This is a genomic window from Arcanobacterium phocae (assembly GCF_900105865.1).
Lineage (GTDB): Bacteria > Actinomycetota > Actinomycetes > Actinomycetales > Actinomycetaceae > Arcanobacterium > Arcanobacterium phocae.
On record NZ_LT629804.1, the window covers coordinates 1672474 to 1903159 of the forward strand.

Genomic DNA, 230686 nt, shown 5'->3' on the forward strand with positions numbered 1-230686 from the left:
GCCACATCAGTAAGGCTTACAGCATGTGTTGCAATTTCGCTCATCGTTTCCTCCATCTAACACATAGACAAGCTCAAGACTAACGGCTCTAGCTATCTCGTTCCACTGGATACGCTGAGAGCTATGCGTCCCATCCCCATGTTGTTGCCAATCGAACAGTTAATTCAGTAATCCCAGTTAAATCAATGTCAGAAAGTCGATATAAACCATGTATGCCTAAGCCCGGAAGCTCACCCCGCACAATTTGTGTACGTGCAGTTACTACAACGAAAGGTGCCCCTACCCGTTGCGCATATTCAGATACCTGGATTAAACCGCGCGGCACATGAAGCTCTAAACTGTTTGTAATATATACATAAAGATCAGCCGGTTGGGTGGGTATAGTAAGATCTTGTCCCAATAAATCGAGCTTGGCATTCAACGTATGGAACATTTTACCTAAGCCACCACCAACGCCATCAAAAACTTGTTGGTGTCTCATCTGCCGTCTCGACATAGTGAGATTATGTTGACTCAGTGCCCGGTCTAGCCGGTGTGCTATGTCCGTGGCTGTCGAATTAAAATCTTGGGCCGTACACGCATCAAAACCACACTGTTGCCATATCCTTCCAATCCCATCTGGCCCATGCAAAAACTGATCATGGGGATATGTAATATAAAGACTCATGTTCCCTAGACGGGATCGGGCTAAAGTAACAGCCTGCTTTAGAGCACCATCGGTCATATTTTTTTCGAAGCTGATGCCAGATAGTACACTCAGCATTCCCAGACCTAGATCACTATGATTCATTAGCGCAGGGAGATGAATGTGCACATTCGATACATGATGCTCAGCTAGCCACAGCAGATCTTCTGCTAAGAAAGCTGAAGATCCCCGAGGATCCCCATTTCCGTTCCATGTGGCAGCTTCAGCAAGGTCGATCAGTGCACGATCATCAGTCCTAGAGATCCAAATAATTCGGCCGGGACCAGATCCATGACGGCGTTCAACAGCTTCTGCCTGGCCAACACGGTGGCAAAAAACATTGGCTAGCCCAGTACCAACATGCGCAACATTTTCACCATCAGAATTCAAGCATATGTCTATCTCATCTGTTGGCCTAGACTGATTCCAACTCGATGCGAATGCCCGTGCCACGGCGTCCGGTTCATTTCCCGGAAGCGCCGTGGCAACACATAAAACCCGCACTTAATTCCCTAAACGTGACAGCGTCAGAGCTTCCGCCACAATTGCATTACGGAAATCTTGAATATGTAATGACTCATTAGCTGAATGAGCACGAGTATCCGGATCTTCTATTCCGGTTACTAGGATCTGTGCCTGCGGGAATGCCTTTGCTAAGTCAGCGATGAACGGAATAGACCCTCCTTGACCAATACTGACAGGTTCAACACCCCATGCTTCTGCCAGAGCCTTACGCGCGATCTCGGTCGCTTCTGTTTCAGCACCAGCGAGGAAAGCTGATCCTGCTTCGGACAACGTGACGTCAACATGGGCGCCAAATGGAGCGTGCTTGCGCAAGTGATCGGCAAGCATCTGCGCAGCTTCGTGCGAGTCTTGGCCTGGTGTTACTCGCATGGACAACACAAATTTGACTGACGGAAGAATCGTATTTGAAACTGCCGCGACTGAAGGAACATCCATTCCAATCACCGAGATAGCTGGCTTGGTCCACAACCGAGAAGTAAACGATCCGGAACCCGCTAATTTCACGCCTTCCAAAACTCCGGCATCTCGCCGAAAATCTGCTTCTGGATAGTCAACATCAGTGTCATCTTCCTGAACAAGGCCTGATACTGCAACATTGCCGTCCGCGTCATGCAACGTTGAAATCAGCCGCGATGCAACGGTAACCGCATCAAGAACTGGGCCACCAAAGAAACCAGAATGTACGGCGTGGTCAAGCACCTTAACTTCAACCTGCATCTGGACAACGCCACGCAACGACGTCGTTAACGCCGGAGCTCCAGCCTTCCAATTAGAAGAATCCGCGACGACGATCACGTCTGCGGCAAGTTGTTCCCGATAGGTATTGAGAAAATCAACGAAAGTTGGGGAACCAACTTCTTCTTCGCCCTCAATAAAAAGCCGAATGCCGACGCCCGGATCTGCAGCTTCGATAGCAGCTAAATGGACCAAAACTCCAGCTTTATCATCAGCTGTGCCACGACCATACAATCTGCCATCGCGCTCTACTGCGACAAATGGCTCCGACTTCCATTCAGCCACATCGCCAACTGGCTGCACATCGTGATGTGCGTAAAGCAAAACGGTTGGCTTGCCCTCCTGAGCTGGACGTGAAGCCAGAATCGCTGGTCTTCCTACCAGCCCGGATTCGGTATGTAGCTGAATCACCTCGGTATCTAGCCCTAATTTTTTCGCTCGTTGTGCTATCCATTGAGCCGATTCAAGCATCGGAGCTTGGTCAAAAGAAGCAGACGAAATCGACGGAATAGCAACAAATTCTGTCAATTCGTTGAGGATTTCAGGCATGGCGTCATCGACGCGAGAACTAATTAATTGAGTATTCATACCCACTAGCCTAGCGCGTATTTGCCCGTTACCCGGTAAACTAGCAATGGAATTTCATTAATTGTGAAGGAAGTTTTGTGTTCGGTCAGAAAAAAGACTCTGTTCAAGAGCCGACTAACGTCGCATCGGAGACCCTAGCAAAAGGCCATGTACCAAGCAAAGGCACTCCAACTCCACGCCGGAAGGACGTTGAGCGTGCTCATCGTCGGCCACTTGTCGCTGCAAGCGCTGCCTTAACGAAGGAAGAAAAGCGTAAGCTCAAGGCTGAGAATCGCGCAAAGAGCAATGAACTGTACTACAAGCAACAAACAGCTATGCGTACTGGTGATGAAAGAAATATGCCGCCTGCTCACCGTGGAAAAGTCCGTCGTTGGGGCCGGGATTATATCGACGCCGCGAACCCACTGGGTCAATGGTTTATGCCAATGGTTATCCCGTTGCTACTGCTCGCAGCATTCATGTCCTACTGGCCAGTCGCTGCCTTCTGGGCAACCATCGGAGTTTACGCCATTTTCCTCATTATGGTGATTCAGCTCGTATGGATCGTCCGCAACGCAAAGATTCTGGCCGTGTACAAGTTCGGCAAGGATGAGATTCCATCGGGTTTCTCAATGCAGATGTTTTCTCGTGGTATGTACATGCCACGGTGGCGTCTGCCTTCACCGCAGGTTAAGCGCGGCGAGTATCCCTCAGGTTCGACTGCTGCTGATCTGAAAGCTGCCAAAGCTGCTAAGAAGGGACGCTAGTTTCTCACATCTATGTAAAACGGGGCTAAGTCAGAGGTTTTTCTGGCCTAGCCCCGTTAACATATAGACATGACTAATTTTGAAATTTCAGCACATCTTGATATTCACGCTAATTTAGCGCTCGCCGTGGCAAAGAAAGACGATTCGCTCGTAATCGTGTCTCCGGTACCGGACGATTTCGCAGCCAACGTTGTTCAGTCTTTGACCACGATTGGTTTTGACGCAAAAGCGTTGTCGACGACGACGATCGTTAACCCAGCCGACTCTTCGAAGATTGTTTTAGCTGTTGGCCTGTGCGAAGAGCATGCAACTGAATCGTTGCGCCATATGGCAGGTGCAGCAACACGTGCCACTGCAGGCCATGGTTCCCTGACAATCAGTTTCCCGCATGAAACTGCTCAACAAGCTGGCGCAATTGTCGAAGGCGCTGCTCTAGGAGCATACGTTTTCGACGCTTACAAGAAGCCAGCGAAAGAGCCAGTAGAATCCATCGTCGTCGTTTCTGATCATACTGACGAAACGATTCGGGATCATGCTCTAGTACTTGCAGAAGCGGTGAATGCGGTACGAGATCTCGAAAACACCACACCTAATTTCTTGAATCCAGTTACCTTTGCTGACCATGCTGTGAAAGTTGCCCAAGCAGCTGGCTTGAATGTTAAGGTTTACGCGGACGAAGAGCTTGAAACCGAAAAACTTGCTGGCTTGCTCCAAGTGGGTCGTGGTTCGGCATCAGCTCCACGTCTTGTGCGCGTCGAATATAAGCCGGAAAATGCTGAAGGTTTCACCGCTCTTGTCGGAAAAGGTATTACTTTTGATACCGGTGGCTACAGCTTAAAGCCATCGTCAGTTATCACCGATATGAAGACTGACATGACCGGTGCAGCTACCGTTCTCCACGCAGCAATTGCAGCCGCAAACCTTGGCATTAAGCGACATGTTGTTGCCTGGCTATGCTTGGCTGAAAATATGGTCTCTGGTTCTGCTGGCCGGCCAGATGACGTCATCGTTTACCGTAACGGCTTGTCTGTAGAGATTAATAATACGGACGCTGAGGGACGCCTTGTCATGGCGGATGGACTTATCATGGGCTGCGAAGAAAACCCAGATGAAATCATCGACATTGCCACCCTTACTGGCGCACAAATCGTAGCACTTGGCAATCGTACTACTGGCATTATGGGAACAGAAACCGTCCGGGATGCAATCGTTGCTGCCGCCAACGAAGCTGGCGAACCTGCTTGGCCTATGCCATTGCCTGCTGAATTGCGCTCGTCACTTGACTCCGATTGCGCAGATATGAAGAACTCTGGTTCACGCCCTGGTGGAATGCTTGTTGCTGGCCTATTCCTGAAGGAATTCGTTGGTGATACGCCATGGGCACATATCGATATTGCTGGCCCGTCGTTCAACCACGAGGCAGCTTGGGGTTACCAACCAAAGGGTGCCACCGGTGTCATGCTTCGTACCTTGGTTGAGCATCTTGCTCGCTAAGTGCCCAACTTGCTAAGGAAAAAGATGGTGGCTATCAACTTTCTGATAGCCACCATTTTTTAGAAAAACTCAATATTCATCAGCAATATCGACAGCTTAGCGCCTCGAGGCTCCCGGATTGTTTAAGTTCCATTCTCTCATTGACCGGGGATATCCAGTACGAGCAACGTCATATAGCGGGATATCAAGTTCTTGAGCTAACGCTATTGCGTCTTTCCAGCTAGGAACTTTTCGACGGGTCCATTCACCATCACGCGCGACGAGAACAATTGATGATGGGTCCCGCGGGGTTTCAGCCTCATAATACGCTTCAACTTCCTCTCGCGTAACACAAAAATCTTTTAGATAAGCAGTTGTTTCCCGACGTGCGTGACGTGAGTTGTTCTTTTTTGAGCTCTTAAAAAACCATGCCATGGAGCTCATTGTACGCACATCATATCTGCAATACATCTAAAGCAAGGCCGACGCACATCGTTTATAACGTAATGTTGATAACGCAGATTTTCTTCACAAGAATGAGCAATATCTCGTTCAAAGTGGGACAATGTACCTAAGGGGTCTGGGAAACCAGCACCTAAATGCCAACTCGAGGGAGAGGTAAGTGTCAGACACTCAAGAATACGACGTTGTTATTCTCGGCGCCGGATCCGGCGGATACGCTACGGCTATGCGCGCCGCACAACTAGGACTTTCGGTTGCTTTAGTAGAAGGCGATAAAGTCGGCGGAACATGTTTGCACCGTGGCTGTATCCCAACCAAAGCTTTACTCCACGTTGCCGAAGTTGCCAACGAAATGCGCGAAAGCGCAAATATCGGCGTTAGAGGAAACTTTGAGGGCATTGATATGAATGCTCTTAACGCTTATAAAGACGGCGTCATTGAAAAAATGTTTAAAGGTCTCACCGGTCTCATCGATTCACGAGGCATCGAAACTGTCCACGGATGGGGACGGTTGATCTCTCAAGATACTGTTGAAGTTAACGGACGCCATCTCAAGGGCAAGAATATTGTCCTCGCCTCTGGCTCTTATTCCAAGACAATTGGTCAAACTATTACAGATCGAGTTGTCACCTCCGAGCAAGCACTCAAGCTTGAGCACGTTCCAAACTCCGTCGTCGTCCTAGGCGGCGGCGTTATCGGTGTAGAATTTGCTTCTGTTTGGGCTTCTTTCGGCGCAAACGTAACCATCATTGAGGGTCTCGATCGACTTGTCCCGAATGAGGATCCAGCAATTTCCAAGATGCTCGAGCGTCAATTCCGCAAGCGGAAAATCACGTTCAAAACAAAGACTATGTTTGATCATGTTGACGAAGACGAAAACGGTGTGCACGTCTTTACCCAAGACGGTAAACAGTATGACGCGGATATGATGCTGATCGCTATTGGTCGTGGTCCAGCAACTCAGAACCTCGGATACGAAGAACACGGTATCAAGATGGAACGCGACTTCGTCATCACTAACGATCGGTTACACACCGGCGTCGGCAGCATCTATGCCGTCGGTGATATCGTTCCTGGCGTACAGCTTGCACATCGTGGATTCCTTCAAGGTATTTTCGTCGCTGAGGAAATCGCCGGAATGAACCCGAAGGCCATTGACGAAAACCTTATTCCTAAGGTGACCTACTCGGATCCAGAGATCTCCTCTGTTGGACTCACCCAGCCCAAGGCAGAAGAGAAATATGGCAAAGAAAACGTCGAAGTCGTTGAGTTCAACCTTGCTGGCAATGGCAAGTCCCAAATGCTTGGCACAACTGGTTTCGTGAAACTCGTCCGTGAGAAGAACGGTCCGATCGTTGGCTTCCATGCTATCGGTGCTCGTATGGGCGAACAAGCTGGCGAAGGCCAACTCATGGTGTCATGGGAAGCATTCCCTGAAGACTTCGAGGGTCTTATCCACGCCCATCCAACCCAAAATGAAGCAGTAGGCGAAGCAATTCTTGCTCTCGCTGGCAAGCCGCTCCACACCCACAACTGAGACAAGGGAGTTTCTGCATATGTCTGAAGAAATTAAGATGCCCGCATTGGGCGAATCTGTTAATGAAGGAACAGTCACCACCTGGCTTAAGCAGGTAGGCGATTCTGTCGAAGTTGACGAACCGATCGTTGAAGTGTCTACCGATAAGGTTGACACCGAAGTCCCGGCTCCAGCAGCTGGAATCCTGGAACGAATCGTCGTTAATGAGGATGAAACAGTAGACGTTGGCACAGTACTTGGTTACATTGGCGATGGTTCTGGCGCACAGGCTCAGTCTGATCAGCATCCTGCCACCAATGATGGCTCAGGTGAAGGCTCTCAGCCTCTACCACAAGCCGAAGCAGAAGCATCTGCACCAGCACGTGAAACCCCTGCCCCAGCAGGCAATGGAAGCGGCATTAATGTCTTAATGCCTGCCCTTGGCGAATCCGTTAACGAAGGTACCGTTACCACGTGGCTTAAGCACGTGGGCGATACTGTTGAAGAGGACGAACCAATTGTCGAAGTATCGACCGATAAGGTGGACACCGAAGTTCCAGCTCCAGCAGCCGGTGTCTTGACAAAGATTATTGTTAACGAAGACGAAACAGTCGAGGTTGGTACTGCACTTGCAGTTATTGGCGGATCTGCTGAAGAAGCACCTGCTATAGAGGCATCTGTTTCAGCTGAACCAGAATCAACTGAGTCGAAGCCGGCTGAAGTTCCAGCATCAGAGCCGAATCCTATTTCGGCTATTGGCGACAGTGGCAAGTCATCTTACGTGACGCCAATCGTGCGCAAGCTTGCCAAGGAACTCGGCGTTGAACTCACAACCGTCGAAGGCACTGGTGTTGGCGGACGGGTACGCCGTCAAGACATCGAAGCCGCCGCCGAAGCTGCCAAGCAGGCCGCACAAGCTACTCCGGTCGCACCGGCTGCAGCCTCTAGCCCAGTCATCACGCCAGCTACTGAATCAGTTAAGTCTGCTCTTGCTTCGAAGGCGCAGGAAGCTGCGTCGATGCGTGGCACGCGCCAGAAGATGACTGGCTTGCGCAAGACTGTTGCCAAGCGCATGGTTGAGTCGCTCCAGACTTCAGCACAGCTAACAACCGTCATGGAAGTTGATGTTACCCGGATCGTTAAACTCCGTGCTGCCGCAAAGGATGCGTTCTTGACTCGCGAAGGCGTCAAGCTAACATTCTTGCCGTTCTTTATCCAAGCAGCTACCGAGGCACTGAAGGCTCACCCGATTATCAACGCTTCAGTTGAAGGTAACGAGATCGTTTACCACAACGTCGAGCATGTTGGTATTGCGGTTGATACCCCGAAGGGTCTTTTCGTTCCGGTCATTAAGAATGCAGGCGATCTGAACATCGCTGGTATTTCCAAGGCTGTTGGCGATCTGGCTGCTCGCACACGTGACGGCAAGATCGGTGCTGATGAGCTAACTGGATCGACGTTTACAATCACTAACACAGGTTCTATTGGTGCGCTGTTCGATACTCCGATCATCAACCAACCAAATGTAGCTATCATGGGTACCGGAGCGATCTTCAAGGCACCAGCCGTAGTGAAGGATCAGGACGGAAACGAAGTCATCTCGATCCGTTCGAAGTGCTACCTCTCGATTTCCTACGATCACCGAATCGTTGATGGTGCAGATGCATCACGCTACCTACGCGATGTGAAGATGCGCCTAGAGGAAGCGGATTTCGCTGGCGAACTTGGATTGTAATCCATATATAACTGGAATATAACCGCAAGCTGGTGGGGCTACATCGAGATGTAGCCCCACCAGTCTTTTACGCCAGTGTGCAGCACGAGATACGGGGACGTATGATGTAGATGGCTCTGCGACGGCCTTTAATCCGTCACCTTAGCCTTCATATCTCTGATTGGAGTACTGTGAGTAGTTTTTCCGGCTACCGTGAGCTTCCCCGCTTAACCGGAATCGGCTATATTATTATTTCTTTTATCGGACGTTTTCCCATATCTATGACGGTAATAGGCGTGCTAACTCTTGTTACATCTGTTACGCAATCAGTTGCTCATGCCTCGCTAGCGTCCGCTGGTTTAGCAATTGCAACTGGTCTTTCCAGTCCGTTAATTGGTCGGTTAACCGATAATTATGGCCAACGATTACCGTTACTTGTCATAGCACCTGCAAACATTATCGCTCTATGTTCACTTGCGTTCCTCATTAGCTCAAGCACACCACTTTGGATCATCATTACATGTGCAGTTTTTGTTGGGCTAACAACTATTCCGTTAGGCGCGTTGGCTCGTGTGCGATGGTATCCCATTACGCGTGAGCAGCGTGAGCTATCTGCTGCACTATCGTGGGAATCAGTTGCAGATGAAATGGGATTTGTTTTTGGTCCGGCAATCGTAGGAGTTTTAGCTACAGCTCTTAATCCAAGGGCTCCGCTCATTGTTGCTGCTCTGATCGTTGCAACGTGTGTCATACCATTCGCGCTTTCACAGTTCTCGGTAGGCCCTGCGCTACACGGTACTGGCGAAAAGGCTCCGTCAATCACCAAAGTTTTACTCAACGTCCGAACACCACTGATAGCTATGCTCGCCCTAGGGATGTTTTTCGGAGCAGCCCAGACTTCGGTAACAGCATTTGCGCAATATCATGGGACACCAAGTTCGGCCGGATTGATATATGCAACTATGGGCCTCGGTGCTGCAATAACAGCATTGGGATCGGTCGGGTTACCAGATAAATTGACTCACACCAGCCGCATTGTTTTGGGCGGAGTTGGTTTGACTATCGGTGCTATTATTTGTGTGTTCGCGCCGACCCCTGTATTTCTGTCTCTTGCAGTATTTTTGTCCGGACTCGCAATAGGGCCAGTCTCGGTCGCGATCTTCACCTTGGCAGGTGCTCGCGCGCCGCAAGGCGGAGATGCGGTGGCAGTAACAGCTTTGGGTTCGGTTAACGTCTTAGGTGTTGCAACCTCTGCGTCTGTCACTGGCCAAATCGTTGGACACTCTGCCAGCTATGGTTTTTTGATTTGTTCGCTATGTGCAGCTCTCATCGCTATAGCTGCGATTGCTACTGACAAACAAAATATGACGAATTAACTTTGGAGCTTTACGCGCTGGTGACGTAAAATCAGCACTAGTGCCCTACGAATTAGAAAAAGGACGGTCATGGTAAAAAAGCGCAACGACGTCAAAGCCAAGAAGCCAAAGAAGAAGCGCTGGTATTCGTATCTCGCTGAAGCGTACAAGATCTCTCGGGAAACGTACTCGTGGACTCCTTTTGCTATTTTTGGACCACTTTTCGGTGGCATTGCCATCGGCGTTATTCTAGGCTTGGTAACTGGTAGTTGGATTATCTGGCCACTACTATTCACCTTGGTTTCCGTCACGGTCACGATGCTCATTCTGGTTGAGCTGGTCAAGCGAGCTTCATACGCCAAGATCGACGGAATCCCAGGCGCTGCAGCTGCTGTCATGGGGCAGATCAAGAGGGGCTGGATTATCAAAGAAGAGCCGGTCCGCTTTAACGCGCACACGCAAGATATGCTATTCCGCGCGATTGGCCGTCCTGGCGTAGTTCTGGTAACCGATGGCGATCGTAGTCGAACCGCAAAACTTGCTGAAGAAGAGAAGCGTTGGCTTAACCGTGTGGCTCCAGGCGTACCAATACACGTTATTTCAGTAGGACATGACGAAGATCAAACCCCGTTGCTCAAACTACAGCGAGCAATGCGCAAATTGCCGAAGGCGCTGAGCAATCAGGAAGTACAGAAGGTTTTCCAGCGGATTGACATGGTTAAGGTTAACAACATGGGTATTCCTAAGGGAATCGATCCATATAAGGCGCGTCCAGATCGCCGTGGAATGCGTGGTCGGTAAACATCTTTTTTATCTCACTATGTGGGGGTAGTTGTCTATGGCAGCTACCCCCACATTAGACTTAAGACGTAAAGTCATTGGTTTTGGAAGGACTTTTTGATGTTTTCATCAACAGATCAAGCACGCGAATATATTAAGAACGAACATATTGAATTCGTAGATATTCGATTTTGTGATTTACCGGGAATGATGCAACATTTCACGATCCCAGTAGATACTTTCAATCCGGATTCTTTGGACGAAGGTATCATGTTTGATGGCTCGTCAATTCGTGGTTTTACCGAAATACATGAATCTGATATGAAGCTTCTACCTGATCTATCATCAGCTTTTATTGATCCTTTCCGCCAAGCTAAAACTCTCGTTATCAATCACTTTGTTGTTGATCCTTTCACCAACGAACCATACGATCGTGATCCGCGAGTGATTGCTCAGCGTGCCGAGGACTATGTGCGCAGTACTGGCATTGCTGACACTGTCTACATCGGTGCGGAAGCAGAGTTCTTCGTCTTTGACGATATCCGCTTCGAGAACGTCCCACAGCGTTCCTTCTACTCTATTGATTCTAGCGAAGCGTTCTGGAATACCGGACGCGATGAAGACGGTCACAACCTTGGCTATAAGACAGAACAAAAAGCCGGCTACTTCCCAGTTGGACCGCACGATCAAATGGCAGACCTACGAGATACAATGACAAAGCTATGCCAGCAGGTTGGCCTGAAAATCGAACGTGCCCATCACGAAGTAGGGTCTGGCGGACAGCAAGAAATCAATTACCGCTTTGACACTTTGTTGACCGCAGGTGACGATTTAATGAAATTCAAGTACGTCATTAAGAATGCTGCCGTGAACGCTGGAAAAACGGCAACTTTCATGCCGAAACCGCTATTTGGAGACAACGGATCTGGTATGCACTGTCATCAGTCATTGTGGAAGAACGGTGAACCACTTTTTGCCGACGAACGCGGATACGGCGGCCTGTCTGACCTTGCTCGGTGGTACATTGGTGGCTTGTTAGAGCACGCCCCATCCTTGCTAGCGTTTACTAACCCTTCGGTTAATTCATTCCACCGGCTAGTCCCTGGCTTCGAAGCGCCAGTGAACTTGGTCTACTCAGCTCGTAATCGATCAGCCTGCATCCGTATCCCGGTTTCTGGAGGAACCTCGGCTAAAGCAAAGCGAATCGAATACCGTACCCCGGATCCATCTGCCAACCCGTATCTGGCTTTCGCGGCCCAAGTGATGGCTGGTATCGACGGAATCAAACGGCGTATTGAACCTGCAGCGCCAATTGACAAAGATTTGTACGAGCTTCCGCCGGAAGAACACGCACAGATCCCGCAACTTCCGGCTACTCTTGACGACGCCTTGCGCGCTCTCGAAGCAGATCACGACTACCTCACTGAAGGTGGTGTCTTTAGTGAGGATATTATTCGTACCTGGATCGACTACAAGATGAAGATGGAAATTGAGCCACTTCGCCAGCGTCCTCACCCATTTGAATACCAGCTGTATTACGGCCTGTAAATATCCATCCAACGCTCGATTTCAAAACCCTGTGCCAGGCTCCCCTCTACCACGGCAATTCCCGTGTTCTGGAGGCGGGTCTGGCGCATTTGTTGAGTGATGCCATTAGCCCGCATGCCAACCCAATAAGTGATCATCGCAGCGTGCGCCACAATGACTGGCCGCTTTGCACCCGATTCTTCGATCTCTCGCACAACTGCATCGAAACGTTCAAGTGTTTGCCGACCATTATCGCCACCGCCTAGAGGAACATCAAGTTGTCCTTTCCCCCACGCCATCATTGTTCCGATATATTCCTGCATGGCTGCTGGATCAGTTTTCCCTTCTAAGGACCCTGCGGCAACTTCGCGTAAGCCGGCGCGCGCTATGGGAGTAAGATTCAGCTGCGTAGCTAACGGTGTAGCCGTCTGTTCAGTCCGTAACGTATCTGAACGCCAGATCGCGTCAGGCTGATATTTCACTAGCTCTGCAACGACGTCGTTCGCTTGTGCCCAACCAAGTTCAGTTAGTGCCTGTCCCGGCACTACTGTGTCAATAGCGCCCCGTTCGTTAGCATGAGTCTGTCCGTGCCTAACAAGTATAAGCTTCATTATTTCTCCCATTATCGTCTGCTATTTTTCGTCATAAAATATCTTATTCGTCACAGTTCGTGCGCGTCTAGAGGCGCGCAGGTATTGCTCAGAAAAATCGTGGCTTTGTTGCTGAGGTAGCCGAATAATTGCTGCTATAAGCTGCAACACAGCAGGATCGTCTGGGACGACATCGACATTTAGTCCAGTCTTCCCGGTTGCTAATACGTTAAGATCACGAATCAACGACGCACGATCCCAAGCTTCGATCAGCACACGAGCATCATCAGGATGTAGTAACCCGCATCTAGAAGCTTCTCGGATTGTTTTGATAGTTGATGGGCATCGTAGCTCGGGATAGCGTCCGGCATTCATCAGCTGAATAAGTTGCGCCGTCCATTCAACATCAGCTAGTCCTCCACGCCCGAGTTTTACATGTCGGCTCGGGTCAATTCCACGTGGAATTCGTTCCTTCTCCATCCGTATTTTCAACATCTGAATCTCACGTATATCATGTGGGCTCACACCATTTGCCGGGTAACGGAAACTGTTTATAGATGCAAACCAAGCACTGGCTACTTCCTTGTCGCCACAACAGTATCGTGCACGTAGCAGGGCTTGACGTTCCCAAGCGCTACCCCAGCGCTCGTAATAAGCGCGATACGATTCAACAGACCGGGCGATAGCGCCCTGTTTCCCTTCTGGTCTCAACTGGATATCGGTGACAATCACTGGCTCACTGCCAGTGCTCTTTAACAAAGCTAACGTCTCAGCGGCAACCCTTGTAGCTTCCGCGAGCGCATCGTCGTCGGTAGCCCCTGAAGCAGGCTCATAGACAAAAATCACGTCTGCGTCCGAAACGTATCCAATTTCTTGGCCACCTAAGCGCCCCAACGCAATGATCGCATAACGGGCGTCATGGGCAGTGTCGTGTTGCGCCGCAATTAAGGCTGCAGAAATCGCTAAATCGGTAATGTCGCTTAATGCGACGCGAACCTGCTGCGGAGTTGTTATGCCAAGTGTCTGTCCGATAGCCATACGTAGCATTTCCCGACGGCGGAGGTATCGTCCGGCCATCGCTTTACTGAGCGGAGTGTTCCGGCGTTTGAGAAGCGCATGTAGCTCGTCGGTTAAATCGGCGGGACTGCGAGGGCTTAGCAACCCATCGTCGTCAAGCCAAACAATAGCTTCTGGCAATGTGGGCAACATCTGAGCTATATAACGCGAGGTAGCAAGTAGGTACGCTAGGCGGGGAGCAACGAGTGCGCTATCTCTCAACAAGCGCATATACCATGATGTCGAACCGAGTTTCTCAGAAACATCACGGAAAGCGTTCAACCCATGATCTGGTTCAGTTGCTTGTGCCATCCAGCCGATCATAGCTGGCAAGACATGCCGTTGGATACTAGCAGTACGCGATAGTCCTTGAGTCAGAGCACGTAGATTGCGGAGGGCAGAATGCGGATCTTTAAATCCAATTGCAGATAATCGTTCTCGCGCTGCGTGTTCTTCAAGCACAACATTATCTGGGTCAAGCGATGCAAGCGATGGTAGCAACGGATGATAGAACATTGCGGTGTGTAGTTGCCGCACTTCATGACGGATACGTTGCCATTGGTTTTCGAGCCCTTGCGAATCATAGCTCATCGCAGCCGCAACACGGCCTAACCGCGATAACGGTGGAATATCGTGGCTTCGTCGCAGACGCTGGAGCTGGATTCGATGCTCTAGCGTCCGCAAGAAACGATAGTGATGGTCGAGTTTACCACCTGTTTCTCGGCCTATATATCCGCCCTCAACTAAGGCACTGATAGCGTCGAGTGTTTTCGCTACTCGTATCGATGGATCGGTACGGCCATGGACTAGTTGCAGTAGTTGTACCGTAAATTCAATATCGCGTAAGCCTCCCGGTCCTAACTTTAACTGTCGATCCGCAATTTCCCGACGCAAATGTGCTTCGACACGTTGCCGCATATGTCGCACACTATCTACGAAGCCCTCTCTATTAGCCACCTCCCAGACTAACGGGTTTACGATATCCATATATCGTTGCGATGCTTCATCATCAGAATCAAGTGGTCGCGCTTTAAGAAGAGCTTGGAATTCCCAAGGCTGAGCCCATCGTTCATAGTAGGCTTTATGGGACTCCACGGTTCGCACTAGCGGCCCGTTTTTCCCTTCTGGCCGTAAGTTTGTGTCAAGTTCCCAAAGAGCTGGGATTGGTCCAGGACTGCTAATGGCGTGGGTAAGCCAAGACGCGATTGTTGTTCCGATCCGGATTACTTCAGTGTCAGACACCTCTGGGTGTGACGGTTCGGCAATATAAATAACATCAACATCAGAAACATAGTTAAGCTCACGGGCACCTGTTTTACCCATTGTAATGATGGAAAAATCAATAAGATTGGCACTAGGAATGAACCGATGAGCGAGGTTAAGGGCAGCTTGGAGCGTCTGGTCTACTAGTTGTGTTATCAGTTCACTGGCGGTAGAAACAAAAGCCACTGGATCGTCAGCAGTCAGATCGTACGCGGCAATCGTTATGAGCCGGCGGTAATAGGCTAATCTCAGTTCCTCGATCTGATTTTTCTCTGTCGGACTATATGATACCGACAACGGAGCGTCAGGTTGCTCGTGAAGTGTGTCAAGCAGATGCGGATGCACAACGAGCAAATCCGCGAGCGCGCTGGAAAATCCCATAATCGCACCGAGACGGTGGCACGAGACTGGATCAGCTGCGATTTGTGACCACAGTGCTTGGGTGGCTGGCGTCAGTGATTCAACGAGCCGAGCCAAGTTGATCTTGGCCAATTCTGGATCTGCTACGTACTGAAAGAATTCTGGGCTCAAGGCAGGCATCAGTAATAAAGCCTACGTTCGAAATCTGTTATTTGTTGCCGGTATTCATACCATTCGCGTTCTTTATTTCGTAAAAAGAAGTCGAAAGCGTCCTCGCCAAGCGTGGTCGCAACAAGTTCTGATTCTCGTGCAAGCGTTATCGCTGAGTGTAACGACGACGGCAATTCACCTATGCCCATAATATGACGTTCTTGATCGGACAAGGCGTTGATATTTGTATCGACAGACTCAGGCACCTCGTAATCATTCTCGATGCCCGATAGCCCAGCATTGAGGATGACAGCGAACGCCAAATACGGGTTTGCTGCGGAGTCTAACGCCCGATATTCGATACGTGCACTATGGCCTTCTTTGGCGGAAAATGTTGGTACGCGCACGAGTGCACTGCGATTAGTTTTCCCCCAGGCAATGTATGCTGGTGCTTCATCCCCTGCCCATAACCTCTTATAGGAATTGACATGTTGGTTGGTTATTGCTGAGATTTCCCGGGAGTGATGGAGAATTCCAGCGACAAATTTTGCCCCTGTTTCCGATAATTGATATTCGCGCAGTGGATCGTAGAAAGCATTCGTATTACCTTCAAAAAGCGACATATGAATATGTAAGCCATTGCCAGGATGGTGAATGAGTGGTTTCGGCATAAAGGATGCTTCGACGCCTTGTGTTATTGCAACGTGTTCGACGACGGCGCGCAGACTCATTAGATTATCTGCCATTGTTAGGGAGTCAGCTACCCGCAAATCAATTTCGTTTTGCCCCGGACCGGCTTCATGGTGCGAAAACTCTACCGGGATTCCAAGCTGTTCAAGTTCATGAATGGCTTGGGCGCGGAAACTTTGTGCCAGTGGGCGCGAGACATGATCAAAATACGATCCATGGTCAATAGGTACCGGTTCCCCGTTAGGATCTTGTTCGTGTTGGAACAAATAGAACTCTACTTCCGGGTGAACATGAAAGGTGAAACCTAGTTTTGCTGCCCGGTCGATTGCACGCCGTAGAACTCCACGCGGGTCAGAGCGAGCTGGCTGATCATCTGGAGTATGGATATCACAAAACATGCGGGCACATTTCTCACCTGATTCGTCCCACGGCAAAATGTGGAACGTTGAAGCATCTGGTTTTATCACCATATCTGCCTCATGGATACGCGACAGCCCTTCGACTGCTGACCCATCGAATCCAATCCCTTGCGTGAAAGCACCCTCAACTTCGGCAGGCGGAATCGCAACCGATTTCAATGTTCCTGAGACGTCAGTAAACCACAAGCGGATAAACTTAATATGATTATCTTCAATCATGGAAATGACATGCTCTTGTTGCTGATCCATCGGTGCCTCCCGCGTTACATACATCTTTCTATATTGTGCCATTACATAGACCCAACAAGCTATAGAACTTAACCGTAATGGACTAGAATAGTACCTATTAAAAGGAAAGGTTCTACTTATGACGATTAAGCGTGTGCGTGCTCATCATCTCGCTCAGATGAAGGCTGAAGGTACGCCAATAACAATGCTCACATCCTATGATGCGATAACTACTCGGATCTTTGACGAAGCCGGCACTGACATGTTGCTCGTTGGTGATTCCTACGCGAACGTGATGCTCGGCTACAATTCAACAACCCAGGTGACCATCGATGACATGGTCTTAGCTACCGGAGCGGTTGCTCGGAATGCAAAACGTGCGTTCGTAGTTGCTGATCTTCCATTTGGAGCATATGAAACCTCGCCAACAGATGCTATTGCAAATTCAGTGAAGTTAATTCGTGCAGGCGCGTCTGCAGTCAAACTTGAAGGTGGCGTACGGATGGCTTCCACTATCCGTGCAATTGTTAATGCTGGTATCAACGTGGTAGCTCATGTTGGATATACGCCACAATCTGAAAATGCTCTTGGTGGACCGCGGGTACAAGGCCGTGGCGATAAAGCAGAACAGATACGGCGTGATGCGCGAGCTGTTGAAGAAGCCGGCGCGATCGCCGTCGTTCTCGAATTGGTCCCGGCGCCTATTGCCACTGAAATCACTCACGAACTAACGATCCCTACAATTGGAATTGGTGCTGGGGAAAACACTGATGGACAGGTTCTAGTCTGGACTGACATGGCTGGCATGACTGACTGGCAACCATCGTTTGTGAAAGTGTTTGGCGAAGTTGGTACTGCTCTCAAAAATGCGGCTGAAGCCTACAATGCTGCTGTTCGCTCGCGCTCTTTCCCAGATGATGACCACCGGTTCAACCACTAGGCCGAATAACTCATTGTTAAACCTCATCAACAGCAAATAAAGATTAGAATACGAGATATGCACGATCAACATTTCCTCACCCCAGGTACTCTCTCCCCACAACGGCACGTTCCTGAATCAATCGAACGCCCGGAATACATGTTCCATGATGGCCCCGAAGTCGTCACCGCATCTGATGTCAAGGATGCCGAAACTATTGAAAAAATTCGTATTTCTTCGCAAATTGCAGCTGACGCCCTCTACTTGGCTGGCGCAGCAGTTCGCCCTGGAGTGACAACGGATGAGCTTGATCGTATTGCGCATGAATACATGTGCGACATGGGAGCATATCCATCTTGTCTAGGTTATATGGGTTTTTCTAAATCGATTTGTACCTCCGTTAATGAAGTCATTTGCCACGGTATCCCAGATTCAACCGAGCTACGCGAAGGCGATATCATCAATCTAGATGTCACTGCCTACAAGAACGGCGTTCATGGCGATACGAATGCGATGTTTTACGCCGGCGAAGTAGACCAAGAATCACGTGACTTGTGCGAGCGCACCTACAACGCCATGATGCGCGGTATTAAAGCCGTTAAACCTGGCCGCCGCGTTAATGTGATTGGACGTGTCATCGAATCTTATGCGAAACGCTTCGGGTACGGTGACGTTGAAGATTTCACTGGCCACGGCGTCGGCGAAGCTTTCCATTCTGGTTTGATTATTCCGCATTACGATTCTGCACCAAATTTTGACGACGAAATAAAAGTTGGCATGGTTTTTACAGTAGAGCCTATGCTTACTCTCGGAACTCAAAAGTGGGATCAGTGGGATGACGGCTGGACAGTAGTAACTGCGGATCGTAAGCGGACCGCGCAATGGGAGCATACAATCGTTGTCACGGAAACTGGTGCTGAGATTTTGACGCTCCCCACCCAAGGGCAGGCCTCACCAGCGATGCCAACCGTATAGTTCATTAATGTTTTCAAAGGAGAAACCATGGATCAAAAGCTAGCAAACGTTGCTATCGGGGTCGATATCGGCGGCTCTGGAATTAAAGGTTCAGTTGTCAAACTCGAAACCGGGGAACTGATCGGAGACGAGTTCCGGATACCAACTCCAGAAAACGCTGCACCCGAGGTAATCGCAGATATCGTACGCCAGGTAGTGGAGCATTTTGATACCTCGGTAGACACTCCGGTTGGGGTCACATTCCCCGCTCCAGTTATCAATGGCGTCTGCCCGATGATTGCCAATCTTAACCAAGATTTCGTTGGCATGAACGTTTCAGACCTGATGACTACACATGTTGGCCGCCCAGTTGTTGTTCTGAACGACGCCGATGCTGCCGGTCTTGCGGAAGCCGAATTCGGCGCAGCACACAGCCAAGACGGCACAACTATTGTGTTGACGTTAGGAACTGGTATTGGTTCAGCGTTGGTGCGCGATGGTGTACTTGTGCCGAATACTGAGATGGGGCATTTGCTGTTACCTAATGGTCTCGAAGCCGAAAAGTGGGCAGCCTCGTCCATTCGTACAAAGGAAAATCTGTCGCTTGAGCAGTGGGCCACTAGGTTGCAAGATGTCCTTAATATGGTCGAGATGCTCTTCTCCCCCGATACACTCATCTTGGGTGGTGGAATTTCAACGCGTTTTGCAGAGTTCTCCGGATTCCTGTCTACTCGCGCCGATCTTGAACCGGCCCGGTTATTTAATACTGCGGGAATTGCGGGAGCTGCGCTCGTAGCATCGCAAGAAGCGCAAGACTGAAGAAAAACTCGTTAGACGCGTGGGATAGTGAGCATCAGCTCGCTATCCCATGCGTCTTCGTAAAAGGCGAATGAGTTGGCCGATACGCCGGGTTTTGTCCGCTTGAAAAACAAGCGTGGCGACCATCCATCTAGGCTTATCGTTACCAATAAGCTCAAGCAACCTACCCGCGTGCTCAACGGGACACCTTAACGCACGCTACTCGGTCTTGCTCTCGGTGGGGTTTACCATGCCGCAACGATCGCTCGCTGCGCGGTGAGCTCTTACCTCGCCCTTTCACCCTTACCGCGTTGCCGCGGCGGTTTACTTTCTGTGGCACTAGCCTGCGGGTCACCCCGAGTGGATGTTATCCACCACCGTTCCCTGTAGAGCCCGGACGTTCCTCGGGAGCTTGACGCTCACGCGGCCGCCTAGCCAACTCATTCGCATCTGCATCTTACCTCAGCTTTGCATAAACTGGGTACGTGCTTATTCTTTTACCGCCTTCTGAGGGCAAATCATCACCAGCAACCGGACCCTCACTTGAGCTAGATTCACTGAGCTTTCCGGAATTATCTGCTACCCGCGCGTCGCTGATTGATGAACTGATAGCCGTATCACAACGCGACGATGCTCTCGATATTTTGAAAGTTGGTGTACGAGTAGCCAACGACGTAGCTCGCCAAGCTGACTTGTGGAACGCACCTTGTGCACCTGCATATGAGGTTTATTCTGGGGTGCTCTTTAACGCGATGGACATGCCTCATGCCCATACGGCAGACTTGAACCGAGCTAATCAGCATGTCCTCATCTTTTCGGGGCTATTCGGCGTTAATCGTCCTGCTGATATAATTCCAGCCTATCGGCTAGCTATGGGTATTTCGTTGCCGCAGTCAGGAAATACGAAAACGCTATGGAAAAAGGCGTTGGCAGGTGCAGATTTTGGCGAGCAAGATTTAGTTATTGATGCGCGTTCTAGCGCGTACCGAGTGTGGGATCCACCCACGCAGGCTGACCACGTCGTCGTCAATGCAGTTCGAATCAAAAACGGAAAACGTGCCGTAGTCTCACATAATGCTAAACGCTACCGCGGTCTGCTCGCTGGCGAGCTCATTCGTAATGAAGAAATGCCGAACGACGCCGAAGAATTGGCCGATTTCGCTCATATTCTAATCGACCGTGGGCTCATCACCAGTGTTGAGCTAGACCCGCCGGGCAAGACTCGGGCCCTTACTCTAGTGGAAAATCTCGATCTCTGATAATGATGCAATCGTAGTCTTCGGAGATATGGAACTGGTCTGGTTCTGCCTGGCGAATCTGGGCTATTTCGATAGGTGACAGTGCTACTCCCCCGCTCGTTGTTCCGTCTGGGCGCAACGCGATAACAGTTAGACCACCACTGTGCTGTGCACGCTCATAGGCTTGTTTGAGTTCGTTTGCCAGTGGCCGGTAGATCGAGTCACGGCGTAGTTCAAGATCGGTTATGTCGCGTTGAATAAGAACGACTTCTTCTTCGAGCTGAGATCGTTTTTCCACCAGCGATTTATTCAAAAATTCTCGACGGCCGAGTGCATCAGCACGCGTATTTTCTGCATCCTCTAACTGTTGGAGGTAGTCGAATTCAGTTTCTTCCCGCTGGGCAAGTTGTTGCCTGTTCGTATCGATTTCGCTTTGTAACGTCAGAAGCTGGCGCGAATCCATACCAATGCCAGCATTGAGACGGGATTCCTTATCGACGACGACGACACGCAGTTCCTCACTACGCGCACTGGCCTCTTCGAGTGCTTGCTGGATCTGAATCGTATTGTGCTCAACATCGAGAATCTCTCGTCCCACTGCTGCGATCATGTTCATCAATTCGCTGATCTCAGATCGCAACGGGTGCTGACTATCCTCACGGCGAAGCCGCGTGAGCTGAGAATCGAGGGTCACTACGTCAAGGAGTGATAATTGGTCTGCTCGAGGCGCGTAGTACATGATGAGATCCTATCGGTAACTAGTTATAGACAAAGTGACCATGGATCGGTCACGAGAGTAGAAATATATGTCTCAATGCCATCAATACCAGATATTGCCTGAACCATTGCCGGCAGTACCGGCCATTCGGAAGCAAAATGTGTCAATCCAATAAGTGAACATCCGCCAGCCCATAAATGATCAGATGCCGGATGATGGCGAAGATCCGCACAAATATAAACATCAGCTTTGGCTTGGTTTGCCGTCGACAAAAATGAATCTCCCGATCCTGGGGAGACCGCAACCGTACGGACAATTTTTCCCGGGTCTCCGCCAACGAGAATGCCTGGCGCTGTCTCTGGGATTAAGGCTTTAATTCGTTCGGCAAGCTCGCGAACTGACATCGTCATCGGTAATTCGCCTACTCGACCAATACCCAATTCTGGCTGGTTATCGTAGGGCTGGAGCGGGCGCATATTTTCCAAATTTAGCAGTGAGCCAAAAGCTACGGCCGAACCGGTAGCAGCTGCATCTGCATTAGTGTGGGCAGCGAACAACGCACAGTTGTTTTTAATAAGCTTATGTACCCACGATCCCTTCGCCGTCGACGTCGCTACAGTCGATGTGCCACGCAGATAAAGTGGATGGTGAGTGATAAGCATATCTGCGCCACGCTCAATAGCTTCGTCTACTGTTGCTTGGCATGGATCTACTGCAAATCCAATGCGGGACACGGGTTCCTGAGGGTCTCCAACAACTAATCCAACACGATCCCAATCTTCAGCTAGCCGAGCGGGAAAAGCGCACTCCATCGTGGCCATAACATCTGCAACAGTGATCGACATAACTCCACATTATCGTAAAAACTGGTTAAGAAAAAATGGGGGGGGAACTACCAAGTAGGTAGTCCCCCCTATAGGTTCTTTTAATGTTGCGGATTGTGGCCCTTAATTACCATTCCCATAATTCTCGCGTTGAATGCGATGAAGCGCGGGATCTGGCGCAACACGCTCTGTCGAAAACTGAGAACCTTCCGATCTGGCATGGGCGCTTTGGAAACGTCAAGGATTGGTTGAGCTGAGACGCTTTTTTCTGGTGTGTTATTCATAGTGGTTACTCCGGGATAAATGACCAGCCAAACTTGGCCTTTGCTTTATAAATGAACAGATAGTGGAGCATGAGTTTTACCCAATGCCCGTGCAAACCAATTTCGCCCTTGGTATGTTTCAGATCGCGCCCGGTTGGGTAACGATCGAAGTCTGGCACAATTGGACGCTGGGTCATCGCGGCGGCAGAACCCTTGAAGAGACCGGTTCCAGCTGACGCAACACAGGCTGCACCCATATCTGCCATAGAGGCGCGTTGCGCTGGGGCCTTCGGGTCTTTCAACCGGTTGGCGATTGTCACTGCAACTGCCTTACCCATCGCCCCAGATGGCATTCCGGTACGCGGTGGGGCTGGAGCGATTAGTGTGCCGTTCTTCGTCGTACGAGGCTTTGAGAGCTGATGCGGGGGCGCAAACGCAATGCCAACAGCGAAGATGTTGTCATAACCAGGAACTTGATACGTTGATGGCCAATCAGATGCTTTCCACTCTTCGTATGGTTTCTTGGTGTAGTCTGCATCGACTTTCATAAAGCCATTTGGCAAGAACATCTCTGATGTCTTGTCTTCGCCGTGACGCCCATAAGCTTTCAGACCTGCACCGCCGAACGGCGGCAACAGCATCGCAAAATCATAATGAAGTTCATGACGCTCACCATCAAGCGTTTCATAGTAAATGGTATCTTCATCAATCTTGTGCGGATGTGCACCGGTAATCGGTAGCACCCCGCGCTCACGATACAGAGATTCAGTAAGAATTCGGGCGTCAGTCTTATAACCGTTCTCCAAGAAAGTCATGCCACCAATACCGAAATCACCTAGTTCAGCTTCATTAGTGAAGTAAATGATGTCTGCCTTATCTCGAACACCAGCTTGACGGACAGTGTGTTCAACGTTGAACGTGTATTCGAAAGCTGCTCCTTCACAGGTACATGTACCGTGTCCAGTTCCGATGACGAGTGTTTGCCGCTGCCCCGCCTTCATTTTTGCAACGACTTTCTCGAGCTCTTTGGAAGCATGATCTGCGTGGTCTGCAGTACATACTGAAACAGTATTGCCAGCATCTGGCCCTAAACCTTCAGTAGCGCCGAAATTCAGCTTCGGACCCGTTGCGTTAATAACGAAGTCGTAGTAAATGTTTTCAGTTTGCCCACGACGCTGGTCAGATGTGTGCTCTACGGTAACAAATGGACGCGGATCTTCGCCTTTCCCATCAGGGTGCAATTCGGTTGCCCGTGCCTGCGTAAACTCAATCTTCTGCTTCTTGTACACCTTAGCGAGCGGGAAAAGAACTTTACTCTTTGGCATTTCCCCTGTTCCGACCCAAATATTTGATGGGATCCAATTCCACAGCGAATTGGGTGAAACTACGTGGATAGAATGCTTCTTTCCGACTAGTCGTTTTAGATGGAGCGCAGCAGTGTGCCCCGAAACGCCAGCGCCAAGTACAACGATCTTTGCCATCTTTACCTCCAAATCAGTGTTGCCTCGGTCACCTCTAACCATACAACCATAAATCTTTTACGTAAACTTGGCTCTGCTATTATACGGAATCGAGTTCAATACGCCTCAATTACATTAGTTGACTTTTCAATAGTTATGCATTAAATTATATCTTGTTGGTACGAAACAAAACTTTCGAATAGTAAAACTCGATTCTCATTAAGGACAACATATGACCACTCTTAAAGACCTCAACGGCAAGTTCATCATCGATTCCGCTCACTCCCGCCTTGGCTTCGTTGCCCGCCACGCAATGGTAACCAAAGTCCGTGGCAACTTCGACGAGTTCGAAGGATTTGCGGAGGGTGACGCTGCCGCACCAGAAAATGGTGTCATCGAAGTCAACATCAAGTCAGACTCAATCAACACTTCCAACTCGATGCGTGACAATCACCTTCGCTCCGATGACTTCTTCGGCTCTGACACCTACCCAACTATTACTTTCCGCTCAACCGATATCAAGGTTGTTGATGATGAGAAAGTTGAAATTACTGGTGATTTCACCATCCGCGGCACAACAAAGTCAATCACCATTCCATTCGAATTCGGCGGCGCAATTGTTGACCACGAGGGCAAGCTCCGTGTTGGCTTCGAAGGCGCCACAGACATCTCCCGCAAAGACTTCGGCATCACCTGGAACGGCGCACTCGAAGCTGGCGGCGTCATGGTTTCCGACAAGATCAAGCTTGAGCTTGAGCTCGCTTTGGTTAAAGAAGCCTGAGCTACTGTTTTAAAAATACGAAAATGACGACGTTGGGGCGCCATAACGGCGCCCCACTCGTCTAGTACGTCCTTCGAAAGGCCTTATCGTCATGTCCATGCAATTCGGCGTATTTTCCGTCTCTGATATCACAACTGATCCCACAACAGGCAAAACTCCATCCGAACACGAGCGAATTAAAGCAGCAGTAGAAATCGCCCAGCACGTCGAAGACGCTGGCTTGGACGTTTATGCCATCGGCGAACATCATAATCCGCCGTTCTTCTCTTCTTCTCCAACAACTATTCTCGGCTATATTGCTGCTTCAACGAAGAAAATTACGTTATCGACGTCGACAACCTTGATCACCACTAACGATCCGGTCAAAATCGCTGAAGATTACGCAATGTTGCAGCACCTTGCCGATGGCCGTGTTGATCTGATGATGGGCCGTGGTAACACCGGACCGGTCTATCCTTGGTTCGGCCAAGATATCCGGCAAGGCATTCCGCTCGCCGTCGAAAACTACGGTCTTCTGCGCCAGCTATGGGACAACTACGAAGTGAACTGGGAAGGAAAATTCCGCACTCCGCTACGCGGATTCACATCTACCCCGCGCCCCCTAGACAATGTTGCTCCGTTCGTCTGGCATGGCTCCATTCGTTCCCCCGAAATCGCTGAACTCGCAGCATATTATGGCGATGGCTTCTTCCATAACAATATCTTCTGGCCAATGAGCCACACCAAGCGCATGATCGCGTTATATCGTCAGCGTTATGCGCACTACGGGCACGGTACCGCACAGCAAGCAATCGTTGGCTTGGGTGGACAATTCTACATGGCGAAAGATTCCCAAACTGCTAAGCAGGAATTCCGTCCATACTTTGACAATGCTCCAGTCTACGGCCACGGTCCAACCATGGAAGAGTTCACATCGCAGACCCCGCTCACCGTTGGCTCGCCACAAGAAGTCATCGATCGCACGCTGGGCTTCCGTGAGCATGTGGGCGATTATCAACGCCAGCTATTCCTTATCGATCATGCTGGTTTGCCACTGGCAAAGGTCCATGAGCAGATCGACTATCTCGGTGAAATTGTCCCAGTGCTACGCAAGGAGTTCGACGCAATGCGCAAGCCAGGCGTACCAGATGCACCAACACATGCCGCTCGAGTAGCTGCACGCGGTCCTATCAAGCTTGACAGTAACGGCCAAGCAGTAGTTGACGACGTTACCGGTGGCTCATTTTACGAGCAACAAGATAACGACGACGCAGCGGTTCGCCATGCGGACAACCTCATTAACCCCCAAAAGTAAGAAGGAATACTAGTGAAAGTTGTTGTCGTTTCAGCTTCGCTCTCAGAGTCTTCAACTACAAGCACACTTGGGCGAAAACTCGCGCAAGCCACTGTCAACGCCGCGACGAATGCAACATTTTCGATTATCGAGCTACGCCATGCGGCAGTCGCGGTGACGAACGCCGTGCTCACTGGATTCCCATCGCCTGAGCTGGAAGCAGTGTTCGACGACGTCGCCCAGGCAGACGCAATCATCGCAGTAACTCCAGCTTATAACGCTTCGTATTCCGGGCTGTTCAAACTCTTCTTCGATGTGTTACCGGAAGATACGCTAAAAGGTAAGCCTGTGGCGATTGGAGTCACCGGTGGCACACCACGCCATTCATTGGTGACAGAACATGCAGTTCGGCCGCTATTTAGCTATCTACACGCCGTTGTTGCGCCAACAGCAGTATATGCCGCCACTGAAGACTTTGGCGTGGCGGCGTACGATTCAGATGGTCATGATGGCTCTGCGCTCGAACGCCGTATCAATCGGACTGGACAAGAACTGGCCAAGCTGGCGGATATCGCGGATAACAGTGCTAAGCCGCAAGCAACAAAATCGGATGACACTGATGACGCCACTTCGTTGTTCGCTGATTTCGCCCCATTCGATCAAATGTAATCGTATAAATAAATAGGAGGCTCACCCAAACGGGTGAGCCTCCTATTGTTGGTGGACCCTACCGGACTCGAACCGATGACACACGCGGTGTAAACGCGTTGCTCTACCAACTGAGCTAAGAGTCCGAGAGATAGCTTAGCCCGGATACGGACCTATGTCAAAATCAAAATTAACGAGAACGCGAAACTGTGATGCGGTACGCAGTCCAGTGAGAGCCAATCCCCATTGAACTAGTAACGGACATGCCCGCAGTCGTGGCCGCATCATTAACAATATCTGTTGGTACATGTAGCTTTTCCCGGGGAGCTGGAACCACGAGCCACACAACAGAAAGGTCGGAATCTAGCGACGCAGCTACATCAACGAGGTAATCAGTCAGATCATCTACATCACCATCATCGGAACGCCACCATGCCAGGACACCGTCGGCTACACCTCGATAATCTTCATCTTCAAGTTCAATACCTGTGGCGGTTTCGATAGCTTCACGTAGTTCGAATGCGACGTCGTCGTCATAACCGAACTCTTGAACAATCGCTCCTTGACCAAAACCGTATGCCTTGCCGGCAGTAGACCCGGACACCGGACCTTCCTTTCATGTGGTGGCTGTAAAGCCTGGGGAAAACATACAGATGTATGTCCAGTCACCATTCTAGGCAAGTCTTTACCCTCAGCGCATCTCCACACACACAGGAATTAAGGGCGCAAGTTCCGACTAATCGGGCTACCATCTGACCTAAGTGTGGTATTCGAACCACAATTATCGTTCATACATAGGACTGAATGCCTATTTCGCGGTAGATTAAAAGTAGCGCATCGAAGCACTAGGACTCGCAAATGTCTACTGCGAAGATGCAAGTTAACAACTAGCGAGGGAGATGGCATGAGCTCACAGCCCACCAAGCCGCTTTTGAACGGCATTTACAACCGCATTCCTGATATAGACCCAGAAGAAACCCGCGAATGGCTCGATTCACTCGATGGTTTAATTGACGAAAAGGGCGGTCCGCGTACCCGCTACTTGCTCATGGAATTGAAACGCCGCGCTCACGAACGCGGAATTCAGGTTCCACACAATATCGTCACTCCGTACATCAATACCATCGCGTCTGAAGATGAGCCTTTCTACCCAGGCGATGAAAAACTGGAACGCGAATTCCGGCGTTGGACGCGCTGGAACGCAGCAGTCCAAGTAACTCGGCAGCAGCGTGCCGGTATCGGCGTTGGTGGCCATATTTCTTCTTATGCAGCCCAAGCGACCCTGTACGAAGTTGGCCACAACTGGTTCTTCCGCGGAAAGAATGCTGAAGGCGGCGGAGACCAGATTTATTTCCAAGGCCACTCCTCCCCCGGAAACTACGCACGCGCATACCTTGAAGGTCGTCTGTCCGAAGCCGATCTTGATTCATTCCGCCAGCAAGCCTCACGCCAGTCAGGTGGACGCGGGATCCCCTCCTATCCGCACCCCCGTCAAATGGATGATTTCTGGGAATTCCCTACCGTTTCCCTAGGTCTAGGACCCATCTCAGCTATCTACCAAGCATGGTACAACCGCTATCTGGAAGGCCGCGGAATAAAAGATACGTCCAAGCAACACGTCTGGGCATTCATGGGCGACGGCGAAATGGACGAAGTCGAATCCCGTGGCGTTCTTCACCTGGCCGCATCACAGCAACTCGATAACCTAACTTTCGTTGTGAACTGTAACCTGCAACGTCTCGATGGCCCGGTTCGCGGAAATGGCAAGATCATCCAGGAGCTAGAGGCCTCGTTCAAGGGTGCGGGCTGGAATGTGATTAAGGTTATCTGGGGTCGTGAGTGGGACGAACTTCTCGCCGCCGATAAAGATAACGCACTGGTCAACATCATGAATGACACCGTTGACGGCGACTACCAGACATTCAAGGCTAACGATGGCTCATACATCAGAGAGCACTTCTTTGGTCGAGATCCACGGACTAAAGCAATGGTCGCGGATTGGAGCGACGAAAAAATTTGGCGGCTCAAGCGTGGCGGACACGATTACCACAAGGTTTACGCCGCATATAAGGCAGCAACCGAACATAAGGGTGCGCCAACAGTTATCCTCGCCCACACGGTCAAGGGATATGTCCTCGGCTCCAACTTCGCCGGTCGTAACTCTACTCACCAGATGAAAAAGCTTAATTCTGATGACCTTAAGTTACTACGCGACACCTTGCACCTTGAAATCCCAGACTCACAGCTCGATGATCCTTACAATGCGCCATATTACAAGCCAGATCCGCATCATCCAGCACTAGAGTATGTGCTCGATCGTCGTCGTCAACTCGGCGGATTCGTGCCGCAACGTCGCGTCGTCGAACAAGGCATTGCCCTACCGCCAGAAAAGCCGTTCGATGGCATCCGCGCCGGCTCAGGTAAGCAAAAGGTTGCAACCACCATGGCATTCGTCCGAATGCTCAAGGATCTCCTGCGCGACAAGGAATTCGGCAAGCATATTGTTCCGATTATTCCAGACGAAGCACGCACATTCGGTCTTGATGCAATCTTCCCGTCAGCAAAGATCTTCAACATCCAAGGACAGAACTACACTGCTGTTGATTCCGAACTCTTGCTCTCGTATAAGGAATCTGAATCCGGACAGATTCTGCACACCGGCATTACCGAAGCAGGTTCCACTGCAGCATTCACTGCCGTAGGAACATCTTACGCCACTCACGGCATCCCGATGATTCCGGTCTATATCTTCTATTCGATGTTTGGTTTCCAGCGCACTGCTGATCAGTTCTGGGCTGCTGCTGATCAGCTCACCCGCGGTTTCATCATGGGTGCTACGGCTGGCCGAACCACACTTACTGGCGAGGGCCTACAGCACTTGGATGGACACTCGCATGTTATCGCGTCGACCAACCCTGCTATCGTCCAATACGATCCAGCTTATGCATACGAAATAAGCCACATCGTTAAAGACGGTATCAACCGTATGTACGGCGACGGTTCAGACGGTCGTGATCAAAACGTTATGTACTACATCACGGTCTACAACGAGCCAATCCACCAGCCGGCAGAGCCGGAAGGCTTGGACGTTGATGGGTTGCTGAAAGGTCTTTACAAGCTCGACGCTGGCGAAGGCGATGGACCAGAAGTTCAACTCTTTGCTTCAGGCGTTGGAGTTCCGTGGATCCGTGAAGCTCGCGAAATGCTTCGCAATGACTGGGGTGTCAAGGCAACCACATGGTCAGTGACTTCCTTCTACGAACTCCGCAAGGACGGTCTAGCAGTAGACGAACATAACTTCCTCCATCCTGAAGAAACTCCTCGTGAAGCCTACCTGACCTCAGTTCTCAAGAATACGAATGGTCCAATTATCGCAACCTCTGATTTTGAAAAGCAGGTTCAAGACTCCATTCGGCCATGGGTCCCGAACGACTATTACGTCCTTGGCGCTAATGGCTTCGGCTTCTCCGATATGCGAGCAGCGGCACGACGTGACTTCAAGATCGATTCCGCATCAGTCGTTGTTCGCGCCTTGCAAGCTCTTGCTGATCGTGGCGAGATCGACCGCGCTGTTATCAAGCAGGCAATCGATAAGTATGATCTGTTCAACCCGAATGCGGGAACCTCTGGTATTTCAGATCCACACGAAGTTGCTTGATCTCTCCTTCTAAGGGTGGGGCTATCAGCTACCAGCTGATAGCCCCACCCTCATTTCAGGATGCTCTCGCAGATACTGCAGAGTAGCCTTAGGAGAGATAGTTGAAAATAGGAGGATTTGTGACGCTGATTCGGCTCGTTTGGAAATATTTACGTAGCAAAAAGTCCGTGCTGGCACTCATTGTCACATTGCAATTTGCCCAAGTCTTACTGAGCTTATGGCTACCAAACCTCAACGCTCATATTATTGATGATGGAATCATCGCCGGTGACACCACATATATCTGGAATACTGGGCTTCTGATGCTTGGGGTTTCCCTTGCCCAGATTCTTTGTATCTCAGCGGCAATGTACGTCAGTGCACGAACAGCCATAGGCGTTGGAAAAGAACTGCGAGCCAATATATTCCGCCACGTTCAGACCTTTTCTGCGACTGAACAACACCGCTTCGGGGCCTCGACGCTCATCACCCGAGCCACCAACGATATCACCCAAATCCAAAGCATCCTTCTCAACAGTTTTGCAATCCTGATCATGGCGCCGCTACTGGGCATTGGCGGCGTAGTCATGGCAGTCCTAGAAGATCCTCCACTCTCTTTGCTGTTGCTCGTCGTCGTTCCGTTACTATCAGTTTTGATTATTGGAACGATGCGCATGCTCGTTCCACGATCCGTATTGCAACAACAGCGAATAGACAAAATTAATACCCTACTTCGTGAGCAACTCATCGGTGTCCGTGTTATCCGCGCTTTTACGCAAGAAAAAACAGTTGCTCACAAATTCGAGCAGGCCAACCTCAACCTACGCAAAGTTTGGCTGGAGATCGGTTTACTGTGGGCGTTCCTGATGCCAACCGCGCAACTCGTCGTCGGAATTTCCTCGGTTGGTGTGGTCTGGTTTGGTGGACATCGCATCGCTACCGGTTTAATGAATGTTGGTGCGCTGACTGCCTACATCTCATACCTCATGATGATTATGGGAGCAGTAATGATGTCCGGATTCATGGTCATGCTCTTCCCTCGAGGGCAAGTTTCCGCCGGACGCCTCGCCGAGATATTTAGTACCACATCATCTATTGCGAACAGCTCACAGCCAGCAGTAGTTCCGAACCGCCCGCGTACGTTCCAAATGAACGACGTATCGCTGAAGTATCCCGGGGCTGAGCGTGGCGTACTATCGCACATCACTATCGATCTGTCTCCGGGGAAAACAGTTGCGTTGATCGGCTCTACTGGCTCAGGGAAATCTTCAATTCTCAAGCTCATCCCGCGTCTCATGGACCCGACCAGTGGTTCGGTAACACTCAACGGAACAGATATCAGAGATATAGACCTTGCTCAGTTACGTTCCATCATTGCGTTTGTACCCCAAAAATCATTCCTATTTGCCGGGACGATTGCGTCAAACGTTGCTGGACAGGCACGTCCAACCGAGGATATCGACGCCGAACGGGTACGTACCGCGCTACAAGCAGCACAAGCATGGGAGTTCGTCTCTGACCTTGATAAGACCATTGATGCTGCCGTCGAATCTGGCGGAGTCAATTTCTCCGGAGGGCAACGCCAGCGCCTTGCAATCGCGCGGGCGCTCTATCGTTGCCTGCCAGATCAGAATAGGCAGCGTCAAGCCGATCTGTTAGTGTTCGATGATTCTTTCTCTGCACTAGACAACGCCACTGACTCACGTCTGCGGTCTGCGTTGCGCTCATATGTTGGGGATATTGCTATCCTCATTGTCGGACAGCGGGTATCATCTATTCGCCATGCTGACGTCATCCATGTTCTTGATGAAGGTCAGATCGTTGGATCTGGAACTCATGATCACCTGCGCGAATCGAACGAAACGTATCAAGAAATTCTCGCATCCCAAATGAGTGAAGAGGAGGCATACTAATGGCGCGCTTTGGCTCTTTTGAGGAACCGACGAAGGATATGAAAGGTGCTCTCAGGCGTCTAGCTCGTATGTTCCGATCCGAATTATTGCGGATTATAGGTGTGCTAGTTTTGACACTAGTGGGAACTTTAGCGATGCTACTGACTCCTAAACTGCTCGGCGACGCAACAAATGTGGTTGTTGATGGTATCGCCAGCGGCTCGGGAGTTGATTTTAGCAGTCTCGGACGACTCTCCTTAATTATTGTCGGTTTGTATGCCCTACACGCCGTTGCAAATTTTTCGGGCGGCGCACTAGCGCGTATTTCCGTGCAGAATCTCGGATCACGTTTACGCCGTGACGCGCAACAAAAAATCGATCGTCTTCCGCTGGCCTATATCGATAAACAAGCTCGCGGAGATCTGCTCTCCCGGGTAACGAACGATATTGACAACATCGTTCAAACACTCATGCAGACTCTGGGGCAGTCATTCTATGCGTTGTACATGGTAATCGGCGTGCTATCAATGATGTTCTATCTATCGTGGTCGTTAGCTCTGTGGTCACTATTCGTGGTTCCTTTTGGTTTGCTAGCGATAACTCGAATTCTCAAACGCTCTAAGCCAGCATTCCGCGAACAGTGGAAGCGCACAGGCGATGTATCAACCATTATTGAGCAGACTTTTACCGGGCATGATGTTGTAGCCATCTATGGTATGGAAGATGACATTAACGTTGCTTTTGACGATGCCAACGAGAAGTTGTTTGCTGCCGGATTCCGCGGCTATTTCCTCTCGATGCTTGCTCAACCACTTATGGGCTTAGTATCAAATTTATCCTTTGTAGTTATTGCTGTAGTTGGCGGTATCCAGGTTCTGCATGGCACGCTCACTATTGGCGGTATTCAGGCCTTCATTCAATACTCACGGCAACTAAATAACCCGGTGGCAATGATTGCCTCGATGGCGAATATGTTGCAGTCGGCAGCAGCATCGAGCGAGCGACTCTTTGATTTTCTGGATACAGCGGATATTTCCGCTGATGTTTCTGAACAGTTGCCACCTTTTGGCGAGCGCGGCACTATTGAATTCCGAGACGTTGATTTCAGCTATGAACCTGGAAAACCTGTGATTCAAAGTCTGAATCTCAAGGTAGTACGTGGCAGTCAGGTGGCTATTGTTGGCCCGACGGGAGCTGGGAAAACAACACTTGTTAATCTGCTTATGCGCTTCTATAACATCGATTCTGGTGCCATCTGCATAGACGACGTCGACATTCGTTCCTACTCACGCCAATCGCTACGCGCCCGAACTGGAATGGTTTTGCAAGATACATGGCTTTTTGATGGAACGATTGCTGAGAATATCGGTTTCGGAGCCAAAAATGCGACGTTTGACGACGTCGTCGCTGCTGCACAAGCAACCGGAGTCGATCATCTGATCCGTCAGCTACCGGATGGATACAACACTCACATTGATGATAATGACGGAACGTTGTCCACCGGAGAAAAACAGCTAGTCACGATCGCCCGCGCGTATCTTGCTGATCCAGATATCCTAATCTTGGACGAAGCAACGTCATCAGTCGATACCCGCACGGAAATGCTTGTTCAACACGCAATGAGTGAGCTTCGTCAGGGACGGACCTCATTTGTGATCGCCCATCGTTTATCAACAATTCGTGACGCAGATATCATCCTTGTTATGGTTAATGGAAATGTCGTTGAGCAGGGAGACCACCACCAACTTATGGCAAGCCGTGGCGCTTACTACGATCTATATCAAGCGCAATTTACAGGCTCGTCAGAAGCTGGGTAAGCTCTTCGACGGTTGACACATGCCGCCATGCATGCTTCTTCTCGGCGTCGTCGCCCTCTCCCCAATCCACAAGGATCGTTCGGATGCCGTGCACCGCAGCCCCATAAGTGTCGAAGTTCCGATCGCCGACCATCACGACGTCTGTGCGTACCGGACGGTCAAACCATTCGGTTCCTAGTGGCATTTCCGGGAGCCGGTTCTGTCCATCAAGAATTCCGAGTTGTTCCAGCTCAGTTATCGCGGTACCGACGACGTGATGCTTATGGGTACGCCCCAGTTCAGGTTCTGATCCGCAAATGATATCGAACGACGACGCTATCCCGGTCACTTCGCACACATGTTTTGCGGATCTACGCAATTTGGATGTGGCAGTGGCGGATCGCAATCCGCTATCTCTAACCGCCGTAAGCATATCGGCAACGCCAGGGAAAAGCGGCGTATCATCCATATAGACATCGTAATACTCACGGTACTTGTCAATATAAGAAGAAACTTCCGAAGCAGGAACATCGAGTTCGACGAACGTGTCTTCAAGCGGTGGACCCACAAAGCGGGAATACGATGATTCCGGAAGGTCTAAGCCGGATTTTTCTCGCATGACGTATGCCAATGTAGTCCGGATCAGTGGCGCAGAATCAGTAAGTGTGCCGTCAATATCGAATAAAACCGCACGTAGCGAAGAATTCATAGGTTATAACGTCTTTCGTTAATCAAACATCGTGGTATCGCCGGCACCATACCGGGCAATAGTGACTTGACCATCGCTCATATCGAGAACCGTAGTAGGTCCGTCTTCTCCCACCGGGCCTTCAACGACGACATCAAGTGCATTGCCTAGAGTATCAGCAATTTCCCATCCTTGACTCATTGGTTCAGACTCGCCCGGCAGAATCAGCGTTGACGATAATAGGGGCTCGCCAAGCGTATCAACAATAGCTTGAGTGATCTTATGGTCAGGGATGCGTACGCCAACTGTTGCTTTTTTAGCATTGAGAGTCATCCGAGGTACTTCTTTTGTCCCCTTGAGGATGAAAGTATAAGGCCCAGGGGTCAGTGACTTCACAAGCCGGAACGTTGCATTGTCAACAATGACCAGCTGCCCCAGTTGTGCAAAGTTATGGCATAGCAACGTAAAATGATGCTTATCCCCGACCTGACGAATTCGTCGTATTCTATCTAAGCCATCTTTGTTCGCCATTGTACATGCGATCGCATAGCCGGAATCCGTAGGCAGGGCGATCACTTCGCCACGACGGAGCCGATCAACCACTTTGTCAACCAAGCGTTGTTGCGGATCTTCCGGATGAATATCAACGTACCATGCCATGATTATCTTCTTTCTTCACTCTGCTTCAGCAATGAAAGCGTGCAAATCCAGCACGTCTTGGTTCCCTGGATGATGTTGTTCTAAAGCTGTCAAGAAACGCTGTGCATCTGAGATTTTTCCAGTTTCCACTGCAGCTTTAATGAGTTCTATGCCAACATCCGGGATATCATTTTCCGGATTCCAACGTCCCATTCCCACCTGCATCGCAGTGTCGGGCTGGTCAGCTTCCACCAAGAGGTGGATTCCTTCAGCGAGCGCTCTTCCAGATTCCTCGCGGGCAGCAGCTACCTCAATTTGATGAACCGCAGCAGCTGGATCGTCGTCGATCGTGATCTTTGCTAGCTGAATTAACGGGTACCACGCCCGGGAATCCGAAGCAAGATCTTCAGATAAGGCCAACAAGACCAGCTTCACTGGAGTTTTCCGATGCTGAACATCATCAGCAGTTAGCGGATCTGCAGTAGGACTTGACTGTCCTAACTTACGAATAAGAGAGATGAGTTCTTCGAAAGCCTCTTGATTGTTAGGATCTGAGTCAAGATCAACACGCAGCTGTCCCGCCCGATCCACCAGCGGTGATGATTCTTCTGCAAGTTGTTCTATAAGATCTATAAAAGCCATACTTACAGCCTATAGTATTTAGAGTATTGAGATGTGATGAATCGGGGAAAATTATGGAAGACACCAAGCCACAAGATCTAGCATTGGCACGTATTAGGGTGGCACTTGATGAGATTGCCCCAGAAATTCCAGATAGCGAAATTATTCCCAGCGCTCGATTACGACAAGATTTGCGCCTGGACGAAGTTAGCGTATGGGCACTAGTGACTAATGTAGAAATGTTGTCTAAGAAACATATTTCCGACACCGTGGCACAGCATTTTGGCACGGTAGCGGACGTTATTGAAGCGATTGCTGATGAACCTAAGCGTGCCGCGGAGGAAGACACACGCGATGTAGCATCAGCAGTTGCTGATTTGGCGTCATTATTTAGCCAGCGCTAACCAACTCGGTGTAGCCATCGCACCGGCGCTCCAGCACCTGCATAACGAAAAACTTCTAATTCATCATCCCACGCAGTACCCAAAGCAATATCGAGCATCCGGCGCATCTCCTGCGGATCATCCCCGGCTTGTTCCAGCGCTGCACGCACTCGATTTTCCGGAACGACGACGTTCCCTAATAGGTCGGTCTGCGCATAAAAAATTCCGAGACCAGGAGTACACGACCACCGGCCGCCATCGGATATGGGCGATGCTTCTTCGGTAATTTCGAAACGAAGGTGCTCCCAACCGCCCAGTGCAGATGCGATAGCGGCACCAGTACCAACTTCGCCAGTCCATGACACTTCACCACGGTTCATTGATGGTACTGCTGGCTGCGCAGTCCATTCGAAATGAACAGGATATCCGAGCAAACTTCCAACCGCCCATTCAACGTGAGGTTGAACAGCCGGTGTGACTGAGTGGATGAAAATAACTCCACGAGTAGTATATTTTTGTTTCACCATGACCTCCTGAATTAGGTGAGATTCCCCGTAACACCTAACAAAATGAGGTCATTAGATACTTACACTATGCCACAGTTCAGCACAACTTGGAAGAACAAAACGCTTCCTTCACTATCGCTGTGGCAAAGCCTGACAAAAAATATCCGTCACAGTTGGAGCTGTGAATGTAAAACCCGCATCCAATAGTGCAACTGGCACCACTCGTTGCGAAGCCATAATAGTCTCCCCGATCGCATGTGGAAACAGCCACGAAAGCGGTTTTAATGGTATCCGAATAACAGCCGGACGATGGAGATGCCGCGCTAACAGCGCATTCCATTCTTGGTTTCGAACTGGTTGCGGACACACTGCATTGATCGGCCCGTGTAACACCGGATGGACCACGGCATACAGAATTGCGCGCACATGGTCAATCAACGAGATAGTGGACATCCATGCTGATCCATCGGAAAGCGGACCGCCTAAACCGGCGCGATAGAGGTGCTGAAGAATTCCGAGCATACCGCCGTCGGCTCCCATTACCAAACCCGTTCTAATCATCACGGTTCGTACACCGGCTTCATCTTCACAACGTTGTGCACAAGATTCCCATGACGAACACAAGTCAGCGAGAAATCCAGTCCCACTCGGCATACCTTCATTAAGAACCAAATCCCCTGAATCCGATTCATAAAAACCAATAGCACTGCCAGAAATGAAACACTCCGGGCGTTCCTCGTCGGAAAGCCGTCTGATTCCTTCGACAAGAGTTTGAACAGAATCGATTCGCGAATCCCACAATAGTTTCTTATAGGATTTAGTCCACGCTTTACCAATCAGCGGAGCACCGTTAAGACAGATAACGCCAGTAGCACCCGCCATGACAGTCTCATCGACTTTGTGAGCTGACGGTTCCCAGACAACATCAGTACAGTGCAACGGAGTCTCAGGAGGAAGCGAACGCACTAAACGCGTCACGTGATAGCCAGCAGACACTGCAGCTTTCACCAAATATGATCCAATGAAACCAGTTGCACCGGCGATAACGAGAGATGGCCGTGATGTATTCATTTGCGAGACCTTAATGCTGTCAATGCTTCTTTTCTTAAATGCCGTTCTAGGCGATCAACGTATATGTAACCATCTAAATGATCACATTCGTGCTGGATAAGGCGGCCCCAGATTTCTTCACCTTCAACAACAACTTTATTTCCCTGTAAATCGATGCCTTCAGCTCGTGCATACCATGGACGTCGACACGGATACCATAAGTCTGGAACGGATAGACAGCCTTCATCACCGTCTTGCGTTTCGTCAGATGTTTCCACAATCATCGGGTTGAGTATGTAGCCTGTATTCCCCTCGATATTCCACGAAAATGCGCGATAAGATACACCAATTTGATTCGCAGCTAATCCAGCTCTGCCGGGCTCCTGAACATTCTCCATCAAATCGCGAACAAGCTGCTCAATACCTGGTGTGATGCGCGTAATCGGATCGCATACGCTTCGTAAAACTGGATCTCCAATTATTCGAATATCTCGGTAACTCATAGCCTCTATTCTTCCACATTGGCACTTTATAGGGAACATCGCGTTCCATCTTCTCTCCTTGTACGGACAATAAGCGACATTGTGCGCACTAATTGACGCCAAAATATCACACGGTTTTCTAAAATCGTCCGGTAGGATTACCTGCGTGACCCGTAGACAATTAGACGGAGTAATCGTGAAAGATACAGTTCAACGGCCCTACCCGCTATCGCGCTATGTAAAGGCTTGGGCAGTACACGCCTTCACCATGACAGGCGTCATATGGGTAATCTTGGCAACCCGTGCTCTAATGCTTGACGACTATAAGATGATGTGGCTATGGCTAGGCATCGCATTAGTGGTTGATGCCGCAGATGGACCGATGGCACGCAAAGCGAAGGTTCTCGAGGTGGTGCCATGGTTTTCGGGCACAATGATGGATAATATCGTTGACTATATGACGTGGACTATGGTCCCAGTAGTGTTTATGGCAGAAGTACTCCCCTTTGGCGGTGAGCATTTCGCTATTGGTGCAGCTAGCCTCGCAGCCACATCCTCAATGTTCTGTTACGCCAATACTAAGATGAAATCATCCGACTGGTACTTCGTGGGATTCCCCGCAGCATGGAACATCGTTATCGTCATCTTGTGGTTGTTTGGTACACCGGCCATCTTTAATTGGATTGTCGTTATAGCATTTACAATTCTTGCTGTTATCCCATGGAAGTGGGTGCATCCATTCCGCGTCAAGCACCTAAGAATATTTAACGCACTTGCAGCTATCACTTGGGTAGCAATTACCGCAGTCTGGGTAATCATATACCCTGCAACTCCCCTGTGGATCCTAATCCCATGGTGGATTTCTGGCCTATGGCTACTTGTTGCCGGTGCTATTCGCACGTGGCGCGATCGGCCTGATCCTGAGGCATTAATAGAGTCCGCACACTAAGCAGAACCCAAGATGCTTTCCTGCCAAACTAAGACAAAACCGTAAGAAAGATGCCGCGCATTCTAGATGATGTGCGGCATCTTTATCTATTTATTTCACCCTAGAAATGAAATACTCAACGACAGTCACGAAGCCTGAAACTAATAACTTCCTATCCACAATTCGAGCTTTCAAATTAACGTTTTATAGCTTCTCAAAGGCCTATTAAGCCTCCCCTACCCCCGAAGCACAGTCAGCCGCTAAAAGTACGTTAGAAGCATGCACAGCACGTACCGAAGCACAGCAATAAAGGCAATATGAACAATGGAGCAACATTATGACGAGCAGAGGCGTTTAAGGCTTACAAAAGGGCATAAAAAAGGCGCACCCCGTTGTGCGCTTCTTCTATCTTCGCTACTTTTCACCACATGCGAGAATCGATTGCGAAATCAATATCCTTTGCACGAGCTTCAACGATTAATGCGTTAACTGTTTCACGTGAACGGAACACATCCTTGAACTTCTTCATTTTTCACCTCCTAGAATTTTCTTTGTACATAATTAAAGTACTCCTGACCAACTTTTATTCCCAGCCACCAGACCCTAATGTGAGCTATCGATCCTTTCCTAGAACTTAGGACATTCCTACAGAAAGGAGCTAAGTCGAAACGACATCATGAATGTTTAACAAAACCCACAAGAGTTGCCACAGACACAAGAGACAACTCAGCGAAGGTATATACAAAAAATGTCCGGCTTTAATTAGCCGGACATTTATTTGGCTCCCGCAGCTGGACTCGAACCAGCAACCCTTCGATTAACAGTCGAATGCTCTGCCATTGAGCTATGCGGGAAAGCGACTTAAAAAACTATAGAACGACTTCACGCCAGATGCAAACTCGATTTAACATTTTGCCTCCTTTTGTTACCGTCATCACACCACGAAGGTCTTAAAACGTTGATAAATCACGGATTTAAAAATCTAGACCAACCATATCGCGTAGCTCAGATTCAAGTTTCGCGATCTCCTTCATGTCTGCCTGTGTTGGTTGCGCGCTAACTAGTATTTGCACGAATAATGACTCATCTGCCCGCCGTCGTATCTGACCGTAGGCCATACTTCCAGAAGGTAAATCCACATAATTACGGCAAACAATAGAGCGCTCCACTCGCTCATGAACCATCGTTAATAATTGCTCATTTGCATCTGCCGCGAACCGGACTCTCAAAGTTTCGATAGCCGGATCAACAAATGCAATAGTCAACTCCCGAAGAGCAGAATCCCACGAAGCTGCTTCAATCTCAAACCATTCATACACCTGCCAGTCGCCAGTGTTACTCACGATCGCTAGTTCACTAGGCCATACTGCGATCCACGATTCTTGTGGCTCTACGATTTCTGAAGCTGTTGTCGGATATCCGTTGTGCTTGTTCTTCAGAAAAGTAGGGATTCTAGAGGACTTGCGAAACATTATTACCTTCCCACTCTGCAGCAACAACGAAACTGGAAATAGCTCTACTAGTAGCGGCATCATGATGCGCCGCATTCTGCCCTGCGAAAAATCCCAAAAATGCAAGGATAACGCCAGCAACTATAGCTATCAAAAAATATTGCTTCTGCTTTACTTTGAGCTTTGCAACTTCCTCATCAGTTAGTTTCTGGGAGACATCTGCAGTAGCTTCTAAGTCTTTCTCTTCACTGTTCACGCTTGTAGTCTATCGTGACCTGTACGTAAGAGCTGAATGAGCCTCAACAACGGTCAGCTCTTTTCCAATAGCTTTCGTCTCCGCATCCCCAGGAACTTTTATCCACGCACCGCTCGGTAGCTGTGCTTCAACCTTCCATACGACGGTCACATCAGGCTGGACATACCCGCCATATTTATAAGAGTGTTGAACATCACCATCTGGCCACATGCCGCCTGGCGACAACGTATCCATCAATTTACCGTCGCCAAAATTCCACTTGTACATCTGTGGAATTAGATGAACGTCAATCTGATGGCCTCCAACCGTAACGCTCGAGTGGTGTTCGTGTGCGGTACTCAGAAAATAAACATCTTTGTTAACTAAAACTTCACTTCCACTAGGTTGTATCTCCAGATCTCCATGGTCGATTATGGTTGAAGCTTGGTCATGAACAGCTTGCGCAATATCAGCAATATCCAAATCAGAAGACTTTTCAGTATCGCATAGAGCTTTCCGGTGTTTTTCCAGCTCAATAACATTTCCCAAACCTTGCCCAATGTGCATAGTGGACGGAATAGGTTTATTTGCACAAAAATCCGCCATTGTGTAAGTAGGGTCAGGAAAGGTGAGAGTAGAACCATTTCTTGGCATGCCCTCAGTTACACCTTGCACTACAGAAGGCAGAACGAATTCTCTAGTTGCGTGGATAGTAACCGCATTCCCATCTGCTGAGCTACTCCAAATATCACCTCCCGCACGAAATAATCCGATTAAAATCCACTGGTACGCCAAAAGCCCAAACATAGTCAGCCAATCCTTCCAGTAAAACCTGCACCATCGCCTATCTGGAAATTAGTGATCTGCCATGTTGATTTCTTTTCAAGAGAAACTACAACGTGATACTTGTCTGGACTTTGTTCTTCATCAGAGTATCGGCCATGAATTACGACGTCTCGTCTTTCCACCAAAAACTGGATCTCATACCGGTTCTCATTCTCACTAACGATCCCGTTAACTTGGTCTAGTATCAAGATAGTACTGTCAATCCAGGTTTCATCTTTCTTATTGCGCTCCTCCGCCAACACTTCTTGGCAGAATTTACATTCGGCGCCTGAATGCTTTTCCCAATACGAAGTATCACCAGTTTTTAACATGTACGGGTAAAACATAACGAAATGTTTCGCCACCGCGACGGCATCGGTTCGTGCATCGCCAGAAAGCTCTGGCTCAGTAGGAGCCTCAAGTACTGGACGTGGCGGGATAACATGTTCGTGGCGTGTCTGTGTTTCTTGAGTCCCGAGGGCCCTCGGCTCTTGTTGTACCTCATTACATGAAGAAAGTGTTGCGCTTACACAAGCACAGAAAACCAAGACGCTAGCTTTCTGAAAATTACTGTATATGTGATTCATTTACTCGCCCATCCCAATGTGGTATATCGGCTTGATATATCGGCTGGTTCCAATGTAACAGTTACGGTGATTACCAGAAAAAAGTTATCCACAGGTATAAAAATCCCGTGGTATAACGTTAGCTATACCACGGGAGAACGTGCCCCCGGCAGGACTTGAACCCGCGACCAAAGAATTATGAGTTCCCTGCTCTAACCAGCTGAGCTACAGGGGCGACAAAAACAATGGTACCGAAAAGTCACGCTATCCAAAAATCTAGCGTTTGATCACAACACATCTCACAAACCGTCGTCTTCATCATATGCTCGTCGTGTTGCTTCCAGCCGCATCAAAATTTCAAATAACTGTTCTTGCTGAGGCGAATCCGCGGCTATAGTCTGCATCTCACGTCGGACATCAGCAATTTGTTGGGTAATGCCTTGTCGGATAAGGGAGACGATGATGCCACGTACATAGCGCCAGGACTCTTCTCCTCCGTTTTCTGGCAACGGTGCAACAGTCAGCTGTCGAATCGCACCTCGAACGAGGTCATCGGCATTATTTTCAACTTGTTCAATAAACCATGCGCTCGCCCGAATCGAAGCCGTATTCTCGTCTACTCCAGAATGCTTCAACTGAGTAAATTTGTCATCATAGGCACTCACCGTACCAGCAGCGCTAATAGCATCGAATATGCTCTGGTGAATCGGAGTGAGGAAGGTTCGAACCGGAATTTGATCTGCATGAGCTGTATGCGCCATCCCAGGTAGTTGCAGCATGACTTCTAAGGCTTGCCGTTCAACCCGCGTTACTGGATCACGTAAGCTATCGCGGGATGCAAGCACTGGCTGCGGAAGCGGTCCTTCATTTTCGGCACTATGCCGCTGTGGCGCGTTCCCAGAGCGTGCTGCCTGGCGGACGCTATCGCGGACTAATGTCTCATCCATTCCCAGCCAGCCAGCAAGTTGGCGTGAATATTCTGACTGCAACACTCGGTCTCGTATTTGCGCCACGATCGGCGCAGCTGCCCGCAAACCAGCAGTTCTTCCCTCAACAGAATGCAATGGCAACTCACGTAGCATGGATCGAATCGCGAATTCAAAGAGCGGTTTACGTTGTGCTACCAATTGGCGCACAGCTTCATCTCCCCCTGCCATCCGTAACTCACATGGATCCATACCATTTTCTGACACAGCGACGAAGGTTTGAGCCGCAAAACTTTGATCTTCTTGGAACGCCCGCAACGCGGCCTTCTGGCCGGCCGCATCGCCGTCGAATGTGAAGATGACTTCCCCACCGAAAGCGTGCCCGTTACTCATCATTACGCCGGCAGCAGGATTTGCAGAATCGCCCATAAGCCGACGTACTATTTTTACATGCTCCGTACCGAAAGCAGTACCACAAGTCGCAACCGCATTTGTCACGCCTGCTAGATGGGCTGCCATCACATCGGTATATCCTTCGACGACGACGATTGCGCGCTCCGAAGATATTGCCTTTTTCGCAACATCGAGTCCATACAACACACCTGATTTTTTATAAATCATTGTTTCTGGAGTGTTTAAGTATTTAGGTCCTTGATCTGAGTCAAGCAATTTTCGCGCACCAAAACCAATAGGCTCCCCAGTAATCGAATGAATCGGCCACATCACGCGGCCTCGGAAACGATCATACAAGCCCCGAGTTTTTTGTGAAGCCAAACCAGACGCCGAAATTTCTTTATCAGTAAAGCCACGCCGACGAAGCTCCGTTAGTAACCCATCCCAGGAATCAGGAGAATAACCAACTCGGAAATCTGCAATCGCTTGCGAACTGAAGCCACGGGCAGCCAAAAGATCCCGTGCTGGTTTACCAGCTTCCGTCGCCAACTGTTGTACATAAAATTCTTCCGCAACACGATGAGCATCGATGAGTCGGGCACGCGTCACATCACGAGGCCGCGAATCGTCTCGACTATTTCGTCCGTTCTCCTCATACTCGATAGCAACACCCGCTTTGCGAGCCAAAAGCTCGACTGCTTCAACGAAAGACACATGCTCAATTCGTTCAATGAACGAAATCGCGTCGCCGCCCTCGCCACAGCCAAAACAATGCCAGCGATTAACGTGAGGACGCACATGGAATGACGGGGTCTTTTCATCGTGGAAAGGACACAGGCCTTTCATGGATCCGACGCCAGCTGTTTTCAACGTGACATATTCCCCGACAACATCTTCGATGCGTGTCTTGTCCCGCACATCGTCGATTACTGATCGTTTAATCATTCCACCCATACATCTATGTTAGCTGGCTATGTCAAGTGCAGAAATAAATAGCACGTCACTATTACACTAGGCGTATGGGATTTTTTGATTTTATCTATCCGGCTGGGTCTTCCCCACAGCTCACTACTGCACAAGCATTTCAAGAGCAACAAGATGGCGCTCGAATTATCGACATTCGAGACATTATCGAATGGAATAAAGGTCATGTACTTGATAGTTTTCATATCCCGCAAGCAAAATTATTACGTCCAGGTGCCGGCATCGATAAAGATGATCGGCTAATACTGGTATGCAACACTGGCACTATCTCTCTATCGGTGGCTCACAAACTTGTTCAAGAAGGATACGATGCCACTTCTATTCATGGTGGTTTTGACAGTTGGAAACGATCCGGATACCCAATTCGCTATCGGTGAACAAAAAGAAAAATGGCCCAAACAATCTCGTTTGGGCCATTTTTATCGTCGTCGCTACTTCTTCTGAACGTACTTCAACGAATCCAACGTCACTGCCGCAAGAATAATAATTCCTTCGAAGACAAACTGGAGATTGGTGTCAATTCCCAAGATCGTTAACGAATATGTCAGACCGGTAAAGATCATCACACCGGTCACAACACCAGAGATCTTTCCGATACCACCGGTGAACGACACGCCACCAACCACGCACGCGGCGATAGCGTCCATATCCCAACCTTGGCCGTAAGCTGCGGAGCCAGAACCGAACATTCGCGCAGCTTCCAACCAAGAGCCGAAACCGTAGAGGACGCCTGCAAGGATGAAAGCTCCCATAGTCACTTTAAACACGGAGATTCCGGAAACCGCAGCAGCTTCTGGGTTGCCGCCAACAGCGTAAAGATTCTTTCCGAAAGTGGTCTTGTTCCAGATAAACCACACAACAATTGTGGCGGCCACTGCCCAAAGAATAATCGTTGGGAAGCCAGAGACATTTGGCACGATCATTCGCGGAATTTCGGATTCGATAGCTCCGAAGCTCACGCCCTTGGTCGCATACGTGACAAGTCCAAAAATGATGAGCATGTTTGCCATTGTGGAAACGAATGGGTGCATTTTAAATCGTGCGGTAAAGAATCCTGCGATCATCGTGAAGGCGGTCGTGGCGATAATACACGCAATCAGTGCCAAGACCACACGTCCTCCAACGGGGATTCCAGTGAAGTCAAAAGCGTGTCCGAATACGCTTCCAGTATTGGGTCCCTTGTGCATAACGACCGTTGCAATCACCATGCCCATGCCAACCATTCGACCGATCGACAAATCAGTGCCAGTGAGCAAAATAAGTCCAGCAACACCTAGCGCTAAGAACATGCGCGGTGAAGCCTGCTGCAAAATATTCAAAACATTCTGCGTTGTAAAGAGGTCAACGCCCTTAGTAATCGGAGCCAGAACCGCCATAGCAATGAAGATCAAAACGATAACGATATACAAGCCGTTTTTCAGCAAGAACTGACGCCGATTAAACGAGTATCGATAATTTTCGATCTTCTGCGCAAAAGTCTGCTTGAACGTAAAGTCGGAGTTTCGAAGCAGATCGATCATATGATATTTCTCTGCTACTGCCGCATGCCGACGATCTTTAGCCGCTTGCATCCGATGCTGTAACGAGATTTTTGCATCGTACTGCTTATTTTTGTAGACGACGTCTTCGTCTTTCAGTTCTTGCTTGAGGTCATCACCGCCTTGCTTACGTATTTCAGAAATCGCATTTTCATGCTCCTTTTTAACAACACGAAGCTGACGCTCATATTCTTCTTTCGCCTGACGCTTTTCTTCCTCTACGCTAGCTTCAACTTTACTGAGGTACGTTTTATCAAAATTATCATCGATGTATTTCTCAGCACGCGCTACCAGTTTATTGATGCGTGGTCGATTAGCTGTTTGAACACGTCGCGCCTCAGCGAGTTCTTTCTCATCGCGGCGTCGTAGCTCAGCCCGCTCATCTTTCGACAGCGTACGGTCAGCTTTCATGTTGCGAAGCTGATGCTGTAATCGAGTTACCTTTGTTGTTCCGTCTTCACGCAAAACATCTATTTCAGATTGGATATTTCCAACATATTCTTTGATAGGCGCGAGGAGTTGTTCTTCTTTTTCATAAGTTAGGACACTCATGGCATTTCCTTTCTTATAGATACTTTGCGCTAAGTCTGAGTAGTTCTTCTTGGTTGGTTTCTTGGGTATTGACGATGCCAGCTAGACGTCCGGCAGACATAACGCCGATACGGTTAGTAATTCCGAGGATTTCAGGCATCTCGGAGCTGACCAGAAGGACTGTCTTGCCACGTTTTGCCATCTCGATAATAAGTTCATAGATCTCATACTTAGCGCCGACGTCGATACCACGAGTTGGCTCGTCCATCATAAACACTTTGGGTTCACGTTCTAGCCACCGACCGAAAATTACTTTCTGCTGGTTGCCGCCAGAAAGCGCCGAGATCAGTTCCTCCGGTCCAGTGGTTTTCGTATGCATCGTGCGGATTTCGCCGACAGTTGCAGCCTGCATTTTGCGATCAGAGAGAGCGATTCTCTTCTTGTACGACGGTAGGTTTGCGATAGTTGTGTTGAACGTTAGGTCTCCCTTGAGGAATAAACCATCAGCCTTTCGTTCTTCCGTAATCAGCGCAAATCCAGAGTCGATTGCTTCACGCGGTTTATTGAAATTCATCAATTTATCGCGGTAGTAGACACGTCCAGTAGCTCGAGTTCGGATACCAAAAATTGTTTCCAATAGTTCAGTGCGACCAGCTCCTACCAGACCATAAAGTCCAAATATCTCGCCTTCTTTGACTTCAAACGAGATGTCTTTGATATAAGGTGCGAACTTTGTTGATAGATGGCTAATTTGCAAAATTGGCTGGCCAGGATCATTATCGACATCAGGATAACGGTTTTCCAGCGATCGACCTACCATTGCAGTGATGAGTTCATTCATGTTGGTATCTGACGTATCTTTCGTCATCACCAACTTTCCATCGCGCAGAACTGCGACTTGGTCACAGATCTCAAAAATCTCATCCATTTTGTGTGAAATATAAACAAGAGATATCCCGTTATCGCGTAGCTTGCGCATCATCTCGAATAGTTTCCGAACTTCCGGCTCGGTGAGAGATGATGTTGGCTCGTCTAAAACGATAACTTGGGAATGATAGGAAATCGCTTTCGCAATTTCACACATTTGCCGTTGCGAGACGGACATTTTCCGCATCGGTTGCGTCAAATTCACGGTCATTCCAAGTTGTCGGAATAGATCCGAAGCCTCGGTTCGCATACGTTTTTCGTCGATAGTGCCTAGAGCTGTTTTTGGATACCGCCCTAAAAACAGATTATCGACGACGGAGCGTTCCAATGCCTGGTTGAGCTCTTGATGAACCATCGCAATCCCATTTTCCAAGGCTTCTTTAGGTCCAGAGAATGCAACCGGGTGACCATCAAGAGTAATCTCACCTTCGTCTTTTTGATACGTGCCAAACAAGCACTTCATCATTGTCGATTTACCGGCGCCATTTTCACCCATAAGGCCTATGATCGATCCACGTTTAACATCAAAATCAATATGGTCAAGGACTCTGTTACGTCCAAAAGATTTTGACATTCCGCGGATTGTTAGCACCACATCTTGGTTGTTGTCTGTCATGACATAATTTCTTTCTGAAATGGGGCGATTGAGGCTCACCCTCAATCGCCCCATCCCATCGACTTATAGCTACGTCTACGGCGTACTAAAAACTACTGGTTAAGCAGCGACGTGTATGAAACAGCGTTGTCTGTCTTCACCATGTTGATAGCGAATGCGTCGTATGCGCCGGGGTTACCAAGTCGGTTGGTAATATTCGATTCGGTCTGACCGTCACCACCGATGTATTCCACATCGAGGTTAAGGAGTTTGTCGTACTTCTGAAGCAATGGCTGATAGGTTGATCCGAGGAAGTTATCCGCGGAATTGTAGATATCGAGCCAAACCTTCTTCGTTTCGCCATTAACTTGCTTGCTGACAGGTTCGTAGGTAACCGTCGAATCGAGGAAATCCTTGTAGTTATCAGCAGTGACTGCAACATTCAGGGCATAGAACGAACGCTCATCTTCAACGTACTTGTAGTCATCGTCAGAAAGAACGTTTCCGGCTTCATCAGCTTTGGCGATGCCTTCCATAACATCTTTACCGTCAAGAGCGTTGCGTAGGACACGTAACGTAAGGTACGCCTGAACATCAGCGTGCTGCGAAATTGTTCCACCGTATCCGTCAGCAATGGCGGCGACTGCGTCAGAATTTGCGTCGTAACCGAATGTCGGGACTTTCTGAGCCTTGGACCACTTGTTAAACATGGCCATGCCCATGCCGTCGTTGTTAGAAATAACGAGATCAATATCATCGCCGAACTTACCGCTCCATGCAGTAATCGTATCGCCTGCGGTTCCTGCATCCCAGGTAGCGCCCGCACCAGTCTTCATTTCCTTAGAAGCCAGCTCAACAACCTTAAAGCTACCAAGAGATCCTTCTTTCACCGCATTGGCATTGGTCTCAGTAGGATCTGACAGAATGTTTCCGCCTTCTTCAACTGCGGTATCGAGTGCCTTACGGACACCACGGGTACGAGCAATCGAATCATTATGCCCTACGTCTCCAATAGCGAGGACGTAGCCGATCTTTCCATCACCGTTACGGTCAATGGTGTCCTTATGCTTTTCAATATATTCAGCAACCATTTGGCCCTGAAGTTCTGCTCCTTGGGACGCATCGAAGCCAACATAATATGTGTTCTCATTAAAGTTAAGAGCATCTTTATCTAGGTCCCCTGTTGAGGAATTAGATGGCTGCCGGTTAAACCAAACCAGCGGCTTTTGATTATTAGCGCCACTCGATGAGCTACTAGAGTCAGCTGAGCCACCGGCACAGGCGGACAGTGACAAAAGTACACCGGCAGACAAAGCAACAGCTTTTTTCATATTCTTCATTTCGAACCTTCTCTATGTCTCCATTGACAAATCTGGCCATAGTGATACACCCTCGTATCTGCTAATCAGCCAGCTGTTCAAAGAATACATTTTGATTCTTCTCACAGCAAGGTGAAACGCAATTAGTTTCGAAGCATGCCGCAGTATCGTGAATGCCATTGACGCGCAGACTGATCAGTCAGCGAAGCAATTTGGTCAATAATGACGCGCTGTCGCGCATTTTCGTCAGGAGCTTGGCGCCACCATTGCACAAACATCGGCTCCATACGCTCTACGGGATCTTCAACTAGCGCATCCATAAGATCGAATAAAATAGTGCGTTGCTCGAAATATGGTGCCTCATGCTCACGTGGCGCCATTACATAGTGCACTGCAATACCTTTCACAAACATTATTTCTAATTCAGTATCACGTGGCACAATGACGTTTCCACAGTATCGGACAAGCGGATCAGGACACTGCTCTTTCGTTGCATCCGTGACCGATGAAATAAAACGCCCAATCAGATCAGACGTATAGTCTTTTAATCCAGCCATATCACGCTGAGAACCGCGATAATCTCGGGGCCAAGCATTCATCGCTAACACACGTTCTCCAGCGGCACCAAGCTCGTCTTCACTACACTTCGGTTTGTACCATGCGAGCGTTGATTCGACGACGGCGCGAATCTCTGCCTCATTGTTGGGGCCCAAACGAGCAGGATGAATATAGCCAGAAAAAACGCCATCCTCAACATCATGTACGGAGTAACCGATATCATCAGCAAGATCCATCATTTGAGCTTCAGCGGAACGGCTCTCGCCATGGTTTTCATGAGCCCAAGAAAAAGCAGCGACGTCGTCGTCATAAGCGCCAAATTTAGGCGAAGAATTACCACGCGGCCCAGCGAAACGTGTCCAGGGATATTTCACTGTTGCGTCAACCGTGGCCCGGGTAAGGTTCAAACCCGCCGAACGCCCATCACTATGGAAACGTTTTGGCTCAAGCCTAGTTAGAATCCGCAAAGTCTGAGCGTTGCCTTCGAATCCGCCAAACGATTGAGCAATCTCATCAAGTGCGTTCTCTCCATTGTGTCCATACGGCGGATGACCCAAATCGTGACACAAGCAAGCGGTCTCTACCACGTCTTCGTCAGCACCGAGATTCTTAGCCAAGGAACGACCTACTTGTGCTACTTCAAGCGAATGTGTAAGGCGGGTTCGAATAAAATCGTCAGATTCTGGCCCCATCACTTGAGTTTTTGCACCCAGACGCCGTAGTGCGGCGGAATGTAGGACACGTGCCCGGTCGCGTTCAAAATCTGTGCGAGCAGAACTCTTGACACCTTCGCTCACCCAGCGTTCTTTGTCTATTGCAGTGTAGGCTTGAATCACACAACTACCCTACCTTTTAGGACAGCAAAAAGACTATGGGGAACACAGGATTAGACGCAGGTGAGACTCCCACCACGCATCGCAATGATATCGCTGCAGTGGTTTATCGAGACAACGCTACAATTCAACCGTGGGACAGGCATTCCGTCTGGTACCACGCTTCAGAGCATGAGACCTCCACTACCGATGAGACTGTTAACCTAATTTCGCGAATTGCTCGCCTCGGAATAAACACGCTAACGATTCCGGCCGGATGTTCAAATCTAAAACTTGGTTTTATTATGTCGAGAGCCGAGAAACGCTCAATCCGGTTGCTCCCCGATATTAGTGCACTTGATAGCCCGCCAAGCACTCTCAAGCAGTGGTTAGATCAAGGCGGATGGGGCATCGAGCTTGGGTTTCATCATCTAACCGAACTTACCAGCCGCATTGGCGGTATGTCGTTAGGCGAGCTCCAAGCCCAGGTTTCCTTGGCTCACCCCGAATCGGTTCTGTCTTTGGGCTTATGGGGAGACACCCTAGAGCAGTTTGACGACTTTTCAAACCAAGTCTATGACGCCTATGTCCATATTGTGCGTAGTCGACCACTCAATTTACCTATAACCAGCGCAAGCTTTAGTTCTGAAATCATTCAGTTATACCGGCTCTTTGACTCTGCAGGAACGCTACCCGCTTGGGATTTAAGCGCTGGATCGGTTCATGCTACCGCTGGCGAGTTATCTCCTGCTGGAGTCATGGCCCTAGCACTGGCTTTACCAGGATTAGTCCATATCGACGCCGAATCTAGCCATATTCCACCGTCAATTCGACATATTCTTCGCATCCGCCAAACATACCAAATGGCTACAGCAAACTTAGTGCTCGATCGCTCTAGACTAGCTGATGGTATTGTCATCTTATACGCTGGAGAAATTGAGATACGTGCTAATTTTTCGGGACAGCCAGATCCGATTGCGAATGATGGCCGAGTTTTAACTACTTCTCAAATTGAATTACCTCGTGCCGATGATGGGAATCTGCTTTTACCTCCAGGGGACGTTGCTTGGCTCAAAGTAAAATAAGATCAGCCTCCAGAAACGTTGACTTCTGCCTCATGAATTTTCTCTTGCTGCACCGGTGACAAATCGTGGGAGTCCAACCAAAACTCAGGAAGATGCGGGCGTTTTGCCCCACCCGCTCTACCGCGTGGACCTTCTGCAGCTTCTGGGAAAGACTGATCAAGGTCAAGCGTATCGAGAAGCTCACGCAGCTGCTCAACTGATTCGATCAAGCCCAGTTGGTGACGCATTTGGCCGCCCACCGCAAACCCTCGCAGGTACCAGCCAACATGCTTACGGAGTTCCCGCATTGCACGATGTTCATCGGCAAAATGTGCAACTGACAACTCACCGTGACGAACAATGATATCTGCAACTTCTCGCAACGCTGGTCGATAACGATACGGAGAGCCATACGATGCAGCAACGAGATCGAAAAATAACCATGGTCTCCCCTGGCATCCACGGCCCACGCTAATCCCGTCTGCGCCTGTTTGCACGAGCATCGCGCGAGCATCGCCCACCTCGAATACGTCACCATTACCAAAGATTGGCAGGGAGGTCATTTGCTTCAGCTCGCCAATAAATTCCCAGCGGGCACGGCCAGAATAGTGCTGTTCTGTAGTACGTGCATGCAAGGTTAGTCCAGAGATTCCAGCATCCTCACTCATTCGGGCTACGTCCTTGAACGTCATATGATCTTCATCGATACCAATACGGCACTTGGCAGTAACCGGAACGACGAAGTCTCGTCCCGATTCTCGGGATGCTCGGTGGGCAGCTTCAACCGCACCAGTGACTATCTGGGAAAACAGTGAATGCTTCCACGGTAATGCAGACCCACCACCCTTACGAGTTACTTTTGGAACTGGGCAACCGAAGTTCAGATCAATATGATCGGCTCGATTTTCTCGCACTAATATGTCAACAGCGCGGGCTATAGATGTTGGTTCAACACCGTATAGTTGTATGGAACGTACCGGGTCTGCTGGATCTGGCTTAATCATCGTCATTGTTTCCGGATTGCGCTCTATCAGGGCACGAGAAGTGACCATCTCACAAACATACAGTCCCGCGTAGCTATGGTTACCACCATTATGACCGGCTTTTGGGAGCTCAACACCAGCAGCACGAGCGCCGGCTTCTCCGAATTCACGGCATAGCTGACGGAAAGGCGGGTTAGTAACCCCCGCCATTGGTGCAAGGATCACTGGAGATTCTAACAAAACATCGCCAATGCGAACGCTCATGAAATACTACTATTCCTTGAATGTGATGGAGCTACAGGAGCAAAAAGACAGGCAATCGCCGTCGTCATCGGGATAGCCAAAACCAAACCGACTGAGGCAACTAGGGTACGCACAATTTCTTCCGCTACTTGGCCAATCATCAAGAAGTCTACAAACCCACGATCAACTAGCGCAGCACTCATAAGTAGTGGAAGCGCGGAACCAACATAGGCGAAAGCAAGCGTATACACTGTTGAGGCGATATGGTCTCGTCCGATCACCATAGCTTGTCCAAAGATTCTCCGGCGCATAGCTGTCGGGTTTGCAGCGTGTAGCTCCCAAACCGTGGACACCTGAGTAATAGTCACGTCGTTTAACGCGCCTAAGCCCGCCAGAATCATTCCGCACAAGAGGATCTGGTTCATGCGCAACGTTCCTAACTGGCTGAAGATTGCGATCGAATCTTCACTTGAGACACCAGTAAGATTAGCGCTACCAATTGCTAACCATGCAACAAGCCCAGTAATAATCAGCCCGCCAAGAGTACCCAACACGGCAGTGGTAGTTCGGATTGAGATACCGTGTGCCAGATAGATAGAGGTAAACATCATGGCCGCTGCACCAATCAGTACGACTAGTAGCGGCGATTCGCCAGACATTAGAGCTGGCAACATAAAGAACCCGACGACTGCTAAGGAAACACCCAATCCTGCTAACGCAGCAGCACCTTTGAGTCGAGCAACTAAAACAACAACTCCAACATATAGCGCAATCAGAACCCATAACGGAACTGAACGCACGAAATCAACGAAAATATATGGAGCGTCAGTACCTACAAGATCAGGAGAAAAAATTGCCTTAACGCGATCTCCTACATCAAGGCCATTTTTAACGTACTCGTATGGAACATGGATACCAACTTCAGTTCCATCAACAAGCATTTTCACTGGAGTTTGCATGCTCGCATCGGTTTCTCCGATGGCACTAATTTCTCCAATTGCTTGTTGCGAACCAACATTAAATTCTGGACGCGATCCTACTGGTGTTTGTCCAGACGGCCACATGACGATTAGTCCGATAATGGTTAGCAGAGCTAACGGGACGACGACGCATGCCAATGCGACGCTAACTCGGCGCCGATCTGCTGGTGACAGTGCCAATGGCGCCGAGTGGGAATGGGTGTGGGAGTGACTGGCGGGGATATTCTCCCCGCCAGTCGGTGCAACTTTGTTAGCAGCCAATGAGTTTACCTGCCAGGTAGGCTTCAACTTCATCAATTGGAATGCGGATTTGTTCCATCGTGTCACGATCCCGAATCGTAACAGCCTGATCCTCTAGTGAATCAAAATCGACGGTGATACAGAATGGCGTACCGATTTCATCTTGACGACGGTAACGGCGACCAACTGCTCCAGCATCATCAAAATCAACATTCCAGTGCTTACGCAGGCTAGCCGCAAGCTCTCGTGCCATTGGTGATAGATCAGCGGAACGCGACAATGGCAAAACAGCAACCTTGACTGGCGCCAACCGTGGATCGAGTTTCAGAACGATACGCTTGTCTACTCCACCCTTGGTGTTTGGAGCTTCATCTTCAGTATAAGCTTCGGTCAAGAATGCCATCAATGAACGGGTCAATCCCGCTGAAGGTTCAACAACGTATGGCGTGTAGCGCTCACCCGAAGCTTGATCGAAGTATTCAAGCTTCTTACCAGAGGCCTCGCTGTGCGAAGAAAGATCAAAATCAGTACGATTCGCGATACCCTCAAGTTCGCCCCAGTCTGAGCCTTGGAATCCGAATCGGTATTCGATGTCAACGGTACGCTTGGAGTAATGGGAGAGCTTTTCCTTTGGATGCTCGTACAGGCGCAGGTTTTCACGAGAAATACCCAGATCCTCATACCAAGCTAAGCGGGCATCGATCCATGATTGATGCCATTCCTCATCTTCACCTGGTTTGACGAAGAATTCAATTTCCATCTGCTCAAATTCGCGGGTACGGAAGATAAAGTTACCCGGAGTGATTTCGTTACGGAATGACTTACCTACTTGACCAATACCAAATGGCGGCTTCTTACGAGAAGCGGTAACAACATTCAAGAAGTTAACAAAGATACCCTGTGCTGTTTCTGGACGTAGGTAGTGTAGACCTTCTTCGTTATCCACCGGACCCAAGAATGTTTTAAGCAGTCCTGAGAACGGTTTGGATTCAGTCCATTCACCACGAGTGCCGCAGTTCGGGCACGCAATATCTGACATCGATACGTCTGATTCAGCTATGCCTTTCTTTTCTGCGTACTGTTCGATCAGATCATCTTCTCGAAGACGCTTATGGCAATGCTGGCACTCGATAAGCGGATCTGAGAATGTAGCGACGTGACCAGAGGCTACCCACACCTCACGTGGCAGAATGATAGAAGAGTCCAAACCCACCATATCTTCGCGCCCGGTAACGTTAGTTTTCCACCATTGACGCTTGATATTTTCTTTCAGCTCGACACCTAGCGGGCCGTAATCCCACGCCGAACGTGTGCCACCGTAAATATCGCCGGATGGGAACACGAATCCACGACGTTTCGCTAGGGAAATAACATTATCGAGTCGCGATGGGGCCTTCTTGGCCATGCGGCTACTCCTTTCAGACGTCTGCATCTGGATGATGCAGTAATAAGTTTGTTTCTCTATTCTACGTGGGACAGAGTACAAACTCTCGCTATATCCCACATAAAGGATGGTCACTCTAGTTAAAGCAGACACACTAAAAGCATTCAGGCAACCCTTACATGACAATCATTCTCATTTAGGGTTTGATGGAGATATGACTATGAAAAATAAACGACTATCGTACCTTAGTAAAATCACCGCAATTGTGAGCGCCTCTGCATTCGCGCTCGCTGGATGCTCAGACGCAACACCTGATAAGTCAGCTTCGGATGCCAAAGTATCTGTTACTACTAGCTTTTATCCGCTGACTTATCTTGTCAATGAAGTAGGACAAGACCACGTCGCCGTAACGGATCTAACTCCACCTGGCGCCGATGCTCATGGCGTCGAATTATCGCCAAAAGAGATTTCGGATATGCAGAAATCCGATGTAGTTTTCTACCTAGCTAAACTCTCACCAGCAATTGATGATGCAGTAGCCGCAGCTAAAGTGAATGCTATTAATATCGGCGATTCGGTGGAGCTTCTCAAGAACGAAGAAACTGGCGGCGAGCATGAGCACGCTGATCATGACGAGCATGATGAACACGCACATCACGAGCACGACGCCGAACACGCCGAACACGCCGAACACGCCGACCATGACAGCGAACATGCTGACCACGACGACGAACACGCTCATCACGACCATGGTATCTACGACCCACATTTCTGGACTGACCCAGCACGTATGGCTCAAGCAGCTCATACCATCGCCAAACAGCTGAGCGAGAAGGACCCTAAGCACGCCACAGACTATGAGAAGAATGCCGACAAAGTAACACAGCGCTTGTTAGATCTCGATAAGAAGTTTGAACAAGCTTTTGCCGGAACTTGTGAAACAAAGTCTTTTGTTGTCACCCATGCAGCTTTTGGATACCTGGCCCATGAATACGGATTAAAGCAGATCGGCGTTGCTGGAATTGATCCTGAGTTTGAGCCATCACCAGCACGCATTGTCGAAGTAAAGAAGCTTGTTGACGAAGAGCATATCAACACGATTTTCACTCCGACTAATGGTGAAGCAAAAGTTGCGCAAACAGTCGCACAAGAAACCGGCGCACAATTTGCCGTCTTGAACGTGGCTGCAACAGCTGGTGACGAATCTGCCGACTATATCGATATGATGGAACATAATCTGACTGCTCTTTCTGACTCAATGAGGTGCACCAAGTAAAATGACAACTTCCCCGGCCGTTAGCGTCCGTAATTTACACGTGACTTTAGATGGAACGAAAATTCTTCACGGCATTGATATGGACATTGATGCTGGCTCTACGGTTGCGATACTAGGCGCTAACGGCTCGGGAAAGTCCACTCTTATACGCGCGCTTGTTGGAGTAATTCCGCACGAAGGGACTGTTTGCCTGTTCGGCCATGCGCTAGGAAGAAAGGCCCCCTGGCAACGGATTGGATATGCTCCGCAACGCGTAAGCCAATCATCAAAGATCCCTGCTACCGCACTCGAAACGGTTATGTCAGGACTCATATATGGCTGGCATTTCAAACTACCAAAAGACAGCAAAACTCAAGCACTATCAGCTCTAGCTACAGTTGGTCTAGCAGCCCGAGCACATGAATCAGTTCAAACTTTTTCAGGCGGACAGCAACAGCGCGTTCTGATTGCACGAGCGCTTGTTCGCAATCCTGATCTACTCATATTAGACGAACCGTTCGCCGGAATTGATTCCCAATCGCGCGAACATATTATTGAAGCGCTGACCATACTACGGAACCAAGGAAAAACAATTGTGATGGTTCTCCACGATCTATACAGCCTCGACTCCATTATCGACCAAACCTATGTCGTTAACAACGGCCGATTCGATCGCTCTTCTAAAGTTCCGATTCCCTCTGAAACCCCCTCTCCATCTATATGCTACGGAGAAATTCATGCTTGAGTTCTTAGCCTCCCCGCTGATGGTTCGTGCTTTGATAGTGGCGGTTCTTGTTGGGCTATCTGCCCCCGTCGTCGGAACATATCTGGTTCAGCGCCAACTAACTCTGCTGGGAGACGGGATTGGTCATATTGCTCTCACTGGAGTCGCGATGGGATGGCTTGCCGCCAATGCCGCCAACGCTGCCAACCGTGATGCTTGGGCTGTTCCTGGCGCAATAGTTGCATCAGTTCTTGGAGCACTGTTGATCGAGTGGATGCGTAACCGCGGACGTTCCTCAGCAGATGTTGCCCTAGCTCTAGTTTTCTATGGTGGCATTGCCGGTGGCGTTATTCTGATCGGGATTGCCGGTGGCACAACATCGACTCTCACGTCCTATTTGTTTGGCTCAATTTCTACAGTAACCGAGCTGGACGTAGCACTTACGGTACTTTTATGCATTGTCATTTTGGCAATCGGTTTGGGCCTAAAACCAGCTTTATTTGTATTATGCCACGACGAAGAGCACGCCCGTGCTTCCGGTCTTCCAACCGTTTTCTTATCTGCGGTTATTGCGGTAACCGCCGCCTTAACAGTGTCCGTTGCAATGCGAGTGGTAGGAGCCCTTTTAGTATCTGCACTCATGATTATCCCGGTAGCGATCTCGCAGATAGTCATGCGTTCATTTCGGTCAACAATGTATCTGGCCATGGGCATTGGAGTGATAGTCGCTATCACCGGACTCATAACAACGTACTTTTACCCATGGTCCCCCGGTGCAACTATCGTTTTATACGCTGTCAGCCTCTACGTCCTTGTGGTTGCCTTCCGTCCAGCTATACTGGTTGTGTTAAGGTGGAAAACGGTACAGTAATTAGTCTTTTACACATAACTACAAAGCGTGTGCCTGGCAGTTAAAGGGGAAACAATGCAACGCATGACGAAACAACGTCAAGCTATTTGGGAACTTTTACGTAGCGAAAAGAATTTTCTGTCAGCACAAGAAGTCCATGATGCTTTAGAAAGGTCTGGTGAAGCCATCGGCTTAGCCACTGTATATCGTAATTTACAAGCGTTAGCGGCCAATGGTTCTGTCGATGTGTTGCGCTTAGAAAACTCTGAGACCCAACTATTCCGTTACTGTGCTGAATCAGTTCACCATCATCACATGGTATGTCGATCGTGCGGAAAAACAGTTGAGATTTCTGGAGCAGGAATTGAGAGCTGGGCTGAAGGTATTGCTGCCGAACACGGTTTTACCCGTCTATCCCACTCATTCGAAATTTTCGGGTTGTGTGACCGGTGCTCTAGAAAAGAAAATAGCTAAATGACGAATCTTATCGCTGACATTTCTTATTTCCTCTCACACGGGCCACTCCTCATCGTATTTTCATTTCTGTGTGTTGTTATTTTCTTCCGAGCTCAAGGAACATACTGGTTAGGTCGTTACATCGCGCATATAGTCTATGACCGTATCGTGGGTCACGAACACAAAACGATGCTAACTAAACGTTTCGAAGCCTGGTTAACGTCAGAACGCATTGTCCGCGGAATCGATACTGTCCAACGACGCGGATGGCCTGTTGTCACAGTTTCTTTTCTAACCGTAGGCTTTCAAACAATCGCTAATATGTCAGCTGGTATTTTGCGAATGCCGTGGATGTTATACACCGCAGCTATGATACCTGGCGGGGCTGCATGGGCTGCTATTTATGCAACAATTGGCTGGACAGTATGGAAAGCAGCCATGGCATCAGCAGCAGGGTCACCATGGGGAGTCATCGTCGTCGTTGCTATTCTGGGCATCTACGGCATCTTCATTATCCGACGCAAACGTGCAGGTGATGACATGATTGACGCGACAGCCGCTGACAACGATAGCACCCCCAGTTCTCTAGGCAACTTGGCTGATGCTCTTGCCGAAGATCAGCTCGAACCATCCAAACTAACGGAGTAAAAATGACTGAAGAATTCACCGTCCGGCTCCCCATTCAGCTGGGCCAATTTGTTAAGCTTTCAGGTTTAACCGAAACCGGCGGACAAGCCCGCGAAGTTATTCAAGAAGGTTTCGTCCGGGTAAATGGAGCTGTTAATACCCATCGTGCAGCAAAATTAAACGATGGTGACCTTGTCGAAGTATCGTTTCCAGGTGGGCCTCGACTGCGTGCGATAGTTCGCGGAGCCTAAAAATAGTGGCATTTAAGCGGAGTCGATTTTCTCATCGAATCAACTCCGCTTCTGTTTTATTCAGTTACTAATGCGTTCTTACCCAGCAACACTCGCAGGTTAGAAAGCAACGCAGGATTAGCATTTACCTTGAAACTATCATGTAGCTGGACAACAGTGGTTTTACCTAGCTGGCGCACATGAACTCGAATCGGGGCCTTGCCTGGATACTGTTTGAGAAGATCAGCTAATTTACTCATTAACTCCTGAGTAAGCATGCGCTCTGGTATTTGAATGTCTAGTGGAGTATCCTCAGCTATCCCAGCAAGCTGTGGAACTTTCATATCCATTGCATTCAGCTGAATGCCGCTGTCGCGAACAGACATACGTGCTTTAACCGTAACAACAGTGTCCGGCATCAGGAATTGTGATACTGACGAATACGTTGCCGGGAAGAAGTTCACCTCGATAGATCCGGTGAAATCTTCGATGGTTGCGGTAGCCCACGTCTTACCATTCTTTTGTGAGATACGAGTCTGCACTGACGTGATTAGACCAGCAACAGTCACTGTCTGTCCATCGACCGGATTTTCCTCATTCTGGATTCCCAAAATAGTATGATCAGCGACCCGATCAAGGAATGCTTCTAAACCGGAAAGCGGGTGATCAGAAACGTAAAGACCAAGCATGTCCCGCTCGATATTGAGTTTTTCTTTCTTATCCCATTCAGGCAGATCCGGAATCTCTACGCTAAATGATTGTGCGATTGGGTTATCTTCGCCCAGACCGCCAAACAGATCAAACTGTCCGCCAGCTTCGTTCCGTTTCACTGGTAGCACTGCCTCGATAGCTTCTTCATGAATTGCCACCAAAGCTCTGCGGGAGTAGCCCAGCGAGTCGAAAGCTCCTGCTTTAATCAAACATTCAATAGCACGCTTGTTGAGCACAGCAGCCGGAACTTTATCAAGGAAATCCTGGAATGACGTGTACTCTCCCTTCTCTTGGCGTGCAGAAATAATTCCTTCGACGACGAGTTTTCCAACGTTGCGCACTGAACTAAGCCCCACTCGGACTTCGTTGCCGACTGCAGAATACACGTCCATCGATTTATTGACATCTGGCACATTCACCCGAATCCCCATGCGCCGAGTATCTGCCAGATAGGTTGCAACCTTTGTTTTATTGTTCTGGTTAGATGTCAGCAACGACGCCATGTACTCACTGGGATAATGAGCCTTAAGATACGCAGTTTGATAGGTAACTAAAGCGTATGCTTCAGAATGCGATTTATTGAAGGCATACTGCGCGAATGGCACCAAAATATCCCACAAGGTGTTGATCGCGTTGTCGGAGTACCCATTATCACGCATACCCTGAGCAAAACTCTTAAACTGCTTTTGCAGCACATCGGCTTTCTTCTTACCCATTGCCTTACGCAAAAGATCTGCCTGGCCTAGCGTAAAGCCAGCAAGTTTCTGAGCAATACGCATAACCTGTTCTTGGAACACAATCAGACCATGTGTCTTACCCAAAATGTCCTCAAGTGCTTCAGCAAGCTCCGGATGAATCGGCGTCTTTTCTTGTAGTCCGTTCTTACGCAACGCATAGTTTGTGTGCGAATTAGCACCCATTGGACCTGGACGATATAGTGCCGAAACAGCCGAAATATCGGCGAAGGTGTCTGGCTTCATCTGTTTGAGCAATTGCCTCATGCCCGGAGAATCCAACTGGAAGATGCCTAATGTTTCGGCGCGCGCAAGGAGATCATAGGTTTCTTTATCATCGAGTGGAATAGCATCAATATCCGGAGCTTCCTTACCGTTGTTGCGGATATTGGTGAGCGCTCCTTCGATCACGGTCAAGTTCGATAGCCCCAAGAAGTCCATCTTGACCAGTCCTAGTTCCTCACATTGTGGGTACTCGAATTGAGTAATGATCGCACCGTCTTGCAATCGCTTCATGATAGGAATAACGTCCGTTAGCGCTATCGACGACATAATCACAGCACAGGCATGCACACCCGTTTGCCGCGTCATGCCTTCTAAGCCCAATGCAAAATCAAAGACTCGCTTGGCTTCCGCATTAGAATCCACGAATTCACGGAACTCTCCGGCTTCGTTATACCTAGCCGCCTGCGGATTATAAATATCCTTGACCGCAATCGACTTTCCTTGGACGTCCGGTGGCAGCGCCTTAGTAAGTTGGTCTCCCATCTGGAAGGGCATGCCTAAAACCCGCGCTGCGTCCTTCAACGCTTGCTTCGTTTTAATAGTGCCGTACGTGACCACCTGGGCGACTTTGTCCGCACCATATTTTTCTTCCACGTACCGGATGACTTCATCACGACGACGATCGTCGAAGTCGACGTCGATATCCGGAAGAGAAACACGTTCCGGGTTCAAGAATCGTTCGAAGAGAAGATCGTGTTTGATCGGATCAAGCTGCGTAATTTCCAACGCGTAAGCGACCATCGAGCCAGCTCCAGAGCCTCGGCCCGGTCCAACTCGAATGCCGTGTTCTTTAGCCCACTTGATGTAGTCGGAAACAACCAGGAAGTATCCCGGAAATCCCATCGAAGTGATGACGCCAACCTCGTAATCAGCTCGCTCCCGCACGTGTGCAGGAACTGATCCGTTGTAACGCTTTAATAGGCCAGCTTCAACTTGGTTAATAAACCACGACGTCTCATCCTCGCCTGCCGGGACGGGGAAAGCAGGCATATAGCTAATGCCATCGGCAGTAGTCTGGAAAGATACATTACAACGCTCAGCAACAAGCAAAGTATTTTCAACAGCTTCGGGCAAGTCCTCGAACTGACGCCACATTTCTTCGGAAGACTTAATGTAATAGCCGTCGCCATCAAATTTGAAGCGATCAGGATCCATCAAGGTTGAGCCAGAATTAATACAGAGCATCGCGTCCTGAATGTCTCGATCTTCGCGCTTAACATAATGCGAATCATTCGTTGCGATAAGTGGAGCGCCAATCATCCGAGCAATCTTTAACAGATCGTTTTGCACCCGACGTTCGATTTCCAAGCCGTGATCCATGACTTCGACAAAGAAATGGTCTTTGCCAAAAATGTCTTGGAGCTCCCCTGCAGCCTTGAGCGCTTCATCCCACTGCCCCAGTCGTAATCGCGTCTGAATCTCTCCAGAAGGGCATCCAGCCGTACCTATCAGGCCATCATGATACGTTTCCAGAAGCTCACGATCCATGCGCGGCCATTTCCCCATCTGGCCTTCCAACGATGCTAAGGAATTCATCCGAAACAAGTTATGCATTCCGGTATTGTTCTCGGAAAGCAGAGTCATATGGGTATAGGCACCACGAGCAGAGACATCATCTGAGCGTTGTGCCGGCGTGCCCCACAGCTGACGGGACTGATCAAAACGTGACGTTCCCGGCGTCATGTATGCTTCCAAACCAATAATCGGCTTAATACCAGCTGCCGTAGCCGCTTTGTACATTTCGTAAGCGCCAAACAAATAGCCGTGATCGGTAATAGCCACAGCCGGCTGTTCTAACCGCGCAACTTCAGCTACCAGTTTATTGATTTTTGCTGCACCATCAAGCAGCGAATAGTCAGTGTGAACGTGTAGGTGCGCAAAATCTTTTCCAGCCATGGCATCTAGTCTAATGACTGCATCCACCACATGTCTGGTTCATTGACGTTGAAATTCGCACACGCTTAAAACACGGCTCATCAGTTTGTGCTCAATTCCAGCATCCAGAACAATGTCATCAGACTCAATAACATAACCTAAACGCTCATAGAAACCAATAGCCGCACGCTGAGCAAACAAATAAATCGTCACCATACCCTGAGAGCTAAACTCAGATAACGCCAGCCCAGCGAGCTCAGACATGACTGCTTCGCCAATTCCGCCACCACGAAATTCACGTTTAACCACCACTCTACCGATGTGTACTCGTCCGTCGTCATCCCGGAAAATCCGTCCCGTTCCAATGACGCGCTGTTCGTCGTCTAGCACTGCCACATGAAACGTTCCGCTTGCTGTGTCTCTCTGATCTTTTTCGAGCTCAACTGGCACATTCTGTTCACAAACGAATACTTCGAGACGCAACGCAAGCACCGAAGACAAATCGTCAGCGCCACTCAAATGCTTAATCACGGTCACAGGGCGCCATTCCTCATCTGGTTGAGCGCAGATTGCAGATCTGCTGGATACCGAGATTCAACCTCTACGTAGTGTCCAGTACGCGGATGATCAAACCCGAGCCGAACAGCGTGGAGCCACTGCCGATCCAAGCCCAGTCGTTCAGATAACCTCGGATCAGCACCGTACATATCATCACCCACACATGGATGCTTCAACGCGCTCATATGTACCCTAATTTGATGGGTACGTCCCGTTTCAAGATGAACTTCTAACAGGCTCGCGCCAGCCATTGCTTCGATAGTGTCATAATGCGTGACCGAGTGCTTACCATCAGCACGCACACTCATCTTCCACTGATGACGATGATCTCGTGCAATTGGAGCCTCCACAGTTCCGCGCATGGGATCCGGATGCCCCTGTACTAAAGCATGGTAGATTTTTGTAACTGTCCGATCCCGAAAAGCTCGCTTGAGCATAGTATAAGCAAGCTCGGATTTAGCAACTACCATTGCTCCCGTTGTGCCTACATCGAGCCGATGTACAATCCCCATCCGCTCTTGCGGACCTGATGTAGACAATCGAACTCCACTAGCTAATAGGGCTCCCAGCACGTTTGGTCCGTCAAAGTTGTGCGATGCATGAGCAGCCACACCAGCTGGTTTATCGACGATGATAATGTCCTCATCTTCGTACAAAATCCCCATACCCTCTACTGGCGTAGGCTCGGGCTCTGTCGATGGCGGAGCCGGAATAGAGACCTCAGCTATCGTGCCAGCTATAGCACGATCTGATTTTCCAGGAGCTTTGCCATCAACTAATACGTCGCCAGAAAGAATAAGGTCCACTATTTTTGACCGCGAAAGTCCGGTCATCTTTGCTAGCGCAGTATCAAGACGCTCGCCCGCGAATCCATCGGGAATAAAGTAGGTATGCGTCATTCCTGCTCCGTATCCTCAGTAAGAGTCGGTGCTGTATCCGCCTTAATTATCTCTATAAGGATGAGAACACCAAAACCTGCCACAAGCGCAATATCTGCAATGTTACCGATGAACCAGTCCGAATACTGAATAAAATCAATGACGTGTCCTCGTGCGATTCCTGGCGGACGCACAAAACGATCAATAAGGTTACCTAGAGCTCCACCCCAGATAACTGCGGCAGTGTAAAGAAGTGACGCAGTGTGCAACCGACGAATAAAAAACAGTGCCCCTGCGACGAAAATAGTGCCGAGTATAGTGAAGACCCAAGTCGCATTATCAAGAAATGAGAAAGCTGCTCCGGGATTAAAGACTAGATGCAAACTAATAAAGTCACCGATAACTGGAATCGTTTGTCCGTCAGATAATGCGGTAAGCGCCCAGATTTTAGACAACTGATCAACAAGGACAACAACTGCTGCGATAAACGCTGCCAACACAAGATTCTTTTTCGTCACCTAGTGATTCTAACAAAGGATTACTGCATATATCAGTGGTGCCGGCACAATCGCACCGGCACCACTGATATCAAAAGGATTACTGCTGGTTGGAATCGACGTTGTGTAGCAACGACTCCAAGTAGCTCTTGAGACGAGTGCGGTAGTCGCGCTCGAAATCACGGAGTTCAGCAATCTTGCGTTCAATAAGGGAACGCTCTTCTTCAAGCTTGGTAAGAGTACGGTTGTGAATGTCCTCAGCTTCAGTGACGATACGAACCTTCTCAGCTTCGCCTTCAGCGATCAACCGTTCATTTTCTGCCTTACCATCAGCAACGAACTTATCATGCAATTGCTTTGCCATAGCCAAAACAGATGTTGCCTGCGAAGCCTCATCGTTTGCACTAATCGGAGCTAATGCGGCGGTGGCAGTAGCGTCAGATGGTGCTGCAGCTGCAGCCTGTGGCTGAGCAAGTCCTTGAGCATTTTCAAGTTCAGTCACTCGAGCCTGAGCGCGAGCTAGCTTCTCTTCCAGTTCTGCTTTCTCAGCAGTGAGCTTTGCGATCGTCTCGGCGACTTCATCAAGGAAAAAGTCGACATCATCCTGATCGTAGCCTTCCGCGACGGAAGCGGGCTCCTTGAACTGCTTGTTCACAACATCTTGTTCAGTAAGCTGAGCCATTATTCACCTCGTTTATAAATTCACGTACTCCGTATTGAGTATCTATCACGATAGATTACTAGAGGAACCCACCTAGAGGGTAATTTAGAATCAATTTCATAACTTTTTCATAAAGAATTAGGTCATTCCACGCACAAAATACCTTGAATATAGGTAGAAATACCCAAGATCCTTATCACAATAAGCTAATCGCGATATTTTGAATAAGTCGCACTGCAACGAACACAAGAATGAAGCCCAGATCCAGAGCTATCCCACCTAGTCGAAGTGGAGGTATTAGTCGATTCACTGCACGCAACGGAGGATCAGTTAAGAAGTAGATTGCGTTGATGATTAGAAGAACAACTCCTTCTGGACGCCAATCTCGTATTAATGTCAAACCCAGATCGACAATAACGCGTCCGAATAGGACGAAAGTATAGATGCTACAAAGATAGATGATACAAAGCAGGAAATACGACATTATCACCCGAAGTTGTGCGGTTCGTCAGTACCCATTGAATCCAATTTGACTGAATGTGGAGTCAAAAGGAAAACATCTTCTGAAATTCGCGAGAAAGCACCCTCAAGCCCAAAAACCAAGCCAAGGGCAAAATCAACAATTCGCTTACGATCATCATTGTTTGCATCCGAAAGATTCAAAATAACCGGCAAACCTTGGCGGTACTCGGTAGCAAAATCTTTAACACCCTTGAAATCTGTTACCCAAACCGTAACAATACGGGCAACTTCCGGAACAGAAGGAATCGAATGCACTGGAGCTAGCTGCGAATCGTCTTCTTCATAGTAACTGTCATCCGAATAATGATCATATGCTTCGTATTCACCATCTTCTTCGTAGGGCGTTGCTTTAGCCGTGATCCGCTCAAAGATTCCCATATTGTTCTCCTTTATTCCGCTTCTTCCTTAAAACTATGCTTAAATACTTCAAAAACCTAGTATTTTGTAGGTGTGTCGTGTGGTTCAAATGAGATCACTCCAGCAAACCGGCCAGTCTGTTCCCCACGCTTAGAAGCAACTCTATGCGAAAAATACAGATCATTCTCATAAGTGCACTCACTATCCACTAGTATGCTGTTAATCCCCAGTTGGTGTGCTTGCGCTACGCCACCAGCAGTCATGTCTATCCCACGAGTACCCCAGCGTGTATCGCACTGAGCTTCAGGTATCGACGATCGATAAACGTCTTGAGACACTTCGTAACAGCGCGCACAGATATGCGGGCCAAATCGAACATCAATATTTTCGACACGTGATCCTCGATCAAGAAACATCTTTAATGCTTTAGCAAGGATCCGCCTCTCCATCCCTCTTCGTCCCATATGGACAGCGGCAATCCGTTCTTCCTGACGATCGGCTATAAGGACCGGAACACAGTCAGCCACCATCACAGCCAACGCAAGACCTGTTGCCGGAACAGCTTCCGGCTCTAAGAAAATTCCATCGGCTTTCCCCACAGTAAGAAAACCATACTCGTCTACCGCCAGCTCCACAGGATCGCAGCCTCCTATAGAGTGAATATGGCTGCCATGCACTTGCTCCATCCACACCAACGGCATCCCAATATAATCCTCGAGCCGACGACGATTACACGCTACTCGTTCTGAGTAATCTCCCACATGAAATCCCAGATTCGCACTCTGGTAAGATCCGCATGACACGCCACCATGCACAGTAGTAAATCCCGCTTTAATATTGGATGTTATCTCATCAAACATGGTTGGGCTCATTCATCGGAATATGAGGAGGAGGCTGCACTACGCCCCACGCAATGCAGCCTCTACAGTTGGAAACTTGAAACAGCTTAGTTGCCGTTTACGAGGAAATCTGGAATATCAAGGTCTGGACGACGGTTTAACTTTTCTTCTTCCAAAGTTGGCGGGACGTCTAATGACGTCGCCACCTGCGGTGCGACTGGAGCAACTGGCTCCTGCGGAGCAGGAGCAGGCGCCGGCGTAGCAACCGGAGCAGCAGGCTTCTCAACATGTGCCACTGGCTCGGTCATAACATGCTTTGCACGTGTTTCCTGTTGCACTTCGCCAGGAGTACGCTTCTGTGTTTGGGCAAGAAGATAATCGTTTTCTTGATCGAAACCAGCAGCAATGACAGTCAACCGGACTTCATCGCCAACGTTGTCATCAATCGTGACACCCACAATGATGTTGGCGTCATCAGCTACGGATTCCTTAATCAGATCGGAAGCCTGTGCTAGCTCATATAGGCCGAAGCTTTCTGAAACGGTGTAAGCCAACAGAACACCACGGGCACCATCAATCCGGGCTTCAAGTAGTGGCGAAGAAATAGCCATCTCCGCAGCGCGCATTGCGCGATCTTCTCCAGTGGCAACGCCAATTCCCATCAGCGCTGTACCGGCGTCCTTCATAATTGCTTTCACATCAGCAAAATCGAGGTTGACTAGACCTGGCTTAGTAATGAGATCCGAAATTCCTTGAACACCGGAACGTAGGACTTGATCGGCTAAACGATAGGCTTCGATAATCGACAACGATTCTTCCGAAATCTGCAAGAGTCGATCATTGGGGATAACAATCAGAGTATCGACTGCCTCACGGAGGGCTGCGATACCCGAATCCGCATTATTTGCCCGCTGACGGCCCTCAAAAGTGAATGGCCGGGTAACAACGCCGATGGTCAGCGCACCTAAATCGCGCGAGATCTGTGCAACAACTGGAGCAGCACCAGTTCCAGTGCCGCCACCTTCACCAGCAGTCACGAAAACCATATCGGCGTCTTTAAGGGTTTCCTGTATGGTATCGGCGTTTTCTTCGGCAGCTCGGCGGCCTACAGTAGGATCAGCACCAGCGCCAAGACCATTAGAAATATCACGACCGATATCGAGTTTTGTTTCAGCTTCAGATTTTGCCAGACTCTGGTTGTCAGTATTTACTGCAACAAAATCAACGCCAACAAGACCGTCTTGCACCATGCGATCAACAGCGTTAACTCCGCCTCCACCAACACCAACAACTTTGATGTTTGCGTTGCTATTAAACATATTTCTCATTTCCCTTATCGGAAACTTCAAGTCAAACTTGAAGTTTTAAGCTTCCAACCTCGCGCAAAAGTTAAAGAATTATTGACCCAGTTGCAACGCCCTAGGCGGTGTGTTGCAAAATTAGTTACTCGTCACTGGCGCATTTGGTGCCGATATATCAATAAATTTCGCTTCTAAACTAAGCAATGAAGCCAAAATCTTGGCTTTGCGATCATTTTCTTCAGATTTACCCCACGCCACTGTTCGGCCATCAGTTAGCGTTAACTGAACCATCTGATGCTGGTCGATACTCAGTTGAGAAATCGTTGCCCGAAAATCATCTGGTAACGCGTCAAGCACACTCATCAACGCCGTCATAGCGTCCTTACGATCAACATCTTCCGGAAAACCTTTGATCTTCGGTAAGGATGCCAATTGATCCGATGGAACTGTGAGCTTTGTTCCGTCTTGAGCAATTCCCTGGCAGTCCTCCCCATCAACTACACATGCAACTGGCACGTGGGCTACCACATCGAATGCCAATCCATTGGGGAAACGATACACCGAAGAAATCCGATCCACTTCTGCAATAGTGTTCTTCACATCTGCTTGAAGCTCCTCGTCATCAAATAACAAAACATGCTCACCATTATGCGACTTCAGCACATCGGCCAGTTTGTTTTTATCAACGATGGAATTGTCAGCTAAACCGCGAATGTCACCAGCATGGTACTCATAGGCAAACAGTGGCGAAAAGAAAATAATCCACAACAGAAACAACAATCCGCTAACTGCGCCTAGTACGTATCCAAATTGTTTGAGACGAATACGCCGACGCTCCGCACGACGCTCTTGGAGACGTTCACTTAGCTCAACAGGTTGCACAGCCGGCTTCACGCTCTCATTTTTATTCTGATGTACAACCATAATCGATTCGATGCTGTCTGCGTCGTCGATATAAACCTCAGTATCAACTAATGCAGTAGGAACAACATCCTGAGCAAAATCTCGCATCTCATTGATTGGCGCTACTCCGCCCTGAGATTGTTCTATTTTCGAGTTTGCCAACTTCCTCGGTTTGCGTGGTTTACCTGGCGTTCTCATTTTTCCAGCTCGCTAATAATCAATGGCGCGATAGTGTAGATATCACCGGCTCCCATCGTCATAATAAGATCTCCGGAACCAGCATTGGCAACAATCATCCGAACCACATCGCTCTTATCTGGCACAAACTGAGCTTTAGCAGAATGGGCGGTGATAACGTCAGCCTGTGAACCATCCTCAGGAACCTCACGAGCAGCATATACCGAAGTCACGATAACGTCGTCGGCAATATCCAATGCCTGCGCAAATTCTGCCGCAAAATTTCGTGTACGCGAATACAAGTGCGGCTGGAAAACTACTTTTACTCGCCCAGAGGTAACCGACTTCGCCGTCTGTAACGTGGCCGCGACTTCGGTCGGGTGATGCGCGTAATCATCAATAACCCGAATCCCACGTACTTCCCCAGCGAGCTCAAAACGACGGCCAGTTCCGTAAAAATGCTTTAACGCCTCCGCTATTTGTTGCCCATCAAATCCAAGATCACAACAAACTAGCCAAGCACCTACAGCGTTGAGCACCATATGTTCGCCAGGCACAGCTAGTTCGATCGTCGTCTGTTGATCTGCTCGGTTCACAACGGCTCGTCCGCCAGCCAAACCTGAATGAAGGTCCCGGATCAAAGTGTGGTCCCCCTCGTGGGGCTTCGTCCCATACGTTGCCACCCTAATACCGAGTTCGAGTGCCCGACGAGCAAGATCAGCAGCACCGGGATCATCAGTACAACACACCAGTAACCCACCAGGAACTATTCGCTGTGCAAAGTCCACAAAAGCCTGCGCGAACGCTGCCGAGGTTCCATAGTGATCCAAATGATCCGGTTCAACATTAGTTACTAACGCGACCCGCGGCTGGTAGTTCAAGAAAGATCCATCGGATTCGTCAGCTTCGGCAACTATCACAGGTCCCGATCCTAAGTATCCCCCAGGCTCTCCGCCAGCAAGGTGCCCGCCAATCGCGCGTGACGGATCTGCGCCTAGCTCAGTCAGCGCAACCGAAATCATAGCTGAGGTAGACGTTTTCCCATGTGCTCCCGCCACTGCAATAAAATCGCGAGAACCGGCAGCAAATGCGAGTGCTTCTGAACGGTGCCAAATTGATTGATGGCGTTCGACCGCAACTTCAAGCTCCGGATTAGATGGCTTGACTGCAGTGGACCGCACAACGATGGCATCGTGTGGCACATGTTTGCGATCATGTCCCACAAAGGTAGTGACCCCCATCGCTTGCAAATCATCAAGTACTGCCGAACTTTGACGATCACTACCGCTCACGTCGTGGCCTTCAGAACGTAACAATCGAGCTACCACGTTCATACCGGCTCCGCCAATACCAATAAGATGGAACTTCATTACGCCTCCACAATTTCAGCAGCAAATTGAGCAAGTTTTGATGCTGCATCTGACGGCGCAACAGATCGAGCAGCCACACTCATTTTCTCTCGCTGAGAACTATCGAGAAGAGCAGGAAGATGCTCAAGTACCCACTGTGGCGTGAAATCTTGGTTGTCAACCAGAACTGCACCGCCAGCAGCCACCACATCATGAGCGTTGCGGGCTTGTTCCCCGTTACCGATCGGAAGTGGAACAAAAACGGTCGGGATCCCTAGTGTTGAGGCTTCCGACACCATACCTGCTCCAGCCCTCGCCACGAGAATGTCGGCGATGGCATATGCGTCTTCCATCGTGGTTAAGTAATCTAGGACAACGTAACCGGAGTGATCGCCGACGACGGATCGCACGTCGTCGTCTTTACCTTTACCCGTGATGTGTAATATCTGTGCGTCTAGCTGGGGCCCAGCTACGCTCATTGTTTCATTCAAGCGAACGGCGCCCAAGGATCCACCTGAAACGACGACGATCGGCTTAGCTGGATCTAGTCCAAAACGTTGTGCAACCTCGGCACGTCGCCGCTGCAAGCTGGCCTCATCTGCAGTTGCCAATTCGGCAATTTTCGGCCGCAACGGCAAGCCTACGGTAACTGTTACGCCCTTCGTCGCAACCAGCGGAGTAGACGGGAATGTCAGCCCGACGAGATTCGCTGAACGTGCTCCCAGCTTGTTTGCCAACCCCGGAATCGCATTAGCTTCGTGGACAATAAACGGCACGCCCTCTTTGAGAGCAGCCCGGTACATAGGTGAGGATGCATAGCCGCCAAAACCAACAACGCAGGTGGCTTGCGTCTCCACCAAGATTTCCCGAGCTTGTTTCACTGCTAAGCGGAACCGAGCGGGAAACCGGATAGCATCACGATTCAGACGCCGTGGAAACGGAACTTTTTCGATAAGTCGTAAATCAAACCCAGCTGATGGGACCAACTCATTCTCTAATCCACCGGCAGTTCCTACCGCAGTAATGCGAGCATCTGGTACCAACCGTTGCATAGCCTGCGCAGTAGCAATTAAAGGATTGACGTGTCCAGCAGTCCCGCCGCCACATAACACAATACTAAGTTTCATCTTTTCCTCCGAATAAGAGCTCGCGCATGCCGGACTAAACCACGACGTGCCGTAAAACTTTCCCGAACACCTGGTACATCCAAAGCTGTCGCTGCCACTACCCCAAGCATCCACACAGTTGCCATCATGGATGATCCACCCATAGAGACGAACGGCAATGGAATTCCGAATACTGGAAGCAAACCAGTAACAACCCACATATTTGCGAATGCTTGCCCACATAGCCATAAAGCCGCACCCACAGCAAGTAGTTGAGCATAACGGTCATGATGGTTCATAGCTATCCGCAACAATGCCCATCCCAGTGCTAAGAACAATAAAATAATGGTGAATGCACCGATCATCCCAAGCTCTTCACCGATAACGGCAAAAATAAAATCAGTATGGGCTTCCGCAAGATCGCGCCATTTTTCTTTCCCTGCGCCTAAACCGGCACCGGTTACCCCGCCAGATCCAAAGGCAAATAGGGCGTAGTCTGACTGCGTCGGAGTGATCTGGTCTGGGAGTGTCAACAAGTTAGTAATGTAATCCCCCACACGGTAAAGGCGTGAAGGTCGTATCACAACAAGAATCGTAGCCAAAAAAACGAATCCATAACCTGGCCGAATGAGCTGTCTGCCGCGCAACCCGGCGAGCCAAATCATACCTCCACCGATAAGAACAAAGATCAATCCTGTTCCGACGTCTCCGCCAAGAACAACCACACCAGTAGCTAGCAAAAAGCCGATGGTCGGAATAACAATTGTCTTTGATGTTTGGATTTCCGGAACGGTCAGGCGTGCAAGCATCATTGCCAGCCAGATGATCATGGCGAGTTTCAAAAACTCCGATGGCTGCAGCGCGAAGCCTCCTAGCCGAAGCCAGTTATTATTTCCAGCAACCCCTTCGCCCCCCTGTAGTAAGACTAGAGTCTGTAGAACGACACCTAGCATAAGGGGAACTATAGCCACTCGTTGCAGAATTTTGTATGGGACAGCGGTAAGCAGAGCCGCCCCAATAATGCCGATGACTGCATAGATAGACTGGCGAAGTGCCACTGCGAAAAGCGGGGTCGAAGGATCACGCGAAACTGCGGAGATCGATGACGGGGCAGTCGCCGAGAACACCATAAATACACCGATAGTCATCAGCATGAGTGCCGATGCAGCCATTAATAGTAAGGATTGAAGAATGACATTGCGACGTGCCAGCTCCGTTGGTGAGAGTGTGTCTACTGGCTCGTAATGATTCATTATTCCTCCTCGCCAGCTACCACCAATTCACGAACTTCTTGAGCAAACCTATTGCCTCGATCAGCGTAACTGGTGAACTGATCTTGGGATGCGCACGCCGGAGCTAACAAAACTGTTTGACCGGGACGGGCTAGGCTATGTGCATGAGCGACGGCTTCATGCATTGGCTCATTACTTGTTGTATCAATAAATATTACTGGAATACTGAGATTATCTAATGCGGCACGCCATGGTTCTTGATCGGTTCCGATCACAATAACGCCAGCCAAACGATCCGACACTCGTTCGACGAGTTCCTCGAACCGGGCACCCTTTGCCAATCCGCCGGCAATCCAAATTGTACTTGCCGGCTTTTGCACGAGTAAAGACGCTTGCGCCGCATGTGTATTCGTAGCTTTCGAATCGTCGATATATGCTACTTTGGCGTGCTGAGTAACAAGTTCGATACGATGTGCGTCCGGATGGAAGCGACGCAAGCCTTCTCGAATAGCCGACGGCGAGGTGCCGACTGAACGTGCTAAGGTAGCCGCCATCATTGCATCTTTTACGATGTGGACCGGAAGATCGTATCCTTGCGGAGCTAAATGCGTGACGTCAGCAATTGTAAATAATTCTATTGCCTGAACTTGACGTCGATTACCAAACGCCCGATCGACGATGATGTCATCAACAATGCCGATTTCTCCGATATTTGGCACTCCCAACGACACTCCGATAGCGCGAGCTCCTTCAATAACATCAGCATTATCGACCATTATGCGCACATCTGCATCGTGAAGGGGGAATACACATGCTTGGTGAGTACGCTCGTAGATCGATGCCTTTGCAGCAACATATTCGTCCCGATTCTCATGCCATTCGAGGTGATCGTCCGCAACGTTTAGCACCACTGAAGCAGTTGGTTCCATCGAGTAGGTGGCGGCTAGCTGGAACGATGACAGCTCAAACGCAAATGCGTTGGGAGCTTCGCTTGAAGTATCACTAACAGCAGTCACTGCAGGCGTCCCAACATTTCCCACTGCCAGCGCCCGTAGACCAGCACTATTGAGTATGGTTTCGAGCATTGTTACCGTTGTGGTTTTGCCGTTCGTGCCAGTGATACAAAGCCACGGAGCATACTGACCGTTTTCATCACAGGCTCGCAGGTGCCAAGCAAGCTCGATTTCTGACCAGACTGGAATTCCAGCTTGGCGCAAGCGACGCCACTCGACTCCTGTTTGGCGAAATCCTGGGGAAATGATAACAATGTCGGGGTTCCATTGCAGAACCGCTTCAATGAGGCGCTCAGGATCTGCACAGCTTTCACACACATCGAGCGCAGAAGGGTCAAGTGCCTCAAGGGCCTGTGCTCGTGCATCCCACGCACCTAGTAAGGCATCAGTGTGTTGATGTAGCGCTTGAATCGATGCCCGTCCCGATACGCCTATACCGACGACAGCGATTCGTTGCCCGTCAAATTTACTCGCGCCTGGAATCGAAAGAGTCACTGTTGTGCCAGCCATTCTGCATAAAACAAAAACATTCCGGTGGAAATAAATAAACCCTGAATGAGCCAGAACCGTACCACGATTGTGACTTCTTTCCAGCCCTTAAGCTCGAAATGGTGATGTAACGGAGCCATTCGGAATACTCGTCGACCAGTCAGTTTAAACATACCGATCTGAATAACGTCAGAAAAAACGATGATAACAAAAAGCCCACCAAGCAAAACGGCCAGGATCTCAGTACGGGTTAAAATCGAAACTCCCGCAAATGCGCCGCCTAAAGCCAATGACCCAGTATCTCCCATAAAGATCGCAGCTGGCGACGTATTATGCCACAAGAAACCGAAACATGCACCGACAATAGCAGCGCATATAATAGCAATCTCACGCGGATCCCGAACATCATAGCATCCCGAAGTTGCAGCTACGAGTGATTCACATGTCTGGTAGTACTGCCAGATTCCTACCACTGTATAGGCCCCAAATGCGAGCATTGAAGCACCCGCAGCAAGACCATCTAATCCATCTGTCAGATTAACGGCATTAGACCAAGCACTGATGAGAAAGTTAGCCCAGACAGTGAAGAGGATGAGACCTGCCACCGGCCCCCAGACACCAAAGTTAATTGGCAGATCACGTACTAGCGAGACAGCAGTTGATCCCGGAGTTCGGTTCATATCGTTATGAAATTGCAAGGACAGAACCGAAAACGCGATTCCAACTGTTCCCAGCCCGATCATCTTTGCACGCGGAGTTAGCCCCAGCGAGCGTTCCTTGCTGACTTTAATAAAGTCATCTAGGAATCCAACCAGACCCATGCCTATCATCAGTCCTAGGAGTAAAAACCCTGAAACTTGCGGTACTCGTTGCATCACAATATTTGCAACTGCCCAGCCAATAACGGTGGCTCCAATAATGACGACTCCACCCATGGTCGGGGTGCCACGCTTGACAAGATGAGTCGTTGGGCCGTCTTCTCGAATGAACTGACCGTAGGATCGGCGTTCTAGCACTCTGATGAAAAGTGGCGTGCCGAGCAACGAAACAACTAGTGCTGTACCAAGTGCAATAAGAATCGCGAGCATTTAGCGTTCTTTCTCCTTTAGCGCATCTGCGAGCTGCCACACCCCAGAACCATTTGAACCTTTTAGTAAAACGACATCGCCGTTACAGACTAGCCTATCAAGCAAAAGCCGAGCTTCGCTTATATCTGCGACTCGGTGTACCTCAACACCATCATTCTGAGCTGCAAGTGCCATCGTTTCCACGCCGTCGCCTAGCGCAATAAGTTTATCTATTCCTAAATCAGCAACCGTATGCCCGATGGATTCATGCTCCGAAGCGGACGCTTCGCCAAGTTCCAGCATCTGCCCTAGAACAGCGATAGTCCGCTGGCCTTGACCGATATGAGCGAGAGCCTGGAGTCCTGCTCGCATCGAATCAGGATTCGCATTGTACGAATCGTCAATAATTCTTACACCTGCCGATTCCCAGACATCCATCCGATGCGGACTATCTGCGCGTGCTTGCGATAGCCGCGTGGCGCAATCAGCGACCGTTGCTCCAAGCTCAATGGCTACGGTTGCGGCAGCAAGTGCATTAGCAACATGATGAGTTCCTACCAGATTCAAGGCTACTTGTGCCGCCTCGCCTGCGTGATGCAGAGTGAACGTTGCTTTGCCGGTAGGATCAGTTGCAATATTGGATGCCCAAACGCCCTCGCGATATTGACCCGACACCGAAAAGAAAACCACTTTTCCGGGGGCCAGTCTAGCCATCGCTCGTACTCGTTCGTCGTCATAATTTAAGACGACAACTCCGTCACTACGCGTTCCAGTTACCAATTCTGATTTGGCCTTGGCAACGTTTTCGATACCACCAAATTCACCAAGATGAGCGCGAGCAACGGCTAAAACTACCGAAATGTCTGGAGCGGCAATGCCCGTGAGGTAGTCCAAGTTACCAATATGGTCAGCGCCCATCTCGAGCACTAAAGTAGCGGTGTCTTCATGAGCACGTAGTACTGTTAGCGGAAGGCCAAGTTCATTATTAAATGAGCCTGGTGGGGCAATTATTGGTCCGCGCCACCTAAGGAGATCAGCAAGAAGGTCTTTAGTGGTGGTTTTACCAACCGATCCAGTTACACCGATAACCTTAAAATTGGGTTGACTAGATTTCCGCACGGCTTGTTCTTGGTCATGCGCGATTTTTCCTAAAGCAAGAATTGGATCTGCTACAGTAATGATCCGATCTGCAGGAGCCCCACTAGCTTCTGCAGCTGCCCGATCTGCAGTTAACACTCCGGTAGCACCAGCTGTTAGTGCAACAGCAGCAAAGCGATTTCCATCAACACGTTCGCCAGCGATTGCAACAAACAACTCACCACCAGTGATTTGGCGATTATCAGTCGCAACTGCACTAACTGGCAATGCCGCAGATTCAGCTGACGATGGAAAATTGCCATCGACGACGTTCGCAATCTGTTCGAGAGTCGTCTTGATCATTCTTGAGCCTTTCGTGTGGCGAGTGCAGCGCGGGCAACGTCACGATCGTCAAGCTCAATTAGCGTCCCATTCATATCTTGGAGACGTTCGTGGCCTCGTCCGGCAATAAGTATAGTATCGTCCGGCTGCGCTTCCTGAATGGTTTGCTTAATTGCCTCAGTTCGATCAGCAATTTCACTCCAGTTGGTTTGTCCCGGAATTCCAGCAATTAATTCAGCTCTAATAGCAGCTGGGTCTTCGGAATGCGGATCGTCATCTGTGATAACTAAAACATCAGCACGGGTAGCAACAGCGTTAGCCATCGCTGGTCTTTTCTCTTTGTCTCGGTCTCCTGCGGATCCAGTTATAACAACCAAACGCCCCTGGGTTTCTGGCTTTAATGCGGTGATTGCTTGAACAAGAGCATCCTCATTATGGGCAAAATCCACGACGACGCGCGGGCGTTGTCCCACTAGTTCCATTCTCCCTGGAACCGTCGGACTGACGCCATTGTGCCCAGTAAGTGCGTTCGCAATATCATCGAGCGCATAGCCAGCTTTAGCAACCATCGCTATTGCGAGAGCCGCGTTGCTAATATTGAAAGCTCCTGGCATTGCAGTGTACGTGGTTATTTCTTCGCCGCGGGGATTTGTTACTGTAAATAAGTGGTCTGCATGGGCGTGTACCGACCACGCCCCAGGCACGCGAGTCTCCGTATAGAATTGATCCATTCGGTCAGCTTCACGTTCCGCGAGTATTTGTCCCCATTGCGTGTCTGCTATGACCACTCCAGACTGTGCATGCTCGTTATCAAATAGCTGGGCTTTCGCTTCGAAATAATCAGCTAACGTCTTGTGATAATCAAGATGATCCTGACTAAGATTGGTGAACCCAGCTACAGAGAATCGAATTGGGTTGATCCGGCCTTGGGAAAGCGCGTGAGATGATGCCTCCATGACGAGACTAGTTCCGCCTTCCTCAACCAACGCTGCCAACATTGCTTGTAAATCGGCTGGCTGTGGAGTTGTCAATTGCGCCGGGATTTCTGTGCCTGCGATACGGATCGCAACGGTTCCAATCAAGCCAGTTGTTTCGCCTAACGCCTGCAAAATATGGTCAATCATAAATGCTGTGGTCGTTTTGCCGTTCGTTCCGGTAATGGCGTAGGTAGTTAGCTGCCGTGCTGGATACCCATATATTGCAGCGGCAATCTCGCCAACTTTTTTGGCGATATCTGGGACGACGACGATTGGGATATCGGCTTCTACCAGATCTGCACCTATTTCATCTGTAGCAACTGCAACAGCTCCAGCACTAACAGCAGCATCAGCAAAACATGCACCGTGGTTGTGAACTCCGGGAACTCCGATAAAAAGATCTCCGGGTTTTACTGCACGGTTGTCCGTTGTAACACCGGTGACAGCAAGGCTAGCCGTGGCTAGGTCCGAGCATTCTGGAATAGCCTCCCCTAGAGGGCAGGGTTTGACGTTTTTTGGCCGAATCATGGTATCTCACTTTGTCTCCACGGATAGGTCACCAGTGGCTCTTGCGATGGCGCAACGCCCATCGACCGCATGGCAAACTTTCCAATGTCTCCAAAAACCGGCGCCGCAGTCGTTGCTCCATATCCAGCTCCAGCAGCGTTGTATATAACTACTGCGACTGCCAGTTGCGGTTTTTCAGCAGGAATTAGTCCGACGAAGGTTCCAACTCGCTTTGTCAAGTTTCCGTTTTCGTCGGGAACCTCTGCAGTACCAGTTTTTCCAGCAACATTGTATCCCGGAACCGACGCAAGTCGTCCAGTAGAATCTGGTCGTGTAACGCCTTGTAAAATAGTATTGGCTGTTTTCGCAGTGTCAGCTGATACTACTTGTTCTGAAGCTCCGATAACAGTTGGCTCGAAATTACCTTTTTTGTCATAGATACCGTCCACAATATGGAGCGGGATTTTCACTCCATCATTTCCGATGATCGATATCATCTGCCCCAACTGTAGCGTTGACGCAGCCCACGCCTGGCCAATCATCGTCGTATAGTGAGTTCGGTTATCCCAGCTCTCATAAGGGTTGAGAATACCAGTCGCTTCACCAGGAAGCTCTACACCAGTTTTTTGGCCAATTCCAAATTTGCGTAGCATGCTGTAGCGGTATGAATCGTCGACTCGGTCTCCCATTTGAACCAAACCAGTGTTATATGATTTACCGATGATTCCGGCTACGGTCATTGTGTCAGTAGCATGGTGATCATTGTCCGAAATAACCTGCCCGTTTGGCATTTGCAGGTGATCAGGAACTAGGAACGTATCTGTTGGAGTGATGACACCTTTATCGAGTGCCGCGGAAAGAGTAATCACTTTTCCCGTTGAACCAGGTTCCACAATTGCCTGTACAGCACGTGAATTCCAGTCTTCCGGGTTAACCTTTTCCAAATTGGATGGATCGGGCGCAGATGAATCTCCTAGCGCCAAGATACGCCCAGTGCCAATTTCAATAACTACTGCCGATCCCCATTCAGCATGGTTTTTCTGCACTGCAGAATCTAGTGCTTCTTGTGTGGCCAGCTGCAGATCTCGATCGATTGTCAGTTTTACGGTTCCGCCATCGACTGCAGGTACTTCTTTTCGAGCCCCCTGCGGGAAAACAGTTCCTGCAGGTCCGACTTCGACCGAGAGTTCCCCATTTTTACCTGCCAACAGTTTGTCATATGTGGACTCAATTCCGGCTCGCCCAGCTAGAGTGTTATCTTCGGCAGTAACTCCGGTATATCCCAGAATATTTCCTGCTACATTCCCGTTTGGATACGAGCGTTGCATATACCGCTCAGGATATATGCCGTGGATATCCAGCTTGCTAATAGCGCGCCATTTATCCGGCGAAACATCCCGTTTAACGAGCTCCCACTGGTTCTTTTCCGCTCCTCCCAAAAACAGACCAGCGAGTTCAGCTTCGTCTATCTCTAGCAGTGGCGCGACCTTTTTTGCTGCTGCAGCAGCTCCCGCGCCGATCAAGTTGTCTTCATCGTCATACTCTCGGTAATTAGCTATCTCAACCTGGTTGACACGAACGTTATAGCGTTCAATCGACGTCGCTAAGATTGCTCCATGCACGTCAACGATGTCGCCACGTTTAGCTTCTAATGAGATAGCTTGGCTACGTAACTCACGTGCTGTTTTTGATAGTTGTGGACCGCTGATCACTTGTAAGTAAAACAACCTTACCGCTAACACAGCAGCTACAATTACAACAATAAAGATAGTCTTTGACAATTTTTTGTTTGTCAGTTTTCGTGCTGCAATGCCACCGCCAACGCCACGCCCCATGCCGTCTTTGAGGACATCAGCTAGCCAGTGCAGTACAGAAAACGATTCGAACTCACGTCGATCCGCCATGTTTCACTCCCCTCGAGGTACTATTTGGCACCTTGGGGTTGTCCAATAATGGCTCCTGTTTCTGCATCAATATAGAACATTGATTTTGCTGGAACCATACCAATCAGTTGAGCTGACTGACGTAATTTCGACGGCGAAGACACTTCAATAACTTCACTTGTCAACGTTGATACCCGGGCCGCAGCTTCATTACGTTCAATCGAAAGATCTTTTAGCTCATACGCGCCAGCTACCATCAGCGTATTGAGGTAAAAAGCTGTAGCAAGTGCACCGAAAAAGAGAACCGCACATACGACGACGGTTCCAACGAACCCACGAGCAGCCGCTGGAGTAGGAACAACCCGTAGTCCCGGTGCCTCAATAATCGGACGGGACGACGGCGCAAAATTAAGCTTACGTGCTTGTGTTGAGGCGCTCATAAGGTACTTCCTTGACGACGATAGGGCTGGGCAATGTGGGCTGGTGTTGCGCGTAATCGTTCAACAGCGCGCAATCGGACTGATGCGGAACGCGGATTGGTTTCCTGCTCGGCTCGATCGGCTTTCTGTGCACCGCGAGTTAGTGCTTTAAGATATGGCGCATGATCTGCTAGTTCCATTGGTAGCCCCGGCGGTGAGGTGGATTTTAATCCCACGCTGAATGCTTCTTTGACAATGCGATCTTCTAGCGATTGATACGCTTCAACAGCTATTCGTCCACCAACTCGTAGCGACTCAATCGCGCGCGGGACTGCAGCTTCAAGCACGTCTAGTTCGTTATTCACCGCAATCCGCAATGCTTGGAACGTTCGTTTAGATGGGTTGCCACCTTTGCGCCGTGCTGGAGCAGGAATTGTTTCTCGTACTAAATCAGCTAGTTCGCTAGTGCGTTCTAACGGAGCTGTTTCACGACGTCGGATTATCGCACGCGCAATGTTTGGAGCAAATTTTTCTTCGCCGTATATCCGCAAAATACGTGCCAATTCACTATGCGACGCAGTTGCCAAAAGCTGTGCTGCGGTTATTCCACAGCTGGTATCCATACGCATATCTAGTGGCGCATCATGCGCGTAGGAAAAACCGCGTTCGGTCTCATCCAGCTGGAGTGACGACACTCCAAGGTCCATCAAAATTGCATCAACTTTTCCGTCGTGTCCATATGTTTGCGCAACTTTATCGACGTCGTCATACGTGGTGTGAACGGGAATAAACCGTGTACCAAATGGTGCAAGCCGGTTACTGGCAAGTTCAATGGCTTGTTCGTCACGGTCAATACCGATAACAGTCAACTGAGGAAACGCTCGAAGGAACGCTTCACTATGACCGCCCATTCCTAACGTGCAGTCAATGAGGCAGGACTCTGCCTGCAACGCAGGACTCAAAATATCCACGATCGGTTTGAGCAGCACTGGGACATGCAGTGCATTGTTATCTGCGGTTGATGGCATAGCACATCCCTTCTTTCTTTCCACTCAATGCGCTCTACTGGTCCCCCGCCAACCACCTGAAATTGGGGAATTATCTCAGGGGGTTGGAAGAAGGCCACTAGAACGCGCTAGAAAATGCCTGGAATCAGTTCATCTTCACGATCTGCGAATTCGTCTTCACTCGTTGTCAAGAAGGTCTCCCATGCAGAAGCATCCCAAATCTCTACGTGATCACCCGAACCGATAACCGCAAGCTCACGATCAAGTCCGGCGTACGTGCGTAACGCAGCTGGAAGCGTGATGCGCCCTTGTTTGTCAGGAACCTGGTCGTTCGCGCCCGATAAGAAAACACGCGTATATGTGCGTGCCTCTTTAGATGTCATCGGAGCTTGACGGAGCCGATCCAAAATGTTTTCGAACTCCGCAAATGGGAACACATAAAGACAGTGTTCTTGACCTCGGGTGACAACTAAACCGTTTGCTAGTTGATCACGAAATTTGGCGGGCAGGATCAGACGTCCCTTGTCATCTAGCCGAGGCTCGTACGTGCCAAGAAACATCATTCACCCCCATCCTCACAACGTTGCCTCCACTTTACCCCAAAACCCACCACTTTTGTTGACCAAACATGCATTAGTTTTCAAAAAATACTGATAAATCAACAATAACTAGAGTGGAGTGAATATTGATACACTTTAACGTAATGTCCGGTATAGAGGCATTGACTTAAGAAGATCGTGTAAACCTAGACTCGTCTTTTTCCTACAGTGGAGGGAAGTGGAGACCAACTGTCGCCGTCACAATAAAATAAGGCTGAAGCTTGAAGCTTCAGCCTTAAGTTATGAAGTTATGTTTTAGCGGATCAGAGTTACATTCTGCCTTCATCGCGCCGCTTATCGAACGCCGCCTTTTGGCGTTCCATAAAACTTTGTGCACGCTTTACCGACGGCGTAGACACACCGTCCGCAGAGATAGTCACCTTCGACATTCCTTGCGCGATGTACATCAGTCCCAACCAGACAACAACTGCACCCACAACGCCAACAACAATGAGTTCAGTAGCTACACCAACGGCAACAATTCCCAAACCACTCACTGCGGCGATCAGTCCTAAAACTAGATGACGCGCAGACATAGCCATTCGTGTTTGTTGTGGGTCTTCAGGCGCTAGCGACTCTGCCAACTTCGGATCTTCACCTTTGAGTTGGGCTTCAAGCTGTTCTAGCATGTTACGCTCATAATCCGACAGAGCCATAGATGGTTCCCTTCTATTTACGTTATATCTTCACAATACCCGAAGAACTGCTCAGGTCAAGATGTGAGCGGATCAGAATGGCCGTTTTCGAGTAACGACGCCTGGTTGAGTACTTGATTTCCGTACTTTTGCCTTACTAAATCCATTGCTTCTTCTGCTCGCGAACGCCTGCCGTCGTCGTCAAGTGCTAACTGCACCCCATCATCCGGACGCGAAAGCTGACCACCACGCACACCCAGCAATCGAATCCCTAAACTCTGCGCTACCAGATTCATAAATAGTCCCCGCGCCGCCTCATAGATCTCAGCACCGGTATGAGTGGGAGCACCCAAAGTAACCGAGCGAGTCAACGTTGAAAAATCTGCATATCGCACTTTAATGGAAACTGTTCGGGCAAAAACATTGTGAGCGCGAAGCCGACGAGCAACATCATGCGATTGATAAAGCAACACCCGCAACGCCTCATTAGTGTCGAAAAGCGATTCGAAAAAAGTTTGCTCACGAGAAATCGACTTCTCTTCGTGCTCTGGGACTACAGCCCGATCGTCACGGCCCATCGCAAGCTGGTACAGATGCTGTCCTTGTGCTTGACCAACAATTGAAATCAACCGCTGCTGGCCTACCGTAGCGATATCAGCTACGTTGATAACCCCTTTACGAGCCAATAGCTCGCGGGTCTTCTCCCCCACACCCCATAAGGCTCCTACGGGTAAGGTATGTAGAAAGTCGAGAGTTCGGTCATGTGGCACTAACAGCAATCCATCCGGCTTTGCGTGGGCTGAAGCAACTTTGGCAACATGCTTAGTGGACGCAATACCAATCGAAGCCACAACTCCTTCGGAGGATCTAACATAACGCCGAATAGCCTGCCCGATTTCTACCGGTGACCCAAAGAGTTTGCGGGCTCCCGAAACATCCAAGAAAGCTTCATCAACTGACAGCTGTTCCACCAATGGTGTTATCGTACGCAAGTACGCCATTATCCGGCTAGAAATAGCGGCATACTGATCATGATGGGCTGGCAAAATAACTAATTGGGGACACCGGCGCTTAGCTTGTGTCACTGACATTGCAGAGTTGACACCATATCGACGAGCTTCATAAGAAGCAGCTGAAATAACACCTCGTTCTTGTCCCCCAACGGCTACCGGCCGACCTATTAATTCTGGCCGATTAAGGAGCTCTGCCGAGACATAAAAAGCGTCCATATCCATATGTAGAATTGGAGTTGCCGAATCGTCGTTACCCCAAAATCGACGTGCCGATTCGGAACGCGGTGCCCGAGACATGAACTCCTCCTTGGAACGATAGTTACCATTAGCGTAGCGTGGGACCGATCGTTATGCTAAAGAAATGGCACGCAGAACCCTAGTTGAAACTATCGACACGTCAATGTCTAAGCTTCGCATCGAAACTAGAGACCAGCTACGGACACTCTTCATCGATGAGGCTGAATCTAGCGCGATCGATTTATCTGACCCTACGTACATAGAGTTCGAATATATGCAACACATTCGAGCGGCAGTCGATACAACGTTTCCTCCAGCCACTGCGCTACGCATTCTTCATTTAGGCGGAGCCGGGTGCGCGTTGGCACGATGTTTCAACGCCGAACGTCCGCATTCACGTCAGCTGGCAATCGAAATTGATCCAGAGTTAGCTACGCTCTCACGATCTTATTTTGATTTACCTGCTTCACCCGCTCTCCGGGTACGTGCTCAAGACGCACGCGTGACCTTGGACACCAATTCGGGATCCTGGCACGTGATTGTGCGTGATACATTCGCCAACGGCAAAGTTCCCGCTCACCTAACTACTCGAGAAGCCTACGCCCGCGCCGCCCAGCTTCTACAACCCGTAGGCATCTACTGCGTTAACATCGCTGGTGAACGAGGCCTAGGGCCCTTATATCGGGAAGTTCAGGCAGCCAATACTGAGTTTCCACACTTGTGCGCCATCGCAGATCCAGCAATATTCAAAAATCGGCGTTCCGGGAACATCATCTTGTTAGCTTCACACAAAGAGCTCAATATTTCCCATATTGATCGCGCGCTACGAATGCTAGCTATGCCAGCTCGGCTCATTTCTGGAGAACTTCTGGTCCGTCAAGCAAGTGGTGAACGAGCCGTCACCGATGCCGATATCGGTTGGCCGGCCCCTTAGTCTTCTTGCTTTCGATTGAACAGCTGTGCAATCGAATTCTTCAAATGGGTACGAAAATCTTGCGACTGGGGATCCTTAGCCTTAGTCTTCGCAGGCGCATCTTGAACGGGAACAATGCCTTCCAACGGATTCGAGTTCTGCATTGCCAAGAATTTTTCAACTGCGGCACCGATTTCCTCCGATGTTGGCAACGGACCTGCTTCATCATGCGGCTTCACAAACGCTTGGTCAGACGAATCATATTCTTCTTCGAACTGGGACACCATCGCCGCGAATTGTTCATCTTGCTGAATGATGCCAGCAAGCTCAGCAACCTGGTGGTCTTCGTGTTGTTCTAGATCGCCTAACGGCACGGTTGGCCCACCCAGAGTGGCTAGTTGCCGCACTACCGCGAGCGCTCCAGAGAAGAACGGCATATCAGATCGAGACATATATAACGGGACACGAACTCTAATATTGATTGCCTTGTATCCACTCTGACCCAGTTGATATTCAAGATAATCTGCTAGTGAGGCAGGATGACTCACATGCCCTTTGACAACTGCCGGATTTTCAACTTCCGTCGTCGTTCTAATAAGCATATCTGCCGGACGAGTGTGCGGAATCGGCGCAGGCATTCCGTGAATCGAAAAAATCCGTTTGACCCCAAATTTCTGGACTATTTCGAGAACATCTTCAGCCAGCCGAGGCCAGTGGAAATCAGGCTCGGTACCATGCAGAAACAGGAATGTCTGACCATTAACATCAGTCACTAGATCAAGTGATATCCCTGGTTCTGCGCTAGACGTTAAATGCCCGTCCTCATAAGTAACAATTGGTCGCTGTGCACGATAGTCATAAAGAGGATCTGCGTCGAAAGAGCAAACCTCGACAGAGTCAAGCAAATCAATGCACGCATGCACTGCCTGACTAATTGCTCCAGGATCGACGAGATGATCGACCAACCCGATCACTAGGGTTGGAACAGTAAGCTCCCCCATACTCTCTGGGTACATCACATAATTCGGCATCAGTACTCCTCTTCATTCTTCTCCTCCTACCTTAAATCATGTTGCCCGCCAGTGTCTGTATCGAATAATGAGAAGTTAACTTCGCGTCGCTGAAACTCGATCGTTTTCATAGTGCATTCTGGCGCAAAATAGGGAATAATTATGTGACTTGATTTTATCGGAGGGGCCCAGTGACAAATCAAACCACACAGAATAAAGCTATTGCAGAAGAACAACATTTTGTCTCCCAAGCTTATGATGCGCTCGACGCTCAGGTGGATTATTACGATGCACAGCTAACGAGAATTCGCGCCCAAGGCGGCGGCGGAACTCCGGGGCAGGTCTCCGAACGTGATTCGTTCGCAAGCCACTACGAAGATAATCTTACTCGGTTACGGAACGTCGAAAATCGTCTGGTTTTAGGTCGCTTGGATACCAACGACGGACAAATATATCACATTGGTCGCGCCACCTTGCGTAATGCCGACGACGACATCATCCTTGTCGACTGGCGTGCCCCGCAGTCCGAACCTTTTTACCAAGCAACAGCTGCCCATCCAGGAAATATTCGCCGACGTCGGCATATTCAAAGCCGGTTGCGTGACGTCATTGGAGTTGAAGACGAACTGCTTACTGATTCCGATGCCGGCTCGGCCGATCTCAACCTCACCGGAGAAGGTGCCTTGTTTGCGGCTATGAGCAAAGCACGCGATGGCCACATGGGCGATATCGTGGCAACTATCCAAACAGAACAAGATCGCATTATTCGTTCTGATGTTAACGGTATTCTCGTTGTCCAAGGCGGACCTGGTACTGGAAAAACAGCCGTCGCTCTGCATCGGGCCGCTTATTTGCTCTACACCTATCGTGAACGCCTTGCTCACTCCGGCGTTCTCGTTATCGGTCCTTCACCTATTTTCTTGCGCTATATCGATCAGGTTTTGCCAGCCTTAGGCGAATCCAACGTCGTATCGACGACGGTTGACGATCTCCTGCCTCAGGTCCGAGCTACAGTTCAGGAGGATCCGGAAATTGCGAAGCTCAAGGGAGACATCCGTTGGGTAGAAATCGCCGAACGAGCGATCCGTTTAATCGTAGAGAAGCCTCGACTAGACACTGCGACGATCACTATCAACGGCAAGAAGCTCAGACTAACTCCGCGTATGGTCGAAACTGCACAACGCCGGGCGCGACGCACTGCTAAACCGCACAACCAAGCTCGTGATACATATGCCAAGTACCTTATTGAGCAATTAGCACAGCAGTTAGCCGATTCACTCGATGTCAACCTCGAGCATAATGACTTTCTTTACGGCGATATTATTGAATCGATCGATGCCCGCCGAGAGATCAATCTACATTGGCTTCCGACGTCAGCTCCTACGCTCCTCGCACGTATTTATCATTTCCCTGAGCTTCTGGAACGTATTGCCCCCGAGCTCAGCGAAGAGCAGCGCACCATGCTTCGCCGCGATCGCTCCCACGGTTTTACTCGCGCAGACATTCCGATTTTGGACGAATTAGCAGAACATTTAGGCGAATTTTCCTCCAGCGCTCAAATTGCTGAAGAACAAGCTGTGGAAAATCAACGACGTCGCCATGACGCTTATGTTTCAGACACGATGAAAGCAATGGGCTTAGGCGGCGGAATTATTCAGGCTCAAGACGTTGCCGATCGTTTGTACGGCGACACCTCGGCAGATACTCTAGCCGAACGTGCAGCTGCCGATAGAACATGGACGTATGGCCACGTCGTCGTCGATGAGGCCCAAGAACTGTCTGACATGCAGTGGCGAATGATTATGCGACGCAACCCGTCACGTTCCATGACTATCGTCGGGGACGTTGATCAGCGTCCTCAAGGTGCACCAAGTGGCGGGTGGAAACAGGCGTTGGGAGCGCTCGGAGAATTTACCCGGATCGATGAGCTCACCATGTCCTACCGCACTCCGTCATCTTTACTGGAGCGTGCCACTGACATGATGGCTTATATTGGTCACCCAGTTCGCCCCGTTCAGGCAGTGCGGGATCTCCCCGATACCTACGCGGCCGACGTCGTAGACACATCGCAGTTACAGTCCGCATTGGCACACCGAGTCACAGCCGAATCAGAATTACTCGATCAACAATACGGGCAGAACCATGGAACATTGGCGATAATCGCACCAACGGCTCTCCTAGCTGAAACTCAGCAGGCTATATTCAGCAACGAGAGCCTAGCCCAGTGGAGTATCGACAAAACAGGTGCCGATGTAGCACAACGCATTCATGTGTTGAGTGCTCGTGAGTCCAAAGGCCTCGAATTCGATACGGTAATCGTCGTCAATCCATTGGATATTGCAGGAGAAGGGCCTGGCGATCTCTACGTTGCCATGACAAGGGCAACTCGACGGCTTGCGGTTGTCTCCCACGATGATCTCCCGAACACGTTGAAATAACACGCCCAAATTTCAGCTTCCCACATAACTTACGGTCTGGTAGGTTTACAATTGTAACTACCACGTTATCCACTCGGACTTCTGAAGGAGATCGGATATGAATAATATGCAACGTGCTCATCAGCACTACCCTGCAGGGGTCAGCCCCACTGTCGAGATCCCAGACATTACCGTGGAGCGTTTGCTCGTCGATGCCGTCGCAGATTTCCCTAAGCGAGTCGCTATTGACTTTTTAGGACGTGAGTGGACCTATGAGGATATAGCTCACGATGTAGAACGCTCTATCACTGTGCTGAAAATGTGCGGAGTCCGCGAAGGCGATGTCGTATCCCTGATGCTACCTAACTGTCCACAGCATTTCGCAGCATTTTATGCGGTCATCGCGTTGGGTGCTACGGTTGCTGAGCTGAACCCACTAGCTCCGATTGCCCAGTTGAATGCACAGCTGGACCTAGTTGGTTCCACCGTTGTTATCGCGTGGGAACAAACAATCGAAAAACTGTTGCGCGATGGAGATTTCCATGATCGCACCTATTTATCAGTCAATCTTGTGAAGGCATTGCCAACAAAATCCCAGCTCCTACTCAAACTACCGATTAAGGCAGCTCGCGAACAGCGAGCGAAGCTTCGCGGCAAAGTGCCATCAGGAGTGCATTCGTGGGATAACCAAGTCAAGTATGCAGACCCATCAAATATTTCCCAGGCTTCCAACGTCTCTCCAGATGCCATCGCAGTTCTGCTACAAACTGGCGGAACAACTGGCACTCCTAAAGCGGTCAAACTGTCCCACCGCAATATTGTTGCAAACGCGAAGCAAAACGAAGAGTGGCTAGTCACTTTTACCCGCGGTCGCGAAACAGTTGGTGCTGTGCTGCCGTTCTTCCATGCTTTCGGGCTTCAGCTTTCGTTGAGTGTGTGTGTTAATTCTGCAGCTACTATCGTCATGACGCCTTCGTTCGACGTCGACATTCTGCTCGCGGGCCATTCACGTCATCCGATTACATTTTTTGCAGGCGTTCCGCCAATGTATAAACGTATTCTTGACGCACTGGACGCAGGGAAGAAAGCCGATCTGTCTACGATTCGGTATTGTGTCTCTGGTGCTATGGCTCTAGATCCTGCTCTAGCAACACGTTGGGAAAAAGCGACGGGCGGGTATCTTATCGAAGGCTACGGCATGAGCGAAGCATCACCTGTTATTGCCGCTTCTCCAATATCTCCCACGCGTCGTCCTTCAACTCTCGGCATTCCATTCCCATCCACAGAGATTAAAATTGTAGATCCCGAAGATCCTACCCGTGAGATCACCGAAGAAAATGAGGTAGGAGAAATTTGCGCACGTGGGCCACAGATTTTCCAAGGTTATTTAGGCAATGACGAAGAAACAGCGCATGCTTTCCTAGACGGCGGCTGGCTACGCACAGGAGATCTGGGACGGTGGGACGATGGGTTCATCGTGATGGCTGACCGCCGTAAAGAGATGATCATCAATGGCGGATTCAATGTGTACCCTTCGCAGGTTGAAGATGCAGTACGGCAGATGCCAGGTGTTGTAGATGTCGCAGTAGTAGGTATGCCAACGGATTCTCTGTCCGAATCAGTTGTTGCTGCTCTGGTACTTGAGCCAGGCTCAAAAGTAGATCTCGAAGCAGTGCGGCAGTGGACAGAGGATAAGCTGTCACATTATGCCATGCCGAAATCGATTGCTATTTTGGACGAACTTCCGCGTTCGCAAATCGGGAAGGTAATGCGTCGTGCGGTTCGTGAGAAGCTTGCATCATTTGAGCTTAATTCGGGACAGTGGCGAGAGAAGCTATCAGACGCATCAGCATCAGCATCATCGTTGGTTGACGAGTACTGGTCCAGTATCCGCGAGAAAGCCCAGGCGTCCAAAGAGGATTGGAAAGATTGGACAGAGCAGAATTCAGATAAGTTCGATATGGTCCGAGCCAAGTTCACGGAGCTGGTACAAAATACCTCTGACAAAACGAAGCTCAAAGCAGAACTCGACTCGACTGCACGTCAAACAGGATTATCACTGGAGAATTTCACCGCGTGGTTGTCACAATATCGCCAAGGTCTGTTTAACGCTAAGGACGGCAATCCCGGGAAAACATCGGCTGAACGTGACGGTCACTCAGGCAACAAGGTAGATCCAGAACAACACAATGATTAACTATCATTAGACCTCCTATGAAAATGTGGGTGTAGCGATAACGTTGCTACACCCACATTTTTTAATCGTGTTCGGACACGGGAACTATAAGCTACTTATATCATTGCGCTTCTTCGGCACGGAGCTGAGAAATAGCAGATTCAAAATCTTCCAAGGTATCGAAGCTCGAATAAACAGAGGCAAACCTCAAGTACGCGATCTGATCAAGGTGCCGGAGTGGATTAAGGATCTCACGGCCGATATCGTGAGCATGGATCTGCGCAAGACCCTGAGCACGAATACTCTCTTCAACTTGCTGTGCTAAAACAGCAAGTTGATCATCAGTTACTGGACGACCTTGGCATGCCTTGCCCACGCCAGCAATAATTTTTTCCCGCGAAAATGCCTCTGACGTGCCCGACCGCTTAATAACCATAAGCGTAGCGGTTTCAGATGTAGAAAAACGCCGTTTGCACTGCGGGCATTCACGACGGCGACGAATAACTGTACCGTCATCTGATGTACGAGTATCAATAACACGCGAATCCGCGTAGCGACAGAAAGGACAATGCATGTTCCAACAATAGCGCGTCATGACACATTTTACATATCAAACAATTCACATAAATTAATATTGTGGCAAAACTAGTTCCTGGCCAGGCTGAATTAAACCCCCGTCTAAGGCATTAAGAGCATAAATATCAGCAATGATCTGCGATGGATCCACCGGCGCGTCGAGGCTAGAAGCGATAGAAGCTACAGTCTCCCCCGGCTGAACAACACGAATTTGTCCGCTATCAGGAGCTAAATCAAAAATCCCAACAACGGCAAGACCCGCCACCACAGACATAGCCATAAGCCCAATGAATTGAAAAACTTTGCGTAGCTGAAGACTTACGATCATCTCTCGCAATTGCTCATAACCTGATTGCATCTGGAAAGACAGCGAATCCATCTCCAAAGAACTTATACGAGCAACATGCCTTCCAGTTTCATCTAGCGCGTGAGCGCGGTTAGCCACTACCCACTGCGTGTCTCCGTCCGAAATATATGCAGGCGTCTGAGCCGAAAGAACGGCATATAAAAGTCCACAGCCATTACTTTGCGGCCGATCTGGTCGAATGGTGCGACGTGGTGTGCGCACGCGATCGGGAATAGGCTGCACTGGTGTACGAACTGCCTTTAATAATGGCTTTGCGCGGTGACGAGCTTCTTTTTCGCGGACATTATATTCACGCATATCTACAACCGACATAACAGCTCCTCATAATCCTGGTTCGAACATCTGTTCTAATGGTAATACAAGTACCGCAGTTTGTCTAGAACATCTGTTCGATAGCGTCCGAACAAATGTTTGATTCTTTGCAGTATCTGCATTAGGCTTTGTTATAAGCAAAACATGAGCCTCCCACATACTTTGATGATCACTAGCAGAATCATCATTCACTGTTAGGACTTAGCTTTGTGTTTGTTCAACCACGTCCCCTGAAAGCCAAGAAAGAGAACTCCAATGACTCGGCTACCAATACTCACTCAACGTCAGCTAGCCATCGTTGATGCTCTCAAAAGCCTTCTAGCTCAACAGGGCTATTCACCGACTGTTCGAGAAATTGGCGAAGCTGTCGGCCTGAAATCTCCTTCATCAGTGAAACATCAACTTGATGCATTACTAAAGGCCGGAATCATTTCCCACGATCCCAACCGATCGCGGACTTTGGATCTCACCGATCTTGGTCGCCAGCTAGATACCAGCACTGGCGAGTTTCGTACAGAAACATTTCCTGACGCTGCGGCTTCATTTAACAAGGGTGAGGAGCCTTCATCCGAACCATCGATCAGCTTCGTCAACGTTCCGTTAGTTGGACGAATTGCAGCCGGAACACCTATTCTTGCGGAGCAACTGATCGAGGATACGTTCCCACTTCCCCGTCAGCTAACCGGGTACGGCGAGCTCTTCATGCTCCAAGTCAGTGGAGACTCCATGATCGATGCTGCGATTTGTGACGGCGACTGGGTGGTTGTACGTCGCCAGCCAAATGCCGAGCAAGGTGAAATCGTGGCAGCAATGATCGATGGCGAAGCTACTGTGAAAGTTCTATCTCGCACCGACGGCCACCAGTGGCTTCTTCCACGTAATCCTGACTACTCACCAATTCCTGCAGATAACGCCCAAATTATTGGGCGGATCGTCACCGTTCTACGTTCACTCTGATTCCACTGAGAGACGCTTTGTTCGTCAACTATCTTGCGCCAGACGTTGTAGAACCTCTCGAACAATCCACGGATCCGTCGTCGGCCACATTTTCGGCATAGACGCCAATAGGAAACTCGAATACCGTGCCGTTCGCAGCCGCGGATCAAGAACCGCCACAACACCGCGGTCAGTGGTTCGACGCAACAAGCGCCCTGCTCCCTGTGCCAATAACAAAGCTGCTTGAGTCGCCATAACGCTCATAAAACCATTGCCACCATTATGGTTGGCAGCCTCTGAACGCGCCTGCATTAACGGATCGTTAGGACGAGGAAACGGAATCCGGTCGATAATCACCAGCCGGCAAGTTCTGCCCGGAACGTCGACTCCCTGCCATAAGGAGATCGTTCCAAATAAACACGCATCTTCATCGTCCGCGAAATTTTTAACCAACGTTGATAACTGATCTTCGCCCTGAACAAATACTGAAACATCTACCCGATCTCGCACATACTCAGCAGCCCGCTCAGCGGCGGCTCGCGAGGTAAACAGAACAAGTGCACCGCCATGCGAAGCTTGGATAAGTTCTACCATTTCTGCAAGCGACTCGTCCCCATACCCGTTCTTGTCAGGAACAGGCAAATGCTTAGCAACATACAGAACGCCCTGCTTTTCTGGCGTAAACGGACTGCCGACGTCTATACCTTCCCAAGGCCCTTGGCTCGGAAAATCTAGCCCTGTTCGCACTGCCATGGCGTCGAACGTTCCATTGATTTTCAGCGTCGCCGACGTCAAAACGGTTGCTCGATTATCAAACAACTCATCGGCAATAGCGCCAGCAACTTCTAGCGGCGCGGCATACAACACCCCAACGCCATCGCTAAACTCAGTCTTCCAGACAACAAGCGTTTCGTTAACAATCGCGTCAGAAAGCAGATCATCACACAGGTCCACCATTTCACTCAACCGCGAGCGCAAAATCTGTTTTGCAATTGCTTGATCCTCATCCTTGCCAGACAGGCCAGTAGCGTACTCCCCAGCTTCTTGAATCCGCCCAGTTAAACGCGCAATCGCATCAAACATATCTTGGGAAAAAGCAGTGATTCGTCCCTCAGGAAGATCTGCTAAAAGACCTAATAATTCGTCGGCAGATTCGTCAAGATCACAATCGCCTAGCCCAGATTTACGTAAGAGTCGAGCGATACTTGTGATGTCGTATTTTGATAACACCCGAGTAAGCTGACCAGTAACTCGATCAACAAGTTCATGAGCCTCATCGATAATGAACGCTTGAGCTTCAGGCAAAACCGGTGTACCGGTTGCTGCAATTCCCAACATGGCGTGATTAGTTACGACGACGGGAGCGTCATCTGCAGCTTCGCGAGCCAAATAAGGGAAGCAACTCTGCCTGACGGGACATTTTTCTCCAATACATTCCCGTTTCGGTACGGAGACCTGGGCCCATGCCTTATCAGACACTCCCGGGACAAGATCGTCACGGTCGCCAGTATCTGTACTCATTGCCCATTCGCGCGCTCTGACTATCTCCTCGCCCGTCGCAGTTGCTCCTACTTCACCCTCTGCACGTGACAGTAGCGTTCCTTCTTCCGGGTAACCGCCGGTAGCCTTGCGTAAACACACGTAGTTGTTCCACCCTTTGAGCAACGCAATATCCACGTGCAGACCCAATTCGTCATGCAAAGCATCTTTGACACGTGGCGCATCATGCAACATAATCTGACGTTGCAAAGCCAAGGTTGCCGTCGAAATAATCGCCCGTTTGCCGCTGGTAGCAGCCCACGACATAACCGGGACAAGATATCCAAAAGATTTTCCAGTTCCAGTTCCTGCCTGAATGAGGAGATGATCGTCGTCTTCAAGAGCTTGTGCCACCCGTTGCGCCATCGTCACTTGCCCTTCGCGTGTAGTGCCGCCTACCGAAGCAACAACCTGCGACAGCAAAGGTTCGACATCACTCACGGTGCATCAATCCCGCATCAACTAACATGCCAGCGATTTCCTCCGTGACATGAGCATTAAGATGGGTTCCGTCTGCGGTAAATGACTCGGCGAAGATCTCGCCGTCGTCGTGAATCCGGGAAACGATATCCCCACGTGAGAACGGAATCGTCACGTCAATCAGAATATTTGGGCGAGGTAACAACTGGTCAATGCGGTCGTAAAGTTCGTCAATACCTTCGCCAGTAACCGCCGAGACCAGAACTGATTCTGGGTATCGGGAACGCAACGTAGCGACGTCGATCGGATCGGCAAGATCGGCTTTCGACAATACAATTAGCTCACGAACGTTTTCCGCTCCGGGGACATCGGCCAGTACCTTACGCACCGCCTGGATCTGCCCAACAGGATCATGATGCGAGGCATCAACGACGTGTAATAGCAGATCTGCCGAACCAACCTCTTCCAGTGTAGACCGAAACGCCTCAACCAATTGGGTTGGAAGATTACGCACGAATCCTACCGTGTCCGTCAGCGTATACGGGCGCCCATCCTTTGTTTCCGTACGCCGTACAGTAGGATCGAGTGTTGCAAAGAGTGCGTTCTCGACAAGCACGCCCGCACCGGTTAACGTGTTAAGTAGGGACGACTTCCCTGCGTTGGTGTACCCGACGACGACGACAGCTGGCACTGCATTTTTTGTTCGAGATGCCCGGCGAGTCACTCGTGCCGGCTTCATCGCCTTAATATCTGCTCGAAGCTTCGCCATTCGGGTACGAATACGACGGCGGTCAAGTTCGAGCTGGGTTTCGCCAGGACCACGTGAACCAATACCAGCGCCACCAGCAACTCGACCACCTGCCTGCCGAGACATCGAATCGCCCCAACCACGCAATCGAGGTAGCAAGTATTCTAGTTGGGCAAGCTCAACTTGCGCCTTGCCCTCTTTAGACTTGGCATGCTGAGCAAAAATATCAAGGATCAACGCGGTCCGGTCAATAACTTTCACGTTGACGACATCTTCTAGCGCACGGCGCTGGGATGGAGCCAGTTCAGAATCAACAATCACCGTGTCTGCTTCATGGACTTGCACAATCTCGGCAAGCTCCTTCGCTTTACCTGAGCCGAGATAGGTTGCTGGATCAGGCAACTGGCGGCGTTGAATAAGTCCATCGAGAACGGTAGAACCAGCTGTCTCGGCCAATGCAGCGAGCTCGCGCAACGAATCTTGTGCTCCCGCGTATGGTCCTTCTTGCCATAAGCCAACAAGCACAACACGTTCTAGCCTCAGCTGACGGTACTCAACATCAACCTTATCGTCCACATGAGTTGCGAGGCTTGATACTCGTTTCAGTGAAGAGCGCTCTTCTCGATCTAGAGACTCGCCAGCCCACTGCCCTTCGTAAGCTGGATTCTCTTGTAACGCAGTCCCCTCGTATGAGGATAGATCAACGTGCTTTTTCATTGGATCATCGTGCTGGTCAGAACCAACTGGACGTGACGGCTTGTTAGCAGAAATAGGGTTCTCCTTATGACTATAGTTAGGTCTCTATTATCTCACTTCTTTTCCCCCTTGCCCAACGTGGACATTCACACATGTGCCACGTATCGTTGTGTAGGTGAATGACCATTATTTTTCTGATTCTCCGCACGTGGCCTCAGCTCCCACTAAACGCACATATTCAGCGCTAGGGCAGCAATGGACAGTCACCACTGATGCCGGAGTTTTTTCGCCTTCAGGGCTAGATAAAGGCACTGCCGTACTACTGCATAAGGTCCCGATTTTTGACCTTCCCGACGACGCACTGGTTGCCGATGTAGGTTGTGGATGGGGCCCCATTACCTTGGCGCTGGCCCACACGTATCCACAGACCAGAATTTTAGCTAGTGATGTCAACGAACGGGCTCTTGATTTGGCTTCACGCAATGTTGTAGACGCAGGTTTTACGAACGTTGAGGTTGGTCTAGCACCCGATATGATTTCCCGGCTCACGAGCGAAATTGCGGCAGGACAGCACAAAGGTATCGACCTTATCTGGTCTAATCCACCAATCCGCATTGGCAAAGACGCCCTGCATGAGTTGCTAGCGACTTGGATGGGCTTGCTGTCTCCTACCGGGGAGGCATTCTGGGTTGTTCAGAAGAACTTGGGCGCAGATTCTCTAGCCAAGTGGCTCAATAATTCCGGTTTCCCGACTGAAAAGATTGGTTCAGCAAAGGGCTTTAGAGTTCTTCACTCGCGTCGGAGATAAGTCGCAGAGCTTGATCGGCTGCAACTTCAACGTTGTTCTCAGCAACGTCAACCCAGCTAATACGCGGATCTCGCCGGAACCAAGTGCGCTGTTTCTTCGCCAGCCGGCGAGTATGGAAAGCCACTGATTCCACTGCTTGCGGAATATCCATCTGTTGATCAATCACGCTGATCGCCTCGGCATACCCAGTTGCTTTATGAGCGGTCGGGCTTCCCCGCAGGCCGTTTTTTAATAGTTGTTCAGTTTCTGCTATTAATCCACAGTCAAACATCATTTGAGCACGTGAGCTAATGGCCTGTTCTAACTCTGTTTTATCTCGTCTGACGCCGATATGAATAGTTTCTTCATAGTGGCTGGTATGCCGAGGAAACACCGGCGTGTACGACTGCCCGGTAAGCCGAACTACCTCTAGCGCACGAATAACTCTGCGCGGATTTAAAAGATTGATTGTCTGTGCAGTGAGCGGATCTTTTTCTTGTAGCTCTGCAATAAGCGACGCACCGTTATCATGTTTCCACTTATCTTCTAGCTCTGCACGAATCTGGGGATCAGTACCTGGAAAATCAAGCTCATCAAGGAGGGCACTAACATATAGCCCAGAACCACCAACAACGATAGGAATACGACCGGCTTGATGGATTGTTGCTATATCTTCTCGGGCATATTGTTGGTAGGCAGCAACCGAAGCAGCTTGCGAGACATCAAGAACATCTAGTTGGTGATGGACAATTCCTTGGCGCTCTTCTAGGGTAGCTTTCGCAGTGCCGATATCCATGCCACGATATAATTGCATGGCATCTGCCGAGATAATTTCTACCCGATCAGGTCCGCCAAGAAACTGGGCTAGACGGATAGATAGAGCTGTTTTTCCGGACGCAGTTGGCCCGACGACAGCTATGACTGGCAACACCATACTGGCTATTTCTTCCGTACCGGAATGCTCGGAATACCAAGTGAGACTGGAGCACGCCCCGCAGCTTCTTCAGCAAGGTGTGCTTTGCGCCGTTCGCTTGCTTCATATGCGTCACCGGCACGAGTGGGGCGCACCTCAAAAAGACCACCACTAAGAGCAGAATCAGCCACCAAATGCGATGGAGCAGCGTGTGTCACGACTGCAGAGACCATGTCCCCCGGGCGAATATTGTGAGTACTGTGATCGGGTAGCCCGATATGCACGAGCCGGTTATCAGCTGCACGTCCGGTAATTCGAGCAGTCTGAGTGTCCTTACGTCCTCCATCGTGGGAGACTAAAACATCAACGCGCTGGCCGACTAATTTTTCGTTTTCTTCTAAAGTGATACGTTGTTGTAGTGCAAGGAGGCGTTGATATCGTTCCGAAGCAACCTCGGCTGGAACCTGATTGTCCATATCCGCTGCCGGAGTTCCTGGACGAGGCGAGTATAAGAATGTGAACGCCGAAGAGAAACGCGATTGTTCCACTATATCAAGGGTCTGCTGGAAGTCTTCCTCGGTTTCGCCAGGGAAACCGACAATAATATCGGTGGTGATTGCCGCGTGCGGGATTTGCTCCCGAACTCGATCTAGGATCCCTAGGAATTTCGCTGAACGATATGAGCGTCGCATCGCACGCAAAACGCGATCAGATCCGGACTGCAACGGCATATGTAGCGATGGCATAACATTAGGAGTTTCTGCCATTGCATCGATAACATCATCAGTGAAGGCAGCCGGATGAGGTGAGGTAAAGCGAACACGCTCCAGACCTTCGATATCGCCACATGAGCGAAGCAGTTTAGCAAATGCGCCACGATCCCCAAAACCAACGCCGTATGAATTGACATTCTGTCCCAACAGCGTAACTTCAATTGCTCCCTGAGCAACGACTGCTTCTATTTCGGCTAAAATTTCTCCTGGCCTGCGATCGCGTTCTTTTCCACGTAAATGCGGAACGATGCAAAAAGTACAGGTATTGTTACAGCCCACGGCGATAGAAACCCACGCAGCATAGGCCGATTCTCGGTGCGCCGGAAGAGTCGAAGGGAAAACCTTGAGGGACTCTTCAATTTCAACTGCAGCTTTTTTATTATGCCGTGCACGTTCTAATAAAGTTGGAAGGACATCAAGATTGTGTGTTCCTAGGACAACATCTACCCACGGAGCTCGCTTGATGATACCGTCTCGCAACTGCTGTGCAAGGCAACCTCCAACAGCAATTTGCATATCAGGACGAGCATCTTTCACAGATTTGAGCTGCCCAAGCTGCCCAAATAATTTATTGGCAGCATTTTCGCGAACTGAGCAGGTGTTAATCACGAGAATATCGGCGCCCTGATCACCGGCTTCAGTCGCACGAGCGGCTTTTTCGGGAACAAGTTCAACAGGAACAATTCCAGCCTGGTCTAACAAGCCAGCCATCCGCTCTGAGTCATGAACGTTCATCTGGCACCCCAGGGTACGCACAGCATAGGTTTTCACATCAGTTGGATCCAGGATTTCGTTCATTTCTGCCCTATCTGTCTGTCTGCCCTACAACCGGTCAGTTTAGTAGAAGGTACACACGCAAGCACCTCAAGCGAATGCGATATTAGACGCATCAATAGTTAGCCGAATCCGAATCGATAGAATCGAGCGCGGACTCCACGGCATACCTAACATGATCCGGCGAAAAGCCTCGCCGGGCAAGCGCACCATACAATCGTCGCCGAATGACTAGCGGTTCTAACGATGCCATTGACCTGATTCGCCGGCACGCAAAATCGAGCGCCGCATCGCGTTCTGCCTCACTGTCAATTTGTTTAACAGCTCTGCTGATTATCTCTTGCGCGATGCCCTTGCGGACCAGTTCTTGCTGTAGACCACGACGCGAAATAGTTTTTTCGGCAAATTTTGATCTAACGTACATTGATGCGAACCGCTCATCATCGACTAAGCCTGCTTCACAAAACGATTGTATGGTCTGGTCAATAATGTTCTGCGGAACAAGATTACGCTCCATTGATTGTCGCAGTTGAAAAACGGATCGTTCCATCATTCCCAATTGGCGATAGCACAGGTCTCTCGCATATTGGATCCACTCTTCCTCGCTACGTCTTGCCGCCCGCTCTTGTTTACGCTGAGCAATTTCCGCGGCAGATCTATATTTTCTCCTACGAATGCTTTCGTCTGCGTCTTCTGCGTAATTAACCATAAAAATACATACCGTGCAGGGTGATCAAGCTATGCCTAACCACCCCGCTCACGCGCTAGAGTTCCTGAGCTTCCTCAAGTTCTTCAATGGGGGTCCCATCTTTGTTAATACCAATAGAGGCGAGAACTTTACGTTCGATCTCCTCTGAGATCTCTGGATTATCCTGCAGGAACTGACGAGCTTTTTCTTTTCCTTGTCCTAGCTGGTCTCCTTCATAGGTGTACCATGAACCGGACCGCCGGACGATTCCCATATCGACAGCTAGATCAATGATGCCACTTTCAGTAGATATGCCCTTACCATAGAGAATATCGAACTCAGCTTGTTTAAATGGCGGAGCCATCTTATTCTTGACAACTTTAACGCGTGTTCTATTTCCAATTGGGTTAGAGCCCTCTTTAAGGGTTTCAATGCGCCGTACATCAAGACGAACTGACGCATAAAACTTGAGCGCCTTGCCTCCAGTAGTAGTTTCTGGATTACCGTAAAAGACGCCGATTTTTTCACGCAGCTGATTGATAAAAATCGCAGTGGTTCCAGCAGCTGAGAGTGCTCCAGTAAGCTTACGAAGGGCTTGAGACATCAATCGTGCTTGAAGGCCAACGTGAGAGTCGCCCATTTCACCTTCAATTTCTGCTTTCGGCACGAGAGCCGCAACGGAATCAATAACGATAATATCAAGTGCGCCAGAGCGAATCAGCATATCGGCAATTTCGAGCGCCTGTTCGCCAGTGTCTGGCTGAGAGACAATCAATGCATCCGTATCAACGCCAAGCTTGCGCGCATACTCTGGATCTAATGCATGCTCCGCATCAACAAACGCGGCAATTCCGCCGAGCTTTTGAGCATTCGCTACAGCATGTAACGCGACCGTGGTTTTTCCCGATGATTCTGGACCATAAATTTCAACCACGCGCCCCCGAGGCAGACCACCAATACCGAGGGCAACATCTAATGCGAGTGAGCCGGTAGGAATGACCGCAACACGCTGCGGTGGAGCATCTCCCAACCGCATGGCAGATCCTTTGCCGAACTGGCGATCAATTTGTCCCAGTGCCGTTTCTAGCGCTTTTGTACGCGCATTTTTATCTTTAGCAGCCATGGCAGCTCCTCATATTCGTGATCGTAATTCTTGAACAGAACAGGTCTCTAGCATGAAGATCTCTCTCCGAGCACCTCATGGGAACAGCTTATGACCGACCTCCGACATAAAACGAAGTCACTTTCAACATTGTGGATAGAAAAATAAGCTTCGTGTCCCGTGGAAAACTCTAACCGAACAGATGTTCGAATTCTAGTCGACACACCGCATCCTAAATCATGCGCGCTTTACACATAAGACGGCGGGAGGCCAGTGCCTCCCGCCGTCCCCCTTTAGGTTATATCCCGAGGGTTAATTTTGTGTAGGTAGTCATAACGCTCCGGAAGATCCATTGCACGACGAAGTGCAGTCCATACAACTTGTGGATCAACCCGATCCTTCAATGCTTGCTCTGCAGTTACTGACCCAAGTTCCGGCAGGACTAAGTCCATTACCAACCCGCGCCCTAATCCCTCCGGAAAAGCACGCTCAACGCATTGCCAAAACTCGGTATGTTTCATTGCTAGCCACGCATAGCAGCAAGCTCTGCACGAACGAGTGATTCTGGGACAGAATCTGGAATTCGCGGTTTACGCATCATTGGCGGAATACGTCCTTCAGCTATATCAATACGATCAGCGACGAGACGTAAGATATGACTCATTGGAACATTAAGTGCGACAGAAATAGAGTGTAGCAACTCAGATGAGGCTTCTTTCTGTCCGCGCTCAACTTCAGAAAGATATCCAAGTGAAACTCGAGCATCAGATGAGACTTCGCGGAGAGTACGCCCCTGCCGTTGACGATACTCACGAAGCACTTCACCTAGTTCACGACGGAATAGGACTGTTTCGCGGGCCATGTCATTCATAGTCATCTTCATTCAACCTCTTCTTGCCAAGTTATTTAGCTCCCGGCTTTAGCTTTCATCAATTAGCTCAACGCGTCTTGATGCAAATATCTTCCCAAGTTAATCTGTGAATTCACTGAAATTACTCTGCGGAACACCTCAGTTACTTTGAAAATTCAACAAAATACAGCGCAAAGCAGCTTCCACTGTTCGATACCTCACATAATCTCGGTCACCATCGAACTGATAAGAAAACGCCAAGGAACCCGCAGATTTACTCCACACTCCAATCCAAACCGTGCCTGCCTCATGCCCGTCAGCTGGACCTGGCCCCGCCACGCCAGTCGTTGCGACCGCAATATCAGAGTCGAATAACTGACCAACACCCGAAGCCATTTGACGCGCGACCAATTCATCAACCGGTCCTGTTAATGCCAAGCGTTCCTTACTTACCCCTAAAACACTAGACTTGCTGTCAGTAGCGTAAGTTACCGCACCTCCCCGAAAAACAGCAGACGCACCCGGGATACTTACGATCGAATTAGCAACTGCTCCACCAGTAAGCGACTCGGCAACAGCGAGAGTTAACCGACGCGAGCTGCAAAGCTCGAGCACCTGGGTACCAAGCTCATTAAGCTCCTTTTTCATAGATGGGTCCGATGGTCGGTAGATATTTCCGGTTCATGGTTAATTTTGCGAGCCTCAATAATGTACTCAACCGCACTACTGACAGCAAAGACCAATGCAATTCCCATTAGCCCATAAGAAGCACCGATAAGAACTTCTGTCAGCCACTCTGGTAAGAATGTATGCCACGGCAGGATAAGACCAGCTATACCGAACGACTGGGCGACCATCTTAATTTTTCCCCCCAGCCCCGCTGCCATCACCTTTTTCTTTACCATGAACATACGCATTAGCGTAATTCCCAATTCACGGACAATGAATACGATGGTCATCCACCACCATAGATAGCCATGCCATGACAGGAGTATCAACCCTGAAATAATTAATGCTTTGTCAGCAATTGAATCTGCAAGTTTACCGAAGTCAGTAACCAACCCATACTTGCGCGCATAATGCCCATCCAACTTATCGGTACTAGCAGCGACGGCAAATACTCCCCATGCTAGCCAGAGACGCCCATCAGACACTTCTAAAAACGACACAATGAACACTGGTACGAGGATTAACCGCATAACGGTCAACACATTAGCTACATTGAAATTTGATACGCGCTGTTCCTTCACCCTTATATCATAAAGGTTTTATGAGCAAAGTGGAGGTAACTCTCCGGTCAATCCTTACCGACCCGTCAGTTGCCATGCATCTTCGCCCGATTCGCCCTCATTGTCATTTTCATCGTCATACCATTGGCGAGCTTCGTCACCCTCGTTCGATTCAAGCGGATCTGTTGCATAACGATTGGCGGGCATGACAACAGTCGCACTCTCATCGTTCGCATACTCAGCTGAATCGACGATCTGGGTTGGAGCAACGTCACTCTCATCATCCTTGGGCGCCGTTAAATCCACGTCCTCCCCTTTAAGCAAAGCGATAACATCGCCAAGTTGCTCCGGAGTAACAAGCACATCACGAGCTTTACCACCGGTACCAGGGCCAACGATCTCTCGAGATTCCAATAGGTCCATCATACGTCCAGCCTTAGCAAAACCAATCCGCAGCTTACGCTGGAGCATCGACGTCGAACCGAACTGTGTGTTAACGACTAACTCCGCAGCCTGCAAAAGCACGTCGAGATCGTCACCGATATCATCGTCGATCTTCTTCATCTCACCAGGCTTAGGAATAACATCCTCGCGATACGTTGGCTGCATCTGAGCCTTAACATGTTTAACAGTCGCAGCGATTTCCTCTTCATCAACCCACGCACCCTGCACACGCATCGGCTTCATCGAACCTGCTGGTGCAAACAGTGCATCACCCATACCAATGAGTTTTTCAGCACCTACAGAATCTAGAATTGTGCGCGAATCCGTTGCCGACGACGTCGAAAACGCCAGTCGCGATGGAACATTCGCTTTAATCAGACCCGTCACCACATCTACCGAAGGTCGCTGGGTCGCCAACACTAGATGGATACCTGCCGCACGAGCTAACTGCGTAATACGCTGGATCGAAGCTTCAACATCGCGCGGAGCCACCATCATTAGGTCAGCTAACTCGTCAACTACGACAAGCAAGTATGGGTACGGTTGCAACGTGCGTTGTGAGCCCTCATGCGCAGTGACCTTGCCCTCACGCACAGCCTCATTGAAATCATCAATGTGCTTGAATCCGTATGCAGCCAGATCGTCATAGCGCTGATCCATCTCGCGCACAACCCATTCCAGAGCCTCAGCAGCCTTTTTGGGGTTGGTAATAATTGGCGTGATCAAATGCGGGATTCCGGCATAGATAGTTAGTTCAACACGCTTCGGGTCAACCAAAATCATGCGTACTTGTTCTGGTGTTGACCGCACCATAATCGAGGTAATCATCGAATTAATAAACGACGATTTACCAGCACCGGTAGCTCCTGCAACTAAAAGATGAGGCATCTTTGACAAATTCGCGACGACGTACTGGCCCCCGACATTTTTGCCCACGCCAACAACCAGTGGATGGGTCTGTTTCCGGGCTACCGCTGACCGTAGAACATCTCCCAAGAGAACTGTTTCTCGATCTGCGTTCGGAATTTCAATACCGACAGCTGATTTCCCAGGGATCGGCGATAAGATTCGAACGTCAGATGAAGCTACCGCGTACGCAATATTCTTCGAAAGTGACTCGATTTTATCGACCTTAACGCCCGGACCGAGCTCCACCTCATACTGGGTAACTGTTGGTCCTCGAGAAAAGCCAGTCACTTCAGCATTAATCGAAAACTCAGAGAATACTCGGGTCAACGCTTCAACGACGCGATCGTTAGCCTCCGAACGCTCCAAATGTGGTGGTCCCTGCTTCAATAGATCCATTGACGGCAATGTATAAGTAATATTTGACGCCAACTCAAGTTGCTCGATGCGCTCCGGGATCGGCTCTGGCTTAGGAGCCTTACGTTCCGGCTCAGTCTGAGTTTTTGCCGGAACTTTGACAGGTTTCGCTGGCATCACGCGCGTTGCATCCGCAGCCGGCTGGCGGGGCTTCGACGTCGTCTTTTTAGCCTCTTCAGCAATGGAATCATCAGCATGTTCTTGTTTCTTGCGAGGTCGACGCAATCGAGAAACAGGTGCGTCGTCGTCAATTTCTTCCGGATGATCAAATGGCACAGAAGCTGAATGGTGAGGCTCAAATTCTGTTCTTTCAGCTCGCTTGGCCGACACCCAATCAGCGATATCTTTTATAGCTGTTCCAGTTGAATAGAGAATCGCGTACAGAATAATAAAAACAAGGACTGGAACGGCACCCCAAACGGACAAAAGCTTTGCCAGCCCAGTGCCAACGAGAAATCCGACAAGACCACCTGCAGCTTCAACATGAGCAAAACCCGATTGAGGCGTGGGCTGTCCCATAAAGATATGTACAAGTCCGCTCACTGACACAACAATTAAAGCCAAGCCAATAACGACTCGTTGGGTAGTTTCTGTATGAGAACGGCGAAACAATTGCACCACAATTCCGAGTAACACAATCGGTACCAGAACCGAAAGCACACCAACGATTCCGGCAGTCGCATGATGGATAACTGGTCCAACAGCGCCAGAAAGCCCGAACCATTCTTGCAGAGCCACAATAATTGCCAAGCTAATTAATATGAATAGCCGACCACCATTTCCGCCGAGGATACGGTCACTCACGCTTGATGTACGATTATCCGTTTCTGCTACAGCAGGCGCAGACTTTTTCTTTGGCTTATGTTGTGAATTCTCGGCTGATCCAGAGCGTGCCACTATGTTTCCTCCTCATAGCTATGCAACGGGCATAGCTGACAGTTAGCCTAGAACGAAAGAACATCTACCTACGGATGGCACGCCGACTAGTATCAGAATGCGACTGAAATCGCTTCGTAGGCTAGTCTAAAAATATGACTCTTACTATTTCTTCCCCAGATGAGAATATCCGGCACATTCTCGAAACGTTTGGTTCTGATATAGAAATTATTGATTGGGACATTTGCGGCCCAGCACCGGTGTCCCACATAGACATGGTTATCACCCCACTGCTGACCAAAAATCCAGACTATCAACATTTAGATGGGCTCGACTTCACGTACGTTCAGTGTTCCACATTGGGCTATGAACCACTCATTCCGCACCTTCGCAGCCACCATATTCTTGCAAATGCAAAAACGGTTCATGAGACCTCGACGGCAGAGCTCACTCTATCTCTCATCTTGGCTATGCAACGCAATATTAAGCGCTCAATCATTTCCCAAGCTGAAGGAAAGTGGGATACATTCTTTTCGCCCGGTTTAGCAGATCAACGAGTGGTCATGGTGGGCGTCGGCGGAGTAGGCTCAGCGATCGCTCAGCGGCTAGCACCATTCGAGGTAGACCTAATACGGGTAGCACGCAGCGAACGCGACGACGCCGAAGGGCACATCTATTCGACGACGCAACTTCCGCAGCTTTTGCCGGAGGCCGACGTCGTTATTTTGATAGTTCCCGCAACTGATGAAACTCGAGGACTCGTTGATGACGATTTCCTCAGCCTAATGAAAGACGGAGCACTGCTAGTCAATATGGCGCGTGGCGTCATCGTTGATACCGCCGCGATGGTCAAGCATGCTGACCGGTTACGCTTCGCGTTCGACGTCGTTGATCCGGAACCGCTACCGACTGGCCACCTGCTCTATTCTCACCCTAACGTGCTTATCTCAGCACACAACGGTGGATATTCCGAGGCTTTAGAACCACGCCTTAAGCGGTTGATTGAGCGCCAAGTTCGCCACCTGCTCGCAGGTGAGAAGCTCGAAAATATCATTCACCGCTGATGTTGACAAACATAGTATTGGTTGCACTGGCCGCCCTGAGCTGTATCAGTGTGATCATGTGGGTTTGGAATCGCCGTCTACTGTGTAAAGCAAAGCGAAGAAATGACGTCCTGCAGCAACGAGTCCTATCAAATCTAGTATCTCCCGCATACCTTTCGCACGAGATTAGGACGCCGTTAACAGTCATTAAAGGCGCATCAGAAATCCTTACTACCGGAGATTTAGGTCCGATCAGTTCTGTCCAACGCCGATTCCTGAATACGATCGCTGAAAATTCAGCAACTGCCTGCGCACTAGCAGAAGATTTCTTGGTATTATTTCGGATGGAAAAATCTCTTGCAACTCTGAATTTAATTAATGTCAACCTTCGGCAACTCATCCGCGAGGCTGTCCACGAATTTCGAATTATGCACCCGTGCGATATTCGCCTCGACAATCACGGAGCCCCAACTTTTGTTGACGCAGATCCACGTATGCTAAAACAAGTTGTATGGAATTTGTTAACGAATTCCATACGCCATGGCGGCGAAGGCACACAAGTCCATATTCGAGTCTCCGCCGACGACGGAATAGCTCTCGTTGTTGTTGAAGACAACGGAAAAGGCATCATGGCTCGTACAGTTTTGCCTCAAATTTCTTCAACGGACACACAAACACATAGCGATTTACCGCAAGCTGGTTCCGGAATAGGAATGAAAGTCGTCGAGCATATTATCGCTGCACATCGCGGTAGGCTTATTGTTGATACTGTGCTTGGTTGCGGAACCCAGGTACTTATCCAGCTCCCGATCCACGGGACACACACAGCTTTTTCTGCTAGAACGGAAGAAACAGTATGAACGTTGTCCTTGTAGTTGACGATGAACCCCAAATTCGAGCCATTATCGGGTATGTTGTGGAATCTACCGGGCGGGAATGGATTGGCGCGCAGAGTGCAGAAGAAGCACAAGAAATACTGAAGACACATAATGTTGAGCTCGTTTTACTTGATGTCATGTTACCAGGAGCGAGCGGAATTGAATTATGCCGTTCCATCCGAACAAGCTCAACACCTGTTATCCTCCTGTCAGCTCTGGGTGAAGAAGAAGATCGTATCCGAGGTTTGGAGGCTGGCGCAGACGACTACATCGTTAAGCCTTTTTCTCCGCGTGAAGTTGGCTTGCGCATTGAGGCGATTCTACGGAGACGTGGTGAAACTTCGTGGAGCGAGGCCGAAGGCATCCGAATTGATTCAGACACCGGTGAATTGAGTTTTGCCGGATCGACGACGGTGTTGCCGGCGATGGAGTCTCGCGTCTTGGAGCAACTCTTGCATAATAACAATCGCACGGTGAGTTTCCATGATCTGTTGCTTCACGTATGGAATACGGATGAGAGTGTGGGTGGGCGTGAAATGGTGCGGATTACGGTGCATCGGTTGCGTGCGCATTTGAAGGCTCTTGGGGTGCGGGAGAATCTGATTGAGACGGTGCGCGGAACGGGCTATCGGGTGCGTCAGCAGTCAACTACATGATTTAATGTTCACTTCACATAACATAAAGATATATATTGTTATGTATTAAGAACATTATAGAAGATGAAAGAAATGGGGAGCTCATGAAAAGTAATGACTTTGTTACTCGTCAGAATCTCCTAGAATTCGGTAAACACCTCCGCAACTGGCAAATTTGTTTCAAGCGAGTTTACCTATGATTCAGAATGGCTTCATCGCAGAGATTCTTACGCAATTAGTCCAGATCTACCGCTCACTAATAAAACTCTGCCATTTTTCGGAAACCCGTCCTTACCTGGTGCAATTGATGATGCAGGACCAGATTCTTGGGGCAAAAACTTATTCGCATCCAGCAAGGTCCTCAAGAGCTATCTATTTTTGATTATATAAGCCTTGTAGACGATAGAAGCCGGATGGGAAACCTACGGTTTTTCAGCAATGGTGAGTTACTTGCAGAGCACACTTCTCTTCTCCCAACAGAAAATGACGTTCTTTCTATTGCAGGTAAGGCTCAAAATCTCACTCATCTTAGCGAAGAAGATATTTCACATATTGCTTTCGCAGGATCGTCTCTCGGTGGCGCGCGTCCCAAAATTAACGTAATTGATTCACTTTCGGGCTGAGCTTGGTCAAATTTTCATATAAATCAGATGATGATGACGTTGAAGCGTGGGAAGCTGTTGCACTCTCATGTGCACGTGATGCAGGACTGCCTGTTCCAGAATTCCGCCTTGTTCGGATTGACACCTATGGTTCAGCATTGATCGCTAAAAGGTTTGATCGAATTGGAGACGAACGGATCGGATATATTTCCGCTGCCTAGCTTCTTCATCTTCACAATCTTTCTCAACCGTATTCCTTCGAAATGCTGGCGAGCTATATGGATTCTTTCTGTGTCTCTCCCTGTGAAGATAAGACGTCCCTTTTTGATCGGATCGCTCTATCAATCATTTTGAATAATGTTGATGACCACATGCGAAACTATGGTTTCATTCGCAATGATAAAAGATGGAGTTTGGCTCCACTTTTCGATGTCTCGCCAGATTTTCGTTCTCAAAGGATTGCAGGAACACCCATTCTTCATAACAGCACAGGTTTTCAACGTAATAAGAAAGAACTAATCCAAGCCGCCCATTGTTTTGGCCTTACAGCTTAACAAGCAGCCGGACATTATTCCCAAATTCAAGAAGCTTGTTCTGCGTTTAAAGATTATGCAAACACCTATAACATCGCAGAAATTGATGGCAATATCCTCGTCAAAAATATCGAACAACAATTAAACGAATAACACGCGGAGCCTTGAACACGTGCTAGCACGACCCTAGGATAGCTGGTCTCCTAATAATTCCTGATATGAGGGTTCGTGCATGAGTTGTTCGTGAGTACCTTGTGCACATATCTGGCCATTTTCGAGTAGGATTATATGGTCTGCCATCAACATGGACGTCAATCGATGTGCGATGACGATCGTTGTTCGGTTGTTTCGTAGAGTCCTGACATTGTGAGCGATACTCGATTCTAGGATCGGATCGATATTTGCTAGGGGTTCGTCGAGTATGAGCATCTCCGGATTGCGCAAGAAGGCGCGGGCAATACCGATACGTTGGCGTTCTCCTCCAGATAGTGTTGTCCCACGGTCGCCAATGTGAGCGTCTAAACCACCAAGTTGGGTGACTAAATGATCGATGTGGGCAGCACGAAGGGATTCCCATATCTCCTCATCGGAGGCGTTCGGAGCGGCTAATGCGAGATTATGCCGTACAGTTCCGGCGAATATATGGCAATCTTGCGGAACGAGCGCGAGTTGTTTCCGGTAGTCATCAGGACCATACGATCGTAGGTTGGTTCCATTAAACCTGAGTTCGCCGTGTTGCGGGTCTAAGAATCGCATGACTAGGTTGGCGAACGTCGTTTTTCCGGCACCGGATCGCCCCACCAGAGCTATTGTCTGGTTTGGCTTTGCAACAAGACTGACGCCGTTGACAACAGGTTCGTTTGCGTAGGAGAAAACGACGTTCTCGCTGACTAACGTTCCTTCTTCATGTTCTCGCGTGAGTGATTGCATCTCTATAGCAGCAGGTATTGGATCTGGAGCAGCGATGATAGTGTTAATACGTTCTGCGCAGGCGCCAATTTCTCCAATTCGTCCCATCATGGCAACGAACGTCATTGTTGGCATCACACACATATTTGCCGTAACGATGGCGATTGGCAATATTTGTCCATCACTATGCCCATCAAGAACGCGGCCAGTGAGGATGATCAGAATGATGGTTGTCCCTACTGCAGTGATGACCGAGGCAAATGTACTTTCCCAGGTTCTGCGCAGCATTTGGCGAGCGTATATATGTTGGACTCTATCGGCGATTTCTCCGATGTGTGCATGCTGATGCTCGGTCATTCCCAAAGAACGTAATTCGCGTTGTCCTTGGATGGAATCAAGCACAGTTGCTCGTAAATCCACGAGCCCGGATCGTAAAATCTTCCCTTGCTGGCGTTGAATCGGCATAAGAAGTAATGGAAAAACTACCATCAAGGCAATCGGAATGATCATGACAAGAGCGAGAGGTCCGATAAGCACGTATAAAATGGATATAAGAATGCTTGGAGTTACCACCGCGCAGACAGCTGTGGAGGCGGTGTGGGCGTAAAACCATTCAAGTTTTTCTGCATCGTCCATGGCTGCCGATGCGATATCTGCCGTGCGGCGTCCGTGAAGGCCTAAAGGCGCAATGCGGCTAATAGCAGCATATATATGGCGCCTGAGTGTGTGAAGAATCCGGTAGGCAACTTCATGGGACCACCACACTTCGCATAGGGTTGCTACGGCCTGCGTAAGAACCAAAGTCCCCAAGAGAGCCACAAAACCAGTGAGTTCTGCGTGCGTATCGAGGAGAAAAGACGTGGAAATCCACACTGATGTTATCCCCGCGCCAACGACTGCTAATTGCGCTAGCATCGTGACGATCGTGGATGCTATAAAAAGTGGGAGACATTCGTGTAACCGCACCATCAGTTGCACGATATTGTTCATGGTGTTCTTCATATCTGCTACTGTCCTTTCTGCATTTCAAGGAGGCGCGACCATGCTGATTCTGGATCTTGAGCTAAGAGATGTGCATTACCAGAACACGCCAGCTCTCCATGAGCCATCACGATAATGTGATCCGCTTTCGCGGCAGTATCAATTCTGTGCGTTACGAGTATCAAGGTCAGATCAGGACGAGCCGTTCTTATTCCGGTAAGGAGTAGTTCTTCCGTATGCGTATCAAGTGCAGATGTGGATTCATCCAAGATCAACACGTCAGTGTTCCGGATGAGTGCTCGCGCAATCGCAAGACGTTGCTTTTGTCCACCTGATAGATTCGTTGCATGTTCGTTTATAAACAGATCCAACACATGATTGTGCGAACAGGTGTCCTCCATTTCCATCTGCAACATATCTGCCTGGGCTAGCCGAAGCGCACTCATCATGTCGTCGTCGTTCGCGTCCGGTTTAGCCATGTGGAGAATTTCTCGCACAGTTCCTGGGAAAATAAGTGGATCTTGAGGAACTAACGTCACTAACTGAGATATATCAATATCTGCAGGGTTGTTCTCTCCCACCAGTACAGAGCCTGATTCTGGCTGATCGAACCCCATAAGTAATCCGAGTGCCGTGGATTTTCCTGAACCTGATGATCCTACTAAGGCAGTCGTTTGCTTTTCTGCAATGGTGAGGTTGAGGCAAGGAAGCGTTGGAGTATCGGACCCCACATACGTGTAAGTTACGTTCTGAAACGTGATAGTCAAAGGCACGTCCTTGTGAGTTTCTGGCTCTTTTTTACAGTTTTCTGTGGCGGACATAGATAAGATGCTGTTCATCGACGGCAATGCAGAAATGCCAAAGAATGCCTCATGCCAGGATGCTGACAGTTGGTTGAACGGCCGGAACATCTCAACCGATACCAAGGTCACTGTAAATACGTCGCCAATTTTAAGGCTCCCCGACCGAACCTGAATAAAAGCAATGATCAATGCTACAGCAGGCCCTAGGCCTTTCATTAACGTACTGAGCCCCGTCTCCCCTAAAGAAAGACGTAACTGCCCGAGCGTCGTCGCCAATAAATCACGTGACTGACGCTCAAGTCGTTCTCCGTACGCACCCGCTGCGCCAAAAGATTTCAAGGTAGTCATACCGAACATCGCGTCAATAAAATCTGCGTTCAATTCTTCGTAAGCTGCCCAGTGAGATTGACCTCGCTCCGCTAAAGCTTTGTCCCATAGTCGAGGAATAGCCACCACAGCAATCCCACACGTCAATAACACAACGGAAATTAACGGCGATATCATCGCAAGCCCAAATACGAGCCCTATTGCTGTTACTACTGTAACAACCAGCTGGGTAAAATACTTAATAAAGTAGGTTTCAACCGCTTCAACGCCATCTGTTATCACAGATTGAACAACGCCCGCCCTATCAAGCCCAATTCGCATCGGCCCTTGTTGCTCAACTTTATTCAACAATGTTTGACGAAGATTGCGCTTCACGATTAACCCGGCACGGTTCTGTGCAAGCTGCCCAACAACATCTATCAGTGGGCGAATCAGAAGTAACACTGACACGATACACACGAACCAGATGATTCGCGTTGTATCTCTTTCGCCTAGTAACTCTACGAATAGGCGCGCATTAACTAGCGCTGTTATGACGTATATACAGGAAACGACGAGGCCGATCACGATACACGGGAGCAAGAGAATCACACGTAAACCTGCTGATCGAATAACCATCATGTGTTGAGTGAACATGCGTTATTACTTTCTTTGTGAGATGAGCCTGCTCATGCATGAGGCATCGGAAATAGATTTATCTCAGCATCCGTCAAGGCACGTTCTCGCCATCCAAGTTCTACCGCTTCACGCGCCACGACACCTTGCCCTAGATACGGGAACGCAGCCGGAGAGTTCCCAACTGAACCCGGGACAAGAGCACGTACCACCCTCAAACCACACGAAGCTACATCAGGGGACGTGATATCAACGATTATGACGCGCTTCCCTCGAGCTTCAATTTTTTCTACATAGGAAGCAAGAGAATTGTCTTTTAGGTGAGGAACACTATTGGCCTGACGCGTTGCTGGGCGATCAATCAAATGTGCAACACGCCGTACAGCACGTGGATCCAGAAATACTTCTTGTTGTACGAGTAAATCGTCAACATCTTTCATATCTTGGCGGAAGTCATCCAGATAGCACCGATCGCCGCGCCATTTTTTATAGGATCTGCCAGGCAAGAAGCCTTCTGCAATAGCTTTCCAATGGACTCCCTCTGGATTTAAGAGATCAAGGGCACCTTCTTGCAACGTTAACGCCTCGCTCCATGCTTTTAACGCAGCATCATCTATCGTTGAACGACACGAGAAACCAACATGTACCAATTGGTGTGAATCATTATGAACGATTCCAGCTGCTACAGGCACATCAAACGTGTTATCAAGATGGACCAAGGAAGGGCGCAGAATATCTTGTGAACTCTCAAATAGCTGGCATTGTCCTGGCGCTAATTCAATACTCGGAAGAGCCTGTGCATTAAGCCACCACACCATCGTGGCATGGCGTTCCAAGATCTCGCTGACTCCTGAACGCGTAGCTTGTTCTATTGTTTCGCCTGCCGCAACTCCTGCAAAAGCTGGAAAGTTCACGCGAGGTTCATGGTGGTACTGATTCGTATACCAGTTGACATACACAAGAGAGGCAGGAACAAAAACGGGAGAATCCGAACCATAATAACGGCCTTCTACCCATGAAACTGGCAAATCATGAGAGAATTTTTCAAAAGGAAAGCCTGGTTCCGCATATTGTTGTTCAGAAAACAATACTAATTCTGAAGGATCAAGAACAGGGTAGCCACGTCGAAGAAGGCTATCGTAACTTCCATGAATAACTGGGAGAAGATCAATAAGATTCGAACAGTATCGCTCTACAGACTCCCCGATTGCGGACTTCATGTTATATTCAATTTTTTTCTTTCGTTCCGAACCAGCACAAGTATCAGAAATAAGCGTGGAACCTTGACAGAATACCGTATTGGCATACCCCGCTACCCGAGCCAAGTCGGTGACTCTAGCTTGTGTTGTGTGAAGAGTTTTAGGCATCGAAGGAGAATAACGGACCTCATTCAACTCTCTAACTATGCCGAATTTTGAGTCTACCAGGTATGTTGGTGGGTGTATCTGAATTTGTTTTGAGGGTCCGTTAATAAAGGAACACTGCAGTACTGCACGCACATCTAGCTGACCATCTAACCCAATTTCCCAGACAGTATCGAGTGGAGATACTCCTTCTTTGTTTTCTACGTCTTTCTTAATTAGTCCCCTTACCAGATGTGCAAGCATTTCCATTGCAGGATGAGCAGAGATTAAACGACTGAGGAAGTTTCCCCATAACGCTGGTTGTAACTCTGCCAAATAAACTTCTTTATTGATAGCGTTTCCCCATGATCGTTTCATACAATCAGAAAAACGTGCACCTTTCCCATCTTGAACAACTGGGCCAAACAAGAATGATCTCGCAGCATAGTCAACCACTGCCCAGGTTATATCTAAAACTTCTAAAGCCCTCACTTCATCAGCAAACAGCTGACGCGACCCAGGGCCTCTACATATAAGTAGAAATCCTCCTCGAATAACTTCATACGAGCACTCTCGGATGGTTTTAGAAGAATACTGGGCCTTGACCCCCTCATTATGTAATATTGCCACCAAGCGTGTCCCAACAGGTTCATAACCACATACAAGAACCTCAACGCCGCTTTCGCCTTGGTGTACATGACAGTCATTTTCAGCAATAACTGCTTCATTGCAAGGACGTTCAATTGGAAGCACAGATCCATGCTTAAGAAGCATCTTTTTGAGAGGGACACCCAAACAATCAAGATCTTGACATTCTTCAGCACGTTTGATTTCCTCAATAACGGAATACGTGTTAGCAGTCACAATTATCTTGGCATCATCTGCACAGTGGATCAAAGTACGTCCTTCAGAAAGGTGACGAGCCTCAAGACATAACGAAAACATCTTCTCTTACCATCCGATTTTCAATACACACTATTGAAAATGTGGAAGGCGATAGATTTCCTACCACTTTCCACATCACCCATTTTTGCTATGCCCACGCAAAGGTTGGCGTGACTTGAGCGTGATGGCAATGCGGAACAGTAATCTGATCCGTAATAGTTTCGTCTACCTCAATGATTTCAATATCGGACATAGTGTTCTCCTCTTTGACGAACATCCTTTTCACTACAGGATAGTCAGGTTAGGCTAACCTAAGTCGATTCTAACCATCCAACACTTTTTTCACAAGAACCAAATTTCCCCAACTAAGGTTATCGACACAGTAAAAATGAATTGTTCCAAAGTCTTGAACTTAGGTAAACCTAATTATATATTTTTGTCCATGCACACTCGATTCCCTTCCTTGATGGAGTATATAGATCTACAACAACATAATGAAAACGCTCAAAGAGCTACGTTGGAGACATTCTCGGACCCCGCATCCCGCTTTAAAGGGAAGATGAGCCAAATTAATGGATGCGCACATATTCAAGGCACACAAAAATGTTATTTAACGTCCGCGATCTCAAATGAGAATTCTATCTATATCGGACACTACGATGCCGCTTGTGCAATAGTTTTCTCTTCAAAAGGTTCAGCTAAGGCACTAGTTACCGGAATCGATCTCCCAGCGGGGAACCGAATAGATGTTCTAAGTTACACAGCAAAAAACATATTATTCCAAACATCTTCCTTTATCGACCCTGGAAAAATATGGAGTGTGGATTACCCCTCAGGGAAAGTCAAGCTTCTAGGATCCCTATCTACCCTTGTTCCCAATCAAGGATTGCACTATCGTCGACTTTCTTCTTTTTCAGTTGATGGCACCAAAATCCCAATCGATTGCTATGGTTCATTCGATCAACCTCGGCCAACAATAATACACATATATGGAGGTTTTGGAATTAACAATGACCCTTTTTTCTCCTTCCCTATTTATGCTTTATGGCTAGCTCAAGGAGGCAATATCGTCCTTGTCCGCAGTCGTGGCGGAAGAGAGTTTGGTCCAGCATGGCATACCGCTGGACAACGATCAGGACGATCTCTCGTTAGGAAAGACGTTGAAAATAGCGTAAGGACACTCATCCAAGAAAACATATGTAATGCAGATACAACTTTCCTTCATGGTATGTCACATGGCGCGCTTCTTACAGCAATAACAGCGCTACATGCTCCTGATCTCGTAAAAAATATTATCTGTCAAGTTCCTATAACCAATACCAAGTCTTTATTAGAGAATAAATTTGGTTCTTCCTGGATAACAGAATATGGAAATCCAGAGAGTGCTGACTGGGATAGGTTCATGGCATCCGAGGATCCAATCTTTTTTTATCCTCGACACAGTCTCCCCTCAGACTCAACATGCTATATCTCTGGCTATGTTAATGACCAAACAACACCAATAGTTCATTCGGACCAGTTGGCTCAAAAAATGGCAGAAATGGGATCTCAAGTTACATACAAACGATATAATGTCCCTGGTGACCATCACGGCGCTAAAGATAAAGATACCCGCATAAAACACACATATGAGTTATGGGCTTACCTTGAGAAAACGACGTCACGCCGTTTTCATAACAATATTTAGGGAAACTATGCTCCTCACAAGAAAATCACGCCTATTAATCACCCTTGTCACCGCAATAATTCTCAGTGTCAGCCTGATCCTTGCCATCATGATCGGGGCAAGCGATATCTCAATCAGCTCTACTGTGGACGGAATTTTCTACGCCTTCGGCACGTCGGATAGTTCACCTACAGACGTCGATTTACAGATCATCAGCGAAATACGAATTCCGCGCGCGCTCCTCGGAGCAACTATCGGCGCGGGGCTCGCTATCTGCGGGCTCATAACTCAATCTCTTTTACGCAATCCTCTTGGCGATCCATATATTTTAGGTATCTCTTCTGGCGCGTCCGCCGGAGCTGCGCTCGTTATCGTCGTGGGAGCTTCGAACACGTTGTTGGCTTCATTAGGAGTCACTCTGGGCGCCTTCTTTGGAGCTTTAATCGCAATCGCCGCGGTTTCGTTTCTTGCCACGGCTGGTGGTGGCGCTTCCCCTACCCGAATTATTTTTGCGGGAATGGCAGTCAGCTATCTGTTTTCCGCCCTCACCAGCCTCATTGCTATTTTGGCGAAGAATGCTGCAGGAACGAAGTCGGTTATGTTCTGGACGCTTGGTTCACTTGGTTCAGCTTCGTGGAACGACGTCGGGATCGCATCGATCACCACAAGCATCGCGTTCATTCTGTTCTTTGTTTTTGGACGACGAATCGACGTGTTAAATCTTGGCGACGATTCAGCTCGAGCGTTAGGCACACACCCAGCGTTTTATCGAAATCTTTTATTTATCATCGTTGCATTTACTATCGCGGTGCTCGTGTCCTTAACCGGCGCAATAGGTTTCATCGGACTTGTGGTTCCACATCTTGCCAAGCTACTGGTTGGAGAGATGACTCGTTGCGCACTTCCACTCACTGCCTTGCTTGGTGCCATTCTGGTTGTCAACGCAGACATCTGTACACGAATTATGCTGCGCCCCGCAGAACTTCCTATTGGAATTCTGACCGCCATCGTTGGGACTCCTATGCTCATGATCCTTATCAAAAAATATGCCTCATAACTATCAAAGGAATACCTTATGAAAACTAGCAGAAAACTTGTATCGGGAATATGCGTGCTAGCTCTAGTTGGAGCTTTGGGCGCGTGTTCCACTCCTTCTGGAAAAGCAGAAGCTTCAGATTCTATTGCCTACGATTCTCCGGTAGTAGTGAAGAACTGTGGGCAAGAGACCACACTAACCAGGATTCCAACAAAAGTCGTCTCTATGGGAGTCACTGGTTTGGCGTATCTTCTTGCCGCAGGAGGCGAGAACAATGTTATTGGGCGTGCCAACGAATGGGGCGAACAAGCAGCATCATGGATGGGAAAGCGCGCGGATTCCATTCCAGTTATCACAGATGACGCACTTTCGATCGAAGGGCTTATGAGTGTAAAGCCAGACTTGGTGTACGGCGGAGGCTTCGATTCAGCTGGCCTCTCCCCTTCGAGTGTTGCCGATAAGGGAATTCCCGCGATTGTTGATTCTTCAGAATGCCACTATTTCTACCCAGACCAAACCCCTGATGAATCTTTCACAACTATTCTTCGTGAGATCACCCAGCTTGGAAGAATACTGGGAACCGAAGATGCCGCACAAAAAACTGTACAAGATCTTCAGACTCGCATCGCAGAAATCAAAAACGAACAACCCGGTCATGGAGAACGAGTCTCCTATGCCTACTACTTCGGCGAAGACGATGGCTTGTTTAGTTACGGAGAACAAGGTGTCATTGGTGATATCAACAAAACACTTGGTATCCATTCGGCAATCGATCCGAACTACCATCCACACCAAGGCCCGCTCGCACCCGAAGTATTCGTGAAATCTGATCCAGATATGATCATCATTCTGACGGGCATGGGCGGTGCAACCAAAGAAAGCACGCTCAAACGGCTTGAAAAGATTCCAGGATATGGCGATATGAAAGCAGTTAAAAATAACCGGATCTACTATGCGGAATCTGCGATGGCCTACGCCTCCCCTAGTGCCATTTACGGAACTATCGATCTTGCCCAACAGCTCAAGAAATAACACTCATGTCTGATTTCCCTCTCTCAGTACGAAACGCTTCCATCAGCTTCGGAGAACGAACAGTTCTTAACCACGTTTCTTTCAATGTTTTACCTAACCGAATTTTGGGGATTGCGGGCCCCAATGGTTCTGGTAAAACCACGTTGTTACGGTCACTCTTCGGTGCACAACCATTACACGAGGGGGAAATCAGACTATTCGATGTGCCTCTTAAAAAGCTCAAGCCTTCGCAGATTTCGACCCAGTTAGCTGTTGTTTCTCAATTCGAATATGACGCAAGCCGTATGAGAGTGTGGGATCTTGTTATGCTTGGCCGTGCCCCGCATCGCAAAGACATGCAAGGATACAGCAAAGTTGACGTGACACATGCGCAGCGTGCGCTGTCATTAGTCGGCATGTCCGACGCGAAGGATCGTTATCTCCACTCTTTATCGGGAGGTGAACGGCAGCGTGTGCTCATTGCGCGTGCACTCGCCCAAGACTGCCCGTGTATTGTGCTTGACGAACCCACGAATCATCTAGATATCACGTATCAGCATCAGATCCTGGCTCTCATACGTGAGCTATCAACAACCGCAGTTATCGTACTTCACGATCTCAACCTTGTCTCTCGATATTGCGATGACGTTATCGTGTTAAAAGACGGAAAGGTCGCCTGCTACGGGACGCCATCCGATGCACTCACGCCCTCAACCATCAGAGAAACATATGATATCGATACGTTAGAGGTCCGCGATTCTGGAATGAAACAATTTATCTTTCGTGGCTAAATATTCGTGCATGTAACACATCTGTAACGATCTGTAACAGAAAATGCTCCCTAAAAAGGCATCATGTGTGAGACTGTGGAATCATCACAATGATGTGATTTATGCAAAGGAGCAACCAATGTCATCGTTGACTAAAAAATCGCTTGCACTTGCCTCCGTGCTCACTTTAGGAGCCGTTTCGCTAACTGGATGTGCAGTTGACGAAGGTAAACAAGCAGAAGGTAGTGGAAGCCTGACAGTCGCTTGCGGCGCACTCGATCAGCTATGCCAAAAGTGGACCGAAACATTCCAAGAAAAAACTGGTATTCCAACTAAATTTGTCCGTCTTTCGTCAGGTGAAACAGTAGCTCGTCTCACCGCCACCAAAGGGAATCCAGAATTTGATATCTGGCACGGAGGCCCAGCAGACGGATTCGGCGCCGCAAATGAAGAAGATTTGTTAGAGCCTTATAAGTCACCAGAAGCTGAAAAGATTCCGGCGAAGTACAAGGATGAAAAAGGTACGTGGACCGGAGTTTATATCGGCGTGCTCGGTTTCTGTTCTAACCAGAAACAACTTGATAAGCTCGGTTTGCCCGCTCCAGAGTCATGGGACGACCTGCTCAAACCAGAACTGGCTCAACAAGTCGAATCTGCCCACCCATCAACCTCGGGTACCGCCTACACCACGCTCTGGGCACAAAACCTCCGACTTGGTGGCGAAGATGCAGCTATCGATTACATGAAGAAACTCTCTGGAAACATTCTCCAATACACAAAGTCTGGTACTGCGCCCGGCCAAGCAGCTGGACGTGGCGAGGTAACTACCGGAATTTCATTCATTCATGACTGTGCTCTCTATAGAGAACAAGGTATGAGCGACATGGTTATCACTACACCTAAGGATGGAACCGGATACGAAGTCGGTGGCGTAGCAATCATCAAAGGCACCAAGAATCTTGACCTAGCGAAAAAGTATGTTGATTTTGCTATCTCGCCCGAAGCACAGAACATTGGACCTGAGGTTGGTTCCTACCAGGCACACACTCATCCAGATGCCAAAGACGATCCTCGTATCACCAAGCTTGACGAAGTCAACCTACTCACTTGGGACTTCGCCGAAGCTGGCGCAAAGCGAGCTGAACTAACTAAACGGTTCGATAACGAAGTCGTCGCACCGCCGTCGAAATAAGTTACGCGAATAGGGAGCGACGAAAATCATGAGCACTGCACCAATAGTTGGAGCGGTTCCGCCACAGCCAGGCACAGATAAAACTGCTACTGCGCGGGAAATCCGACGCACCATCCAGAACAAACGCAAACATGGACGAGACGTGCCAACGCTAATCATTACTATCGTCGTCGTCTCTATTCTGTTACTCCTCACAGTGTTCCCGCTAATCCGCGTCTTCTCAGAGGCACTCGGCGAACGCGGCCTTGAAGTATTAACGTCTATGGTTTCCGATCCTTACCCTCGGCAAATCATCGTCAATACTCTCGTTCTCGGGGTTGTGGTCGGATTAGCGGGAACGCTCATCGGGTTCCTGTTGGCGTTTGCACACGTTCGCCTTGACTTCAAAGGCAAGAAACTTCTCAATCTACTAGCACTCATCCCGATTGTTGCGCCACCATTTGCAGTTGCAACCGCAGTCATTACTCTTCTGGGACGCAACGGCATCATCACCAACGGGTTACTGGGCCTAGATAATTTCAATATCTACGGTTTAAAAGGCATGACCTTAGTACTCACGCTTTCTTTCTTCCCAGTTTCCTATATGAATTTCCGCGGGCTATTGTCCACTCTCGATCCTTCGTTAGAAGAAGCCGCAGCGGATTTGGGAGCAAGCAAATGGAACATTTTCACACGCATTACCCTGCCACTCATGTTGCCTGGTTTTGCAGCATCGTTCTTGTTGTTGTTTGTTGAAGCAATCGCAGATCTGGCAAACCCACTAGTGATCGGTGGCGATTTTACCGTGCTTTCGTCCCGGGCATATATCGCGTTCACCGGCGAATACGACATTCCTGCTGGCGCTGCTTATTCCCTGATTTTGCTTGTGCCTTCACTGTTGGTATTTATTATCCAGCAGTACTGGGTTGGACGAAAGAACACTGTGACTGTTACCGGAAAACCAGCCGGTAAGAAGAAGCTCATCACAGATAATTCTTGGCGGATTCCAATCCTCGCCGCAGTCGGGCTCGTTGTGGTAGTCATTATTACTCTGTATGTCACCGTTATTATTGGATCCTTCGTCAACATTTTAGGTGTTGATAACACCTGGACATTGGATAACTACCGTTACGTCCTATCCGGCATCGGCAACGAAGCAATCCTCGATACCACCGTGATGGCGCTCATCGCAACGCCTATCGCTGCTTTCCTTTCTATGATCATCGCATGGCTGGTAGTACGAAAGCTCAAGCATGGGCGCGGAATCGTTGATTTCATCGGTATGCTCGGTCTGGCGGTACCCGGTACTGTAGTCGGCTTGGGATACGCTATTTCGTTTAATAACCCAGTCATTTTTGGTGGCCGTATGTGGCTTCCGGCTCTTGGTGGCGGTGCGGCACTCTTCGGTGGAGCAATTGCCATCATTATGGTCTACGTCATCCGTTCGGTGCCCTCCGGCCAGCGAACAGCAATCGCCACCTTGCAACAAATATCGCCATCTATCGAAGAAGCCTCCGCATCCCTTGGCGCTGATTCGTTCAAAACCTTCCGCAAAGTCACATTGCCGCTGATTAAGCCGGCACTCGCGGCTGGTTTGATCTACGCGTTCGCGCGGGCCATGACAACCCTCTCCCCCGTGATTTTCTTGGCCACTCCAGATGTTCAGATTATGACGAAGAAAATTTTGGCAGAAGTTGATGCTGGCCGATTCGGAAACGCGTTCGCGTTTTCAATGGTGTTGTTCTTGATCGTCATTGTAGTAATCGGAATTATCGAACTGATTCTTGGCGATGGGTGGACAAAGTTGAAGAAAAAGCTACCTAACAGTAGCCACAAATAATAGTCAATTCATACTGAACGTGCACGAACCTAGGAAAGAAACCTCTCATGAATAAGACAACAACTTCGGCAACAGGCCCGCAAGGACGCGTGGTTCTACGAGATATTATCAAAGAATTCCCTACCGATCATGGCGTTTTCCGCGCTGTCGATGATGTAAATATTGAGATTGAGCCGGGCGAGTTTTTAACTCTACTTGGACCTTCTGGCTGTGGAAAGACAACAACACTACGCATGGTTGCCGGTTTCGAAACACCATCCTCTGGCGTTATCGAACTCGATGGCAAGGACATCGTGGCAGTGACACCGGAAAAGCGGCCGATGACTATGGTGTTCCAATCTTATGCGCTCTTCCCTCATCTGACAGTCCGCGAGAATATCGAATATGGCTTAAAGGTCAAGAAAATGAAGCGCGCTGAGATGGACTCTGCTGTGGATGCCGTGTTGGCATCGATGAGTTTGACGGGTTTGCAAGACCGCGCTCCTTCTCAGCTTTCTGGTGGCCAACAACAGCGCGTGGCGTTAGCCCGAGCAATCGTCATGCAACCGAAAGTATTGTTATTCGATGAACCGCTCTCTAACCTGGATGCCAAGCTCCGTGAACGCATGCGTATGGAATTACGGCAGATGCAACGCCGGCTGGGAATCACCTCGCTGTATGTGACCCACGATCAGTCTGAAGCTATGACCTTGTCTGATCGGGTATTGGTGATGAACAACGGCCGGATCGAGCAGATAGCATCACCGGAAGAGATTTACCGTCGCCCTGCTACCGTTTTCGTGGCAGACTTTATCGGGCGCGCGAATTTCTTGCCGTGTGACGTGCTGGAACGCGGCACTGATCAGGTTCGTGTGAATGTGTTGCAGGAAGAACTGACAATCCCGGCTCACAGTTCTGTTGTTGGAAGTGACGATACCGTGGTGTTGGTTCGGCCTGAATCGATGCGCTTGGTAGGACTTGCCGATAGCGATCCACGCGCAATCGTAGGCCGCACAGTTCGGGTGCTCTCCACCGTGTTCTTCGGTGACCATGTTGAATACGAAGTGGAAAGCGAATCCGGCACGATCGTTGTGATCGAATCCGATCCGGATATTGACAAGATCGCTGCCGAAGGTGATTGGGCGAGAATCTCCTTTGATCCACGGAAGGCGTGGGCGTTGCCAGCAGCTTGATGCTTAGAATTACCTCTCCACTGGTGGCCGGGTTCTGAGATTTTCAGATCCCGGCCACCTCTATGGCGCCTCTTGTACATCCAGTTTGCATTTCCAGCCAAAAACCCGCAGAAATCACCAGTTTCATACCGAAAATGCAAACTGAGTGCACACGGTACTGGTTACTTGACCTATGGACCAGCCGCGGTTTTTACAATAATGCCAAATAGTAAAATAAATGGGATCTTGGTGAGGTCACTTTTCCGTGAAAAATACTCACAAATACCCAAAGTGCGGCAGTAATGAACTTGTCAAGGTCCCCGGAAGTGCAAGGGCCTACGGCGTAGGAAACAATATAGTAGTAGGTTTGACTTATTTTTCCGCAGTTTTAGTCGATAGATATGTCTGTTGTAGATGCGGCTTTTCCGAGGAATGGATCAATCAAGCGGGCATTCAGAAGCTAAAGAAAAAATACTAATAATAGTATTAATCTCAGTATAAAAACTTTTGCCCCGTTCTCATTGTTCTCACGACTCATACGAAGAAGGTTGGGAGCATCGGTAAATGTTCCCAACCTTCAAAAACTATTAGCCTAACAGCTTTCAAGCTTATCCTTATGCTTCGATCACCGTTGGAATGATCATCGGTGAACGCCGAAGCGACTTAGCAGCCCAGCGCCCTAGTACCCGCCGCATAGCTTGTTGCATCTGATAGGTTGTTGCGCCCTCGGAAGCAATTGCTTCTTCTAATGCTTCAGTGACCTTAGGCAAAATGTTATCGAAAACTGAATCGTCTTCGGCCATGCCACGAGCTTGGATATGTGGACCAGCAATAATACGGCGCTTTTGCCTATCCACAACAGCAAAGACAGCGATAAAGCCTTCCTCGCCAAGCGTCAAGCGATCAGTAAGTTCCGCTTCGGTAATCTCGCCAACCGATGAGCCATCAACGTACACGTGACCACACGGGACTTCACCAACGATGGCACATTTGCCATCGTGCATGTCAATGACGGAACCATCTTCAGTCAAAAGCACGTTCCCCGCCGGCACGCCAGTTTTCACAGCAATAGCACCGTTAGCAACGAGGTGGCGTGGTTCGCCGTGTACAGGCATCACATATTCTGGCTCAACAATGTTGTAGCAGTACAGCAATTCGCCTTGGGCGGAGTGACCAGAAACGTGTACCTTAGCGTTGCCCTGATGGACGACGCGAGCACCCAACTTCGTTAACCCGTTGATCAATCGGAATACAGAGTTTTCGTTACCCGGAATCATCGAGGAAGCGAAAATGACGGTATCGTTTGGTCCAACCGCAATCGACTTATGTGTTCCACTGGCAATTCTCGAGAGCACAGCCATCGGCTCGCCTTGCGAACCAGTTGACATATACACAATCTTTTCCGGCGGAACCGAAGGTGCATTCTTCAGATCTACCAATACGCCATCTGGAACGTTGAGATAGCCAAGTTCTTCAGCGATGCCCATATTGCGCACCATAGATCGGCCAACGAAACACACTTTGCGGCCAAACTTGGCGGCTGCATTGAACACTTGTTGTACCCGGTGGACGTGCGAAGCAAAAGACGCGACCACGATCTGCCCAGTTGCTTGAGCAAAAACGCTCTCTAACACCGGCCCGATTTCGCCTTCGGAACGGACAAACCCGGGTACTTCTGCATTGGTGGAGTCCACCATGAATAGGTCGATACCTTCATCGGCGAGCCGGGCAAAAGTGCGCAGGTCAGTAATCCGCCCGTCGAGTGGCAACTGATCCATCTTAAAATCACCAGTATGCAAAATAGTTCCAGCCACCGAACGTATTGCCACCGCCAGCGCATCAGGAATCGAGTGGTTAACGGCCACAAATTCGCATTCGAATGGGCCGATCTTTTCCACATCGCCTTCTTGGACAACCATGACGTATGGCTTAATCCGATGTTCAGCAAGCTTGGCCTCGATTAGCGCAATCGTAAGTTCCGATCCGATAATCGGAATATCCTTACGCAACCGCAACAAATACGGCACTGCCCCGATATGGTCTTCATGTCCATGGGTAAGAATAATAGCGTCAACGTCGTCCATCCGGTCTTTGATGTAGTCAAAGTCTGGGAGGATAAGGTCTACACCTGGTTGGGATTCTTCGGGGAACAGTACGCCACAATCGACGATGAGCAGGCGCCCGTTAAGTTCAAAGACAGTCATATTTCGGCCAATTTCGCCGATTCCACCAAGCGGGACAATGCGTACCGTGTCCGGCTGAAGTTCTGGAGGCAATAGTTCATTCACACTACCTATTGTAGCTGATTGCTCTCCTTGGCAGAACCGGGTCGCTAACTCTGAACGAAGTTGAGACAATAGGTACGTGAGTAGCGATAAATTATCAGTACGTCCGGCACTCCCTCAAGATGCGTTAGCTATCGGTCGAGTCCAATCCGAAGCAATGTTCGAAGCGATTAGTGCCGGTTTAGAGCGAACACCTGGGGTTGGAGTCCGCATGATGCTCGACGTCGGCTCGCTAGCCTCCGTGTGGACCGATACGTTATCGCGCCCGGCGATCCCAGGATGTCACGTACTCGTGGCTGACGCGAATGAACACGTTGAGGGTTTGGCCGTGCTGGCACCAGCTGATCCGGTTATTCTGAACGACGACGATCCCGACGGCCGTGATGTAGAAACCGGTGAACAACGGATTGCGTTTGAGATTCAAGCCTTCGATGTGCCGTCCCGGTTTGCAACCCAACAGCACGAGCCTCGAATGCTAGCTGCACTAACTGATATCGCCAAGAACGCTGGGGCAACCGAGATCCACATATGGGTCATCGCCGGGCATGACAAAATGACAAACCTACTTACTCAGACCGGATTCAGAGCGCGCCCGCTCCGCCGCGTGGCACAGATCGATGGCGGCGAGGTGGCCGAGTTCTTGTGGTGGGCGTTATTGTAGTTACGTTATGGTCCAACGATAGCTGAGGACCGAGGCTGGCTAAGAATATCGAGAGCCAGCTGCTGTACTTGATCAGCTGTCACCCGGCGTGAGGCTTCGAGCGAATGCTCGATAGACCAAATATCGCCACGGAAAATCTCAGATTGTCCTAGCCGTGACCGTCTAAAACCATTCGCTTCAGCTGAGAAAACAAGCTGAGCGCGGCGTTGATTAAATGCCGTCAACATTTCTTGTTGAGATACTCCCCCATGCGCAATATCTTCTAGGCATTGGGTCATAATTGCCGCCACATCGTCAGCATTTTCTGGCTGGCATTGAGCTTCCAAGAAGAACGCACCGCCTTCGGCTGAATTCATCTGCCAAGCGTAGGTTGAGTATGCCAACCCGCGCTTTTCACGAACCTCTTGGAATAGCCTCGACGACGGACCACCACCAAGAATCAGTTCTAGAGCCATAGCCGTGTGCTCGCGTTCGTCGTCGATAGTCAAACCTGGCCAAGCAAGAGCTACCGCGGTCTGCCGTCCCGGACGAGTTATGCGTACGTCCTGCCCGATCGTCGGATAAGAAATATCAGCAACTCGCCGGCGAGGAGCCGGCAGAACGCCGTCGTCAAGAATCCAACCACTTCCCAACAACAATGCCTGCACAAGTTCGCAGAAATCACGATGGTCAACATCGCCAACGGCGGTAAAAATAATCTCCTGTGGCTGGTAGTTCCGGTGATAGTGATCGAGCATGTCACTATGACGCAACCCAGACACGGTTTGTGGCGTGCCACCAACCGGACGTGCTAGCGGATGGTCGCCCATCACCAACGGCAGTAGTGCGTGTTCGGCAACATCAGTGACATCGTCTTCCGAAGCGGCTAATTCTTCTAAAATCACTCCGCGTTCGGTTTCCATCTCTCCCGCGTCGAGCGTAGACCGAGTGAGCATATCGATCAGTAACTCCATCAGCTGCGGAAGATCCGACGCAAAAACACGTCCATAGTAGGAAGTATATTGACGTGCAGTAGCAGCATTGAGCGTTCCACCAAGGAAATCACCAAGAGCAGAAATATCTGTAGCACTTTGCGTGTCAGTTCCTTTAAACAGCATATGCTCTAAAAAGTGTGTGGAGCCTTCCTGCCCTAGTAGCTCGTCACGCGAGCCGGCACTCACCCAAAACCCTGCCGACACCGAACGTTGGCCTGGTACTTTTTCAGTCAGTACTCGTACCCCGCCAGGCAAAATCGTTCGTTGTCCAACGATGCCATCTTCTACAAAAGTCAGCGTTTCATAGGTATCCATCGGCAAGTTGACGGTTGTGAAGGTCATACATTCCTCCTAATGTGAGCAATTCGCCGGTGTACACACAGTTACACACGGCAATTCCCTATCTTACTGCATCGTCACAGGTAACGGCTCGTAAGACTGTTCTGACTGTCACTGGGAAGGCAGTTATTAGCGAGCATCCTTTGTATACAGATACTACAAAGCGGGACAAGACCGAAGTCTTGTCCCGCTCTATGAGTTAGTTAATCACTCAGCTGATTCTGCTGACGGAGCTGAATCTGCCGATTCTTCGACCTTACGGGTCCGACGACGTGGGCGACGCTCGCGACGCTCACCACGGTCCGAACGGTCCCGACGCTCGCCACGATCTGAACGCTCGCCGCGTTCGCCACGCTCCGCGCGCTTGGCCTTAAATTCGGCTTCGGCAGCCTTTTCAGCTTCGAGCTGTTCTTCGGTCAGAACGGCATGAAGGGAAAGCTTTCCACGCTGATCAATCTCAGCGAGTTCAACCTCAACCTTATCGCCTACGTTCAGGACGTCTTCGACGTTCTCAACGCGCTTGCCGCCGACGAGGCGACGGATCTGCGAAATGTGGAGCAGACCGTCCTTGCCTGGAGCCAAGGAGATGAATGCGCCGAAGGTCGTTGTCTTGACAACGGTTCCAACGAAACGCTCACCAACTTCTGGCATGGTTGGGTTAGCGATCTGGTTGATCGTCTGACGAGCAGCTTCAGCGGAGGTTCCGTTGGTCGCACCAATGAACACTGTGCCATCGTCTTCAATCGTGATATCTGCACCAGTATCTTCTTGGATCTGGTTAATCATCTTGCCTTTCGGTCCGATGACCTCGCCGATCTTGTCTACTGGGATCTTCACGGAAATGATGCGTGGTGCAGTCTGTGCCATTTCTTCTGGTTCCGGAACAGCTTCTTCGATCAGATCGAGGATTGCCTGCCGGGCATCATGTGCCTGGCCAAGTGCGCCAGCCAAAACTTCAGCCGGAATACCATCAAGCTTGGTGTCAAGCTGCAACGCAGTCACGAAGTCACGGGTACCAGCAACCTTGAAGTCCATATCGCCCAATGCGTCTTCTGCACCGAGGATGTCAGTCAACGCAACGTAACGCTGTTCGCCGTCGATCTCGCCAGAAACGAGGCCCATAGCGATGCCAGCAACAGCTGCCCGCAACGGAACGCCTGCGTTCATCAGCGAAATAGTTGATGCACAGACCGAACCCATAGAGGTTGAACCGTTCGAACCGAGAGCTTCGGAGACCTGGCGGATAGCGTATGGGAACTCATCACGCGACGGCAACACTGGAACAAGTGCACGCTCAGCGAGCATTCCGTGACCGATTTCGCGGCGCTTTGGTGTGCCAACGCGACCGGTCTCACCAGTTGAGTATGGTGGGAAGTTGTAGTGGTGAATGTAGCGCTTGGAGGTAACCGGAGAAAGGTTATCCATTTGCTGTTCCATCTTGAGCATGTTCAAGGTGGTGACGCCCATGATCTGGGTTTCACCGCGCTGGAAGAGCGCCGAACCATGAACTCGTGGCAAAATGCCAGACTCAGCTGTAATGGTACGGATTTCGAGTGGGGTACGGCCGTCCATGCGTTCACCGGTGGTCAGGACGCGCTCACGCATAGCCTTCTTCCAGTGAGCATTAACTGCCAAGGCAAGTGCTTGCTCGCGCTCTGGGAATTCCTCGATGAGGGATTCGACGATGTCTTCAGTCAACGCATTCAATGCATCGTCACGTTCATGCTTATCAACGATACCCCATAGCTCTTCGAACCGGTTGCCGAGCTTACCAGCAACAGCATCGTATTCAGCATCTTCGTACGATGGGAAGAGTGGGTATTCTTCGGTTGGCTTAGCTGCCTGGGCGGCTAATTCTGCCTGAGCTTCACACAACACGCGAATGAACGACTTTGCTGCTTCGAGGCCCTGAGCAACAACTTCTTCAGTTGGCTTCACGCCACCCTTAGCAATGTTCTCGATGGCATTTTCGCCACCTTCTGCTTCGACCATCATAATGGCGACGTCGTCGCCCACAATACGTCCAGCAACAACCATGACAAAAGTCGCGCGTGGAAGTTCAGACCAGCGTGGGAATGCTACCCACTGACCGTCAATAAGAGCAAGGCGAACGCCTCCGATTGGACCGGAGAATGGTAGACCCGAAAGCTGGGTGGACATTGACGCAGCGTTGATTGCTACGACGTCGTAAGCGTCATCTGGGTGAATGGTAAGGATAGTCGCTACGACTTGAACCTCGTTGCGCAAGCCTTTAACGAAGGCTGGGCGCAATGGGCGGTCAATGAGGCGGGCAGCCAAAATAGCGTCAGTAGTTGGACGGCCTTCGCGACGGAAGAACGATCCTGGGATACGACCGGCTGCGTATGAACGCTCTTCCACATCGACGGTGAGTGGGAAGAAGTCGAAATGTTCCTTCGGCTGGCTTGATACAGCGGTTGCCGAGAGAATGGTGGTTTCACCATCTAAGTATGCAAGTGCGCAACCAGCAGCTTGACGGGCCAATAGGCCGGTTTCAAAACGAATGGTGCGGGTGCCGAATTTTCCGTTATCAATAACGGCTTCAGCAAATTTTACGTCTGGACCCTCCATGGGATCTCCTTTACGGTTATCGCCCTGGTACGGTCATCGATTCTCATGAACGGACTACCTAGCTTCTGCTAGTTTCCGTTCACCACAACCGAGGACCGAACCTCGCGGGCAGCTTCTTTATCTTCGATGCGTACCAGCGAGGTACGCGGTTTTCCGTAGGCGCTTGGCGCCGTGTATAAAACTGGACGTTTTATACGTAGTGACGACGACGGGGCCGCCAGTTACATAATCTATATTACGCGATTATCTGCCTTAATGTTGTGAAAGGCGCACATAAACTTATCGGCCCGAACCATGACGGCCGGGCCGATATTTTCACGTCAGCGACGCAAGCCGAGACGTGCAATAAGGGAGCGGTAACGCTCGATATCTTCAGCAGCCAAGTAGCCGAGGAGGCGCTTGCGCTTACCAATGAGAAGCATCAGACCACGACGTGAGTGGTGATCATGCTTGTGAGTGCGGAAGTGCTCTGTCAATTCCTTGATGCGGGCGGAGAGAAGTGCAACCTGGACCTCCGGAGAACCGGTGTCACCTTCATGAGTTGCGTATTCCTTGATGATTTCGTTCTTACGCTCTGCAGATAGAGCCATACGATCACTCCTTTTATCCTTGTTGCACGGAGCCCGAGGCTTGTTCTCTCGAGCGATGACACTCCGTGGCCGATCCAACGGCTGTTCGATTCTACCACGGCTTGAAATTCTGCCCGAATTGAGCACTGTGAGATTGAGTACCTCAAGATTCAGGCAACAACGTTATATCCAAAATATGAGGACTAAAAAATCTTTGCCGAGAAAAGCCCATAATTCAAGTACACGAAACGATATAGTTCCAAAACTTATCTAGTTCGCTAGTCCAGACCTTTTATCTCGGTATAGACGCTACCGGATAGTGATATATCCACGCCCACACACCAGTAATATACACAATAGCGGCAATTGCATAAGAAATAATCGACGACGCTGGCGCTATAGCAAATGCCCACACATATCCACTACCACCTGGGTGAGAACCAACAAGTGTGAAGATGACGAACAAAATACTCGGTAAGAAAACGCCTAGTCGATAATATATCAGCGCCCCCGCCAGCAGACCGGCCCCGGTAAAACCACAAAGTGATCGTAGAACTGGTAATGCCAGTGATATCCCATGTACACCTCCTGCCAAAGCAAAGCATATTAGCGTGAGCGTACTGATGAAAACACTATCGATCCAAGGAATTTTCCGCGCCGAACGATATTCTATAAACGGGTCACTTTGACCCAAAACAACAAGAAACAAAGTTGCTAATGCACATGCGATAATTACAGCAACTGGTGTAGAGCGTGTTAACACCCCAAGAAAACTTGGTAAAAAAACATGGTTTTTCCCTAACACAATTATAGACATTAATAGAACAGCGAATATCCACACTGCCGGTACACTAAACCGAGATTTGATATAAAGTTTCATATCGCGCCCTGTTACTAACGCCCACTAAGAACACTGCTTAATCTGAGCGACTGTCTGGGCAAACCACTCACGTAATTCTTGGTCACTCGTCGTCGCTACACGCTCAGTTACAGATTCATTATCAACAAGAATCCCACCCTTAGCCATTAATATCTGCCAAGCTTCTTCATAGAATATCCCATTCTCATAAGGACGATTACCACAATCAGGGACTTCAGGCAAATGTGCCACAGCTAATGTAGATACTATATTTTCGCGCGAAATACCTTCGGGAAAGTAACTGCTTATGGAGACTTGGGAATGCGCCTCCGAGTAACGTACCTGCCCGATTGGTACTAGATCACTCCATGCAGGCATTACTGATTCAATAACTTGCATCACTTGTTCACGCTGAGGCTCGTGTTCTGGGAACAAACACAGTTCACCGCCATCACCCACTGGTTTGCACACTGTTTCTGCCCCGCGAAAGACCACTGGAAAAGCTCCTAGAGTACTCACCGAGAATAATCCACCAAAAAAAATAATGATTCCTATCATTACGAATACAGCTTTTTTAACCACTTTAGTCAAAAAAGCTGCCACAACTATTGCCCACAAACTGCAAGCAACTAATAAAACTCCGATAACACCCTGCCAAGCCGGGACTTGATCCGCCATACAGCACGTTGGCCAATAGCCATTGAGATGCCGCAACCACAATGGTTCAAACGCCATTGGTAACACCATCCACAGGTAACCGATAACCAAAACTGTAGGTGTAGCGACAATAGAAGGCAACAAAACTGCCGCAATAACTCCCAAAGCAAGCATCTGGCCCAATGCACCTGTGACAACTAGGACAAGCCTCATATCAGGTATCGAAAAGCCAGACATCACCAATCCGCATCCCATGATGACCAACCACCCAACGGTAGCTGGAATAACAATAGATTGGGAAATAATTGAGGCGAGATGCCTAGGCCAATGTGCGGCGAGAATATCTGCATCTTTAAGCCGTCCAACCGAATACGCAACACAGCTTGCCACCACCGGCCCAACGATAAAGACAATCGACAAGCCAAGCGACCATCCTTGCAGTGGCAATGCGCTTTCACCGTGTGGAGCAGCAGAAAAATGGATCGTTGCCAACACAATGAGCAGTGGGCTAAGGAATAAAATTGGCTCTCGTCGTCGCTGACGCCACAAGGCGCTAATCATTGCGTTTGTCTCCAGTCAGTTCCCGTTGCAACATAATAGGATTCAACTGGATCTAAGTGTGGGGTCAGTTCTAAAAACTCTGGAACACTCCCGCTAAATTTCACTTCTCCAGATTGAAGAAGGATTACCCAGTCAAAGGATGCTGCCAATTCACGAATATCATGCGTGGAAACAAGCATATATTCAGCGAGTTTGCTATCCGAAAAAAGCAAATCCCGCAGCCGCTCATATTCTGTTACATCCAAACCTGCAGTTGGCTCGTCTAAAATCAATAAATCAGGATCACCAATCAAGGCTTGCGCTAATCCAAGTCTACGTAATTGCCCTCCAGATAAACTAGTTGAACGAGTATCAGCCTGCCGAAGAAGATTGACACTTGTAAGTACTTCCTGAATTTGCTGGGAAAGTTGATCAGATGCGACCTTCTCTAACCACCCTATATATGAGAGCTGCTCACGCACTGTAAAGCTACGAATTGGTTTGATTCGTTGCGGCATCCAACTGGTGAAAAAAGAATCGCTTGGCCAGCTGATATTCCCGTGTGCCATCTGCAACTTCCCAGAAAGAAGCGCCATCAATGTTGTTTTTCCAGCCCCATTAGGACCAACTAACACTGTTCGCCCAGGATGAATCTCAATCGACAACTTGGAAAACAAAGATTTATTGCGGTACGAAAAAACTAGATTGTCGATAAAAATCATTACCTAATGTATCTCTCGTTCTAGCGGATCAGTAATTTACGCTTACATTACGAACTGAAATCGCACCGTATTCACTCCCGTTAACTCCAGTAAGTGTAAAGTGATAGCTTCCAGCAGGAGAACGTCCCCAGTATTTAGTATCCGATCCACCACAGTTAAGAGAACGCCTGCCTTGCGACTCATCTGGTTGATAAAAAGGCGTTTCTCGAGTTAGCTGTACTTCTGCGTTGACACCATGGTATGGATTAATATTGTTGGTACATCCGGAAAATGTAATGCTTGTGCTAGTTGAATCAATATTCTGATCCTGCCATGTTCTCGAATTAAAACCCGTAAGAACACCTGTCATATAAGAACTCCAGCTTCCTTCAGCATATGCTACTGGCATACCAACGACAGCTAATAAAAAACTGTAATTATTTAGTTAAACGACGCAAAACGCTCACATCCCCTCATATGGATAACTCATCGTTCTCTCATTATAGGAAGAAAATATGTTGTACACAACACAATTAAGTAGATCGCAACATAAATTATTGTATGTGAATGACCGGTAAATAACTTCACTGAAAGTCATCGTTAAATCATCGTAGACAGTTTAGCTCGCCGTCACCGAATCTGGATCGACTCGTCCCGCCACTGGCACGGACAAGATGTCCGCGGTGGACCGCAAATCATTATCCATTTGGCAGAGCAGCTCATTAACATCAGAAAAGCTCATCATGGGGCGCACATAGTCGATAAAATCGATCGCGACTTCTTCCCCATAAAGGTTAAGATCACTTCGCCCTAGTACGTGGGCCTCTACTGTGCGTTCAACACCATCAAATTGCGGATTAGTTCCAATAGAAATTGCAGCCGGCAAATGTTCCGTTGCCTTCGTTTCTGGAATGGTACGCACCAGCCAGCCAGCATAAACACCATCAGCCGGTATTTCGCCAACGCCTACGCCCGGCAGATTCGCCGTCGGAAAGCCAAGCTGACGACCGCGCTTAAAACCATGCTCAACTACGCCACGAATCCGGTGTGGTCGGCCCAGTACTTGCGTTGCTTGCCGAACATCACCGGCACGCAGTAGATCACGCACCCATGTAGAGGACCACCGTCTACCATCATGCAAATCACAAACATCATCCAAAATAATCGCGGTTAAATCGTGGTTACGCCCATAGGAACGCAGAAAATCACCGTCGCCTGAGTTATTACGCCCAAACCGTACATCTTCTCCAGCTACAACCACCCCAGCATGCAACATGTCTACAAGTTGCTGGTCAACAAATTCTTGTGGACTCTGGCGCGCGTAGTCCAGCGTGTAATGTTGAACAAAAACCGCATCAATCCCAGCCGCTTCTAATCGTTCTAAGCGATCAGCAAGAGACGTAATCAACGGTAAGGGAGTATCTGGATTATGAACGAGACGCGGATGCGGATCAAAAGTTAATGCGACTGCTTTCAGACCACGCTGACGGGCTTGCCGGACAGTTTCTTGCACCACTACCTGGTGCCCCTTATGCACACCGTCGAAAATACCAATAGTCACAACTGTCGTGCCGATATCGCACGGAATATCGATTGCACTATGCCAAATTTGCATCGGTTAAATTCCACGCAATCCTAATTGTTTACGACCCTGCGAGACATCATCCGGCGCAGAGGCTGGGGTGTTCTCAGTGCGAATTCCATGATGACGGCCCTTGCCGCCACAACCACACCCACTGTGCTGACCAGCTGTTGCTGCTTTCTTACCGCCGCAACCGCAGCCCTTTTTCTCTTCAGTCATGGGCACCATGATAATACGGCCGGTTGACAATAGGTTAGGTGGTGTGCCGAAAATTCGGTAATAGCGCAAACCTCGTCCATATATACCTAGGTTTGCGTTATTGCCAAGATTTTGGCACAACATCCGTAGAAAAAAGGGGGCAGGATAGATATCATCTATTCTGCCCCCTCAGTTCACCGTTAATTCATGGCAAATAATATGTAGGATTAGGGAGCTTGTAGTGGGCGTCAGCGTATCCCCCAATCAGATCAGAGTATTGATCGCCAAAATTACCGACGATGCGATAACCTAAGTCATTCTCGATATGCTTACGAACTGAGGATTTGAACTCGATAGTAGTGCACTTTTCCTTAGCACACGTAACCCACTGCGGAAGTTCAGCAGCCTTGGATGTCTTCTTCGTGAAGTAGATGCTCGGATCAATAGCTGGATATCCAACTTCCGTCATGTTCCGCTGAGTTATCTCTTTTAGATCATCGGAACGTCCATTGAGACCAATAATTTCACAGCCCGCTTCCTTAGCAGCAGAAACTAGTTCCGCCATTCCAGGTGTTGCTGGAAGTGCATGGTAGTTCGTCTTGAGGTAATCAATCTGCTTTGCTGGTGAGAACGCGAACTCCATCCATTCTTCCATGTCATAGGTCCACAGCGTCGTGTCATCAGCATCCAGCGTGATAGCTGGCTTTTCCCCATGCGCAACAGCAGTCTGGCAGCGCTCGACGACCTCACCGCGAGCTTTATCCGTGACCGCCTTCAGTTCGCTGATGTATGGTGACGTTTCTTTGCTAGAAACATATTGACCCAGCTCGGCATCCTTATGCGCTGAATAGTAATGACGCAAGGTCGACTTAACAATATCCATATTTGGAATATCGGAGTCTTTCACGCCCGGACGCGCTCCGGAAGACCCATCTGATGCAACAACATACGTGGATTCAGCTGGTGCCATACCCGCAGCTTTATCGCGAGCTTCCCAGTCTGCGTCTAGGTTTGGGCTAGGCAAATAGTAGGTAGCATTTGGTAGTTTGACCCATTTTTCTGCTTGACCGCCTTGCAGATCGGACCATTGGTCACCGAAGTTTCCAATAATGGTGTAACCAAGGTCTTCCTGAATATGTTGGCGGGTACCAGCTTTAAATTGAACAGTAGTGCACTTCTTCTTTTCCATGTCACAACGTCCCTGGTTAACTAGATACTCCGGCATTGGATCATCTTTTGTAAACTTCGTAAAGAAATACTCGTTCGTGAACAGTGGCTTCCCATTCGCATCTACGTATCCAGCATGCTCCAAATTAGCGACAGTGTAAGATTGTTGCTTACTGTTACGACCCGTCAGCCCAATAATCTGGCATCCAGCATCGTGAATTTTCTTCACCGCGTCAACCATTCCCGGAGTTGCAGGCATTTCATGAGCATCAAACCAAGCTTGCTGTTTTGTAGGCGTAAAAGCGAAATTCATCGCCCCATCTTCCATGTCATACGTCCACAATGTGGTGTCATCTGAATCAAACACAGCAGCAGGTTTCTTACCAGCAGTTTTGGCAGCAGAACACATTTTCGCGACCTCATCACCGGCCGCCGAAGCAATAGCAGTAACATCCCGAATATATGGTGAATCGTTCTTGTCGGCTATGCCATCTTTCGAAGCATTCATGTATGCACGCAGCGTCTTTTTAGCGACATCCCAGTTGATAATATCTTCACCAGAAGCAATGTCACCGGTTGTGCCATCAGCCTTCATCGTGAAGGTTGTTTTAGGTGTCATCCATGATTCGTCGGTGACAGGCCGAGAGATACCCGTGTTGCTGGCATCTGGTTGTTGCTGCGGCTTGTCCGCGTCAGCTTTCTTCTCTTTTGCAGCGTCATAGTGATAACCTTGCGGGCATTTTTTGGCTGTTGACGCATAGGACTGCACCGGAGCGTAAGCCATTGCCCCAACTACGGCAACGAGGAGCATCATGGCTACTCCTGCGCGCTTTTTCCGGATAATTAAAAAAGCACCCAGCATGAGCATGCCGAGTGCAAGTGCAGCTAATAGACCTGTTGACATACCTGTTTTAGCAAGATCAGGTACGCAGTAATCTGGGATCACGTGTCCTCCTCGTTGAAGAATAATAATGTCCTCGCACAATGTGCTCAGAGGTACATAATAGTCCCATTCATATCCCGGTGCCGAACGCTAATGCGGTAATAGCGCAAACCTCGTCCGTATATGTCAAGGTTTGCGCTATTGCCAAGTTTTAGGCACACTCAAAGCGTCAAAAAATCCGAATTTGCAGATCCGGTTTGAGCTGTTTAGAACGCGGCGAAACAATCGCAATTGCTTGCTCCCCCAAGAATGCACATGCCGGCCATTTATTGGCTCCGTCGATCCGAATCGGATCGTGCCGATCGATAAACAGTCCTCTCCCAAGCCGTTCTGCCTCCGCCCCATCTATATCGATCCGAGAGAATGTTTGTGCACACACGTCATCGATCCCGACTACCGGTAGCTCTTCCCCATCAGTAATACGATCACGCAATGCTTCAATCGTATGAGCCTGAGCTATGTCCCAGCGCCCAACATGTTCCCGGCGCAACATTGACAGGTGTGCCCCGACTCCAAGTTTTGCGCCAAGATCGCGCGCCAAAGCACGTACATAGGTTCCTGAAGAAACATCAACGGCAATATCAAAAGCCAAGGTGCCGTATCTTTTGTCCCCAATTTGCACCGATTCAGACGCAACATCTGAGGTCCGTTCAAATCGATAGATTGTTACTGTCTGAGCAGCCAGATCTACTTGCACACCATCACGAACAAGATCGTGGGCTCGTTTTCCACCAATTTTCTTCGCCGAAACGGTAGCCGGGACTTGCTGGATCTGACCAGTTAGTTCAGCTATCGCCGTGTCAATCTGGTCAGAACCAATCGAATTAACAGCGCGGACCTCATCAGTCGAAGGAACGATAGGAGTACCATCTGCGTCATCTGTGTCAGTTCCAACTCCCAAGACGATCCGTGCTACATACGTTTTATCAGCACCGGTTAAGTACTGGACCAGTTTGGTCGCTCTACCAAACGCTACTGTCAGAAGTCCGGTAGCCATGGGATCGAGTGTACCGGTGTGCCCGACTTTGCGAGTAGCACCAAGGCGACGTAGTGCGCCCACGATATCGTGCGAGGTGACGCCCTGTGGCTTATCTATAAGGATCAGGCCATCGGCAGCTTCATGGAGGCCACGCGGCAGATCGCCCCACGGCATAACACGCCGGGGGCGATCTATCTCGCGTTTACGATTCCGAGCCACTTACTCGGCCAACTCGGTAGAGTCAGTCAGCTCGTCATCAGCTACGCTGTCCAATAGGTCAACAGATTCTGCTGATTCTTCATCTGGCTTCCGGTATGGATCAGGATCCCCAGCATACTGGGCATCTTGAGCCATCTTCCGGATCTGTTCATCACGGTAACGAGCCGCAATAAGCAGATCCTCAATGGATTTTGCCGATTCTGGCAGTGCATCCAAGTGAAATGCCAGCGACGGCGTCAAGCGTAAACCTAACTGTTTGCCAACATTTGAGCGGATCACTCCGGTAGCTGAGCGCAATGCGGCAGCAGTACTCTTCGCATCGTGCTCATCACCGAAAACGGTGTAGAACACATCTGCATGCTGTAAATCGCCAGTTACCCGCACATCTGTAATGGTGACCATACCTAACCGCGGATCTTTGATCTGCTTGTCAAGCATTGATGCCACTACTTGTTGGATACGTTCCGCTACTCGAGCAGCACGTGGATTAACCATAGTTCCTCACTTTACTAAGCGCACACGACTATCAGTCGCGTGGCTTTTCGCGCATTTCGTAGGTCTCGATCATGTCGCCTTGAGCAATATCCTTGTAGCCGAGCGTGATACCACATTCGTAACCTTCACGGACTTCAGTGACATCATCCTTTTCCCGGCGCAAGGAGACGATTTCGAGGTTTTCAGCAATCGTCTTTCCGTTGCGAATCAGTCGAGCCTTGTGACCACGGCGGATCGCGCCCGAACGAACAATCGAACCTGCGATGAGGCCGAACTTACCGGACTTGAAGACTTGGCGAATCTCTGCAGTAGCAACTTGTACTTCTTCATAGATTGGCTTGAGCTTGCCCTTCATAGCTGCTTCGACTTCATCGATAGCATCGTAGATGACGGAGTAGAACTTCATTTCTACGCCTTCAGCATCAGCCAATTCAGTAACTCGTTCTGCTGGACGGACGTTGAAGCCAATGATGATGGCGTTGTCCACGGTTGCTAGATCGACGTCGGACTGGGTGATCGCGCCAACACCGCGGTGAATAACGTTCAGCTGAACTTCATCGCCACCGATTTCGATATCGAGCAAGGACGATTCAAGTGCTTCGACCGAACCGGAGGAATCACCCTTGATGATGAGGTTAAGGTTTTCGATCTTACCCTCTTCAATGGCTGCGTTGAGATCTTCAAGCGAAACACGCTTACGGCGCTTAGCCAATGTTGCGGCACGCTTAGCAGCTTCACGACGTTCCGCGATCTGCCGTGCGGTGCGGTCGTCTTCAGCAACAATGAGCTGATCGCCAGCTCCCGGAACTGAGGTCAAACCGAGGACCTGAACTGGGCGAGCTGGACCAGCTTCCGTCAACCGGTTACCATGCTCATCGATCATTGCACGGACACGTCCGTACGCAGTACCAACGACGATCGGGTCACCAATGCGCAAGGTTCCTTCTTGGACCAGCGCGGTAATAACCGAACCACGGCCCTGATCGAGCTTGGCTTCAATGGCTACACCGCGAGCTGGTTTGTTTGGATTTGCCGTAGGCGTTACCAAAATATCGGAGGTAGTCAGTACGGTTTCCAGCAAGGCTGGAATATTGATGCGTTGCTTTGCCGAAATATCAACGAATGCAACGTCACCACCGTATTCTTCGGCAACTAAGTTGTATTCAGTGAGCTGAGCACGAACCTTATCCGGGTTCGCTCCGTCAACATCAATTTTGTTGACTGCGACGACGATTGGCACACTTGCCGCTTGCGCATGGTTAATTGCTTCTACGGTCTGTGGCATAACGCCGTCGTTCGCAGCAACAACCAAAATAGCAACGTCAGTGATGTCAGCACCACGGGCACGCATCTGGGTAAACGCTTCGTGACCTGGGGTGTCAATGAAGGTGATGGCACGCTCGCCGTCTTCAATTTTGACGTGAGTCTGGTAAGCACCGATGGACTGGGTAATACCACCGGCTTCACCTTCGACGACGTCGGCGTTACGGATCGCGTCCAGGAGCTTGGTCTTACCGTGATCGACGTGACCCATGACGGTCACTACTGGTGGGCGTGGCACACGATCTTCGTCAGATTCGTCAGCGTGCTCAGCGTCGATATCGATATCGAACGATTCAAGAATCTCACGGTCTTCGTCTTCTGGGCTCATGATCTTGATGTCATAACCAAGTTCTGCGCCGAGTAGTGCGAAAGTATCTTCGTCTAGGGACTGATTAGCGGTAGCCATCTCACCCATCCGGAACAAGACGGTAACCAATGCTGCTGGATCTGCTTCGATGCGTTCTGCGAAGTCAGCTAGGGATGCACCGGCGCGGACACGAACCACAGTGGAACCATCACCACGTGGAATCTGCACGCCCTGGAGCATCGGTGATTGCTGCTCTTCCCATTCTTGACGCTTTGCGCGCTTAGACTTACGATTGCCGCGGCCGCCACCTTGACGTCCGAAAGCACCTGCGGTTGAACCGCCACGAGCTTTACCGCCGGAACGGGTGAAACTACCACGACCGCCGGAGTTATTACCACCGAAACCGCCACTGTTACCGCCACGGCCACGGCCACCACCACGGCTAGGAGCAGCTGCTGGCACTTGTTCTGGCATCATATTGGGGCTTGGCCGGTTACCGCCGCCAGTACGTGGTGGACGCGCAGTAGCTTCAGGGCGTGGTCCTCGGCTCTGACCGCCGCGGCCACCTTGGTTGCCTTGGCCTTTACCAGCAAAAGAAGAGCCATTTGGACGAGGACCGCGACCTTGGCCGCCTTGACCGTTGCGTCCGCCCATCCCTTGTTTTGAAGAGAATGGAGAGTTTCCTGGACGCGGTGCTCCTGGACGAGGACGACCTCCACTTGGGCGTGGTGGTGCAGCTTCTCGCGCTGCTTCAGCAGAAGCGTGTGCTGATCCTGGCGTTACCCCACGAGCTACTGGCCGTGGGGATGGGCTTGGCTTCTTTACTGATTTGCCGTCACTTGCTCCAGGCTTTTGACCAGATGGCTTGTTTGAAGCAGGTTTTGCCGATCCTGGTTTTCCTGAGGGTGGCTTAGGCGCAGCTGCTTTTGAGCTAGCTGGCTTAGCAGATTTGGGTGCTGGCTTGGCAGAAGCAGTCTTTGCGGTAGCTTTCTTCACTGCAGGCTTCGGTGCTGCCGGAGTAGGCGCACTCGGCTTCTTAGTGTCTGCCACTGGTGCAGATTCAGTTTTTGCTGACGTCGTTTGTGTTGACGTAGACTTTGCTGCCGGTTTCTTGGCAGTCTTCTTCGGATCCACTAGATCGGGATGCGATTCAAAATATTCACGTGCTTTACGCACTACTGGTGCCTCGATTGACGAGGAAGCAGATTTAACGAATTCACCTTCAGATTTAAGCACTTCAAGCAACTTTTTGCTTGTCACACCAATCTCTTTAGCAAGTTCATGGACGCGGACCTTAGCCACATTTCTCCTTATGTCTTGGCCCGCGCAAATGTGCGTCAGGCCCCTGTTTGGCAGCTCATCGCTGGGTACTCATCGGGTGCCCATCGGCTCTCTACCCGCTTTCATTGGGTTATTCGCACATAACTGTGCTGATCGAACAAAATCACTCACATAAGCAACTACTGCACCAGTATTAGCTATAGGGCGTTTGAAAGCCCGTGCAAACTGAGATGTTTTAACTGCTTGTGCGACACATTTGGAGCATGGATGAATCCACGCTCCACGCCCTTGCATGGACGCTTGTGGATCTGGGTAAACAGTTCCATCATTGCAAGCCACTACACGCAAAAGCTCGTTCCGGCATGCTTTGTCACGGCAACCGATGCAGGTACGAACCATGATCCGGTCACGAAAACCGGCCATATTCATATCGATCGATCGCTTTAACATAGACATACAATCTTTAGTCTACTGTATGTAAGCACTAAAACTAAACGATAAGAGCCGTGCCACTGCACACATTGCACAGGGACGGCTCTTTCTCGCGAAATAAACTGGTGTTACTCGGATTCCTTGCGGATATCGATTGACCAGCCGGTAAGCTTAGCAGCTAGGCGGACATTTTGTGCTTCCTTACCAATAGCCAAAGAAGCTTGATCGTCAGGAACAACTGCACGTGCTTGGCGCATATCCGGGCTGAGAATCTCTACCTCGGCCACCTTGGCAGGCGATAATGCCGCCGCAATGAACTTGGCTGGATCGTCGTCATAATCAACAACATCGATCTTTTCACCATGCAACTCTTGGGTTACTGCACGAACACGCTGACCGTTGTGACCAATTAACGCACCCTTAGCACCGACTGATTCATCATTGCTCCACACCGCTATCTTGGTACGGTGACCGGCTTCGCGGGCAAGTGCTACAATCTCAACAGTGCCGTCGGCGATTTCTGGAACTTCACTTTCGAACAGCTGCCGCACAAAATCCGGATGCGAGCGCGATAACCGGATTGACGCGCCATGGCTTCCAACCGAGATATCCAACACTAAGGCACGAATCAGATCTCCGTGCTTGAAATGCTCCGAAGCAACTTGTTCATCAGCGCGAAGTAGGCCGCGATTCTCGCCCAGCTCAACGAACACATCGCGAGATAACGACGACGCTCCGGCAGAACTTTCAACTACACCAGAAACGAGCTGTCCCTTTTTGCCTTGGAACGAACCGAGAACACGCTCTGTTTCAGCATCACGTAGACGCTGAGCGATAATCGATCGTGCCGTTGAGGTAGCGATTCGCCCAAAATCGTTAGGAGTATCGTCAAATTCTCCAATAACTTCGTCATTCTCATCGACTTCCGGTGCCCATACAGTCACTTTTCCGGTAGTACGATCCAGCTCTACACGAGCACCACGAACCGCGCCAGGAACCCGATTGTAGGCATGAACCAAGGCTTCCTCAATAGCGTTGAGGAGAACATTCAGATCGATACCGAGTTCGGATTCTACAATCCGAAGTTCATTCATTGACAGTTCCATCAGTTCTCTCCCTTGGCCTTGTTAAGCTCGATAACAACGTGAGCGCGTGCTACGTCTGCAACCGCAATTGTACCTGCATCGTGCTCCAGCGTGATAACGCCGTCAGCAACATCTGAGATACGTTCCGTTAGCTTCGTCCCATCAGACAATTTGAACGCAACTTTACGACCAATGGCACGTGAAAAATGACGCTCTTCGGAAAGCTCCCGGGTAGCACCTGGCGTAGATACTTCGAGGGTATAGGCACCACGGATCGGATCGTGCTCATCTAGCACTTCGGACACGGCCCGCGAAACGTCCGTTAGCTGTGTGGAATCCACCCCACCCGGCCCGGACGGCAGATCTACTGTAACCCGGACAACCGTGTGTTTACCTGCCCCTACAACGCGAACTGTTTCCAGCCATAAGCCGGCATCGCGAATAACTGGGTCAAGAAGTTGCGCAACCTGCGCCGAAACATTGTCTACCATAGGTACAACATTACCGGCTCGTACCTAGTGATGTCATAAGAGTGAAGAAAAATCACGTTATCCTATGTAGTGCTGGGACACTTTTCCATGCCAGCACATGATATGGCAAAGTAGTGCTATGACCAATTCACGTTCCCATACTAAATCTGTTGTGGCATCATGGCTATCCTTTGTTGGGCTATCCCTGATTGCGATTGCCATTTTTGCATTGGTTCTTGTTGTTATGGGGACTCGCTGGGAACATATGTCACTTGATCCTGCAAAACCAACCCCAACTGAACAAGCCCGGCAAAATGCGGCAGTTACTATTGCGCGAACGCATGCACTGGCGCAGGAGCTTCAAAACGATGCACTGGAACCCGCGATAGCTGCAATCATCGGTGACGTAGCAACCGCAAGTGATCAATGGTTGACTTCTCTTGGGGATGTTTGGGTACCTTGGCCGGACGGCGCCCCTGAAGGCTACAGCAACCCCGAACTAGATCTCACACCAAAAGAAGTGACAGTAGATGCGCTTCGCAACGAACTTATTCAATTATCTTCAACGCTGCCTGCCGATACCGATTTAGACGGTCGTATTGCTACGTCAATATCTGTTAAAGCACGAACTTTAGCCGCGCAGCTCTCCCCTGATGAGGAACGAGAATCGAGCTGTCGTACCCCAGATCTATCTCGGCTTGGTTCGCATATCACTGGCGAACAAACACTTCTGCGACTGGAATCTGCTCGGCAATGGCTCGAGCATGATGCTGCAATTACTGATCCGGCACAGCGCCAACGCCCCGAAGAACAAATCGCACTTTTGACTGCGCTCACCGAAAATATGATCGACGCCGGTACGCCTGACTCACGCCCTGCCTTAGTTCCGCCGGCTTCGAGCGAGGATGTAACCGCTGCTCTAACAGTCGCCAATGCCGAACTTATCGGCCAAGCAACTCAAGCAACACCTGAGGAACGAGAAGCAACAGTTTCATTCCTGTGCCTCCTGTCAGCTGGTGAACACCTTCCTGCCTTACCTGGAACAACAACGAAATAACTGCATAATAAAAGAGGCTGGCTACTACTAGCCAGCCTCTTTTAGCAGTTCGAATTACTTAGCTTGAGCCATAACCTCATCGAGTTTCGACAAAGCTTGATCAACTGGAACTTCGTACCGTTCGCCACTGCGACGATCGCGGATCTCAACCATGCCGTCTTTGAGACCACGCCCAACAACGATCGCGAATGGAACACCGATCAGTTCGAAGTCCGCAAACTTCACGCCGGCTGACACCTTAACGCGATCATCGTAGAGAACTTCTAGTCCACGACCAGACAACTCCTCCGCAAAATTCTGCGCCGTCTCAAATATCGCTGCGTCCTTTCCAGTAGCAAGTACATGGACCTGAGCAGGAGCAAGATGCAACGGCCACTTCAGCCCCATATCATCTGAATTCAACTCTGCCAATGCAGCCATCACGCGCGAAACACCGATACCATACGAGCCCATGGTTACCACTGCGGTCTTACCATTTTGGTCAAGAACTGTTAAGTCAAGCGCCTTAGCGTATTTGCGGCCCAGCTGGAAGATGTGTCCGATCTCGATACCGCGTTCGATCGTCAACGGGCCAGAACCATCTGGAGCTTCATCGCCTTCACGAACCTCAACAGCTTCAATCGTACCGTCGGCTTCGAAGTCTCGGACGTAGACCAGATCGAAAACATGTTGATCAACTTCATTCGCCCCAGAAATCCAGCGCGAACCACGAGCGACATGCGGATCGAGTAAGTAACGTACCGACCCGGAGATTTCGCCTTCGTCGTTGACTGTACGGGACTCCGAATTTGGTCCGATAACCTCTGGACCAATGTAGCCAGCCACAAGTTCTGGATGTTGCTCAAGATCATGTGCCGTTGCCATCTCGACTTCAGCCGGGGAAATACTGGCCTCTACTCGCTTGAGATCAACTTCGCGATCCCCAGGGACGCCAATAACAACAACTTCACGTTCACCATCCGGATGGACAAAAGCAACCACAACATTCTTCAACGTGTCACTTGCTTCCCACGTGCGATCCGCACGCGGTGCCACCTCGTTCGCCATCTCAACAAGCGATGCAATCGTTGTTGCACCCGGTGTTGGAACAGTGTGCGGTTCCGGAACATCAGAGAAATCCTGATCCGGCTGTGCCGGAGTAGTGACTGCTTCGGTATTTGCAGCGTAACCACCCGCGGACATAACGAAGGTATCTTCACCAATAGCACATGGCGAAAGGAATTCTTCCGAACGCGAACCACCCATTGGTCCAGACTGCGCTGAACAAATCACATACGGGATACCAAGACGATCAAAGATTCGCTGATATGCGGCACGCATCGTTTCATAGGAGCGGTCCAAACCGGCGTCGTCAATATCGAAAGAATAGGCATCCTTCATGATGAACTCGCGGGTGCGGATGATACCAGCGCGCGGACGAGCCTCATCACGGTACTTATGCTGAATCTGGTAGAGGGATACCGGCAGATCCTTGTACGAAGAGTACATATCCTTCACAGCCAACGTGAACATTTCTTCATGCGTTGGTGCCAACAGATAATCGTTATCGCGCCGATCCTTCAACCGGAATAAGTTCGGACCGTATTCTTCCCACCGATTCGTAGCTTCGAACGGCTCGCGTGGCAATAGCGCCGGGAAATGCATTTCTTGCGAACCCGCATTATCCATTTCTTCACGCACCACAGCTTCAACCTTGCGAAGCACTTTGAGCCCAAGTGGCAACCAGGTATAGATACCCGGCGCAGCACGACGTACGTATCCGGCACGTACCATCAGTTTATGAGAACGGACCTCTGCGTCGGCCGGATCGTCGCGGAGGGTACGGACAAAAAGTTCAGACATTTTTAGCACAGTACTAGTTTAGCTGTTTCGCGCTGTCTACCCTATTTCCCCAGCCGAATCAAGCGTGGCGTTGGCAACAATTCACATTATGCCAACAGTACCGTTGCATACTCTCCGACGACGGCGAACCCGGCTTTTTCGTACGCTCGCACCGCAGCAATGTTGTAATCGTTCACATAGAGAGAAACCACAGGCGCATGCGAATCCTGAATCAGTTTCGCTACGCTGGCCATTGCCGGCCCAGCAATTCCGCGCCCGCGCAAATCTGGATGAACCCAAACACCTTGTATTTGAGCTACTCCCCCGGCTAACGCGCCGATATCAGCTTTAAACTCAACTTTTGACAGTGGACAATCGTCAGAAAAACGCACAAAAGTTCGCCCCTGCTGAACAAGTGAACGGACTCGACGAATATACGCCGGACCATAGCAAGTAGGATCATACCCGACTTCTTCGATGAACATAGCAACTGAAGCTGGTGCTATGAGCGATTCTTCACTCCGCTGCGCGGGACGCACCTGATCGTCGTATCCACACCGCGATTTTCCCTGCCACACCATGGACAGCTGATGTTCCCGAACCTCGCGTGGAGCTGCATAAGAATCTTTGATGCGTTCCCACAAGCCCAGAACCTGATCGGCTGGACCTACCAGAGAGTTAGCGATCCGATCATGCCGGCTGACGTAACTAGCTAGTAAGTCTAGGCCAGGTTCATCAAACCCAAGTGGGATGATGTTAGCCCCCATCCAGCATAACGACCGTAACCCATCGCCGTCGTCGATCCCCACGGCATGAGCCAAACGTTGGGTGCGTGATTCGACTGCGCCCCGCGCAAGAACAGAACCTACTGGGTCCCGGTCAAAGAACTGGAAAGCACGGTCGAGGTCATTCGACCCGAGTCGGCGAAGCTGACCGGCACGCCGAAACAGCCATGTCATCTCACACAATCACTTCAGGTGAGCTTGCTGCGTCCTCGCTTAACCCAAGTTCTTCTGCAACAACTCGCGCGCGAGCGATGAGAGTCGGGACGATATCTGCTTCTGGAACAGTTTCAACGACCTTACCTCGAACAAAAATCTGTCCTTTGCCGTTTCCAGAAGCTACCCCAAGGTCTGCTTCCCGAGCTTCACCTGGACCATTAACGACGCATCCCATAACAGCTACTCGCAACGGGAACGAAATATCTTTCAGGCCCTCCGAAACTCGATTCGCCAAGGTGTACACATCTACCTGGGAGCGGCCACAAGACGGACACGACACAATTTCCAGCTTCTTTGGACGCAAGTTAAGCGAACGCAAAATTGCCTCGCCAACCTTGACTTCTTCAACCGGCGGAGCCGAAAGAGAAACACGAATAGTGTCGCCGATACCGTTCGCGAGCAAAGCGCCGAAAGCCACCGAGGATTTCACGGTTCCTTGGAACGCTGGACCTGCTTCGGTCACGCCCAGATGCAATGGCCAATCGCCTGCTTCGGACAGTAACTCATAGGCACGAACCATCGTCACCGGATCGTGGTGCTTAACAGAGATAGCAAAATCATAGAAGCCGGCATCTTCAAAAAGCCGGGCTTCATTCACTGCCGACTCAACCAGAGCTTCCGGAGTTGCCTTGCCGTATTTTTTGAGCAACCGCGGGTCTAGCGATCCGGCATTAATCCCAATGCGCATAGCTGTGCCGTTAGCGTTAGCAGCCGCAGCGATTTCCGGGATACGGTCATCAAACTTCTTGATATTTCCTGGGTTGACACGCACACCACAGCCAGCCTCAATCGCCGCAAAAACATACCGTGGCTGGAAATGGATGTCAGCAACCACTGGAATCTTTGACTTTGCAGCAATAATTGGTAGCGCATCAGCATCTTTATCGGTTGGACATGCAACTCGAATAATATCGCAACCAGCAGTGGTCAACTCTGCGATCTGTTGCAAAGTTGCACCGATATCATGCGTTTTTGTGGTGGTCATCGACTGCACTGACACCGGAGCGTCGCCGCCAACTTTGACGTCACCAACTTGAATCTGACGAGTCTTCTTCCGTTGCGAGAGAACAGGATCTGGTTCTTTCACGCTGGGTATTCCTAAAGCAATTGGCATATTCACGTTCTGTATTATTCCACTCTTGAAGATTTCTCACACGATGGGGTTAACTATGTCGACCACAATCAGTAGCACGGTCATGAAAACAAAGAATAAAATCATTGCGTAGCTCACCGGAAGTAACCGTGCAGTATCAAACGGTCCCGGATCTGGTTTCCCTTGGGAGAAAGCGATTTTCCGGCGGACACCTTCGATGAGTGCGCCGAGTATATGACCACCGTCTAACGGCAACAATGGAATCATATTGAAGATGAACAACGTCATGTTCAGCCCTGCGAGGAGCATCGTTAAATCGCCAAGACGATCAAGGAAACCGTAGTTATCTACTTGCGCTGCACTGATAGATCCCGCGACATCAGCGATGCCAACTAGGCCAACCACAGAATCTGGGGTACGCTTTTCGCCGGTGACCAGCGTGCTAGCGGCATCCCAGAGCTTAACCGGCAACTGGACAAGTATTTTGGCAGTGCCACTAGCCATTGTCCACGTCTGGCCCGGAACTTCAGAAAGCGTTCCTGGGCGGCGCTCGATTGCCGGACCTATTCCCACATATGGCTTGGTGGCTACAGTGCCAGTACCATCGTCAAACTCGCGCATTACCGGGGTAACAGAAAGCGTTTTTTGGACGTTGTTTCGTTCGACGACGACGTCCGTCGCTACAGTTCCACCAGTGGCGATAGCTTGTTGGATATCATTCCATGTCTCAACTTGCTTACCTCCCCACGAAATAATCGTGTCCGACGGCTCGATGACGCCAGTTGCCGGAGCAGGTGTGCAAGTTTCAGCATTATCAATACAGGGAGCTACTTGTGCGATCGTCGTAGACAACCGCGGCACTCCAATACCGACTGTAACTGCAGCAAGCAAGACAATGCTGATAATCAGATTAGTCAGCGGCCCACCAAACATCACAATCATCTTCAGCCGCGCTGGCAGATGCCAAAAAGCACCTGGCTGCGCCGGATCATCGAACTCTTCAGCAGACTGTAACCGGGCTTCCTGAGCCAACGTTAAGGACCCGTCAGTTTTAGTTGTCGGCACGCCGTCTTTTGCCGGCGGCAACATTCCAGCAATCGACACGAACCCACCAAGCGGGATTGCTTTAAATCCCCATTCAGTTCCACCACGTTCAATTGACCAAACAGTTGGACCGAAGCCAACGAAATACCGGCTAACTTTTGCGCCAAATTTTTTCGCTGGTATGAGATGCCCTAGTTCATGGATAGCTACTGAGGCAACGAGCCCAATAACCATAAAAATAATTCCGGGAAGCATAGTATCTTTCTCTGGTTAGCGGCTATGTTGTGCCATAATTTTGTGAGCAAGCGTGCGCGCACGCTTCTCGGTGTCAAGAACACTCTCAACAGTTCGCTCTGCCGGAACTGACAGTGTTTCAAGTACTTGTTTCACGGTATCGACAATTCCTAGATACGGTAACTTCCCAGCTAAGAACGCACCCACACATTCTTCGTTGGCAGCATTGAGAACAGCCGGGTGCAGTGACGACGTCGAGATCGCCTGCTGCGCTAATTTAACTGCCGGGAATACCTCATGATCAAGTGGCTCAAATGTCCATGCCGATAGCGCATCCCACGAGTGCGGAGCGACAACCCGATCGAGCCGATCTGGCCATGAAATTCCCAAGGCTATCGGGAGCCGCATATCAGGATCTGAGGCCTGCGCAATCGTAGAACCGTCCTGGAACTCGACCATCGAGTGGATCATCGACTGCGGATGGACAACCGGCACAATATTCTCTGGTGCAACATCGAATAAGTATGCAGCTTCGATGAGCTCTAACCCCTTATTCATAAGTGTAGAAGAGTTAATTGTGACCACCGGCCCCATTGACCATGTTGGATGGTTTAAAGCCTGTTGCGGAGTGACATTTGCTAGCTCGTGACGTTTTTTACCACGGAAAGGCCCACCCGATGCAGTCAGGATAATGCGGCTCACTTCGCTTGTTCCATCAACGATTGGTGAGGTTAAGCCCTTACAATGTCGACCCGAACGAAGAGCTTGCGCGATAGCCGAGTGTTCCGAATCAACCGGCACAATCTGCCCCGGCCACGTCATCGCTTCAGATACAAGAGAGCCTCCTACAACGAGAGATTCCTTGTTTGCCAGTGCTAACGTCGCGCCCGAGTGCAGCGCTGCAAGCGTGGGCAATAGCCCAACTGAACCAGTAATACCGTTGACGACGACGTCGGAGGAATCAATGCTAACTCCACTACCACTACCCGCGAGCTCAGTCATTGCCCGCTCGCCAGCAATGATCTGAGGCTCTGGCAGATGTGCAAAACGATCATTCCACTGTTGATGGAAATCGTTAACGGCTGATTCGTCTGCCACGCCTACAATCGGAACGTTGAATGTTGCAGCTTGTTCAGCTAACAGTGGGATACGAGAGCCTCCCGCACCTAAAGCTTGCACGTGGAATTTATCCCGATGCCGGGAGATCACATCCAGTGTTTGGGTGCCGATAGAACCAGTTGAGCCTAAAACAATTACCCGCCGCATTATTCCACACTCATCAAAACTGAAATCACACGATCAAGGAAAACATCCACAACTTTTTCTTCATAGGCTTTCTCATTCTTAGCCGAAGAAAAAGTGGTATTGCGGACTTCCTGAGAGGTAATCGGCTCCGCACTGTCGAAGAACGCAATAATACGATCCATTAATGCATCGACATCAGCAGAAGAGTAACCCGACTTCTCTGGGTGCGCAAAGCGCTGTCCGGCCGGCCGACGCAAGCGTGGATACAGACTGGTAGCCCGATCATAGGTAGACCGTAACCAGCGGTCTTCGCCTACTTCACGTACCCGGGCAGCTCGTCGTCGTTGTACAAAGGCCCTTTCTAACCGATCTAGCGCGACGTCCACAAGCTGCGCATGATACCCATTGCGTACCCACGAAAATGAGACACGACGAACTGTTTCTTCAGTAATTTCTTGTCCATCTTCATAGGCTACATCGTATGCATCTTTTGCTTGCTCCAAAAATGCATCAACCTGAGCTGGATCATACCCCGAACGGAACCAGCCAACGCGCGCAAATGTGTCATTCATCGATATCTCCATTCGTAACTGCTGCTATAGCAGCAAGAGTCGAATCAAAATCTTTCGGTTCGCCACGGTGTGCCTCGATGCGGGCATCAACTGCAGCTTGAGCGCGGGCAGCGCGCCGTGAAACATGATCGCGGTCTACTACGTCCGCAGCTAACTGGCCGCACGCGCCATCAATATCTGAACCGCGAGTATCCCGGATCGTCGTCGAGATCCCAGCATCAGTCAACGTTTGAACAAAGACCCCTGTATCCGCCGTCGTAGACGCAGTCCAAATAGATCCTGGCGTCGGGTTAAGCGGAATCGGATTAACATGCGCCCAGCCTCGCCCACGCGAATTAAGCTCCGCAGCAAGAAGCTCAGCACGCCACTGATGGTCATTCATATCTTTAATCAACGCGTACTCAATCGAAACTCGCCGTCCAGTCCGAACAAAATAATACCGTGCTGTGTCTAGTAATTCGCCAACTTTATAGCGCGAGTTAATAGGGATGAGATCGTCACGCAAACCATCATCCGGTGCATGCAAGGATACCGCCAATGTCACTGGCAAGCCTTCGTCAGCAAGCTTCTTAATTACTGGAACCATACCAACAGTAGACACGGTTATATTGCGAGCCGACATACCAAAGCCTTCTGGCGCTGGCTCAATCATGCGGTGCAATGCATCGCGCACTGCCGGGAAATTCGCTAATGGTTCTCCCATTCCCATAAACACGACGTTGGTTACCCGCACTGGCTCACCAAAAATACCCTCTTCAGCAAGCTGACGCGCCTGGCGGAGCTGTTCAACAATCTCTCCAGCAGACAGGTTGCGTGTTAAACCAGCTTGGCCAGTGGCGCAAAATGGGCACGCCATGCCGCAACCAGCTTGTGACGAAATACAGAGCGTTGCACGATCGGGATACTTCATCAGCACCGACTCCACGACGGCACCGTCGAACAGTTTCCACAGCGTCTTAATAGTTACTCCGCCATCAGCAACTTGATCACGAACTTTAGTGATGAGCTGCGGGAGCATAACGCGCGTTAAATCAGCGCGTTGAGCTTGCGGTAAATCCGTCATCTGCTCCGGGTCAACACAGTTATGCTCGAAATAATGCTTCGACAACTGGTCAGCACGAAATTGTGGATATCCGAGATCTGCTACCAGTGCACGCCGTTCACTACGGCTAAGATCAGCCAAATGTTTTGGTGGCTTGCCATGCCGACGCTCAGTAAATGAAAGCGACGGGCGCGGCCCTTGCTCCACACGTGGCATAACCTGTTTAGTTTTCTTCATTCCAGTCCTCGAGAAAAGCAGACGTATGTTTCTGGTTCGTCAGTTCACGCCGAAGCCATACGTAAGGACGACGTAGAGAATCGGTGCACAAAACAACAGTGAATCTACCCTATCGAGCACGCCACCGTGACCTGGAAAGATCGATCCCATGTCTTTCACACCAAGATCACGTTTCAGAAGCGATTCCGAAAAGTCGCCAGCTGTAGCAAAAACCGGGGTTACCAGCCCGATGATTAGCGCCGCATACCAGGGTAAGCCTAAAGCGAACCAGATAGTAACCCCCGCAGCGAAGAGTGCTCCGAGGAGTGAGCCAACAAAGCCCTCCCAGGATTTTTTAGGTGAAATCGAAGGTGCTATCGGATGTTTGCCAAAGGTGATGCCCGCAAGCCAGCCACCAGTATCCGATGCCACTGGGAGAAGTACGAAAGCGACGATAGCAAGCGGGCCATTTTCAAGTGCTGCCAGAGCTACTGCAAACATCGAAAAGATACCGATCCATGCCAAGGCAAAAACCCCGGCTAAAGCATCGGTTAGGGCATTCGCCATTGGCATATAGCTACGCCACAAGACCAAGATACCACTGGCGATGAGGAATACCACCAGTCCCGCTTCTATTCCGCCGAACCAGGTTGCTAGTATCATACTTAGCCCACTTCCAAGAAGTGGGATCGCTGGAATATGAATATCGCGAGCCAGAAATGCTCCCGCAATTTCCCATAAACCTGCAAGGATGAAAGCAATCGCAAGCACTACAAAACCTTCGATTTTGTATGCTAACGAAAGCCCCACCAAGCCCAACAAGACAGCAGCTGTCAGCACTGCAGCCGGCACATTTCGCCCGGCACGCGAAGTAACCTCTTTAGGCGGACGCGGCGGGTGCGGAGTTATGCGTTCTAAAAACGAGCGAGTCGCTGTTGGACTTGGTGTAGCCACAATCAGATCTCCATCAATTCCTTCTCTTTAGCCTCAAGAATAGAATCGACGGTATCGACATACTTTTTAGTGAGGCTTTCGAGTTCTTTTTCGGCGCGCTCGACGTCGTCCTCGCCAGCTTCGCCGTCCTTCTTGATCTTATCCAGCGTTTCCTTAGCCTTACGACGAATTGCTCGAATCGAAATACGCGCATCTTCGCCCTTAGACTTGGCAAGCTTGACGTATTCCCGACGACGCTCTTCGGTAAGCGCAGGCAGGTTAATACGCAATACTTGGCCGTCATCAGTAGGGTTGACACCTAGGTCTGATTCTTGGATAGCACGCTCAATATCTTTCATCGCAGAACGATCATATGGCGAAATAAGAACAGTACGAGCTTCCGGAACCGAAACTGTGGCTAGTTGCTGCAACGGAGTTGGCGCGCCATAGTAGTCCACAACTAGAGATGTGAATAGTTCTGGATTAGCACGACCCGAACGGATTTTCGAGAAGTCATTACGGGCAACGTCAATTGCTTTGCCCATCTTTTCTTCGGCTTCGAGTAGGGTATCGTCAATCATTTTTGGTCCTTGCTGTTGGGGGTTGATGTCACTAGGGTACCGATCTTTTCCCCGCGCAGCGCGCGAGACACGTTTCCTGGTGTACCCATTCCGAAAACGCGCATGGTCATTCCATTATCTTGGCATAACGAGAACGCTGCCGCATCTACCACTTTTAGACCGTCGTGGAGGGCTTGCTGATACGTCACTGATTCAAGCATCACAGCGTTCGGATCTTTACGTGGGTCTGCAGTGTAAACACCGTCAACCCCGTTCTTCCCTACTAACAACTCATCACACCGTAATTCGAGTGCACGTTGTGCCGAGACTGTATCAGTTGAGAAGAAAGGCATACCTGCGCCGGCGCCAAAGATAACAACACGGCCTTTTTCAAGGTGACGGATTGCCCTTAATGGAATGTATGCTTCAGCAACCTGGCTCATCGTAATCGCCGTTTGTACACGCGACGGAATACCTGAGTTCTCCAGGAAATCCTGCAAAGCAACCGCATTAATAACGGTACCGAGCATTCCCATATAGTCGGCCCGAGCTCGATCCATGCCATTTTCTTGGAGTTCGACACCACGGAAGAAATTACCCCCGCCGACGACGACAGCGACTTGCACACCAGCTCGCACAGCTTCCGCGATTTCATTAGAAATACGACGAAGTACCGTTGTATCGAGGCCGATGTCTCCACCGCCAAATACCTCACCCGACAGTTTTAAGAGCACACGGCGTGTACCGTGTGCGGCCATATCAGCAGACATGGTCCACCTTTCATCTAGTTAGCGCTAAGAAGATTCTACCCCATATGACCATAGTTCGAATTACGTCCAAGAATCCGATCCAATTCGCGTCGTTCTTTCTTCGTGGGCCGGCCCGCTCCACGTTCGCGAGTGAAAACCGGGATATAAACTTTGGGGCGTTGCGGGCTCTTGTCGATATAACAGGCTTGGGCTTGGGTAGCGCTCGAGCGCTTAGTTAACAATCTGGTGACCTGCAAAATCCGGTCAAATCCTTGGAATCGGTAGCGTACTTCGTCGCCGATTTTCACTGGCGACGAGGGTTTGGCAACGTTGCCGTTGATCCGCACGTGGCCTGCTTTGCATTCGTTTGTGGCCAGGCTGCGCGTTTTAGTTTGGCGCACTGACCACAACCAGACATCTATTCGAACCGTTTCACTCATAATATCCAGCCTAAAGGGTCATACAGATCACTACAATATTATGACCCAGCACGCATTAGTTGAAAATGAAAAGGACTACTATCGATCCGTACCTTCTTAGACTGAGAGAACACGAATGAAGAAGAACGCAAGATCGATTCCAACCGAGCACGCTTTCGCTGTGCCCGGTTCCCCACGTATATACGATAAACGCCAGCTTCTAGCTGTACTCCTTGTGCCTCTGATGATGGCATTAGTACAGGTGAGCTCAGTGAACAACGCACTGCCAGCTCTACGCGAGGCGCTCCACTCCACCGACTCTGGTCTACAGTGGGTATTATCTGGTTATGCTCTAGCTATCGGAATTGTTCTTGTTCCTGCCGGACGATTAGGTGACATCTTAGGACGCTCATCGCTGTTCGTCGTCGGACTCACATTGTTCACTACTATGTCTCTTGCTTGTGGGTTATCCACACATATCGTCGTACTCAATATTTTTAGAGTATTACAAGGGATTGGCGCCGGAATTCTCTCGCCCCAAACTACTGGGCTCATCTTGCAATATTTCGAAGGTCAGGCACGCGCCAAAGCCTTTGCACTGTTCGGGTTAGTCGTCTCCTTATCCGTGGCAATCGGTCCCATCCTGTCTGGGGTCTTAATCGGATGGCTCGGCAATGACCTCGGCTGGCGAGGTGGATTCTTAGTCAACGTACCGCTCGGAATAATCGGATTGTTATTGGCTATCAAATGGTTACCCTTCGGTAAAGAGCGACGAACCGTGGGGCCTCACCGTCAACAAGTGCAAGCAGAATTCCTACGTCGTGAGCGCGCTGCCGGACATAAGGTTATTGAACGACGGGGCAAAATTGATATTGACCCCATCGGAGCTTCCCTGCTTTCGGTAAGCGTCCTATTTATCATGCTTCCTTTTATGGTTCGAACCACGCCATGGATATGGACATTTTTACCAGCAGGACTAGCGCTGACTGCTTTCTGGGTGCGCTGGGAGAAACGCTACAAAGAGCGCGGACACTACCCCATGATGGATCTTGTGCTTCTCAAAATCCCAAGCTATGCGCTCGGTACACTCACTGGTTCATTATTCTTCTTGGCCGGACCGGCTGTTATGGCCATCGTCGCAATCTACCTCCAAAACGGAGTAGGCGCTATAGCCCTGAGCGTCGGGCTACTTACCTTGCCCAACGCCGTATTGTCAGCGTTTGGAGCGATGTGGGGTGGACGACACGCCGTCAAACACGGTGCAGCAATTCAAGTATTATGTGCCGTCATCATCGTTGCCAGCGCCATTGGGCTGGCCGGCGTCGTCTGGGGAATCGAACATGGTGCTAGTTTCTGGTGGGCAACCATTCCCCTCGCATTCCAAGGATTCGCTTTCGGAGCCTTCGGTTCAGCAAACCAAACAATAACAATGATGGACGTGCCCCATGCACACGGCGGGACTGCCGGTGGCTTTTTGCAAACAGGCCAGCGCATAGCTACTGCTATCAGCATCGCAATGGTGACCGCAGTCTTCTTCGCAGGACAAAGATTAACAACAGGCGAACCCAACTGGCTACTAGGAATGCTCCTCGCACTAGGACTCGTTGTTTTCCTAGCTTCGCTCACCCTCACCGTTGCGTCGATTATGGTCCATCAGCAACGTACTAGCCTTCACGATAGCTGATCCCCATCCCAGAATTCGGGTAATGCCAGCTCAACGTGCCGGCTGGAGCTAGTGCTAAACACGTACCACACTCCAAGCATGCCGCATATTCAGCAGCCACAGTTCCATCAGGGTTCTTCGAATACACTCGTGCCGGACAAATACGGATAAGCGTATCCGCGAAACCACTGGCAGCTAATTCTTCTTGATGAACCTCGATATGCGAAGCCTCATCGTCAGTCATATACGAGTTGCCTGCTAACCGGCGATTAAGCGGAGGCAAGGAAAAGTTTTCACTCTGCGTCATAGCGCCTTCTTCATCTTCCGGGCGATCTTGACTAGATTCCAGATGCTCAGCTTAGAAGCCTTTAACTTTGCTAATGCCAATGGAACAATGCGTTTACGTGGAGTCTGATCCATGTGATACACCCCGTGAAGCACATCAGCCGCATACTGACCAATCTCGCCGTACATCTGTGGCGTCGACGCCAAAAAGTCAGGAGCATGACGGAACGTCGCCATATCCTGGCCTAGCCACGAGGCAGCAACATTGCGCTCATAAGCTTGCAATCGAGTAACAGAATAATCCTCTGCTTCTAAAGACTCATGCACTGCGCGAGCAGCACACCGTGCTGATTCCGCAGCCAAATCCATTCCACGAATCGCAAAACCATTGTTAATTGTAAAACCAGCAGCGTCACCAACAATAACTGCACCATCAAAAGCAATCCGACCAACCATAGCCTGACCACCCTCGGCCACCATATGAGTACCATACTCTAGCAACTCACCACCAGCCAGCAGCGGCTGAATAAACGGATGGCTAATCAAATGATCATGTAGCTCCACAACATCATGCCCAGATTCGGCAAGATCCTGAGCATTGACAACAATACCTACACTCACGGAATCCTTGTTCGTGTACATAAATGCTCCGCCCGGAACACCACGAGTTGCGTCGCCAACCAATGCGTACGCCACGCCGTCGTCATCCCCCGCGTGGAAACGCTCCGAAACCACATCGGTGCCAAGACGCACCACTGATTTCACACCAACGCCCAGCGTCTGCGGAGCAGGCTTCGCTCGCAAACCTGCAGCGCAAGCTAAAAACGAATGAACGCCATCTGCCAAGACTACGATTTTGGCATGCAAAACATCTTCGCCAGCACGGATACCACAAACTGCGCCCGACTCACTTTTCACAAGCTCGTCCACTTTGACGCCGCTCATAACAGTCACGCCAGCTTCTTCTGCCTGCTCAGCAAGCCACGGATCAAGTTTGGCACGCAAGATCGACACCGCATTCGTTGGTTGTGCTAAACGCGCATCCCAATAATCCATCGAAACCGCAGAATCAGCGTTAAGGAGCGTCAAGACATTGCGTGTGATGCGACGTTCTATCGGAGCTACCTGCGAAAAATCCGGAAAAATCTCATCCATGACACGCGAATAGAACACGCCACCGGAAAGGTTTTTCTCTCCTGGTTCATTGCCGCGCTCCGCTAACAATACTTCGTGGCCGTCCTGAGCTAACAAATAAGCAGTAGTAAGACCAGCAATACCAGCGCCCACCACTATAACGTCAAAATCGTAGTCAATGCTCACAGGATTTTAGCTCATTTCTGCAATGCCGCAGTCAATTCCGGCAATACTTGATACAGGTCACCGACAATGCCATAATCTGCAAAATCAAACATTGTTGCGAGCTCATCATTGTTGATAGCCACGATTGTTTGGGAGTCCGTGACACCTGCAGTGTGGTGGATCTGGCCTGAGATACCAACAGCAATGTAAAGCTCGGGAGCAATAATTTGTCCCGAAATACCAATATAGTTGTCACGGCGCACCCAACCATAGCCTTCGGCAAGCGGGCGGGAAACGCCCATTTCGGCGCCAAGAACATCCGCCAAATCCTGAGCGAGTTGGAGATCCTCTTTGTTTTCAAATCCGCGACCGGCGCACACCACACGCTCCGCACGAGAAATATCTACTCGCGGCGTATCACTAATATCCTCCGCGATCACCTGCGCCGAATAACCTGCACAATCCACGGTCGCCTCATCACCAGCTGGTCCGGTAAGCTCCGCCCCGCCATCATATAGCGCCACAACCGGACCCGTAAATTCGACTGTTTCTAGTGTAATAGCGCCGAAACGAGCAACCTGCGCAGTGCCGGTGCCAAGCTGACGAACGCTCACAAGAACAGGGGCGTTCAACTTTGCTGCCACAGCCCCTGCGAGGACACGTTCAGCAGGTAGATCAGCAGTCAAAATGACATCATCAATACCAGCGGTAACAGCAGCGCTAACTGCCGGAGCTAGAACTTCAGCTGGTTGACCTGCTTGTTGCGGAATTCGAATCACTGAATCGACATCAGCAACAGCCGCATCACCGACTACGACGGCAGTAATAGTATCGCCGCGGTTTTTACCTAAAGCAACGAGATCAGAAATAGCGCCAGTGGTGGTAACAATCCATGTAGTTGACATTTTGTTCCTTCCTTAGAGCACGCCATCTGCACGGAGCACAGAAACAAGTTCATTTACTGCATCTGGACCGGCAAAAATTGTTCGTTTACGCTCACGCTCGGCTGGTTTTTGGTGCGCAACAGGTCGCACACCAGCTGGAGCCGGCTCAACATCTGCCAGCGTCAGTACCTCGACCGGAGTTTTACCTGCAGCCAGAATTTCCTTCATCGACGGTGCCGGGACACGTGCCGCATCTGATGTAACTGCCACAACAACAGAACCAGAAACATCTACCGTGCGAGTTCCACCAGCAACCTGCTGAGTAAGGCGATAGCCGCCGTCGAGAGGTTCAATTTTCTCTACTTGTTGGAATACCGGCCAGCCAAGATAACCGCCAAGTATCGCTGAAGTCATTGAGGCTCCGTTATCAATTGATGCATCACCAGTAATGACTATCGTTGCGTCTCCGATACGCGCGACTAGTTGTGAAAGTAGCTGAGCATATTGAGTAGGGTTGAGATCTTGCGCCGCATCATCAGCAAGGATCAGACCGCGAGAAAAGCCTTTAGACATAGCATTTTTCCGAGCCATGGATCCGCCAATAGCTGCTGCCCCAACACTGATGCCGATAGATTCTGTTCCTAGATCCGCGGCTAAGGCTTTGCCGACTTGGGCCGCCACTGGATCATAATCGCTCATTGCAGGTTTTGCACGTGACCAGTCCACCGTACCATCAGCTGCTACTCGAGCATCTTGTGGGTTTGTGGTGTATTTGTATGCAACAACTACACTCATGAACACACTCCTATGAATTGCGGGTTTAAACCATCATAATTCTATACGCTTTGCGTAATCGCATGCGCTAGAAGTGTGGTGGGATTAGTCGCTAAACAGTTGCTGTCCCAAACGAAGTCTGGTCACTACACCACTACTGAAACTAAACCGTTCTTCGATGCCAGAATGGGGGGGTGCTACACGTGATACCGTCCGCTAATCACGGCAATAGTGCAAACCGAGGCATATATGCTCTCGGTTTGCACTATTGCCGAGTTTCTCCACTGCCGACCTCGACAATCTCGACTACCCACAAACAGTAAGGGCGAGGTTCAAAAGAACCTCGCCCTTACATTCTTAAGTTATGTACTTAAGCTGTGCTCACTGAGCGGCAGCGTCAGCAGCAGCTGCAGCCTCACCTACGCGAACGCGCTTGAAGCCGGTTACCTTGCCGCCAGCAGCCTCAACAACTTGACCAACAGAAAGCTTCGGATCACGAGCAAATGGCTGATCAACTAGCGTGATCTGCTTGAAGAAGCCCTTGAGACGTCCTTCAACGATCTTTGCGATAGCCTTTTCTGGCTTACCTTCAGCAACCGTGATATCGGTTGCAATGCGGCGCTCGTTTTCCACGATCTCAGCTGGAACTGCTTCTTCGTTGAGATACTGTGGGTTCATTGCTGCTATGTGAACAGCAACATCATGAGCAACCTTGGTGCCAGCTTCGTCAGTTGCAATGAGAACTGCAACCTGAGGTGGCAGATCGGTTGCGGTGCGGTGCATGTAAGATTCGATATGCTCGCCAGAAAGGGTCTCGAGAGAACCAACAGCAAGCTTCTCGCCGATAACACCGGTGAAGTTGTCGATACGATCCTTGACAGTACCTTCAGCCAGTGGAGCTTCGAGCAACGCATCTACGGAAGCAGCCTTAGCAGCAACAGCAGCTTCAAGCAGTTCCTCAGCGAAAGCAATGAACTTTTCGTTCTTTGCAACGAAGTCAGTTTCGGAGTTAACTTCGATGATGTAACCGGTCTGGCCGTCAGCGGAGTCAACGATCTTGGACAGAACGAGACCTGCACTTGCGGTGCGACCTTCGCGCTTTGCAGCGACCTTCAAGCCCTTGAGACGAAGCAACTCTTCAGCCTTGGCGGTATCGCCTTCAGCATCAGCTAGCGCTTTCTTAACGTCGAGCATTCCGGCACCAGTCTTCTCACGAAGAGCCTTAATATCAGCGACAGAGTAATTTGCCATGTAAATATACCTTCCTTTATAAACCCAAATCAGGCTTCAGTTGTTTCGGAAGCGGACTCTTCGGTGGTTGCTTCAGCTTCAGCGACTGGAGCTTCTTCCTCCGCCTTGTCGGAAGCGAGCATTTCGCGCTCCCACTCTGGCATTGGTTCTTCAGCGGCATTCTTACCGCCATTACGGGCAAGAAGACCTTCAGCAACAGCGTCAGCAACAACACGGGTGAGGATTTCGATGGAGCGAATAGCGTCATCGTTTCCAGGAATGCCGTAGTCGACAACATCTGGATCACAGTTGGTGTCAAGAACAGCAACAACAGGAATGTTGAGCTTCTTGGCTTCAGCAACAGCCAAGTGCTCCTTATTGGTATCAACGATCCAAATAGCGGAAGGAACCTTTGGCATGTCGCGAATACCACCGAGGGTACGCTCCAGCTTTTCCTTCTCGCGGCGCATCATCAAAAGTTCTTTCTTGGTGAACTTTGAGCCAGCGACGTCGTCGAAATCAATTAGTTCAAGTTCCTTGAGACGCTGAATACGGGATGAAACGGTGGCAAAGTTCGTCAGCATACCACCCAACCAACGCTCGTTCACGTATGGCATACCGACGCGCTCAGCCTGCTCGCGAATTGGCTGCTGTGCTTGGCGCTTAGTACCAACGAAGAGGATGTTGCCACCGTGAGCAACAGTTTCCTTAACGAAATCGTAGGTAGAGTTAATGTCTTCAACAGTTTTGCGAAGATCGATGATGTAAATGCCGTTGCGTTCGGTAAGAATGAAACGCTTCATCTTTGGGTTCCAACGGCGGGTCTGATGACCGAAGTGGACACCAGCTTCAAGCAGCTGGCGCATAGAAACGACTGCCATGGTCGTCCTTTCTCAGGCGTGAAAACACGCATAGATACGGTTAATGTATATCGGCGGGATTACCGATAAACCCTGGCGTGCCACCTTCTACAACATAAGCACCGAAGCAGAAGAGACCTTACGGTGAACACACGCGCGAATTAGCTACACTTGTAGCCTTTCTAAGTTTACCTGACGCTCCTCATTTACAGCTAACGTCTTGTTGGAGATAAGACGTGGGATTGGTGACATTTTCTGCTTTTCGCGAGCGCTTCTAGACAACTTGTTCGATTCTATTCGCTATTTTCTGAGCAGCGAATAATTATCCACATAGAACCAGATTTCTCCTGTTTTCCACAACTTCCATTATCAACCATTCCCAATCAATGTTTTCGCGCATACTGTCACTATGTTTAGATCAACTGTTGCAAAAGCTTGTGTTTCTTGTGCCGTGCTGGCCACAAGTTTCATAGTTCCTGCTGTCTTTACGCATTCGCCAGATTCAGCTTTAGAACGCACGGACATAGTGACCAGCGAGATCACGAGTCACTCGTTTCCATCCAGCAACCAGTCCCATGTGCGACAAGTTCCCATCAGGCATCGTTACGATTGGCCAACTGGCCAGCCGGTTAGAGTTTTACAGCCGTTTAGCGTTGGCAAGTATAATTGGCTGCCCGGGCATCGCGGAGTTGATCTCGACATTACCCAAGGAAAACCAATATACGCTCCGGCAGCAGGAACAATCATCTATTCTGGAGTTCTTAATGACCGGCAGGTTATATCGATTCTTCACGACGACGGTATCCGGACTACTTATGAGCCAGTAATCCCAGCAGTTGTTAAAGGACAGCGGGTACAACGGCATGAAATCATCGGAACCGTGGACGGCACTCATTGTGCTCCCTCGTCGTGTCTACATTGGGGAGCGAAACAAGGAAAGAATCATTACCTCAATCCGTTATCTTTATTAGAAGGTCCTATCGTCTTATTGGAATAACAATCCTTGGTGTTCTCCGATATCTGCATAGATTTACCGGCCTATCAAAGATGACATGGTGGCTGCTATCCCTATGCGCGCGGGTGGGCTTGTCCAAATGCTGCTCGCAGACGTTCTGTACTAACATGCGTATAGCGCTGCGTTGTCCCGATTGACGAATGCCCGAGTATTTCTTGCACAGCTCGTAAATCTGATCCGCCGTCAAGTAAATGCGTGGCGGCCGAGTGCCGTAAATCATGTGGCGTAATTTCTGGAAGATTTGCTTGGATCGTCAGCTGGTTGAGCGATTTTCGAACAACACGCGGGTCTATTCGCTTCCCGCGCACCCCAATAAACAAAGCCGGATCCTGAGCGTTGTTCCCTAAAAGGGACGAACGCACGCTCAACCATGCCATGAGAGCTGTGCGGGCTGGCCGTCCAAAAGGCACCACCCTCTCTTTGTTGCCTTTACCCAGCACTCGTATGGAATTATCCGGAGAGATATCGCCAATATTGATTCCAACTAACTCGCTTATTCGAATTGCTGTGGCATAGAGCAGTTCAAAAATTGCAGCATCCCGAATAGCAATCGGATCTCCCGATTGTGTATTCTCATGAGCTACTCGGAGTAGTTCACGCGCCTGGGCAACAGATAACACATGTGGTAACTCATTTGCTGCTCGCGGAGCTTTAAGCTGTGCCCCCGGATCGTGATCAATTATTCCGGCTTTCAACATCCATGCAGTAAAAGTGCGCACTGCGGCAGAATGCCGCGCTATCGAAGAACGAGCGTGTCCAGATTGTTGGCGATATGCCAACCAAGAACGCAAATCACGAATGTCAAGTTCCCCAATAGCTACCGCAGCGTTGTCCGACTGCTGATGTAAGAACTCCAAAAGCGATCGTGCTTCGGCAAGATATGCGCGGCATGTATGATCGGACAGACCACGCCGCAAACTAATTTCTCGGCTATATCGAGCAAGGATATTCTCTAATGCTTGTGGTAGCTCCGCAGTCATGCTTTCTATTCTAGCCTAGGAGTTCATACTCGCCTCCACCCCGTAGGCACGTTGCGCGCCCGGCCTAATAGCTCTAATCGAGCAAGTTTCACCAGAGCTTCTCTCTCACTCACCCCAGCAACACGAGCAATCGAGGACGCCGTTGCTGCACAAGTGAGTGGAATTGCCTCCCAAACCTGCTCCAAGATCTTGTCAAAGCCGTCATCAGGCATCTGGAAAATATCTTCTCCTTCACCTGTGGAAAGCGTTAACTGTTGCCAAGAGACGAGTTCGCGCACATCTGCGCTATTACGAATTAGCGTTGCCCCGTTACGGATCAAAAGATGACAACCGTCGGCAACCGGAGTATCCACTAATCCTGGACACGCACCTACGGGCCGACCGCAGTCAATTGCATGACGCGCAGTAGATAATGCACCCGACCTGCTAGGGGCCTCCACTACCACTGTTCCAGAACCTAATGCTGCGATAATCCGATTCCGAGATAAAAAACGATGCCGTTGTGGTGCTGCTCCTGGCGGAGATTCAGACAGGATGGCTCCTCGAGCTATCGTTGCATTAAAAAGATCTGAATGTGCGAGTGGATACGGTCTATCCACGCCGCCAGCCGATACTATGACGGTCTGTTTCCCATTGTGTAAGGCACCCAGATGAGCTTGCGCATCGATTCCAAAAGCTCCGCCAGAGACAATAATGTGGGTATCAGAAAGATCGCAGGCCAAATTTCGGGCGATTCTTTTTCCGTAGGAACTAGCCGCACGTGATCCAACGAGCGAAATAGCCGGACGCGAAAGAACGTCAACATCTCCGCGAATCCACAGCCCAAAAACTGGAGCGCTGAGATCGTCTAAAGAGAACGGCCACTGTTTATCACCGGGTATCAAAAAACTGATGCCCATGCGTTTCATCGTAAACGTACTCATTTCTTGATACGACGCTAACCGTAACTGCCATGCTTGCATCGTTCTTTGCACGTAATCACCGCGAGCGCCGCTGCGTTGTATAGCTTCTTCGATTTCATCGCTCAGCTGACTGTGGGTACCGTATTCTTTTACCCACGACAATGCCTGCTCATATGAAGTAGCTTCGATAAGTGCGTACGCGAGTGGATGGCCACCTTCGCATAGATAGCTCCACGCTTGAGCAGCACTATGTTCATTACCCATTATGTCTCCTCAATATTCGTTCGCAGGGAGAAAGCTAATGCCACATCGTCATCAGTGGGATGCGCATGTTCGTTAATATCGGCAACGGACCACGCTAGTTTCAAAATTCGGTCCATCCCGCGCATAGACAGCTGGCCCATACGTAACCTGTTATCGAACAACGCCGAAATAGCGTTGCTCAATGTCGTGTGCTCCCGCAACCACGAACCACTGAGCTGGCTGTTTCGGCCGTTTTGTCGCTCATATTGCCGTTGCTGAGCACACTCTATTTTTGCTCGCATGCGGGCACTCGTCGTCGTGCTTCCCATGTTGAGATCAGCTTTTGTGGGACGGTTAAGAGATATAACGACGTCGATCCGGTCCCGCACCGGCCCACCTAACCGAGATTGGTAACTACGTAAGTCGCGCGAACTACACTGGCAGGCTCCTGGACCGTCAAGAGCTTTCCCGCATTTGCACGGGTTAGCGGCAGCTATGAGCTGAAACCGCGCGGGAAAACGAACCCTGGCAGAGCTGCGTGCGATGTCGATATACCCTGTTTCGAGTGGTTCTCGCAAAGCTTGGATGGCACGTGGTGAAAACTCAGCAAATTCGTCGCAAAAGAGGATTCCATTGTGAGCCGCAGTTATTGCTCCTGGACGGGCAATAGTACTTCCGCCACCAATAAGAGCAGCTACCGAAGTGGTATGGTGCGGACTCGCTAACGGTGGCCGGAAATTTAGTGCCGTGCAACTTTGACCCTGAACAGATTGAATAATAGCTACCTCTATCGCTTCATCAGCTGATAGATCCGGCATAACAGTTGGTATCCGTTGGGCAATCATCGATTTTCCGACACCCGGTGAACCCAGCATCAACATATGGTGTCCCCCAGCTACGGCGACTTCAGTAGCAATTAGTGCTGATTCTTGACCGTATACCTCAGCCATATCAAGTCGCTGATCGGGCATTTTTGTAGGCAATGCTAACGAGTTCTTGCCTGGACTATCAAATTGCGTGATACCCGTTTCCATCCATTGTGCGATTTGGGCGAGGCCAGCTACTGGCACAATGTTCACCCCATCAACCAGTTGTGCCTCATGCGCGTTTTCTTGTGGAACAAGTACTGTTTTCAAGCCGTTTTCTTTTGCGGCCACGACGCTGGGCAGAACTCCTGGAACCGGACGCACACTTCCGTCTAGTCCTAGTTCTCCGATAGCCATCGCGCGCTTAGTTAATGGCCTATAGCCTTGGGCACATAAGATCGCGATAGCTAGGCCAAGATCTAACCCGGTGCCCGTCTTTGGCAGTGCACCGGGCGATAAATTTATTGTCAACCGTTCTTGTGGCCAGGGCAGACCGACCTGAGAAAAACTTGCGCGCAAGCGTTCCCGTGCTTCGTTCACTGCAGTATCAGGTAAGCCGACGATGGAGCACCGTGGCAGCCCGGGAAGAATAACTGCCTCAATAAGTACCGGTTGAGCACTGATTCCGATCAAAGTCATGCTCATCGCGCGCCCGACAATACCGATACTCATGCGACATTCCGAATGTGGTTAAGTCGAAAATCGTCAACGGTTCTCGCCGTAATTGCGATAACGTCAATCGCTATCCGAGCAGCGCGCCGACGTTGAATATGTTGCCAGTGCCCGAAGGCTCGCCGAATTCGTTCTATTTTCTGGCCGGTAACGGCTTCTTCTGGAGCTCCGTAGCGTATACAACGCCGGGTCTTAACTTCGATTGCTACGAGCGCGTCACGCGCTGGATCATATGCAACAATATCTAATTCGCCCGCGGGACTACGCCAGTTGCGGTCTAAGACGGCCCAGCCGCGGGACTGCACATAGCGCGAAGCAGTTTCTTCTCCCCAGGCACCCAACGACTGCCGATTATTTAGTGTTTCCATAAGTTAATGAAAACAAATGCGGCATCGCGGCCAACGAGAAAAAATAAATCTGTGGAGAAAAGTTTAGCTAAATGATCTTGTGGAAAAACCGGATATCACATTGCCAGTTCATGCGTAATATCTGGCTTATTCAGCTCTTCAACATTGACATCTTTAAACGTTACGACACGAGCCTCGCGAATAAACCGAGATGGCCGGTAAATATCCCAGACCCATGCATCTTTCAACATCACTTCAAAGAAAATATCACCAGAGGCCGAGGCGCGAACCTTCACATCGACGTCGTTCGCCAAATAGAACCGTCGCTCAGTTTCAACAACAAACCGGAATAGATTAACTACTTCACGATACTCGCGGTACAACGCCAACTCAGCGTCTGCCTCAAAGTTTTCCAATTCACTCATTATTTGCCTGTCCAATCGTTGAGCTCACACCAGGGAGTTTCCACGCTGTCCGATGAAAATCGCACGGCCCATGTTCTGCTAAACCAGCGATATGTTGTGCTGAAGCATAGCCTTTGTTACGTTCAAAACCGTACTCAGGAAAATTCTGAGCAGCCTGAACCATAATCGCATCACGTTCCACCTTAGCTAATACACTCGCTGCCGCCACGACGGCGCAACGCGCGTCGCCTTTTACTTCCATGTGCACCGGCAATGCTGGTAGCGTGCAACCGGCATCGAATAGCCCGTCCGATGTCCACCAGTCGTGACTACCGTCGAGGAGTATTCCACCAATATCGTACTGGGTTAGTTGTGCTAGTGCGTGGCTCGCAGCGATCCGCAGTGCACCGATAATTCCAAAATCATTAACGTCATTAGCGCTCGCATGTCCAACTGCATGGACACTTACCCACGATGACACCGGTTCAATCAGGTTTTCACGCGCTCGCGGCGATAGCAACTTAGAATCCCGCAAATTTTCCGGGAAGGCATCCTTCGTCTGGAGATTAACAAGAGCAATACCTACACTTGCTGGACCAGCAATGGCACCGCGCCCTACTTCATCTACGCCCGCCAAAAATGCTCCGGGTTTCAGCGTTTTTAGCAGTTCTTTTTCAACAACACGATCAGGACGTAACATTCACACTACCCAATCACCGTTGTGGTTCAGGAACGCCTTCAAATACTTTCGATACATCCGGCAATGTTCCAAACCGAGAAATTGGCAAAATACGCAACCAAGCGCGCCCTTCTATATTTCGAATCGGCACAAAACCCGACCCGTCAACTCGTTGGTGATACCGCGAATCACTCGAATCAGAACGGTTATCTCCCATGACCCACACGTGTCCACGCGGGACTCGCACGTCAAAGGTCTCGTCAGAAGGCGCTACCCCGGGTTTAATATAAGTTTCATCGAGGCTATGCCCATTGACCATCATGCGTCCTTTGTCATCACAACATGAGACGTGGTCTCCCGGTAAACCTATAAGCCGTTTAATCAGGTGGCTTCCGGCATTCTTTGGCATAAGTCCGACTGCTTCGCCTACTTTTTGGATGCCAGCTTGCCACCCGGAAGGTTCAGGTACGTGGGTGTTGGCTAACCATTGCCCTGGATCCCGGAACACTACGATGTCACCGCGGTTAAGATCATCAGCGCTTTTGGCAAGTTTATTGACCACAACCCTATCATCAATGATGATGGTGTCCTCCATAGAACCGGACGGGATCTCAAAAGCCTGCAGAAAAAATGTTTTTAGTAGCACTGAGAATAACAGTGCAATCGCCACAATAGTACCAATTTCAAGAATTGACGAGAAAAATCTGCGGCCAAGAGATACCGGTTTTTTATCCGCTGGGATAACAATTCGTAAACGTTGAGCCCGCGCTTCATCAAGCGACACCGGTTCGATAGTTGGTGGCATCACGTCAGGAGCCGGAGCGTAGCGCTCGGCTTCGATCTCTTCACCGGTATCCGATGTCATTTTTCTCCTGACGTATAATTTTACGACTCTTCAAGCCTACATAAGCAGCCTTGGTTGTGCGTAGGTCAACTACCGCGCGTCACGTATCAGTTCCATCACAATACAGAAATGCCCCGACATATAGCCGGGACATTTCTTACAAATACGATCAGCGAGCGTCGGTACGCTTCTCCTTGATCTTAGCTGCCTTACCGTGCAAATTGCGCAGGTAGTACAGCTTAGCCCGGCGGACATCACCACGGGTCACGACCTCGATGGAGTCAACATTCGGGGAGTGAAGTGGGAACGTACGCTCCACACCAACGCCAAACGATGACTTGCGAACGGTGAATGTCCCGTTGACACCAGTGCCGCCCTTACGAGCGATAACTAGGCCTTGGAAGACCTGGATACGGTGACGGTTTCCTTCGACAACCTTGACGTTAACCTTGACGGTATCGCCAGCGCGGAAGTCTGGGCGCTCAGTGAGCTGGGATTCAGCAATCTTCTTTAGAAAATCCATGATTCTCTCAACCATTCTGCGCGCAGGTCAGAATGCTTTCCGGGGTTACCCCCGTTCGTATGTGCATTTATCTTGCCTCGTACACCACCCCCTGCGGCAGGCTCTGGTGTACGCGTTATAGCAAGCGTTTCTTATTCTGCCAGATTGAGTGGCCGCACTAAAGTGACTTCACTATTATTCGCGTCACCAACATTGCTGGTACGTTCCCCGAAAGGCACGAATCCGGACTTTTTGAGCGCCTTCTGTGCCCGGCGATTAGCGTTGGCCACTGCAGTCCACACGTCTGCATGATTCGGAACCGCAGAACAGTCACGGAGCTTGTTGAATGTTTCTGCCATTAAAAATCCGTATAGTCCACTACCTCGCCACAATCGATCGAGGTAGATTCCTACAACGTACACCAGATCCGATGCTTGCGGACCTCCTAGACGATGAGTTATCTGTGTATCCCACGTTGCATGAGAAAATCCGATAATTTCGCGTTCCAGTTCTGCAACGAGAACAAGCTGGGTATCATCTGCGATCCACGAACGGACGTTTTCTTTATCCAGATGCTGAGTTATGTGCGTCTGGATATTTGTTTCGGACACATCTCGATCAAGACTATCTGGGAAGGTACGTCGCGCAAGTTCGGTAAGCGCTTCGACGTCGGCTTCACCAGCTAAACGCACGGTCACCTGTTTTACTGGTCCATCCGTTTTCCGAGGACGAATCCATCCGTATTGAGCTAAGAGGGCACAATCTTTCTTGTCGAGATTACTGACGCGTGCGATCATGTCCGGCCGGCGTACTGCGGTTTTTTCAAGGGCGCGATCCCGGCGCCATCGGGCGACGGCTTGGTGATTTCCGGACGTCAAAACCTCAGGTACCTCTATCCCTCGAAATTCCGCTGGCCTGGTATATACCGGGTATTCCAGCAGACCGGCTTCGCCATGGGATTCTTCAACTAAGGATTCTGGGTTGCCAACCATACCTGGCACCAAACGTCCGACGGCTTCGATCAGTGCAGTAGCAGCTACCTCACCGCCATTGAGTACGTAGTCGCCAAGCGAATATTCATAGACGACGACGTCGGGCTGGCTTGCGTAATACTCAGCCACTCGGGAATCAATTCCTTCGTACCGACCACACGCGATAATCATATGATCTGCCTGTGCCAGCTCATAACAACGCTGCTGCGTGAGCGGATGACCAGATGGAGTTGGGATTGCGAGGACACATTGCCCGACTATACCGGAACGTGCGCGTACATCATCGAGAGCAGCACCCCAAATATCTGACTTCATAACCATGCCGGCGCCACCACCGAATGGCGTATCATCCACAGTTCGGTGGACGTCTGTGGCCCAATCGCGTACATCGTGGACTTCAATATCAATCAATCCACGAGCACGTGCTTTGCCGACTAGAGAAACGTCGAGGACCCCGAAGAATTCCGGGAATACGGTCATGACGTCGATGCGCATCAGTCGATCTCCAGCTCGTCGTCGGAAAACAGACCAGCCGGAGCATCAATAATCACACAGTGATCGTCGAGGTCTACTTCAGTAACAATCGCTTTGACGAATGGCACACGAGTTATTAGACCGTCTGGCTCACGGACAATGAGATAGTCATGAGCGGGTCCTGGTTCGAGTCCAGTTACTTCACCGAGCTCATACCCTTCCGGGTCTAAGGCTTCGAGCCCAACAAGTTCATGTGGGTACCACGCATCTTCTTCGACTTCATCTTCGTCGGTCTCGATCACGAGTTTGGCATTGCGCATTGCTTCGGCACCGGTCCGATCTGCATATTCCGCAAAAGTGACGAACGTAGACCCTTTGTAGGAGCGCACACTTGCGATTGTAACCGGACCAAGATCAGCAGGGTCTGTTTCATACATTGTGCCGACGACGAGTCGGCGTTCCGGCGCATCAGTGCGTACATTAAGTTTGACTTCACCTTTGAGCCCATGAGCAGAACCGACAATAGCAACTGTTAAAAGCATGATGACCTTTCTAATAAACAGACCCGCCCTCGTTTTCCAAGGGCGGGTCTGCTACACGTAAAATCAGCGATCAGTTTCGATCACATCAACGCGAACGGAACCGTTCGTTGCCAGTGCGCTCATCACAGAACGCAACGCCTTGGCCGTGCGACCATTACGGCCAATCACGCGGCCCAAGTCCTCCGGGTTTACGCGAACTTCAAGAAGCTCACCGCGGCGGTTAGTTCGGGAAGAGACCTCGACATCATCGGGGTTATCCACGATTCCACGGACGAGGTGTTCCAAGGCTTCGGCTAACATCAGGCTTCCTCGGTCTCTTCAGCTGGTGCTTCGGCAGCTTCAGCAGCAGCCTTAGCTTCGGCCTCTTCGCGAGCCTTGGCCTTCGCAGCACGACGCTTCTCAGCCTCGTCCTGAACAGCCTTGATAGCTTCTTCGCGAGCCTTCTCAGCATCAACCTTTTCGACGGTCTTCAAGGTGGAGCCACCTTCAAGACCCTTGGCAACCTGCCAATCACCGGTGATCTTCAACTGAGCGAGTACTGCTTCGGATGGCTGTGCGCCAACGCCGATCCAGTACTGAGCGCGCTCAGAATTGATGTCGATGGTTGAAGGCTCGGTATGTGGATTGTAGTAACCGATTTCTTCGATGACGCGGCCATCACGCTTCTTGCGCGAATCGACGACAACAACACGGTACTGCGCTTGACGGATTTTACCCATGCGCTTTAAACGAATCTTGACTGCCACTTTTGTGGTCACTCCTGGTTCTATAGTTGGGCGGAACATGACTCTGATCCGGTGGGAAATACACGCATCAGCGAACTGTTCCTAACTGAGGAATTCACCCGGTGAGAGGTCCGAATTGCATCCTGAGTACAACGAACTATTCTGCCAGATTTCCCACACCAACACCATTTATTTCACTCGTGCCGCTGGTGGCATCGCTCACCTCTGATTTTTCGCTTGGCTGTGATTCTTCACGCACAATTTCCCATCCACAATAACTCTTATCCTGTACACAATAGGATTATGAGTTTTTCGTCAGAGTCTTCCCGTGATCTTTCTGCTTTCGCCTGGCTATCCGTGGGCGCCGCAGTTGTAACAATCAGTTTGAAATATGTTGCGTACGAAGTTACTGGTTCGATATCACTTTTGTCAGATGCGATGGAATCCGTTGTCAACCTAGTTGCCGCCATCGTCGCCCTGTTGGCTCTGAAGCTCGCCGCAAAGCCCGCAAATTCACGGTTTCCGTTCGGCCGGTCCAAAGCGGAGTATTTTTCTGCTGCCCTCGAAGGCGCAATGATCTTTGGCGCAGCAGCACTCATTATGTTCACAGCTATTGGCCGGCTGATTCACCCAGTAGAGGTTGATCAGCTCGGTATCGGAATTATCATTTCTCTCATTGCGTCAGCTGTTAACGCTGCAGCCGGTTTTATATTGTTAAGAGCAGGAAAAAGATACACCTCGCCCACTCTGATTGCAGACGCAAAACATCTGTTTACTGACATCGTCACTTCGGCTGGCGTCGTCGTCGGTGTTGGTCTAGTGGCAATCACGGGCTGGTCTCAGCTTGATCCGGTTATCGCGATCTGCGTTGCGTTAAATATTATCTACGTTGGCATCACCCTTATGCGGGACGCTCTGGCAGGACTTATGGACGTCGCATTACCCGACGACGAAAACCAAGTCATCATCGAAATTCTCAATTCACACGCCCAAGAGAACTGCATCTCTTTCCACGGCTTACAAACTCGTGTTTCCGGGCATGAACGCTATATCAAATTCGATGCCCTCGTCCCGGATTTATGGACAGTCAAACAAGGCCATGACTTTGCTGAGAGCCTCGTTCGTGAAATCCAACAGCAGTTATCAGACGCGGCGGTGACAGTTCACGTCGAACCGATTAACGATCCAGAATCTTATAAGGACATCCCGCAAGGCTATATCCCATTGAAAAAAATGTAAAAGGTCATACAGTATAATTTATCAACTGTTGACGATCAGTATGTTCTAGCCGATGCACTCTAGAACAAGGAACGGAATTTCAATGAAGAAAACTCTTACCCTTATGTCGCTGGGTAGCTTACTACTCGCCGCCCTGCTCTATCTTGTCTTTGCTTCCCGCCTAATAGCAGGAATAGGATTCCCATTCCTGCCACTTATCATTGCGGCTATGTTAGGTTTCGTAGGCATACTCGCCTTGAATATGCTGCTGGTGGCATCTTCATGGAATTCTCCATCACGAGCACTAGCCGTTTTATTTCTGATCGGAGAAGCCTGCTTACTTCTTGCCTTGTGTATTGGATTTGTGAGCGTTGACGAATACCCCTCATTGGGTCGCTTCCTTACTTCCACGCCACTTTCTACCGGTTTAAGCATCGCTGGCGTTGCCACATGGCTAGTGACGTTGGGGTTTTATTCACGCCGATCCCATTAACCCATAATCAAACCAAGTGACCGATACTCTATCCAGCTATTTCCATAGAAATAGTTTGAGTATCGGTCACTTTTTAGTTCTATTTATGCCTGAAACCGGATCCCATCAATAAACACCGAGGCGGGATGCAACGTCTGCGTAATATCTACTTCCGGATCGCTATCGTAGACAACGAAATCAGCCGGAGCCCCCTCCTCCCAAGTTGGCAATCCAAGCCAAGAACGTCCCGCATAACTCGCATTCGCCATCGCAAAATCTGGCGGGAAACCATCAGCTACGGCGTCAATAAGTTCATGTGGCATCGATAGTTCACCAACGTTCTCCGACGTATCCGTGCCCATCAGCATAGGTACTCCCGATTCCATCATTAGCTCTAAATGCTCGCGCCGCTTCCGGTCCATTCCCCGCATCCGTTCCACATAGATCGGGAAACGCGAACCGGCGTCAGCAAATTCTGGAAACCGCCTAATTTGATGGACGGTCGGGGTAATCAGAATTCCGCGATGCGCAGCTTCTTGCAGGTGCTCAGCCGTCATTCCAGTGCCGTGCTCGATACCGTCAACTCCAGCTTCAAGAAGATCATCGATAGTTTCGGTACAAAACGAATGAACGGTCACTTTACCGCCACATTCGTGAACTGCTTCCACAGCATCCGCTAGAGCAGACTGGGGCCACACCGGACGATTGTCGCCCGCTGCACGATCAATCCAATCGCCCACGATTTTGATCCACCCATCAGATTTCTCGTACTCAATTATGGCTTGGCCGACGAGACCGGTTGGTTCAACTTCAACAGCTAGGTGACGCGTGTACCGTTTGGGACGGGAAATATGTTGGCCACAATGAATCACACGTGGCAGACCATCGTAGCGATCGCCATTGGGATTTTGCTGCCCACCGCAATCACGAACCGCGGTAACACCCCATCCGCGTAATGCGGTTAGCCGACGACGTACCTCACGCCGGTCAAGCAAACGTCCATCACGGTTGACACCCGGATGGGTATGGGCATCAAGTAAGCCTGGATAAACATAGCCGTTGATATTGGTTACGGCTCCCTGTGGTTTTTGCCGCGTTATGCGTCCGTCAACAATCCACATCTCACGATGCGACGTACCCCGAAGCGTACCGCTCAGCCGATAATTTACCAACGAGCAAACCTATCGCAGAAACTTCTTCAGATCATCCAGGTTCACGTCCGGCTGGGCGCTAGATTGTCCGCCAAAAGCGCTTCCGGACGCTTCCCGTTTCCGAGCCGCTTCAAGCTCCTGTTGCCGACGCTTAGCCGGATTACCGGAACGGCCTTTCTTCGAGCCGCTCTTCTTCTTAGCTTTCTTATTTTGTTTCTTGGTATACCCACCGCCCGGCATTCCCGGGATCGATGGCATTCCAGGCATGCCAGGGATTCCACCGCCGCGCGCCATTTGCGTCATCATCTTCTTGGCCTGCTCAAAGCGATCCATCAAAGAATTCACTTCTTGCACAGATGTACCCGACCCCTTAGCAATACGCATACGCCGAGAACCATTCAGAATCTTAGGATTGGCACGTTCTTTTTTAGTCATGGAGAGCACGATGGCTTCTTGGCGATCAATCTCGCGCTCGTCGAAACCTTCGATAGCCTCGCGGAACTGTCCCATACCCGGGAGCATGCCCATGATTTTTTTCATCGACCCCATCTTGCGCATCTGGTTAAGCTGCGCCAAGAAATCGTCAAGAGTAAAATCGCCGCCTGCCATCTTAGCGGCTAAGTCGGCAGCTTCTTCCTCATTCCAGGTACGTTCCGCCTGTTCAATAAGAGTGAGAATGTCACCCATATCGAGGATACGAGATGCCATCCGATCAGCATGGAACCGCTCAAACGCATCAAGTTTCTCACCAGTAGATGCAAAGAGTACTGGTTGACCGGTAACGCCACGCACTGAAAGCGCCGCACCACCGCGGGCATCGCCGTCGAGCTTCGAGAGAACAACACCTGTGAATCCAACGCCGTCGCGGAAAGCCAACGACGTCGTCACTGCGTCCTGACCAATCATCGCGTCCAGCACAAACAAGATTTCATCCGGAGTTACCGCGTCGCGAATATTGCGAGCCTGGGCCATCATTTCTTCATCGATGCCCAAACGACCTGCAGTATCAACCACAACCACGTCGAAGCCATTTTCTTGGGCGTGCGCTACACCTGAGCGAGCTACCTGAACCGGATCACCGATTCCATTACCTGGCTGCGGTGCCCATACTTCAACACCAGCTTGACCAGCAACAACCGTCAGCTGTTGCACGGCGTTTGGCCGCTGCAGATCAGATGCAACCAGCAACGGGCGCTTGCCACTTTCGCGTAGCCACCGACCCAGCTTTCCTGCCAATGTGGTTTTACCAGCACCTTGCAAGCCGGCCAGCATAATGACTGTTGGACGATTCCCGGTAGCCCAATTCAGCTCCCGACTTTCCCCACCGAGTACCGCAATAAGCTCTTCATTAACGATCTTGACAACTTGTTGTGCCGGGTTGAGTGCCTGCGAAGCAACAGCACCCACAGCCTTTTCCCGAACGGCCGCCGTAAAAGTACGGACAACCGGCAAAGCCACGTCGGCATCCAATAACGCGCGGCGAATATCGGAAATTACTGCCTCGACATCCTGCTCGGATAACCGACCGCGCTTGCGAAGATTCCGCAAGGAACCGGTAATACGATCAGAGAGGGAGTTGAACATGACAGACCTTTCGACAGGGATTAATCGGGAACGATAGGGGTTTTAGGATAGTAGCGAATCGACGAAGTTTTCTGGATCGAACGGAGCGAAATCATCCGCGCCCTCGCCCAGACCAACAAACTTCACTGGGACGCCAAGCGCACGCTGGACTGAAATAACGATTCCACCTTTTGCAGTACCGTCAAGCTTGGACAAGACGATACCAGTAATTCCGGCAGCTTGAGCAAAGACTTCGGCCTGGCGCATGCCATTTTGACCAGTAGTTGCGTCTAGGACGAGGAGGACTTCGCCAGTAGGCACAGTTTTTTCCATAACACGCTTGATTTTACCGAGCTCATCCATAAGCCCTGCTTTATTTTGGAGACGCCCAGCAGTATCAACGATGACGACGTCGACGTCGGTATCGGCTCCCTGCTTAACCGCATCAAATGCTACCGAGGCTGGATCTGCGCCTTCACGATCGGAGCGAACTACCTCTACCCCAACGCGTTCGCCCCAAGTGCAGAGCTGATCGGCTGCGGCCGCACGGAATGTATCTGCTGCTCCTAAAAGCACAGTGTGCTCTTGGGCAACAAGAAGACGAGCGAGTTTACCAGTGGTTGTAGTTTTACCAGTGCCATTAACACCAACCATCAAAATGGTAGCTGGTTTGTTCGTTAGTGCGAGCGAACGATCCATCTCCACATTGACGGCCTTCAATAATTCGTCACGCAATAGTTGCCGGGTATCGGCCTCCGGGCCAGTAACTTTCACTGCGGTACGCAAGTTATCGAGAATCTCAGTGGTGGCATCTAAGCCAACATCAGCCATCAACAAGGTTTCTTCTAGTTCTTCCCAATCTGCTGGCGATAGGTCACCACGAGAAAGGATTCCAAGCAATGCCTGGCCGAGCCCACCCGAATGTGCCAAACGTGCCCGTAAGCGTTGCATACGCGACGGCACTGATTCTGGGACTTCCTGCGCCGGTGAGCTGGTATCCGGAGTTGGTGCTACCTCTTCTTCGACAGGAAGTAACGGTGTTTGTTGGGCAGGCGGAAGCTGATCAGACTGGCGTGTTTTGATGAACGCGACCACCCCACCAAGCGCAACAAAAGCTAGTAGGGAAACAATAATGACAAGATAAGTTAAAGAAGACACATGCTAATCTTCCCGCACAATGGAAGAAAAATAAACTTTAGGCGGCGTGATTTTCCTTCTTTAACATATCTGCTACCTTTTTAACCCTTTCCACACCAGGGTTTGATGCCAATTCACTCACCGCAGCATTGAGCTCTTCCGGTGTCAAATACGCGTCACCTTCATACGGCGCAAACGTGGAAAACACATCATTGATAGAGACGTCATGATGCTCGATGGCAAACTGTTCAGTATCGAGCCGGTCTGCTCGCATCGCTTTAACAGCATCAACATAGTATCCAACGAAGCCCTTTTCAGGACGACGCCACGAAGCTATCAGCCAGATAACACCGATAGCAAATACAGACATTACACACACAACAATCAACGGTAACCACACACTCTTAGTGTGCCTTCACCAAGTTAGGAATGGATACAGGGCACGCTATTTCGTCAGTCACATTTGGGTAACATCTTTGAGGCGTTGTGAGATCACCGTGGTAACTCCGCCTTCGCGCATCGCCACGCCATAGAGTGCGTCGGCAATTTCCATTGTGCGCTTGTGGTGGGTGATGACTAAGAGCTGCGAATTTTCTTGAAGTTCGACGAAAATATCTAGGAGCCGGGAAAGATTGACATCATCTAAAGCTGCTTCTACTTCGTCCATCACATAGAACGGTGATGGACGGGCCATGAAAATCGCAACCAAAAAAGCAAGAGCGGTCAAGGAGCGCTCGCCACCGGAGAGTAACGAAAGCCGTTTCACCCGTTTACCCGGCGGACGAGCTTCAATATCAATTCCGGTCGTAAGGATCGAATCTGGATCCGTCAGCACCAATCTGCCTTCTCCACCAGGAAACAACCGCGGGAAAATACGTTCAAATGCGCGGGCTACATCTTGATATGCCCCACTCATCACTTCGTGAACGCGTGAGTCAATATCGCTCACTATCTGTAGCAGATCGGCACGCGACTGACGCAAATCAGCCAATTGTTCCGATAGGTAACTGTGCCGTTCTTCCAGTGCGGCATGTTCTTCCAGAGCCAACGGATTAATTTTTCCGAGTTTGGCGAGATCGCGTTCCGCGCGAGCTAAGCGTTTTTCTTGTTCGCCGCGAACATACGGGTATGAACGCGGGTGGCCGTCGTCGTCTTGCGATTCCGGATCGACAATGAGCTGATGTGGTCCAAACTCATCGATTAACGTGGCCGCTTCCATACCCAGATCATCGATGGCACGCTGAGCTAACTGTTTATACGTCAGTTGCAGTTCGGCCAGAGCCAGTTCATGCTGGTGCCGGCTATCGTCAAATTGTCGTTCCTGCACCAAAGCTTCATCAAGCGTCTGGCGCGCCTGGGCTATGCCAGCTTCTCGTACCGAATGTGCTTCGTTCAGTTCTTCGCGTTCCTGATTAATCTCAGTTTCCAAACGCTGTGCCTCGCGTGCTGCCCGATCAGCATACTCATATACCTTCTCAGCAATCTGTGCAGCCTGGGCGCGTCGTTGCGCGGCGCGTCCTTCTTGCGCGATCCGCGCTTCGACAGATTGCGCAGTGTTTTCTAAGGTGTCAGCTCGTCCAGCAACCGCACGCAACCGTTCCTCGCGAGTACGCAACGACAGCCGGGCCTCGGTTTCTTGAGTACGCGCTTGTATGGTTGCCTGATGCGCAGACTCACGCTGCGACTGCAGCTGGGCTAATTTAGCTGTTTGCTCCGCTGGGTCATCGCTGGTAGCCGCATTTCTTGATTCGAGTTCGGCGCATTTGGCAGTATGCGCCGCAAGATCAGCATCAATACGTTGTATTCGCTGTTCATTTCGTTCGGTTTCCGCCTGCGCTGTGGAAAGGGATTGCCGTAACACTCCCAATTGAGCGCTAATCGCCGCCACCTGAGAATCACGGCTGGTGAGTTGAGTTGCTAGAAGATCATAGTTTTCTTGTGCCTCGTTACGTGCAGAAATAGCTTTATCGATATCGCGTTGGGCTTCTTGTTCTACTTTGTGGGCACGTTCTGCTTGTTGTACCGCATCATCATAGAGAGCTTGTCTAGCCAAGATCGCATTATGTTCTACTTCCCCACCGCGAGCCGTAGTTAACGTGACGACGTCGCCCGCTAACGTTGCGACTCGCTGAGCACCAGCGTTCATGAGTTTACGGGCAATGCGCAGATCCGTGGCAAGCACAGTATCAGCGAGGTAATAACGTAAGGCGCGTGCTACGTCGTCGTCCCCATGAATCACTGACGATGCCGAACGCGCCTCGTGCTCTGATACGCCGGCAGCCTCAATAACTGTCTGTGTTTGATCGCCACAATCATGGCTGGTGCTGATAAGGAAATCTACGTGTCCGGCATTTGCTTGGCGAGCGGCTTGTAAGGCGTCAATCGCGAGATCGACGTCGGTCACAACTGCTCCATCTGCAACACCAAGCATCGCGGCTTCGATTCCAGCTTCCCAGCCAGCATCGATTCGGATGGCATCACGCACGAGCCCATTGATCCCAATTCGGTGGATGTCCAACGCCCAAGCGGTAGCATTTTCTGGCGCAAGTGACAGTTTCAGTGTTTCGGCTTTAGTCTGCCAGGCAACGCTCTGTCCTTGTGCCTGGGTCAGTGTTTTGCGAGCGCGCTCCACCCGTTCACTGGCAGCAGCAAGGTCTTTCGCGGCTTCCTCATGTTCAATGGCGAGGGTGTCATCACCGTCGGTATGGGCAACAATATCTTGTTCCAGCCGGGCAACCTGATCGGCAGCATCGCGGGCGCGAATCTGTGCATCGTTCCCAGCACTGGCTACACGTTCGCGTTCTGCCGTCAACGCTTCGAGCCGCGACTTCACGGCAGTAATTTTGCCAGCTAACCGTGCTGCGGCTTCTCGCTGGTCAGCCAAGGCACGATTGACCAACGCCAGCTCAGCATCTATGCTTCGTTCGGTTCGCTCACAGTCTTCCCGTTGGGTGATTACCGCGTTGAGGGTATCGTGCGCTTGCTGGACCAGCATGGTTAGTTCGTCTTCTTCTTGCCGTGCAACCTGTGCTCGCCCACGAATAGATTCAGGAGATTCACCCCGGTGGATATCGGGCGTTGCCGAGAGCAAGGACCGGTGACGTTCTCCCGCCAGCGCACGCAACGACGCGAAGCGTTCCGCCAGCGCTGTGACACGTTGCCAGGTATCGGTGAGTTCGGCAAGCCTCGGGCTAGCTTGGGCGCGTTCGTTTTCCAGCCGTTCGAGTTCGTCGCGGGCGGTACGTACCGTATGCTCGATTGCTACTCGCTGTTGCGCAAGCGTCTGTTTATTGGTGGTTTGGCTGGCGAGCCGTGCCTGAGCTTGGGCTAGATCATCAGCTAGGAGCCGGGCGCGAGCATCGAAAACATGCTGTTGAATTGCTTGTGCACGGCGCGCGGTTGACGCTTGGCGAGCCAACGGGCCGAGTTGGCGGCGCAGTTCTGCCGTGAGGTCTTCGATTCGGGTGAGATTGGCTTGCATCGCATCAAGTTTGTGCAACGCTTTTTCTTTACGACGACGATGCTTGAGTACGCCAGCAGCCTCTTCAATAAATGACCGGCGGTCTTCAGGAGTAGCGGTTAAAACTTGGTCAAGTTTTCCTTGCCCGATAATGACGTGCATCTGTCTGCCCATACCGGTGTCAGAGAGGAGTTCTTGAATATCGAGCAACCGGCATGGACTGCCGTTGATAGCATATTCAGAACCGCCCGCGCGAAATAGGGTCCGCGAAATTGTTACTTCCGAATAGTCAATGGGCAATGCGCCATCACTATTGTCAATCGTCAGCGAAACTTCGGCTCGACCCAAGGCAGGACGTGATGCGGTTCCGGCAAAAATAACATCAGTCATATTGCCGCCGCGCAAATTTTTTGCGCCTTGTTCGCCCATCACCCATGCCAGGGCATCAACAACGTTCGACTTGCCCGATCCGTTCGGACCGACAACACAGTTAATCCCTGGTTCAAAATGGAGCGTGGTTGCCGAAGCAAACGACTTAAAACCACGCAATGTGAGTGTTTTTAAGTGCACGTTATTAGCTTACACATTCCCGTAATGCTTGGAGAATGAGCTGTGTGGAAGCGGCTCCTGGGTCAAGATGTCCAATGGTGCGCTCACCGAGGTATGAGGCACGTCCCTTGGTGGCAACCATCGGTATCGTATTTTGCGCCGCGGTGTGCGCGGTCTCGGTCATGAGCTGTGCTGAAGCCACTAAGTCAGCGCCTTCATCAACGGCAGTGTTGACGGCATCGGATACCGGTAGCCAGACATCGAGCATTGTTTTTTCGTGTGCCTGCGCATGCCCACGTCCTTGAATAGCGGCAACTGCCCGGTCTAGCATCGCGGCTAGTGTTGCTGGCGTGAGTTCGTCATTGGCAACATCAGCCATCCGAATAAAAGCTGACCCGTATAGTGGTCCGGCAGCTCCACCGACATTGGAAATCAACGTCATCCCAATACCACGCAAAACATCCTCTGCGTGAGGATCTGCATGAGCATCTAAATATTCGGCAACGGCACAAAAGCCCCGATCCAAATTCTCGCCATGATCAGCATCGCCAATCTGACGGTCGAGTTCAATCAGGGTTTCGCGGTTGTCTTTAACAAGGTCAGCTATTCGGTATCCCCATTGCCGCGCCCACATTAAAACCACACACTCGTTTCATGTTCGGCAGATTGTACCGAATCAGATGAATGGATCAGGTTTTCGATTGAATCTGTTCCGGTATCGCAGGCGAAATCACCACGGATTGTTCCGGGGGCTGCTGTTGTTGGGTCGGTTGCTCCGCTGAGTGAACGAACGCCTTCGATAACACGATGGCCGCTGACAAGGGCCGCGATGATCGGACCGGATGTCATGTACTCAACGATGCCTGGGTAGAACGGCTTGTCAACAAGTTCACGATAGTGCGCTGCTAGCTGCTGTTCAGTAGCAGTAAGCATACGCACATCTTCGATTGTGTAACCCTTAGCTTCGATACGAGCCAAGATTTGTCCGACGAGGCCACGGCGTACGCCGTCGGGCTTAACTAAAATGAGAGTTGTTTGTTTCATGATGCTAGTCTAACTCGATATCAACTGGTCCGGCACCGAGAAGCGCACGCGCTTGTCCACCGAGCATGATTGAACCGAGAACAGTCACTGAGGCTGGCGCTATCGCGTCTGGGTCAACGGTTTCGGCAATGTCCGCGGCGGTGGCGATAGCATCAAGCAGTTCGCCTACCACTCGTACTCGATCTTCACCAAAAATATCGGTGGCAATCTCAGTCAAATCATCAATATCCATGGCTCGGTCGCCAGCCATTTCAGTCACCACAATAGTATGGAATACTGGCTCCAGCTCAGTAAGAATGCCTTCGACGTCTTTATCAGCCATTGCGCTAAAGACGGCAACTCGTGGCCCGGGGAAGTATTCTTCGAGCCCTTCTCGGGTGACTTTGGCACCAGCCGGATTGTGTGCGGCATCCACAATAATCAGTGGTGACGACTTAACTACTTCGAGTCGACCAGGCGAGCTTGTTGACATTAACGCGTGTTCAACAATGTCTCCAGGAATAGCAGAGCCCCCAAAAAATGCCTCCACCGCAGTTAATGCAGCCGCCGCGTTTTGAGCCTGATAGGCACCTAGCATGGCGAGTGGAATATCTTCGTAAACAGCTGCCGGGGTACGCAACGATATCAGTTGGCCACCGACGGCAGCTTCATGACTAATTACCTCGAAATTGTCGATCAGGGTTGCGTGTACTCGATGGGCGTGCTCGTATGCCATCGCACGTACTTCTGGATCTTGCGGGGCCAAAATCATGATAGTTCCGGGCTTGACGATCCCGAGCTTTTCGAATGCGATATCCGTGAGGTCATGCCCTAACCATTTTTCATGGTCATGTGCAATCGGCATGATCATCGCAACGTCAGCATCGATCACATTGGTGGCATCCCAACGTCCACCCATTCCAACTTCGACGACGGCGACGTCCACGGGTGCCATTGCAAACGCAGAATATGCCATCACAGTAAAGACTTCGAAGAAGGACATTCGCGGCCCATCTTGAGCCAACGATTCCGCATCCACCATCTCGATAAACGGGGCTACGTCTTCCCATGTTTGGACGAAATCAGTGGCGCTAATCGCCATTCCATCGATAGATATCCGTTCCCGTACAGAGTTCAAGTGTGGCGAGGTAAACCGCCCGGTACGTAAGCCGCGCTCACGCAATAAGGCTTCCACCATACGCGCAGTTGAGGTTTTCCCGTTCGTTCCGGTGATGTGAATAACCCGGAACGAATGTTGTGGATTCCCCATCAGGTCTAATGCACGCCGAACTCGATCAAGCGAAGGTTGGACCTTATGCTCGGGTGCTCGGGCCACAATGGACAGATAGATTTCTCTTACCCGTTCTTGGATTTCGGCATCTTCTACCCATTGGGCAGTTTCGCGTTCGTCCTCATCTTTAATATCGGAAACGACGCTTGGATCCGGCCCCGCAAACAATGGGGAGGCAAACAAGGCAGCTAATGCTTCGCCCGTTTCGTCAATCTCGTCCGGCGTCGGAGCCGAATCCATAGCGTCATTCATTTAGTTCACCTTTTCTACCTGAACCGCAAATTCACCGGTTAATACTTCTGATTCTACTGCTAATGTTTCAGCGCTAATCATCTCACGATGAGTCTCTACCGCTGCCCGATGCTCTTCGGGAACAGTTAATACTAGCCGGATGCGGTCTGCCACATGCAGGTCTTCCGCTTTACGCTGATCCTGGACTGCACGAATCACGTCACGCGCATATCCTTCAGCTTCCAGCTCGTCATCCAAGACAGTATCGAGAACAACGAACGCTCCGGAAGCCAAGACCATCGCGACTGAGCCTTCTTCGGCACTGACCGATGTGGTCATTTCGTATTGCTCTGGAGTTAGCTCAACTGGCGGCTCAATCAGCATCCGAACGCCCGTTTCGGTGCGCTCCCACTGACCGGTCTTAGCAGCCTTGAACAATGCCGAAGTGAACTTACGAACCGATGGATCCAGTTCACGTGGAAGCACTGCAAGATCGGTAGATACTTCTAGTCCAGATTCAGCAGCTGACTGGATCTTGACTTCCTTCACGTTGACTTCACCCTTGATAAGCTCAGCGTACGGTGCCAAATCGAGATCAGTGACCACGGTCAGTGCCCGCAACGGTTGGCGTACCCGCAACTTGTGAGCCTTTCGCAAGGAATGAGCGGCCGAAACAACGTCACGCACCTCGTCCATGACGGCTACTAGATCGTCGTCGACTTCCCCAGCCTCTGGATAGTCAGTCAAATGAACAGACCGACCGCCAGTCAGGCCACGCCAAATTTCTTCGGAGACCAACGGCAGCATCGGTGCCACGACGCGCATCAGCGTTTCGAGCACGGTGTAGAGAGTATCGAACGCAGCCTTGTCCTCATTCCAGAACCGGTCACGCGAGGTGCGCACATACCAGTTGGTCAGCAAGTCAAGGTAGGCACGTACAGCTTGGGTTGCTGCTGGGATGTCAAGGCCATCAAGAGACTGGCGAACGTCAGAGACCAGCATAGATGTACGAGAGAGCAGGTAGCGATCCATCACATCAGTTGGCTCACTAGTCAACCCATGCGAAACGTAACCCTTACCGCCGTCGACCGTTCCGGCGTACAACGCATAGAAATACCAAGTATTCCACAACGGCAAAATCACGTGACGCATAGCCTCACGGATACCGGCTTCGTCAACTACGAGGTTTCCGCCGCGTAGCACTGGGGAACTCATGAGCATCCAGCGCACCGCGTCCGAGCCGTAGGAGTTGAACATCTCCATCGGGTCTGGATAGTTACGGAGCGACTTGGACGCCTTTCGGCCGTCATTACCCAGCACGATACCGTGAGAGATACATGAGGTAAATGCCGGCTTATCGAACAATGCCGTTGCCAACGCATGCATGACGTAGAACCAGCCACGGGTTTGACCAATGTATTCGACGATGAAATCGCCTGGGTAGTGCGATTCGAACCAGTCGTGGTTGTCGAATGGATAGTGGACTTGGGCGTATGGCATCGAACCAGAATCGAACCAGACGTCGAGGATGTCAGTGACGCGACGCATGGTGGACTTTCCGGTTGGATCGTCTGGGTTTGGCCGGGTTAATTCGTCGATGAATGGGCGATGCAGGTTTGGTTCGCCGTCGCGTCCGCGAGGCAACCGACCGAAGTCACGTTCGAGTTCTTCGAACGAGCCGTAGACGTCAATACGTGGATACATTGGATCATCGGACTTCCATACTGGAATTGGTGTTCCCCAGAAACGGTTACGGGAAATCGACCAGTCGCGAGCGCCTTCGAGCCAGTGTCCGAAGATGCCGTCCTTGATATGTTCTGGCTGCCAGATGATGTCCTGGTTGAGTTCTACCATGCGGTCACGGAACTTGGTGACGGCCACGAACCAGGAGGTCACTGGCTTGTAGATCAGTGGCTTGCGGCAGCGCCAGCAGTGTGGGTAGGAGTGAACGTAGGACTTTTCCTGAACCAGCACGGCGCGCACGGATGGGTCACGACGCGCGATTGGGCCAGTTGCGTCACGCAAGTCATTAATAATCGGCCGGTTAGCATCGAACACGTGCATGCCGGCGTAGTCGGAGACGACGTCGAAGAATTTTCCGCCAGCATCCACGGTTTCGATGACGTTCACGCCAGCTGCAGATAGAACGAACATGTCGTCTTCACCGTATGGTGCGGTGTGGACTAGGCCGGTACCGTCTTCGGTGGTGACGTAGTCTGCTAGGCAAATCTTCCAGGCGTTTGGCCCTGGCTTCTCCGAATCTCGGGTGTAGTAGTCGAAGATTGGTTCGTAACGTAGACCTTCGAGGTCGCGGCCTTTAACTTCTTTGACGATGCGTGGTTCTTCGCCGAGTTCCTTGGTGTATGCGCTCAGGCGTTCTTTTCCGATGATGACGTGTTCGCCAGCGAGATCGCCTTCAGTTGGTTCGACGACGACGTAATCGATGTCTGGGCCAACGGTGATGGCGAGGTTGGATGGCAAGGTCCATGGTGTGGTGGTCCAAATTAGTGCAAGCTCGCCGGTTTCCATCCGCAAGCCGACGGTGACTGTCTGATCTTGGCGGTCTTGGTAGACGTCGTCGTCCATCTTCAACTCGTGGTTGGATAGCGGGGTCTGATCGTTCCAGCAGTATGGCAACACGCGGTAGCCTTCGTACACGAGGCCCTTATCGTAAAGGGACTTGAAGGACCAGATCACGGATTCCATGAAGGTTGGATCGAGGGTCTTGTAACCGCCGTCGAAATTCACCCAGCGTGCTTGACGGGTGACGTATTCTTTCCACTCCGAGGCGTACTTCATGACCGAGCCACGGCAGGCATCATTGAACTTCTCGATACCGATTTTTTCGATTTCGGACTTGTCTTCGATTCCGAGGATCCGCTCAGCTTCGAGTTCGGCCGGTAGACCGTGGGTGTCCCAACCGAAAACACGCTCAACGCGGTTACCGCGCTGGGTCTGGTAGCGGGCAACAAGATCCTTGACATATCCGGTGAGCAGGTGGCCGTAGTGTGGCAGACCGTTAGCAAAAGGAGGTCCATCGTAGAAAACGAATTCGCGACCTTCACGCTGATCAATGGACGCCTGGAAGGTTTCATCTTTTTCCCAGTAGGCAAGAATATCTTCTTCGAGGTGTGGGAAATTCGGTGAAGCCACCACATCATCTGTGCGGTGGAGTGGATAACGGCTCGACGTTGGCTCGCCCATGTAGGAACTCCTCATAGTGTTCGGTCAGGCGAGGACGCATAGCCACGTTGGGGCGTTTGCGCGGTACCACCTCGCTTGCCAAACCTTGTTTTCGCCAATCGAAACAGGTTCGACGGCGGAGCCTAGGCATGGCCACTCGTTAGGGGCGATGACGGACCCATCCGTTCGGTTCTAATAGGCATCGTTGCCGAAGCCGTTCTTCCGAATGCTCCCCGGTGATTGCCGGATCATTGCATCTACCTAGTTTAATCAATGATCTCGGGCATTTCTACAGAACGATACGTGAAATACCTTGCGTGAGATACACCATGTTTTTCTGTCGTGCGACACAACACCTCCATTATGTCGCATAACCATGCTCATGAGATCAGGATTCCCTTACCAAGCATTAACTACCTGTCTCTAACCTCCCGAAGAGCTTTAGTCAGCATACCTAGAGTTCAGCACTAAAGTCAGGCTACCCTTAGTGACGAGATACTGTTGTTACTACTTGGAGAAATACTGTGTCAAGATCCCGACGCCGAACATCCGACCCCGCGGTGCAGGTCATATCTGCAACCGGGAAACGAGGAACTCGCTATACCGCACTTATGCGAATTTTCGTTGAGCTGTGCGTAGCTGCCGCACTTATCGCCACGGCAAACACACTTGGCCCATACCTTGTTGGGGTACAGCCCTGGACACCATGGTTCATTATCGCGGTAGTCTTTGCGTTAGCCGCCGGAGCCTTCGGCATCCTCGAAATCACATCCGGCATCGCCCAAGCACGAGCCGAAGAAAAACGTATCCGTCATCGGATACTGTCACGGATCTTCACCGCCAAATCGTTACCACAAGACGATTCAGATGCGTTTTCATCGGCAAAGCTCATTCAGCTGATGACCGACAATGCAGAGCGCCTGACTGATTTCCGTCAGCAATACCTCGGTTCGACTCTCGCCGCGCTATTCACCCCGGTTCTGCTAGTCATCTACATAACCATTGGCGTCGATTGGCACCTAGGCCTAGGAATGGCACTATCGATTCCAGTTGTGCCACTTCTTGTTGGCGGATTTTTACGGCTTTTCCGCGGTGTTTCCGCGCGTTCGCGCGCCGAGCGTGCCAAGCTCACCACCCAATATCTCGACGCGATTCGCAACCTCACTGCAGTCCGACTTTTCGGAGCCGGATCGCGCCTGGAAACAACACTGCGCGCCCAAGGCGAAAAGAACCGCCGCGCAATCATGAAAATCTTGGCCGGAAACCAGATCGTCATCATTGTGCTTGACGGCGTTTTCTCGCTTGTTTTCGTCTGCTGGTCCGTTCTCCTCATATCCTGGGGTATCGACGCCGGACGCGTCGACGTAACAGGCGCTGTCAGCGCGCTCTTCCTCCTTGTCCTATTCCTCGAACCGCTCAGCCAAGTCGCCGGATTCTTTTATATCGGCATGGGCGGAATCGCGGCACAACGCGCCATCAAGCGCTACCTGCAATCGCATCCCGAGCCCACCTCCACCCCAGCAATCGGCGAAGCTCCCACCACTGAGACACCAGTTGATAACCACCGCATCCAGGTATCAAACGTCAGCTACGATTACGGTCGCGGCGAGGTTCTGCATGGAGCCAACGTCGTCGTCGATAACGGCGAAAAAATTGGAATCGTCGGCCCGTCCGGCGCCGGAAAATCAACGCTACTTGGTCTACTCAAAGGCTCACTGCCACTCCAAGACGGATCCATCGTCATCTCCGGTCAGGAACTGCACCACCTCACCCCCGCCAATATCCGCAAACTGGCCGCCTCCGTTTCGCAAACCACATGGCTATTTACCGGAACTATTGCCGACAACCTCCGGCTGGTACGCCAAGACGCCACCGAAGAAGACATGTGGAATGCCCTCGAACGCGCCCACGTTGCCCACGACATCCGTCGCATGCCCGACGGTTTACATACTGATGTTGGCGAACGCGGCTCACGCCTATCGGGCGGCCAAGCCCAACGAATCTCGCTGGCCCGCGCCTTCCTCTCCGGACGCGACATCCTCTTCTTAGACGAACCCACCTCACACGTGGATCCAGAATCCGAAACACACATCATTGATGCCATCGCCGATATTGGTTCCGATCTAACAGTTGTTATGGTTACCCATCGCCGTGCACTGCTTCGCATCGCCAACCAGGTTTACACCGTCACTAACGGCACTGTTTCCCAAGGAGTACGTTCATGAATCGCACCGCGCCATTAACTCAACCATCGAATCGGGAGCTACTGCGATGGCTCACTGGCATCACTCGGCCAGTTCACACCCCACTCTTGTTCTCCACGTTCTTCCGGTTCCTGAATCTGTCACTGGACATCGTACTGTTCGCGTGGGCCGGTTGGACGGTCATGAACGCGCTTGCCGGGCAACCAATCGGGTTCCACCTCGGCGGCATTGTAATCGTGGCCGTTGTAAAGGCTCTCGACTACTACCTGGAACAGTTCCTCGGACATTTCGTGGCATTCAAGGCATTGGAGTTACTGCGCGGCTACGCCTTCTCCAAGCTCTGGCCACAAGCCCCAATGATCACCACTCAAACCCGCTCCGGCGACTTGTTGGCATCGCTAACCCGCGACGTGGACCGGATCGAAGTGGTCTATGCGCACACATTCGCACCCGTCGTTTCGGCGCTCGTTGTCCCACCGATTTTCTTCCTATCCTTGGGAATGAACATCTCCTGGATCGTGGTACTGCCACCAGCTATCTGCTACCTGTTAGCAATGACGCTCGTGCCGTGGCTAGGAGCACGCGAATCGTTTAGTGCAACCTCCACTCAGCTCGCACATCGCGCCGACCTCGTCTCGCACGTCACTGATTCGGTGTTCGGCGCCGAGGAAGTTGTTGGTTATGGCCTTGAAGCTGAACGTCTCGACCAGATGAATCATCTTGCTGTCATCGTCACAGCTGACACCCGCCGTCCCGCGCTCTTCCGTGGATTGCGCCGCGGACTCAACATTTCACTATCTGCTCTTTCGGTTATCGGCATCGCGTTTGCTGGCTACGCCAGCGGGCTAGAACCAGCGCTCACCGTTGCACTCGCAGCCGGCGCGTTACGTCTATTTGAAGGCCCGAAAGGCGTGGAGGACGCTATTGGCGCACTCGACGCTTCCTTCGCCTCCGCACGACGGATCTGGACGATTGCCCACAGCGATTATGGTGTGGCCGACGGCGAACGCGATTTCCCGACGTCGTCCGATGAAGACGCAATGATCGAATGGCGCAACGTCACCTACCGCTATCCACAAACAGCCGATGATAGTGAAGTAGCGTTAAAAGACATCAACGTGAAGGTTGCGCGTGGCTCGCACACAGTTTTCGTGGGTCATTCTGGTTCTGGAAAGACGACTGCCGCGCAATTGTTGCTGCGTTTCGACGATCCAACTGCTGGCGATATCCTCATCAACGGTGTGCCAGTACGCGATATCCGACTCGATGAGCTGCGCTCCCACGTGGTGCTCGTGACCCAAAAGAATCAAATTCTGGACACCACAATTGCGGACAACGTTCGTCTCGGCGCCCCAAACGCCACCGATGAGGAAGTCTGGGCAGCCCTAGAAATGGCAGAATTAGCTGACGAAGTGCGTGCCATGCCTGATGGATTAGAAACCCGCACCGGCCAAGATGGCACCCAGCTTTCTGGCGGGCAAGCACAGCGACTCGGTTTGGCGCGGGCATTGATTATGCATCCTGATGTGGTGGTTCTTGATGAGTTCTCCGCGAATTTGAACGTTGAGCTGGACGCTCGTATCCGCGAGCACTTAGCCCAACTGCCGGTCACCATCATAGAAGTCACCCACCGGCTTTCCCATACCGAACAGGCTGACCAGGTCTATAGTTTTGACCGCGGCGACGTCACCACGCCGGTTCGTTAGCGCCCGGCGCTCTAGCCAGCTGGCGTTCTTTACATGTACAAAATCTCGCCCAGCAGCACGGTAGGCCCATATAGAGCGCTATCGTCACGCTGGGCGAGATTTTGCGCATGATAACCACTTTATCTTTACTTTCGCGACTGTCGGCAAAACCGGGCAATAGCGCAAACCTAGACGTATATCGCCGAGGTTTGCGCTATTGCCGAGATTAGTGGACGCCTTCTGTTTACTCGAGGCACTGTTAAACTGGATCCTATGACTGTTCTTGGTTTTATCGGTGCTGGTTCGATGGCCAGCGCAATTATGCACGGCCTGGTCTCTTCCGGTACGGCCGGTGGTGACATTATTTTTTCGCGGCGCAATGCCGACGCCGGTAACCAACTAGCTACCGATCTCCACGCCCGTTTCACTACCGATAACAGTGAGGTGGCAACAGTAAGCCACATCCTCGTCCTAGCAGTCAAGCCATACTTGGTTGCCAGCATTCTGGATGAGATCAGCTCGCACCTTTCCCCTGACACCATCGTTGTTTCGGTGGCGGCAGGGATATCACTCACGGACCTTGCTGAGCATCTGCCGGCAAGTCAACCAATCATGCGGGCCATGCCAAATGTTAATGCGCATATCGGCCAATCCATGACTGGACTATGCGCGAATAAGTACGTCACTGAATCAGCCGCCTGCCAAGTACGGAGGATGTTTGAAGCCATCGGACAAGTAGCAGATATTCCTGAAGAACTCTTCTCCGCATTTTCAGCAATCGCCGGCTGCTCACCAGCCTGGACATACACCTATATTGATGCGTTGGCACGTGCCGCGCTCGCCGAAGGAATGACGAAGCGCGAAGCCGTACGGTGCGCAGCTCAAGCCGTACTCGGTTCTGCCCAGATGGTTCTCGATGCGCTCGATACTTCCGTCCCGGCTGAACTAGTAGACCGAGTTACCTCACCCGGCGGCACGACTATTGCTGGATTACTTGCCATGGAAGACGCCGGATTCTCCCCTGCTGTCATCGCCGGCGTACGCGCTGCGGTCGCGCGTGATAAAGAGTAAAGCAAGCCAACGTGACACCTGCCACCGTGCAGACCAAGGCATGAGAATGCCAAAACGTGGAACAATAGAACCATGACTGAAAATAATTCCGCATTGCTCGATAACACCGAGGTTCCGGACAAGGCATCGCTCGAAGGTCTAGAAGATCGTTGGGGTAAGGCTTGGGCCGAGAACGGCACTTACCGCTTCGACCGGGAAACTTCGCGTACCCAGGTCTACTCGATTGACACCCCACCACCAACTGTTTCTGGTTCGCTACACGTGGGCCACGTGTTCAGCTATACCCATACAGATACAGTTGCCCGCTACAAGCGTATGCAGGGTATGAATGTCTTCTACCCGATGGGTTGGGATGACAACGGCCTACCAACAGAACGCCGGGTACAAAACTATTATGGTGTGCGCGTCGATCCGTCGTTGCCATACGTACCAAATTTTGTGCCGCCGCATGATGGCGGCGATGGCAAGTCGATCAAGTTCGCTGACCAGATGCCAATTTCCCGACCAAACTTTATCGAGTTGTGTTGGAAGTTAACCCAAGAGGACGAGCAGCAGTTTGAAGCGTTGTGGCGTCACCTTGGCCTGTCAGTCGAGTGGGAGCAGAATTACCAAACCATTGGTTCTAAGGCACAAAAGGTTGCCCAGGCTGCTTTCATTAAGAATCTTGAACGCGGCGAAGCCTACCAGGCACAAGCCCCGGGTCTGTGGGATATTACCTTCCAGACCGCAGTTGCCCAGGCTGAGTTGGAAGCCCGCGAATACCCTGGCGCATACCATTCACTTGCGTTCCATCGTACCGACGGCGGTGACGACGTCGTCATTGAAACCACCCGTCCAGAGTTGTTGCCGGCTTGTGTGGCACTTATTGCTCACCCAGACGATGAACGCTACCAAGAATTGTTCGGCACAACTGTTACCTCACCAGTCTTCGGCGTCGAAATTCCAGTCCTACCTCATCCACAGGCAGAGATGGACAAGGGTGCGGGTATTGCAATGTGCTGTACGTTCGGTGACGTTACCGACGTCGTCTGGTGGCGCGAGCTGGCGCTGCCAATGCGCTCGGTGCTTGGCAAAGATGGTCGTCTACTGAACGAGACCCCAGAGTGGATCACTACCCCGGCAGGCGTTTCGATGTACGAAGAGATGGCTGGCAAGACCACGTTCTCTGCTCGTAAAGCACTTGTCGAAAAGTTGGCGGAAACCGGCGAAATGCTTGGTGAACCAAAGCCAACCACTCGTATGACGAACTTCTTCGAAAAGGGCGATAAGCCACTCGAAATCGTTACCTCCCGTCAGTGGTACATCCGCAACGGCGGTCGCCCGCATGAGGATTCCAACGGCAAGGATCTGCGCGATAACCTCTTGGCTCGCGGTGAGGAAGTTGCTTTCCATCCTGACTTTATGCGGGTTCGCTACAATAACTGGGTTGAAGGTTTGAACACTGACTGGCTCGTGTCCCGTCAGCGTTTCTTCGGTGTTCCGTTGCCATTGTGGTACCGTGTCACTGAAGCTGGCGATGTTGATTACGACGACGTTATCGTTCCGTCTATCGACCAGCTCCCGATCGATCCAACCACCGATGTTCCTGAAGGTTTCACTGCGGAGCAGCGTGGCCAGGCTGGCGGCTTCGTTGGCGAAGTTGACATTATGGATACGTGGGCGACGTCGTCGTTGACTCCACAGATCGCTGGCGGCTGGTTAACTGACGAAGATCTATTCGCCAAGGTTTACCCGATGGATGTTCGCCCACAGGGCCAAGACATTATTCGTACCTGGCTCTTCTCCACCATGGTTCGTGCCCATCTCGAATTTGATGACGTCCCATGGAAGCATGCTGCTATCTCAGGCTGGATCTTGGATCCGGACCGTAAGAAGATGAGTAAGTCCAAGGGTAACGTTGTGACCCCGATGGGTCTGCTAGAAAAGCATGGTTCGGACGCGGTTCGGTATTGGGCGGCTTCGGCACGCTTGGGTACTGATGCAGCTTTCGATGAGCAGCAGATGAAGATTGGTCGTCGCTTGGCGATGAAGCTTCTTAATGCTTCGAAGTTTGCGTTGCAGATGGGCGGCGCTGGCGTGAAGGTCGATCTCGATTCTTCTGCGGTCACCGAACCGCTCGACCGCGCTATGCTGGCTGAGCTTGCTCACGTGGTTGAACAAGCAACTCAAGCATTCGAGAACTACGATCACACTCGAGCACTTGAAATCTCCGAAACGTGTTTCTGGACTTTCTGCGATGACTACCTCGAGCTGGTTAAGGATCGCGCATATGACCGGGACGGAAAGTATGCTGCCGCTGGCCATACCGATGCAGTACGCTCTGCACGTGTTGCGTTGAACCTTGCAGTGGATACGTTCGTTCGTTTATTCGCTCCGATCCTGCCATATGCTACTGAGGAGGTCTGGTCATGGTATCGCACTGGATCTGTTCATCGTGCACAGTGGCCATCGATTGTTCCATTGGCTCAAGCTTCTGGTGATGCCGATCCAGCTACCTTACACGTTGCAAGTCAAGCGTTGGCAGCGCTGCGCAAAATTAAGTCGGAGAATAAGGTCTCGCAGCGTACCTCGTTCCACACTGTCACGCTGACAGTTCCGGAACTCGACGCGGCGAAGATTGCTGCAGTTAGCTCCGATATTGTTGCGGCCGCTCACGTAGATGGCCAGTTCGTCGTCGAAACAAGCGATGTTGAAACACCGACTGTGACGGCTTATGACCTAGCTGAACCAGAGCCAAAGAAGAAGTAACCTTTCTATTCAAATACGAGCCCGGCATTGACGTTACATCGTGCCGGGCTCGTGCCATAATATGGCTATGTGCGTCGCACGCAACACACGCAATATCCTCCCCCTTCACAAAAACTTACGGTATCGTAGGAATGGTTAAGCGTTCCTGAAGGAGGACCTCCGTGAGCAAGTATATTGAAGACGAAGGCGTAGCATTCATTCCTGGCCTAGTAAAAATATCCGATAATATGACCGTCCCGTCCACTATTCGACGCTATGGCGAGGAACGATCCAAGCACGTCGTGATTGAACGCAAGTCAAATCTCGGCAATAACTGGGTGCCCGTCACATGGCATCAACTCATCGAAGAGGTACGCTCCTTAGCACGTGGCTTTATCGCCATGGGTGTACAGCCCGGCGATTGCATCGCGATTATGGCCCACACGTCATACGAATGGACGCTGTTCGACTTTGCGATTCAATTCGCGGGCGCCCACGCTATCCCGATTTATGAGACCTCATCAACGGCACAAGCAGAATGGATTATCCAAGACGCACACATCCGCTTTGCGATCGTGGAAAACCAGGGAATGTACAACGTTCTCGCACCAATTTTGGCAAAGTTTGATCATTTTGAAGATGCATTCGTGATCAGCGAAGACGCCCAAGGGAAAATCTCTGCCCGTGGAAATATCGAGGACGATCACATTATCGATGAACGTATCGATGCGATCCACGCGGACGATCTGTGGACTATCATTTACACTTCTGGAACAACTGGACGGCCTAAGGGCGCGGAACTATCTCACCGCAATGTCTTGCACGTAGCTATGAACGGCCCAACCGATGAAGGCTTGACGAACGTCATCTCGTATAAAGGCTCCCGCACACTTCTATTCTTGCCACAAGCACACGTCTTTGCTCGATTCATTAACTTGGTCGCAATGATTGGTAACGCCACTGTTGGATACTGTGGCACGAAGAATCTCGTAGCTGATATGCAGTCGTTCAAGCCAACTTTCATTTTGGCAGTGCCGCGTATTTTCGAAAAGATTTACAACTCGGCCGATTCAAAGGCGGGTAAAGGTGTCAAACTGCGGTTGTTCCGCACGTTCGCGAAGGTTGCAATTAACTATTCACGAGCACAAGGAACTGCTAAAGGCCCGTCAGCGAAGCTCACTGCACAGCATCGGCTGGGCGACAAGCTCGTTTATTCGAAGTTGCGGGAGATCACTGGCGGCAAGTTGCGCTACGCTATTTCTGGGGGCGCACCGCTGGGCGAACGGCTTGGCTCGTTCTTCCGTGGCATCGGGCTTACCGTGTTGGAAGGTTATGGTTTAACTGAGACCTCTGCACCAACAACAGTCAACCGATCAAACTATATGCGCATTGGATCAGTTGGCCTACCCTACCCGGGATGTTACGTTAAGACCGCCGACGACGACGAAATTCTTATCAAGGGCGACCACGTGTTTCAGCGTTACCATAATAATCCGGAGGCTACGGCTGCTGCATTTACGGATGACGGCTGGTTCCGTACCGGCGATATTGGGCGAATCGATGAAGATGACTTCGTATGGATCACTGGACGCAAGAAAGAACTGATCGTTACCGCAGGTGGAAAGAACGTTGCACCGGCTGTGTTGGAAGATCGGCTTCGTTCCCATCCGCTAATTTCACAGGTCGTTGTTGTTGGTGATAAGAAGCCATTTATTGGAGCTTTGATAACGTTAGACGCCGAGGCTTTGCCACAATGGCTTATGAACCACAACTTGCCGTCAATGACGGTTGCCGATGCTATTAGCGATCCACAGGTTATAGCTGCTGTTGACCGTGCAATCAAGCGAGTCAATGAGCGGGTTTCACGTGCGGAGTCTATCCGCAAGTTCACTATTCTTCCTACAGATTTCACTGTGGGTAACGGATACTTAACGCCGTCGTTGAAGGTCCGACGCAATGTAGTGTTGGAAGAATTCGCAGATTACATTCACGAAATCTACGGCGATTGATCGAAGCTCGTATTTCGTGACTAGGGCACGCGCTGGGAATTTTCCAGCGCGTGCCCTTATTTTTGGAGACAATAGGCGCAAGTCAGCAAAAACCATCTAGTATTACATAGCTTGGACGATTAGCCGATCGTGGATTCCTGAATGGACTGTCGGCCAGCCTGCAAGGATAGAACCCTTATGCCGAACATCCAATGGAGTTCCGTCTAATCGAGTAACTAACGCACCTGTTTCTTGACAGATCAACATAGCGGCCGCGATATCCCATGGGGACACCCACAGGTGGACAAATGCTCCGGCACGTGAAGATGCTACTTCGACCAGTTCCAGAGCTGCGGATCCATAACGCCGATGTCCACGCGAGTCTTTGAGAACTTCAATCAGACGTGGCAACGCATTTATTTCTTTCAGGTCAGTGATAACAACTGCCTCCGAATAAGGCCTCTCCGGGTCTACCTTTGGGAGCTCTTTTCCGTTGCAACGTGCACCTGCTCCGCGTATTGCGGTGTAGATTTTACCGCCAACAACGTCAGCCACCACGCCCAGTACTGGGACTCCGTCCTCGCACAGAGCTAACGAGATCGCATAATCTCGATGTGTCTCAACGTAATTCATCGTGCCGTCAATCGGATCAAGTACCCAAACTCGCCCGTCGAAAGAATCGATACTGTGGTTTTCTTCGCCTAAAAGCGGATAGTCTGTTACATCAGCAAGCTTTCGCGCAATGATCTCTTCTACCTTTTTGTCGACTGCAGTTACGAGATCATTCCGATTCGATTTAGTAGATACTTTAAGATCGATACCGGGGTTCAATGCTACTTCGCATGCTTCGACGACAATTTTCTCAGCGTATCCTAGTAGCTCTTCATAATTTTTTACATCACTCATTTTACTTCTCCGATTCGTTATTATTTTCTGACGATTGTGCAGCAAGGAATTGCCTATCTTTACGAAGCATACGCTCCTCAAATACTGCAACGAAAGCCAAGCAAATCAACCCGGCAACAGCAGAAATCATCAAGACTGTAAACGTTGATCCCCAACCATGGAAGACATGACCGAGTATTGTAAGGCCTTCTTTTTGTGGGTCTGCAATGCGACCAAGGAGAACTTTTGCCATTGAGTCTCCAAACACGTAGCCGAAAGCTCGTGGTACAGCATTCACGACAACCGTGGCGTTCTTAGGTGCAAAACCAATTACACAAATACCAATCAGCGTCACTGGACCAAAGATAAGGAAACCGATAAAGAACAATGCACCATAGACCACTGGAGCCGTCGTTGCCTGAGAATAGATCCAAATTGGCAGAATCACCAACGCGATTCCAATGGCTGCAGTCAGAGCACGGCGGCCACCGAGCTTGTCTGAGAAATAGCCCCACAAAAGCGATCCCAACAAGCCGCCAATTTCGAGAGCAAATGTTGTATTAACAGCGGTATATTGCGAGAAGCCTAATTCCGTTTGTGCGTAGAGAACATTCCAGTTATCAATACCAATTCGTACGGTATACGCAGCAACATTCGCTATGCACAATAGCCATACTGCAGGGTTCTTCAGGACGTATTCGATAAGAATCTGCCCCTTAGTCATCTGTGTAGCGACGACGTCGACCTGCGCTTTGGGCTCATCAAAAATTTCTTCGGCCGTCTCCCAACCAAGCTCTGCTGGATCGTCCTTGCCGAAGAAAAATCCCCAAATTCCGATTGGAATAGCGACGAGACCAGGAACGATAAACATACCTGCTACAGATCCGCCAAAGAATGTATTAGCTCCCCAAACCGCAAGTATGCCTGCTATCATCGCACCCAGATTATGGGAAGCATTCCACCATCCAATAAATCTTCCGCGTAGCTTTCGTGGTGTCCATCGATTCATTGTTGAATTCGAACAAGGTCCGCCCGGAGCTTGGAATAAGCCATTGATTGACCATAACAAGATCAGGAATCCATATGGATGCCTCATAGTCATCAGAACGATGCCAATAATAACGGCAAGAATACCAGCAGATGTGACTAAGAAACTAAGCGCTTTTTTAGTATTTTTGCCATCGAAATAAAACCCTAAGAATAAGCCTCCAAATCCGTAGGTTAACGAAAAGGCAAAACCAATGAGACCTAGCTCTGTGGTTGAAAAACCAGCCTGGGTGATGAGCTCTGGCTGAGCTGCTTTGAAATTTGTTCGTAACAAATAAAAAGCACCGTACCCAATAACCAGCACCGAGTATACTTTCATAAACTCTGCTAGCCAGCGTTTTCGCTGCACTGCCAGGGTTTCACCAGAACGTGGCAATCGATTGATAGCAAATAGACTTCGATTCTTCATCTGACCTACAACCTCCTTGTTGTATTTCCTTCTTCGCCATTGAAGATGGCTCAGCTGACATATGAAGATAACCAACCGGTATATAAATGCTATTCAAACGATTGAACTATGTCAAGCAAAATACTCCATTTGTTTTAACAAATATTTACGGGAGGCTACCATATGGATGCATGCGCCTGTGTGCGCGTAGCTGAATCCAGACGTCGAAAGGACGTCAAGCAACCGGAGTAGTTGTATTCCGCACTACAAGATGGCTATCCACTACCAATGTCTTGGCACCTATTTTCGTATTGTTATGCCGTTCAATTGCTAGCTCAACCGCATATTCAGACACCTGAGCAATACCTCGATCTACCGACGTAAGACCAAAAGCTCGCGAGGCAGCGATTGAGGAGTTATCAAACCCGGCAACAGCTACATCTAAAGGAATCCTCAAGCCAGCCCGCTCCAGTGCAATGACAGCCCCTTGAATGCACTGATCGTTGTATCCTACTACCGCAGTTGCGATTCCTTTTTCTTTGAATTGATTTGTTGGAGAATCTGAACGCTCGCATAGAACATGCTGCATGGCCAGAAAGCCATCATCTAAACTATTGCCCGCAGCTACGATTTCGAGCCACACATCATTCACATTTGCTGCATGTTCAATGGCTCGACGCCTATTGCGCGCAGAGATACCTTTTGGCCCGTCCAGGTACAGAATTCTCCGGTAACCCCGATCAACTAGATGCGTAACTAGTTCTTGCATCCCGACGTCGTTGGACGAACGAACAAGGCTGGAAGTTGGACAAGGAGACGTCTGACCAATAATGACAGATGGCTCTAAGCGTTCTGGAATAGGTTCAGGAAAACACGGATTAATTGCAATTGTGTTGGTTACCCTCAATTGAGCTAACCGCTCTAGAGCTTCCTCATAGCCAGCGTAGAAACTAGCATCTTCGATAGCTAGTTGATAACCATGTCTATTCGCAATGGACCGAATATTGGATACATATGCAGCGTGCAGTTCTTGACTAAACTCTGCAGCAACTCCAATGATGCGCGGGTTATTTGTTCGCAACAATGATCCAGTAATATCGGGCCGGTACCCGATTTCCCGCGCTACTCTTTTTATTTCTTGTGCAGTTTTATCAGAGATTCGCGGATCATTTCTGAGCGCCAACGACACCGTCGAGACAGACACGCCTATGTGCTCAGCTACATCACGCATAGTTGCTCTGCGCGTTATCGCCGAACTTTTCTTAGTAGTCATGTCAGGGAAGAGACAGTATTACGCCGTCTGCCCTTGGGCGCCGCGCAATACTAATCGCGGTTCCGCAGTACCAGTTACGACGTCGGCATCGATAACTGCACGTTCTACGTCGTCACGAGACGGTATTTCAAACATCAGTTCACGCAACAGGTTTTCCATAATCGAACGCAACCCACGAGCACCCGTTCCGCGCTCTATCGCTTCGGTAGCAATAGCACGCAAAGCCTCTGGAGTTATGTCAAGGGTGACGCCATCCAGCGCAAACATCTTCTGATACTGCTTGAGCAGCGCATTCTTCGGGGTGGTAAGAATTTCTACGAGATCGTCAACGCTAAGTTCTTCCACGTTAGTTACGATCGGTAACCGCCCCACAAGTTCTGGAATGATACCGAACTTATGTAGGTCTTCCGGCGTTACTTCGCTAAATACTTCTGTACCGCGATCTGCTTCATGGAGCTGGGCACCAAAGCCAATCCCCCGCCGTCCGGTTCGCGACGAGACAATATCTTCCATACCAGCAAAAGCTCCGGCGAGGATGAACAAAACATTTGATGTATCGATTTCAATAAACTCTTGTTGCGGATGCTTGCGACCACCCTGCGGTGGCACAGAAGCTACAGTTCCTTCGATAATCTTCAGCAACGCCTGCTGTACGCCTTCCCCGGAAACGTCGCGGGTAATGGAGGGGTTTTCAGATTTGCGTGATATCTTATCGATTTCATCGATATAGATGATGCCTCGTTGGGCGCGCTCAACGTTGCCTTCAGCTGCTTGGATAAGTTTAAGAAGGATGTTTTCTACGTCTTCACCAACATATCCGGCTTCGGTCAGAGCAGTGGCATCAGCGATCGCAAACGGCACATCGAGCATTCTGGCCAGCGACTGCGCAAGATATGTTTTACCGGTACCAGTTGGTCCCATCAGCAGAATATTCGATTTGCCAATTTCTACATGTTCTTCGGGTTGCTTTACTTTGAGACTAGATCCTTCTTGGGCACGAATTCGCTTGTAATGATTGTAAACGGCAACTGCTAACGTTCGTTTTGCTCGTTCTTGTCCAACGACGTATTCGTTGAGGAATGCAAAAATTTCTGCCGGCTTAGGTAGCTCTTTCTCCTCATGCTCTTGAGCATCATTCCCGAATTCTTCTTCAATGATCTCATTGCAAAGTTCAATGCATTCGTTGCAGATATACACTCCAGAGCCAGTGATGAGTTTGCGTACTTGACGCTGGCTCTTTTGGCAGAAGGAACACTTGAGCGTATCTGCCGCATCGGCCGTGCGTGTCACTGGGTTTCTCCATTCGTTGTCAATCGTCGTCGACTTCTATTCCACACTATATCGCGTCCAGTGTGAAGTGTTTGCGTGTTGGGCGTGTTAACAATTGACGACGACGGGGCCAAACTTGACGTCTGACCCCGCCGTAGCAAAAGGTATTATGCCTAGATTTTATTTTGCAAGCCGTGGGTCAATCGCTTTACGAGATGCCAGAACTTGGTCGACTAATCCGTATTCTTTTGCTTGCTGAGCAGTAAGGATCTTATCGCGAGCAATATCGTTCTTGACGATCTCGCGGTCTTTACCGCTGTGCGCAGCAAGGGTATCAATGAGCCAATCGTTCATACGGTCTATTTCGTCCGCAACAATGGCAATATCCGATGCTTGGCCTTGAACACCTTCCATTGCTGGCTGGTGGATAAGAATACGAGCATTTGGCAGAGCTAGACGACGTCCTGGACTACCCGCTGCAAGAAGAACAGCCGCTGCCGAGGCAGCTTGCCCCAAGCAGACTGTCTGGATCTGTGGCTTAATGTACTGCATCGTGTCATAGATTGCGGTTAGCGCCGTAAACGATCCACCTGGGGAATTGATATACATCGTAATTGGCGATTCTGGATCGGTTGATTCCAGAACGAGCAACTGTGCCATGACATCATCAGCTGATGCGTCATCCACCTGAACGCCAAGGAAAACAATGCGGTCTTCAAACAGCTTCGCATATGGATCTTGACGCTTGTAACCGTATGGTGTACGTTCTTCAAAGTTCGGTAAAATGTAGCGGTTTGATGGCATTTGTGGTGCGATACCACCGGGCATCATATGCATCTGATTTGGGTTCATTGAATTCATCATCTGCGTTTCTTTCCTCAGTTCTGACCATCATGTGGTGCGACGTTTTGCATTCCGCCACCACCGACAACGGATGAGGCGTCTTCAATAATATGGTCTACGAATCCATATTCAAGTGCTTCATGAGCGGTGAACCAGTGATCCCGATCAGAATCTTCAAGGATTTGTTCCACGGTCTTGCCCGTATGCTTTGCATTGAGTTCAGATAATTCTTGTTTCATTTGCAAAATCAGATCTGCATTAATACGAATCTCCGTGGCAGTACCACCAGCGCCACCTAACGGCTGATGCATAAGCACCCGAGTGTGTGGCGTAATGTAACGCTTGCCTTTAGCGCCAGCAGTCAGCAAGAACTGCCCCATTGACGCAGCTAATCCCATGCCTACAGTTGCAACATCTGGCTTGATGTACTGCATCGTGTCAAAGATTGCCATGCCTGCTGTTACCGAGCCACCAGGCGAGTTAATGTACAGATAGATGTCCTTATCAGGATCTTCCGCGGCCAATAGGAGGAGCTGAGCACAAATAATGTTTGCGTTTTCGTCCTTAACCTGATCGCCGAGCCAGATGATGCGCTCTTTGAGGAGACGGTTATAAATTGAATCGCCTAGTCCGAGGCCATTTGCGTTGCCTCCGGCGAGCTGTGGCGTGGTAGTCACGTATTCTCCTTCGTTGTGGCATTAAAACCAAAATTGTTTCCGTAAGACCTCAACACGATCTTACGTATTTCCATATATGAGAGTACCCTGCTTTGGCCTTATTTTCCTATATGCGTTCGCTAGTGGCGTGGGCGGACAGGTGTCCCTCAAACTGGGCAATAACGCAAACCTCGGCGATATAGATCCCAGTTTGCGCTATTGCCGCGTTTCTCAACCGCGAACCGTTACCCAAAAGAAAAAGGGACCACACCGCACAGGTATGGTCCCTTTTACGTTAAGTGTCAGGCAAGAGCCATAATGGTCTTACGTGCCTTACCAGCCTTTTCAGCTTCGAGTACGCGTGCCTTTTCAGCGTCATCTGCAGCCTCAAGGTAAGCAATAACTTCGTCTACCTTGTGAGCGGATGGGTCAAACTCGCCAGCAGCTTCAGTTGCTTCTGCTTTCTTTTCAGCCTTCTTAGCCTTTGGTGCCACAACCTTCACCTTCTTCTCCTGAGCGGAGAAGTCTGGAACAGTTTCGCCTTCTGGGGCTTCGCCGAGGATCTCGGTTACGTCAACGACGGTACCGTTTTCATCCTCTACCTTTGCGAGGCGCAGAGCTGCGATGAGACCCTTGTTGCGTGCGATCTCACCAGCAAATGCACCGATCTGGTTGGTCTGAGCAGCAGCCTGGATGAACTGGTTCGGGTCCATGCCGTACATCTGTGCCTGAGAGACGAGGAACTCGATGAGTTCGTCCTGAGCCACATCAACGTTGAATGCCTTGGCGTATGCGTCAAGAAGAATCTGGGTACGAAGTGCTTCTTCGATCTCGCCACGGATTTCTGCACCATGGGAGTCGTCGCCCTCTTTGCCCTCACGCTCGAGGTGATTCTTTACTTCTTCTTCAATCACTGATTCTGGAAGTGGGAACTCAACTGCCGCGAGAAGTGCTTCGGAAAGCTTCTGGGTTCCTTCAGCAACTGCATCGTTACCCTTGTTCTTTGCGGCGGTCTTGCGGAGGTCTTCCTTGAGTTCGTCGATAGTGTCGAACTCGGAAGCGAGCTGTGCAAAATCATCGTCTGCTTCTGGGAGCTCGGATTCCTTCACAGAGTGAACGGTGATCTTGACGTTTGCATCTTCACCTTCATGAGCGCCGCCCATGAGCTCAGCAGTGAATTCGACTTCGTCGCCTGCCTTGGCACCGGTAAGTGCTTCGTCTTGGCCTTGAAGCATGTTGCCGTCACCGATCTTGTAAGAAACACCGGAGACGTCGTCAATCTCTTCACCATCGATTGTGGCAACCATGTCAATGTTGACGTAATCACCCTTAGCAGCTGCACGATCAACTGAGGTGAGGGTTGCGAAACGCTCACGGAGGGAGTCGAGCTCGGCGGCGACGTCGTCGTCAGAAACAGCAACGGAGGAAACCTTAACGGTCATGGATGCTGGGTCTGGGAGGATGATCTCTGGACGAACATCAACTTCGACGGTGAACTTCAGGGCGGTGGTGTCATCTTTGCCCTTCATTTCTGGAACTTCGTCAATAGCGATTTCTGGGCGCGCCATTGGGAAGATGTCAGCTTCTGCAACAGCTTGCTGGTAGAACTGGTCCATGCTGTCATTGATTGCTTGCTCAATGATGTAGCCCTTGCCGATCTTCGCTTCGAGGATGCGACGTGGGGCGTGACCTGGACGGAAGCCTGGGATGTTGACCTGCTTGGCGAGAGTCTTCGCGGCTTTCTCGTAGTCTGGACCGAATTCTTCGGCGGTCACTTCGACGGTTAGCTTGGCGCGGGTCTCGCTGAGGTACTCAACGGAATTCTTCACTGGGATTTCTCCACTCACGTATTCGGGGGCCGTGGCCCGTTGGGTTCGCCGTTTGGGTGGCGAACGTCTGTCAGAGGCGCAGAGCTGTTTTCTAGCTATGACGCAACGACGCCGATCTGGCACGTTACGTTTGCGCATACTGTTCCATCATAAAACATGTAACGGCTAAGGTCTGCATTGATAGGCAATGAAGGTAAACACAACTAACAAAAAGTCCGAGACTCAACTGAGTCTCGGACTTTGTTTGGTCGGGATAGCGGGATTTGAACCCACGACCTTCCGCTCCCAAAGCGGACGCGCTACCAACCTGCGCTATATCCCGTCGCTCTAAAAACTTTAAAGGACTTTTTGAAAAAATTCTAATCCGAAACAATCTTGAGGTTCAGATCACGTTTAGAAGACCTATTTTGCACACAGCGACTTCACTTGCTAAACTCAATGAGTCGGTTACGGCTGGCAAAGCGAGTGTAGCTTAATGGTAAAGCCTCTGCCTTCCAAGCAGATGACGCGAGTTCGATTCTCGTCACTCGCTCTTTTCATACCCATTTCAGCTCTGCGTTTTACGCTAAACACGCCAAACCCTCGCCAGAAAACCTAAATCATTGTAAGGTGACTCAAATCACACCATATCTAAAAGCTCTCTGAGTGGAGTCTGGGAATTCCCTGAAAGCCTTGTTTTATAGGGCGTGTCGAGGTAGGCGCTTTAGCCACTCAGACGTTATCTTGTGCGCTAGCTCGCATAGGAAATCAATTCTTATGTAGCGAGCGGTGGATTGTACGACTACAGTTTTAGTTGAACCACTTAACCATTCGATCAATCAGAAATATGATTGACAGGAAACATTTAGGAGATTCTAAATGAAGAATTTTAAGAAGGGTGCAGCATTCGGTGTTGCATTTGCAGTAGCAGGTCTTGGTCTTGCAGCTCCAGCTTTCGCAGCTGAGGACGCAACTCCAACCAAGCCTTCATGCGACACACTTCCAATCTCTGAGCGCATCCTCTGCCTCAAGGGCGACCCAAACGTTCAGAAGCTAGTCGGTGACCCATTTGAGAAAGAAAACAAATTCATCGAAAAGCAACAAGCCGAAATGAACGATCTGATCGAAAAGATCGCCAGCGAATCTTTTGAGAAACTCCCCATAGAAGATCAAAACAAACTTCTCAACAGCGTTCAAAACAAGAGTGACGCGATTGCTGAAGTTAAGAAAGCGGTAGCCGAGAACAAGAAAGCTATCGCGGAAGCACAACGCAAGGCCAAGCGCAACGCTAAGTTTGAAGATTACAAGAAGGACCCAAACGTCCAGGAAGCCACCGAGAACCTCAGCCTTGGTATCGAAGGCAAGGAAACCCTCAAGTCTCGCCTCGACCGCTACAAGAAGGACCCAAACGTCCAGGAAGCCACCAAGGATCTCCGCCGCGGCATCAAGGGAGAAGAGACCCTCAAGTCTCGCCTCGACCGCTACAAGAAGGATCCAAACGTACTAGAAGCAACCGAAGGCCTTGCCGAATACCTCAAGGATGGCTCTGCAAAGACCGATTCAAAGAAGGAAATCACTCCAGCCATGAAGCTCACCCCAGCCAAGAAGGCTGAAGAAGCTAAGAAGGGTGAACTTGCTAAGACTGGTGTTGCAGTAGGCGCTCTCGCTGGCATCGCAGCTCTTTCCACCCTTGGTGGTGCAGTAACTCTTCGTCGTCGCAACCACTGATTTAAAGCTAGATAGAATGTAATAGCACTATCTATCTGACTTCAAAAAACTAAGGTGTGGCCCGCAGGATTTCCTGCGGGCAACACCTCTATGTTCTACCACTTAACGAGATTCTTTGAACTCCACATGCTTGCGCACAACTGGATCATACTTCTTGAGCACCATCCGGTCTGGCGTATTGCGACGATTCTTCTTTGTGACATACGTAAAGCCAGTACCTGCCGTGGACACAAGCTTAATGATTGGACGGACATCCGCAGCCTTAGCCATTTTCTACCTCACAACTCTCCGCGCCGAATCAAATCAGCAGCAACAGCATCGATCCCTTTTGAATCGATTGTTTTGATTCCCTTTGCACTCACAGTCAGAGTAATCGTGCGCTTGAGTGAGGGAACATAATACCGTTTATTTTGCAGGTTCGGGTTGAATCGACGGCTCGTACGCTTATGCGAATGAGACACCATCTTGCCAAACTGCGGTTTACGGCCAGTCACTTGACAATATGTGGCCATTACCCTTGCCTTCCTTTGAATTTTGGATTGAGCTTATTGATGACATAAACCCGTCCCCGACGGCGAACTACTTTTGAACCCGGCTGGTTCTTTAAGCTATGCAATGATGCGCGAACTTTCATAACCGTCTCTCCTTACCAAGATGATTTAGTGACACCAGGCAAGAGACCTTCATGTGCCATTTTCCGGAATCGAACACGCGACAGCCCAAATTTCCCAACGAATCCGCGCGGCCGCCCGTCTACAACATCTCGGTTACGGAGCCGAGTTGGCGATGCATCTCGTGGTAACGCATGGAGTGCACGCATCGCTTCATCCCGTTCACTCGCCGATAAATTGACGTCTACTGACATTTTCTTCAACTGTGCGCGACGCTCGGCATATTTTGCCACTATTTCTCGTCTACGCTGGTCGGCTACGATTTTCGATCGTTTTGCCACTCACATCACCTCTTGAGAATTGTTCTCATCTAATTACTCTGCCATAATAGAGAATAGTTCTCATTAAGGCAAGTGCACTGATCGAAAGGACACTATGACTACGCGCACGCTCCACGTCATTTCCAGCACCAACCAGTTACTGACGGATCTGCTTAGCTTGGCTTTAAACGCGAACCCTGACAACACATGGCAAACACAAGTGATTTTTGACGACGACGCAGCCCCGCAAATCGGAACTGCCCTATTCACATCCGTTTCCGGGAAGACCTATCGCATTGAACTCACTGGAACGTGCATCACGTGCGCAATCCGCGTAGCAATGATTACTTTTGTAGACAGTCTTAATACACCTGAAACGTTCTTGTTCTTGCCTGCCGGAATTGAACTCGCACACCTATGCCCCGGATTGCACAACGACCTAGCAGAACGGCATATCATCCTTGGTGCAGTCATGCACAGCATTGAGGCGACGAACGCTCCCGCTGAACTCTTAACACACATACCCCTCAGCGATCATGGATCTAACTTAACCCCAGATGATGAACGCTGCTTAGCTGAAATACACGCACTCAATCTTGGTTATGCAGACCTTATTTTGCTCACCGGAGATCATGATAGTGCAGGTGGCGAGCTAGTCGAGCATCTACGTGCTCACGATACGTTGCTTGCCAACCCGTTCGAAGATAATATCCTTGCCATAGCCCGATCACTCGTTCATCGTCCAGAAGATGCCCTAGAACGTATCCATCCAGCCACGATTCAGGCCTGGGGCGGACCCGACGGGCACGGGACGTGGACACTGGATCTCACGTCTCAGCGGGCATTCCATCCAGATCGTCTGTTCGATTTTGCAGAACAGCTGGGCGAATACGGAGTATGTGCACGCGGTTGTTTCTGGCTGGCGTCACGGCCAACAACTATCTGTTCTTGGGATGCACTCGGTGGCTCTGTCGCTATATCATCCGCTGGTTCGTGGGACACACCTGCCGATGCGCAGACACATATTGTTATTGTGGGAATCGGAGATAACACAACAAGAGATGCTATCTCCCGCGCCTTTTCTCAGGCTCTCGCAACAGACGAGGACATGTTGTTCGCTGAGGCGGACGATGGACTAGATCAGTGGCTAGGCACCAACGTTATTGAAGGGTAATTGCTACGACCCCAGCAATGCCGACGATGATAGCTTCCCAATACCAATACATTTTTACCAGCGCAGCAAATTCTCGCACTACCGCCGTCGGCAATGCGAGAACAGACGTGCGGGCCCCGAATGTCGCCCACGGCAAGCTCATCCGCCGAGCCAGTAAACCGGCTCGAATCATGTGATAGTCACTGCTGACGATTCCGACCTTGGCGCTCGGACCGAAAACCCGGTCTATGATCGGAGCGCTCAAGGATATGTTCTCGTTCGTCGTCGTCGAGCGATCTTCCTGGAGAACAGTGAACGTATCTGGTGCCTGTTGTCCAATGTAACGGCTCATCGCCTCAGCTTCCGAAATCACTTCGTCAGCGCCTTTACCGCCTGAGCACAACACCGTGCGTGCACCGCTTGCACGGGCAACCGCAATTCCAGCGTCTAAGCGACGAGCCAGCGACGGCGTCACCTCGGTGCCAAGCAAGCCAGCTCCCAGGACAACAACGGCATCTAGTGGCCCATCGGGACGACGTCGTCCGCGCTGAACCACCATAAAAAGAAAAATAAGAAACTCAAGGAGCACAACCCCTACCCCGGCCGCATAACCCCAAGCGATACCACCAGCCCGTAGCCCATGAATGATACTCGAAAACCAGGACATAACTATGCCAGCAACGATGAACCTTGCCGCCCACTTTCGATAGCGCGGTGAACGCAATCGCTCAAGCCCAAACAACACCAGAGCAACTGCACTGCTCACACACAGCAGTTCCAACACATAGGCCATTCTTCATCACCCCTTGCGTCCGCTACCAATACAACCCGCAAAAATACATGTTCATATATCCTAGCCGACGCAAGCAGCGGGACTGCGTTCAAAAGAACACAGTCCCGCTGGTGGCATAAAAAGTGATAGTCAGATGGTGACTACTTCTGCGATAGCTCTACAACTGCTTTGGCCACTCGCTCATGCGCGTCCCAAATCTCTTGTGGGAGATGATCGAACTGTTCGAGATGCTCACGGCGTGCTTGCAACTCACGAACCCAGAGTTCTGGATCGATGCGCAAGATTTCCGCGAGGTCTTCGCGAGAACCAGTAAAACCGTCAAGGTTAAGCTCATCAATAGTTGGCACAATACCAACTGGTGTTTGAGTTCCCTTAACACGACCGTCTTTAAGTTCCAGTAGCCATAGGAGTGCACGAAGGTTATCGCGGTATCCAGGCCACAGGAAATGGCCGTCTTCTGGATCGCGTTGGAACCAGTTCACGTGAGCAAAGATTGGAGTATCTTTTGCTTCGCCGATGATCTTCATCCAGTGAGCCGCATAATCGCCTTCTGGGTAAGACATAAATGGACGCATAGACATTGGATCATAGCGCAAAACGCCTTCCTTACCTTCGGCTGCGAAGGTAGCTTGAACGCCCATAGTCAAACCGTCGTAGACACCTTCGGCAATATCGGTAATTGCCCGAATAAGTGGTTCGCGATCAGATACGCGGCCACCAAAGATAATGGCATCAATCGGCACACCTGATGGCGCGTCATAATCTGGAGCAACGTTTGGCACATTTGCCAGTGTTGTGGTGAAACGGGAGTTAGGATGCGCCCATTCGTCACCCTTAGCTCCAGAGCGTTGGCGTTCAGCGGGACGATCCGCGATCGGTTCGCCCTTCCAATCAAGCCAGCCAGTGACGTCTTCTGGACATTCTGGGGTCTTGCCTTCCCACCACAGTTCTTCCGTTTGTGGATTGTAGGCCACGTTCGTAAAGAGAGTGCGAGTTCCAGGAGCCAATGATTCCATTGCAGTTGGGTTGGTGTCCCAGTTGGTATCCTTAGCCACGCCAAACGCGCCGAACTCTGGATTCATTCCGTAGAGGCGACCATCCTTTGGATCTACGCGGAGCCAAACAATATCGTCGCCATAGAAGAATACTTCGTAGCGATCGCCGAGCGCTTCTGGGGGAAGCATCATAGCTAGATTGGTCTTACCGGATGCCGACGGGAAGCCGCCGCAAACGTAGTAGGTCCGATCTTCTTGCTTATCCTTAATACCGATAAGCATGAACTGTTCACCGAGGAATTCACCGGAGAACCAGCCATCGAATGATCCTTGGCGCAAGCCGTGGGCGATTTTGCCCAACAGTGCGTTGCCGCCGTAGGAAGATCCGTAGTGCAAGATTGTGCGCTCGTCAGCAACGGTCGCAAACAGTCGCTGATCGTCATCGGTGCCTTGACCGAGATTTTCCAAATCACCAGTGACGTGGACAGCCCGAACGAACATCGATGGGTCTTCTAAGTCATTGAGATATTCAACGCCGACGCGAGCCATCCGAATCATGTGGATCGCAACCGTACGGTTATCAGTTAGTTCAACTCCGAGAGCATATTTTGCAAGTGGCGAACCAACTGGGGCCATCAAGTAAGGAACCACGTACATGGTCTTGCCACGCGATGCGCCACGCATATGCTCGATTTGAGTTTTAGTTACTTCACTAGCGTCACGCCAGTTGTTGTAAACACCAGCATCGGTAGGACGATGAGTAGCGACGACGGTACGCTCTTCGGACCGAGCTGTGTCCTTGTAATAGGAACGGGAGTAATAACGGTCTTCACCGGCTGGGAAGATCTCTCCCGCAGCTAACGCTTCGTTTACTATACGTTCATCATCAGAAGCGCTAATCACCTCAATATTATCTGGCTGGGTGATGTCCGCCCAATACGCAACGTATTCTTCAACGGCTGAATTTTTCAGGCCCGCAGCCTGGAGGATTTCCGAAACAGTCATCTGTTTCCCCTTTCATTAGCGGATAAACACAAATTATTCGCCATACTCGAACATTTTTATTTGTGCTTGTTGAACAGCTTATCCTATTGCGGTTCATTAATACAGGACCAAAGAAACAGATAGACTACTCGTATCGATATACGCGAGAGGATACCCATGAAAAACCAACAGCAATCCCGTCCCTACGTGCCCGACTACGATTGGCTCTGGACCCAGCCCCCAAGCTACACACGAACCCTTCGAGCAATCATCTCGCACTCTGATGCTGCCGTGCTGCGCACCGCATTCACATCTTTTATCCGGTCCCTACAGCATGATGAGAATGGCGTAGCCGGGCGTGGCGGATGGGCAATATACCCCAACGTCAGCGAATCTGAGCCACACGCCGTCGTCGCTGATATTGTTTCCGGTGGCGAAGACGTAGCCGACGCGATCTGCGACGGCGCGGACGAACTCTTCGAAAAACTCACTGCAACGCCGGGAATAAAAATTCAGTGGCGCCAGCTTGACACCGGCGCCACCAAATCGACTAACGGAGACTAATCGTTGCGGCGCACCCGCGCCGATAAAATACGATGCTGAATCGGAACCGTGACGGCCACAGCAGCAAACGTCAAAGCGATACCCAAACCAATCATCGTCATCAGTGCGAGCATGTTCCCCCACTTCACCAATGCCGGATGCGTTAGCGAAGGCACAAATGACAGCCCCACCACGATCACCAACACTGCGAGCAACGGATACATCACCTGAATAAACCGGGCGCGAATGAGCGTCGAGACGGGCGTGCCAACATACACCAAGGCGCGGGTTTCATCACTGCGGTCAAAAACATCCGAGACTTGGTGAATCATCGTCGATACCGCACCGATAACCAAGGCAAAAGCAAACGCAATCAACACTCCTTGCGGAATATCGTGGGCCATCAATTCCGCATACGATTGTGCTTGATCGTCAACTGGCGTATCTAGCGAAACAATGGCCATTGTGGACACCAACGTTGCCACGGCACCCATGAGTGCCACCGCACTGACATTGCGCCACGCCGCCCGCGAATGCGAAACCACCCGGCGAATACCGATGAGCCGTGCTGGTGAGCCGGTAAAAACGAGCGGTCGCATCGTCAGCTGAATAAACAACGGCCCTGCCAAGGCCAAACCGCCAAAGAAGATCACCACGGCGAGACCGATAGAAAGAACTTGACCAACATCAACCGAGCTTGGCGAGAAGGTTGCCGTCATATACAACAGGAGAGCCAACGCTACGCCTAAAACAGCTAAACGCCACATTTTCACATTCGTTGGGATAACGCGATGCGCAACTCCCAGTGGCGAAATGGTTACCCGCTGCAGGCCAACAACCGTTGAAATACTAGCAATAACGAGCACCAGAACGTAGGCCGCTAACAACATCCACCACGGGAGTAACATATGAGCCGTACTAATCGGCAACGTGCCAAAGGTGAGCTGAGACCACGCCGGCAAAGTTGCCAAGTAAACAGCCAAACCTGCTACATAGCCAATCGTTGCCTGCAAAACACTTTCCACAATCGACATCACCAAGACTTGACTGGCGCTCATACCCATCAGACGTAACGATGCTAGGCGGCGTTCCCGGCCACCAGCACCTAACCGAGCAGCACCTGAACCGAGCGACAACAACGGGATCGTCAGCAATGCCAACGCAATAACTGCGAACGCCGCATAGATTTCGCCAATCGATTCGGTGCGCACATCGCTATGGAATGCCGTCGCAACAGCCTGGTTGATCGCTCCAACACGCGTTTGGAACATGAAGACGCCACCCAACGTGGTCAATGTCAGCCATGATGACACCGCAAACGCAAGAACCGCAAACAGATCCAAAATACCGCTGCCAGTGCGCGCGCCTAATCGGGCACGCGTCAGCATCGCGGCTAAAGACAGCGACTTCATCGTGACACCGCCCCGTCATAGTGAATTAGACCGTCACGAATTTCTACCAAACGCTGGCACCACGAGGCCACCTGCGTATCGTGGGTGATAACCACCAAGGTCGTGCCGTTCATTTTTGCGGTAGCAGTCAACAACTGCATCACTTCATGGCCGGTTGCCTGATCGAGTGCGCCGGTGGGTTCATCAGCAAACAAAATCGCCGGATCGTGCACGAGTGCGCGCGCAATAGCCACGCGCTGTGCCTGACCGCCAGACATCTCCCCTGGGCGCTTAGCAGCCTGTGAACGCACCCCGAGCCGTTCCAACCACGTTTCTGCGGTCTTTAGCGCCTTGCGGCGCGAAACACCGTTAAGCAACAGCGGGAAAGCCACATTCTCGCGAGCCGTCAACTCCGGCACTAGCTGGCCGTCTTGGAACACGAAACCAAGCTTTGAGCGGCGCAACTTCGAGCGCTTCGCATCTGACATCGACGAGATCGACAGCTCCCCGAGTTCCACCTGGCCTTCATCTGGCTGCAAAATACCCGACAGCACGTGAAGCATGGTTGACTTACCGGAACCAGACGGCCCCATAATCGCCACCTGCTCGCCATGCTTGATATCAATATCGACGCCCGCCAACGCGTGGACGTCACCGTATGTTTTCATTAAACCGCGACCGCGGAGATTCATTTCGTTCATGGTTCCTATTTTCCCGGCTCACGGTAGCGAACACCATGGTGCTACCTCCCATTTTTGAGGTAGAGCTAGCCCTACCATTCGCTTCTGCGGCGGTTGAGCCAGCTTCCACCCGCTAATATTACTAGTATGAGTTTTCTTCGCCGGCTATTTTCTATGCGTTCGACGTCGTACGCCCAGGAAATCGCACACCTGACCGAATCGCGCCGCGAAATCGTCAAAGCGTTCGAAATCGAACGCCGCCGAATCGAGCGCGACCTGCACGACGGTGCCCAACAATACCTTGTTGCTACCGGAATGGCGCTGGGCGAACTCGAACTCATTGTCACCTTGGCTGGCGAATTGCCTGCCGAACTGGCTGATCTGCCAGAGATAATCGCGCGCGCGAAAACCGCTAACCAGCAAGGGTTGGCAGCTTTGCGGGCAACGGTCAACAATGTTCACCCTAAGCTACTGTCTGACATGGGATTGGCAGCTGCCGTGCGCGATATTGCCGAACGCAGTGAGCTGCCGGTGCGCGTCGTCGTCCCCCATCCGCTACCTGACCTACCGGAAGGCGTAGTTGCTACCGCCTATTTTCTGGTGGCCGAAGCGCTCACGAACACTGCGAAATATGCACCAAACGCTGAGGCTACGGTTATGCTTGCCGCCGACGAATACCTGCACGTGTCGATCGTTGATACCGGGCCGGGCGGTGCGCAGCTAACTAGCGGACACGGACTCGCTGGAATGCGCGAACGGCTCGCCGCATTCGGCGGAACACTCGACGTCGTCTCCCCTGCCGGTGGTCCCACGAAAGTAACCGGGAGAATTCCGCTACTGTTACGCACCGGCGAATCAAGTATTGTTCTACACTCAGGAGAAAACCAGTGACTCGCACAATTTTTATTGCCGACGACGCCGCCCTGATGCGCGCCGGGCTCTCCGGTATTTTGCAACGCGTGGGTTACCAGATTGTTGGCGAAGCTAGTTCTGCCCCAGAACTTGTGTCCGGGGTGCGCAAAATTATCGACGACGGCGGGCAGATCGACGTCGTTCTTACTGATGTGCGTATGCCACCGACGATGACTGATGATGGCCTACGTGCCGCCGACGAACTGCGCTGTGCCTATCCCAACCTGGCTGTGATGGTGCTATCTCAATATGTTGCACCCGCCTATGCCCAATCGTTGTTTGGCTCGGCGCACGGAATGGCCCGCGGCGGGATCGGATATTTACTCAAAGAGCGCGTCTCCCAAGTGGCCGACTTCGTCACCTCGCTGGATATGGTTGCTGGCGGAGGCGTCGTCGTCGATCCAGAAGTTGCTGCTGGGCTCATCCGTGGCCGGTCTACCGCGCTCGCGGCGCTCACGCCCCGCGAGCGCGAAGTCCTTGAGCTCATGGCGCGCGGACTGTCCAATGCGCAAATCCAGGCGGATTTATTTTTATCCGCGGCGGCCGTATCGAAACACGTGGCAAATATTTTCAGCAAACTCGGGCTGGCGCCGGGCGAAGAAAACCGCCGGGTGCGCGCGGTGCTGACGTATCTAACTGAGACTGGCGGAGCGGGCGCCGCGTCACGGTGACTCTTACAAGGTGACTCTTGCAAGGTGCCGTGGCTGAGCGTGACTCGAGGTGTCTTCCTCAAGGTGACGAACGGGACGCGAATGTGTATAGTTAAGTCGTTGGCTTTCGCCACTGCGGGCGTAGTTCATCGGTAGAATGGCAGCTTCCCAAGCTGCAGAGGCGGGTTCGATTCCCGTCGCCCGCTCCACTAGACGCTCGATAATGATAAAACGGCGTTGGCGCATGGCCATTGGCACGAGCCTTCAGAGTGCGGGGCATTCCCTTCAATTCAGTAAACAAACTGTTTATAATGATGAGTGGTTTAGACAAGACATTATTACTTCTCATATAGCAGGTGCCGCGTGATGTCTCACAAGAAAACAAGCCTTTTCCGGCTTCTCGCACTCGTAAGCATAGCAGTGAGCACTGTCAGTGCGTGTTCGCCTGCGGAAGATGCTAGGACGTACTCACCTTCCAACGCACATTCTCCATCCTCCACTGCTTCACCTAACACATCCAAACCCGCTGGTCGTGCACGTGCAACTTGGAATGGCGCCGATATTGATCTTTCCGAAGCATCCGTCTCATGCGACGTCGACGGAAATGTAGTTCGTATCGTCGTGCTTCCACCTGGCTGGGACCCAAGTTCTGATTCTCCCTACTGGGCAACACTATGGGAATCGGACGACGCGATCGACGTTCTTGACGTAGGAATCGGTTATGGAATTCCTACTGAAACAAATCAAGAGGTTTTAGCCCACGCCTGGTCCTCCAATAACCCTAGGACAGGCAATTTCATTGCCACTCACCAGGGAAAGACCTACACAGTTACCGGTTCTTTTGGCAATATTCCTGGCACAGAAGCAACAGTATCGGGAGAGCTCATCGTCGACTGCCCGACGCAATAAGCATTATGCCAGAACACCGATTATCCAAACATCTTCACATCTGATGGCCACCCGGCAAACAACATCGAGCTCTGGGCAACAGGACTGGCATAAGCCACGATTCCACATCGTGGCGTTAGTTTTTATCAATCAGTGCCTCAATCTGCCCGGCTTTCGCAGTCGCAGTGTTACAAGATTGTTCACCGTCGTCTTTGTAGTTGTAGCACTAGACTGCGTACTTGCATCTTGTGTTCGATGCCACTGTTTTTCTTTTCTCTCCATGCCCTCCGTTGAGTTCATTGGTGAAGACGGCGGGTGTAACGTTGTCATTGAGCCAGGATTCTTCAGCGATCCTACCGTGGATACGCAAAACCCCGACGCTCTCAGCATCCAGGTCATGGTTTGGCTTAGGTGTGAGCCAGTCCCAAAACGTCTCGTACCCTCCTCCTTAGGGGCAGTTCGTTACTCGAAGGCTCCTCAACAGACTCAGACTCCGGTTCTATCTGTTCGGACTCTGCTGGTTGGGTACTGGCATATACACCAGCAAGGCCGAGCGGAAGCATGTTGCCATTAACCAAATACAAATCCCAGCCAGCTTGTTCACTGATACGGTCGAGGTTTCCAGCTCACGGATATCATTGGCGCTCATCCACCCGTTCTGCCGAACGACCGTGTATCCATCCATCCGCGACTTATATTTACCGCGCAGCAAGCCCTCGAAGTTGAACTTCACATAAAATCTGCGGCTTCTCACAAGGAGCCAAGAGCGTTTTAGTGATGGCTTGTTCCCAGCGAATCACCCACGGATCAAGCGTGTACTTCACAAACTCAAAGGACTACTGCTCAATATTGCTAAAAGAGCTCTTTTCAAGGTCGCCGATCATGTGCGGAGGAATCCTTGATCGTGCCCGGATGCTCGAGCGCCCCGCAGCACTATTGGAGAAAAAGCTCGCTCCGTAGTGTTCGGTTGTCCGAGCAAGATCGATGGCGTTCTTCGTCATCGCAATCGGGTTATAACCGACTAGGCTGTCAGAACCTAGTCCTCGAATATGGAGCACGTTGCAAATAGCCAAGGCGACAGGTGACAGTTTCGAATCTGTCAGAGAATTCACCCCAGGAACGTTGATATTCGTAGTAGAGTTGCCAGCCTCATCACAGTCCGCCGTCATCCGATTCGCATCAACGCAAACAACCCTATCGCCTCATCGCGCCCGTTGCGCAGCACCTGAACAAACGGCCCCACAACAGAAGGTGCTTCATCAACGTTTCTCGGAGTACGAAGCTCGTCATCTCCTGATTCGGCACTCATCATGGAGCAACACGTACAGCGGATGGTTCGGCGCCTTGTCCTTACCATCCCTCCGAGATTTGCTGATAGGCGTACAACGGTAAACCCGCGATAGCCTCAGCCAAAATCCACACGCAACTGTACACAGCGGTTATCTGCATCACAGGTCGCTCAATCACCGGACGAGCCGGAGACATTGGCCCGAGCAAAAACTATACGAAAATCCAATCACATGATCTTCTATCGCATGAGTCGTGTCGCCTAGCGGCAAGTTAGAAAACCCATATCCGCTCCTTTAGTAAATGAGTAACATAAATCGACTAGCCATATTCGTTTTTCATAGCTAACATGTGAAAGAGGGCACTGGGAAATGTTGCACTTTGTTCAAAACATCATCGTGCAGACCAGCTTAAGCTGCAGGTATTTCAATATCGGTAGGATACCCTTCTCTATCAACATCTATAGTCACTTGCGTCTACTTATTCGGCTCATCAAAGAATGCCACCTGTTGCGATGCTTCTTCTGGCACAATCTATTCACCGAACATAATATACGCAACATCAGCTTCTCTGTCATTTGTCATATGCCATATGTATGATCTTCCCCCTTTTGTGACCGCGGTAATGTTTCCAATTTTGTTGGCTACAATAACATGAATCCTAGTATTCCCTTTACCTTGAGTAAGCACTGATATCCCTTTCTTACCTGCAGTTTTCGCACCATTTGTCACCGCTTATTTCATCAATGCTTGGCTCACTTCCCTAGCGGTAGCTTGGGTTAATGCGCGACGAGTAAAATGTGCCACTACAGCTGAAGCAGGAATCCAGAAAGGATCAGCGACTGCAGGATAAATCATTGCAGAGCCGGTACAGATATACTGAATTACACAGTCACTTTCAGTTATATACTCAGTGTTAACTTTTATTCCGTTTGCATCGACTGCCCAAGGCACCGCAAAGGTTCCTACAAGATTCCCATTTTGATCCCACGCAACGATTCCCCATCTTCCAAATATGTTAGATGAAAATCTGGATCTACCGAAGGAAATTTCACAACTGGAATATGAAATAGAGATCTGCAAGCACCGTATCTTCATCGCGTATCTCCAATGAATAGTAGTCTGATTCACTTACGCTCAAAGTTTGAAAAACGCTAAGCAATCCAGTTGGAAGTATTCGCGAGAACTCTACTTCTGTTGCTGATGGAACTGTGATTGCCCCATCTCCAATCTTGATTCTCTCCTCGTCAACATCATGCGTGTCTAGAAAGACAATAGTATGAGTTTTTGCAGCAGCTTCAATATCCGCAGAAGCTCTTCACGGAGAAGTATTTTGTCAGGCACTTCAGCAGCTGCTGCAAATCCAACCGTGGAGAGATAATGCTAGTGTCGTCACTACGCTCACGAGAGCTTTATGATATTTTCCGGTAATCGTGAATATTCTTCTCGTTGTAGTGGATTCTGGTAGCGGTTGCAGCGTCTTTGTTTTAACTGGTGAGTTCTAGGATACGCTCGCTGGATTTGTCATAGTCGAGTGTTTTACATTGCCGATCGTTGGCTCCTTCAACATCCTGAAGGTAGGCTTGGGAGTACACGCTTAAATCGGCGCTTTCGGGACGAATTGGTGTAGTAGTCCGTTGGAGTTTTCGTTGGTTCCTTGTTGTCATGGGGCGTGGGGGTACAGAAGTCAACATTCATTTCCAAGATTGTTGAGATTCAGGAGTGGAGTTTCATTCGACTGCTTCGACCCCAAGTCAACTTGTTGCGTCAAACTGCTGGTAGGTCACGCGTCTTGTGGATGATTGCTTCTTGAACAGCCTGGAGTCATGGCGCTGGGGTAGATGAAAAAGATGTGAATCGTGTGTTTGGATCAGCGAGAGTACCGATAGCACTCTTGCCGCCTGCTCCCGAGATCAGATTGCTCTCCCAGTGCACCGGAATAGCATGGATAACGACACTGGCTGGGGATCGTAGATCATAACCATGAGCTCACGAGAAACAAGGCATGTTTTCATCAGTGCTGCTTCTGGGCTTACGCGTGGCTCATCCTTGAAGTAGCACCTTTTCAAGTCGAGCCTAGGTCAGCCTCTGGTATAAACGTAAATCGCCTGATAGATCGTTTCAGTGTATAAATGCTTGGAATCATCGTGGGAGCACATCTGTTTTAGTCTGCCACTGATACGTTCAGGTAAGGAAATGCTTTTAGGCCATTGTCCAACCGAGGTAAACAAAACAACGCTGTTCAAGGTATGAGCGGTCTTGGGGCGTTGACGCCGCACACTTGTTCACTGATGAGCATGGTAGGACTCACACAATCCTGAAGCCTGGGTTGATGCCCAGTCGAACCTCTCGGATCGTACTGGAGGCGCATCGCCCCTTTTCTCGATTAATAACCCAAATAGACCCCACTCCCAAGAGGAATGCGCCCGACGCGCAGCGAACATCTGCGACCGAGACGCAAACACCTCACCACGATACTCCCGCACCACAGTAACCAGCCCCTTCTAAGGCTAGCACTACAACGACCACTGGAACTCAAGATGCGCCCTGAGGAAAGCGTAACGTAATACTTCACGGACTAACTCTGGATCCGTCACTATTTCTTTCTTGCAACCAGAAAGCCCTAAGACAACAGTGACGAATAATAGAGAACCACAATTCAGATCATTTCAGCATGGATCAAAAGCTAATCTTCCAACTGAGCCGGATTCCAGAAAATGGTAATATCAGCCACCACTGATCCGTATATGCGAACTAATTTTTGAGGATCGAACCTTAGAGAACGAAATCTTCTCGCCGCTAGGTGGAAAACTCTGAAAATTCCAATGGCCTTCCACACTACCTGATAATCCAAATGGATAGGATTTACACTCAGACACTGGCTCCGTCAATTTACATTGCGAATTTCATTTATTTTCCCTAAGCAAAAATTATACCAAATGGAGATATGAATTACTGCCAGCTAGAAGTCTGGTTGCAAACCTCTAGCTGGACAATCTTCTTTGAGAGGTTAATAGTCGTTGCACGCAGACTGGCTAAGCTAAACCCCTGCGTAAATACAGAAAACCTTCAAACCCGAGGAGCAAGAAAAAGAGAAAAATCATCGGTGATACCGAGCCCTGACCTGTCATTACGATTAAGCTGACCACATAGTTTTTGATTCGCATCTGTAATGGGTGAAATCACGGGACTTTCACCTATCGCTCAGTTCACTTTAAGCCACAGAAGGATGATCACCTCCCTAGCATCATAGTACAGTCTCGCAGGTTTTGAGCTCTATACGCAAACATCTCCCACAAGCATGTCGCTTTGCGCTTTTAGTTCTCTTGCATCGAAACCGGACGACCACAATCTTACCCTGCCTCACCTCACCATACCAATATCCTGCCTGACGGACACTTAGTCGAATATTCAAATGCTCTCGTTTTTCTTGAGATCCACTTCACTCCACTCTCGCGTCTCGCACCTGCTAGTAAGAGTTCATGGAATATGCCCAAAAACTTCTAATCCTGATCTGCCCGCATCCGTGTACAAACACAGCTAAGAATCCTACGCCACGCATTGCTACTATCGATTGAGCTACCTAGATTGGCACCGCCACCGATAGAACCTAGACGTCCTCTTTCTGAGATGAGAACGCAGGTACCACTCAAAGCCAGAGAAGGTAACTGCTCCTCGTTAAGGAAGGTTACTGCAGATGCGAGAGGCATATTGAATGTCGACGCTACCAAAACTATCCGAATGACACCGATTTGAAGCGATTTAGGTATTTCCCACATTCTTTCTTCTCTCACTGATTCTACTAACTCCCGGACCAACAATAAGTAGCGCCGCTACATATCCACTATTTACAGGCACCTCCAAAAATAGACTTTGACTGCACAATTTGGATTTTCCCCTTAGAATTAAGATTATTCTGGGTATGGTTTCGGTGCCACAAGAGTACAACATCCTAGGCCGACAAAAAGGAGACAAATGATAAATACACTTGCACAGAGAAGAGGAATAAGATGCCAACAAAGGCGACAACTCCGTAATAGATTCGCGGCTATTATTGCATCATTGAGTGTTTTATTTTCCGCCATTTTGATTGCGCATCCAGCATCTGCGGTACAAAATAGAACCCGAGAAAACTCATACCCTCTCAACAGTATTTCCGCCGCCAACAAGACAGAGTTCTTTCTAGCCAAAAACCCAACCGAATTAAAAGTTCGTTTTAGTAAGGTCGCTGACCAAGAGCGCGGTAACCAGCTAACAGGAGCCAAGCTGGCTCTATACAAAGGAGATTTTCCTGGGCAAGTCCCTTCTGGTCTAGATCCAGTCAAGCTGTGGCCCAGCGGAAAGTATACCGATCTCACCTTAGAAGACGGAACCTACACTCTCGCTGAGTTATCCGCCCCGTGGGGGTATTCCAAAGCAGCGAACATCGTATTAAAAGTAAACAACGGCCTGCTTTACACTAAGGACGCTACTGGTAATTGGAATCAAAATACTGCATTTTCACCGACTGATCCGAAGCCATTAAACGCTTATACAGATTTCACTGATGGTAACTTTTCCTGGGGCACAACACCATACGGAAAAAATTTCTATGTCAATCGAGTGAACGGGAACGGTTCAACTGAAGGCGATGAAGTAATTTATTGTTTCAATATTTCGCTTAAAGCACCGACGGATTCTGAGGATTATGGAGAAAATATTGCTCCAGATATTTCGAGGTTTGCTCCGCCGCCGACATTCACAGCAAAATATGACGCATCTACTCTACGTTCGTATGCGTCGAATCCGCGAATTAAAGATCCTGAAAAATTTGGCGCAACAATCCAACGCATTATTCACGCAGGATTCCCGCGTAACGGAGCGAATATTAAGGGTGATCTAACAGACACACAATTCCGCACTGTCACCCAGTTAGCCATCTATAATTTTTCTGATTCTTTTGGCTTAGATGAACTGGCGCATTCCCCTGAAAAACACGGATTCGAAGGCATCTTAGATCCAGGCAATATTAGAATTAAAAAAGCATACGAGAAGCTAGTCGATTATGCGAACAGTGACGCTGTTATTCCAGCCGACCTGTACACACCGCTATATACACCAAACTACAATGACTACCAAAATTTCATTGGCACACTTGTCAAACCGCCATCGTTGGTGCCTCTTATCGAGATGATCGATACGGAATCACTAAAATCGGTTGAGGTCTCGTTCTCTAAGGTCGAGGTCAATAGCACAGCCGAGTTGCCAGGTGCTTCGCTCAAGGTTGTCTCGGGTGAATCCGTTAACGGCTCCGTGGTCAAGGATGGTCAGTGGGTTTCTACTGACCAGGTCCATAAGATCACGTTGGGTGTGGGTACTTACACGATGATTGAGTCCCAAGCACCTAAGGGCTATGACAAGGCTGAGAACATCACGTTCAGAGTCACAGACAAGGGCACGATCGAGATCAAGGATGGCGACCAGTGGAAGACGCGTCAAGACGCACTCGTGCGGATGGAAGACGCCAAAACCCCAGTCACGGTTGAGGTCTCGTTCTCTAAGGTCGAGGTCAATAGCACAGCCGAGTTGCCAGGTGCTTCGCTCAAGGTTGTCTCGGGTGAATCCGTTAACGGCTCCGTGGTCAAGGATGGTCAGTGGGTTTCTACTGACCAGGTCCATAAGATCACGTTGGGTGTGGGTACTTACACGATGATTGAGTCCCAAGCACCTAAGGGCTATGACAAGGCTGAGAACATCACGTTCAGAGTCACAGACAAGGGCACGATCGAGATCAAGGATGGCGACCAGTGGAAGACGCGTCAAGACGCACTCGTGCGGATGGAAGACGCCAAAACCCCAGTCACGGTTGAGGTCTCGTTCTCTAAGGTCGAGGTCAATAGCACAGCCGAGTTGCCAGGTGCTTCGCTCAAGGTTGTCTCGGGTGAATCCGTTAACGGCTCCGTGGTCAAGGATGGTCAGTGGGTTTCTACTGACCAGGTCCATAAGATCACGTTGGGTGTGGGTACTTACACGATGATTGAGTCCCAAGCACCTAAGGGCTATGACAAGGCTGAGAACATCACGTTCAGAGTCACAGACAAGGGCACGATCGAGATCAAGGATGGCGACCAGTGGAAGACGCGTCAAGACGCACTCGTGCGGATGGAAGACGCCAAAACCCCAGTCACGGTTGAGGTCTCGTTCTCTAAGGTCGAGGTCAATAGCACAGCCGAGTTGCCAGGTGCTTCGCTCAAGGTTGTCTCGGGTGAATCCGTTAACGGCTCCGTGGTCAAGGATGGTCAGTGGGTTTCTACTGACCAGGTCCATAAGATCACGTTGGGTGTGGGTACTTACACGATGATTGAGTCCCAAGCACCTAAGGGCTATGACAAGGCTGAGAACATCACGTTCAGAGTCACAGACAAGGGCACGATCGAGATCAAGGATGGCGACCAGTGGAAGACGCGTCAAGACGCACTCGTGCGGATGGAAGACGCCAAAACCCCAGTCACGGTTGAGGTCTCGTTCTCTAAGGTCGAGGTCAATAGCACAGCCGAGTTGCCAGGTGCTTCGCTCAAGGTTGTCTCGGGTGAATCCGTTAACGGCTCCGTGGTCAAGGATGGTCAGTGGGTTTCTACTGACCAGGTCCATAAGATCACGTTGGGTGTGGGTACTTACACGATGATTGAGTCCCAAGCACCTAAGGGCTATGACAAGGCTGAGAACATCACGTTCAGAGTCACAGACAAGGGCACGATCGAGATCAAGGATGGCGACCAGTGGAAGACGCGTCAAGACGCACTCGTGCGGATGGAAGACGCCAAAACCCCAGTCACGGTTGAGGTCTCGTTCTCTAAGGTCGAGGTCAATAGCACAGCCGAGTTGCCAGGTGCTTCGCTCAAGGTTGTCTCGGGTGAATCCGTTAACGGCTCCGTGGTCAAGGATGGTCAGTGGGTTTCTACTGACCAGGTCCATAAGATCACGTTGGGTGTGGGTACTTACACGATGATTGAGTCCCAAGCACCTAAGGGCTATGACAAGGCTGAGAACATCACGTTCAGAGTCACAGACAAGGGCACGATCGAGATCAAGGATGGCGACCAGTGGAAGACGCGTCAAGACGCACTCGTGCGGATGGAAGACGCCAAAACCCCAGTCACGGTTGAGGTCTCGTTCTCTAAGGTCGAGGTCAATAGCACAGCCGAGTTGCCAGGTGCTTCGCTCAAGGTTGTCTCGGGTGAATCCGTTAACGGCTCCGTGGTCAAGGATGGTCAGTGGGTTTCTACTGACCAGGTCCATAAGATCACGTTGGGTGTGGGTACTTACACGATGATTGAGTCCCAAGCACCTAAGGGCTATGACAAGGCTGAGAACATCACGTTCAGAGTCACAGACAAGGGCACGATCGAGATCAAGGATGGCGACCAGTGGAAGACGCGTCAAGACGCACTCGTGCGGATGGAAGACGCCAAAACCCCAGTCACGGTTCCGTTCAAGCCTGAGCTTTCAGCGAATAAGACTGAAAGTAAGAAGCTTGCGCATACAGGAGCATCAACTGGGTTGCTTGTGGCTCTTTTGACGATGCTACTGTTCGGGGGAGCTGCAACTTTTGCGACTAGTCGGAGGTACGGCTCGTGACAGAGTGAGTCGATTTCTTATCGGGTAACAATATAGGTTTGTGGGGTTCCGCCAATTGGTAGAACCCCACAAACTTCCATTGGACCTGAAATATAGCAGCGTTTCATAGTTCAGTCATTTACCTAGGGAAACGGTGTTTTAGTTTCGCTTATCATTACTGTTTCCAGTACTCTACTTCTCAACATACCTTTGGCTTATCAAACCCGAGATTACAGTTTTGAGTCTGAGGATATTTCACAAAATACGATGACTAATCGACACGTTTCATTGATTCGCCGCAGCAAACAGAATGCTGAAAGAATTCGTCCGATTTTGAATCTACCGGCCCCAGTTCCACAGTCGTGTTCACCGATCCGCAAGTCGCATCTGTTGGTCTGACCGATGTCCAAGTACAAAAGCAGGGACGCGAGGTGCTCACCAGCGAAGTGGACATTACATCAGCTGCCGGAGTTGCGCTGTTGCGGATGATGCAGATGGCTCAGCAAAGCTGGTTGTAGACGCCAACACCGGTGTACTACTTGGTGCTACATTCGTTGGGCCGGATGTTGTTGAGCTTCTCCATGCAGTCACGGTTGCGATCGTCGGCAAGCTCCCGGTTCGGGTTCTGTGTCATGCCGTGCCGGCTTACCCGACCGCGTCCGAAGTCTGCCTTCGGCTACTTGAGCAGTTCCCCGAGACGTTGCTGTAAAGCAACATGATACACCAAGGCAGCACGATGACGGTGAGGCGAAATGAGACACGCACTGCGTGAGCTCTTTAGCTTTTGGAAATACAGGTACCAGCTGGAACCTGGTGGCCGGGCGAATCCAGGTTCGAGATCGCCGTTGGCACAATACTGGCCCAAAATACCTCCTGGCGCAACGTCGAGTCTGCCATCGATAATTTGCGCGACGCCGGTTTGCTGAGTCCCGAACACCTCTTAACTGCCGACGACGAAACAGTGGCTAGCTTGATTCGCCCGTGCGGATACTACAAAGCCAAGACACGCTACCTCAACGAACTGACCGCTTGGTTCATCAAGCGCGATCAACACGCCAAGCATCTGAGCACACCTGAGCTACGCGAAGAACTACTACGGATTCACGGAGTTGGCGAGGAAACAGCTGATATGAACCCTGTTTGTTAGACAGCGAGTTCGTATTCTTGTCTATATTTTAGTGGGCTGGTGTGCAACCGACTCACGATTCGTTGGGCGTTCCACCACTGGATATATTCAGCGATGATTCGTTGGAGACTTCTTTGTCCGCTACGTGCACCCTTGGAGAGGTCGAGTTCAGTTTTTAGTCGGGCAAAGAAGGATTGTGCTGGCGAGTTGTCCAGACAGTTTCCTTTCCTCGACATGGATTATCGTACTCCCAAAGCTCTCAGGAGCTTGCGGTAGTCTTCAAAGAAGTATTGACGTCCCTGATCGCTATGAATAATAACGTCTCGCAAGCAGTGCTTTTGACTATAGCCTCGCACCATCCCTGTGACAAGCGTCGAATCTGAGGAGGTGGACAAGCGCCATGCCACCACTTCGTTATTAAACAGATCAGTTAAAGGTGACAGGTAATACCAGGTTCGACCCCACTTGATCTGCGTAATATCTGTAACCAAGCACTTACCGGGTTGTCAAACACTAAAGTTACGTTGCAAACGGTTGGGAATACGAGCAAGTGTTCGAAGCGAAAGACTTGCTCACGTTTACGCCTGGGATGCATTCCGTATAGCCCGGCTTGGCGCATCAAGCGGGCAACCTTCTTATGGTTCATACACCGTCCTTCATGGTCCTGAAAACCACGGCGTATCAAATAAGTCAGGCGTCGATACCCATACC

Annotated in this window: 208 protein-coding genes, 6 tRNA genes, 1 other RNA gene and 3 pseudogenes (2 of these 218 running past the window's edge); 68 read left to right on the forward strand and 150 right to left on the reverse strand. The window is 50.2% G+C overall.

The annotated features are described in order from the left end of the window. The 3 genes from erpA to BLT51_RS07500 form a co-directional block, all read right to left on the reverse strand. Window positions 1-44 carry the beginning of an iron-sulfur cluster insertion protein ErpA gene (erpA, locus tag BLT51_RS07490; protein ID WP_372443427.1) on the reverse strand. Its footprint begins 298 nt before the window's first position, so 44 of the gene's 342 nt are visible here — the first part of the coding sequence; it begins with the start codon at window positions 42-44; its stop codon lies beyond the left edge, outside the window. A gap of 77 nt (window positions 45-121) precedes the next feature. Then, complete coding sequence (locus BLT51_RS07495; RefSeq protein ID WP_091281760.1) at window positions 122-1189, reverse strand: hypothetical protein; 1068 nt, start codon at window positions 1187-1189, stop codon at window positions 122-124. Further along, on the reverse strand, window positions 1190-2533 hold the full coding sequence (locus BLT51_RS07500; protein WP_091281762.1) for a dipeptidase: 1344 nt from the start codon (window positions 2531-2533) through the stop codon (window positions 1190-1192). 77 nt (window positions 2534-2610) lie between these two features. Here BLT51_RS07500 and BLT51_RS07505 point away from each other — a divergent pair, with 77 nt between their 5' ends. Then, entirely contained in the window at window positions 2611-3279 is a 669-nt protein-coding gene (locus BLT51_RS07505) for a DUF3043 domain-containing protein (RefSeq protein ID WP_157672964.1), read from the forward strand. A 69-nt stretch (window positions 3280-3348) separates the two neighbouring features. Beyond that, window positions 3349-4773, forward strand: a complete 1425-nt coding sequence (locus BLT51_RS07510) for a leucyl aminopeptidase (RefSeq protein WP_091281766.1) — start codon at window positions 3349-3351, stop codon at window positions 4771-4773. Window positions 4774-4869: 96 nt separating this feature from the next. On the opposite strand, the gene BLT51_RS07515 is transcribed toward BLT51_RS07510, so the two are convergent. Continuing rightward, entirely contained in the window at window positions 4870-5187 is a 318-nt protein-coding gene (locus BLT51_RS07515) for an oxidoreductase (RefSeq protein WP_091281768.1), read from the reverse strand. Between the two features lie 187 nt (window positions 5188-5374). Between BLT51_RS07515 and lpdA the strand changes: the two genes are divergently transcribed. From lpdA to glnA (BLT51_RS07540), 5 genes are all read left to right on the forward strand, one after another. Beyond that, complete coding sequence (gene lpdA, locus BLT51_RS07520; RefSeq protein ID WP_091281770.1) at window positions 5375-6751, forward strand: dihydrolipoyl dehydrogenase; 1377 nt, start codon at window positions 5375-5377, stop codon at window positions 6749-6751. Between the two features lie 19 nt (window positions 6752-6770). Then, on the forward strand, window positions 6771-8465 hold the full coding sequence (gene sucB, locus BLT51_RS07525; RefSeq protein WP_091281773.1) for a 2-oxoglutarate dehydrogenase, E2 component, dihydrolipoamide succinyltransferase: 1695 nt from the start codon (window positions 6771-6773) through the stop codon (window positions 8463-8465). Between the two features lie 170 nt (window positions 8466-8635). After that, window positions 8636-9820 (forward strand): MFS transporter, encoded by a 1185-nt coding sequence (locus BLT51_RS07530; RefSeq protein ID WP_157672965.1) that lies wholly within the window; start codon window positions 8636-8638, stop codon window positions 9818-9820. A 69-nt stretch (window positions 9821-9889) separates the two neighbouring features. Further along, the gene (locus BLT51_RS07535) at window positions 9890-10600 is read left to right on the forward strand and encodes a DUF4191 domain-containing protein (RefSeq protein WP_091281776.1); all 711 of its coding nucleotides are present in this window, start codon (window positions 9890-9892) and stop codon (window positions 10598-10600) included. A gap of 99 nt (window positions 10601-10699) precedes the next feature. Further along, the gene (gene glnA, locus BLT51_RS07540) at window positions 10700-12127 is read left to right on the forward strand and encodes a type I glutamate--ammonia ligase (protein ID WP_091281778.1); all 1428 of its coding nucleotides are present in this window, start codon (window positions 10700-10702) and stop codon (window positions 12125-12127) included. Here the strand turns inward: glnA (BLT51_RS07540) and BLT51_RS07545 are convergent. From BLT51_RS07545 to glnA (BLT51_RS07555), 3 genes are read right to left on the reverse strand one after another with little or no spacing between them, the layout of a single operon-like run. After that, complete coding sequence (locus BLT51_RS07545) at window positions 12115-12717, reverse strand: histidine phosphatase family protein (protein WP_157672966.1); 603 nt, start codon at window positions 12715-12717, stop codon at window positions 12115-12117. The two genes, glnA (BLT51_RS07540) and BLT51_RS07545, sit on opposite strands and share 13 nt — an antisense overlap. 21 nt (window positions 12718-12738) lie before the next feature. Then, window positions 12739-15555, reverse strand: a complete 2817-nt coding sequence (locus BLT51_RS07550; protein WP_091281784.1) for a bifunctional [glutamine synthetase] adenylyltransferase/[glutamine synthetase]-adenylyl-L-tyrosine phosphorylase — start codon at window positions 15553-15555, stop codon at window positions 12739-12741. Continuing rightward, window positions 15555-16883: a type I glutamate--ammonia ligase gene (gene glnA, locus BLT51_RS07555; protein WP_091282686.1), complete on the reverse strand. Its 1329-nt coding sequence runs from the start codon at window positions 16881-16883 to the stop codon at window positions 15555-15557. The genes BLT51_RS07550 and glnA (BLT51_RS07555) overlap by 1 nt, the downstream gene beginning before the upstream one ends. Window positions 16884-17001: 118 nt before the next feature. Between glnA (BLT51_RS07555) and panB the strand changes: the two genes are divergently transcribed. Genes panB through ppgK form a run of 3 tightly spaced genes read left to right on the forward strand, consistent with a single transcriptional unit; the run spans window position 17002 to window position 19554 of the window. Beyond that, window positions 17002-17802 carry a 3-methyl-2-oxobutanoate hydroxymethyltransferase gene (panB, locus tag BLT51_RS07560; RefSeq protein ID WP_091281785.1) on the forward strand — a complete coding sequence of 267 codons (801 nt, stop codon included), beginning with the start codon at window positions 17002-17004 and terminating at the stop codon, window positions 17800-17802. Window positions 17803-17859: 57 nt separating this feature from the next. Beyond that, the gene (map, locus tag BLT51_RS07565; protein ID WP_091281788.1) at window positions 17860-18756 is read left to right on the forward strand and encodes a type I methionyl aminopeptidase; all 897 of its coding nucleotides are present in this window, start codon (window positions 17860-17862) and stop codon (window positions 18754-18756) included. A 27-nt stretch (window positions 18757-18783) separates the two neighbouring features. Beyond that, on the forward strand, window positions 18784-19554 hold the full coding sequence (gene ppgK, locus BLT51_RS07570) for a polyphosphate--glucose phosphotransferase (RefSeq protein ID WP_091281791.1): 771 nt from the start codon (window positions 18784-18786) through the stop codon (window positions 19552-19554). A 67-nt stretch (window positions 19555-19621) separates the two neighbouring features. Here ppgK and rnpB read toward each other — a convergent pair. After that, an RNA gene (gene rnpB / locus BLT51_RS07575) (RNase P RNA component class A) lies at window positions 19622-19976 on the reverse strand. Window positions 19977-20018: 42 nt separating this feature from the next. On the opposite strand from rnpB, the gene BLT51_RS07580 reads away from it, so the two are divergent. Next, entirely contained in the window at window positions 20019-20792 is a 774-nt protein-coding gene (locus BLT51_RS07580; RefSeq protein ID WP_091281793.1) for a YaaA family protein, read from the forward strand. On the opposite strand, the gene BLT51_RS07585 is transcribed toward BLT51_RS07580, so the two are convergent. The 4 genes from BLT51_RS07585 to BLT51_RS07600 form a co-directional block, all read right to left on the reverse strand. Next, window positions 20764-21510, reverse strand: coding sequence for a zinc ribbon domain-containing protein (locus BLT51_RS07585; protein ID WP_091281796.1), 747 nt, complete (start codon window positions 21508-21510; stop codon window positions 20764-20766). The genes BLT51_RS07580 and BLT51_RS07585 overlap by 29 nt on opposite strands. Before the next feature lie 23 nt (window positions 21511-21533). After that, window positions 21534-22334: a Nif3-like dinuclear metal center hexameric protein gene (locus BLT51_RS07590; protein ID WP_091281799.1), complete on the reverse strand. Its 801-nt coding sequence runs from the start codon at window positions 22332-22334 to the stop codon at window positions 21534-21536. An 80-nt stretch (window positions 22335-22414) separates the two neighbouring features. Further along, window positions 22415-22597 carry a hypothetical protein gene (locus BLT51_RS07595; protein ID WP_091281801.1) on the reverse strand — a complete coding sequence of 61 codons (183 nt, stop codon included), beginning with the start codon at window positions 22595-22597 and terminating at the stop codon, window positions 22415-22417. Between the two features lie 5 nt (window positions 22598-22602). After that, the gene (locus tag BLT51_RS07600) at window positions 22603-24057 is read right to left on the reverse strand and encodes an NAD(P)/FAD-dependent oxidoreductase (RefSeq protein WP_091281803.1); all 1455 of its coding nucleotides are present in this window, start codon (window positions 24055-24057) and stop codon (window positions 22603-22605) included. A gap of 211 nt (window positions 24058-24268) precedes the next feature. Here BLT51_RS07600 and BLT51_RS07605 point away from each other — a divergent pair, with 211 nt between their 5' ends. From BLT51_RS07605 to BLT51_RS07615, 3 genes are all read left to right on the forward strand, one after another. Beyond that, window positions 24269-24817, forward strand: a complete 549-nt coding sequence (locus BLT51_RS07605) for a YceI family protein (protein ID WP_091281806.1) — start codon at window positions 24269-24271, stop codon at window positions 24815-24817. Between the two features lie 91 nt (window positions 24818-24908). Next, the gene (locus BLT51_RS07610; RefSeq protein WP_231943933.1) at window positions 24909-26111 is read left to right on the forward strand and encodes an LLM class flavin-dependent oxidoreductase; all 1203 of its coding nucleotides are present in this window, start codon (window positions 24909-24911) and stop codon (window positions 26109-26111) included. A gap of 12 nt (window positions 26112-26123) precedes the next feature. Then, window positions 26124-26759 carry a CE1759 family FMN reductase gene (locus tag BLT51_RS07615; RefSeq protein WP_157672967.1) on the forward strand — a complete coding sequence of 212 codons (636 nt, stop codon included), beginning with the start codon at window positions 26124-26126 and terminating at the stop codon, window positions 26757-26759. Window positions 26760-26808: 49 nt separating this feature from the next. On the opposite strand, the gene BLT51_RS07620 is transcribed toward BLT51_RS07615, so the two are convergent. Together BLT51_RS07620 and BLT51_RS07625 are read right to left on the reverse strand one after the other, a co-directional pair. Continuing rightward, window positions 26809-26884: transfer RNA gene (locus BLT51_RS07620), tRNA-Val, on the reverse strand. A gap of 44 nt (window positions 26885-26928) precedes the next feature. Next, window positions 26929-27342 carry a DUF3052 family protein gene (locus BLT51_RS07625; protein ID WP_091281811.1) on the reverse strand — a complete coding sequence of 138 codons (414 nt, stop codon included), beginning with the start codon at window positions 27340-27342 and terminating at the stop codon, window positions 26929-26931. Between the two features lie 300 nt (window positions 27343-27642). On the opposite strand from BLT51_RS07625, the gene aceE reads away from it, so the two are divergent. The 3 genes from aceE to BLT51_RS07640 all read left to right on the forward strand — a co-directional run bounded on the left by aceE (window position 27643) and on the right by BLT51_RS07640 (window position 34084). Further along, a complete protein-coding gene (gene aceE, locus BLT51_RS07630) occupies window positions 27643-30396 on the forward strand; it encodes a pyruvate dehydrogenase (acetyl-transferring), homodimeric type (protein ID WP_091281814.1) in 2754 nt (917 codons plus the stop codon). Window positions 30397-30515: 119 nt separating this feature from the next. After that, entirely contained in the window at window positions 30516-32288 is a 1773-nt protein-coding gene (locus BLT51_RS07635) for an ABC transporter ATP-binding protein (protein WP_157672968.1), read from the forward strand. Beyond that, window positions 32288-34084, forward strand: a complete 1797-nt coding sequence (locus tag BLT51_RS07640; protein ID WP_091281815.1) for an ABC transporter ATP-binding protein — start codon at window positions 32288-32290, stop codon at window positions 34082-34084. Before BLT51_RS07635 ends, BLT51_RS07640 begins: the two co-directional genes overlap by 1 nt. Here the strand turns inward: BLT51_RS07640 and BLT51_RS07645 are convergent. From BLT51_RS07645 to BLT51_RS07655, 3 genes are read right to left on the reverse strand one after another with little or no spacing between them, the layout of a single operon-like run. Further along, entirely contained in the window at window positions 34059-34772 is a 714-nt protein-coding gene (locus tag BLT51_RS07645; RefSeq protein ID WP_091281816.1) for an HAD hydrolase-like protein, read from the reverse strand. The genes BLT51_RS07640 and BLT51_RS07645 overlap by 26 nt on opposite strands. A gap of 18 nt (window positions 34773-34790) precedes the next feature. After that, on the reverse strand, window positions 34791-35411 hold the full coding sequence (locus tag BLT51_RS07650) for an L-threonylcarbamoyladenylate synthase (protein WP_091281818.1): 621 nt from the start codon (window positions 35409-35411) through the stop codon (window positions 34791-34793). A gap of 15 nt (window positions 35412-35426) precedes the next feature. Further along, window positions 35427-36032, reverse strand: coding sequence for a hypothetical protein (locus BLT51_RS07655; RefSeq protein WP_091281821.1), 606 nt, complete (start codon window positions 36030-36032; stop codon window positions 35427-35429). A gap of 53 nt (window positions 36033-36085) precedes the next feature. On the opposite strand from BLT51_RS07655, the gene BLT51_RS07660 reads away from it, so the two are divergent. Next, window positions 36086-36415: a hypothetical protein gene (locus BLT51_RS07660; RefSeq protein WP_091281824.1), complete on the forward strand. Its 330-nt coding sequence runs from the start codon at window positions 36086-36088 to the stop codon at window positions 36413-36415. Here the strand turns inward: BLT51_RS07660 and BLT51_RS07665 are convergent. The 3 genes from BLT51_RS07665 to BLT51_RS07675 all read right to left on the reverse strand — a co-directional run bounded on the left by BLT51_RS07665 (window position 36412) and on the right by BLT51_RS07675 (window position 38453). Continuing rightward, the gene (locus tag BLT51_RS07665) at window positions 36412-36921 is read right to left on the reverse strand and encodes a DUF3145 domain-containing protein (RefSeq protein ID WP_091281827.1); all 510 of its coding nucleotides are present in this window, start codon (window positions 36919-36921) and stop codon (window positions 36412-36414) included. The two genes, BLT51_RS07660 and BLT51_RS07665, sit on opposite strands and share 4 nt — an antisense overlap. A 111-nt stretch (window positions 36922-37032) precedes the next feature. Further along, a complete protein-coding gene (locus BLT51_RS07670; RefSeq protein ID WP_091281830.1) occupies window positions 37033-37971 on the reverse strand; it encodes a TIGR01777 family oxidoreductase in 939 nt (312 codons plus the stop codon). Continuing rightward, the gene (locus BLT51_RS07675) at window positions 37968-38453 is read right to left on the reverse strand and encodes a peptide deformylase (protein ID WP_091281834.1); all 486 of its coding nucleotides are present in this window, start codon (window positions 38451-38453) and stop codon (window positions 37968-37970) included. The genes BLT51_RS07670 and BLT51_RS07675 overlap by 4 nt, the downstream gene beginning before the upstream one ends. Before the next feature lie 175 nt (window positions 38454-38628). Between BLT51_RS07675 and BLT51_RS07680 the strand changes: the two genes are divergently transcribed. Then, window positions 38629-39381: a CDP-alcohol phosphatidyltransferase family protein gene (locus BLT51_RS07680; protein ID WP_091281839.1), complete on the forward strand. Its 753-nt coding sequence runs from the start codon at window positions 38629-38631 to the stop codon at window positions 39379-39381. Window positions 39382-40139: 758 nt separating this feature from the next. Here BLT51_RS07680 and BLT51_RS07685 read toward each other — a convergent pair. The 7 genes from BLT51_RS07685 to dnaG form a co-directional block, all read right to left on the reverse strand. Next, a tRNA-Asn gene (locus BLT51_RS07685) sits at window positions 40140-40214 on the reverse strand. Between the two features lie 120 nt (window positions 40215-40334). Continuing rightward, complete coding sequence (locus tag BLT51_RS07690) at window positions 40335-40832, reverse strand: hypothetical protein (RefSeq protein ID WP_091281843.1); 498 nt, start codon at window positions 40830-40832, stop codon at window positions 40335-40337. Further along, complete coding sequence (locus tag BLT51_RS07695) at window positions 40813-41067, reverse strand: hypothetical protein (RefSeq protein ID WP_091281846.1); 255 nt, start codon at window positions 41065-41067, stop codon at window positions 40813-40815. The genes BLT51_RS07690 and BLT51_RS07695 overlap by 20 nt, the downstream gene beginning before the upstream one ends. Window positions 41068-41076: 9 nt before the next feature. Further along, on the reverse strand, window positions 41077-41853 hold the full coding sequence (locus tag BLT51_RS07700; RefSeq protein ID WP_091281850.1) for a hypothetical protein: 777 nt from the start codon (window positions 41851-41853) through the stop codon (window positions 41077-41079). Between the two features lie 2 nt (window positions 41854-41855). After that, a complete protein-coding gene (locus BLT51_RS07705; RefSeq protein ID WP_091281853.1) occupies window positions 41856-42458 on the reverse strand; it encodes a DUF6318 family protein in 603 nt (200 codons plus the stop codon). 140 nt (window positions 42459-42598) lie between these two features. Continuing rightward, window positions 42599-42672, reverse strand: a tRNA-Ile gene (locus tag BLT51_RS07710). Between the two features lie 64 nt (window positions 42673-42736). Continuing rightward, entirely contained in the window at window positions 42737-44710 is a 1974-nt protein-coding gene (gene dnaG / locus BLT51_RS07715; RefSeq protein WP_091281856.1) for a DNA primase, read from the reverse strand. 65 nt (window positions 44711-44775) lie between these two features. Here dnaG and BLT51_RS07720 point away from each other — a divergent pair, with 65 nt between their 5' ends. Beyond that, window positions 44776-45117, forward strand: coding sequence for a rhodanese-like domain-containing protein (locus BLT51_RS07720; RefSeq protein WP_091281860.1), 342 nt, complete (start codon window positions 44776-44778; stop codon window positions 45115-45117). A gap of 54 nt (window positions 45118-45171) precedes the next feature. Here the strand turns inward: BLT51_RS07720 and BLT51_RS07725 are convergent, their stop codons facing one another. The 4 genes from BLT51_RS07725 to BLT51_RS07740 all read right to left on the reverse strand — a co-directional run bounded on the left by BLT51_RS07725 (window position 45172) and on the right by BLT51_RS07740 (window position 51044). Then, window positions 45172-46830, reverse strand: coding sequence for an ABC transporter permease subunit (locus BLT51_RS07725; protein ID WP_091281864.1), 1659 nt, complete (start codon window positions 46828-46830; stop codon window positions 45172-45174). A 13-nt stretch (window positions 46831-46843) separates the two neighbouring features. After that, a complete protein-coding gene (locus BLT51_RS07730; protein ID WP_091281867.1) occupies window positions 46844-48352 on the reverse strand; it encodes a sugar ABC transporter ATP-binding protein in 1509 nt (502 codons plus the stop codon). Between the two features lie 92 nt (window positions 48353-48444). Beyond that, the gene (locus BLT51_RS07735; protein WP_091281870.1) at window positions 48445-49671 is read right to left on the reverse strand and encodes a substrate-binding domain-containing protein; all 1227 of its coding nucleotides are present in this window, start codon (window positions 49669-49671) and stop codon (window positions 48445-48447) included. A 122-nt stretch (window positions 49672-49793) separates the two neighbouring features. Beyond that, window positions 49794-51044 (reverse strand): deoxyguanosinetriphosphate triphosphohydrolase, encoded by a 1251-nt coding sequence (locus tag BLT51_RS07740; RefSeq protein WP_091281873.1) that lies wholly within the window; start codon window positions 51042-51044, stop codon window positions 49794-49796. 35 nt (window positions 51045-51079) lie between these two features. On the opposite strand from BLT51_RS07740, the gene BLT51_RS07745 reads away from it, so the two are divergent. Next, a complete protein-coding gene (locus tag BLT51_RS07745) occupies window positions 51080-52105 on the forward strand; it encodes a hypothetical protein (RefSeq protein WP_091281876.1) in 1026 nt (341 codons plus the stop codon). Window positions 52106-52107: 2 nt separating this feature from the next. Here the strand turns inward: BLT51_RS07745 and dusB are convergent, their stop codons facing one another. Genes dusB through BLT51_RS07760 form a run of 3 tightly spaced genes read right to left on the reverse strand, consistent with a single transcriptional unit; the run spans window position 52108 to window position 55935 of the window. Next, window positions 52108-53331, reverse strand: coding sequence for a tRNA dihydrouridine synthase DusB (gene dusB / locus BLT51_RS07750; protein WP_091281877.1), 1224 nt, complete (start codon window positions 53329-53331; stop codon window positions 52108-52110). Next, complete coding sequence (locus BLT51_RS07755) at window positions 53328-54551, reverse strand: YibE/F family protein (protein ID WP_091282692.1); 1224 nt, start codon at window positions 54549-54551, stop codon at window positions 53328-53330. Before BLT51_RS07755 ends, dusB begins: the two co-directional genes overlap by 4 nt. Continuing rightward, window positions 54541-55935: a glycine--tRNA ligase gene (locus BLT51_RS07760; RefSeq protein WP_091281880.1), complete on the reverse strand. Its 1395-nt coding sequence runs from the start codon at window positions 55933-55935 to the stop codon at window positions 54541-54543. The genes BLT51_RS07755 and BLT51_RS07760 overlap by 11 nt, the downstream gene beginning before the upstream one ends. A gap of 199 nt (window positions 55936-56134) precedes the next feature. Between BLT51_RS07760 and BLT51_RS07765 the strand changes: the two genes are divergently transcribed. The 6 genes from BLT51_RS07765 to BLT51_RS07790 all read left to right on the forward strand — a co-directional run bounded on the left by BLT51_RS07765 (window position 56135) and on the right by BLT51_RS07790 (window position 60077). Further along, on the forward strand, window positions 56135-57190 hold the full coding sequence (locus BLT51_RS07765) for a metal ABC transporter substrate-binding protein (RefSeq protein WP_157672969.1): 1056 nt from the start codon (window positions 56135-56137) through the stop codon (window positions 57188-57190). Window position 57191: 1 nt separating this feature from the next. Then, on the forward strand, window positions 57192-57914 hold the full coding sequence (locus tag BLT51_RS07770) for a metal ABC transporter ATP-binding protein (protein WP_091281884.1): 723 nt from the start codon (window positions 57192-57194) through the stop codon (window positions 57912-57914). Continuing rightward, window positions 57907-58764: a metal ABC transporter permease gene (locus BLT51_RS07775; RefSeq protein WP_091281887.1), complete on the forward strand. Its 858-nt coding sequence runs from the start codon at window positions 57907-57909 to the stop codon at window positions 58762-58764. Before BLT51_RS07770 ends, BLT51_RS07775 begins: the two co-directional genes overlap by 8 nt. Before the next feature lie 63 nt (window positions 58765-58827). Continuing rightward, on the forward strand, window positions 58828-59217 hold the full coding sequence (locus BLT51_RS07780; RefSeq protein ID WP_331712000.1) for a Fur family transcriptional regulator: 390 nt from the start codon (window positions 58828-58830) through the stop codon (window positions 59215-59217). Then, complete coding sequence (locus tag BLT51_RS07785) at window positions 59218-59847, forward strand: DedA family protein (protein ID WP_091281892.1); 630 nt, start codon at window positions 59218-59220, stop codon at window positions 59845-59847. 2 nt (window positions 59848-59849) lie between these two features. Continuing rightward, a complete protein-coding gene (locus BLT51_RS07790) occupies window positions 59850-60077 on the forward strand; it encodes an RNA-binding S4 domain-containing protein (protein ID WP_091281894.1) in 228 nt (75 codons plus the stop codon). Between the two features lie 56 nt (window positions 60078-60133). On the opposite strand, the gene dnaE is transcribed toward BLT51_RS07790, so the two are convergent. From dnaE to dinB, 23 genes are all read right to left on the reverse strand, one after another. Continuing rightward, on the reverse strand, window positions 60134-63682 hold the full coding sequence (dnaE, locus tag BLT51_RS07795; RefSeq protein WP_091282694.1) for a DNA polymerase III subunit alpha: 3549 nt from the start codon (window positions 63680-63682) through the stop codon (window positions 60134-60136). A 39-nt stretch (window positions 63683-63721) separates the two neighbouring features. Then, window positions 63722-64192 (reverse strand): GNAT family N-acetyltransferase, encoded by a 471-nt coding sequence (locus BLT51_RS07800; RefSeq protein ID WP_157672970.1) that lies wholly within the window; start codon window positions 64190-64192, stop codon window positions 63722-63724. Window positions 64193-64194: 2 nt separating this feature from the next. Next, window positions 64195-65118 carry an RluA family pseudouridine synthase gene (locus tag BLT51_RS07805; RefSeq protein ID WP_091281899.1) on the reverse strand — a complete coding sequence of 308 codons (924 nt, stop codon included), beginning with the start codon at window positions 65116-65118 and terminating at the stop codon, window positions 64195-64197. After that, window positions 65115-65615, reverse strand: a complete 501-nt coding sequence (lspA, locus tag BLT51_RS07810) for a signal peptidase II (protein WP_231943934.1) — start codon at window positions 65613-65615, stop codon at window positions 65115-65117. Before lspA ends, BLT51_RS07805 begins: the two co-directional genes overlap by 4 nt. A gap of 79 nt (window positions 65616-65694) precedes the next feature. Next, complete coding sequence (locus tag BLT51_RS07815) at window positions 65695-66276, reverse strand: DivIVA domain-containing protein (RefSeq protein ID WP_091281901.1); 582 nt, start codon at window positions 66274-66276, stop codon at window positions 65695-65697. 175 nt (window positions 66277-66451) lie between these two features. Further along, a complete protein-coding gene (locus BLT51_RS07820; protein ID WP_091281903.1) occupies window positions 66452-66739 on the reverse strand; it encodes a YggT family protein in 288 nt (95 codons plus the stop codon). Between the two features lie 2 nt (window positions 66740-66741). Then, a complete protein-coding gene (locus BLT51_RS07825; RefSeq protein ID WP_091281905.1) occupies window positions 66742-67155 on the reverse strand; it encodes a cell division protein SepF in 414 nt (137 codons plus the stop codon). A gap of 56 nt (window positions 67156-67211) precedes the next feature. Further along, window positions 67212-68006: a polyphenol oxidase family protein gene (locus BLT51_RS07830; RefSeq protein ID WP_091281907.1), complete on the reverse strand. Its 795-nt coding sequence runs from the start codon at window positions 68004-68006 to the stop codon at window positions 67212-67214. A 74-nt stretch (window positions 68007-68080) separates the two neighbouring features. Continuing rightward, on the reverse strand, window positions 68081-69292 hold the full coding sequence (ftsZ, locus tag BLT51_RS07835; protein WP_091281909.1) for a cell division protein FtsZ: 1212 nt from the start codon (window positions 69290-69292) through the stop codon (window positions 68081-68083). A gap of 120 nt (window positions 69293-69412) precedes the next feature. Continuing rightward, window positions 69413-70339 carry a cell division protein FtsQ/DivIB gene (locus tag BLT51_RS07840; RefSeq protein WP_157672971.1) on the reverse strand — a complete coding sequence of 309 codons (927 nt, stop codon included), beginning with the start codon at window positions 70337-70339 and terminating at the stop codon, window positions 69413-69415. 32 nt (window positions 70340-70371) lie between these two features. Next, window positions 70372-71724 carry a UDP-N-acetylmuramate--L-alanine ligase gene (gene murC / locus BLT51_RS07845; RefSeq protein ID WP_091281915.1) on the reverse strand — a complete coding sequence of 451 codons (1353 nt, stop codon included), beginning with the start codon at window positions 71722-71724 and terminating at the stop codon, window positions 70372-70374. Next, entirely contained in the window at window positions 71724-72830 is a 1107-nt protein-coding gene (locus tag BLT51_RS07850; protein ID WP_091281918.1) for a UDP-N-acetylglucosamine--N-acetylmuramyl-(pentapeptide) pyrophosphoryl-undecaprenol N-acetylglucosamine transferase, read from the reverse strand. Before BLT51_RS07850 ends, murC begins: the two co-directional genes overlap by 1 nt. Beyond that, window positions 72827-74062 (reverse strand): FtsW/RodA/SpoVE family cell cycle protein, encoded by a 1236-nt coding sequence (locus BLT51_RS07855; protein ID WP_091281921.1) that lies wholly within the window; start codon window positions 74060-74062, stop codon window positions 72827-72829. Before BLT51_RS07855 ends, BLT51_RS07850 begins: the two co-directional genes overlap by 4 nt. After that, window positions 74062-75564: a UDP-N-acetylmuramoyl-L-alanine--D-glutamate ligase gene (gene murD / locus BLT51_RS07860; protein ID WP_091281924.1), complete on the reverse strand. Its 1503-nt coding sequence runs from the start codon at window positions 75562-75564 to the stop codon at window positions 74062-74064. The genes BLT51_RS07855 and murD overlap by 1 nt, the downstream gene beginning before the upstream one ends. Continuing rightward, the gene (gene mraY / locus BLT51_RS07865; RefSeq protein WP_091281927.1) at window positions 75546-76631 is read right to left on the reverse strand and encodes a phospho-N-acetylmuramoyl-pentapeptide-transferase; all 1086 of its coding nucleotides are present in this window, start codon (window positions 76629-76631) and stop codon (window positions 75546-75548) included. Before mraY ends, murD begins: the two co-directional genes overlap by 19 nt. Beyond that, the gene (locus BLT51_RS07870; RefSeq protein WP_091281930.1) at window positions 76632-78050 is read right to left on the reverse strand and encodes a UDP-N-acetylmuramoyl-tripeptide--D-alanyl-D-alanine ligase; all 1419 of its coding nucleotides are present in this window, start codon (window positions 78048-78050) and stop codon (window positions 76632-76634) included. Continuing rightward, entirely contained in the window at window positions 78047-79534 is a 1488-nt protein-coding gene (locus BLT51_RS07875) for a UDP-N-acetylmuramoyl-L-alanyl-D-glutamate--2,6-diaminopimelate ligase (RefSeq protein ID WP_091281932.1), read from the reverse strand. Before BLT51_RS07875 ends, BLT51_RS07870 begins: the two co-directional genes overlap by 4 nt. Then, the gene (locus BLT51_RS07880; protein WP_091281934.1) at window positions 79531-81417 is read right to left on the reverse strand and encodes a peptidoglycan D,D-transpeptidase FtsI family protein; all 1887 of its coding nucleotides are present in this window, start codon (window positions 81415-81417) and stop codon (window positions 79531-79533) included. The genes BLT51_RS07875 and BLT51_RS07880 overlap by 4 nt, the downstream gene beginning before the upstream one ends. 20 nt (window positions 81418-81437) lie before the next feature. After that, window positions 81438-81836: a hypothetical protein gene (locus BLT51_RS07885; RefSeq protein ID WP_091281936.1), complete on the reverse strand. Its 399-nt coding sequence runs from the start codon at window positions 81834-81836 to the stop codon at window positions 81438-81440. Continuing rightward, the gene (gene rsmH / locus BLT51_RS07890; RefSeq protein WP_091281938.1) at window positions 81833-82843 is read right to left on the reverse strand and encodes a 16S rRNA (cytosine(1402)-N(4))-methyltransferase RsmH; all 1011 of its coding nucleotides are present in this window, start codon (window positions 82841-82843) and stop codon (window positions 81833-81835) included. The genes BLT51_RS07885 and rsmH overlap by 4 nt, the downstream gene beginning before the upstream one ends. A 107-nt stretch (window positions 82844-82950) precedes the next feature. Beyond that, window positions 82951-83382 carry a division/cell wall cluster transcriptional repressor MraZ gene (mraZ, locus tag BLT51_RS07895; RefSeq protein ID WP_091282699.1) on the reverse strand — a complete coding sequence of 144 codons (432 nt, stop codon included), beginning with the start codon at window positions 83380-83382 and terminating at the stop codon, window positions 82951-82953. 308 nt (window positions 83383-83690) lie between these two features. Beyond that, the gene (locus BLT51_RS07900) at window positions 83691-84077 is read right to left on the reverse strand and encodes a DUF3040 domain-containing protein (RefSeq protein ID WP_091281941.1); all 387 of its coding nucleotides are present in this window, start codon (window positions 84075-84077) and stop codon (window positions 83691-83693) included. A gap of 56 nt (window positions 84078-84133) precedes the next feature. Continuing rightward, window positions 84134-85366, reverse strand: coding sequence for a DNA polymerase IV (gene dinB / locus BLT51_RS07905; protein WP_091281942.1), 1233 nt, complete (start codon window positions 85364-85366; stop codon window positions 84134-84136). Between the two features lie 64 nt (window positions 85367-85430). On the opposite strand from dinB, the gene BLT51_RS07910 reads away from it, so the two are divergent. Next, a complete protein-coding gene (locus BLT51_RS07910; RefSeq protein ID WP_091281945.1) occupies window positions 85431-86240 on the forward strand; it encodes a spermidine synthase in 810 nt (269 codons plus the stop codon). Here the strand turns inward: BLT51_RS07910 and BLT51_RS07915 are convergent. Beyond that, a complete protein-coding gene (locus tag BLT51_RS07915) occupies window positions 86237-87250 on the reverse strand; it encodes a PAC2 family protein (RefSeq protein WP_091281949.1) in 1014 nt (337 codons plus the stop codon). The two genes, BLT51_RS07910 and BLT51_RS07915, sit on opposite strands and share 4 nt — an antisense overlap. 170 nt (window positions 87251-87420) lie before the next feature. On the opposite strand from BLT51_RS07915, the gene BLT51_RS07920 reads away from it, so the two are divergent. Both BLT51_RS07920 and BLT51_RS07925 read left to right on the forward strand, forming a co-directional pair. Next, window positions 87421-89667 carry a HelD family protein gene (locus BLT51_RS07920; RefSeq protein ID WP_091281950.1) on the forward strand — a complete coding sequence of 749 codons (2247 nt, stop codon included), beginning with the start codon at window positions 87421-87423 and terminating at the stop codon, window positions 89665-89667. A 97-nt stretch (window positions 89668-89764) separates the two neighbouring features. Then, window positions 89765-91843: an AMP-binding protein gene (locus BLT51_RS07925; protein ID WP_091281953.1), complete on the forward strand. Its 2079-nt coding sequence runs from the start codon at window positions 89765-89767 to the stop codon at window positions 91841-91843. Window positions 91844-91943: 100 nt separating this feature from the next. Here the strand turns inward: BLT51_RS07925 and nrdR are convergent, their stop codons facing one another. Together nrdR and BLT51_RS07935 are read right to left on the reverse strand one after the other, a co-directional pair. Further along, window positions 91944-92396 (reverse strand): transcriptional regulator NrdR, encoded by a 453-nt coding sequence (gene nrdR / locus BLT51_RS07930; RefSeq protein WP_091281955.1) that lies wholly within the window; start codon window positions 92394-92396, stop codon window positions 91944-91946. Window positions 92397-92450: 54 nt separating this feature from the next. Beyond that, on the reverse strand, window positions 92451-93077 hold the full coding sequence (locus tag BLT51_RS07935; protein ID WP_091281958.1) for a LysM peptidoglycan-binding domain-containing protein: 627 nt from the start codon (window positions 93075-93077) through the stop codon (window positions 92451-92453). Window positions 93078-93332: 255 nt separating this feature from the next. Between BLT51_RS07935 and lexA the strand changes: the two genes are divergently transcribed. Further along, complete coding sequence (gene lexA / locus BLT51_RS07940) at window positions 93333-94034, forward strand: transcriptional repressor LexA (RefSeq protein ID WP_091281961.1); 702 nt, start codon at window positions 93333-93335, stop codon at window positions 94032-94034. Window positions 94035-94058: 24 nt separating this feature from the next. Here the strand turns inward: lexA and BLT51_RS07945 are convergent, their stop codons facing one another. Continuing rightward, window positions 94059-95993 carry an ATP-dependent DNA helicase gene (locus tag BLT51_RS07945; protein WP_091281964.1) on the reverse strand — a complete coding sequence of 645 codons (1935 nt, stop codon included), beginning with the start codon at window positions 95991-95993 and terminating at the stop codon, window positions 94059-94061. Further along, entirely contained in the window at window positions 95986-97437 is a 1452-nt protein-coding gene (gene hflX / locus BLT51_RS07950) for a GTPase HflX (protein ID WP_091281967.1), read from the reverse strand. Before hflX ends, BLT51_RS07945 begins: the two co-directional genes overlap by 8 nt. Window positions 97438-97591: 154 nt before the next feature. On the opposite strand from hflX, the gene BLT51_RS07955 reads away from it, so the two are divergent. After that, on the forward strand, window positions 97592-98224 hold the full coding sequence (locus BLT51_RS07955) for a class I SAM-dependent methyltransferase (RefSeq protein ID WP_091281970.1): 633 nt from the start codon (window positions 97592-97594) through the stop codon (window positions 98222-98224). Here BLT51_RS07955 and miaA read toward each other — a convergent pair. The 9 genes from miaA to BLT51_RS08000 all read right to left on the reverse strand — a co-directional run bounded on the left by miaA (window position 98196) and on the right by BLT51_RS08000 (window position 107196). After that, window positions 98196-99137 carry a tRNA (adenosine(37)-N6)-dimethylallyltransferase MiaA gene (miaA, locus tag BLT51_RS07960; RefSeq protein ID WP_091281973.1) on the reverse strand — a complete coding sequence of 314 codons (942 nt, stop codon included), beginning with the start codon at window positions 99135-99137 and terminating at the stop codon, window positions 98196-98198. The two genes, BLT51_RS07955 and miaA, sit on opposite strands and share 29 nt — an antisense overlap. Before the next feature lie 5 nt (window positions 99138-99142). Further along, a complete protein-coding gene (gene miaB, locus BLT51_RS07965) occupies window positions 99143-100687 on the reverse strand; it encodes a tRNA (N6-isopentenyl adenosine(37)-C2)-methylthiotransferase MiaB (RefSeq protein WP_091281976.1) in 1545 nt (514 codons plus the stop codon). A 91-nt stretch (window positions 100688-100778) separates the two neighbouring features. Further along, window positions 100779-101372, reverse strand: coding sequence for a regulatory protein RecX (locus BLT51_RS07970; protein WP_091281979.1), 594 nt, complete (start codon window positions 101370-101372; stop codon window positions 100779-100781). A 55-nt stretch (window positions 101373-101427) separates the two neighbouring features. Beyond that, on the reverse strand, window positions 101428-102474 hold the full coding sequence (gene recA, locus BLT51_RS07975) for a recombinase RecA (protein WP_091281982.1): 1047 nt from the start codon (window positions 102472-102474) through the stop codon (window positions 101428-101430). A 272-nt stretch (window positions 102475-102746) separates the two neighbouring features. Beyond that, window positions 102747-102974, reverse strand: a complete 228-nt coding sequence (locus BLT51_RS07980; protein ID WP_091281984.1) for a DUF3046 domain-containing protein — start codon at window positions 102972-102974, stop codon at window positions 102747-102749. 2 nt (window positions 102975-102976) lie between these two features. Continuing rightward, window positions 102977-103336, reverse strand: a complete 360-nt coding sequence (locus BLT51_RS07985; RefSeq protein ID WP_091281988.1) for a helix-turn-helix domain-containing protein — start codon at window positions 103334-103336, stop codon at window positions 102977-102979. Between the two features lie 126 nt (window positions 103337-103462). After that, entirely contained in the window at window positions 103463-103951 is a 489-nt protein-coding gene (locus BLT51_RS07990) for a CinA family protein (protein ID WP_091281990.1), read from the reverse strand. Next, window positions 103948-104553, reverse strand: coding sequence for a CDP-diacylglycerol--glycerol-3-phosphate 3-phosphatidyltransferase (pgsA, locus tag BLT51_RS07995; protein ID WP_231943936.1), 606 nt, complete (start codon window positions 104551-104553; stop codon window positions 103948-103950). Before pgsA ends, BLT51_RS07990 begins: the two co-directional genes overlap by 4 nt. 54 nt (window positions 104554-104607) lie before the next feature. Beyond that, window positions 104608-107196 carry an FtsK/SpoIIIE family DNA translocase gene (locus BLT51_RS08000; RefSeq protein WP_091281996.1) on the reverse strand — a complete coding sequence of 863 codons (2589 nt, stop codon included), beginning with the start codon at window positions 107194-107196 and terminating at the stop codon, window positions 104608-104610. Between the two features lie 134 nt (window positions 107197-107330). Between BLT51_RS08000 and BLT51_RS08005 the strand changes: the two genes are divergently transcribed. The 6 genes and pseudogenes from BLT51_RS08005 (at window position 107331) to BLT51_RS09330 (ending at window position 110887) form a co-directional block, all read left to right on the forward strand. Further along, a complete protein-coding gene (locus BLT51_RS08005) occupies window positions 107331-108239 on the forward strand; it encodes a 2-hydroxyacid dehydrogenase (protein ID WP_091281999.1) in 909 nt (302 codons plus the stop codon). 56 nt (window positions 108240-108295) lie between these two features. Then, window positions 108296-109078 (forward strand): sensor histidine kinase, encoded by a 783-nt coding sequence (locus BLT51_RS08010; protein ID WP_172801342.1) that lies wholly within the window; start codon window positions 108296-108298, stop codon window positions 109076-109078. After that, window positions 109075-109752, forward strand: coding sequence for a response regulator (locus BLT51_RS08015; RefSeq protein WP_091282005.1), 678 nt, complete (start codon window positions 109075-109077; stop codon window positions 109750-109752). The genes BLT51_RS08010 and BLT51_RS08015 overlap by 4 nt, the downstream gene beginning before the upstream one ends. 174 nt (window positions 109753-109926) lie before the next feature. Beyond that, window positions 109927-110121, forward strand: a pseudogene (locus tag BLT51_RS09520) (hypothetical protein); the annotation flags it as partial. A 23-nt stretch (window positions 110122-110144) separates the two neighbouring features. Beyond that, window positions 110145-110354, forward strand: a complete 210-nt coding sequence (locus tag BLT51_RS08025) for a hypothetical protein (RefSeq protein ID WP_091282008.1) — start codon at window positions 110145-110147, stop codon at window positions 110352-110354. Window positions 110355-110356: 2 nt separating this feature from the next. Next, window positions 110357-110887 (forward strand): annotated as a pseudogene (locus BLT51_RS09330) (HipA domain-containing protein). A gap of 165 nt (window positions 110888-111052) precedes the next feature. Here the strand turns inward: BLT51_RS09330 and BLT51_RS08040 are convergent. The 3 genes from BLT51_RS08040 to BLT51_RS08050 are packed head-to-tail and all read right to left on the reverse strand — an operon-like array spanning window position 111053 to window position 116789. Further along, the gene (locus BLT51_RS08040) at window positions 111053-112777 is read right to left on the reverse strand and encodes an ABC transporter ATP-binding protein (RefSeq protein ID WP_091282016.1); all 1725 of its coding nucleotides are present in this window, start codon (window positions 112775-112777) and stop codon (window positions 111053-111055) included. Window positions 112778-112782: 5 nt separating this feature from the next. Further along, window positions 112783-114507, reverse strand: coding sequence for an ABC transporter ATP-binding protein/permease (locus tag BLT51_RS08045; RefSeq protein WP_231943937.1), 1725 nt, complete (start codon window positions 114505-114507; stop codon window positions 112783-112785). A gap of 47 nt (window positions 114508-114554) precedes the next feature. After that, window positions 114555-116789 carry a YcaO-like family protein gene (locus BLT51_RS08050; protein WP_091282021.1) on the reverse strand — a complete coding sequence of 745 codons (2235 nt, stop codon included), beginning with the start codon at window positions 116787-116789 and terminating at the stop codon, window positions 114555-114557. A 499-nt stretch (window positions 116790-117288) separates the two neighbouring features. Between BLT51_RS08050 and BLT51_RS08055 the strand changes: the two genes are divergently transcribed. From BLT51_RS08055 to BLT51_RS08085, 7 genes are all read left to right on the forward strand, one after another. After that, the gene (locus tag BLT51_RS08055; protein WP_157672974.1) at window positions 117289-118416 is read left to right on the forward strand and encodes a prolyl oligopeptidase family serine peptidase; all 1128 of its coding nucleotides are present in this window, start codon (window positions 117289-117291) and stop codon (window positions 118414-118416) included. A gap of 7 nt (window positions 118417-118423) precedes the next feature. Continuing rightward, window positions 118424-119452 (forward strand): FecCD family ABC transporter permease, encoded by a 1029-nt coding sequence (locus tag BLT51_RS08060; protein ID WP_091282026.1) that lies wholly within the window; start codon window positions 118424-118426, stop codon window positions 119450-119452. Between the two features lie 18 nt (window positions 119453-119470). After that, window positions 119471-120463 carry an ABC transporter substrate-binding protein gene (locus BLT51_RS08065; RefSeq protein ID WP_091282028.1) on the forward strand — a complete coding sequence of 331 codons (993 nt, stop codon included), beginning with the start codon at window positions 119471-119473 and terminating at the stop codon, window positions 120461-120463. Window positions 120464-120468: 5 nt separating this feature from the next. Further along, window positions 120469-121233, forward strand: coding sequence for an ABC transporter ATP-binding protein (locus BLT51_RS08070; RefSeq protein ID WP_091282030.1), 765 nt, complete (start codon window positions 120469-120471; stop codon window positions 121231-121233). A 118-nt stretch (window positions 121234-121351) separates the two neighbouring features. Further along, window positions 121352-122404, forward strand: a complete 1053-nt coding sequence (locus BLT51_RS08075) for an ABC transporter substrate-binding protein (RefSeq protein WP_091282032.1) — start codon at window positions 121352-121354, stop codon at window positions 122402-122404. A 28-nt stretch (window positions 122405-122432) separates the two neighbouring features. Beyond that, complete coding sequence (locus tag BLT51_RS08080; RefSeq protein WP_172801343.1) at window positions 122433-124223, forward strand: ABC transporter permease; 1791 nt, start codon at window positions 122433-122435, stop codon at window positions 124221-124223. Between the two features lie 47 nt (window positions 124224-124270). After that, complete coding sequence (locus BLT51_RS08085; RefSeq protein WP_091282034.1) at window positions 124271-125395, forward strand: ABC transporter ATP-binding protein; 1125 nt, start codon at window positions 124271-124273, stop codon at window positions 125393-125395. A gap of 593 nt (window positions 125396-125988) precedes the next feature. On the opposite strand, the gene BLT51_RS08095 is transcribed toward BLT51_RS08085, so the two are convergent. Beyond that, entirely contained in the window at window positions 125989-127662 is a 1674-nt protein-coding gene (locus BLT51_RS08095) for a ribonuclease J (protein WP_172801344.1), read from the reverse strand. Window positions 127663-127738: 76 nt separating this feature from the next. Between BLT51_RS08095 and BLT51_RS08100 the strand changes: the two genes are divergently transcribed. Continuing rightward, the gene (locus tag BLT51_RS08100; protein WP_091282039.1) at window positions 127739-128320 is read left to right on the forward strand and encodes a hypothetical protein; all 582 of its coding nucleotides are present in this window, start codon (window positions 127739-127741) and stop codon (window positions 128318-128320) included. Between the two features lie 5 nt (window positions 128321-128325). On the opposite strand, the gene BLT51_RS08105 is transcribed toward BLT51_RS08100, so the two are convergent. The 15 genes from BLT51_RS08105 to BLT51_RS08175 all read right to left on the reverse strand — a co-directional run bounded on the left by BLT51_RS08105 (window position 128326) and on the right by BLT51_RS08175 (window position 146050). Continuing rightward, on the reverse strand, window positions 128326-129636 hold the full coding sequence (locus tag BLT51_RS08105) for a M16 family metallopeptidase (protein WP_091282041.1): 1311 nt from the start codon (window positions 129634-129636) through the stop codon (window positions 128326-128328). Between the two features lie 204 nt (window positions 129637-129840). Next, window positions 129841-132222: a polyribonucleotide nucleotidyltransferase gene (locus tag BLT51_RS08110; RefSeq protein ID WP_091282044.1), complete on the reverse strand. Its 2382-nt coding sequence runs from the start codon at window positions 132220-132222 to the stop codon at window positions 129841-129843. 320 nt (window positions 132223-132542) lie between these two features. After that, window positions 132543-132812: a 30S ribosomal protein S15 gene (gene rpsO / locus BLT51_RS08115; protein WP_091282045.1), complete on the reverse strand. Its 270-nt coding sequence runs from the start codon at window positions 132810-132812 to the stop codon at window positions 132543-132545. A 271-nt stretch (window positions 132813-133083) separates the two neighbouring features. Further along, window positions 133084-133671: a hypothetical protein gene (locus tag BLT51_RS09215; protein ID WP_172801345.1), complete on the reverse strand. Its 588-nt coding sequence runs from the start codon at window positions 133669-133671 to the stop codon at window positions 133084-133086. A gap of 24 nt (window positions 133672-133695) precedes the next feature. After that, window positions 133696-134868: a DUF7224 domain-containing protein gene (locus tag BLT51_RS08125; RefSeq protein WP_091282050.1), complete on the reverse strand. Its 1173-nt coding sequence runs from the start codon at window positions 134866-134868 to the stop codon at window positions 133696-133698. Further along, window positions 134865-135569 (reverse strand): ATP-binding cassette domain-containing protein, encoded by a 705-nt coding sequence (locus BLT51_RS08130; protein WP_091282051.1) that lies wholly within the window; start codon window positions 135567-135569, stop codon window positions 134865-134867. The genes BLT51_RS08125 and BLT51_RS08130 overlap by 4 nt, the downstream gene beginning before the upstream one ends. A 598-nt stretch (window positions 135570-136167) precedes the next feature. Then, a complete protein-coding gene (locus BLT51_RS08135; RefSeq protein ID WP_091282054.1) occupies window positions 136168-137163 on the reverse strand; it encodes a bifunctional riboflavin kinase/FAD synthetase in 996 nt (331 codons plus the stop codon). Between the two features lie 3 nt (window positions 137164-137166). Then, complete coding sequence (locus tag BLT51_RS09160; RefSeq protein WP_157672976.1) at window positions 137167-137349, reverse strand: hypothetical protein; 183 nt, start codon at window positions 137347-137349, stop codon at window positions 137167-137169. A gap of 184 nt (window positions 137350-137533) precedes the next feature. Continuing rightward, window positions 137534-139441 (reverse strand): HAD family acid phosphatase, encoded by a 1908-nt coding sequence (locus tag BLT51_RS08145; protein WP_091282056.1) that lies wholly within the window; start codon window positions 139439-139441, stop codon window positions 137534-137536. Window positions 139442-139607: 166 nt separating this feature from the next. Further along, window positions 139608-140591: a tRNA pseudouridine(55) synthase TruB gene (gene truB, locus BLT51_RS08150; RefSeq protein ID WP_091282707.1), complete on the reverse strand. Its 984-nt coding sequence runs from the start codon at window positions 140589-140591 to the stop codon at window positions 139608-139610. Between the two features lie 45 nt (window positions 140592-140636). Next, window positions 140637-141131, reverse strand: coding sequence for a 30S ribosome-binding factor RbfA (gene rbfA / locus BLT51_RS08155; RefSeq protein ID WP_091282059.1), 495 nt, complete (start codon window positions 141129-141131; stop codon window positions 140637-140639). 31 nt (window positions 141132-141162) lie between these two features. Beyond that, the gene (gene infB, locus BLT51_RS08160; protein WP_091282060.1) at window positions 141163-144063 is read right to left on the reverse strand and encodes a translation initiation factor IF-2; all 2901 of its coding nucleotides are present in this window, start codon (window positions 144061-144063) and stop codon (window positions 141163-141165) included. A gap of 69 nt (window positions 144064-144132) precedes the next feature. Further along, the gene (locus tag BLT51_RS08165; protein WP_091282063.1) at window positions 144133-144498 is read right to left on the reverse strand and encodes a YlxR family protein; all 366 of its coding nucleotides are present in this window, start codon (window positions 144496-144498) and stop codon (window positions 144133-144135) included. A 104-nt stretch (window positions 144499-144602) separates the two neighbouring features. Continuing rightward, window positions 144603-145580: a transcription termination factor NusA gene (gene nusA / locus BLT51_RS08170; RefSeq protein WP_091282065.1), complete on the reverse strand. Its 978-nt coding sequence runs from the start codon at window positions 145578-145580 to the stop codon at window positions 144603-144605. After that, window positions 145580-146050: a ribosome maturation factor RimP gene (locus BLT51_RS08175; protein WP_091282067.1), complete on the reverse strand. Its 471-nt coding sequence runs from the start codon at window positions 146048-146050 to the stop codon at window positions 145580-145582. Before BLT51_RS08175 ends, nusA begins: the two co-directional genes overlap by 1 nt. Window positions 146051-146168: 118 nt before the next feature. Here BLT51_RS08175 and BLT51_RS08180 point away from each other — a divergent pair, with 118 nt between their 5' ends. Continuing rightward, the gene (locus BLT51_RS08180) at window positions 146169-147086 is read left to right on the forward strand and encodes a hypothetical protein (protein ID WP_091282069.1); all 918 of its coding nucleotides are present in this window, start codon (window positions 146169-146171) and stop codon (window positions 147084-147086) included. A gap of 54 nt (window positions 147087-147140) precedes the next feature. On the opposite strand, the gene BLT51_RS08185 is transcribed toward BLT51_RS08180, so the two are convergent. The 11 genes from BLT51_RS08185 to BLT51_RS08235 all read right to left on the reverse strand — a co-directional run bounded on the left by BLT51_RS08185 (window position 147141) and on the right by BLT51_RS08235 (window position 158036). After that, complete coding sequence (locus tag BLT51_RS08185; RefSeq protein WP_091282072.1) at window positions 147141-148928, reverse strand: proline--tRNA ligase; 1788 nt, start codon at window positions 148926-148928, stop codon at window positions 147141-147143. 86 nt (window positions 148929-149014) lie between these two features. Then, window positions 149015-149866, reverse strand: coding sequence for a GNAT family N-acetyltransferase (locus BLT51_RS08190; protein WP_091282073.1), 852 nt, complete (start codon window positions 149864-149866; stop codon window positions 149015-149017). A gap of 1 nt (window position 149867) precedes the next feature. Then, complete coding sequence (gene ispG, locus BLT51_RS08195) at window positions 149868-151028, reverse strand: flavodoxin-dependent (E)-4-hydroxy-3-methylbut-2-enyl-diphosphate synthase (RefSeq protein WP_231943939.1); 1161 nt, start codon at window positions 151026-151028, stop codon at window positions 149868-149870. Window positions 151029-151058: 30 nt separating this feature from the next. After that, window positions 151059-152300, reverse strand: coding sequence for a M50 family metallopeptidase (locus tag BLT51_RS08200; protein ID WP_091282076.1), 1242 nt, complete (start codon window positions 152298-152300; stop codon window positions 151059-151061). A gap of 15 nt (window positions 152301-152315) precedes the next feature. Then, window positions 152316-153545 carry a 1-deoxy-D-xylulose-5-phosphate reductoisomerase gene (dxr, locus tag BLT51_RS08205; RefSeq protein WP_091282077.1) on the reverse strand — a complete coding sequence of 410 codons (1230 nt, stop codon included), beginning with the start codon at window positions 153543-153545 and terminating at the stop codon, window positions 152316-152318. After that, window positions 153545-154096 carry a DivIVA domain-containing protein gene (locus BLT51_RS08210; RefSeq protein ID WP_091282079.1) on the reverse strand — a complete coding sequence of 184 codons (552 nt, stop codon included), beginning with the start codon at window positions 154094-154096 and terminating at the stop codon, window positions 153545-153547. Before BLT51_RS08210 ends, dxr begins: the two co-directional genes overlap by 1 nt. Beyond that, on the reverse strand, window positions 154089-155375 hold the full coding sequence (gene rlmN, locus BLT51_RS08215) for a 23S rRNA (adenine(2503)-C(2))-methyltransferase RlmN (RefSeq protein ID WP_091282081.1): 1287 nt from the start codon (window positions 155373-155375) through the stop codon (window positions 154089-154091). The genes BLT51_RS08210 and rlmN overlap by 8 nt, the downstream gene beginning before the upstream one ends. 39 nt (window positions 155376-155414) lie before the next feature. Continuing rightward, window positions 155415-156308, reverse strand: a complete 894-nt coding sequence (locus tag BLT51_RS08220; RefSeq protein ID WP_091282083.1) for a phosphatidate cytidylyltransferase — start codon at window positions 156306-156308, stop codon at window positions 155415-155417. A 2-nt stretch (window positions 156309-156310) separates the two neighbouring features. Then, window positions 156311-156868 carry a ribosome recycling factor gene (gene frr, locus BLT51_RS08225; protein WP_091282085.1) on the reverse strand — a complete coding sequence of 186 codons (558 nt, stop codon included), beginning with the start codon at window positions 156866-156868 and terminating at the stop codon, window positions 156311-156313. Continuing rightward, window positions 156865-157617 carry a UMP kinase gene (gene pyrH, locus BLT51_RS08230; protein ID WP_091282088.1) on the reverse strand — a complete coding sequence of 251 codons (753 nt, stop codon included), beginning with the start codon at window positions 157615-157617 and terminating at the stop codon, window positions 156865-156867. Before pyrH ends, frr begins: the two co-directional genes overlap by 4 nt. A 35-nt stretch (window positions 157618-157652) precedes the next feature. After that, on the reverse strand, window positions 157653-158036 hold the full coding sequence (locus BLT51_RS08235) for an RNA-binding S4 domain-containing protein (protein WP_091282091.1): 384 nt from the start codon (window positions 158034-158036) through the stop codon (window positions 157653-157655). 115 nt (window positions 158037-158151) lie between these two features. Between BLT51_RS08235 and BLT51_RS08240 the strand changes: the two genes are divergently transcribed. Continuing rightward, window positions 158152-159699: an MFS transporter gene (locus BLT51_RS08240; protein WP_091282093.1), complete on the forward strand. Its 1548-nt coding sequence runs from the start codon at window positions 158152-158154 to the stop codon at window positions 159697-159699. On the opposite strand, the gene BLT51_RS08245 is transcribed toward BLT51_RS08240, so the two are convergent. The 6 genes from BLT51_RS08245 to rpsB form a co-directional block, all read right to left on the reverse strand. Continuing rightward, window positions 159680-159985, reverse strand: a complete 306-nt coding sequence (locus BLT51_RS08245; RefSeq protein ID WP_091282096.1) for a ferredoxin family protein — start codon at window positions 159983-159985, stop codon at window positions 159680-159682. The two genes, BLT51_RS08240 and BLT51_RS08245, sit on opposite strands and share 20 nt — an antisense overlap. Next, entirely contained in the window at window positions 159982-161283 is a 1302-nt protein-coding gene (locus BLT51_RS08250; RefSeq protein ID WP_091282099.1) for an FAD-dependent oxidoreductase, read from the reverse strand. Before BLT51_RS08250 ends, BLT51_RS08245 begins: the two co-directional genes overlap by 4 nt. 11 nt (window positions 161284-161294) lie before the next feature. Beyond that, window positions 161295-162167, reverse strand: coding sequence for an electron transfer flavoprotein subunit alpha/FixB family protein (locus BLT51_RS08255; protein ID WP_091282102.1), 873 nt, complete (start codon window positions 162165-162167; stop codon window positions 161295-161297). 12 nt (window positions 162168-162179) lie between these two features. Further along, window positions 162180-162941 carry an electron transfer flavoprotein subunit beta/FixA family protein gene (locus BLT51_RS08260; RefSeq protein WP_091282106.1) on the reverse strand — a complete coding sequence of 254 codons (762 nt, stop codon included), beginning with the start codon at window positions 162939-162941 and terminating at the stop codon, window positions 162180-162182. Between the two features lie 360 nt (window positions 162942-163301). Further along, a complete protein-coding gene (gene tsf / locus BLT51_RS08265) occupies window positions 163302-164171 on the reverse strand; it encodes a translation elongation factor Ts (protein ID WP_091282111.1) in 870 nt (289 codons plus the stop codon). A gap of 29 nt (window positions 164172-164200) precedes the next feature. Further along, window positions 164201-165031, reverse strand: coding sequence for a 30S ribosomal protein S2 (rpsB, locus tag BLT51_RS08270; protein WP_091282116.1), 831 nt, complete (start codon window positions 165029-165031; stop codon window positions 164201-164203). A gap of 388 nt (window positions 165032-165419) precedes the next feature. Here rpsB and BLT51_RS08275 point away from each other — a divergent pair, with 388 nt between their 5' ends. Then, complete coding sequence (locus BLT51_RS08275) at window positions 165420-166007, forward strand: M23 family metallopeptidase (protein WP_091282119.1); 588 nt, start codon at window positions 165420-165422, stop codon at window positions 166005-166007. Window positions 166008-166078: 71 nt separating this feature from the next. Here the strand turns inward: BLT51_RS08275 and BLT51_RS08280 are convergent, their stop codons facing one another. From BLT51_RS08280 to rpsP, 12 genes are all read right to left on the reverse strand, one after another. After that, a complete protein-coding gene (locus BLT51_RS08280; protein WP_091282122.1) occupies window positions 166079-167005 on the reverse strand; it encodes a tyrosine recombinase XerC in 927 nt (308 codons plus the stop codon). Window positions 167006-167028: 23 nt separating this feature from the next. Continuing rightward, entirely contained in the window at window positions 167029-168171 is a 1143-nt protein-coding gene (gene dprA, locus BLT51_RS08285; protein ID WP_091282125.1) for a DNA-processing protein DprA, read from the reverse strand. Then, entirely contained in the window at window positions 168171-169688 is a 1518-nt protein-coding gene (locus tag BLT51_RS08290) for a YifB family Mg chelatase-like AAA ATPase (protein WP_091282128.1), read from the reverse strand. The genes dprA and BLT51_RS08290 overlap by 1 nt, the downstream gene beginning before the upstream one ends. Continuing rightward, window positions 169685-170056 (reverse strand): YraN family protein, encoded by a 372-nt coding sequence (locus BLT51_RS08295; RefSeq protein ID WP_091282131.1) that lies wholly within the window; start codon window positions 170054-170056, stop codon window positions 169685-169687. The genes BLT51_RS08290 and BLT51_RS08295 overlap by 4 nt, the downstream gene beginning before the upstream one ends. Before the next feature lie 95 nt (window positions 170057-170151). Further along, window positions 170152-170460, reverse strand: a complete 309-nt coding sequence (locus BLT51_RS08300) for a DUF2469 domain-containing protein (RefSeq protein ID WP_091282135.1) — start codon at window positions 170458-170460, stop codon at window positions 170152-170154. After that, window positions 170453-171139 (reverse strand): ribonuclease HII, encoded by a 687-nt coding sequence (locus tag BLT51_RS08305; RefSeq protein ID WP_091282138.1) that lies wholly within the window; start codon window positions 171137-171139, stop codon window positions 170453-170455. Before BLT51_RS08305 ends, BLT51_RS08300 begins: the two co-directional genes overlap by 8 nt. Before the next feature lie 13 nt (window positions 171140-171152). After that, entirely contained in the window at window positions 171153-171983 is an 831-nt protein-coding gene (gene lepB, locus BLT51_RS08310; RefSeq protein ID WP_091282141.1) for a signal peptidase I, read from the reverse strand. A gap of 148 nt (window positions 171984-172131) precedes the next feature. Next, complete coding sequence (rplS, locus tag BLT51_RS08315) at window positions 172132-172485, reverse strand: 50S ribosomal protein L19 (protein WP_231700089.1); 354 nt, start codon at window positions 172483-172485, stop codon at window positions 172132-172134. A gap of 131 nt (window positions 172486-172616) precedes the next feature. Then, window positions 172617-173951 (reverse strand): tRNA (guanosine(37)-N1)-methyltransferase TrmD, encoded by a 1335-nt coding sequence (gene trmD, locus BLT51_RS08320; protein WP_091282148.1) that lies wholly within the window; start codon window positions 173949-173951, stop codon window positions 172617-172619. Continuing rightward, window positions 173951-174472 (reverse strand): ribosome maturation factor RimM, encoded by a 522-nt coding sequence (gene rimM / locus BLT51_RS08325; RefSeq protein WP_091282152.1) that lies wholly within the window; start codon window positions 174470-174472, stop codon window positions 173951-173953. The genes trmD and rimM overlap by 1 nt, the downstream gene beginning before the upstream one ends. Window positions 174473-174535: 63 nt before the next feature. Next, window positions 174536-174772: an RNA-binding protein gene (locus BLT51_RS08330; RefSeq protein ID WP_091282155.1), complete on the reverse strand. Its 237-nt coding sequence runs from the start codon at window positions 174770-174772 to the stop codon at window positions 174536-174538. Beyond that, window positions 174772-175218: a 30S ribosomal protein S16 gene (gene rpsP, locus BLT51_RS08335; protein ID WP_091282157.1), complete on the reverse strand. Its 447-nt coding sequence runs from the start codon at window positions 175216-175218 to the stop codon at window positions 174772-174774. Before rpsP ends, BLT51_RS08330 begins: the two co-directional genes overlap by 1 nt. Window positions 175219-175500: 282 nt before the next feature. On the opposite strand from rpsP, the gene BLT51_RS08340 reads away from it, so the two are divergent. Beyond that, on the forward strand, window positions 175501-176436 hold the full coding sequence (locus tag BLT51_RS08340) for a cation diffusion facilitator family transporter (protein WP_091282159.1): 936 nt from the start codon (window positions 175501-175503) through the stop codon (window positions 176434-176436). Between the two features lie 82 nt (window positions 176437-176518). Beyond that, entirely contained in the window at window positions 176519-176908 is a 390-nt protein-coding gene (locus BLT51_RS08345) for a hypothetical protein (protein WP_091282161.1), read from the forward strand. 83 nt (window positions 176909-176991) lie between these two features. Here the strand turns inward: BLT51_RS08345 and BLT51_RS08350 are convergent, their stop codons facing one another. The 9 genes from BLT51_RS08350 to ileS are packed head-to-tail and all read right to left on the reverse strand — an operon-like array spanning window position 176992 to window position 190496. Beyond that, window positions 176992-178059, reverse strand: a complete 1068-nt coding sequence (locus BLT51_RS08350) for an amidohydrolase family protein (RefSeq protein ID WP_157672977.1) — start codon at window positions 178057-178059, stop codon at window positions 176992-176994. Window positions 178060-178068: 9 nt separating this feature from the next. Then, window positions 178069-179622 carry a signal recognition particle protein gene (gene ffh / locus BLT51_RS08355; RefSeq protein ID WP_091282165.1) on the reverse strand — a complete coding sequence of 518 codons (1554 nt, stop codon included), beginning with the start codon at window positions 179620-179622 and terminating at the stop codon, window positions 178069-178071. Between the two features lie 42 nt (window positions 179623-179664). Continuing rightward, the gene (ftsY, locus tag BLT51_RS08360; protein ID WP_091282167.1) at window positions 179665-180759 is read right to left on the reverse strand and encodes a signal recognition particle-docking protein FtsY; all 1095 of its coding nucleotides are present in this window, start codon (window positions 180757-180759) and stop codon (window positions 179665-179667) included. Window positions 180760-180796: 37 nt separating this feature from the next. Next, a complete protein-coding gene (locus tag BLT51_RS08365; protein WP_091282170.1) occupies window positions 180797-181138 on the reverse strand; it encodes a hypothetical protein in 342 nt (113 codons plus the stop codon). 57 nt (window positions 181139-181195) lie between these two features. Beyond that, the gene (gene smc, locus BLT51_RS08370) at window positions 181196-184768 is read right to left on the reverse strand and encodes a chromosome segregation protein SMC (protein WP_091282171.1); all 3573 of its coding nucleotides are present in this window, start codon (window positions 184766-184768) and stop codon (window positions 181196-181198) included. Window positions 184769-184772: 4 nt separating this feature from the next. Then, window positions 184773-185381: a dihydroxyacetone kinase subunit DhaL gene (dhaL, locus tag BLT51_RS08375; protein WP_091282719.1), complete on the reverse strand. Its 609-nt coding sequence runs from the start codon at window positions 185379-185381 to the stop codon at window positions 184773-184775. Next, complete coding sequence (ndk, locus tag BLT51_RS08380; protein ID WP_091282174.1) at window positions 185381-185791, reverse strand: nucleoside-diphosphate kinase; 411 nt, start codon at window positions 185789-185791, stop codon at window positions 185381-185383. The genes dhaL and ndk overlap by 1 nt, the downstream gene beginning before the upstream one ends. Before the next feature lie 4 nt (window positions 185792-185795). Then, a complete protein-coding gene (locus tag BLT51_RS08385) occupies window positions 185796-187313 on the reverse strand; it encodes a bifunctional folylpolyglutamate synthase/dihydrofolate synthase (RefSeq protein WP_091282176.1) in 1518 nt (505 codons plus the stop codon). Next, window positions 187314-190496: an isoleucine--tRNA ligase gene (gene ileS, locus BLT51_RS08390; RefSeq protein ID WP_091282179.1), complete on the reverse strand. Its 3183-nt coding sequence runs from the start codon at window positions 190494-190496 to the stop codon at window positions 187314-187316. 503 nt (window positions 190497-190999) lie between these two features. Between ileS and BLT51_RS08395 the strand changes: the two genes are divergently transcribed. The 5 genes from BLT51_RS08395 to BLT51_RS08415 all read left to right on the forward strand — a co-directional run bounded on the left by BLT51_RS08395 (window position 191000) and on the right by BLT51_RS08415 (window position 200171). Next, the gene (locus BLT51_RS08395; RefSeq protein WP_231943940.1) at window positions 191000-192700 is read left to right on the forward strand and encodes an ABC transporter ATP-binding protein/permease; all 1701 of its coding nucleotides are present in this window, start codon (window positions 191000-191002) and stop codon (window positions 192698-192700) included. Then, window positions 192697-194385 (forward strand): amino acid ABC transporter ATP-binding/permease protein, encoded by a 1689-nt coding sequence (locus tag BLT51_RS08400; protein WP_091282184.1) that lies wholly within the window; start codon window positions 192697-192699, stop codon window positions 194383-194385. Before BLT51_RS08395 ends, BLT51_RS08400 begins: the two co-directional genes overlap by 4 nt. Before the next feature lie 252 nt (window positions 194386-194637). Then, window positions 194638-195435 (forward strand): pyrroline-5-carboxylate reductase, encoded by a 798-nt coding sequence (gene proC / locus BLT51_RS08405; RefSeq protein WP_091282186.1) that lies wholly within the window; start codon window positions 194638-194640, stop codon window positions 195433-195435. A 72-nt stretch (window positions 195436-195507) separates the two neighbouring features. Next, window positions 195508-198183 (forward strand): valine--tRNA ligase, encoded by a 2676-nt coding sequence (gene valS / locus BLT51_RS08410; RefSeq protein ID WP_091282189.1) that lies wholly within the window; start codon window positions 195508-195510, stop codon window positions 198181-198183. 161 nt (window positions 198184-198344) lie between these two features. Then, window positions 198345-200171, forward strand: a complete 1827-nt coding sequence (locus BLT51_RS08415) for an AMP-dependent synthetase/ligase (RefSeq protein ID WP_091282192.1) — start codon at window positions 198345-198347, stop codon at window positions 200169-200171. A gap of 102 nt (window positions 200172-200273) precedes the next feature. On the opposite strand, the gene BLT51_RS08420 is transcribed toward BLT51_RS08415, so the two are convergent. From BLT51_RS08420 to BLT51_RS08455, 8 genes are all read right to left on the reverse strand, one after another. Continuing rightward, window positions 200274-201056, reverse strand: a complete 783-nt coding sequence (locus tag BLT51_RS08420; protein ID WP_091282193.1) for an inositol monophosphatase family protein — start codon at window positions 201054-201056, stop codon at window positions 200274-200276. Window position 201057: 1 nt separating this feature from the next. Then, window positions 201058-202491, reverse strand: a complete 1434-nt coding sequence (gene uhpT / locus BLT51_RS08425) for a hexose-6-phosphate:phosphate antiporter (RefSeq protein ID WP_091282196.1) — start codon at window positions 202489-202491, stop codon at window positions 201058-201060. A 214-nt stretch (window positions 202492-202705) separates the two neighbouring features. Next, entirely contained in the window at window positions 202706-203743 is a 1038-nt protein-coding gene (locus BLT51_RS08430) for a LacI family DNA-binding transcriptional regulator (RefSeq protein ID WP_091282197.1), read from the reverse strand. A gap of 18 nt (window positions 203744-203761) precedes the next feature. Then, entirely contained in the window at window positions 203762-205033 is a 1272-nt protein-coding gene (clpX, locus tag BLT51_RS08435) for an ATP-dependent Clp protease ATP-binding subunit ClpX (RefSeq protein ID WP_091282200.1), read from the reverse strand. A gap of 159 nt (window positions 205034-205192) precedes the next feature. After that, window positions 205193-205876 (reverse strand): ATP-dependent Clp protease proteolytic subunit, encoded by a 684-nt coding sequence (locus tag BLT51_RS08440; protein WP_269435395.1) that lies wholly within the window; start codon window positions 205874-205876, stop codon window positions 205193-205195. 14 nt (window positions 205877-205890) lie between these two features. Beyond that, window positions 205891-206532, reverse strand: a complete 642-nt coding sequence (locus tag BLT51_RS08445) for an ATP-dependent Clp protease proteolytic subunit (RefSeq protein ID WP_091282202.1) — start codon at window positions 206530-206532, stop codon at window positions 205891-205893. A gap of 281 nt (window positions 206533-206813) precedes the next feature. Beyond that, window positions 206814-208340 (reverse strand): trigger factor, encoded by a 1527-nt coding sequence (gene tig / locus BLT51_RS08450; protein WP_091282205.1) that lies wholly within the window; start codon window positions 208338-208340, stop codon window positions 206814-206816. 245 nt (window positions 208341-208585) lie between these two features. After that, window positions 208586-208662, reverse strand: a tRNA-Pro gene (locus BLT51_RS08455). A 139-nt stretch (window positions 208663-208801) separates the two neighbouring features. Here BLT51_RS08455 and BLT51_RS08460 point away from each other — a divergent pair. Continuing rightward, window positions 208802-208872: transfer RNA gene (locus BLT51_RS08460), tRNA-Gly, on the forward strand. A gap of 326 nt (window positions 208873-209198) precedes the next feature. Continuing rightward, complete coding sequence (locus BLT51_RS08465) at window positions 209199-210047, forward strand: hypothetical protein (RefSeq protein ID WP_091282206.1); 849 nt, start codon at window positions 209199-209201, stop codon at window positions 210045-210047. 102 nt (window positions 210048-210149) lie between these two features. Here BLT51_RS08465 and rpmG read toward each other — a convergent pair whose 3' ends face one another. Genes rpmG through rpsN form a run of 4 tightly spaced genes read right to left on the reverse strand, consistent with a single transcriptional unit; the run spans window position 210150 to window position 210999 of the window. After that, a complete protein-coding gene (gene rpmG / locus BLT51_RS08470) occupies window positions 210150-210317 on the reverse strand; it encodes a 50S ribosomal protein L33 (RefSeq protein ID WP_091282209.1) in 168 nt (55 codons plus the stop codon). A gap of 8 nt (window positions 210318-210325) precedes the next feature. After that, window positions 210326-210559, reverse strand: coding sequence for a 50S ribosomal protein L28 (rpmB, locus tag BLT51_RS08475; RefSeq protein ID WP_091282211.1), 234 nt, complete (start codon window positions 210557-210559; stop codon window positions 210326-210328). Further along, window positions 210559-210681, reverse strand: a complete 123-nt coding sequence (ykgO, locus tag BLT51_RS08480) for a type B 50S ribosomal protein L36 (RefSeq protein ID WP_091282213.1) — start codon at window positions 210679-210681, stop codon at window positions 210559-210561. The genes rpmB and ykgO overlap by 1 nt, the downstream gene beginning before the upstream one ends. Before the next feature lie 12 nt (window positions 210682-210693). Continuing rightward, window positions 210694-210999, reverse strand: coding sequence for a 30S ribosomal protein S14 (rpsN, locus tag BLT51_RS08485; protein ID WP_091282216.1), 306 nt, complete (start codon window positions 210997-210999; stop codon window positions 210694-210696). A gap of 94 nt (window positions 211000-211093) precedes the next feature. Between rpsN and BLT51_RS08490 the strand changes: the two genes are divergently transcribed. Beyond that, the gene (locus tag BLT51_RS08490) at window positions 211094-212152 is read left to right on the forward strand and encodes a CobW C-terminal domain-containing protein (RefSeq protein ID WP_091282218.1); all 1059 of its coding nucleotides are present in this window, start codon (window positions 211094-211096) and stop codon (window positions 212150-212152) included. Here the strand turns inward: BLT51_RS08490 and BLT51_RS08495 are convergent. Both BLT51_RS08495 and BLT51_RS08500 read right to left on the reverse strand, forming a co-directional pair. Further along, entirely contained in the window at window positions 212139-212897 is a 759-nt protein-coding gene (locus BLT51_RS08495) for a YdcF family protein (RefSeq protein ID WP_157672979.1), read from the reverse strand. The two genes, BLT51_RS08490 and BLT51_RS08495, sit on opposite strands and share 14 nt — an antisense overlap. A gap of 167 nt (window positions 212898-213064) precedes the next feature. Next, window positions 213065-214924: a phosphoenolpyruvate carboxykinase (GTP) gene (locus tag BLT51_RS08500; RefSeq protein ID WP_091282222.1), complete on the reverse strand. Its 1860-nt coding sequence runs from the start codon at window positions 214922-214924 to the stop codon at window positions 213065-213067. 156 nt (window positions 214925-215080) lie between these two features. Between BLT51_RS08500 and BLT51_RS08505 the strand changes: the two genes are divergently transcribed. Beyond that, window positions 215081-215467: a hypothetical protein gene (locus tag BLT51_RS08505; RefSeq protein ID WP_091282225.1), complete on the forward strand. Its 387-nt coding sequence runs from the start codon at window positions 215081-215083 to the stop codon at window positions 215465-215467. On the opposite strand, the gene BLT51_RS08510 is transcribed toward BLT51_RS08505, so the two are convergent. After that, window positions 215464-216858: an FtsX-like permease family protein gene (locus tag BLT51_RS08510; RefSeq protein WP_091282228.1), complete on the reverse strand. Its 1395-nt coding sequence runs from the start codon at window positions 216856-216858 to the stop codon at window positions 215464-215466. The genes BLT51_RS08505 and BLT51_RS08510 overlap by 4 nt on opposite strands. After that, the gene (locus tag BLT51_RS08515; protein ID WP_091282231.1) at window positions 216855-217538 is read right to left on the reverse strand and encodes an ABC transporter ATP-binding protein; all 684 of its coding nucleotides are present in this window, start codon (window positions 217536-217538) and stop codon (window positions 216855-216857) included. The genes BLT51_RS08510 and BLT51_RS08515 overlap by 4 nt, the downstream gene beginning before the upstream one ends. A 126-nt stretch (window positions 217539-217664) precedes the next feature. On the opposite strand from BLT51_RS08515, the gene BLT51_RS08520 reads away from it, so the two are divergent. The 4 genes from BLT51_RS08520 (at window position 217665) to BLT51_RS08535 (ending at window position 219988) form a co-directional block, all read left to right on the forward strand. Next, on the forward strand, window positions 217665-218408 hold the full coding sequence (locus BLT51_RS08520) for a sensor histidine kinase (RefSeq protein ID WP_172801346.1): 744 nt from the start codon (window positions 217665-217667) through the stop codon (window positions 218406-218408). Further along, a complete protein-coding gene (locus BLT51_RS08525; protein ID WP_091282237.1) occupies window positions 218405-219100 on the forward strand; it encodes a response regulator transcription factor in 696 nt (231 codons plus the stop codon). The genes BLT51_RS08520 and BLT51_RS08525 overlap by 4 nt, the downstream gene beginning before the upstream one ends. Before the next feature lie 114 nt (window positions 219101-219214). Continuing rightward, a tRNA-Gly gene (locus tag BLT51_RS08530) sits at window positions 219215-219288 on the forward strand. A 157-nt stretch (window positions 219289-219445) separates the two neighbouring features. Further along, on the forward strand, window positions 219446-219988 hold the full coding sequence (locus BLT51_RS08535; protein WP_091282240.1) for a lipoprotein LpqH: 543 nt from the start codon (window positions 219446-219448) through the stop codon (window positions 219986-219988). A 478-nt stretch (window positions 219989-220466) separates the two neighbouring features. Here the strand turns inward: BLT51_RS08535 and BLT51_RS09335 are convergent, their stop codons facing one another. From BLT51_RS09335 to BLT51_RS09345, 3 genes are all read right to left on the reverse strand, one after another. Further along, window positions 220467-220721 carry a phage portal protein gene (locus BLT51_RS09335; protein ID WP_331712001.1) on the reverse strand — a complete coding sequence of 85 codons (255 nt, stop codon included), beginning with the start codon at window positions 220719-220721 and terminating at the stop codon, window positions 220467-220469. Window positions 220722-220803: 82 nt separating this feature from the next. Next, entirely contained in the window at window positions 220804-221136 is a 333-nt protein-coding gene (locus BLT51_RS09340) for a phage portal protein (protein ID WP_231943942.1), read from the reverse strand. After that, window positions 221133-221279, reverse strand: coding sequence for a hypothetical protein (locus BLT51_RS09345; RefSeq protein WP_231943943.1), 147 nt, complete (start codon window positions 221277-221279; stop codon window positions 221133-221135). Before BLT51_RS09345 ends, BLT51_RS09340 begins: the two co-directional genes overlap by 4 nt. Before the next feature lie 4036 nt (window positions 221280-225315). Between BLT51_RS09345 and BLT51_RS08555 the strand changes: the two genes are divergently transcribed. The 4 genes from BLT51_RS08555 (at window position 225316) to BLT51_RS08565 (ending at window position 229996) form a co-directional block, all read left to right on the forward strand. After that, window positions 225316-228870, forward strand: a complete 3555-nt coding sequence (locus BLT51_RS08555) for a SpaA isopeptide-forming pilin-related protein (RefSeq protein ID WP_157672980.1) — start codon at window positions 225316-225318, stop codon at window positions 228868-228870. A gap of 341 nt (window positions 228871-229211) precedes the next feature. Further along, a complete protein-coding gene (locus BLT51_RS09410; protein ID WP_269456643.1) occupies window positions 229212-229367 on the forward strand; it encodes a hypothetical protein in 156 nt (51 codons plus the stop codon). Beyond that, complete coding sequence (locus BLT51_RS09415) at window positions 229358-229558, forward strand: pyridine nucleotide-disulfide oxidoreductase (protein ID WP_269456652.1); 201 nt, start codon at window positions 229358-229360, stop codon at window positions 229556-229558. The genes BLT51_RS09410 and BLT51_RS09415 overlap by 10 nt, the downstream gene beginning before the upstream one ends. A 75-nt stretch (window positions 229559-229633) precedes the next feature. Beyond that, the gene (locus tag BLT51_RS08565) at window positions 229634-229996 is read left to right on the forward strand and encodes a hypothetical protein (protein WP_091282252.1); all 363 of its coding nucleotides are present in this window, start codon (window positions 229634-229636) and stop codon (window positions 229994-229996) included. Here the strand turns inward: BLT51_RS08565 and BLT51_RS09525 are convergent. From BLT51_RS09525 to BLT51_RS09535, 3 genes and pseudogenes are all read right to left on the reverse strand, one after another. Next, the gene (locus BLT51_RS09525) at window positions 229993-230211 is read right to left on the reverse strand and encodes an IS3 family transposase (protein WP_091282255.1); all 219 of its coding nucleotides are present in this window, start codon (window positions 230209-230211) and stop codon (window positions 229993-229995) included. The genes BLT51_RS08565 and BLT51_RS09525 overlap by 4 nt on opposite strands. A 3-nt stretch (window positions 230212-230214) precedes the next feature. Beyond that, window positions 230215-230469: pseudogene (locus BLT51_RS09530) on the reverse strand (DDE-type integrase/transposase/recombinase); the annotation flags it as partial. Beyond that, a protein-coding gene (locus tag BLT51_RS09535; RefSeq protein ID WP_157672981.1) for an IS3 family transposase crosses the window boundary here: on the reverse strand, window positions 230406-230686 show its 3' portion. Its footprint extends 73 nt past the window's final position; the window shows 281 of its 354 coding nt (coding positions 74-354); the start codon falls outside the window, past its right edge; its stop codon occupies window positions 230406-230408. The pseudogene BLT51_RS09530 and the gene BLT51_RS09535, both read right to left, overlap by 64 nt.

Excerpts from the sequence above, each read along its gene's own strand:
- trmD (WP_091282148.1), bottom strand. The coding sequence starts at position 173,951 with ATGCGCATCGACGTCATGACCGTATTCCCGGAATTCTTCGGGGTCCTC.
- BLT51_RS07595 (WP_091281801.1), bottom strand. The coding sequence starts at position 22,597 with ATGAATAACACACCAGAAAAAAGCGTCTCAGCTCAACCAATCCTTGAC.
- BLT51_RS07585 (WP_091281796.1), bottom strand. The coding sequence starts at position 21,510 with ATGTACTACGCGCCTCGAGCAGACCAATTATCACTCCTTGACGTAGTG.
- rpmB (WP_091282211.1), bottom strand. The coding sequence starts at position 210,559 with ATGGCCACATATTGTCAAGTGACTGGCCGTAAACCGCAGTTTGGCAAG.
- BLT51_RS07605 (WP_091281806.1), top strand. The coding sequence starts at position 24,269 with ATGACCACTCTTAAAGACCTCAACGGCAAGTTCATCATCGATTCCGCT.
- BLT51_RS07915 (WP_091281949.1), bottom strand. The coding sequence starts at position 87,250 with ATGCCGAATTATGTGATGTACCCAGAGAGTATGGGGGAGCTTACTGTT.
- BLT51_RS07780 (WP_331712000.1), top strand. The coding sequence starts at position 58,828 with ATGACGAAACAACGTCAAGCTATTTGGGAACTTTTACGTAGCGAAAAG.
- BLT51_RS08075 (WP_091282032.1), top strand. The coding sequence starts at position 121,352 with ATGTCATCGTTGACTAAAAAATCGCTTGCACTTGCCTCCGTGCTCACT.
- BLT51_RS08280 (WP_091282122.1), bottom strand. The coding sequence starts at position 167,005 with ATGACTGCGGAGCTACCACAAGCATTAGAGAATATCCTTGCTCGATAT.
- BLT51_RS07610 (WP_231943933.1), top strand. The coding sequence starts at position 24,909 with ATGTCCATGCAATTCGGCGTATTTTCCGTCTCTGATATCACAACTGAT.
- BLT51_RS07765 (WP_157672969.1), top strand. The coding sequence starts at position 56,135 with ATGAAAAATAAACGACTATCGTACCTTAGTAAAATCACCGCAATTGTG.
- BLT51_RS08055 (WP_157672974.1), top strand. The coding sequence starts at position 117,289 with ATGAGCCAAATTAATGGATGCGCACATATTCAAGGCACACAAAAATGT.
- ftsZ (WP_091281909.1), bottom strand. The coding sequence starts at position 69,292 with ATGTTTAATAGCAACGCAAACATCAAAGTTGTTGGTGTTGGTGGAGGC.
- recA (WP_091281982.1), bottom strand. The coding sequence starts at position 102,474 with ATGGCTGCTAAAGATAAAAATGCGCGTACAAAAGCGCTAGAAACGGCA.
- BLT51_RS08015 (WP_091282005.1), top strand. The coding sequence starts at position 109,075 with ATGAACGTTGTCCTTGTAGTTGACGATGAACCCCAAATTCGAGCCATT.
- rbfA (WP_091282059.1), bottom strand. The coding sequence starts at position 141,131 with ATGGTTAATCCACGTGCTGCTCGAGTAGCGGAACGTATCCAACAAGTA.
- BLT51_RS07880 (WP_091281934.1), bottom strand. The coding sequence starts at position 81,417 with ATGGCGGATCGACGTGAGTTCGAATCGTTTTCTGTACTGCACTGGCTA.
- BLT51_RS08025 (WP_091282008.1), top strand. The coding sequence starts at position 110,145 with ATGGGAAACCTACGGTTTTTCAGCAATGGTGAGTTACTTGCAGAGCAC.
- uhpT (WP_091282196.1), bottom strand. The coding sequence starts at position 202,491 with ATGAAGAATCGAAGTCTATTTGCTATCAATCGATTGCCACGTTCTGGT.
- BLT51_RS07640 (WP_091281815.1), top strand. The coding sequence starts at position 32,288 with ATGGCGCGCTTTGGCTCTTTTGAGGAACCGACGAAGGATATGAAAGGT.
- nrdR (WP_091281955.1), bottom strand. The coding sequence starts at position 92,396 with ATGCATTGTCCTTTCTGTCGCTACGCGGATTCGCGTGTTATTGATACT.
- BLT51_RS07775 (WP_091281887.1), top strand. The coding sequence starts at position 57,907 with ATGCTTGAGTTCTTAGCCTCCCCGCTGATGGTTCGTGCTTTGATAGTG.
- BLT51_RS07745 (WP_091281876.1), top strand. The coding sequence starts at position 51,080 with ATGGGGAACACAGGATTAGACGCAGGTGAGACTCCCACCACGCATCGC.
- BLT51_RS07770 (WP_091281884.1), top strand. The coding sequence starts at position 57,192 with ATGACAACTTCCCCGGCCGTTAGCGTCCGTAATTTACACGTGACTTTA.
- BLT51_RS08400 (WP_091282184.1), top strand. The coding sequence starts at position 192,697 with ATGAATCGCACCGCGCCATTAACTCAACCATCGAATCGGGAGCTACTG.
- murD (WP_091281924.1), bottom strand. The coding sequence starts at position 75,564 with ATGGCTGGCACAACAGTGACTCTTTCGATTCCAGGCGCGAGTAAATTT.
- aceE (WP_091281814.1), top strand. The coding sequence starts at position 27,643 with ATGAGCTCACAGCCCACCAAGCCGCTTTTGAACGGCATTTACAACCGC.
- BLT51_RS08510 (WP_091282228.1), bottom strand. The coding sequence starts at position 216,858 with ATGAAGTCGCTGTCTTTAGCCGCGATGCTGACGCGTGCCCGATTAGGC.
- BLT51_RS08295 (WP_091282131.1), bottom strand. The coding sequence starts at position 170,056 with ATGGAAACACTAAATAATCGGCAGTCGTTGGGTGCCTGGGGAGAAGAA.
- BLT51_RS09215 (WP_172801345.1), bottom strand. The coding sequence starts at position 133,671 with ATGAAACTTTATATCAAATCTCGGTTTAGTGTACCGGCAGTGTGGATA.
- BLT51_RS07515 (WP_091281768.1), bottom strand. The coding sequence starts at position 5,187 with ATGGCATGGTTTTTTAAGAGCTCAAAAAAGAACAACTCACGTCACGCA.
- BLT51_RS08210 (WP_091282079.1), bottom strand. The coding sequence starts at position 154,096 with ATGAATGACACATTTGCGCGCGTTGGCTGGTTCCGTTCGGGGTATGAT.
- BLT51_RS08050 (WP_091282021.1), bottom strand. The coding sequence starts at position 116,789 with ATGTTTTCGTTATGTCTTGAGGCTCGTCACCTTTCTGAAGGACGTACT.
- sucB (WP_091281773.1), top strand. The coding sequence starts at position 6,771 with ATGTCTGAAGAAATTAAGATGCCCGCATTGGGCGAATCTGTTAATGAA.
- BLT51_RS07690 (WP_091281843.1), bottom strand. The coding sequence starts at position 40,832 with ATGTTTCGCAAGTCCTCTAGAATCCCTACTTTTCTGAAGAACAAGCAC.
- BLT51_RS08240 (WP_091282093.1), top strand. The coding sequence starts at position 158,152 with ATGAAGAAGAACGCAAGATCGATTCCAACCGAGCACGCTTTCGCTGTG.
- BLT51_RS07760 (WP_091281880.1), bottom strand. The coding sequence starts at position 55,935 with ATGGCCAAGAAGGCCCCATCGCGACTCGATAATGTTATTTCCCTAGCG.
- BLT51_RS07700 (WP_091281850.1), bottom strand. The coding sequence starts at position 41,853 with ATGTTTGGGCTTTTGGCGTACCAGTGGATTTTAATCGGATTATTTCGT.
- BLT51_RS07590 (WP_091281799.1), bottom strand. The coding sequence starts at position 22,334 with ATGTCGATCACTGTTGCAGATGTTATGGCCACGATGGAGTGCGCTTTT.
- BLT51_RS08185 (WP_091282072.1), bottom strand. The coding sequence starts at position 148,928 with ATGTCTGAACTTTTTGTCCGTACCCTCCGCGACGATCCGGCCGACGCA.
- BLT51_RS08300 (WP_091282135.1), bottom strand. The coding sequence starts at position 170,460 with ATGAGTGAATTGGAAAACTTTGAGGCAGACGCTGAGTTGGCGTTGTAC.
- glnA (WP_091282686.1), bottom strand. The coding sequence starts at position 16,883 with ATGGATCAGCAACAAGAGCATGTCATTTCCATGATTGAAGATAATCAT.
- BLT51_RS07665 (WP_091281827.1), bottom strand. The coding sequence starts at position 36,921 with ATGGTGAAACAAAAATATACTACTCGTGGAGTTATTTTCATCCACTCA.
- rsmH (WP_091281938.1), bottom strand. The coding sequence starts at position 82,843 with ATGCCATCAACCGCAGATAACAATGCACTGCATGTCCCAGTGCTGCTC.
- BLT51_RS08105 (WP_091282041.1), bottom strand. The coding sequence starts at position 129,636 with ATGACCTTCACAACCGTCAACTTGCCGATGGATACCTATGAAACGCTG.
- BLT51_RS07875 (WP_091281932.1), bottom strand. The coding sequence starts at position 79,534 with ATGATTCGGCCAAAAAACGTCAAACCCTGCCCTCTAGGGGAGGCTATT.
- BLT51_RS07535 (WP_091281776.1), top strand. The coding sequence starts at position 9,890 with ATGGTAAAAAAGCGCAACGACGTCAAAGCCAAGAAGCCAAAGAAGAAG.
- BLT51_RS07850 (WP_091281918.1), bottom strand. The coding sequence starts at position 72,830 with ATGAAACTTAGTATTGTGTTATGTGGCGGCGGGACTGCTGGACACGTC.
- BLT51_RS07925 (WP_091281953.1), top strand. The coding sequence starts at position 89,765 with ATGAATAATATGCAACGTGCTCATCAGCACTACCCTGCAGGGGTCAGC.
- BLT51_RS08465 (WP_091282206.1), top strand. The coding sequence starts at position 209,199 with ATGAAGAATTTTAAGAAGGGTGCAGCATTCGGTGTTGCATTTGCAGTA.
- BLT51_RS08135 (WP_091282054.1), bottom strand. The coding sequence starts at position 137,163 with ATGCAAATTTGGCATAGTGCAATCGATATTCCGTGCGATATCGGCACG.
- rimM (WP_091282152.1), bottom strand. The coding sequence starts at position 174,472 with ATGCTTTTAACAGTTGCTATTGTCGGTTCTGCTCATGGGCTCAAAGGT.
- pyrH (WP_091282088.1), bottom strand. The coding sequence starts at position 157,617 with ATGTCTGCTGATATGGCCGCACACGGTACACGCCGTGTGCTCTTAAAA.
- BLT51_RS08040 (WP_091282016.1), bottom strand. The coding sequence starts at position 112,777 with ATGAAGAACACCATGAACAATATCGTGCAACTGATGGTGCGGTTACAC.
- BLT51_RS07870 (WP_091281930.1), bottom strand. The coding sequence starts at position 78,050 with ATGATCAAGACGACTCTCGAACAGATTGCGAACGTCGTCGATGGCAAT.
- BLT51_RS08235 (WP_091282091.1), bottom strand. The coding sequence starts at position 158,036 with ATGAGTGAAACGGTTCGAATAGATGTCTGGTTGTGGTCAGTGCGCCAA.
- BLT51_RS08430 (WP_091282197.1), bottom strand. The coding sequence starts at position 203,743 with ATGACTACTAAGAAAAGTTCGGCGATAACGCGCAGAGCAACTATGCGT.
- BLT51_RS09340 (WP_231943942.1), bottom strand. The coding sequence starts at position 221,136 with ATGACGGCGGACTGTGATGAGGCTGGCAACTCTACTACGAATATCAAC.
- BLT51_RS08440 (WP_269435395.1), bottom strand. The coding sequence starts at position 205,876 with ATGATGAATTCAATGAACCCAAATCAGATGCATATGATGCCCGGTGGT.
- lepB (WP_091282141.1), bottom strand. The coding sequence starts at position 171,983 with ATGACATCGGATACCGGTGAAGAGATCGAAGCCGAGCGCTACGCTCCG.
- BLT51_RS07660 (WP_091281824.1), top strand. The coding sequence starts at position 36,086 with ATGGAAGACACCAAGCCACAAGATCTAGCATTGGCACGTATTAGGGTG.
- BLT51_RS08110 (WP_091282044.1), bottom strand. The coding sequence starts at position 132,222 with ATGGAGGGTCCAGACGTAAAATTTGCTGAAGCCGTTATTGATAACGGA.
- BLT51_RS08385 (WP_091282176.1), bottom strand. The coding sequence starts at position 187,313 with ATGAATGACGCTATGGATTCGGCTCCGACGCCGGACGAGATTGACGAA.
- ndk (WP_091282174.1), bottom strand. The coding sequence starts at position 185,791 with ATGAAACAAACAACTCTCATTTTAGTTAAGCCCGACGGCGTACGCCGT.
- BLT51_RS08275 (WP_091282119.1), top strand. The coding sequence starts at position 165,420 with ATGTTTAGATCAACTGTTGCAAAAGCTTGTGTTTCTTGTGCCGTGCTG.
- BLT51_RS07825 (WP_091281905.1), bottom strand. The coding sequence starts at position 67,155 with ATGGGAATCTTTGAGCGGATCACGGCTAAAGCAACGCCCTACGAAGAA.
- BLT51_RS07985 (WP_091281988.1), bottom strand. The coding sequence starts at position 103,336 with ATGAAGATGACTATGAATGACATGGCCCGCGAAACAGTCCTATTCCGT.
- dusB (WP_091281877.1), bottom strand. The coding sequence starts at position 53,331 with ATGAGCGTTCGCATTGGCGATGTTTTGTTAGAATCTCCAGTGATCCTT.
- BLT51_RS07910 (WP_091281945.1), top strand. The coding sequence starts at position 85,431 with ATGGCACGCAGAACCCTAGTTGAAACTATCGACACGTCAATGTCTAAG.
- BLT51_RS08045 (WP_231943937.1), bottom strand. The coding sequence starts at position 114,507 with ATGATGGTTATTCGATCAGCAGGTTTACGTGTGATTCTCTTGCTCCCG.
- BLT51_RS09160 (WP_157672976.1), bottom strand. The coding sequence starts at position 137,349 with ATGACTGAAGAGAAAAAGGGCTGCGGTTGCGGCGGTAAGAAAGCAGCA.
- BLT51_RS08200 (WP_091282076.1), bottom strand. The coding sequence starts at position 152,300 with ATGCTTCCCGGAATTATTTTTATGGTTATTGGGCTCGTTGCCTCAGTA.
- panB (WP_091281785.1), top strand. The coding sequence starts at position 17,002 with ATGACGATTAAGCGTGTGCGTGCTCATCATCTCGCTCAGATGAAGGCT.
- BLT51_RS07675 (WP_091281834.1), bottom strand. The coding sequence starts at position 38,453 with ATGAGTTACCGAGATATTCGAATAATTGGAGATCCAGTTTTACGAAGC.
- truB (WP_091282707.1), bottom strand. The coding sequence starts at position 140,591 with ATGCCGTGGGGCGATCTGCCGCGTGGCCTCCATGAAGCTGCCGATGGC.
- BLT51_RS07500 (WP_091281762.1), bottom strand. The coding sequence starts at position 2,533 with ATGAATACTCAATTAATTAGTTCTCGCGTCGATGACGCCATGCCTGAA.
- BLT51_RS08290 (WP_091282128.1), bottom strand. The coding sequence starts at position 169,688 with ATGAGTATCGGTATTGTCGGGCGCGCGATGAGCATGACTTTGATCGGA.
- nusA (WP_091282065.1), bottom strand. The coding sequence starts at position 145,580 with ATGGAACTGTCAATGAATGAACTTCGGATTGTAGAATCCGAACTCGGT.
- mraZ (WP_091282699.1), bottom strand. The coding sequence starts at position 83,382 with ATGTTTCTTGGCACGTACGAGCCTCGGCTAGATGACAAGGGACGTCTG.
- BLT51_RS07990 (WP_091281990.1), bottom strand. The coding sequence starts at position 103,951 with ATGAAAAAGGAGCTTAATGAGCTTGGTACCCAGGTGCTCGAGCTTTGC.
- BLT51_RS08535 (WP_091282240.1), top strand. The coding sequence starts at position 219,446 with ATGTCTCACAAGAAAACAAGCCTTTTCCGGCTTCTCGCACTCGTAAGC.
- BLT51_RS07670 (WP_091281830.1), bottom strand. The coding sequence starts at position 37,971 with ATGAATACATCACGGCCATCTCTCGTTATCGCCGGTGCAACTGGTTTC.
- BLT51_RS07980 (WP_091281984.1), bottom strand. The coding sequence starts at position 102,974 with ATGAAACATACCGAGTTTTGGCAATGCGTTGAGCGTGCTTTTCCGGAG.
- dinB (WP_091281942.1), bottom strand. The coding sequence starts at position 85,366 with ATGTCTCGGGCACCGCGTTCCGAATCGGCACGTCGATTTTGGGGTAAC.
- BLT51_RS08190 (WP_091282073.1), bottom strand. The coding sequence starts at position 149,866 with ATGACATGGCTGTTTCGGCGTGCCGGTCAGCTTCGCCGACTCGGGTCG.
- glnA (WP_091281778.1), top strand. The coding sequence starts at position 10,700 with ATGTTTTCATCAACAGATCAAGCACGCGAATATATTAAGAACGAACAT.
- ileS (WP_091282179.1), bottom strand. The coding sequence starts at position 190,496 with ATGGGCGAGCCAACGTCGAGCCGTTATCCACTCCACCGCACAGATGAT.
- BLT51_RS08005 (WP_091281999.1), top strand. The coding sequence starts at position 107,331 with ATGACTCTTACTATTTCTTCCCCAGATGAGAATATCCGGCACATTCTC.
- murC (WP_091281915.1), bottom strand. The coding sequence starts at position 71,724 with ATGAAGTTCCATCTTATTGGTATTGGCGGAGCCGGTATGAACGTGGTA.
- rpmG (WP_091282209.1), bottom strand. The coding sequence starts at position 210,317 with ATGGCTAAGGCTGCGGATGTCCGTCCAATCATTAAGCTTGTGTCCACG.
- miaB (WP_091281976.1), bottom strand. The coding sequence starts at position 100,687 with ATGAACGAAATCCTGGATCCAACTGATGTGAAAACCTATGCTGTGCGT.
- BLT51_RS08260 (WP_091282106.1), bottom strand. The coding sequence starts at position 162,941 with ATGAGTGTAGTTGTTGCATACAAATACACCACAAACCCACAAGATGCT.
- BLT51_RS08345 (WP_091282161.1), top strand. The coding sequence starts at position 176,519 with ATGAAGAAAACTCTTACCCTTATGTCGCTGGGTAGCTTACTACTCGCC.
- rlmN (WP_091282081.1), bottom strand. The coding sequence starts at position 155,375 with ATGAAGAAAACTAAACAGGTTATGCCACGTGTGGAGCAAGGGCCGCGC.
- BLT51_RS07725 (WP_091281864.1), bottom strand. The coding sequence starts at position 46,830 with ATGAGTGTCCTAACTTATGAAAAAGAAGAACAACTCCTCGCGCCTATC.
- valS (WP_091282189.1), top strand. The coding sequence starts at position 195,508 with ATGACTGAAAATAATTCCGCATTGCTCGATAACACCGAGGTTCCGGAC.
- BLT51_RS07820 (WP_091281903.1), bottom strand. The coding sequence starts at position 66,739 with ATGTCGTATTTCCTGCTTTGTATCATCTATCTTTGTAGCATCTATACT.
- BLT51_RS08245 (WP_091282096.1), bottom strand. The coding sequence starts at position 159,985 with ATGACGCAGAGTGAAAACTTTTCCTTGCCTCCGCTTAATCGCCGGTTA.
- BLT51_RS08490 (WP_091282218.1), top strand. The coding sequence starts at position 211,094 with ATGACTACGCGCACGCTCCACGTCATTTCCAGCACCAACCAGTTACTG.
- ffh (WP_091282165.1), bottom strand. The coding sequence starts at position 179,622 with ATGTTCAACTCCCTCTCTGATCGTATTACCGGTTCCTTGCGGAATCTT.
- BLT51_RS08180 (WP_091282069.1), top strand. The coding sequence starts at position 146,169 with ATGACCAATTCACGTTCCCATACTAAATCTGTTGTGGCATCATGGCTA.
- BLT51_RS07855 (WP_091281921.1), bottom strand. The coding sequence starts at position 74,062 with ATGAATCATTACGAGCCAGTAGACACACTCTCACCAACGGAGCTGGCA.
- BLT51_RS08330 (WP_091282155.1), bottom strand. The coding sequence starts at position 174,772 with ATGTTAGCCGAAGCCTTGGAACACCTCGTCCGTGGAATCGTGGATAAC.
- proC (WP_091282186.1), top strand. The coding sequence starts at position 194,638 with ATGACTGTTCTTGGTTTTATCGGTGCTGGTTCGATGGCCAGCGCAATT.
- dnaE (WP_091282694.1), bottom strand. The coding sequence starts at position 63,682 with ATGGCTGGAAAAGATTTTGCGCACCTACACGTTCACACTGACTATTCG.
- BLT51_RS08010 (WP_172801342.1), top strand. The coding sequence starts at position 108,296 with ATGTGGGTTTGGAATCGCCGTCTACTGTGTAAAGCAAAGCGAAGAAAT.
- BLT51_RS08305 (WP_091282138.1), bottom strand. The coding sequence starts at position 171,139 with ATGTTACGTCCTGATCGTGTTGTTGAAAAAGAACTGCTAAAAACGCTG.
- BLT51_RS07970 (WP_091281979.1), bottom strand. The coding sequence starts at position 101,372 with ATGGTTAATTACGCAGAAGACGCAGACGAAAGCATTCGTAGGAGAAAA.
- BLT51_RS08505 (WP_091282225.1), top strand. The coding sequence starts at position 215,081 with ATGAAAAACCAACAGCAATCCCGTCCCTACGTGCCCGACTACGATTGG.
- map (WP_091281788.1), top strand. The coding sequence starts at position 17,860 with ATGCACGATCAACATTTCCTCACCCCAGGTACTCTCTCCCCACAACGG.
- rpsO (WP_091282045.1), bottom strand. The coding sequence starts at position 132,812 with ATGGCTCTATCTGCAGAGCGTAAGAACGAAATCATCAAGGAATACGCA.
- BLT51_RS07720 (WP_091281860.1), top strand. The coding sequence starts at position 44,776 with ATGGGATTTTTTGATTTTATCTATCCGGCTGGGTCTTCCCCACAGCTC.
- ppgK (WP_091281791.1), top strand. The coding sequence starts at position 18,784 with ATGGATCAAAAGCTAGCAAACGTTGCTATCGGGGTCGATATCGGCGGC.
- BLT51_RS08515 (WP_091282231.1), bottom strand. The coding sequence starts at position 217,538 with ATGAACGAAATGAATCTCCGCGGTCGCGGTTTAATGAAAACATACGGT.
- BLT51_RS08340 (WP_091282159.1), top strand. The coding sequence starts at position 175,501 with ATGAGTTTTTCGTCAGAGTCTTCCCGTGATCTTTCTGCTTTCGCCTGG.
- hflX (WP_091281967.1), bottom strand. The coding sequence starts at position 97,437 with ATGAAAAAGCACGTTGATCTATCCTCATACGAGGGGACTGCGTTACAA.
- BLT51_RS07545 (WP_157672966.1), bottom strand. The coding sequence starts at position 12,717 with ATGAAGCTTATACTTGTTAGGCACGGACAGACTCATGCTAACGAACGG.
- BLT51_RS07785 (WP_091281892.1), top strand. The coding sequence starts at position 59,218 with ATGACGAATCTTATCGCTGACATTTCTTATTTCCTCTCACACGGGCCA.
- BLT51_RS08125 (WP_091282050.1), bottom strand. The coding sequence starts at position 134,868 with ATGATTAGCGCCTTGTGGCGTCAGCGACGACGAGAGCCAATTTTATTC.
- BLT51_RS07650 (WP_091281818.1), bottom strand. The coding sequence starts at position 35,411 with ATGGCATGGTACGTTGATATTCATCCGGAAGATCCGCAACAACGCTTG.
- BLT51_RS08080 (WP_172801343.1), top strand. The coding sequence starts at position 122,433 with ATGAGCACTGCACCAATAGTTGGAGCGGTTCCGCCACAGCCAGGCACA.
- BLT51_RS08165 (WP_091282063.1), bottom strand. The coding sequence starts at position 144,498 with ATGTCTATGTTAAAGCGATCGATCGATATGAATATGGCCGGTTTTCGT.
- BLT51_RS08255 (WP_091282102.1), bottom strand. The coding sequence starts at position 162,167 with ATGTCAACTACATGGATTGTTACCACCACTGGCGCTATTTCTGATCTC.
- BLT51_RS07830 (WP_091281907.1), bottom strand. The coding sequence starts at position 68,006 with ATGAGCCCAACCATGTTTGATGAGATAACATCCAATATTAAAGCGGGA.
- tsf (WP_091282111.1), bottom strand. The coding sequence starts at position 164,171 with ATGGCAAATTACTCTGTCGCTGATATTAAGGCTCTTCGTGAGAAGACT.
- mraY (WP_091281927.1), bottom strand. The coding sequence starts at position 76,631 with ATGCTCGCGATTCTTATTGCACTTGGTACAGCACTAGTTGTTTCGTTG.
- ykgO (WP_091282213.1), bottom strand. The coding sequence starts at position 210,681 with ATGAAAGTTCGCGCATCATTGCATAGCTTAAAGAACCAGCCGGGTTCA.
- BLT51_RS07790 (WP_091281894.1), top strand. The coding sequence starts at position 59,850 with ATGACTGAAGAATTCACCGTCCGGCTCCCCATTCAGCTGGGCCAATTT.
- BLT51_RS07805 (WP_091281899.1), bottom strand. The coding sequence starts at position 65,118 with ATGACGCATACCTACTTTATTCCCGATGGATTCGCGGGCGAGCGTCTT.
- BLT51_RS08060 (WP_091282026.1), top strand. The coding sequence starts at position 118,424 with ATGCTCCTCACAAGAAAATCACGCCTATTAATCACCCTTGTCACCGCA.
- dnaG (WP_091281856.1), bottom strand. The coding sequence starts at position 44,710 with ATGGGTGGAATGATTAAACGATCAGTAATCGACGATGTGCGGGACAAG.
- BLT51_RS09525 (WP_091282255.1), bottom strand. The coding sequence starts at position 230,211 with ATGTCGAGGAAAGGAAACTGTCTGGACAACTCGCCAGCACAATCCTTC.
- lexA (WP_091281961.1), top strand. The coding sequence starts at position 93,333 with ATGACTCGGCTACCAATACTCACTCAACGTCAGCTAGCCATCGTTGAT.
- BLT51_RS08500 (WP_091282222.1), bottom strand. The coding sequence starts at position 214,924 with ATGACTGTTTCGGAAATCCTCCAGGCTGCGGGCCTGAAAAATTCAGCC.
- BLT51_RS07705 (WP_091281853.1), bottom strand. The coding sequence starts at position 42,458 with ATGAATCACATATACAGTAATTTTCAGAAAGCTAGCGTCTTGGTTTTC.
- BLT51_RS08130 (WP_091282051.1), bottom strand. The coding sequence starts at position 135,569 with ATGATTTTTATCGACAATCTAGTTTTTTCGTACCGCAATAAATCTTTG.
- BLT51_RS08520 (WP_172801346.1), top strand. The coding sequence starts at position 217,665 with ATGAGTTTTCTTCGCCGGCTATTTTCTATGCGTTCGACGTCGTACGCC.
- BLT51_RS07730 (WP_091281867.1), bottom strand. The coding sequence starts at position 48,352 with ATGACAGACAACAACCAAGATGTGGTGCTAACAATCCGCGGAATGTCA.
- BLT51_RS09345 (WP_231943943.1), bottom strand. The coding sequence starts at position 221,279 with ATGATGAGTGCCGAATCAGGAGATGACGAGCTTCGTACTCCGAGAAAC.
- BLT51_RS07885 (WP_091281936.1), bottom strand. The coding sequence starts at position 81,836 with ATGAGCGCCTCAACACAAGCACGTAAGCTTAATTTTGCGCCGTCGTCC.
- BLT51_RS07935 (WP_091281958.1), bottom strand. The coding sequence starts at position 93,077 with ATGTCGGTTGTAGATATGCGTGAATATAATGTCCGCGAAAAAGAAGCT.
- BLT51_RS08065 (WP_091282028.1), top strand. The coding sequence starts at position 119,471 with ATGAAAACTAGCAGAAAACTTGTATCGGGAATATGCGTGCTAGCTCTA.
- BLT51_RS07645 (WP_091281816.1), bottom strand. The coding sequence starts at position 34,772 with ATGAATTCTTCGCTACGTGCGGTTTTATTCGATATTGACGGCACACTT.
- BLT51_RS07900 (WP_091281941.1), bottom strand. The coding sequence starts at position 84,077 with ATGGCTCTGTCGGATTATGAGCGTAACATGCTAGAACAGCTTGAAGCC.
- dhaL (WP_091282719.1), bottom strand. The coding sequence starts at position 185,381 with ATGTGGGCGCGGCAATGGGGATACCGAATAGCTGACCTTGTTAAAGAC.
- dxr (WP_091282077.1), bottom strand. The coding sequence starts at position 153,545 with ATGCGGCGGGTAATTGTTTTAGGCTCAACTGGTTCTATCGGCACCCAA.
- miaA (WP_091281973.1), bottom strand. The coding sequence starts at position 99,137 with ATGGTGTTGCCAGTCATAGCTGTCGTCGGGCCAACTGCGTCCGGAAAA.
- frr (WP_091282085.1), bottom strand. The coding sequence starts at position 156,868 with ATGATTGACGATACCCTACTCGAAGCCGAAGAAAAGATGGGCAAAGCA.
- BLT51_RS08085 (WP_091282034.1), top strand. The coding sequence starts at position 124,271 with ATGAATAAGACAACAACTTCGGCAACAGGCCCGCAAGGACGCGTGGTT.
- BLT51_RS07550 (WP_091281784.1), bottom strand. The coding sequence starts at position 15,555 with ATGCCTGCCTTGAGCCCAGAATTCTTTCAGTACGTAGCAGATCCAGAA.
- BLT51_RS07735 (WP_091281870.1), bottom strand. The coding sequence starts at position 49,671 with ATGAAGAATATGAAAAAAGCTGTTGCTTTGTCTGCCGGTGTACTTTTG.
- BLT51_RS07655 (WP_091281821.1), bottom strand. The coding sequence starts at position 36,032 with ATGGCTTTTATAGATCTTATAGAACAACTTGCAGAAGAATCATCACCG.
- BLT51_RS08070 (WP_091282030.1), top strand. The coding sequence starts at position 120,469 with ATGTCTGATTTCCCTCTCTCAGTACGAAACGCTTCCATCAGCTTCGGA.
- BLT51_RS07600 (WP_091281803.1), bottom strand. The coding sequence starts at position 24,057 with ATGGCAAAGATCGTTGTACTTGGCGCTGGCGTTTCGGGGCACACTGCT.
- rpsB (WP_091282116.1), bottom strand. The coding sequence starts at position 165,031 with ATGGCAGTCGTTTCTATGCGCCAGCTGCTTGAAGCTGGTGTCCACTTC.
- rplS (WP_231700089.1), bottom strand. The coding sequence starts at position 172,485 with ATGGATTTTCTAAAGAAGATTGCTGAATCCCAGCTCACTGAGCGCCCA.
- dprA (WP_091282125.1), bottom strand. The coding sequence starts at position 168,171 with ATGGGTAATGAACATAGTGCTGCTCAAGCGTGGAGCTATCTATGCGAA.
- BLT51_RS07510 (WP_091281766.1), top strand. The coding sequence starts at position 3,349 with ATGACTAATTTTGAAATTTCAGCACATCTTGATATTCACGCTAATTTA.
- BLT51_RS08175 (WP_091282067.1), bottom strand. The coding sequence starts at position 146,050 with ATGGTAGACAATGTTTCGGCGCAGGTTGCGCAACTTCTTGACCCAGTT.
- BLT51_RS07815 (WP_091281901.1), bottom strand. The coding sequence starts at position 66,276 with ATGGCTCAGCTTACTGAACAAGATGTTGTGAACAAGCAGTTCAAGGAG.
- BLT51_RS08420 (WP_091282193.1), bottom strand. The coding sequence starts at position 201,056 with ATGAGTGATGTAAAAAATTATGAAGAGCTACTAGGATACGCTGAGAAA.